Here is a 224636-nt window from a genome sequence, read left to right as displayed (position 1 = left end):
GGTGGGAGGGATCGGACCGCTCCGAGAGGACCCAGCCGCCCCAGAGCGAGCGACAGGTGTCGAGGAGGGTCCGCTTGGACCAGTGGTGCGAGGGGACGAACTCGAAGCGCACACCGTCGAGTTCGGCCGCCTCCCACCAGTCGAGCTCGGTGACGTGGCTGAACCTGCGGCGGGCGAACCAGCGCCCGAGACCGGCGGGGACGAAGACCGGGGTGTCTCTGGGCAGCCGCTTGAGGGTCGGGGCGTCGAGGTGGTCGAAGTGGTTGTGGCTGATGACGACGGCGTCCACGGGCGGCAGGTCCTCCCAGCGGACCCCGACGGGCGTGATGCGGGCGGGGGTGCCGAGGATGCGCCGGGACCAGACGGGGTCGGTGAGGACGGTGAGGCCGCCGATGCGCAGGACCCAGCTGGCGTGGCCCGCCCAGGTGACGGCGAGGGTGTCGGGCCCGGCTTCGGGGAGCGGGCCGGGGGCGAACGGCAGCAGCGGGATGTCGCGGAGTCCGTCGACACCGGGGCGCACGGCGCCCTCGCGGGCGAGCCTGGCCATGGCGCGGACGCCGGGAAGCGGGGCGGTGAGGCGGTCGACGAAGGAGCGGGGCCAGTCGGACCTGGTGCGGCCGAGCGGCTGGAGGACGGGCGACGGGGCGGGGGCGACGGGAGCCGGGGCGGGGGCGGTCCCGCTCTCGCGCACGGGCTGCGGGGCCTGCGTAGGCCGTGCCGTCTGTTCCGTCATCTGCGGGCTCCGTTTCTACGCGGTTCGTCGGGACGGTCTCGATGGCGGTGGCCGAAGCGCCCCGGCGGTCACCGGAGTTCCTCCAGCGCCGTTCCGAACTCGGTCAACGCCCGTGCCACGTGCGGCAATTCCACTGGGTTCGCGGAGGTGAGGGACTCCATGCGCTCCTCGTCGTCGGCCCCCAGGAAGGCACCGGTGTCGAACCGCACGCGCAGGGCGCCGAGTTCGTCGCCGAATCGGTGACCGCCGGGTACGGGCGTGCCGAGCCGCCGGCTGAGGTGGTTCTCCAGTTCCATGGAGTCGGTGACGCCCCGCGCGGCGAGCCCGGTCCGCAGGGGCCCGAGGTCCGCGTAGAGGTGGCGGCCCGCCTGGGGCGGCCGGGCGAGCGCGCCCGCGGCGAGGACGGCGCGGTGGACGGCGGCGGCCACGTGTCCGTGCAGGGCGGCGGCGCGGGCGGCCCGTACGGTGACGTCCTCCGGTTCGTCGAGGGCGTGCGCGGCGGTGGGGGCGACGGGCCCCGCGACGAAGGCGCCGAGCGCGGTGAGGACGTCGAGGGTGCGGGCGCGCGGGTCGGTGTAGCGGTCGGCCCGGTCCGGCGCGGCGGGCGGGAAGCGGGCCACGGCACAGGGCCAGGCGGGCGGGGCGAGGGCGCCGGCGAGGTCGTACAGCACGGTGACGTCGTCGGGGCACATCTCGGCGGGGCTCAGCAGCACGGTGTCGGCGCGCCGGTGCAGGGTGTCGCGCCAGGTCTCGTCGCTGATGATGTGCAGCCCTTCGGCGACGGCGGCCTCGCACGCCTCGCGGACGAGTTCGGGCGGGGCGACGGTGGCGGTGGGGTCGTCGGCGACGGAGAGCAGCAGCAGCCGCGGGTGACCGCCCTCGGCGCGGACCCGGCGGACGGTTTCGAGCAGGGCGTACGGGTCGGGTACGCCGCCGCATTCGGCGGGGGTGGGCACGTGGTAGGCGGGGCGGCCGAGGAGCCGGGCCTGCGGGGTCCACCAGGCGGGGCAGGGCCGGGGCATGAGGACGTCGCCGCCGTGGGCGGCGATCAGGGCGAGCATCAGGGGCCGGGCGCCCGGCGCGGCGACGACGTCCTGGGCGTGGGTGCGCAGGCCGCGTCGCCACCAGTAGCCTGCCGCGGCCTCGCGGAGCACGGGTCCGCCGCCGGGCGGTTCGACGGCGGTACGGCCCGCGGCGGCGGCCAGGATCGCGGCGAGGCCGGGCAGCACGGGAAGACCGGGCTCCGGGGCGGGTGGCCCGTAACTGACCGGTCCGCGCCCTTCCGGGGCCGTCTGCCGCATCTCCCGCACCTCCCGCACACCCGACCACAGAGCGACGCCCGCACGGCGCCCCCAGTGCCTTTATACGAAGGTTCGGAACGCTTCGCCGTCCCAGCGGCCGCCCATCCGCCGACCGAAGCCCACCACCCCACCCGCGAACCGGACGCCCGGGCCCATGCGACACCACCGACGATCGCGCCCAGCCGCGCGACGGGCGGACCGAGACCGCAACGGCACGGCCGACGAGGGCCGTACGGGTGACGGGGGGCGGGCTGGGCCAAGCCTTGCCCCTCCCCCCGGAGTACCTCGGCGGGCCCGATGGCGCCGGCGGTCCGGCCGCACGGCCCGGCCGCCGCTCTCAGCTGTACACGAGGGGGCAGCCGCGTCGGATCGCGTGCTGGGCGGCGCGCAGGAACAGTGCGACGTAGAAGGCTGCGTCCAGGTCCTTGCTCCACGGTGCCGTTCGAGTAGCGGCCAGTTCTTTCGCCCGGCCCCTGAACCACATGCTCAGGTCGAGGTTGTCACATGCCATGGGGGTCTCGCGTGGCAGGTCGACGGCTTTTGCCAGTCTCATCGCGAGGCGCAGTACCTGGGGAGCGCCGGCGACCATGGACGCGTGGTCGCCGGATTCGATGGGCAACCAGATCTCCTCGTCGAGCGAGAAGGGCACGAGTACGGTCCAGCCGCAGAGCGTCTCCAACTCCTCCCTCGTCAGGTGCGTCCGGCACAGGTCGAGGAATCCGGTCATGGGCGGGGCCAGCTTCTCCTCGAAGGCCTGCCCCGAGCCACGTACGAGGTCCGTCTCCGGGGGCACGTCCTCGTAGGGCGGCAGGCCCCGCCGCCCGAGTTCGGCGTTGAGAGCCGAGGCGACCTCACCCCATCCGCCCTCTTCCTCGCCGAACCAGTCCTCCGCGCCGACGCTCACCAGATACACACCCATGCGCGGGAAGGTACAGCCCGCGTGTGACATCGATCCGTGCGCCGACGGGGGCTCGGCTCGACCACAGCCGCGCCCTCGGCCCGGGACCGTGCCCGGGCACGCAGGTCGTACCGTCGCGCCGGGGCCGGAGTCACGCCTGTCGCGTGCGGGCCAGGAGTCCTGAGAACTGGGTGGCCAGGGCCTCCTCGAGCGTGGGGCAGAAGTCCATGCGCATCGCCGCCAGGTCGGGGTCGGACTCGTACGCGGCGAGCATGCTCGGGGCGGGCTGGGTGTGGGGCCAGAGGGCGCCGGTGAACAGGACGGTCGTGGCGCTCGCCTTCCAGGCGCCGTCGTCCCCGAGTTCGGGGAGGTGGCGGAGGATCAGCTCGGCCAGGGCCATGAGGTCGGCGTGGGCCGCGCGTTTGTGGCGCGCGGCGGCTTCAGGGGACACGTTGTGTTCCAGGACGGCGGCCTGGGCCGCGAGCAGGTCGCAGAGGACCCGGTGCCCGGAGAGGGATCGGGCGAGTGCGGCGGCGAGGTGGTCGCCGCGTGTCGTGACCGGGTCGCTCGGGTCGATGTCGGCGGGCAGGCGCGCAGCCAGTTCGGCCAGCCATTCCTTGCAGGCGTGACCGAACAGTTCGAGCAGGATCGCCTCGCGGGACTCGAAGTAGCGCAGCACGTTGGACTTGGCGAGGCCGGTCCGGCGGCTGAGTTCGTTCAGGCTGATCTCGCTGACCGGCATCGTGTCGAGCATCGCGGCCGTGGTGTCGAGGATGGCCCGACGCCGGACCTCCCGCTGCTCCTCGCTTCGCGCACGTTGGAAAGCCGTCATGACGGCATTTTACAGACCACCGGTCCATTGACAGCAGACCAGTGGTCTTTTATGGTCGAAAGCAAGAGACCGATGGTCTGTAAAAGGAGGACCTGCCATGAAGCAGACCTGGACCAGCGACGACATACCCGGGCAACGGCACCGCGTGGCCGTGGTGACCGGCGCGAACACCGGCCTCGGCTTCGAGACCGCCCGATCCCTTGCCGCACGCGGCGCGACGGTGGTCATGGCGGTACGGAACGTGGAGAAGGGCAAAGCCGCCGCCGCCCGCATCACCGACGCCGTGCCCGGCGCGGACGTCACCGTGCAGGGACTCGACCTCGCGTCCCTGGAGTCGGTCCGGGAGGCCGCCGCGGAACTGCGGGACGCCCACCCCAGGATCGACCTGCTCATCAACAACGCGGGCGTGATGTACACGCCGAAGCAGACCACGCGGGACGGGTTCGAGTCGCAGTTCGGCACGAACCACCTCGGGCACTTCGCCCTCACCGGCCTGCTCCTGGAGCGGCTGCTGCCGGTCGCGGGGTCCCGGGTGGTGACCGTCAGCAGCGTCGGGCACCGCATCCGGGCCGCGATCCACTTCGACGACCTGCAGTGGGAGCGTTCGTACAGCAGGGTCCCCGCGTACGGACAGTCCAAGCTCGCGAACCTGATGTTCACGTACGAGCTGCAGCGACGGCTCGCCGGCCGGGACACGACCGTCGCGGTCGCCGCGCACCCGGGCATGGCCGACACCGAACTCATGCGGTACGCGCCCCGACCCCTGCGCGTGGCCGTCTCGGCCGTCGGCCCGCTGGTCCTCCAGAGCACGGAGATGGGGGCGCTGCCGGTGCTGCGCGCGGCGACCGATCCCGGCGTGCGCGGCGGCCAGTACTACGGCCCGAGCGGCATCGGCGAGACGAGGGGCCATCCGAAGCTCGTCGAGTCCAGCGGACTCTCCCACGACGCGGCCGTCCAGCGCCGCCTCTGGGCGGTCTCGGAGGAACTGACGGGCGTCACCTTCCCCGTCTGAGGCCCCGCCTCCGCCTCTGTGACGTCGTCCGGCTGCCCCGTGGACCCGAGGAGGAGTGGTTCCGTACACCACCTGGGAACGTGCGGTGAGGCGTAAATCCGGTCGCTCCGGGTGTCCGTACGGTCGAGAATGCGGCGCATGTCGATCAGAGCAGCGCTACCCGAGGACGCGGCGGCGATCGCACGCGTTCATGTCCGCTCCTGGCAGGCCGCCTACCGCGGGCTGCTCCCTCAGTCGCACCTCGACGCGCTGGACGTCGGGGAGCGGGCCGCTGTGTGGGCGGAGCGGCTCGGCGGGGTGCGGGCGCCCGGTGTGTTCGTGGCCACGGACGGCGAGGGGGCGTCCGGGCGGGTGGTGGGGTTCTGCTGCTTCCGGGGCTGGCCGGGTGGCGAGCACGACGCCCTGGACCCGCTGGTCACCGGGGAGATCGCGGCGCTGTACGCCGTGCCGGAGGTGTGGGGGGCGGGAGTGGGGCGGGGGCTGCTGGCCGCGGCCGAGGAGGCGCTCGCGGCGGACGGGTTCCGGGAGGCGGCGCTGTGGGTCCTCGCGGACAACGCGCGGGGGCGCCGCTTCTACGAGGCCGCCGGCTGGCGGCCCGACGGAACCGTCGCCCAGGACACGACAGCGGGCCGGACCCTCGACGAACTCCGCTATCGGCGGCGCCTGTTCACATGACCCAGTGTCCACATCGCGAGATGGCCATCTCGCGATGTGGGTGGTGCGCGTACCGTTGGCACAGCCACCCACACAGAGGGAGTCCGGTCATGACGCATGCCTCCGAACAGTCCAGGCCGCACGAGACCGCCGTCTACACCCACGGGCACCACGAGTCGGTGCTGCGCTCGCACACCTGGCGCACCGCGGCGAACTCCGCGGCCTACCTGCTGCCCGAGCTGAAGCCCGGCCTGGACGTCCTGGACGTCGGCTGCGGCCCCGGAACGATCACCGCCGACCTGGCCGCGCTGGTCGCGCCGGGCCGGGTGACCGCGGTCGACGCCGCCGAGGACGTGCTGGACCGGGCACGGTCGGTCGCCGCCGAACGCGGCCTGGAGAACGTGGAGTTCGCGGTCGCCGATGTCCACGCCCTGGACTTCCCCGACGACTCCTTCGACGTCGTCCACGCCCACCAGGTGCTGCAGCACGTCGGCGATCCGGTCCAGGCGCTGCGCGAGATGCGACGGGTGTGCCGCCCCGGTGGACTGGTCGCCGCGCGGGACAGCGACTACGGGGCCTTCACCTGGTACCCGGCCTCCCCCGTCCTGGACCGCTGGCAGGAGCTGTACCGGCGGGTCGCGCGGGCCAACGGCGGCGAACCGGACGCGGGACGGCGGCTGTTCGCCTGGGCGCGGCAGGCGGGGTTCGTCGACATCACGACGACGGCGGGCACCTGGTGCTACGCGACGCCCGAGGAGCGCGCCTGGTGGAGCGGGCTGTGGGCCGACCGGACGACGGAGTCGGTCTACGCGCGGCTCGCGGTGGAGGGCGGCCACGCGACCCCCGACACACTGCGGGAGATCGCGGAGGCGTGGCGCGCGTGGGGCGAGCAGGAGGACGGCTGGTTCATGGTCCCCCACGGCGAGATCCTCTGCCGGGTCCCCTGATCCTCAACCAGGCTCGCCCATATGGAGATTATCGGGACCACTCTGCGTATCTGCGTCGACGATCTCGAAACCGCGGTCGAGTTCTACGAACGGCTCACCGGGGCCCCCGCCCAGCGTTTCGAGCGGGGCGGGGTGTCGGTGGCGGCCGTCGGCTGCTTCCTCCTGATGAGCGGTCCGGAGTCGGAGCTGGAGGTCCTGCGCAGAGTCTCCGCGACCATCTCCGTCCAGGACGTGGACGCGGCGTTCACCGCGCTCGCCGAGGCCGGCGCGAAGATCCTGGCGGGCCCGGTCCCCACGCCGGTGGGCCGCAATCTGATCGCGGTCCACCCGGACGGCTCGGTCTTCGAGTACGTCGACCGGCGAGCCGCCTGAGGGGCGGCCGGCCGGAGGCCCGCTCAGGCGGTGGAAGCGCCCTGCCCGAGGGCGCGTTCCACCGACTCGTAGGTGATGCCGTGGTCCGCGAGGACCTCGGCGACGACGCCCGGGCGGGCGGTCAGGGCGAGGAGCAGGTGCTCGTCGCCGATCACCTTGTCGCGGCGACCCAGGCAGATCCGCAGGGAGCGCTCCAGGACGCTCGCGGCCTCGCGACTGAAGGTGGGCCTTCCGAAGCGCCGGGAGCCCCCCTCGCGGTCGTCGGCGAGGGCGCCCGGCCCGTGGGCCTCCTCGACACGGGCGACGATCTCCGGCACGTCGATCCCGAGGCCCGCGAGCGCCTCCATGTCGGCCTTCGACAGGCCGCCCCGCCGGTGGGCGTCGGAGAGCTGCGCCTCCAGCGAGGCCCGCCGGCCGGTCGCGCCGAGGGCCCGCAGCACGAAGGACGCCTTGGTCCCCTCCGCGTCGAACATCGCGAGCAGCAGGTGCTCTTCGGTCACCATGGCCGCGCGGTCGCGCCGAGCCCGCTCCACAGCCTCGATCACCGCGGCCCGAGCCCCTGCCGAGAATCGCTCGAACATCAATGCCTCCCGTACTTCTTGTGCACGGCCTGCCTGCTCACACCCAGCTCCGCCGCGATCTCCTGCCACGACCAGCCCTGGGCGCGGGCGCTGCGCACCTGGACGGCCTCCAACTGTTCGAGGAGCCGCCGCAGGGCGGTGACGGCCCGCAGGCCGACCCGGGGATCACGGTCCCCCGCCCGTGCGGCGAGATCGGTTGCATCGGTCATGGCGTCAACTTACGTTGACACCCCCCGCCTGTCAACTGTGGTTGACAGGCGGGGGGTGTCACCCACGGAGACGCGATCCCGGACAGACCGGATCACGCGCCCGGCGGTCGGTCCGACCCGTCGGCGATCATGCCCGCGAACCCTCCGGCCTCGTACGAGCCCCCCGGGTTGCGCACGATCACGTTCATCCGCGTGGAGGCCGCGACCAGGCCGAGCCTGACCGCGGTCTCACCGGCGGCCGCGGCCTCCTTCGCGTGCAGGTCGACGCAGAAACCGCAGCCGTTTATCTGGGCGACGCGCAGGTCCACCAGCTCCCGCACGGACTTCGGGAGCGTCGACCCCTGCAGGGCCAAGGAGGTGCTGTAGAACCGCTTGACGACCTTCGCGGCGGTCGGGCTGTCGAGCAGGTTGAACCGAGGTTCCATGACGTCGTCCTCACTCGTCTCCGGTCCGTGCGGCTGCACCGGACGAACACGACGCCCAGATCCTTGTGACGGGCCGGTCGTGTGGCGTGTGTCACCCACTACGACAGCACGTGCCAGGGGGTGTCCGGACGGGCCGGCCAGGCCGGACTCGGCCTACGGCCGCATCCGGAACTCGTAGGCGTCCGGCAGGGGTTCGTCGGTCAGCGCCGACCAGAGCTCGCCGAGGGTCTCCGCTCCCTCCCGCAGGTCGGCGACCTCGAAGCCCGTGTCGAAGACCGCCCGGGCCTCGGCCTTCCGTCCCTCGGCGAGAAGGAGGCGGGCCTCCAGGAGGCGGAAGGCACCACGCCCGCGTACGTCCTCCGGCAGCCGCTCGAGGAGTGCACGCGCCCGCGGGACGCGACCGGCGGCCAGGAGCGCGGTGACGGCCTCCCGGCCGAGCGCGGCCCGCACGACGGAGTCCCCCGCGCCCAGGGCCTCGAACGCCTCGGCGAACCGTTCGGCGGACCTGACCGGGTGCCCGCCCTCCTGGTCGGCGACGGCCAGGCAGTACAGCAGCGGCCAGCGGAGGCCGCCCTCGTGCCGGAGCCCGCGCTCCCAGCTCCGTACCGCCTGTGCCAGGTCGCCCGCGGCCCACTGCGCGATCCCCAGGTGGTACTCGGTCAGCGGCCGCGGCGTCGCGGTCTCCAGCATGTCCCGCCAGTGGTCCGCCACAAGGGACGGGCCGGGCAAGGCTCCCCCGGGCCCCTCTGGCCCTTCGGGCCCCTCGGGCAGCGGGGGCAGGACACCCGTGCGGAGCAGCTCCAGCCAGGGCTTCTGCTCCTCCCCCAGGGTCGACGCGGGGAAGGGTGTCCCGGGCAGTTCGTGTCCGTGGGCCAGGACTTCGAGGGCGCCCCAGCCGGAGCCCGTCGCGAGGACGGTGACCGGTTCCGCGTCGGCGGCGGCTTCCCGCCAGCTCGCGTACGCGGCGTCGACGGCGGCGCGCGGCAGGGCCGCCTCCAGGGCGTGCTCCACGTCCGCGCGGGCCGCCGTCCAGTCCTCGCCGTGGACGGTCCCGGCCTCGGCCGCGAGCGGTCCGTACGTCTCCAGCCAGCTGAACTCCGCGCCGCCCTCCAGCTTCAGGTGCTCCAGCTGCGTACGGGCGAGGCCGGCCTGGATCTCGGCGTAGCCGGGGGCGCCGGGGGCGGTGAGCCACTCCTGCCAGCGGCGGCCGCCGCGCGCGGTGCCCCAGAGGAAGAGCTTGCGGCCGCGCAGCAGGTCCGTCGAGGTCTGCACCAGGCCCGCGCCCGTCTCGTCGAGGGCGGCGATCCAGCGCCGTGTCGTCTCCGGGACGTCGTAGAAGTAGTCGGCGGGGAGCGCGCTGCGCAGCGGGTACGTGCGGTCGTCGGAGCGGCCCGTGCCGTCCTGGGCGACGGGGACGGGTACGCGGCGCAGGCCGCGCTCATAGCCATGATGGAAGGCGGTCTCGGCCGGGGCGAGGATCCTGCGGTCCTCTGGCACGGCGGTGTTGGACCACCAGTAGACGGGGACGGTGCGTTCGTGCGGGTTGCGGATCCGGACACCGACGTGGAGGAAGTCGCTGCCCTCGGGCAGCCACAGGTCGACCTGGAAGGGCAGGTCCCTCAGCCGCTCCCACTCCCACAGCCGCAGCATCTGCCCGCCGCCGGGCGCCGGGACGATCGCGGCGTGCACCGGTGAGCAGGAGAGGGTGGTGTGGCCGGTGGCGCCGATGTTCCATTCGATGCCACCGGCGAACCAGGCGCCGTTCAGCGCGAACGCGGCCGGCTGGAACACCGGGTTGCGGTGGACGAGTTCACGGCCGCCGGCCTTGTGGTGCAGGGAGTGGACGCGCCCGCCGAGCCCGGGCAGCACGGTCGCGCGCACCCGGTCGTTCTCGATGACGATCGCGTCGAGGTCCGTGGGCACGCGCGCGCGTCCGTAGCCGTCGCGGACGGGCGCGGGCAGCACGGTGCGCAGCGGGGCGTACCCGAGCTGCCGGGCCATGTCGCGCGGCAGGTCGTCCGCGACGGCGCGCGGGTCGACCGCCGGGGTCCCGTCGAGGACCCGCAGGGCGGGCAGCGGGTTGTCCGGGCCCAACGGAGCGGCGGGCAGGGTCAGTACGGCACGTCGTACGGTCGTCATGGCGCCATCGAACACGGCGGGCGCGCGTCCGACCAGGGGGTCTGTCCGTCAGTCTTCGGCAAAGGCGGCGACGACGAGGTCCGTCAGGAGCGCTCCGGCCGTGCCGTCCGGGTCCAGATCGGGGTCGTAGATCGTGACGTTGAGCCCGACGCAGCGCTCGGAGCGGACCAAGGTCCGCAGCAGGGGCAGGAGTTCCTCGGGCAGCAGCCCGTCGGGGTCGGGGCTGTCGACGGCCGGCATCACGGAGGGGTCGAGGACGTCGGCGTCCAGGTGCACCCAGAAGCCGTCGAGCGCGGGGGTCCCGAAGGCGGTGACCGTGGCGGCGGCGAGTTCGGCCGGGCCCCAGGCCCGTAGATCGGCGACGGTGACGACGGGGACCTTCAGGGCGCGCAGCTCCACGAGTTCGGGGTCGTCGTGGTAGGTGTCGCGGATGCCGAAGAGCCGGACGTCCTCCTCGCGCAGGTAGGGGCCGCGGCCCTCCAGGTCGGTGAGGTCCCGCTGGCCGCGGCCGGTGGCGAGGGCCAGTTCCTCGCCGCCCGCGGCGCCGACCCGGTCGGAGTTGCCGGGGTGGCGGAAGTCCGGTGAGGCGTCGACGGCGGCGAGTCCGTAGCGGCCGATACGGCGCAGGGCGAGCGAGGCGCCGAGCTGGATCGAGCAGTCGCCGCCGAGGACGAGCGGGAAGTCCCCGGCCCTGACGTGGTGCTCGATCCGGTCGGCGAGCGTGCGGGTGTACGTGGCGAGGGCGGCGGCGTTGAAGACGCCGTCGCCCTCCTGCCAGTCGCCCAGGTCGTAGCGGGGCGGGACGACGACTCCGCCTTCGAGGGCGCCGAGCCGGGCCACGATCCGGTGGTCGCGCAGCGCCCCGGCGAGCTTGTGGCAGCCGGGCACGGTACCGGGGTGCGGGGGACGCAGACCGAGGTTCGAGGGGGCGTCGAGCGCGACGATATTCCGCATGCGCCTCATCCTCTCCGCCGTACTCTGCGACTTCAACGGGTTTCGGGAGTACGGAGAGAGAGATGAGCACGCAGCACACCTACCGGGTGATCGTGCGCGGCACGTTCGACGGCCTGTCGGAGGAGAGCCGGGCCCGGCTGCTCGCCGAGGTGGACGCGCACGGGATGGACGCGATGCAGTTCACCGAGGAGGGCTCGCTCAGTTACGACAGGACGCTGAAGCACTTCTCGTACCGCCTCGTGGTGGTCTCGGACGCGGCGGACGGCGAGGAGATGGCCGGCGTGCTCGCCGAGGACCGGGTCGAGACGGCGCTCGCGGAGCGGGGGTACGCGCACGGAAGGCTGAGGTCGAAGGTGACCGACATGGACACGATGAAGATCAACTACAAGCGCTGAGCGGATTCCGCGTTCTCCGGGGCGGTGATCGCCCAACGTTCGTGGTCCCGCCAGGCGCCGTCGATGTGGAGCATGGCGGGCGAGAACCCTTCGAGGCGGAAGCCGGCCCGGAGCACGAGCGCCCGGGAGGCGGCGTTGCCCGGCTGGATGTTGGCCTCAAGACGGTGCAGCCCGAGGGGGCCGAAGGCGTACGGGAGGAGCAGGCCGAGTGCCTCGCCCATCAGCCCCCGCCCCGCCGCGTGCGTGAAGGCGCCGTAGCCGAGCGCGCCGCTGAGGAACGCGCCACGGACGATGTTGTTGATGTTGAGGAACCCGGCGATCCGGCCCTGCTCCGCCCGCTCGCAGACCAGGAACCCGGCCCGCGCCGGGTCCTCGGTCAGCGCCTTGGCGTACGGCTCGTAGGTCTCGGTCCTGTCGGGCGGGAAGAGCCACGGCCGGTGGGTGGCGCGGCTCTCGCGGGCCCGCGCGGTGAACTCCTCGGCGTCGTCGAGGGAGTAGCCGCGCAGGCCGACGCGCGGACCGGCGGTGAGGTACTGACCAAGATCGTCGGACATGCCCCCAGGGTGCCAGGCCCTGTGGTGGTGCCGTCAGCGGCGGGCCGCGCGGACTCGGGGCGGGACGGTCTCGCCCCGCTTGACCACGCCGATCACGACCGTCGTCCGGCCGTCGAGGGGTGCGCCCTCGGCCGGGTACTGCGTGCACACCCACCAGTTCGGCGGCCAGAGCACCCGCCGGTCGCGGCCTCCGACGTCGTGGACGTCGAGGCGGGTGCGCGGGGCGAGGGCGGTGAAGACCCGCCAGAGGCCCTTGCCGAGGAATCCGGGCATCGGCCGGACGGGCACCGGCGCCGCGTCGTCGGCCGCGACCGCGTCCTGCGACGAGGTGACCGCCACGGCCGCCAGGGCCAGGAGGGCACCGACACCCAGGAACGCCGCCCGCCTCATGCGCGCCGCCGGGTCGCCGCGTAGTAGCCACAGGCCCCGCCGAGCAGGGTCGTGGCGAGGAGCGCCAGGTAGAGCGGCATCGTCACCTCGGGAATGATCAGCCGGACCCTGACCTGCCGGGTGTTCTCGAAGATCAGGACGAGGGTGAGGACGGCGACGACCGCCATCGCGATCCGGGCGGGCGTGAAGGGTCCGGTGGAGCGGGGCCTTCCGCCGCTCGATGTCTCCTTGGGACTCATGCCCGGACCTCTCCTCCGTCGTACGCGGCCGCCCCCGTGGGACCAGGATGGAGGGATCCGGTCCGCACGGGGGCGGTGGGAGGGGCCGTACGGGTGAGGGTGCGGCCTCGCCCGCCGTGCCCGGCAGGTGGGCCCTGTCGCCGGGCCCTGCTGTGGGCCGACCGGGTCAGTGGTGGGCGAGGACCGGTTGCGGCTCGTCGGCCGGCTCCTCCGCCGGGTCGGGGCGCTGGATGAGGAAGGCGGAGACGACGCCGAGGCCGAGCAGGGCGAGGGCCGCGTACATGGCGTGCTGGTAGCCGGCCTCGGTCGGTCCGCCCGCGTCGCTGCCCGCGGTGATCATCGCGGAGGCCAGGGCGATTCCGAGGGAGGCGCCGATCCCGAAGCAGGCGCCGTTGAGCCCGGACAGCGAGCCGGGCTTGTCCTTGGGGGCGGTGGTGACGGCGAGGCCGTTGAGGCCGGTCAGCATGAAACCGCCGTAGGTGACACCGAGCGCCGCGAGCGCGGTGACCAGGACCCATTCGTCGCGCAGGAAGAAGGTGGCCAGGAGGAAGATCGCGAAGTTGGCGACGGCGCCGGTCACGACGATCTTCCGCCAGCCGATCCGCGGGCCGAGACGGCCGGTCAGTGGGGCGGAGATCACCCCGATCAGCTGGATCGGGGTGAGGAAGAGGACGGCGGCGGTCACGGCGGAGAGGCCGAGGCCGATCCGGGCGTCCTGGGAGAAGAGCGGGATGGTCAGGGCGATGGCACCGAAGGCGCCGCCGAGGGTGCAGACCGTGGTGAGCAGCAGCGGCCAGGCGCGGCGGGAGGCCAGCACCTCGATGTCGATGACCGGGTCGGCCGCGCTCTTCTGCGAGACGACGAAGAACACCAGTGCGGCGAGGCCGCCGAGCAGGAAGCCGAGGGTGAGGACGGAGGTCCAGCCCCAGGCCGCGCCCTGGGCGAGACCGACCAGGATGCCGGTGAGGCCGAGTGCGAGGGCGGCGATGCCCCGGGAGTCGAAGCGGCCGCCGGGGGCGGTCGCCGGGACCTCGGGGACGTACTTCCGTACGCCGATCAGGCCCGCGACGGCGATCAGGGTGGAGCAGACGAAGATGCCGCGGAAGCCGATGGTGTCGGCGATCTGGCCGCCGGCGATGGCGTCCACCCCGGCGAGGCCGCCGTTGACGGCGGTGATGACGCCCGCGGCCTTGCCGAAGCCGGCCGGGGTGAGCAGCTGGTTCAGGGTGAGGAAGGCGAGCGTGAACATCGCCGCGGAGATGCCCTGGAGGATGCGGCCCGCGATGAAGATCTCGATGTTCGGCGCGAAAACGCACATCAGGTTGCCGGCGATCAGGACGAAGGCGCAGACGATCATCATCGGCTTGCGGCCGCGCCGGTCGCTGAGGCGGGCGAGGGTGACCTGGCCGATGGCCGCCATCAGGAAGAAGAGGGTCTGGGAGAGACCGGCGGCGGCCGTGGTGGTGCCGAGCCGCTCGATGACATCCGGCAGCGCGGGGCTGAGCATCGTGGCGTTGATCTGGTACCCGAGGACGGCGAGCACCATCGCCAAGAGCATGGGCCCTCGGCCCTTGAGGTCGGGGGTGGCTGACATTGAGGCCCCTTTGCCGTGGATGTCCTGATCGATGTACCGAGCTTGTCAGACAAGCAACGCCCGAACAGAGTGAGTTCTACGCGCGTCACACGTCAAGTCCCTTTGACCTGTGATTCCGCATACCGTTCACTTGCCGACAAGTCGAAGGAGGAGGGGCAGTGGCGGTCAGCGGACAGCAGCGGCGGCCGGTCGTGGTGCTCTACGAGCGCATCGCGGACGCCATCCACGACGGCACCTATCCCCCGGGCTCGACGCTGCCCTCCGAGCCGAAGCTCGCCGGCGAGCTGGGCGTCAGCCGGCCCGCCCTGCGCGAGGCCCTGCTGCTGCTCCAGGAGGACGGCCTGCTGTCCGTGCGGCGCGGGGTCGGCAGGACCGTCAACGACCACCCGCCGCGCAGGGGCTTCGAGCACATCCAGCCCCTGGAGGAGCTGATCGGCGCGGGCGCCCCGCTGCGGGTACGGGCGCTGCTGCGGGCGGTCGAGGAGCCGACCGACTTCACCACCCAGCACCTGCTGGCCCCGGCCAGGGCGGAGCTGCGGTTCTGGGAGTCGCTGCTGGCCGGGGAGGGCGCGGCGGCGGCCCTCAGCCAGGAGTGGGCGGCCGCCGACGACGTACTGGAGCGGGCGCACCCGGCCTTCGCGCAGGCGCTGCGCGCCGAGCCGGCGCCCGAGCGCACCTCGATGCTGGCGGTGCTCGCCGGGGCCTCGCGGGGCGTGCCGCTCGGCGCGCACAGCAGCGTGACGGCGACCCTGCTCGGGCAGCGCAGGGGCGAGCAGCTCGGCCGCCCGGCCGACACCCCGGCGGTCCTCGTCACCCAGGTGGTGCGGGTCGGGGAGACCCCGGTCCTCGCCGCCAAGCACATGCTGCCGACGGGCGCTCCCGCGCTGCCGGTCCTCCAGTCGAACTGAGCGGGCGACGTCCGTCACAGCACCCCGCGCCCGTGGTGGCGTACACTTCCGCGCCATGCACTTGTCTGACAACCCTGCCGCTGCGTCTGCCGCCGCCCCCGCCACCGCCGTCGCCGAGTGGATCCGCCGCGCGCCGAAGGCCGTCCTCCACGACCACCTGGACGGCGGGCTGCGTCCCGCCACGATCGTCGAACTGGCGCGGGAGTGCGGCTACACCGCGCTGCCGACCGAGGACCCGGCCGCGCTCGCGGTCTGGTTCCGGGACGCCGCCGACTCCGGGTCGCTGGAGCGGTACCTGGAGACCTTCGCCCACACCTGCGCGGTGATGCAGACCCGCGAGGCGCTGCACCGGATCGCGGCCGAGTGCGCCGAGGACCTGGCGGCCGACGGGGTCGTCTACGCCGAGATCCGCTACGCCCCCGAGCAGCACCTGGCGGCCGGGCTGACCCTGGACGAGGTCGTCGAGGCGGTGAACGAGGGCTTCCGCGAGGGCGAGCGTCGTTCGGGCGGCCGGATCACCGTCCGCACCCTCCTCACGGGCATGCGTCACACCGACCGTTCGCTGGAGATCGCCCAGCTCACGGTGGCGCACCGGGACCAGGGCGTGGCCGGCTTCGACATCGCCGGCGGCGAGATCGGCAACCCGCCGGCCCGCCACCTGCCCGCCTTCCAGCACCTGAAGCGGCACAACTGCCACTTCACGATCCACGCGGGCGAGGCCGTCGGCGCGGAGTCGATCCACGAGGCCGTGCAGGTCTGCGGCACCGAGCGGATCGGTCATGGCGTGCGGATCACGGACGACATCGCCGAGGACGGCACGCTCGGCCGTCTCGCCGCGTACGTCCGCGACAACCGGATCGCCCTGGAGGTCTGCCCGACCTCCAACCTCCAGACGGGCGCGGCCAAGGACTACGCCTCGCACCCGATCGACGAGCTGCGCCGGCTCGGCTTCCGGATCACGCTGAACACGGACAACCGGCTGGTCTCCGGCACCACCATGAGCGAGGAGTTCCAGCACATGGTCGACGCCTTCGGCTACGGCCCCGAGGTCTTCGAGGAGTTCACGGTCGCGGCCCTCGACGCCGCCTTCCTGCCGCTCCCGGAGCGTCAGCGGCTGATCGACGAGGTCGTCCGCCCGGGTTACGCGGCGCTCAAGGCGGCGTAGTCGCGGCGGCGGGCAGGGCCGGGTGGGAGACGGGGGGTCCCACCCGGCCCGTGGCGCGTCCGGCCCGTGCGCGTCTCAGCCGTCCCGGTCGGTGAGCAGCCGCCAGGTCGTGAGGGCGACGGTGGCCCGTACGAGGCCCGCGGGTTCGGTGAGTTCGACGCCGAGCGTCTTGCCGATCTGCTCCAGGCGGCGGGCGACGCTGCTGTGGTGGAGGTGGAGCAGCTGGGCGGCCCGGCGCTGGGAGCCGGTGGCGCAGTAGGCGTCCAGGGTCGCGAGGTCGCCGGGGTTGTCGGCGAGGGCGGCGACCGCCGCCACGTCCGCGTTCTCCCGTGCGGCGTCCGGGGTCAGCTGCGCGAGGAGCGCCATGGCCCCGAGCCGGGCGTGGTGGACGACCGGGTGGTGCGGGGTGGTGAAACGGAGCGCGGTGCGGGCCTCCCGCCAGGACCGTTCCGGGCTGTCGGCGGCGCCGATGCCCGCGCGGGCATCCGCCGGGAACCGGTCCTCGGCCACCCCGCTGGTCAGGAGGACGCCCACGTCGCCGACCGTGGCCGCCTTCACGGTGCGGCCCGGGCAGACGAGGGCTCCGATCCGGTGGAGCGGCAGCCGCGACCGTACGGCGACGACCTCGACCGGCGCGTCGGCGGGGAACCCCAGGAGCCGTAACGCCCGTACCGTGGCGGCCGCGTCGCCGCCGGAGCTGATGACCAGTTCGACCAGGGCGGGGTCGGCCATGGTGGTGCGGGCGGGACCGTACCGCTCGACGACCGTCGCGGCGGCGAGGGCGAGGCGCTCGAGGACCACCGTGTCGAGGAGCAGCGGCGGTCCCGGCCGCTCCAGCCACACCTCGCCGATCTCCTCCTCGTCCAGCGTGATCGGCACGGGCGCCGCCCCGGACACCGGTGAGGACGCGTTGGACGGCCGACTGCCGTCGGGTGCCACGCGCCACGCCCGTCCCGTGCCGTGGAGCCGGATCCCGGCCACGCACTCGGCGAGGCCCGCCGACGCGCGGGCGAGCGCCGGGAGGTCGACCCTGCGGCGCATGAGGGTGTCGTAGAACGCGACGACGCGGATCGCGCCTTCGGCGTACGCATCCAGTCCCGACAGCCGTACGGCGAGTGCCTCCATGGCGCAAGAGTAGAGCGCGCGAGGGGCCTCGGAGGGGGCGCCGATCGGTGCGATTTCGGGGCGGTAAGCGCGACGGGCGCCGGGGTGACCGCGCGGTCCGTGGCCGTGAGGATGAGCCGCATGGATCCCGAACTCGAACCCTTCGTCCCGCTGCTCCCCCGACAGGACCTGACCGACCCGGTGGCCGCCCGTGCGAGGGTCGCCGCGCTCGCCGCCTCGATACCGGCGCCGGACACCACCGGCCTGGACGTCCAGGACCGCACGGTGCCCGCCGATCCGGACGTGCCGGTACGGATCTACCGGCCGAAGGACGCCCGGGGCGCCGTGCTCTGGCTGAGCGGCGGCGGCTGGGTCGTGGGCGACCTGGACACCGAACGCCACTGGGGCGCCCGGCTCGCGGCCGGCTCCGGCGCGGTCGTGATCTCGGTGAACTACCGCCGGTCTCCCGAGCACCGGTTCCCCGCCGCCCTCGACGACGTGTACGCCGTACTGTCCTGGACGGCCGAGCACGCGGCCGAACTCGGCATCGACCCCGAGCGGATCGCGGTCGGCGGACACAGCGCCGGTGGCGGGCTCGCGGCGGCGGTCGCGCTGCGGGCGCGGGACGAGCAGGGTCCCGCGATCCGCTTCCAGGTGCTCAACCAGCCCGCCCTGGACGACCGGCAGGAGACCTGGTCGCAGCGGACCTTCACCGACACCCCTGCCCACGACCGCGAGACCCTCGCCGTGGCATGGCGGCACTACCTGGGCGCACAGCCCGCCACCCCGTACGCGGCGCCGGCCCGGGCCGCCGACCTGTCCGGGCTCCCGCCCGCGTACATCTCCACGGCGGAGCTCGACCCGCTGCGCGACGAGGACCTCGACTACGCGCTGCGCCTGCTCCGGGCGGGCGTGCCGGTCGAACTGCACCAGTGGCCGGGCACCTTCCACGGGTCGCTCGCGATCCTCTCCGCCGATGTCTCCCAGCGGCAGCTCGCCGAGCTCTGCGCGGCCCTGCGGCGCGCGCTGACCGCCGGCACGGACTGACCGCCGGCACGGACTGAACCACCACCCTCCCCACGACCACCGAGGAAAGGCCTCACGACATGAGCGTCACCCCGATCGACCTCTTCTCCTCGTTCCTCCGCCTCGACCACGGCGGCGAGGTGCGCGCCGTACCTCCCGTCTTCGACCCCGAGCGGGACGGCTGGCAGGTGATGACCTTCCACGTGGAGGACGACGCCGACGTCCACGCCGACCACTGGGAGATCCACACCGAGGCGGACGAGGTGGTGGCCTGCCTGACGGGCGGGATCCGGCTCTCGTTCCGCCCCGAGCGGCCGGGGGACGCCGAGGAGGAGATCGAGCTGGCGGCCGGTGCAGCGGCGGTCGTCCCGCGCGGCCGGTGGCACCGGATCACGCTGGACGGCCCCAGCGACATCATGTCCCTGACCCGGCCGCGCGGAAGCCGCCTCGAGCCGAGGGCCGGGGTCTGAGGACAGGCCGTGACCCCCGGGCTGCCACGCCCTGAGGACAGGCCGTGGCAGCCCCCGGTCCGAGCGGGGGCTGCCCGGCCGACTCCGCGCGGCGGCTACGCGGGGACGAGCGGACCGCGCGGGTCCGTGGCGGTGCCGGCGGCGGCACGGGTCATGCCCGCCGCCTGGCGGGCTTCCAGGATCCCGCGCACCATCGGCCACTCCTCGTCCAGGACCGAATAGAAGGCGGTGCTCCGTACGGCGCCGTCCAGGCCGCGCGAGTGGGCCCGGCGCACGCCCTCGCAGGTGGCGCCGAGGCGTTCGATGGCGGCCCGCGAGCGCAGGTTCCGGGCGTCGGCGCGCATCGAGACGCGTCGGACGCCCCAGGCCTCGAAGGCGTGGCGCAGCATCAGCAGCTTGGCCTCGGCGTTGATGCCGGTGCCCTGGGCTCCCGGGGAGAGCCAGGTGTTGCCGATCTCGGCCGCGTCGGGGACCGCGGTGAGCGGGTCGCCGTAGGGCACCCCGGGGACGGCCGGCCAGACCAGGGGGCCCTGCCAGTAGTCGAGCTCCAGGAAGCGGGTGGAGCCGACGACCCGCCCGTCGGCGGTACTGACGACGGCGAAGGGCAGTGCCCGGCCCGCGGCCTGATCGGCCAGGGCCCGTTCGATATAGATCTCCGCCGCGTCCAGGCTGTGGGGGACGGGCGTGAACGCGTACGTCGTACGGTCCTCGGTGCCGGCCGCGGCGATCGCGACGGCGTGCTGTGGTGCAAGGGGTTCCAGCCGTACGGTGCGGCCGGACAGCACAAGGGGAAGTGGCACGGGGCCTTCGGTCCTTCTACGAGGCGGGGAGATGCCACCCGCACCGGCGTCTCACGGTGCGTAGGCGGAGGCACAGTCTGCGGCCCGCTGCCCGCAGAGTGGGAAAAGAACAGGTAAAGAACGACCGAAGGTCGCGTGAATCCACCCTTCTGGCTGCTAACCCACCCGGCCCTTGACAAGTGGCAGCTCCAGGGTGCCGGTGTCCGCGGGCGCGGCGGTGACGATCACCGGCTTCACACCGCGGTTCCCGGCGTACGCGTCGTCGCTCGCGGCGATCACGAACTCCAGCCGGTGGCCCGCCTCGTAGCGGTGGGCGATGCCGGGCAGTTCGACCGTGAACGGCCGGGTCACGTCGGGCACGCGCACCGGCGCCACGAGCCGGTTGACCAGGGTCTTCGTCCCGTCCGGCGCGACGTCGTAGAGCTTGGCGAAGAGCACGAGCCGGTCGGCGGCGTCGCCCGAGTCCTGGACCCGCTCGGCCTTCGGGGAGACGACCCGGAGGGTGGCCTTCGGGGCGCCGACGAGGTCGACGGGGGCGGTCAGCGGGGCGCTGGTCCAGGCGAGGTGGGTGCCGGCGAGGTCGTACGGCTGCGGGTCGGGCAGGCCGATCAGACCGGCGAGCGAGGACTCGGAGTGGCTCGTGGGGACCGGCCAGTTGGTGTAGGCGCGGGAACCGCGGGCGACCTTGGCGCGGTTGTCGACGAGCTTGCCGTCGCCGGAGAGGTAGAGCTTCTGGCTGAGGGCGGGGACGCGGGCCGCGGTGCCGTAGCCGCTCTGCCAGGAGCGGTAGTAGGCGAACTCGGCGCCCGTGTCGGCGGCCGCGTCGCGCCGGAGGTGGCGGTCGAACCAGGCGAGGACGCGCTGCCCGACGTAGCTGGTCTCCAGGTTGCCCTGCCCGAGGTCGAGTTCACCGGGGGCCTGGCCTCCGCTGTGGCCCCAGGACTGCCAGATCATCTTGGTCTCGACGCCGCGCGCCTGGAGGCGCTCGTAGGTGTCCTGGGCTTCGTTGAGGGTGAAGAGGCTGTCGGCCTGGCCCTGGACGATCAGGGTCGGCGCCGTGACCCGGTCGAGGTAGGAGACCGGGGAGACGCTCCGGGCGAAGTCGAGCATCTTCCTCGTCTCCGCGGCGGGGTAGCGGCCGGAGTTGAGGAGCCGGACGGTGTCGCAGGCGTCGGTGACGAAGTGCCGACAGCGCAGGCTGTTGATCCGGGAGGGGTCGAGAGACGGGACGAGCAGCGGCTGCCCCTCCCCCATCAGGTAGAAGCCGTTGGCCCACTGCCATTTGAAGACGCCGGGGGTGGCCCGGTCCGCGGCGTTCGGGGCGAGGGAGTACGCCAGGTCGTTCCAGGTGATGAGCGGGACGAGCGCGTCGAGGCGGGGGTCGACCGAGGCGGTGGCGAGCTGGATCGCGCCGCCGTAGGAGCCGCCGACCATGCCGACGCGCGGGTCACCCGCGCCGTCCCGGACGACGAAGTCGGCGCGGATGCCGTCGTCGGCCGCGCGGGTGCCGCCGAGGAAGTCGAGGAGCCGGGCGGCGGCCTGCCCGTCGATACGGGGGTCGTCGAGGGAGATCAGGCAGCCCGACCTGCCGAAGCCGAGCCCGGAGTAGACGAGACCGACGTACCCGCGCTCGGCGAACGCCTTCCCGATGGCGTCCGTGGACCCGTCCGTCTTGCTGCCGCCGAAGCCGTTGGTGGCGAGCACGGCCGGTGCGGGGTGCGCCGCGTCCACCCCGGCCGGCCGGTACAGGTCGGCGTCGACGCCGCAGGTGCGCCCGCCCGCCTCGACGGTGAACGTCAGCGGGGTGACGGTGTACGTGCCGGGCTCGGCGCCCTGCGCGCGGCCCGCCGCGGCGAGCGGCGCCGCAAGGGCTGTGGTCGCGGCCAGGGCGAGGAGCGTGCGGGACAGCGGCAGCGCGCGGGACACGGACACGGGGGCCTCCACACTGAGGATTTCCGACTGGTATGCACCGAGCGGGCCCATGGTGTGACACGTGTCAGACCGCGTCAACGCGTCGGACAGCGGTTGTTGACGGAGATTCAGTGAAGGAGTGCGGTGGGCGCGGGCGGTCCGGACGCGCGCCTCAGACGAGCGCCGGCACGTCCAGGGTCAGGGTCGCCGACTCCGCGTCGAGGACCCCGGGAACGCCGAGCGGGACGGTGAGCGCGGTCTCGCTGTGGCCGAAGCCCAGTTCCTCCACGACCGGCACGCCGAGGCCGCCGAGCCGGTCGGCGAGGACCGCGCGGACATCCTCGTAGGGTCCGCACTCCTCCCAGGAGCCCAGGGCGACGCCCGCGACGCCGGCCGGCCATCCGGAGCGCAGGAGTTGGGTGAGGATGCGGTCGAGCCGGTACGGCTCCTCCCCCACGTCCTCCAGGAGCAGCAGGCCGCCGCGGGCCGAGGGACGGGCGTGCGGGGTGCCCAGCTCGGCGGCGAGGAGGCTCACGCAGCCGCCGAGGGTCACGCCGTGCGCCCGGCCGGGGGCCAGCGGGCGGGCGGTGGGGAGGCCGAGGGTCCGGACCGACTCGGGCTCGAACAGCGTGGCGCGCAGGGACTCCTGGGTGCGCGGGTCCTTGAGGAACGAGGCCGCCGCGACCATCGGGCCGTGCAGGGTCGCGAGACCGGCGCGGACGGCGAACGCCTCGTGCAGGGCGGTGACGTCGCTGAAGCCGACGAACACCTTGGGCCCCGCGGAGCGGATCGCCGGCCAGTCGAGCAGGTCCACCATCCGCTGGGCGCCGTAGCCGCCGCGGGCGCAGAGCACGGCGGAGACGTCCGGGTCGCACCAGGCCTCCTGGAGGTCCCGGGCCCGGTCCTGGTCGCCGCCGGCGAGGTATCCCAGCTCCCCGTGCGTGTCGAGGACATGGGGCGCGACGACCGGTTCCAGGTCCCAGCCGCGCAGGATGTCGAGGCCCGCGACGAGCCGGTCCTCCGGGATCGGCCCGCTGGAGGCGACGACGGCCACGCGGGCGCCGGGGCGGAGCCGGGCGGGCCGGGTCAGCGCGGTCACGGTCATTTCCTCAGCTCCAGCGGGGGCACGTCGGAGCGCACGACGCCGAAGGTCTGCGCGTACAGCGAGAGTTCGGCCTCCAGGGCGCGGATCATCGTCTCGGCCCGGCGGAAGCCGTGCCCCTCGCCCTCGAAGGCGAGGTACGCGTGCGGGACGCCCCGTCCCGCCATCCGGGCGAGGAAGCGCTCGGCCTGCGCGGGCGGGCAGATCACGTCGTCGAGGCCCTGGAGCAGCAGGAAGGGCGCGGAGATCCGTTCGACGTGGTCGAGCGGCGAGCGCTCCTGGTAGCGGGCGGGCACCTCGGCGAGCGGGCCGACGAGCGACTCCAGGTACCGGGACTCGAAGTCGTGGGTCTCGTCGGTGGCCCAGCCCAGGAGGTCGAGGATGGGGTAGATGATCGTGCCGCAGGCGTAGACGTCGGAGGTGACGAGGGAGGCGGCGGTGGTCCAGCCGCCCGCGCTGCCGCCCCGGACGGCGAGCCGGGCCGGGTCGGCGGTGCCCTCGGCGGCGAGGGCCTCGGCGACAGCGGCGCAGTCCTCGACGTCGACGACGCCCCACTGCTCGCGCAGCCGTTCGCGGTACGCGCGCCCGTAGCCGGTGGAGCCGCCGTAGTTGACCTCGGCGACGCCGATGCCCCGGGAGGTGAAGTAGGCGATCTCCAGGTCGAGGACGAGCGGGGCGTGCCCGGTCGGCCCGCCGTGCGCCCACACCACGTAGGGCGGCAGCTCCTGTCCCGACGGGGTCCGGTCGGGGCTGTGGGGCGGGTAGACGTGGGCGTGGATCTCGCGGTTGTCGGGCCCGGTGAAGGTGCGGATCTGGGGCTCGGGGTAGTACGACGGGTCCACCGGGTCGTCGTGGGCGGAGCCGAGGACCCGGGCGCGGCCGGTGCGGGTGTCGAGCTCCACGACCTCGTACGCGCTGCGCGGGCTGGCGGCGACGCCGACGACCCGGGTGCCGTGGACGGCCAGCGTGGCGGCCCACTCGGTCCACGGCCCGGCGGTGTCGACGAGTTCGCCGCTGTCGGGGTCGAGTATCCCGAGGGCGGTGGCGCCCTTGCCGTGGATGACGGCGACGAGCCCGTTCTCCAGCGGCTGGAACCAGGTGAGGCCGATCTTCCAGAGCGGCCCGCCGAACTCCTCGGGCCGCGGGCACAGGGCGACCGGCTCGCCGCTGCCGTCGGCGCCCGTGCTCGTGCCTGTGCCCGTGTCCGTGTCCGTGCGGTAGAGGTTCCACCAGCCGCTGCGGTCGCTGACGTGGAGGAGCTGTCCGCCGGCCGACCAGCCGACCTGCGGAACGGACTCCTCGGGGCCGCCGGCCACGGTCCGCGCCGGGCCGAAGGTGCCGTCGGGGGCGACGTCGGCGAGGAGGACCTCCGTGCCGTCCCAGGGCATGCGGGGGTGGTCCCAGCCGATCCAGGCCGCCTGCCCGCCGTCCGGGGAGAGCCGGGGTCCGGTGACGAACCGGTGGCGTCCGTCGGAGAGTTCGCGGATCGCGGCCCGGTCGTCGACGGCCGAACCGTCGAGGGGTACGGCGGCCAGGACCCGGCGCACGTCGGTGGGGGCCGGGCCGGTGAACTCCTCCAGGACGCACCAGACCTCGTCGCGCTCGGGGTGGATGAGCGGGTCGACCCAGCGCAGCCCGCCGCCGACGGCGGAGACGGGGGTGAGCGGCCGGGGCCCGGCTTCGGTGGGGGCGTCGGGCTCGTACGCGTACAGCCGCTGGTCGGCGAAGTCGACGAAGACGAGGAGCGGGCCGCCGTCCGCGCGCGCCCGTCCGGCCCAGGGCAGTCCGCCGTACTCGATGACCCGGCTGCGGACGTTCCAGGGGGCCGGGAGCACCGACTCCTCGGTGCCGTCGGCGCGCCGGCGGACGAGCGCCCGCCGGCCGCCCTCGGTGGGGCGGGGCGCGGTCCACCACACCTCGTCGCCGACGAAGCCGACGTACTCGGGCCGCCCGTCGTGGCGGGCGGCCAGCGCGGCGTCGATCGGGGAAGGCCAGGTGCCGTAGGGGCCCGTGGGTACCATCGCGACTTCCTTTACACGGACTCGGGCGGTGGAACGAGAACTCGAACCCGACGCAACCTACGCCGACTTCAGGTAGTGGTCGAGGACCCGGACGCCGAAGTGCAGGGCGTCGACGGGCACGCGCTCGTCCACTCCGTGGAAGAGCGCCGCGTAGTCGAGCTCCGGGGGCAGTCGCAGTGGGGAGAATCCGTAGCCGGTGATGCCGAGCCGGGAGAACTGCTTGGCGTCGGTGCCGCCGGACATGGCGAACGGCACGACGTGCCCGGCCGGGTCGAAGTGCTCGACGGCCGCCCGCAGTCGGGCGAAGGTCGGCGAGTCGACCGGGGCCTCCAGGGGGACCTCGCGGTGGTGGTACTCCCACGCGACGTGGTCCCCGGTGAGCAGGTCCATCGTCGCGGCGAACTCCTCCTCGCCGCCGGGCAGTGTGCGGCCGTCGATGTACGCGACGGCGCGGCCGGGAATGACGTTGACCTTGTAACCGGCTTCCAGCATGGTCGGGTTGGCGCTGTTGCGCACGGTGGGTTCGACGAGCGCGGCCGCCGGTCCGAGCTTCTCCTGGAGCGTGTCGACATCGAAGTCCCGGGCGGTCACGTCGGTCTCGATGCCGTACAGCGCGGCGAGTTCGGTGAGCGCGGCACGGACGGTCGGGGTGAGGCGGACGGGCCAGCTGTGGGCGCCGATCCGGGCGACGGCTTCGGCGAGCCGGGTGACGGCGTTGGCGGTGTTGACCTTGGAGCCGTGTCCGGCCCGGCCGTGCGCGGTGAGCTTGACCCAGGCGGTGCCGCGCTCGCCCGCCGCGATCGGGTAGAGCGTCATGCCGGGCTGCGGATGGAAGCTGAACGCGCCGGACTCGCTGATGCCTTCGGTGCAGCCCTCGAAGAGGCCGGGGTGGTGTTCGGCGAGGAAGCCCGAGCCGTCCTCGGCGCTGGCCTCCTCGTCGGCGGTGTAGGCGAGGACGATGTCCCGGCGGGGCCGGATGCCCTGGCGGGCCCAGGAGCGGACGACGGCGAGGACCATCGCGTCCATGTTCTTCATGTCGACGGCGCCGCGCCCCCAGACCACTCCGTCGCGGACCTCGCCGGAGAAGGGGTGGACGGCCCAGTCGGCGGGCTCGGCCGGGACGACGTCGAGGTGACCGTGGACCAGGAGGGCGTCGGCGGACGGGTCGGTGCCCTCGATCCGGGCGACCACGTTCGTCCGGCCCGGTGTCCGCTCCAGGAGGGCGGGCTCCAGGCCGGCGGCGGCGAGCCGCTCGGCGACGTACTCGGCGGCGGGCCGTTCGCGGCAGTCCCCGCCGCCCCGGTTGGTGGTGTCGATCCGGATCAGCTCGGAGGTGAAGGTCACCACCTCGTCGAGTGCCGCGCTGTCGAGCGCCGCACGGTCCAGGCTCGGGACGGGCTCAGCCATACTGCTCCTCCACCGCTGCGGAGACGATCGTGGTGACCGCCTTGAACGTGCGAATGCCCTCGTACATCGTCGCGCTGGTGTACGCGACGCGGCGCTCGCCGCTCCGGGCCACCCCGGGGACGACGGTCGCGGCGCCGGCCAGGTGCTCGGCGTCGAACTCCAGCTCGACGGTGAACGGCCCGGCCGCCACCGGCTCGTGTCGTACGGCGAGGGCGACGGCGTCCTTCGCGGCGGCCCGGATCTCGCTCGCCGTGCGCTTCGGGGTCCTGCAGACCGCCGCGTACCGGGAGACGTAGTCCTTGACCGCGACCTTGCGCGACTCGGGCGCGTAGCCGAGGGCGTCCTCACAGGTCAGGTCGTCCCCCGTGACGAGGACGACGGGCACGCCGTACTCCGCCACCACATGGGCGTTGAGCAGCCCCTCGCTCGCCCTGACTCCGTTCAGCCAGACGCCCGTGAGGGAGTTGGGCAGGTAGGTGTGGGCGAGGACACCCTCGGTGCCGGCGCCGGTGTGATAGCCGATGAACGCGATGCCGTCGACGTCGCCGTGCTGCACCCCCTCGACGATGGACAGGGTCTTGTGCCGCCCTGTGATCATCTCGGCCCGCTCGTCGAGCTGTTCGAGCAGCAGGTTGCGCATGGACCAGTGCGCCTCGTTGATCAGCACCTGGTCGGCGCCGCCGTCGAAGAAGCCGAGGACCGCCGCGTTCACGTCGGAGGTGAACATGGGCCGGCACCGCTCCCATTCCGGCGTCCCGGGCAGGACGTCGGCGGGCCAGGTGACGCCCGTGGCACCCTCCATGTCGGCGCTGATCAGGATCTTCACTAGCCTTGTCCCCTCACGTTCGGTGACGACGACGCTCCTGCGGCGTCACGTTACGCCGCGAGGTAGGGCCAGGCCAGGACCCCGCAAAGGTTTAATGGTCTAGACCTCTATGAGGGTGCGGTCACGGTCGGGGCGACGGGCACGCTCGGGCAGCAGGGACAGCAGACCGAGGACGGCGAGCCCCGCGCCGAGCCAGAGCGGCGCGCGCAGCCCGCGCGCCTCGACGAGGAGGCCGCCGACGGACGAGCCGATGATGACGCCGAGGGTGATGAAGGAGGAGTGGACCGTGTTCACGAGCGGCCCGGCGTTGCCGGCGCGCTGGACGCGGGTGACCATGGCCGGGTTCATGGTGACGCCCACCAGGCCGATGCCGGCCATGAGGAGCACGGCGGCCGGGCCGAGGTCGGCGAGGAGCGCGAAGCCGCCGAGGAACAGGGCGTTGAGGGCGAGCCCCACGACCTGCACGCCGATGGTGGCGCGGTCCGCGAGCCGGCCCACGACGGTGTTCCCGACGACGGTGGCGGCGCCATAGAGGACGAGCAGGAGGGGCACGGCGCCCTCGTCGAAGCCGCTGACCTCGGTGAGGATCGGGTTGAAGTAGCTGAAGGCGGAGAAGGTCGCACCGATGATGAGGGTGCTGGTGACCAGCGCCGACCAGAGCCGGGGCCTGCGGAAGACCCGGACCTCGGCGCGCAGCGAGTCGCCGCCGTTCCCCGGCAGCTCCAGGTCGGGCACCCCCACCGCGACCGCCGCGGCGGCGAGCACCGCAAGGACCGCGATCGCCCAGAAGGCCGCGCGCCAGCCCAGGTGCCCGCCGATGAACGTCGCGAGCGGGAGCCCGAGGAGGGTGCCGAGCATCAGGCCGTTCATCGCCGCACCGATGGCCCGGCCGCGGATCTCCTCCCGGGTCAGCGCGGAGCAGACGGAGAGGGCGACACCGAAGAAGGCCTGGCTGGCGACGCCCGTGACGACGCGCGCGGCGACCATCGCCCCGTACGAAGTCGCCGTCGCGGCGAGCAGGTTGCCCGCCAGGAAGACACCGAAGAGCACGAGGAGCGCGGGCTTGGGCCGCAGCCTGAGCACGGCGACGGTGAGGAAGGGTCCGCCGACGGCCATGGCGACGGCGAAGGTGGTGATGAGGTAGCCGATCTGCGGGACGGTCGCGTCGAGCCCGGCCGCCATCTGCGGCATGAGGCCCGCGACGACGAACTCGCTGGTGACCATGGCGAAGATGCCGATGGCCAGTACGTACACGGCGCGTGGCACGTGGGTTCACGTCCTTCATTGCTCGGGTCCAGTTTTGGACTGATCAGTACGAAACAGGGGTGCGGGACCGCGCGGCGGAGCCCCGGAGGCCCCGCCGGTCACGTGCGCCGGGGGGTGTCAGACGGTCAGGGCGTCCAGCGCGACGGCGGCGATGGACTCGATGACGGCGCGATCGGCGCCGTTCTGCGCGGAGACCCGCATCCCGGCCACGGCGGCGGCGAAGAACCGCGCGAACTCCTCGGGCCTGCGGGCCCGCGAGAACACGCCGTCGCTCTGTCCGGCGGCGATGGTCGCGGTGAGCGCCGCGAGCCGGCGCTCCTGGTCCCGGCCGAGGAGCGCGGCCACCTGGGCGTCCCGCCCGGAGAGCTCGACGGTGGTGTTGACGCCGAGGCAGCCGATGCCGATCCCGGCCCTGCGATGGGTCTCCTCGATCGCGACGACCGATGCCATTACACCCTGCAGCCGGTCCGCGGGCGGCAGCGACTCGTCCTCCAGGAGGGCGAGTTGCTCGCTCGTGGTCATCTCGGTGTAGCGCGTCAGCGCCCGCAGGAACAGGGCGTGCTTGCTGACGAAGGTGTTGTAGATGGAGCTGCGCCCCAGGCCGGTCGCCTCGCACAGGTCCTGGGTGGAGGTGGCTTCGTAGCCCTTCTCCCAGAACAGGTGCATCGCGGCATCCAGGGCGCGCGCCTCGTCGAACGTCTTCGGGCGTGCCATGCGAGCACCGTAGCAAGTATTGGACTGCACGGTCCAATACTCTTCCGGCCAGCATGCCCGCGTTGACCCGAAATCGGGCGATATCCCGTCAACGCGTACGTATAGGCTGGCCGCTGCAGTTTTCCGCCCGCCCCCTACGCCAGGAGACCTCTCGGTGACCACCGTGATCGCCCCCTCAGCAGCCGCCACCCCCGAGGCGACCGACTTCGTCGTCCAGGACGTGCCCGACGTGGTCGTGCGGGACGCCCGGGAGTTCGGGGTCTACGCCCGGACCGGCGGCTGGGCGTTCGCACTGAAGGTGGCACGGAGCGTGCGCCCGGGCGGGCAGGCGGCCGACGAGTCCGGGAAGGTCTCCGCGAAGGCCTTCGCCGAGCTGGCGGAGTGCTCCCCGGAGCGGGTCATGCGCTTCTACAAGGCCTGGGACATGGCCGCCGACGACGGCCTCGTCCCGCAGTTCGAGGCGCTGGCCCCGGGCGAGGCCATCGAGCTGCCCGAGGCCGACGTCTGGCTCTCGTACTACTCCTCCCGCTCCAGCGCCTCCTCCGTACGCGGGCACGCGATCACCGCCGCAGCCGAGGCGGAGGGCATCCGGCCCACCAAGGCCCTTGAGGTCGCCGAGAACCCGACCGCCCTGCGGGCCGCGATCCTCGCCGACCCCGGCACGGCGGAGGCCGCGCGCGGCGCGCTGCTCGACCGGATGAAGGACGACCCGGCCCTCCAGACCGAGATGGCCCGCGCCATCGCCAGGACCGGCGACCTGAAGAAGGCCGTCGCGAACGAGGCCAAGGCCGCCGACCGGATCGGCTACGTACGGCAGATCGTGGAGAACGGGCAGATCAGGACGCCCGCCGGGCAGACGGTCGAGGCACCCGCCGCCCTGCGGGCGGAGGCCGAGCGGCACCTCTCCCTCATCGACGAGCTCGACGACGCCGAAGAGGCGGGCGAGTGGGCCGGTGAGGCGTACGACGCGGTGAAGGTCATGGTCGCCGAGGCCGTGGAGGCGGACCCCGCGCTGCGCGTCCAGGAGCGCCGCACGAAGTTCTACAACAGCCTGCAGAAGGCGACGAAGGTCTTCGAGGAGCTGACCCTCGACGAGGTCCTGGAGGAGGACGTCATGGAGGACGACATGCTCCAGCGCCTCGAAGCCCTCCAGGCGGCGATCAGCACCTGCATCGACACCCTGCGCAAGGCGACCGCCGCCTCCTGAGGGGCGCGGAACGCTCGGGCGGACCCGAGCCGGTCAGTCCTCGTGGCCGAGCTGCAGGTCGCGTTCGGTGCGTCCGCCGCCCGCGACCTGGAGCACGGTGGCGACCGGCGGATAGCCGGCCGCGATGACCGTGTACTCGCCCGAGGACAGGTCGACGAAGCGGAAGGTGCCGTCCGGTCCGGTCGTGAGGGTGTCGACGACATTGCCGGCCGCGTCGAGGAGCGTCACCCGCGCGTCCTCGACGGGCCGGCCGCCCCCGGCCCGTACCGTCCCGCGCAGTACGGCCCCGCCCGCCAGCTCGATGTCCTGGCGGGTCTCGCGGGAGGCCTGCACGCTCACCGGCAGCGCGGCGGGCCGGAAGGCCGGGGCGCTCGCGGCGAGCGTGTACTCCCCCGCCACCAGCTCCGTGATCACATAGCCGCCCTCGCGTCCGCTGCGCGTGGAGGCGACGACCTCGCCGCGTACGTCGGTCAGGGTGACCGCCGCGTCCCGTACGGGAGTTCCGTCGGCGGTCACGACGCAGCCGGCCAGCCGTCCGGCGCCGCCGAGGACCACGTCGAGCTCCACGGGCCGTTCGCCGACGGTGACGGAGACGGCCTGCGGCTGGTGGCCGCCGGCCGCCGCGATCAGCACGTACGAGCCGGGTCCCGGCACGCTCAGCGCGTACCGCCCGTCCTCGCCGCTCCCGCCACGGCCGATCTGCCGCCCCTGGACGTCGATGAGGGTCAGCGCCGCCCGTGGGACACGGCTGCCGTCGTGGTGCTGGACCGTGCCGCAGACGGGGAGTCCCGCGGTGTACGCGGGGGCGGCGGCCGCGCGGGCGCGGGGCACGGCGGTGGGGGCCTCGGTGGTGGGGGTGTGGTGGGACACCAGCGGTTTCTCCTTGAGGAAGAAGGCGAGGACGAGGCCGAGCACGAGGACCGGCACGAGGTAGAGGAAGATGCGCGGCATCGCGTCCGCGTACGCCTGGATATAGGCGTCGCGCAGCGCGGGCGGCAGGGCGTGCACCGTCTGCGGGGTGATCGATTCGGCGGCGGGCAGCGGGGCGCCCGCCGTACGCGGCAGGGAGTCGGCGAGGGCGTCGTCGAGGCGGGCGGCGAAGAGCGTGCCGAAGACGGCGGCGCCGACGCTGCCGCCGATCTGCCGGAAGTAGTTGTGGGCGCTGGTGGCGGTGCCGAGGTCGGCGGGGCGGACGGAGTTCTGGACCGCCAGGATCAGGACGGGCATGACCAGGCCGATGCCGATGCCGAGGACGGCCTGCCAGAGGCTGTGGTGGAGACGCGGGGTGTCGGTCTCCATCCGGGAGAGCAGCCACATGCCGACGACGGAGATCGCCCCGCCGGCCACCGGGTAGATCTTGTAGTGGCCGGTGCGGGTGATGAGCTGTCCGGAGACGATCGAGGCGAGGACGATCCCGCCCATGAGGGGCAGCATGAGGAGGCCGGACTCGGTGGCGGTGGCGCCCTCGACCATCTGCAGGAAGGTCGGCAGATAGCTGGCGGCGCCGAAGAGCGCGATGCCGACGACCGCGCCGACGAGGCTGGTGACCGTGAAGACCGAGTCGCGGAACAGCCGCAGCGGGATGAGGGGTTCGGGGGCGACATGCTCGACGACGAGGAAGAGCAGGGCCGTTCCGGCCGCGCCCGCGCCGAGGCCGATGATGACCTTGGAGTCCCAGGCGTACTCCGTACCGCCCCAACTGGTCAGCAGGACCAGGCAGGTGGAGGCAGCGGCCAGCAGGACAGCGCCGAGGACGTCGAGCCTGGCCCGGCTCTGCGGCTTGGGCAGTTTGAGCACGACGGCGACGACGGCGAGGGTGACGAGCCCGAACGGCACGTTGAAGTAGAAGCACCAGCGCCAGGAGACGTGGTCGGTGAAGAAGCCGCCGAGCAGCGGGCCCGCGACGGAGGCGAGACCGAAGGCGGCGCCGATCAGACCCATGTAGCGGCCGCGTTCCCGGGCCGGGACGATGTCCGCGATGATCGCCTGGACGCCGATCATGAGCCCGCCGGCGCCGACGCCCTGGACGGCCCGGAAGGCGATGAGTTCGTCCATGGAGCGTGACCAGCCGGCCAGCGCGGAGCCGATGACGAAGACGACGATGGCGAAGAGGAAGACGCCCTTGCGGCCGAAGAGGTCGCCGAGTTTGCCGTAGATCGGCAGGCCGATGGTGGCGGTCAGCAGATAGGCGGTGATCGCCCAGGACATCCGGTCCAGGCCCTGGAGTTCGCCGACGATCTTCGGCAGCGCGGTGGCGACGATCATCTGCTCCAGGGCGGCGAGCAGCAGGGCGAGCATCAGGCCGAAGAAGACGAGCCGGACGCGGCGGGGGTCGAGGGTGCCCTCCTCGGGCGGAGGCGGTGGAGCCTGGCCGGCGGGCGGACCGTCCGCGACGCGCGGTACGTCGTCCTTCGCCAGCGTGATCGCACCCACGTGCTGCTCCCCTCGTCACGACTTCAGCGCCGCGCCATTCTTCGCATTGGGCGCGAAGCGGGAGCAAGTCGGACGGTACGGAAGATCAGCGCGGGCCAAGATCGCGAACGGGCCTGCCGCACGGCGCACTTGGGGCGCTCATCAGCGTATTTGCGGAGAGGCACGCGACCCCCGCGTGCGCGGGGCGCTCGTGCGGGGGTCGCGGGAAAACCACTCGAATCGGTGAGCGCGGGGGCGTTACTTCTCCACCTCGGCCGCGAGGTTGGCGAGGATGGCGTCGTAGATCCGGCCAAGTCCCTTGGGTGCGAAGGTCTTCTCGAAGAAGCCGCCGATGCCGCCGGCGCCGTTCCAGACGGTGGTGACGACGGCCTTGGACGTGCCCTCACCGGCGGGGGTGACCGTCCAGGTGGTGACCATGGAGGAGTTGCGGTCCTTCTCCACCAGCTGCCCGTCGGTGGGCTCGGTGACCTCAAGGAGGCAGTCGCGGATGCGCTTGCTGGTGGCCTGGAGCTTCCAGTGGACGAGGGTGCCCTCGCCGTCGCCGCCCTCGCGCACCTCGTACTCGCTGAAGTGCTCCGGGAGCAGCTTCGCGCGCTTGCCGGTGTAGTCGGCGAGGGTGTCGAACACCGTCTCCGGGTCCGCCGCGATGATCCGCTCCGTCGTGGCCTCGACCTGCGCCATGGCACTTCCTCCAGCACTTGGTTCTTCAGGGGTGTGGCGCCAAGACAACCACCTGCGCGCGGGCCCCCCAAATCCGGGTTCCCCTCCGGTTCCCGATCCGGCTTGCGGTCCGGCTTGCGATCCGGCTTGCGACGATCAAGGGAACAGGTGTTCTATTCTGGGGGACGGCTGAGGACACGGCTACCGAGGAGGCGTCCATGCGCTGGGACAATCTGGGCGACAACGGCGTCGCCGCCGAGACCGCGCTGTTCGGCGCGGACGCGGTCACCACCCGCACCTTCGACACGCCCGAGTTCCGCGGGATCACCTTCCACGAGGTGCGGGCCCGCTCGATCGTGAACCGGGTGCCGGGCGCCTCCCGCATGCCGTTCGAGTGGACGGTCAACCCGTACCGCGGCTGCACCCACGCGTGCGTGTACTGCTTCGCGCGCAAGACCCACAGCTATCTGGACCTCGACACCGGCCTCGACTTCGACTCCCAGATCGTGGTGAAGATCAACGCGCCGGAGCTGCTGCGCCGCCAGCTCTCCTCCCGGCGCTGGCAGGGCGCGCACATCGCGATGGGCACGAACGTCGACTGCTACCAGCGCGCCGAGGGCCGCTACCGGCTGATGCCGGGGATCATCGAGGCCCTGCGGGACCACGCGAACCCCTTCTCCATCCTCACCAAGGGCACTCTGATCCTGCGCGACCTCGATCTGCTCGTGCAGGCGTCCGAGGTGACCGAGGTCGGCATCTCCGTCTCCGTCGGCTTCACCGACCAGGAGCTGTGGCGGACCGTCGAGCCCGGCACGCCCTCCCCGCAGCGGCGGCTCGACGTCGTACGGACCCTCGGCGACCACGGCATCGGCTGCGGGGTGCTGATGGCCCCGGTGATCCCCTTCCTCGGCGACCGGCCCGAGCAGCTGCGGGAGACGGTGCGCGCCATCGCCGAGGCGGGCGCGACCTCCGTGACCCCGCTCGTGCTGCATCTGCGACCGGGGGCCCGCGAGTGGTTCTTCACCTGGCTGCGGCGACACCACCCGGGGCTCGTGGGACGGTACGAGCGGATGTACGCGGACGGGGCCTACGCGCCGACCTGGTACCAGCGCCGGATCACCCGTCAGGTGCACGAGCTGGCCGCCGAGTTCGGCATCGGGCCCGTCGGCCGGGGCGCGCCGCGCCGGATACCGGCACCGGAGGAGCCCACGGCCCTCGCGGGGGCGTCCGAGCAGTTGAGCCTCCTGTGAACGTCCCGGCCCCTCCCCCGCGATTCGGCCGTGTGATGAACTGACGGATCGTCTGTTCGGGTCAACTCTGGGCCGTGCGTGTCCTTTCCCCTTCCCTTCGGGGCACGGACGCCCTATGACCACACGCGCAGGAATGCTGATCGCGGCTGGGGCGCTGGTCGCCGGGACGGCCACCGTCCTGCCCGCGTCCGCGGCTCCCCGGCCCGAGCCGGCCCCCCGCCCCATCGCGCCGCTCGTCTGGAGCGGCTGTGCCACACAGGCGTATCCGAAGCTCCAGTGCGCCACGCTCAAGGTGCCGCTGAACCACGACGACCCGGCGGGCCGGAGCATCACGCTCGCGCTCACCCGGGTCCCGCACACCGCCAGGACCTTCCAGGGGCCGCTGCTCGTCAACCCGGGCGGGCCGGGCGGCAGCGGCCGCACCATGGCCGGGTTCGTGGCCGCCTCGCTGCCCGCGAAGGTGGCGGCCGAGTACGACGTCATCGGCTTCGACCCGCGCGGGGTCGGCAGGAGCGAGCCCGCGCTGGACTGCCGGCCCGGCCACTTCGACCCCGTGCGCCCCGACTCGGTGCCGGTCGGGGCGGAGGGCGAGCGGCTCGGCGTCGAGCGGGCGCAGGCCTTCGCGAAGGCCTGCGGGGAGAAGTACGCCGACGTCCTGCCGTACATCGACACCGTCAGCACCGCGCGGGACGTGGACGCGATCCGCACCGCGCTCGGCGCGTCGCAGCTGAACTATCTGGGCTACTCCTACGGCACCTACCTCGGCGCCGTGTACGCGCGGCTCTACCCGGAGCGGGTGCGCCGTATGGCGCTGGACTCGGTCGTCAATCCGCAGGGCGTCTGGTACGAGGACAACATCGCGCAGGACTACGCCTTCGACACCCGCCACAAGGACTTCATGGCCTGGGTGGCCCGCCAGGACGACAGCTACGGCCTGGGCACGGACCCGGCGGCGGTCGAAGCCGCCTGGTACGGCATGCGGGACGCGCTGCGGACCACTCCGGCGGGCGGCAAGGTCGGGCCGGGCGAGCTGGAGGACACGTTCCTGCCCGGCGGGTACTACAACGGCTACTGGCCCACGCTGGCCGAGGCCTTCTCGGCGTACGTCAACGACAAGGACGCGGTCCCGCTGACCCGGGCGTACGAGAACTACGGGGCGGCGGACCCGGCGGCCGACAACAGCTACTCGGTCTACACGAGCGTGCAGTGCAGGGACGCGAAGTGGCCGCGGGACTGGAGCACCTGGCGCGCCGACAACTGGGACGTGCACGCCAAGGCGCCGTTCTCGACCTGGAACAACGCCTGGTACAACGCTCCCTGCGCGTTCTGGCCGGTGGACTCGCTGACGCCGCCGGACGTCTCGAACGACGAGGTGCCGCCGGTCCTGATCCTCCAGGCGACGGACGACGCGGCCACTCCGTACGAGGGCGGTGTGGCGCTGCGGCGGATGGTCCAGGGCTCCAGCCTGGTCGTCGAGGAGGGCGGCGGGAACCACGGGGTGACGCTGGGCGGCAACGACTGCATGGACGAGCACCTGGCGTCCTACCTCGCCACGGGGGTCGTGCCGCGCGGCGACGGGCAGGCGGAGGCGGACGCGGTCTGCTCGGCGCTCCCGGAGCCCGAGCCGAAGCCGAAGGCGGCGAAGCCCACGGGGAAGCGCACCGCCGTCGCACCGGCCGCCACGGGCGGGGACGTCCTGCACGCGCTCCTGGGTCACGAGCGCTGAGGGACTCGCGCGGCACCTGGGACTCACGCGGCACCACCGGGCCGGGCCCCCTCGTCGGGGTCCGGCCCGGACTGTCGGTGGCGTGCGCGAGGATGTCGGTCATGAGTGCGCACCTGACCCATGTGTCCGCCCCTGACGGCATCGCCGCCAGCCCTCAGTACAGCCACGTCGTATGGGGCACCGGCCGGTTCGTCGCGATATCCGGCCAGTGCGCCTTCGACGCCTCGGGCGCGGTCGTGGGGGCGGACGACCCGGCGGCGCAGGCCCGTCAGGTCTTCGCGAACCTGCGCCGTTGCCTGGCCGCGGCCGGCGCGGGGTTCGAGGACGTGGTGAAGCTGACGTACTTCGTCACGGACGTCGCCCATCTCCCCGCCGTCCGGGCCGCCCGGGACGAGGCCTTCGGCGCGGCCCCGCTGCCGGCGAGTTCGGCGGTCCAGGTCGCCGCGCTCGTCCGCCCTGAGCTGCTCATCGAGATCGAGGCCTTCGCGCTGGTCCCGGAGGACGCGGCTCCGGACGGATCCGGAGCCGCCACGGCCCCGGTCAGGCTGGTGGCCGTGGACGGCGGGCGCTAAGGAGTCCCGGCCAGCCGGGCGAGGGCCGTTTCGGCGGCCGGGCCGAGGCGGGGGTGCGGCAGGGCGGCTTCGAGGGTCGGCCGGGCGCGGTGGTCGGCGAGCGTGCCGAGACCCTCGACACAGGCGAGGCCGACGCGCCAGTGCGGGTCGTCGCTCGCCAGGTGCCGTTCGAGGACGGCGACCAGGGCCGGCACGGACTCGGGGGCGCGCAGTTCCGTGAGCAGCCGGACCGGGAACAGGGCGTAGGCGACGCGGAGTTCGTTGGTGGCGAGGGCGGCGGCGGCCCGTGCCGTACGGGGGTCGCCGAGCCGGGCGAGGGCGTACGCGGCGGAGACACAGCGCTCCGGGTCGCGGTGGTTGAGGAGCAGGACCAGCGACTCGAAGGCGCGCGGGTCACCCGCGAGGCCGAGCCGGAAGGCGGCGAGTTCGCGGGCCCAGAGCGGTCGGCCCGGCGCGGTCAGGACGCGCGCGAACTCCTCGGGATCGTCGGTGGCGACGAGTTCTTCGAATGGTTTCCGTTCGGCTTCACCGCCGCCGTGGATCTCGTCCCGCAATCGATCGATCATCGAGCAGAATTCGGGGTCCTGGGCGATTTCCATGACCGTCAGCGTATCCGCGATCCAGATCACATTTTCTGAACTCCCCGGGACTGGCGCGCTCGTTACCCGCCGGTTAATCTCAGGTGAGCGGGTCACCCCCGCAACCCTCACCACGGCCTGGTGACGCAGCCGTCGTGAGATCGAGTGTGTCGGTTCGGCAGTTTCAGGCGTGACTCCGGGACAGAGTCCGTCGCCCCTTTTCCCGCGGGTTCTTCACGCACCCGCATCGCGACCCGTTTCGCCCCTACGAGACCCGTTTCGCCCGCACGCGATGCGTTCGCTCGTCCGCGATTCCTCCGCTCGTACGTGAACCGAGTTCCGCCCGTACGGGCCCTGTTCCGCCTTCGCGATCCGGTTTCGCCCCGCGATCCGTTTCGCCCCCGCGATTCGCTTTGCCGCTCCCGCGATCGCCGCCTTCAGTCGTCACTCTTCACCTCCTGGAGTCCCCTGATGGACACCCCTCTCTCCACCATCGCCGTCGTCGGTCTCGGCACCATGGGCAAGGGCATCGCCGATGTCCTCGCCCGGGCCGGCCGCGAGGTCATCGGTATCGACATCAGCGAAGCCGCCGCCGGCCAGGCGGTCGCCGCCCTGGAGGCGTCCACCGCCCGCGCGGTGGCCCGTGAGCGGATCACCGAGGAGGAGCGGCGGGACGTCCTCGCCCGCTTCCGTACCTACTCCGACCTGCAGGCGGCGGCCGACGCCGATCTGGTGATCGAGGTCGTTCCCGAGTCGTACGAGGCCAAGCAGGAGGTGTTCCGGGCCCTGGACGCCATCGTCCGGCCCGACGCGATCATCGCCACCGGCACCAACGCCCTCTCCGTCACCCGGCTCGCGGCCGACTCGGCGCACCCTGAGCGCGTGCTCGGGCTGCACTTCTTCACCCCCGTCCAGGCCATGAAGCTGGTCGAGGTCGTCTCTTCCGTTCTCACCGCGCCGCAGGCCGTCGAGGCCGTCACGGCCCTGGCGCACGACCTCGGCAAGGAGCCGGTCGCGGTCGGCGACCGCCCCGGCTTCGTCGCCGACGGGCTGCTCTTCGGCTACCTCAACCAGGCCGCCGCGATGTACGAGGCGAAGTACGCCTCCCGCGAGGACATCGACGCCGCCATGAAGCTCGGCTGCGGGCTGCCGATGGGGCCGCTGGAGCTGCTCGACCTGATCGGCATCGACACCGCCCGTACGGTCCTGGAGGCCATGTACAGCGAGTCGCACGACCGGCTGCACGCCCCCGCCCCGATCCTCAAGCAGCTCAGCGAGGCGGGCCTGACCGGCCGCAAGTCGGGCCGCGGCTTCTACACGTACGACGCGGCCGGCTCGGCGACCACGGTCCGCGACGCGCTGACCCCGCTGGAGAGCGCCGCCACCACGCAGGGCCGCGAGGTCCGCTCGGTCGGCGTGGCGGGCTCCGGCACGATGGCCTCCGGGATCGCCGAGGTCTTCGCCAAGGCCGGGTACGAGGTGGTGCTCGCGGCCCGCTCGCAGGAGAAGGCCGACACCGCCAAGGCCCGGATCGCGAAGTCCCTCGCCCGTTCGGTCGACAAGGGCCGGATGACCGGCGAGGCCCGCGACGAGACGCTGGCCCGGATCACCGCGGCCGGTTCCGTCGACGCCTTCGCCGAGGTCGACCTGGCGGTCGAGGCGGTCGCCGAGGACCTGGCGATCAAGCAGGAGCTCTTCGCCCGGCTCGACAAGATCTGCAAGCCCGGCGCGGTGCTCGCCACCACGACCTCGTCCCTGCCGGTCGTCGCCTGCGCCCGCGCGACCTCGCGCCCGCAGGACGTGATCGGGATGCACTTCTTCAACCCGGCGCCCGCGATGAAGCTGGTCGAGATCGTCCGCACGGTCCTGACCGGCGACGACGTGCACGCCACGGTCCGCGAGGTGACCGCGAAGATCCGCAAGCACCCGGTGGACTGCGGCGACCGGGCCGGCTTCATCGTGAACGCGCTGCTCTTCCCGTACCTGAACAACGCGATCAAGATGGTCCAGGAGCACTACGCGAGCCTGGACGACATCGACGCGGCGATGAAGCTGGGCGGCGGCTACCCGATGGGGCCGTTCGAGCTGCTCGACGTGGTCGGCCTGGACGTCTCGCTCGCGATCGAGCAGGTGCTGCACCGCGAGTTCCGCGACCCGGGCCTGGCCCCCGCGCCGCTCCTGGAGCACCTGGTGGCGGCCGGCTGCCTGGGCCGCAAGACGGGGCGCGGCTTCCGCGAATATGCCCGTCGCTGAGCCCTCCGCGGGCTGGGGAGGGCTGCTGAGCCCCGGGAGCGCCTCCGGCACCCCGGGGCCGGGCCCCGGCGACCCTCCCCCACCTGGGCACACTCCCGCACTGATGCAGTACGTTCAGGACATGTCCAAGGCCGCGAAGTCACCCCGTGCCACGTCCCTGTCCACCGCCGACACGGAGAGCGCCGCGGGTACCCGCGCGGCCGCGCAGCGGTTGAAGATGCGCCGTGAGCTGGCGGCCGCGGCCATGGAGCTGTTCGCGACCAAGGGGTACGAGGCCACCACGGTCGACGAGATCGCGGCGGCGGCCGGGGTGGCCCGCCGGACGTTCTTCCGCCACTTCCGCTCCAAGGAAGAGGCGATCTTCCCCGACCACGACGACACCCTGGTGCGGGCGGAGGCGGTGCTGAACGCCGCGCCGCCGCACGAGCACCCGCTGGACACGGTCTGCCGGGGCATCAAGGAAGTCATGAAGATGTACGCGGCGTCCCCCGCGGTCTCCGTGGAGCGGTACCGGCTCACCCGCGAGGTGCCCACCCTGCGGGAGCGCGAGATCGCCTCGGTGGCCCGCTACGAGCGGCTCTTCACCCGCTATCTGCTGGGTCACTTCGACGAGCGGGACCACCACGACGGCAACGACGACCCGCTGCTCGCCGAGGTGGCCGCCTCGGCGGTGGTCACGGCCCACAACCACGTGCTGCGCCGCTGGCTGCGGGCCGGCGGCCAGGGCGACGTGGAGACGCAGCTCGACCACGCGTTCGCGATCGTGCGGGACACGTTCGGCTCCGGCATAGGCGCCCGCCCGGCCTCGGCCGGGCAGGCCGCCCAGGCGGCGCCTCAGGCCTCCGCCCCGGCGGCGGCGACGGTGACCGGCGAGGGGGACGTGGTGATCGCCGTGGCGCGCACGGACGCGCCCCTGGACGAGGTCATGCGGACGATCCAGCAGGCCCTGAAGGGCTGAGGCACCCTCCACGCACTCCACGTACGGCGAAGGCCGCCCCCGACCACGGGGCGGCCTTCGCCGCTTTCCTGGCGATTTGCAGCCCACACGGGGACCGATTCGATCGATCATCGCTCATGTGTGACCAGCAGATTGCATATGAGTGAAATTGTTGGCACGCAGTGCCTTGTCAGGTGACACGCGGTGCCATACGTTGATGTTGTCCGGGCGGCCGGCGCGCAGAGGTCTCCTCGTGCGCCGGCTGTCCCCACAAGCGATCGTGATTGTGCGCCCGGACGCCTGCGTCACAGGCAACGTCAGCGCCCACCAGGCGCCGGCCCACCCCGCACCACCCGCCGAACCGACGGCACACCTCCACCGCTGTAACTCCCCTGACGTTCACCGCACCGCCGGAGGCACCCCGTGAAGGACATCCTGGACGCGATCCAGTCCCCGGACTCCACGTCCTCGGACTTCGCCAACATCAAGCTCCCCGAGTCGTACCGAGCCGTGACCGTCCACAAGGACGAGGTCGAGATCTTCGCCGGTCTCGAGAGCCGCGAGAAGGACCCCCGCAAGTCGCTCCACCTGGACGACGTGCCGCTCCCCGAGCTCGGCCCGGGCGAGGCCCTGGTCGCCGTCATGGCCAGCTCCGTGAACTACAACTCGGTCTGGACCTCGATCTTCGAGCCGGTGTCCACCTTCGGCTTCCTGGAGCGCTACGGCCGCCTGAGCGAGCTCAGCAAGCGCCACGACCTGCCATACCACATCATCGGCTCCGACCTCGCGGGCGTCGTGCTGCGCACCGGCCCGGGCGTGAACTCCTGGAAGCCGGGCGACGAGGTCGTCGCGCACTGCCTCTCGGTCGAGCTGGAGTCCTCGGACGGCCACAACGACACGATGCTCGACCCCGAGCAGCGCATCTGGGGCTTCGAGACCAACTTCGGCGGCCTGGCCGAGATCGCACTGGTCAAGTCCAACCAGCTGATGCCGAAGCCGGACCACCTGAGCTGGGAGGAGGCCGCCTCCCCCGGTCTGGTCAACTCCACCGCGTACCGCCAGCTGGTCTCCCGCAACGGCGCCGGCATGAAGCAGGGCGACAACGTCCTGATCTGGGGCGCGAGCGGCGGACTCGGCTCGTACGCCACCCAGTTCGCGCTGGCCGGCGGCGCCAACCCGATCTGTGTCGTCTCCTCCCCGGAGAAGGCCGCCATCTGCCGCTCCATGGGCGCGGAGGCGGTCATCGACCGCAACGCCGAGGGCTACAAGTTCTGGAAGGACGAGCAGACCCAGGACCCCAAGGAGTGGAAGCGCTTCGGCAAGCGCATCCGCGAGCTGACCGGCGGCGAGGACATCGACATCGTCTTCGAGCACCCGGGCCGCGAGACCTTCGGCGCGAGCGTGTACGTCACCCGCAAGGGCGGCACCATCACCACCTGCGCCTCGACCTCGGGCTACATGCACGAGTACGACAACCGCTACCTGTGGATGTCGCTGAAGCGCATCATCGGCTCGCACTTCGCCAACTACCGCGAGGCCTGGGAGGCCAACCGGCTGATCGCGAAGGGCAAGATCCACCCGACGCTCTCCAAGGTCTACTCCCTGGAGGAGACCGGCCAGGCCGCCTACGACGTGCACCGCAACCTGCACCAGGGCAAGGTCGGCGTCCTCGCGCTCGCCCCCGAGGAGGGCCTGGGCGTCCGGAACCCGGAGATGCGCGTGAAGCACATCGACGCCATCAACCGCTTCCGCAACATCTGAGACCGGGACACGTCCATGACAGAGCGTCAGAAGGACCGGCCGTGGCTCATGCGGACCTACGCCGGCCACTCGACCGCCGAGGCGTCCAACGAGCTGTACCGCCGCAACCTCGCCAAGGGTCAGACCGGCCTCTCGGTCGCGTTCGACCTGCCCACGCAGACCGGCTACGACCCCGACCACATCCTCGCCCGCGGCGAGGTCGGCCGGGTCGGGGTCCCGGTCTCGCACCTCGGTGACATGCGCCGGCTGTTCCAGGACATCCCCCTGGAACAGATGAACACCTCGATGACCATCAACGCCACGGCGATGTGGCTCCTGGCGCTCTACCAGGTGGTCGCCGAGGAGCAGGGCGCGGACGTCACCAAGCTCCAGGGCACCACCCAGAACGACATCGTGAAGGAGTACCTGTCGCGCGGGACGCACGTCTTCCCGCCCGGCCCCTCGCTCCGGCTCACGACGGACATGATCACCTACACGGTGAACCACATCCCGAAGTGGAACCCGATCAACATCTGCAGCTACCACCTGCAGGAGGCGGGGGCCACTCCGGTCCAGGAGATCTCGTACGCGATGTCCACCGCGATCGCGGTGCTCGACGCGGTCCGGGACTCCGGCCAGGTCCCGGCCGAACGCTTCGGCGAAGTGGTCGCCCGTATCTCGTTCTTCGTGAACGCGGGCGTCCGCTTCATCGAGGAGATGTGCAAGATGCGCGCCTTCGGCCGCATCTGGGACAAGGTCACCCGCGAGCGGTACGGCATCGAGGACGCCAAGCAGCGCCGGTTCCGCTACGGCGTCCAGGTCAACTCGCTCGGGCTGACCGAGGCGCAGCCGGAGAACAACGTCCAGCGGATCGTCCTGGAGATGCTGGCCGTCACCCTCTCCAAGGACGCCCGCGCGCGGGCCGTCCAGCTGCCCGCCTGGAACGAGGCGCTGGGCCTGCCGCGCCCCTGGGACCAGCAGTGGTCGCTCCGCATCCAGCAGGTGCTCGCCCACGAGTCCGACCTGCTGGAGTACGAGGACATCTTCGCCGGCTCGCACGTCATCGAGGCCAAGGTCGACTCGCTCGTCGAGGAGTGCCTGGCGGAGATCGACCGGATCCAGGAGATGGGCGGCGCGATGGCAGCCGTCGAGTCCGGCTACCTGAAGTCGCAGCTGGTCTCCTCGCACGCCGAGCGGCGCGCCCGGATCGAGGCGGGCGACGAGAAGATCATCGGTGTCAACATCTTCCAGTCGACCGAGGAGAACCCGCTCACCGCCGACCTCGACACGGCGATCATGTCGGTCGACCCGGCGAACGAGGCCAAGGTCGTCGCCTCCCTCGGCACCTGGCGCGACACCCGCTACCAGCCCCCGTTCAACCACCCGCGCCCCTGCAAGGCGCTGGAGCGCCTGAAGGAGGCCGCCCGGGGCAGCGCGAACCTCATGGAGGCCACCCTGGAGTGCGCCCGCGCCGGGGTCACCACGGGCGAGTGGGCCGGGGCGCTGCGCGAGGTGTTCGGCGAGTACCGCGCCCCCACGGGCGTCTCCTCCGCCCCGGTCGCGGTGACGGCCGAGGAGGGCACGCCGCTCGCCCTCGTCCGGGAGAAGGTGGCGAAGACCGCCGCGGAGCTGGGCTCCGGGCGGCTGCGGCTCCTGGTCGGCAAGCCGGGCCTGGACGGGCACTCCAACGGGGCCGAGCAGATCGCCGTCCGCGCGCGTGACGCCGGATTCGAGGTCGTCTACCAGGGGATCCGGCTGACGCCCGAGCAGATCGTCAACGCGGCCCTCGCGGAGGACGTGCACTGCGTCGGCCTGTCGATCCTCTCCGGCTCCCACTCCGAACTGGTCCCCGACGTCCTGGACCGCCTCCGGGAGGCCGGCGCCCACGACGTCCCGGTCATCGTCGGCGGGATCATCCCGAACGCCGACGCCGCCGAACTGAAGCGGGCGGGAGTGGCCGCCGTCTTCACCCCGAAGGACTTCGGCATCACCGAGATCATCGGCCGTATCGTCGACGAGATCCGGAAAGCGAACAAGCTCGACCCCCTGGAGGTCCCCGCATGACCAGCCCCGCTTCCCCCGTGAACCGGCTGCGCCCCCGCCGCTCCTGCCTGGCGGTCCCCGGCTCCAACCCGCGCTTCCTGGAGAAGGCCCAGGGGCTCGCCGCCGACCAGGTGTTCCTGGACCTGGAGGACGCCTGCGCGCCGCTCGCCAAGCCCGAGGCCCGGCACACCATCGTCAAGTTCCTCAACGAGGGCGACTGGACCGGCAAGACGCGTGTCGTGCGGGTCAACGACTGGACCACCCGCTGGACGTACCGGGACGTCGTCACCGTCGTCGAGGGCGCCGGCCAGAACCTCGACTGCATCATGCTGCCGAAGGTCCAGGACGCCCAGCAGATCGTGGCGCTCGACCTGCTGCTCACCCAGATCGAGAAGACGATGGGCTTCGAGGTCGGCAAGATCGGCATCGAGGCGCAGATCGAGAACGCGCAGGGCCTGAACAACGTCAACGCGATCGCCACGGCCTCGCAGCGCGTCGAGACCATCATCTTCGGCCCGGCCGACTTCATGGCCTCCATCAACATGAAGTCCCTGGTCGTCGGCGAGCAGCCGCCGGGCTACGACGCCGACGCGTACCACTACATCCTCATGAAGATCCTGATGGCCGCCCGCGCGAACAACCTCCAGGCGATCGACGGTCCCTACCTGCAGATCCGCAACCCCGAGGGCTACCAGGCGGTCGCCCGCCGCGCCGCCGCCCTCGGCTTCGACGGCAAGTGGGTGCTGCACCCGGACCAGGTCGCCGCCGCGAACGAGATCTTCTCGCCCTCGCAGGAGGACTACGACCACGCCGAGCTGATCCTGGACGCGTACGACTACTACACCTCCGAGGCCGGCGGGAAGAAGGGCTCGGCCATGCTCGGCGACGAGATGATCGACGAGGCCTCCCGCAAGATGGCCCTGGTCATCTCCGGCAAGGGCCGCGCCGCCGGCATGCAGCGCACCAGCAAGTTCGAGATCCCGGAGGCCTGAGTCCGATGCAGTTCGGCCGTACCTACGAAGAGTTCGAAGTCGGCGCCGTCTACAAGCACTGGCCCGGGAAGACGGTCACCGAGTACGACGACCACCTCTTCTGTCTGCTGACGATGAACCACCATCCGCTGCACATGGATGTGAACTACGCCGAGAACACGACGGACTTCGGCAAGAACGTCGTCGTCGGCAACTACATCTACTCGCTGCTGCTCGGCATGTCCGTGCCGGACGTCTCGGGCAAGGCGATCGCCAACCTGGAGATCGAGTCGCTGCGCCACGTGGCGCCGACCTTCCATGGCGACACCATCTACGGCGAGACCACGGTCCTCGACAAGACCCCGTCGAAGTCGAAGAACGACCGCGGGATCGTGTACGTGGAGACCAAGGGCTACAAGCAGGACGGCACGCTCGTGTGCGTCTTCCGCCGCAAGGTGATGGTGCCCACCGAGACGTACATCAAGGAGCGCGGCGGCGAGCAGCCCGGCCGCCCCGAGCTCATCGAGCCCGCCAAGAAGACGGAGAAGTAGCCATGGCCCGACTCGCCCAGACCGCCGGGCTCACCGACGTCCAGCAGGAGATCCTCAAGACCGTCCGGGAGTTCGTCGACAAGGAGATCATCCCGGTCGCCACCGAACTGGAGCACCGCGACGAGTACCCGCAGCAGATCGTGGACGGGCTGAAGGAGCTCGGTCTCTTCGGTCTGATGATCCCCGAGGAGTACGGGGGCCTGGGCGAGTCGCTGCTCACCTACGCGCTGTGCGTGGAGGAGATCGCCCGTGGCTGGATGTCGGTCTCCGGCATCATCAACACCCACTTCATCGTGGCGTACATGCTCAAGCAGCACGGCACCCAGGAGCAGAAGGACTACTTCCTGCCCCGGATGGCGGCCGGCGAGACGCGTGGCGCGTTCTCGATGTCGGAGCCGGGCCTCGGCTCGGATGTGTCGGCCATCACGTCCAAGGCCGTCAAGGACGGCGACGAGTACGTCCTCAACGGCCAGAAGATGTGGCTGACGAACGGCGGAACGTCAACCCTGGTCGCCGTTCTCGTCCGAAGTGACGAAGGACACCCCGAGGGGACCGCGCCCCACAAGTCGATGACGACCTTCCTCGTGGAGAAGGAGGCCGGCTTCGGAGAGGTCCGCCCCGGCCTCACGATCCCGGGGAAGATCGACAAGATGGGTTACAAGGGCGTCGACACGACCGAACTCATCATGGACGGACTGCGCATTCCGGCCAATCGGGTCCTCGGCGGGGTCACCGGCCGAGGGTTTTACCAAATGATGGACGGCGTGGAGGTCGGCCGCGTCAATGTCGCGGCCCGTGGCTGCGGTGTCGCGCAGCGTGCTTTTGAACTGGGTGTCTCGTATGCCCAGCAACGTCACACTTTCGGCAAGGCGATCGCCCAGCACCAGGCGATTCAGTTCAAGCTCGCCGAGATGGCTACCAAGGTCGAGGCCGCTCATGCGATGATGGTGAACGCAGCACGCAAGAAGGACTCCGGGGAACGAAACGACCTCGAAGCGGGGATGGCGAAGTACCTCGCCTCCGAATACTGCAAGGAAGTCGTCGAGGACGCCTTCCGTATCCACGGCGGATACGGGTTCTCGAAGGAGTACGAGATCGAGCGTCTCTACCGGGAGGCGCCGATGCTGCTCATCGGTGAAGGTACCGCCGAGATCCAGAAAATGATCATCGGTCGTCGGCTGCTCGAGGAGTACCGGTTCCAGGGTTGATTGTCGCCTTTGAGTCGGTTCGGCCGCGAAGAAGATCACACCCCGTGTCCGTCTTCCGGCCGCCGACTCGGCTGCTGGCTTACCCAGTTGCGGCCCGCAACCGATAGCATCGTTTGAAAGCCGCCGTCCCCCGTTGCCAGTGCGGCATCATCCGCTACGAAGGTCATCCATGCCCCACAGCCAAACCTCTGCACCTCGCGACAGCCTCGCCGGCGTACGCATCGCACGCGGAGCATCGCCGTGGCTTCTGCCGACCGTCGCCACCGCGGCGCTGAGCCTCGCGCGTGCGCGCAAGTCCCGGCGTGCCGCGGCCATCGCCGTGCCCACCACCGCTCTGGCGGCGGGCATGCTGTGGTTCTTCCGCGACCCCGAGCGCGAGATCGCTCAGGGCCGGGTCATCTCCCCCGCCGACGGTGTGGTGCAGAGCATCATGCCGTGGAAGGACGGACGCACCCGGGTCGCCATCTTCATGAGCCCGCTGAACGTCCACGTCAACCGCGCGCCGCTGGCCGGCACGGTGACGTCCGTGGAGCACGTCCCCGGCGGGTTCGTCCCGGCGTTCAACAAGGAGAGCGAGAACAACGAGCGCGTTGTCTGGCACTTCGACACCGAGCTCGGTGACATCGAGATGGTGCAGATCGCCGGTGCCGTCGCCCGGCGCATCGTGCCGTACATCCCCCAGGGGACGAAGGTCGAGCAGGGCGAGCGCATCGGTCTGATCCGCTTCGGGTCGCGCGTTGACATCTACCTTCCGGAAGGTGTCGACGTCGCCGTCGAGGTCGGTCAGACCACGACCGCGGGGGTGACTCGCATTGACCGTGATTGATCCCGACACCCGGGCCGCCGACTGGGCCGCCGACGCGGACGCGGAGGAGGCCGAGGAGTCGGAGGAGATGCCGCTGTCGCTGAGGCTGTCCATAGCGGACGCCCTCACGCTCGGTAACGCCACGTGTGGATTCATGGCGGTGTACTTCACCACCACCGGCATCCTCATCCCGCACCTCACGGGCAGCGCGGAGACCGGCATGGCGCGCAACAGCGCCGCCACCGCCGTGATCCTCATGCTGGCCGCGGCGATCTTCGACCTCTTCGACGGCATCGTGGCCCGCAAGCTGCGCTCGTCGCCGATGGGCGCGGAGCTCGACAACCTGTCGGACCTCATCAGCTTCGGTCTGGCCCCGGCCTACTTCGTCCTCGTGTACGGCATGGTCGCGGTCCCGGACGGCGCGCAGCAGAAGGTCTCGGCGGTGGCCGCGGTCGCGGTGCTGCTCGCGGTCGTGCTGAGGCTCGCGAGATTCTCGTGCGTGACGATGAAGGACGGCATGTTCCAGGGCATGCCGAGCCCCTTCGGCGCGCTGACGGTCGTCTCGATCGTGCTTCTGGAGCTGCCGTTCGTCCCGACGCTGCTCGCGATCATCGGTGTCGCCTGGCTGATGGTGAGCCGGGTCGAGTACCCGAAGCCGCGGGGCATCCTCGCGGTGGCGATGCTCAGCTGGATCGTGGGCGCGATGGGCATGCTGGCGGCCTGGGCGTTCGACGCCCCGGGCGGGCAGCTGCTGCTCCAGACCGGCTGCGCGCTGCAGGTGGTCCTGGGCGCCGTGATCCCCCTCTTCGCGACGGCCCGGCGAGTGAACACCTTCCGTGACAACCGCCGTGAGAGCCGCGAGGCCCGCGAGGCGGAGGCCGCGCAGGTGCGGTAGGCGGAAAGCCTCATGTGTACGAGGAAGGGCCCGGAGACATGGTCTCCGGGCCCTTCCTCGTGTCCGCTTCACGTCGTGTCCGCCTCAGGGGAGACGCTTGTAGTAGAGCGTGGTGGGGCGCAGGGTGCCTGTGGGGTCGGCGGCGAAGTCCGGGATCGTGCCGGCCGGGGTCCAGTCGGCCTTGCGGTACAGCCGCTCGGCGGGGCTGTCGGTCTGGGTGTCCAGGACCAGGAGCGTGAGGCCCTCGCCGGCCGCGTGGGCCTCCGCCGCGGCGAGCAGGGCCGCCCCCAGGCCGTGGCCGCGGGCGGCGCGGTGGACGATCAGCCGGGCGATCTCGCCGCGGTGGCGGCCGTTCGCCTTGTCGGTACGGACGAGGGTGATCACGCCGAGGACCTCGCCGTCCGGGCCGTGGGCCGCCCAGACGTCCCGTACGCCCCGCTCCGCCTCGTCGGCGACGCTCTGCCACCACCGGGCCGCCTCGGCGGGCTCCAGGGGCGCCAGGAAGCCCAGGGAGGCTCCGCCGTCGACCGCGTCGACGAGGAGGGCGGCGAGGCCGTCGGCGGCATGGGCGCGGATCCGGGCGGGGTCCAGGAGGTCGACGGTGGTCGCGGGGGCGTGTGTGTCCATGGCCCGAGCCTCACACGGTCCTGTTTCGCGGAGATGACACGCCGGAGCCCCGCCGCGCGGGGTGCGCGGCGGGGCGTGCCGTACGGGCGGGGGTCAGCCGGCCTTGGGGGTGAACTCCTTCGCGGCGTCGGAGATGAACGGCTCGCGGACCGTGCGCATGCCGCCGGGGACGGTCTTGTCGGGCTGGATGATGACCGACTCGCGGGAGGACGGGGCCTTCGGGTCGCTGAAGTCGTGCGTCATGCCGAAGCCGAGGTCGACGTCCTTCAGGGTCAGCAGCGCCTTGTCGATGCCCTCCCGGGTGAGGTCCTTGGACGCGCAGGCCTTCTTCAGTGCCTCGCCGAAGACGCTCGCGGCCGTCCAGCCGGCGACGATGCCGTTGTCGAGGCTGTCGCTCGGGTACGCGGCCTTGTAGTCGGCGACGAGCTTCTTCGCCGCCGCGGTGTCCGCGCCGATCGGCAGGCTCGGCGAGGCGAACCAGTACATCTTCTCCAGGGCGGGCCCCGCCTGGGTGCCGAGCAGCTGCGGGGCGAACGCCGAGTTGTTGCCGATGACCGGAACGGTGAGCTTCGTCGCCGCCGCCACGCCGACCAGGGAGGCGGCCTGGCGGGGGCCCGCGCTGATCACGATGCCCTTGACGCCCGCCTGCTTGAGCGCCGCGACCTGCGCCGACATGTCGTTGTCCGTCGGCTTGATCTTCTGCTCGACGACGGTGAGGCCCGCCTTCTCGGCCGCGTACTTCGAGCCCGCGAGGGCGTTCTCGCCGTAGTCGCCCTCGAAGTAGACGTGCCCGATCTTGTCGCCCGCCTTCAGGCCCTTCTCCTTCACCAGGAAGTCGACGGCGTTGATCGTCTCGATGTCGTACGTGGAGCCCAGGACGCGGATGTACGGGGAGCCGAGCAGGGAGGCCGACCAGGCCTGGGGCAGCACGAGCCCCTTGTCCTGGCCGTCCACGCGCTGCTTGACCGCCGCGACGAACGGGGAGCCGATGAACTGGGCGTAGCCGACGACCTTCGGCTCCAGCTCGGTGTACGCGGAGAGCGCCTTCTGCGGGTCGTAGCCGTGGTCGCGGACCGTCAGCTCCAGCTGCCGGCCGCAGATCCCGCCGGCCGCGTTGACCTGCTTGACGTACAGCTGCTGGGCCTGCGTGACGCTCTTGCCGAGGGTGGCGTACACCCCGGTCATGTCGGTGAGCGCGCCGAGCGTGATGGTCGTGTCGGTGACGCCCGTACCGGACTTCACCCCGCCGGCGCCGGTGCCCTTGTCCTCGCCGGTCTTGGCCTTGGAGCTGCAGCCGGCGGCGGTCAGGGCGACGAGGGTGGCGAGCGCGACGGCCAGGGTTCTGGACGTCAGGCGACGGTGGGTCATCGTTCCTCCCCAGAGGAGTGCGAGGTCGAGGGTTGGGTGGATCGCTTGCGTTTCCGGGCGGCCAGCCGGACCAGGCCTCCTGGCAGGAAGAGCACCACCGCGACGACGGCGGCGCCGTAGAGGTAGCGGGCGGCCTCCCCCGGTGCGATCCCGCCCGTCCCGGGGGCGGAGACCAGGGGAAGCGCGTCGCTGTACCGGTTGAGGAGCTGCGGCAGCAGGGAGACGAAGACGCCTCCGACGACCGCTCCGGCGACCGAGCCGAGACCGCCGATGACGATCATGGCCAGGTATTCGAGGGAGAGCAGCATGCCGAAGTACTCCGGCACGGTCCGCTGGAAGACCAGCGCGAGGAGCACGCCCGCCAGACCCGCGTACATGGACGACAGGACGAAGACGGCGGCGCGGTAGCGGGCCACGGGGATGCCCATGACGCCCGCCGCGATCCGGTGGTCCCGGATGGCGTTCATGGCGCGGCCGGGGCGGCCGCGCAGCACCCCGCGGGCGAACAGGGCGCCCGCGAGGAGGAGGACGAGCCCGAGGTACCAGAGCTTCTCGGCGGAGCCGAACGGCACCTGGGCGACGAGCAGCTCGGTGTCGTCGAAGGTGATCCCGAAGAGGCTGAGCGGGGGCACCGCGCGGCCGTTGAAGCCGCCGGTGAGGTCGTGGGCGTTGAAGAGGACGTGCTGGCCGATGAAGATCAGCGCGAGGGTGGCGATGCCGAGGTAGGCACCGCGCAGCCGGCCGGCGATGGGGCTGAACACACCGCCCGCCAGACCCGCGAGGACCACCGCGAGGACGGCGGCGAGCCAGCCCGGCAGACCGAGCCCGGTGAGCCCGTCCGCGCCGTCGCCCGCGAAGGCGCAGTAGCCGTAGGCGCCGACGGCGAGGAAGAAGGCGTGGCCCATGGAGAGCTGGCCGGTGGCGCCGGTCAGCAGGTTGATGCCGATGGCGCCGATCGCGGCGGCCATGGCGAAGAGCCCGGCCTGGAGCCAGAAGCGGTCCAGGTAGAAGGGGAAGGCGACGAGGACGAGTCCTGCGGCGGCCCATCCGTAGACGCGGGGCCGGGCGAGCGCGGCGAAGGAGCGGGGCGCGAGGGTCTCAGACACGGGCGAGCTCCTTCGTGCCGAAGAGTCCGGCCGGGCGGATCAGCAGCACCGCGACCATCACCAGGTACGGGGCGAGGTCGCCGATGCCCCGGCCGAGGAACGTCAGATCGCCCTGGTAGCCGGTGGCGAGGGACTCGGTGACGCCGACCAGGAGGCCGCCGACGAGGGCGCCGGTGGTGGAGTCGAGGCCGCCGAGGATGGCGGCGGGGAAGGCCTTCATCGCGGCGAAGGAGGTGGAGCGCTCCAGGCCGGGGGTGGGGAAGACGGTGAGGAAGAGGGCGGCGACGGCGGCGAGTCCGCCGGCCACCGCCCAGGCGCCGAGCGAGACCCGGCCGAGCCGGATGCCCATCAGGGCGGCGGTCTCCTGGTTCTCGGCGGCGGCGCGCATGGCGACGCCCCAGGAGGTGTACCGGAAGGCCAGCAGGAAGGCGGTGATGAGCAGGGCGGCGGCCAGGAAGGCCGCGATACGGGTCTGGGCGAGGGTGACCGGGCCGAAGGTGACGACGGCGTCGCCCCACGGGTCGCCGAGGGACAGGATGTCCGTACCGATGCGGCGGGTCAGCTCGGTGGCGAGCAGGATGTCGACGCCGATGGTGACGATGGCGAGGACGCTGTGGTCGGAGCCCCGGTAGCGGCGCATCACGAGGAACTCGACGGCCGCGCCGACGGCCGCCGCTCCGCCGATACCGACGGCGAGCGCGGGCCAGAAGCCGATGTCGTCGTGGAGGACGGCGGTGAAGTAGCCGCCGGCGAGGAGCAGCGAGGCGTGGGCGAAGTTGACGACCTCGGTGGCGCGGAAGATCACCACGAAGCCGAGGGCGATGAGGGCGTAGATCGAGCCCAACGAGACGCCGTTGAGCAGGAGTTCGGCGAAGGTGGTCACTCGGCGGTCTCCTCTCCGAGATAGGCGCGGACGACCGCCGGGTCGTTCTGTACGTCGCCGGGGGCGCCGTCGGCGATCCGGCGGCCGAAGTCGAGGACGGTGACGGCGTCGGCGAGCCGCATCACCACTCCCATGTCGTGCTCGACGAGGACGATGGAGATCCCGAGGCTGTCGCGGACGCCGGCGATGACGGCGGCGGTACGGCGCCGCTCGTCGGCGGTCATCCCGGCGACGGGTTCGTCGAGGAGGAGCAGCTGGGGCTCCATGCAGAGGGCGCGGGCGAGTTCGGCGAGCTTCTGCTGCCCGTACGGAAGTGAGCCCGCGGGCTGCTGGAGCTGCTTCTCCAGGCCGACGAAGGCGGCGATCTCGCGGACGCGGGCCCGGTGGCGGGCGTCCTCGCGGGCGGCGGAGGGCAGCCGGAGTCCGGCGGCGAGGAAGCCGGTCCTGGTGAGCCGGTGCCGGCCGAGCATCAGGCTGTCCTCGACGGTGGCGCGGGGCGGCAGCGCGAGGTTCTGGAAGATACGGGCGACGCCCAGCTCGGCGATCTTGTGCGGGGGCAGGTCGGTCAGCTCGTGCCCGCCGAAGCGGACGCTGCCCGAGGTCGCCTTGTAGACCCCGGAGAGCACGTTGAAGCAGGTGGACTTGCCGGCGCCGTTGGGGCCGATGACGGCGTGGACGGTGCCGGGGCGGACGGTGAAGGAGACGGCGTCGAGGGCGGTGAGCCCGGCGAACCGGACGGTGACGTCGCGGACGTCGAGTGCGGGCACGTCGGGAGCGGTCGGGCCGTCGGGGGGCGCCGGGCGCCCGGGGGCGGTCGGGGTCATCGGGCGGCCTCCCAGCGGGAGAGCACCGGGTGGACGGTGGCGGCGGTCGCCGCGTCGGCGGCGGCGTCCTCGTCCACGACGCCCAGGTAGCGGCGGCGGACCTCGTCGGACGCGGCGAGTTCGGCGGCCGGTCCCGACAGGGTGACCTCGCCGACCTCCAGCACGTACGCCCGGGTGGCGAGCCGCAGCGCGAGCGCCGCGTTCTGCTCGACGAGGAGCACGGCGGTGCCCTGGGCGTTGATCTCGCGGATGGTGTCGGCGATCCGGGCGGCCATCAGCGGGGCGAGGCCCAGCGAGGGCTCGTCCAGGAGCAGCAGCTTCGGCGAGGCCATCAGGGCCCGGGCGACGGCGAGCATCTGCTGCTCGCCGCCGGACAGGAGCCCGGCGCGCTGGTGGGCGCGTTCGGCGAGGACGGGGAAGAGCTCGTGGACCCGCTTGAGCGCGGCGGCCCTTCCCGCGCGGTCGTCGCGGGCGCCGAGCGCCCCGGCGCGCAGGTTGTCCTCGACGGTCATCCGCGCGAAGACCTGCCGCCCTTCCGGCACCTGGGAGACCCCGGCGGCGACGACCCGGTCGGGGGCGAGCCCGCCGATCGGCCGGCCGCCGAAGGTCACGGTGCCGGAGGTGACGGCTCCGCCGTGGAACGACAGTGTGCGCGAGACGGCTCGCAGCAGCGTGGACTTGCCCGCTCCGTTGCCGCCGAGGACGGTGACGACTCCGCCCTCGGGCACGGTGAGCGACACCTGCCTCAGCGCGCGAACCGGTCCGTATCCCGCCGACAGGTCCGCGACCTCGAGGGCGAGTGCGGTCCCTCCCATGGCTCCCCTTCCGTGGCCCGTTCAGTGGCGCTCACCCCAGCACCGCGGTGCCCGTCCGTCCACGTGCGGCGGCCGAAACGCTGCCGGTGACCAGCGGGCGCGGGGGTGGGTTGTGCACGCGCACAACACCGCGTGTCAGGGGCCTGTCGGGAAGGGGGCGGGGGTGGCATCCTCCGGGCATGGGACGGCGCAGACCGCGGACCGGCGACGACTGGAAGCTGCTGGCGGAGGCGTGCACGGCGCTTCTGGAGCGGCTGCCGGAGCTGGTGGACGAGCATCTGAGGGAGTTGCACGAGTACGAACCGGCGTACGGCCGGATCGTGCCGTACGACCAGCACTGGCACGAGGCCCACGAGGCCCTGCGGATCGGGATCGAGATGATCTCGGCGCCCCGGGACACGCCCCGGCGGGACCTGGCGCACGCGGACGAGCTGGGGCGGCGGCGCGCGGAGCAGGGCATGCCGCTGGAGCTGGTCGTGCACGCGTACCGGCACGCCGGGCAGCTGGTGTGGGACGCGCTGATCGAGGACGCGTCGGCGTTCCCGCCCAGGCTCGCGGCGCTGACCCAGTCGGCGACGATCATGTGGTCGGCGGTGGACGCGCAGGCGGACACGGCGTCGGAGGCGTACCGGGCGACGGAGCTGGAGCTGCGGCGCCGTACGGACGAGCAGCTCCAGGCGCTGCTCGACGCGCTGCTCCAGGGGCAGCGCTCGCCCGAGGTCACGTCACGGGCGGCGGCGGGCCTGGACCTGCCGGAGCACGGGCGGTACGCGGTGGTGGTGCTGCGGCCCGACCGCCGGGAGGTTCCGGAGCCGTTCCACCGGCGGCTTCAGGGGGCCGGGGTGCGGTTCCTGTGGCGGATGGGCGCGGACTGCGAGATCGGGGTGGTGTCGCTGGCCGAGGGCACGGGTCTGGACGCGCTGTCGGAGCTGCTGCAGGGGCGGTGTCCGGGTCCGGGCGGGATCAGCCCGGTGGTGACGGGCCTGGCCGAGCTGGGCCGGGCCCGGCGGCTCGCGGAGCTGGCGCTGCGGACGAGTCCGCCGGACTCGCGGCAGATCGTCCGCCTCGACCGCAGGATGGCGGGCGCGCTGGTGGTGGGGCAGCCGGAGCTGGCGGGTCTCCTTGTGGCGGACGTCCTGGGCGCGCTGCTCGAACTGGACCCCTCGGACCGTGCGGTCCTCCTTGAGACGCTGGACGTCTGGCTGGACTGCGAGGGCTCGGCGGGGCGGGCGGCGTCGCGTCTGTACTGCCACCGGAACACGGTCTTCAACCGCCTGCGCCGCCTGGAGCAGCTGACGTCGAGGTCCTTGTCCCGGCCACGGGACCTGACGGAGATGACCCTGGCACTCGACGCGTTCCGCCTGACGGGGGCGGGGGTGGGGTGACCGCCGGGGCGACACCCCCCACCCCGCCCCTTCCCGAGACCCTGCCGGGGGCTGGTGGGGGTGCGGAGCCGCGCCCCGCACCCGGGGCGGCGGCTTCGGGGCTTGCCCGCCACGGCCTGCCTCGTCCGGGCCGGCGCTGGCGGGCCTACGCCAGGTAGTCCGCCGCGATGGTGGCCGCGACCTCTTCCAGGAGGGGGCCCGCGTTCGGGATGGACTTGGCCGGGTCGGGCTCAAGTGCCGAGAGGGGGTAGGCGCGGCGGATGCCGGCCTCCGTCAGGGCCTCCTGGGTGAGGGCCAGGCGGCCGCAGACCGCCACGACGGGCTTGCCTGCGGCCCGGGCCGCCGCCGCCACACCCGCCGGGGCCTTGCCGTGCAGGGTCTGCTCGTCCAGCGAGCCCTCGCCGGTGATGACGAGCGTGGCCCGGTCGAGGGCCGGGGCGAAGCCGAGGACGTCCAGCATCAGCTCGATGCCGGGGCGGAAGCTCGCGTCGAGGCCGACCAGCGCCCCGTAGCCGATGCCGCCCGCGCCGCCCGCGCCCGGCGCGACCGCGCACTCGGCGGCCTTGGGGCCGATGGCCTTCTCCAGGACCGTCACGAAGTGCGCGAGCGCCGCGTCGAGCGTCTCGACGTCCTCGGGCGTCGCGCCCTTCTGCGGGCCGTACACCGCGGGCGCGCCCTTCAGGCCCGTCAGCGGGTTGTCGACGTCGCTCGCGAGGATCAGGTCCACGGCGGCGAAGCGCGGGTCGAGGCCGGACAGGTCCGCGGTCGCCAGCGCCGCAAGCGCCGCTCCGCCCGGTCCCACCCGCTCGCCCGCCGCGTCCAGGAAGACCGCGCCGAGCGCGGCCAGCATCCCGGCGCCGCCGTCCGTCGTGGCGCTGCCGCCGACGCCGAAGACGATCGTCGTGGCGCCCGCGTCCAGGGCGGCGCGCAGCAGCTCGCCGGAGCCGTACGTCGTCGACGTCAGGGGGGCGAACACACCCGCGGGCAGCAGCTGGAGGCCCGAGGCCTCCGCCATCTCCACCACGGCCGTCGTCCCGCGCAGCGCGAACGCCGCCGTGACGGGGTCGCCGACCGGCCCGGTCACCCGTACCTCACGGCGCTCGAAACCGGCCGCCACCGCGGCCGCGACCGTACCGTCGCCGCCGTCCGCAACCGGCAGGGTCTCCACTTCCAGCTCCGGGACGACCCGTCGCAGACCTGCTGTGACCCGCTCCGCGACCTGAACGGCCGTGAGCGAGCCCTTGAACTTGTCGGCCGCGACGAGTACGCGTGCGACCTCAGTTACTGCTCCGTCCGTCACCTTGCATCCCTTGCTTTCGAACGTGCAGTCGCGCCGAGGCCGACCCTATCCGCACCCCCAGACGGCGTGCCACCCCCTGATAAGGCGATATTCCGCACCATAGTGGGCGCATATGAGCACGGAATCGGATCCGATCGATCAGAAGTCCGCCGGTCCCGCCCCTGATCAGGCGGTCATCGGCATCGGCGTGGCCGCCGTCGTCGCGATGGTGGCCTGGGCCGCCCTCGGCAAGGATTCCTTCGACAGCGCCTCCACGTCCGCCCTCGGCTGGGTCCTGAACAACTTCGCCTGGCTCTTCGTGATCGCCGCCGACACCTTCCTGGTCCTGTGCGTGGTGATCGCGCTGAGCCGTTACGGACGGATCCGGCTCGGGTCGGACGACTCCGAGCCGGAGTTCACCGACCTCGCGTGGATCGCGATGATGTTCAGCGCGGGCATGGGCATCGGTCTGATGTTCTACGGGGTCGCGGAGCCGCTCCAGCACTACCTGTCCCCGCCGCCGGCGAGCGGCGCCGAGCCGGGCACCGGCACCGCCGCCCTCAACGCCATGGAGTACTCGTTCTTCCACTGGACGCTCACACCGTGGGCCATCTACGGCATCGCCGGCCTCGCGCTGGCCTACGCGGGCTTCCGCAAGGGCCGGGGCTCCCGGCTGAGCTCCGCGTTCGTCCCGCTGATCGGGGCCCGCAGGGCGGCGTCGTGGCAGGGCCGGGCGATCGACCTGCTCGCCGTCTTCGCGACGGTCTTCGGCACGGCGACCAGCCTGGGCGTGGGCGCGCTCCAGGTCTCCAAGGGCCTCAATCTGACCATGGACGTCGAGGACTCGACGGCGACGCAGCTGATCATCATCGCCTCGCTCTCCGCCGCCTTCGTCCTGTCGGCCTTCTCGGGACTGCACAAGGGTGTGAAGTGGCTGTCGACGATCAACATCGTGCTCGCCACCTGCCTGATGCTCTTCGTCTTCCTCCTCGGCCCGACGGTCTACATCCTCGATTCCATCCCCGCCTCCCTCGGCGGCTATCTGGACGAGCTGCTGCCGATGGCGACCCGTACGGGCGCCTTCACGGACCCCTCGTGGCTGGGCGCGTGGACGATCTTCTACTGGGCCTGGTGGCTGTCCTGGGCGCCGTTCGTCGGCACGTTCATCGCCCGGATCTCGCACGGCCGCACGATCCGGGAGTTCCTCATCGGGGTGCTGCTCGTGCCGAGCGGGGCGACGGTCGTCTGGTTCTGCGTGATGGGCGGGACGGCGATCCGCCTCGACTCGACCGGCGCGGCCGATCTCGCGGGCGCGGTGAAGGACGGGGCGGAGGCCTCGCTCTTCGCGATGCTGGACGCCCTGCCGATCGGCACGGTGACGTCGGTGATCGCGATGATCCTGGTCATGACGTACTTCGTCACCAGCGCGGACTCGGCGTCGCTGGTGATGGGCTCGCTGACCAGCCGCGGCTCGCTGCACCCGCCGACCTGGCTCGTGGTCACCTGGGGCATCCTCATGGCGGCGGTGGCCGCCGTGCTGCTCGTCGCGGGCGGACTGAACTCGCTGCAGACGGCGACGATCCTGGTGGCGCTGCCGTTCGTGATCGTGATGCTGGGGCTGTGCTGGGCCCTCCTGAAGGAGCTGCGCGAGGACCCGGGCGCGGGCCCGGCGCGCCACCACGCGCTGCACGGCGTACGGGACGCGGTGCGGGCGATGGTCGGCGAGGCGATGACAGAGCAGGGCGCCGGACACCACCACCGCCTGCGCCGCGCCGCGAAGTCCCGCAGCGACACGGACGAGGAACCCCGTGGGGAAGGCTGAGGCAGGTGGAGGGCCGAGGCCGGCGGTGGGCGGTGGGCGGCGTGTTCGGCGGGCGGGACCGGGCCGCGTTCGGTAGACCGGACGTATGGCGTTCAAGCAGGGCGAACTCGCCGACCGCATCCTCGGAGGCTGGACGGGCCGGATCGCCGGGAACATGCTCGGCAAACCCGTCGAGCGGGGCGATCTGTGGACGCCCGAGCTCATCGACCGGTACCTGCGCCTGACGGACGCCCTGCCACTCACCGACTATCTTCCGGCGCCGCCTCCCGACGCCCTGGCGCAGGGGTTCGAGCTGCGGCCCGAGTGGCCGCAGTGCGTCCGCGGCCGGATCAGGGGGAGCTGCCGGGACGACGACATCGACTACTCGATCCTCGGCCTGCACCTCCTGGAGACCCACGGGTTCGCCTTCACTACCGAGCAGGTGGGCGAGCACTGGCTGCTGCGGCTGCCCTACCTGCAGACGTTCACCGCCGAACGGACCGCCTACCGCAATCTCGCCAACGGTCTGAAGCCGCCGCTCACCGCCACCTACGACAACCCGCACCAGGAGTGGATCGGCGCCCTGATCCGGGCCGACGTCTACGGCTGGACCTCCCCGGGCGACCCGCGCCGCGCCGCCGCGCTCGCCCGCAGGGACGCGGTGCTGTCCCACACGGGGAACGGGGTGTACGGCGCGATGTGGGCGGCCGCGCTGGTCGCCGCCGCCTTCACCGCGCCGGACGTGCGCACGGCCCTGGAGGCGGCCCTCGACCGGATCCCGGCGAGCAGCCGGCTCGCGCGCACGGTCCGGCACGCGATCGCGCTGCACGAGTCGGGGGTGGGGTGGTCCGACGCGCTCGCCGAACTCGCGGAGCGGACGGCCGGAATGGGCTGGATCCACACCGTGCCGAACGCGGCGGTCCTCACGGCCGGACTGCTGTACGGGGGTGGGGACTTCACCGCCACCCTCGCCCTGACCGTCCGGGGCGGCCTCGACACCGACTCGAACGGGGCGACGGCCGGTTCGGTGGCCGGGGTGATGTGCGGGGCGGCGGCGATTCCTCCGCAGTGGTCGGAGCCGCTGCGGGACCAGGTGCGCAGCGCGGTGTTCGGCTTCGACCGGGTGCGGATCGGCGAACTTGCCGAGCGGACGCTGCGGCTGGCTACGCTGACGGCATGACGACGGACGACTACGCCACGTACATCGCCGGCCTGCCGCGTGTCCTCGCGGGTGCCGCCGCGCTCTTCCGGGACGGCGCGGGGCGCGTCCTGGTGGTCGAGCCGAACTACCGGGAGGGCTGGACCCTGCCGGGCGGCACGATCGAGTCGGACACGGGTGAGACGCCCCGGCAGGCGGCGCGCCGCGAGACGGCGGAGGAGATCGGCCTCGACCTGGAGCTGGGGGCGCTGCTCGCGGTCGACTGGGCGAACGGCACGGGCCGGCCGCCGATCGTGGCGTACGTGTACGACGGCGGGGTGCTGCCGGCGGAGCGGTTCGCGGAGATCCGGCTGCAGGAGGAGGAGTTGCTCTCCTGGAAGCTGATCGAGCCGGCCGAGGCGATCGCCCATCTCCCGGGCTCGCTGGGCCGGCGGGTGGTCGCGGCCCTCGACGCCCTGGCGGACGGCGGCGGCCCGGTGGAGCTGGAGAACGGCCGCCCGGTCCGCTGAACCGACCGCCCCTAGAAGCTGTCCGGCGGCACGCAGAGGACGGGGACCTGGGACAGGTGCAGCAGCTTGTGGGGCGTCGAGCCGAGAAGCGCGCCGCGCATCGGGCTCTCGCCCCAGCTGCCGACCACGATGACCCGGGCGGCGTGCCGCTGCGCGGCGTCGATCAGGGCCTCCGATGGCTTCTTGTCGATCACCTCGACGACGGTCGGTACACCCACCCGCTCGGCCTCCGTGACCGCGTGCCGCAGACCGGTGCGGCCGGCTTCCCGGACGGCCTGGACGTGGGACCGGTACTCCTCGCCCGAGGGGCCGGGAACCGCCACCCCGTAGACCAGGACGAGCGTCTCGTCGAAGGCGCTCGCCACCTCGACGGCGATCCGCAAAGCGCGGGCGGCGCCGGGGGATTCGTCGTATCCGAGCACGACCGACATCTCATGTCCCTCCGCCGGAACCGGAACCCGAACCGGAGCCGGAGCCGGAGTCGTGGCCGTGACCGTGACCGTGGACCAGGTCGGGGTCGGCGACGCCCGGGCGCTCGCTCCAGAACGCCGGTGCCCACAGCCGCCGCACGATCATGAGGATCACCCCGGTGAGGGCGATGCAGATGCCGATGACGAGCGGCGGTCCGAGGCCGAACCACGAGGTGCCGCTGTACGAGTTCTCCGGGTCGGACATGTCCGCGACCGACCTCACGAGGAGCCAGGTCAGCAGCCCCGCGCCGACCAGTGGCCCGAGGCCGATCAGCAGGAAGTTGTGGACGCTCTCGAAGAGATGGCGGCGGTAGTACACCACGCAGGCCAGGCCCGTGAGGGCGTAGTAGAAGGAGATCAGCAGCGAGAGCGCGGTCAGGGAGTCGTAGAGGGCGTTGGTGCTGATCTGGTTCACCGCGAGGTACCAGCCGATGGCGATGGCGGCGACCCACCAGGTGCTGACGTCCGGGGTGCGGAAGCGCGAACTGATGTGGGCGTAGTGCGCGGGCAGCGCCCGGCGGCGGGCCATGGACAGCGCGGTGCGCGAGGCCGGGATGATGGTGGTCTGGGTGGAGGCGATGGCCGAGGTGCACACCGCGAGCAGCAGGATCCAGTCCCAGCCGCCCAGGACGTCCCCGGCGAGCTGGGCGAAGATGAACTCCTCCTCGTCGGCGTTCTCTGCGAGGAACACCGGTCCGGCGTAGGCGACGACCGCGAAGCCGACGGACACGTAGGTGACGAGCAGGATGACGGTCGACCAGAGGCCCGCCTTGCCGGGGGCGCTCGCGGAGTCCCTGACCTCTTCGGTGAGGTTGACCGCCGACTCCCAGCCCCAGTAGATGAAGACGCCGAGCAGCAGCCCGCCGGTCAGCGCGGCGCCGCCGGCGCCGAAGGGGTTGAGCCAGCTCCAGGAGGGCTCGGCCGAGTCGTAGACGCTGGTGTCGGCGTAGACCGCGTACAGGGCCACGGCGACGAAGATCAGCAGACAGGCGACCTGCGCCAGGATGAGGACGTTCTGCACCTTGGCCGACAGCTCGGTGCCGATGACGCACACGGCCGTCATCCCCAGGATGAGGAGCACGGTGAGCAGTTGGCGTACGAAGGTGTTGTCCACCCAGCTGTCGAGCCCGACGGCGAGCAGGCCGAAGCTGACCGCCACGTCGGCGAGCGAGCCGACGACCAGGACACCCGTCATCGCGATGGCCCAGCCGCCGAGCCAGCCGGCCCACGGGCCCATGGCGCGGGTGACCCACGAGAAGGTCGTGCCGCAGTCCTGGTCGACCTTGTTGAGGTAGTAGAACGCGGAGGCGATCAGCAGCATCGGTACGAACGACGCGAACATCACGCCGGGCGCGTAGATCCCCACCAGGGCCACGACCGGGCCGATCACGGCCGCGAGGGAGTAGGCGGGGGACGTGGAGTTGAGGCCGATCACCAGGGCGTCGACGAAGCCGATGGCGTTCGCTTTCAGGCGCGCGGGGCGTTCGGCGGGCCTGGCGCCCTCGGCGGCGGCATCTTCGGTGGCCATGGTCCCTCCGCCCCGGTGGTGCCCGGACAGAACAGGGAGACTGCTGCCTTCATCGTAAGGAGGCCCGGTCCGCGGCGCATGTGCGGGAAGCGGCCGGGGCGGTCGGGCCACCGGTCACTGTTCGCGCATGCCCCAGGGCGTGCCGTACTCCGTGAGCAGGTCGAGGAAGGGGGCCGGGGGCAGCGCCTCGGGGCCGAGGACACCGCGGCCGTGCCAGACCCCGGTCGCGAGGAGTTCCAGGGCGGCCACCGGGTTGACGGCGGTCTGCCACACGACGGCCTGGGAGCCGTACTCGCGCATCGACCACTGGTTGTCGACCACGTGGTAGAGGTACACCTCCCTGGGCCTCCCGTCCTTGGTGCCCTTGACCCAGGTGCCCGCGCAGGTCTTGCCGTGCATCCGGTCGCCGAGGCCCGCGGGGTCGGGCAGACACGCGGCGACGACGTCGCGCGGGGAGACGCGGACCTCGCCTCCGTCGGCGCCGCGCACGGTGACCGGATCCGTGCGGTCGAGCCCGAGCTTGTGGAGGGTGCGCAGGACGCCGATGAACTCCTCGCCGAGGCCGTACTTGAAGGTGACGCGGCGGGTCCTGACCCAGCGGGGGACGAGGAGGACCTCCTCGTGTTCGACGTTGACGCACTCCACGGGGCCGATGCCCTCGGGGAAGTCGAAGACCTCCGGCTCGCTGAAGGGTGCGGTGGTGAACCAGCCGCGCCCCTCCTCGTAGACGACCGGGGGGTTCAGGCACTCCTCGATGGTGGTCCAGATGCTGAAGGACGGGGCGAAGTCGTAGCCGTCGACGACGAGGTTCGCGCCGTCGCGGACGCCGATCTCCTCGATCTCGTCGAAGAGCGTGTCGGCGGCGTGGCGGGCGAAGACGTCCGCGAGGCCCGGCTCGACGCCCATGCCCACCAGGGCGAGCCGGTCGGCCGCCTCCCACGCGGCGGCCCGGTCGAACTGCGCGTCACCGAGCTTGACCCCGCACTCCTCGTACGGACGCGTGGGGTGCGGCCGGGACAGCGACATCGCCATGTCGAGGTAGTGGGCGCGTTCGGCGAGGGCGGCCTCGAAGAGCGGCAGGACGAAACGGGGGTCGGTGGCGTTGAGGAGGACGTCGCAGTGGTGCTCCGCGAGGGCGGCCCGTACGGCGGCCCGGTCCGAGGCGTCGAGCCGGATCGCGGTGAACCGGCGCTCGTCCGGGCCCAGGGCGGTGACCGCCGCCTCGGCGCGCCCGGGGTCGTAGTCGGCGACGACGACCTGCTCGAAGAACGAACGGCGGGCCGCGATCCGGGTGATCGCCGTACCCACGCCTCCCGCCCCGACCATGAGGACGCGCATGACTCCGCACTCCTTGCGTCGACCGGTGCGGTGCCGCTCCCTTCGGTACGAGGAAGCCGCCCCGCCTCCCTCCCGATGATGCCGCCTCTCCCCCGGTTCAGCGCGGGGTGCCGACGGGCGTCTTGGGCTCGACGGGCCGGTCGAAGTGGGCGGTGACCGCGCAGGAGGCGAGCAGGAGGCCTGCCACGACCAGGAGGATGGCGCCGATCAGCAGGGAGCAGCCGATGGTGAGGAGCCGGCCTCGCCGGTCGGGGGCTGTGGTCATGGCCGGAACCTAGCAGTCGGTAATCCGTTCGCGTGGGGTGTTCGGACCTGCCTACGCTCGGCCCCATGACCATGGTCGCGATCCTCAGCGGAGCCGGTGTTTCCACGGACTCGGGCATCCCCGACTACCGGGGCCCCGACGGGGTGTGGACCCGCGACCCGGAGGCCGAGAAGCTCGCCACGTACGAGCACTACATGTCCGACCCCGACGTCCGCCGGCGTGCGTGGCGGACGCGGCTCGACGGCCCCGTGCTGCGCGCCGAGCCGAACGCGGCGCACCGGGCCGTCGCCGCGTTCGAGCGGACCGGGAACCCGGTGCGGGTGATCACGCAGAACGTCGACGGGCTTCACCAGATCGCCGGTCTGTCGGCGCGCAAGGTCCTCGAACTCCACGGCTCCGCGCGGTCGGTGGTGTGCACGTCCTGCCACGCCCGCTCCTCGATGGAGGAGGCGCTCGACCGGGTGCGGGCCGGTGAGGACGACCCGAAGTGCGCGCTGTGCGGCGGGATCCTGAAGTCGGCGACGGTGATGTTCGGGCAGCGGCTCGATCCGGTGGTGCTCGGCCAGGCCATGTCGATCGCCAAGGCGGCCGAGGTGTTCCTCGCGGTCGGCACGAGTCTCCAGGTGCAGCCGGCCGCCTCGCTCGCGGGGATCGCCGCCGAGCACGGGGCCCGGCTCATCATCGTGAACGCGCAGCCCACCCCGTACGACGAGATCGCCGACGAGATCGTGCGCGAGCCGATCGGCACCGCGCTCCCCGCGCTCCTGGAGCGGCTGCGCCAGGACACCCCCTAGAAGAGCGACGCCTCCGCCCCGGCGGCTCCCGACTCGAAGGCCAGCAGTCGGCGCTTGCGGTCGAGGCCGCCGCCGTAGCCGGTCAGGGAGCCGCTCGCGCCGACGACACGGTGGCACGGTACGACGATGCTGACCGGGTTCTTGCCGTTGGCGAGGCCGACGGCGCGCGAGGCCCCGGGGTTGCCGAGCTCCTCGGCCAACTCGCCGTAGCTGCGTGTCTCGCCGTACGGGATCCGGCACAGCAGCTCCCAGACCCGGAGCTGGAACGGGGTGCCGATCAGCTTCAACGGCAGCTCGAACTGGGTGAGTTCACCGGCGAAGTACGCCTCCAGCTGGCGGGTCGTCTCGCCGAAGGGGCTCGGGTCGGGTGCGCCGAAGGTCTCCTCGGCGGGGCGGTGGCGCTGGCCGGTCATGTGGATGCGGCTCAGGACACCGTCGACGGCGACCAGGGTCAGCGCGTCGTACGGGCTGTCGATGACGGTGTGCCGGACGTCGGACATGGTGGGTCGGCTTCCTTCGGGTCGGCTTCCTCGGTGCGGGGCTCAGGCGGGGAGGTGGTTGATCGGGTGGCTGTCGGTGGCCCAGAGGTACTGGACGGCGTACGCGCGCCAGGGCCGCCACCGCGCGGCGCGGGCGGTGAGCGCGGCGGGCGTGGACGGCAGCCCGAGGCCCTCGGCGGCACGGCGCACGCCCAGGTCGCCGGGGAGGAAGGCGTCGGGGTCGCCGAGCGCCCGCATGGCGATGACCTCCGTGGTCCACGGGCCGAAACCGGGCAGGGCGTGGAGCCGGGCGCGCGCCTCGTCCCAGTCGGTCCCCGGGCCGAGACTCAGGGAGCCGTCGGCGAGGGCCTCGACGAGGGTGAGCAGGGTCGTGCGGCGGCTGCGGGGCAGCGCGAGGGACTCGGGGTCGAGCCCGGCGAGCGCCTCCGGGGCCGGGAAGAGGTGCGTGAGGCCGCCCTCGGGGTCGTCGACGGGAACGCCGTGCGCGGCGACGAGCCGGGCCGCGTGGGTGCGGGCGGCGGCCGTGGAGACCTGCTGGCCGAGCACGGCCCGGACGGCGAACTCGGCCGCGTCCACGGTCCTCGGCACGCGCCGCCCGGGCGCCCGCTCGACCAGCGGGGCGAGCAGCGGGTCGTCGCGCAGCTGCTCGTCGACGGCGACCGGATCGGCGTCGAGGTCGAGCAGCCGGCGGCAGCGGCTGATGGCGAGGGTGAGGTCGCGGGGGTCGGTGAGGGAGAGCCGGCAGGCGATGTGGTCGGGCCGGGGGGCGAGGGAGACGATGCCGTGCCCGTGGGGCAGGGTCAGGGTCCGCCGGTAGGCACCGTCCCGCCACTCCTCCACGCCGGGGACGGCGGTGGCGGCGAGATGGCCGAAGAGGTTGGACGGGTTGAGCGGGGCGCGGTACGGCAGCCGGAGCGCGATCACACCCGGAGTGCTCGGTGTGTCGGCGGTGACGGGTGACCGGGTCGCGCGGGCGCGCAGCTCCCCCGGGGTCAGCGCGAAGACCTCGCGGACGGTGTCGTTGAAGGTCCGGATCGAGGCGAACCCGGCCGCGAAGGCGATCTCGGCCATCGGCATGGGTGTCGTCTCGATGAGCAGCCGCGCGGTCCTGGCGCGCTGGGCGCGGGCCAGGGCGAGCGGTCCGGCTCCGAGTTCGGCGAGGAGCTGGCGTTCGATCTGGCGGGTGGAGTAGCCGAGCCGGGCGGCGAGCCCGGGTACGCCCTCGCGGTCGACGATGCCGTCCTGGATCAGCCGCATGGCGCGGGCGACGGCGTCGGCGCGGACGTTCCATTCGGGGGAGCCGGGGCTCGTGTCCGGGCGGCAGCGCTTGCAGGCACGGAACCCGGCGCGCTGGCAGGACGCCGCGCTCGGGTGGAACACCATGTTCTCGGCCTTGGGCGGGACGACCGGGCAGCTGGGACGGCAGTAGATCCGGGTGGTCAGCACGGCGGTGAAGAACACGCCGTCGAAGCGGGCGTCCTTCGACCGGACGGCCCGCACGCAGCGCTCGGTGTCGGTGTACATGGCTCCATCGTCGGGGACCGCGGAGGCGTGCGCTGGCGAGAAAACGACATGGACCTTCCCGGAGCGGGGACGTCCCGGAGCCCCGTGGCGGCCTCCGGGACGCCCTCGGGGTCCCGCGTGCGGCCCGGTCCGTGTCGATATCCCGCCGGGAGGGGAGCAGCATGGAAGGAGTGGATCCCCGAGGCCGCCGGCGGGCCGAGGAACCGAGGAAGTGGACGGGTGACTGCAGAATCCCTGACGACAGCCGAACCAGCGAGAAGCACCCCATGAGCGGACGGCTCGGCCACCGGCCCAAGGGGTGGGGGCTGCGCAGCGTCGCAGGGCAGGTGTTCGCCCTCCAGGCGGTCATCGTCGTGGTGCTGGTCACCGTGGGCGCGCTGGCCCTGATCTTCCAGGCCCGGTACAACACGGAGACCGACGCGCGCAACCGCTCCCTCGCTGCCGCTGAGGCCTTCGCGCACGCTCCCGGCCTGCTGGACGCGCTCCGGTCCCCGGACCCGACCGCCGAGCTCCAGCTGCGGGCCGAGGCCGCCCGTACGGCCGCGGGCCTCGACTTCCTCGCCGTGATGACCCCGGACGGGATCCGCTACACCGACTCCCGGCCGGAGCTGATCGGGCAGCGGACCACCGGCGACATCGCGCGCGCCCGGGCGGGCGAGTCGTTCACGGAGATCTTCTACGGTGAGCCGTCGGACGCGGTCCGGGCCGTGGTTCCGGTGCGCACGGACGACGGCGACGTCGTGGGGCTGGTCAGCACGGGCATCGAGGTCGAGAACGTCGGCAACGTCGTCGAGGGCCAGCTGCCGCTGCTGCTCGGCACGGCCGCGGGCGCCCTGCTGCTCGCGGTGGGCGGCGCGGCGCTGGTGAGCCGGCGGCTGCGCCGGCAGACGCACGGGCTCGGGCCGGTCGAGATGACCCGGATCAACGAGCACCACGAGGCGGTCCTGCACGCGGTGCGCGAGGGGGTGCTCATCATCGACGCGGACCGGCGGCTGCTGCTGGCCAACGACGAGGCCAGACGCCTGCTCGACCTGGGGCCCGACGCCGAGCAGCGGCACGTCACCGAGCTGGGTCTCGACCCCCGTACCGCCGCGCTGCTCTCCGCCGACCGGGTGGTCAACGACGAGGTGCACCTGGCCGGGGACCGGCTGCTGGCCGTCAACGTACGGCCCACCAAGCCGTACATGGGCCGTCCCACCGGGACCGTGATGACGCTGCGGGACTCGACCGAGCTGTCCACCGTCTCCGGGCGCGCCGAGGTCGCCCGGGGGCGGCTGCAGCTGCTGTACGAGGCAGGGGTGCGGATCGGCACCACCCTGGACGTCGTGCGGACCGCCGAGGAGCTGGCGGAGGTGGCGGTGCCGCGCTTCGCCGACTTCGTCACGGTGGAGCTGCCCGAGTCGGTGCTGCGGGGCGAGGAGCCGTCGCGCGCGCTCAGCGAGATGCGGCGGACCGCGCTGCGGGGCATCCAGGAGGAGCATCCCTTCCAGCCGGTGGGCGACCGGATCCGGTGCGTGGTGCCGTCGACGCCGATGGCGCAGGCGCTCGACAGCGGTCGCGCCGTCCTGGTGGCCGAGCTGGCCGCGGCCGACGGCTGGCGGGCCCAGGACCCCGAGGGCGCCTCGGGGGCCCTGGAGTACGGTCTGCACTCGCTCGTCGCCGTGCCCGTCGTCGCCCGGGGCGTGGTCCTCGGAATGGCGAACTTCTGGCGCTCGGAGACCGAGGAGCCGTTCGGGGACGAGGACCTGAACTTCGCCGAGGAGCTGACGGCGCGGGCGGCGGTCTCCATCGACAACGCCCGCCGCTTCACCCGCGAGCACGAGATGGCGGTGACGCTGCAGCGCAGCCTGCTCCCCCGGATCCTGCCCGACCTGTCGGCGGTGGACGTGGCGTACCGCTATCTGCCGGCCAAGGCGGGCGTCGGCGGCGACTGGTTCGACGTGATCCCGCTGCCGGGGGCCCGGGTGGCGCTCGTCGTCGGCGACGTGGTCGGGCACGGGGTGCACGCGGCGGCCACCATGGGCCGGCTGCGGACGGCGGTCCTCAACTTCTCCACCCTCGACCTGCCGCCGGACGAGCTGCTCGGCCACCTCGACGAGCTGATCGACCGGATCGACCGGGGCCCGTCGGAGGGCGGCCCCGACAGCGGGACCGCGGCCGAGGGCGGTGCGGGCGACGCACATGGCGAGGGGCAGGAGCGGATCACCGGAGCCACCTGTCTGTACGTCATCTACGACCCCGCCGACGGCCGCTGCACCATGGCCAGGGCCGGGCACCCCGGGCCCGCGCTCGTCCACCAGGACGGCCGGGTCGAGTACCCGGACGTGCCCGCAGGGCTGCCGCTCGGGGTGGGCGGGATGCCGTTCGAGACCACCGAGCTGCATCTGCCGGAGGTCAGCCGTCTGGTGCTGTTCACCGACGGCCTCCTGGAGGCCCGCGACCGGGACTTCGACACCGGTCTCGGGCTGCTGGGCGAGGCGCTGGCCACCACCGGCCGCAGCCCCGACCAGGCCTGCACGGACATCCTTTCGGCGCTGCTCGTGCCGGTCCCGGACGACGACATCGCGCTGCTCGTCGCCGACACCCGGCGCCTCGAGTCCGAGCGGATCGCGGAGTGGGACGTGCCGGCCGACCCGGCGAACGTCTCCCGGGTCCGCAACGAGGGCGCCGCGCGGCTCGCCGACTGGGGTCTCGACGAGGTCGCGTTCACGGCCGAGCTGATCCTCAGCGAGCTGATCACCAACGCCATCCGGTACGGCGCCGAGCCCATCCGGGTCCGGCTGCTGCGCGACCGCCGGCTGATCTGCGAGATCTCCGACGGCAGCAGCACGGCCCCGCATCTGCGGTACGCGGCGACGACCGACGAGGGCGGGCGCGGGCTGTTCCTCGTCGCGCAGTTCGCCGAGCGGTGGGGCACCCGCTACACCGACCGGGGCAAGGTCATCTGGGCCGAACTGCCGCTGACCACGGCCGACTCGGAGCTGCCGCCGATGCCGGTGCCCGACCTGGACGCGCTGGAGGACCTCGCCTGGTGAACCCGGACGGGCGCGCCGGCCTCAGCGCGGGAAAGCCTCGGGGCGGGGAGGCCACAGCGCGGGGAGCGCTCAGCGCAGGGCTGTACGGGCCAGCAGGACCGCCACGTCGTCCCCCGGCGCGCAGGGCAGGAGCTGGTCGAGGATGGCCTCGCAGACCTGGCTGAGCGGTCGTTCGACGTCGACCAGCGCCTCGGCGAGCCGGTCCATGCCCTCGTCGAGGTCGCGGTCCCTGGCCTCGATGAGGCCGTCGGTGTAGAGCACCAGGAGGCTGCCGGGGGGCAGCAGGACCTCCTCGGTGGCGAAGGCCTGCCCACCGGTGCCGAGCGGGGTGCCCGGCGGCCCCTCCAGGAAGGTGATCGCCCCGTCGGCGGTGGCCACGGCGGGCGGCGGGTGTCCGGCGCGGGCGAGGACGACACTGCCGGTGGCCGGGTCGTGCACGGCGTAGACGCAGGTCGCCATCTCGTCCTCGCCCAGGTCGGCGACGACGGCGTCGAGGGAGTGCAGCAGCTCGGCGGGGGGCACGCCGTGCCGGGCGAGGGTCCGCACCGCCGTACGGAGCTGGCCCATCACGGCGGCGGCGTGGATGCCGTGGCCCATGACGTCGCCGATGACGAGCGCGGTCCTGCCCTCGGGCAGGACGATGACGTCGAACCAGTCGCCGCCGACGTCGTGGTCGCTCGCGGGCAGGTAGCGGCCGGTCAGCTCCAGGCCCTCGGCCTTCGGCAGGCCGCTGTTGGTGAGGCTGCGCTGGAGGGTGAGGGCGGCCTCGCGCTGGGTGGTGTACATCCGGGCGTTGTCGATGTTCAGGGCGGCGCGGGCGACGAGTTCGTCGATGAGGACGAAGTCCTGCTCGTCGAAGGGTTCGCGGTCGGAGAGCCGGGTCACGGAGACGGTGCCGAGCACCCTGCCGCGGGCGACCAGCGGGACGATCCGCGCGCAGCCGATGCTGGCCTCGAAGTAGGCGCGCAGGGGTTCGGTGCGCGGGTCGGGGAAGAGCGCGGGCAGGTCGGAGTGGTGGAGGTTCATCGGCCTGGCGTCGGTGATGACCTGCTCGTACGGGGTGCCCAGCGGGATCTGGAAGGTCTGTCCCGGGACGAGCACCGCGGTGGGGGCGGTCGGGTCGGGGAAGGTGGCGGCGAGGCGGCGCAGCAGCCCCTGGGTGGCGGCGCCGACGTCGTCGGGTTCGAGCACGGATTCGAGCAGCTGGACGTCGGCCGAGTCGGCGAGCTGCGGGACGAAGAGCTGGACGATCTCCTCGGCGGTCTGGTGCAGGTCGAGGGTGGTGCCGATGGTCTTGCCCGCCTCGGCGAGCAGGGCGAAGCGCCGGTTGGCCCGCTCGGCCTCGACGAGCGCCCGCTGGCCCTCGGTGATGTCGATGAGGGAGGCGATCAGGCCGAGCCGGCGGCCCGAGCCGTCGACGAGCGGGGCGTAGGAGCAGGACCAGGTGCGGTCGTGCTCGGGGTCGGCCGGGGTGCGGCCGGTGCGGCGTACGTCGACGACGGCCCGGCCGCTGTCCAGGACCTGCCGCATGGTGGCTTCCAGGGCGACGGCGTTGACGCCGGGCACGACCTCGGTGAGCCGTTTTCCGAGGTGCTCGGCGGGTGAGAGGCCGTTCATCCGCGCCAGCGCGTCGTTGACCCGGATGAACCGCAGGTCGTTGCCGAGGGTGGCGAGGCCGATCGGTGACTGGGTGAAGAGGCTCTGGAGCGCGGCGAGCGAGTCCCGCATGCGCAGGACCTCGGAGGTCTCGACGGCGATGAGCATGGCCCCCGGTCGCCCCTGGGGGTCGACCTCGGGGACGATCCACATCTCCATGGTCACTTCGTGACCGTCCCTGTGCCGTACGGGCAGGGTGCCGACGACGGTCTCACCGGCCTGGACGCGCAGGGTCAGCTGGTCGGCGAGCTGCTGGTTGGCCTCGGGCACCAGAATGGGCGCGGCGGGGCGGCCGATGACTTCCTCGGGGCGGTATCCGAGCAGGTCCTGGGCGGCCAGCGACCACTCGACGACGCACCCGTCCGCGTCCTCGCGCCAGAGGGCGATCGGGAGGACCTCCCGCAGGACACCGGCGTAACCGATGGCCGCCGGCGGTCGCTCCGGCGTCTGGCTCGCCGACTCAGAAGTGTCCAACGGTTCGACCTAACCCCGGGGGGTGTCTTCCTACTCGATCACCCTATCCGAGCCCTCGTCACGGAGCCTTGCGGTTCGGCTGAGGGAGTGGCCGGGACCGCCGGGGTCGCAGGGCCGAGGGAGTGGCCGGGCCGGGGTCGTACGGCTGAGGGAGTCGCCGGGCGCCGGGGGGGTTCCGCCGTAAACGACTCGCCGGTAACTTGGCGCCGCCCACTCCCCCACCGTCCTGGCAGGTACCAGATGCAGAGCTTGTTACGTGTGGTCCGAGGCGCCCTGCTCGTGGGCGCCCTGCTGGCCCCGGCCGTCGTGCCGGGCGCCGCCGCGGCGCGGTCCGGCCCGCCCTCCGAGACCCCCTCCGCGGCAGCGGCCACGGCCGCCGTCGACTGGACGCCGCCGCTGTCCACGCGCGGCCGGTACATCGTCGACGCCGACGGCGACCGCTTCCGGCTCCGCTCGGCGAACTGGGACGGCGCCCAGGGCTCGTGGAACGGCTCCGGCGACCTCGCCGACCCCGCCAACCACCACGCCGGGCAGAACGCCCACGGCATCCCGATCGGCCTGGACCGCGTCCCGCTGCCCACCCTCCTCGCCGACTTCCGCGCCCTCGGGCTCAACAGCATCCGGCTGCCGTTCTCCAACGAGATGCTGCGCGCCACCGCTCCCGTGCCGGACACGGCCGTCGCCGCCAACCCGGGGCTGCGCGGCAAGAACCCGCTCCAGGTCTTCGACGCCGTCGTCGCCGCCCTCACCGACGGCGGGTTCGCCGTCGTCCTCAACAACCACACCGTGACGACCCGCTGGTGCTGCGGCGTGGACGGCAACGAGCGCTGGAACAGCAGCGGGCAGTCCACGGCCCAGTGGGCCGACGACTGGGTCTTCATGGCGAAGCGCTACCGCGCCAACCCGCGCGTGGTCGGCGCCGACCTGTACAACGAGGTCCGGCGCGACATCTGGGACGACCCCAACTGGGGTCTCGGCGACAACCACGACTGGCACGCCGCCGCGCAGGAGGCGGGCGACCGCATCCTCGCGGAGGCCAACCCGGGCCTGCTCATCGTCATCGAGGGCATCAACTGGCAGGGCATCCCCGTGGACGGCTTCCCGCACGGCCGCCCCGCCCTCGCCCCGGTCCGTACCCTGTCGCACACCCTCGTGGTCTCCGGCAAGCTGGTCTACTCGGCCCACTTCTACGGCTACACGGGACCGAACCACAGCGGCGCCACCGGCATGGGCGAGACCACCGACCCCCGCTACCAGGACCTCACCCGCGAGCAGCTCCGCCAGGTCGTCCACGACCAGGCGCTGTACGTCTCCGCCGAGACCGGCACGCACGTCACCGCCCCGGTCTGGGTCAGCGAGTTCGGCATCGGCGCCGACGAGCGCGTCGACAGGCCGCGCGCCTGGTTCGGGAACCTGACCGAGCTGCTGCGGGACGCCGACGTGGACTACGCGTACTGGCCCCTGGTCGGCTGGCACACCAGCGGTGGCGGCGGCGACAGCTGGGCGCTGCTGCGGTACGACTCCGAGGGCCGGCGGACCGGCGTCCTGGACGCGGACGACTGGCGCGCCCCGGCCTGGACCGCCCTGACGCGGGCGCCCGGCCGCACGGGAGCGGTGCCCGTCTCCACCGCCTGGTACCAGCTGACGACCGACCACCGCGACCACAACGCCTCGCTGCGGGTGCGGGCCGCGGGCGACTGGGACAACGGCGCCCGCAAGGCCGTCTGCCCCGACGGGTCCCGGCTCGCCGGGCTCAGCCACACGGGCGGCCGTGGCCTCTGCGTGAGTTCGGGGCTGCGGGCCGGCTCGGGCGGCCACACGGTGGTCCGGGACGAGTCGTACGTCCCGGCGGGCGGGGACTGGGCCTCGGGCTACACCAAGTACCAGTGCCCGGCCGGGCAGTTCCTGATCGGCTACAGCCTCAGGGGCGCGCGGGTCTCCGCCGCCCTGTGCGCCCCGGCGGGCACGGCGCTCCCGGCGGGCGCGGGACGCACGCTGTGGTTCGACCGCGGCGACAACCGCCCGGCCGGTAACCCCGGTGGCGAGTACGCCCAGGGCCACTACAAGGGGCAGTGCGCGCCCGGCGAGTACGCGGCCGGGATCGCGTTCACCACCCGGTTCGGGGCCCGGCCGTCACCGGCCGCGCTGCTGTGCCGCCCGGCGGTGTAGCGGGCGAGTCCAGCGCGGCGGCGACGGACTGCGCCAGGAACGGGATCCGGTGCGCGCAGACCCCCGCGATGTTGATGCGGCCGGCGTCCGTCCCGTAGACGCCGGACCGCTCGCGCATCCGGCGCATCTGCTCCGGCGTCAGGGGGAGCATGGAGAACATGCCCTTCTGGCGCCGGAGGGAGGCCGCCGCGTCGGGGTGGCCGAGGGCGTCCAGGTGGGCGACGAGGTCCGCCCGGTTGGCGGCGATCCTGCCGCGCATGGCGTCGAGTTCCGACCGCCAGGTGTCCCGGAGCCCGGCGTCCTCGAGGACGGTGGCGACGACGGCGGCGCCGTGGTCGGGCGGCATCGAGTACAGCACGCGGGCGGCGTTCTGCAGGGCGGTCTCGACGTGCCGCAGGGTCTGCCGGGACGGGCCGAGGACGATGGCGCAGCCGGTGCGGTCGCTGTAGAGGCCGAAGTTCTTGGAGCAGCTGACGGCGATCAGCACCTCGGGCAGCCGGTCGGCCAGCATGCGGGTGGCCCACAGGTCGGCGTCGAGGCCGTCGCCGAGGCCGTGGTAGGCGAGGTCGACGAAGGGGACCCAGCCGTTCGCGCCGGCGAGCCCGGCGAGCGCCTCCCAGGTCTCCGCGTCGGGGTCGGTGCCCGTGGGGTTGTGGCAGCAGCCCTGGAGCAGGACCACGTCGCCCCGGCGCGCGGCGCGCAGGTCCTCCAGCAGACCGTCGCCGTACCGGTACGTGCGGACCGTGAGCCCCGCGCCTTCGAGGATCGGGCGGTGGTTGACGTACGCCGGGTCGCTGATCCACACCGTGGTGCCGGGGCGGGTCTGGCGGACGAGATCGGCGAGGAGCCGCAGGGCCCCGGTGCCGGCCACGGTCTGGACGGCCGTCGCGCGGGCGGTCCGCTCCTCGGTGCCCAGGACCATGGAGACCATGGACCGGTTGAAGGCGGTGTTGCCGGAGAGGCCCCGGTACTCCTTGGAGGCGGCCCGGTCGGCCAGGCGTATCTCGGCCTCCTTGACGGCGGCCATCACCGGGGTGACCCCGGTGTGGTCGCGGTAGACGCCGAGGACGAGGTCGAGGCGCTCGGGGCGCGGGTCGGCGGCGAACTCGGCCGACAGGTCCCACAGCGGGTCGACGGGCGGGGCGGCGAGCAGCTCAAGCATGGGCGGAGACCTTGGTTCGGGGGCGCCGGTTGGCGAGCGCGACGCCGAGGGTGATGAGGGGGACGCCGACGAGGACGGACAGCGTGGGCGACTCGTCGAGGAGCGGGACGGCGAGCAGAACGACGACGACCGGGCTGAGGCTGCCGACGACGGAGCTGCGCTCGGGGCCGAGACGGCGGATGGCGAAGGCGTACAGCAGTCCGGCGCAGAGCCCTACGCCCAGTCCCTGGACGACGAGGAAGAGCGCGATGTCACCGGCGGCGGCGTGGGCGAGTCCGGTGGGCAGCACGCCGGTCAGGGCGAGCAGGGCGACGACGGCGAAGGAGGGCAGGCAGAGCAGGCCGATGGAGCCGATCGGGTCGAGGTCGACCTCGCGCAGGCCCACGGTGTAGAGGGCCCAGAGGCCGCTGGCGAGCAGCAACGTTCCGGCACCGAGCAGGACGTCCGCGTCCAGGGCGGCGGTGTACCGCCAGACCAGGGCGCCGACCCCGGCGACGATCAGGGCGAGGCCGGCCGCCTGGGTTCCGCGCGGGGCGCTCTTCCCGCCCGCGACCATGAGCGCGGAGACGAAGAGCGGGACCATGCCGGGGACGATGGCGCCCACGAAGGCGGCCGAGGTCAGCGAGCCGCCGTACATGGCGGCGAGGAAGAAGGGGACGCCGGCACCGCAGACGATCTTGGCGGCGGTGGCCGGCCGCACCGCGAGGAGGCGCCGGCGGCGCCGCCACAGGGCGGGGGCCAGGACCACCAGCGGCACGCCGAAGCGGAGCAGGGCCGCGTCGGCGGGCAGCAGGGTGGAGGCGCCGAGGGCGCGGGCGCTGAGCGCGAAGGCCGCCCAGATGGCGACGGTGAGGAGCAGGGCGACGAGGCCCACGGCCTGCGGCGAGAGCCTGCCGCCGCCGGTCCGGGTGGAGCTGCCGGTCCGGTCTTCGCCGCCGGTCCGGTCGTCGGCGCCGGTCCGCTCGTCGGCGCCGGGCGCCTGCCGCAGCGGCGGTGCTCCCGCCGTCCGTATACCCCCCACGAGGAGCCTCCCGCTCGAATCCACTGGTTTCGAGCAACGGTAGGGCTTGTGGCGGGGCAGCCGATTGCCAGTTCTGCCCTCCAGACCTACCGTGGGGGCAGGATCTGCCAAGGATCGGTCGGTAGCAGCGAGGAGTGGGCGTGGACGCCGTGGACTTCCAGATCATCCGCGAGCTGCAGGCGGACGGCCGCCTGTCCAATCAGGACCTCGCCGACCGGATCCGGCTCTCCCCCTCCCCCTGTCTGCGCCGGGTGCGCCGGCTGGAGGAGGCGGGCCTGATCCGCGGCTACACGGCCGTCGTGGACCAGGTCGGCTTCGGGCTGCCGATCACCGTCTTCGTACGGATCCGGCTCGAACGCCACACGCGCGAGATCGTCGACGTCTTCGAGGACCACGTCGCCCGGATCGAGCACATCCAGGACTGCTATCTGATGGCGGGCAGCAGCGACTATCTGCTCAGGGTCGTGATCGAGAACCTGGAGGCGTACGAATCCCTGGTGCGGCACCGGATCCACGCGATCCCGGGCATCGCCTCGATCGAGTCCAGCTTCGCCTACGGCAGCGTGAAGCAGTCCAAGGTCTACCCGCGCCCGGCCTGAGCCGGGCGCGGGCAGGGAAGGTCCGCGGCGGGGAGGGTCAGAGGCCGAACTCCTGCGGGGAGACCCCGAGCGCCGCGCACGCCTCCCGCAGCACCTGCTCCTCGGCCGGGGCGACGTACCCGTCGGCGCCGGCGACGACGAAGCCGGTCTGCACGACCGCCTTGGCCTCCACGGGCTTCTTCGCCGCCTTGGCGATCTCCTGCAGCGCCTCCGCCTTGCCCTGCTGGAAGTTGTACGTCAACTGGTCGACGTGCTTGTTGAACCGCTCCCGCAGCTGGTCCGGCGGGAAGTTGCGCAGGACGTCGTTCTGCAGGATCAGCGACTCCACGTGCTGCCGCTCGGCCGGGTCGACGGACCCGTCGGCGGCCGCGACCAGCGCGCACATGGCCATGCTGGCGTCCCGGTACGCGCCGCTCTTGAGCTCCGTCTTCAGAGAGGCAAGCTGGGTCTTGAGCACGCCCACGAGCTGGGCCTTGGACCCCCCGCCCGCTCCCCCGCCCGGCCGGGCCGAGGTGCCGGAGCCGGCGCCGCGCGCTCCCTGCGCCTGCTGCTGCAGCCCCTTGGCCTGGTCCTTGATCCGGTCCCACATCGCCATCCGTGCCACCTCGCGTACGCGTTCGCTGCTCCGCGCGAGTACCGCGCGTCCCCCTGTGAACTCTCCCGGGCCCTCGCGAGTTCCCCGCAGGGGGCCGGGGCAGCCCTGGACGTCGCATCGCTTGTGCGTCGTACGGCCCTAGACTGGACGCATGGGAGACGGCACGACCGGCATCACGACGGGGGCCGTCGCGCGGCGCCTGGGCGTCTCCCCCACCACGCTCCGGTCCTGGGACCAGCGGTACGGCATCGGTCCGGCCGCGCGCGAGAACGGCCGGCACCGGCGCTGGACACCGGCCGACGTGGCCATGCTGGAGGCGATGTGCCGCCTCACCACGTCCGGCGTACCCCCCGCGGAGGCCGCCCGGCTGGCCCGGACGGGCACCACGACCCCGGCGGCCGAGCCCACCGCGACGACGGCGCCGCCCACCCGTGCCCCGGGGTCCGGCAACGGGCTGCCGCTCGCCGACGTGCGGCAGGAGTTCCGGGGTCTCGCCCGGGCCGCGGTGCGCCTCGACAGCCCGGCCATGGACACGCTGCTGCGCGGCCTGCTCACCACGCACGGACTCGTCACCTCCTGGGAGGAGGTCATGGGGCCCACGCTGCACGCGGTCGGCCGCAAGTGGGAGTCGTCCGGCGACCGGTACGTCGAGGTCGAGCACCTGCTGTCCTGGCACATCTCCACGGCCCTGCGCAGGACGGCGGACACCGCGCGTCCGCACCGCGCCGACGCCCCACCGGTCCTGCTGGCCTGCGTCCCCGGCGAACAACACACCCTCCCCCTGGAGGCCCTGACGGCGGGTCTGACCGAACGGGCCCTGCCCACCCGGATGTTCGGCGCCTCCGTGCCCGCCGAGGCACTCGGCTCGGCCGTCGGACGGCTCGGTCCGCTGGCCGTGGTCCTCTGGTCCCAGTCCCGTTCCACCGCCGCGCACGCCCTGGCCCAGCACGTCGCGGACACCTCGTTCGGGGTCAGAGGCGCCCGGACGCGCCCGCTGGTGCTCCTCGCCGGTCCCGGCTGGGCGGGCAGAACGCCCGCGCCGGGCATGCTCCGCCCGACCGGCCTGCGCGAGGCGCTCGACGTCCTCACCCACCGCTACACGGACCTCCCGCTCCTCCCCGACCGGCCATGACGCAGACGCGTCGTCCGTGCGTCGCTCGGGGACGCGGCGAGCGTCACCGCCGCCGTTCGACGGTCTGCCCGGCGCCTCCCGCGGCCCCTTCCACGGCGCCTTCCTCGGCCGTACGGGCGATCCTGCGGGCCATGCCGCCGAACACGACCGCGTGGAACGGGGCGACACTCCACCAGTAGAGCTGGCCGGCGAGACCCCGCGGATGGAAGAGGGCGCGCTGCCGGTACCGGGACCTGCCGTCGCCGTCCCGCTCCGCGTACATCTCCAGCCAGGCCTTGCCCGGCAGCCGCATCTCCGCCCGGAGCCTGAGCATGTTCCCCCGCTCGATCTCCTCCACGCGCCAGAAGTCCAGGGCGTCCCCGACGCGCAGGGAGGCGGCGTCACGGCGACCGCGACGCAGCCCGGCCCCGCCGACGAAGCGGTCGAGCCAGCCGCGAACGGCCCAGCCGAGCGGGAAGGAGTACCAGCCGTTCTGACCGCCGATCCCCTCGATGACCCGCCACAGCTCCTCGGGGCGGGCCTCGACCTCCCGTTCCCGTTCGTCGGTGTACAGGCTGCCGCCCGCCCAGTCGGGGTCCGTGGGCAGCGGGTCGCTGGGGGCGCCGGGCAGCGCGGCCGAGGACCAGCGGGTGACGACCTGGGCGTCGCGCACCCGCTGGAGGGCGAGGGCCAGGGCGCGGTCGAAGGGCAGGGGCGTGCCCGGCGGGTCGGGGACGTGGCGGGCGATGTCGTGCTCGGCGCACACGACCTCGTACCGGAGGGATTCGGCGAGGGGGCGGGCCAGCGCGGCGGGTACCGGGGTGACGAGACCGATCCAGTGGCTGGAGAGCCGTGGGGTCAGCATCGGCACGGGCAGGATCAGCCGGCGGGGCAGCCGGGCGACCTGGGCGTACCGCTCCATCATCTGCCGGTAGGTGAGGACGTCGGGACCGCCGATGTCGAAGGCGCGGTTGACGTCGGCCGGCATCTGGGCGCTGCCGGCGAGGTAGCGCAGGACGTCCCGGACGGCGATGGGCTGGACCCGGGTGCTGACCCAGCTCGGGGTCACCATGACGGGGAGGCGTTCGGTGAGGTAGCGGAGCATCTCGAAGGAGGCGGAGCCGGAGCCCACCACGACGGCCGCCCGCAGGACGGTCGTCGGTACCCCGGACCCGAGCAGGATCCTGCCGACCTCGGCCCGGGAGCGCAGGTGCGGGGACAGCTCGTCGACCGGGATTCCGGCGGGGGTGAGGCCCCCGAGGTACACGATCCGGCGGACCCCGGCGGCCCGGGCCTCGGTCGCGAAGGTGCGGGCGGCGAGGCGGTCCGTCTCCTCGAAGTCCCGCCCGGAGGTCATCGAGTGCACGAGGTAGTACGCGACGTCCACGTCGCGCAGCGCGGGCCGCAGGCTGTCGGCGTCCCTGACGTCGCCCCGCACCACCTCGACGCGGTCCGCCCACGGGTGGTCGCGGAGGTGGGCGGGGGTGCGGGCCAGACAGCGGACGGTGTGCCCGGCGTCGAGCAGTTCGGGCACGAGCCGGCCGCCGATGTAGCCACCCGCGCCGGTGACCAGGCACTTCATGGGCGGGCACCCCTTTCCGTCGGGTCCGGGACCGTCATGCCCCGGACGGAACGCCACACAGAGTTCGCCCTGAGCCGCCTCGCCGGATGCGCGGCCGCCGGATGCGTGCGGCGGAGCGGTCAGCGGGTCTGGATCGCGAACTCCCGATAGGCCGTCTCGTCGAAGAGGACGAACCTGACCTCCTCGACGGCGGTCCCCGCGCTCCGTACCGTCTCGACCGCGATGCGGGCGCCGTCGTCCAGCGGCCAGCCGTAGATCCCCGTCGAGATGGCCGGGAAGGCGACGGTGCGCGCGCCGAGGTCGTCCGCCACACGGAGCGACTCGCGGTAGCACGAGGCGAGCTGCTCCGAGCGGTCCTCGTCGCGGGACCAGACCGGGCCGACGGTGTGGATCACCCACCGCGCGTCGAGCCGGCCCGCCGTGGTGGCGACGGCCTTGCCCGTGCGGAGGCCCTTGCCGTAGTGGCCGGCCCGGAGGGCGCGGCACTCCGCCAGGATCTCGGGGCCACCCCTGCGGTGGATCGCGCCGTCGACGCCGCCTCCGCCGAGGAGGGAGGAGTTCGCGGCGTTGACGATGGCGTCCGCGTGCTGCTCGGTGATGTCCCCGAGAACGAGGACGATGGCCGGGTGCGTGGTCATAGGACCATCATCACCCGGCGACCCGTCATCGCCCGGCGACCGGACATCACCCGGCGACCCGTCATCACCCGGCCGTCCGTCATCGTCCCGTCGCCCGGAGCCTGCGCCAGACCGCCTTCGCCGCGTTGTGCCCGGACATGCCGTGCACGCCGGGACCGGGCGGGGTCGCCGAGGAGCAGAGGAAGACGGCCGGGTGAGGGGTCGCGTACGGGAAGAGCGACAGCTTGGGGCGCAGCAGCAGTTGGAGTCCGCGCGCAGCGCCGCAGGCGATGTCGCCGCCCACGTAGTTGGCGTTGCGGACGGCCAGTTCCGCCGGGCCCGCCGTGGCGCGGGCCAGGACGCGGTCGCGGAAGCCGGGGGCGAAGCGCTCGATCTGGCGCTCGATGGCGTCCGTGAGGTCGCCGTCCCAGCCGTTCGGCACATGGCCGTACGCCCAGAAGACGTGCTTGCCCTCGGGGGCGCGGCCGGGGTCGACGAGGCTGGGCTGGGCGGTGATGAGGAACGGCGTCCGGGGCGCCGTGCCGGAGGAGGCCTGGCGCAGCGCGGTGCCGATCTCTCCGCTGGTGGGTCCGATCTGGACGGTCCCGGCCGCACGGGCCTCCTCGGCCGTCCAGGGCACGGGGCCGTCCAGGGCGTAGTCGATCTTGAAGGCTGCGGCGCCGTACCGGTAGTGGTCGTAGTACCCGCCGAAGCCGGCGATCCGGGCGAGGGCGGTGGGCGAGGTGTCGAAGACGTACGCGCGGGCCGGCGGCAGGTCGTCCAGCCGCTTGACCTCGTAGTCGGTGTGGACCGCGCCGCCCAGGTCCTTCAGGTACGCGGCGAGGGCGTCCGAGATCGACTGGGAGCCGCCCCTGGGCAGCGGCCAGCCGTGCTCGTGCGCGGCGAGCGCGAAGACGAGCCCGACCGCCGAGGTGGCGAAGCCGTCGAGCGGGGCGATGACATGGCCGACGAGGCCGGAGAAGAGGGCGCGCGCCTTCTCGTCCTGGAAGCGGCGGGTGAGCCAGGTCGAGGGCCGCAGCCCGTCGAGCCCGAACCGGGCGAGGGTGACCGGGTCCCTGGGCAGCGCGGTGAGCGGCAGGGACATGAAGTCCCTGGTCAGGGTGGACCACTTGCCGAGGTACGGGGCGACCAGGCGGCGGTAAGTGCCGGCGTCGCGCGGCCCGAAGGAGGCGGCGGTCTCGGCGACGGAGCGGGAGAGCACGGCGGCGGTGCCGTCGTCCCACGGGTGGGCCATGGGCAGCCGCGCGTGCAGCCACTCCAGGCCGTACCGGTCGAGCGGCATGGTGTTGAAGACGGGGGAGCCGATCCCGAGCGGGTGCACGGCGGAACAGGGGTCGTGGCGGAAGCCGGGGAGGGTCAGCTCCTCCGTGCGCGCACCGCCCCCGACGGTGGACTTGGCTTCGAACACGGCGACGGAGAAGCCGCGTCGGGCGAGTTCCACCGCGGCGGTCAGTCCGTTGGGTCCCGCTCCCACGACGACGGCATCGAGCATCGACGGCACCTTGGACTCCTTCGTCAGTCAGCCGATGGCCAAGGCTCCCAGGATATTCCGGCGCGTCGGCGCGGATCACCGCCCCTGGAGCAGTGTCCGGATCCGCTCGGCGGTGGCCTGGTCGCGCGCCGCGGTGAAGGGCAGCGCGTTGCCACCGGTGATCCGGAACGGCTCGCCCGCGACGGTCGTGTCCGCGCCGCCCGCCTCGGCCACGAGGAGCAGGCCGGCGGCGTGGTCCCAGGCGTACTCCCAGGAGAAGGCGGTGGCGTCGAGGTCGCCCCGGGCCACGGCCAGGTACTCGAGTCCGGCGGAGCCGCAGGGACGCGGGTGCACGCCCTCGACGCGCAGGCCGAGCAGGGCGGCCTTCTGGTCGTCGGTGGTGTAGTCGGGGTGGGACGTGGCGACCCGCAGGGCCGCCCCGGGGGCGGGCGAACCAGCCCGTATCGGCGCGCCGTTGAGCGTGGCGCCGCGCCCGCGCACGGCGATCGCCATCTCGTCGAGCACGGGGGCGAAGGTCCAGGAGGCGAGCAGCTCGCCGCGGACCGCGAGGGCCACGAGCGTGCAGAACCCGGACTCGCCGCGCACGAACTGGCGGGTGCCGTCGACGGGGTCCACGATCCACACGGGGGCGTCGCCCCGGATGGCTTCGTACACCGTCGGGTCGGCGTGGACGGCCTCCTCGCCGACGACCACCGAGCCGGGGAGCAGAGCCGTGAGGGACGCGGTGAGGTGGGCCTCGGCGGCCCGGTCGGCGACCGTCACGAGGTCGTGCGGCCCGTTCTTCTCGTCGATCTCGTGCGCGTCCAGCTGCCGGAAGCGCGGCGTGATCTCGGCGGCGGCCGCCTTGCGGACGGCCTCCTCCACCTCGGTCGTACCACCGCCGAGGACGTGCTCGAGAAACTCTTCGGTCGTGCGTCCAGTCACTGCAGTCATGCGTCCAGCTAAGCACGGCGGTCTGACACCCGAAGCGCCGTCCTCGTAACCCTCCGTTTCCCCGCGGAGTACCTCTCGGACGGTTTCACCCCTTGGGGGCGGGCCGCGTCCGGTCCGGCGCGGGCGGGCGGTGGGCGAACCACTTCTGGTCGTCCTCCAGTTGGGCCGCGAGCGAGACGAGGAGCGGCTCACTGCCCGCGGGCCCGAGAAGCTGGGCGCCGACGGGAAGACCCTCGGGGGTGAAGCCGGCGGGTACGTTCACACCCGGCCAGCCGAGGACGTTCCAGGGCCAGGCGTACGGGCAGGCGGAGGCCATCGTCAGGTCCGTGCGCCAGGCAGGCATGGCGTCGAAGGTGCCGATACGGGGCGGGGGAACGGCCGTCGTCGGCGCGAGCAGCACGTCGTACGTGTCGAAGAGCGCGCCGATCCTGCGGTGCTGGCGGGATTCGCGGGCGCGGGCCGCGCGCAGGGGCCGCCCGGCGAGCCTGCGACCGCTGCCCGCGGCGCTGCGGGTGCGCGGATCGAGCAGCTCCGGCTGAGGGTGCCGGTCGGCGTACTCGGCGATCCCCGCGGCCGCGCGCGGCAGGAAGCTCAGCCCGATGAGCCCGTAGCGGGGGCGCGCCTCCTCGACGGTGTGACCGAGACCGCTGAGCGCGTCGGCGAGATCGGCGACGGCGCGCCGTACGGCGCGGTCGAGGGGGTTGTACGTGGCGGTGAACGGCGCCTGCCAGGCGAGCGCGATCCGCAGCCGGCCGGGCTCCCTGCGGGCCGCGGCCGAGGCGTCGACGACGGTGGGCTGGAAGCGGTCGCCGGGATGCGGCCCGGCGACCGCGTCGAGGAGCAGGGCGGCGTCGCCGACGGTCCGGGCGAGCGGGCCGTTGACGGTGAGTCCCTGGAAGCAGTCGTCGTACGGGTGGACGGAGACCCGGCCGCGCTGCGGTTTGATGCCGACGAGGTGGGTCCAGGCGGCGGGTATGCGGATGGAGCCCGCGCCGTCGGAGCCGAGCGCGGCGGGCACGATCCCGGCGGCGACGGCGGCCGCCGATCCGCCGGAGGAGCCACCGGGGGTGTGATCGGTGTTCCACGGGTTGCGGGTGGCTCCGAACGCCGGGCCCTCGGTGAACGGCCACTGGCCGAGCTCGCAGGAGTTCGTCTTGCCGACGATCACGGCCCCGGCCGCCTTGAGCCGCCGTACCGCCTCGCCGTCCTCCGTCGCGGCGGGGATGTCCCCGGCGCAGCCGAAGCGGGTGGGCAGCCCGGCGACGTCGGTGTCGTCCTTGACGGCCATCGGCACGCCGAGCAGCGGCAGCCGTTCCCCGGCGGCGAGCCTGCGGTCGGCCTCCGCGGCCTCGGCGAGGGCGGCCTCCGGGCGGATGCAGCGGAAGGCGTTCAGGGTGGGTTGGGTAGCCTCGATCCGGTCGAGGGCCGCCTGGACGAGGGCCGTCGAGGTGACCGTACCCTCGGCCAACTGCCGCGCCCGCTCGGCCAGTCCGCTGTGCTCGACCGCGCTCACGCCAGCCCCCTCGTCTCGAAGATGCCGGAACCTTACTGGAGAGTAGCCTCCTTGTCAGCAGGGTCACGTAGGCTGATCGGGCAGGTGGATCGGGAGGAGACCGAGGTGGCCGCGACAGACTCGACCGGGACGACGGTCGCCGAGGTGATGGCCGAGCTGGCCGCCCTCGAAGACCCGAAGGCGCGCGCCGTGAACGAGCGGCACGGCGACGATCACGGCGTGAACCTCGGAAAGCTGCGCGCGGTCGCGAAGCGGCTCAGGACGCAGCAGGAGCTGGCGCGCGGACTCTGGGCGACGGACGACACGGCGGCGCGCCTGCTGGCGATCCTGATCAGCCGCCCGAAGGCGTACGAACAGAACGAACTGGACCGCATGGTGCGCGAGGCGCGCGCCCCCAAGGTCCAGGACTGGCTCGTGAACTACGTGGTGAAGAAGAGCCCGCACGCCGAGGAACTGCGCCTCGCCTGGACCGCCGATCCGGACCCGGCGGTCGCGAGCGCAGGCTGGGCGCTGACCGCCGAGCGCGTGGTGAAGAAGCCCGACGGCCTGGACCTCGCGGGACTCCTCGACGTCATCGAGTCGCACATGAAGGACGCTCCGGACCGCCTGCAGTGGGCCATGAACACCTGCCTGGCCCAGATCGGCATCCAGCACCCCGCGTACCGCACCCGCGCGATCGGCATCGGCGAGAAGCTCGAGGTCCTCAAGGACTACCCGACGTCCCCCGGCTGCACCTCCCCGTTCGCGCCGATCTGGATCGACGAGATGGTCCGCAGACAGGGCTAGGGACTGACCGGCGGATCGCGGCCCCCGCGCTCAGGGGCGCAGTGCCGCCGCCGCTCTGCGCACCGTCCGGGCCTCGCCGCGGCGGCCGTGCTTCCTCAGGTACCGGGCGAGCCAGCTGAGGGACTCCGCGAGGCGCGCGACATCGCTGGTCGGGTGGTGCGGGCCCCGTGCGCCGAAGAGGAGGTCGACCGCCTCCATGGTGGGCGCGAGGACCTCGTCCTCGCGGTCCGCGCGGGCCAGCCGGAGGGCGAGGTTGGCGAGGGCGTGGATCGCCCCGTCCAGGTGCTTCTCCGGGTCGTCCACCCGCAGCCCGCGGTAGATCGCGACGACCTCCCGCGAGGAGCGCAGCGCCTCGTCATGACGGCCGGTGTCGGTGAGGCGGATGCTCAGGTTGTTCATCGCTCGGGCGAGGCTCGGCAGGTGCGTCCTGGGGTCGTCCTCGGCGAGCCGCCGGAAGAGGGCGACGGACTCCTCGGCCGCCGCGAGCGCGTCGACATGGCGGCCGAGGGCGGCGAGCCGGTTGCCGAGGCTGTCGAGGGAGTCGGCCAGAGCGGGGCGGATCCGGCGCGTATGGGCCTTCAGGTGCCGCCGGTAGAGGCCGACGGCCTCGTCGGCGGAGGCGAGGGCGTCGGCAGGCCGGCCGAGCCAGCCCTGGGTCAGCGCCTGGTTGTGCAGGGACCGGGCCAGCGCCAGGGCGACGTCGGCGCCGTCGCCGGTACGAGTGGGTGCGCCGGTGGCGGTACGGGTTCCGGCGGCGGCGGACGTACGGCACAGGGCGACGGCGTCGCGCAGGATCTCGGCGGCCAGATCGAGGTTCCCGGCCGAGACGAGCCGCAGGGCCTGGTCGTTCATGCCGTGCACGCGGTCGAGCGGGACGGAAGGGCGCGGCGGCGAGGAGGAGCCCGAGGAGCTCCTCGATCCCGAGGACTCGCGCCGGAACCGGCCGTCCGACGTCACCGTGTACCCATGGCGGCGCAACAGCGCTTCCGTCAGGGCGAGTCGACTGGGATCGCTCGTCGCGACGGACCGACGCAGGTCCACGAACTCGGCCACGTACGGGGCGGCTTCGGCCTCACGGCCGAGTTGGTGCAGTTGGTGGACGAGGGCGAGGACCGTCGCGTAGCGCTCCCCGGGATCCGCGCGGGGCGCGGCGGCGCGAAAGAGGTCGACGGCCTCGCGGAGGGTGACGACGCCCTCGTCGCCGCGCCCCATCTCGCCCAGCTTGATGCCCAGTTCGCCGAGCGCGGAGGCGAGCGCGTCCCGCTCTCCCAGCCGGCGCCGGATCGCCACGGCCTCGCGGATCACCTCCAGAGCCTCGTGATGGCGCCCCAGCTCGGCGAGCTGGTTGCCGAGGTTGGTGAGCGACCAGGCAAGGTCGGGCAGGTGGAGACCGGGGTCGCGCCGGGCGAGGTCCCGCAGCAGGCCGGTGGCCTCACGGGCCTGTTCGTACGCCTCCGCCCGCCGGCCGAGCAGGCCGAGGACGAGGGCACGGCGGCCCAGCGTGGCGGCGAGTCCGGAGGCGTGCCCTTCGGCATCGAGCGCGGCGAGCTTCCGGAAGACGTCGACGGCCTCCCCGAGCACCTCCGCCGACTCGCCGAACCGCTCGGGGTCCTCGGCCAACAGCGAGGCCAGCCCGTGCAGACACGCCCCGAGCCGCGGCAGGTACCGCCCCGGATCCTGCCGGGCGCGCTCCCGCAACTCGGCTGTCTCACATAACACTTCGCGTATCGCGCCCGCGTCCGGCATCCCCGCACCCTCCCCGTCGGCCCCGACTCCCCGCGCTCACTGTCACGCCCCGCCCCGCCCGGCGGTTCCCCGCCGCGTCCCCGCGGTCGTCCGCAGGGGCCGCTCTCGACCTAGTCATCTAAGCAACTTAGAATCTACGAAGCTTTCACCGGCCCCTGTCCGGCGGTCGCCAAGACCGTCCGCGCCCCAGGAAGAAGGAGCTCCGCAATGGCAGCCCACCGCCGCCCGCCCCAGCCCCATCCGCGCCGTACCGGTTTCGTCACCGCCACCGCCGCGGCGGCCGTGGCCCTTTCCGTCCAGCCGGCCTCCGCCGACCCCCTGCCCGACCCCAACAAGAAAGGCGTCAGGGCGCAGGTGGACCGCCTCTACGAGCAGGCGACCCAGGCGACGGAGCAGTACAACGGCGCCAAGGAGAAGGCCGACAGGCTCAGGGGGGAGACGAAGGCGCTCCAGGACGCGGTGGCCCGCCGGCAGGGCGAGGTGAACGAACTACGCGACCGGCTCGGCACGGTGGCGGCGGGCCAGTACCGCTCGGGCGGCCTCGATCCCGCGCTCCAGCTCTTCCTCTCCGAGGACCCCGACACCTACCTGGCGAAGGCGTCCGCGCTGGACCGGGCGGGCGAGCGACAGGCCGCGGTCCTCCGGCAGTTCCTCTCCCAGCAGCAGGCCCTGCGACTGCAGCGCGGGGAGGCGACGCGGAAACTGGGCGACCTCGACGCCGCGCAGAAGCAGCTGGGCGGGCGCAAGGCCGAGATCCAGGGCAAGCTGCGCGAGGCACAGCGGCTCCTCAACACGCTGTCGGCGAAGGAACGGACGCGGATCGCCCAGGAGGAGGACCGGGCCAACCGGGCGAGCGCACGGGTGAACCTCGGGAACGAGGCGAGTGCCTCCCAGCGCGCCGCCGAGGCCTTCGCCGCGGCCAGGAGCCGGGTCGGCATGCCGTACGTCTGGGGCGCGAGCGGCCCGGCGTCCTTCGACTGCTCCGGTCTGACCTCCTGGGCCTTCCGCCAGGCGGGCGTGACGGTACCCCGCACCTCCCAGGCGCAGGCGGCCGCCGGGACCCGCATCGACTCTCTCGGCGCGCTGAAGCCCGGAGACCTCGTCATCATGCGCACCGATCTCAGCCATGTCGGCTTCTACGCGGGCAACGGGCAGATCCTGCACTCGCCCAAGCCGGGTGCGCAGGTCCGGTACGAATCCATCGCCCGCAGCGGCATGCCGTTCATGTGGGGCGTACGCATCGGCTGACGCGAAAGGAAAAGCGGATCGGCCGATTGGCCGATAACTCACCCTCGAATTCACGCCGCGTTTCCCATGGAATTCAGAACCGGCCCCGAGCGATGGTTAGGATCACGGCGTGATGACAGCCCGGCCGCGTTCGCGTGCGCCGCATTCCCGCTCCTCGGCGGGGCTGCGACGTCTACTCGGTCTGGCCGCGCTGCTGTTCGGTCTCCTGGCCGGGCACGGAGCCGACGTGTACGGATCTGACGCGCACAAGACCTCGGTCGCCTCCTCCCCCGCCGCGTCCGTCCCGGCCTCCGCCGTGGTCGGCGCCCTCGTCGGCCTCGCGGGAAGCTCCGGCAAGCACGACCCGAGCCATCCCGCACACGAGTGCTCGCCGTTGACACCGACGGGAACGCCCGCACCCGGCGCACCGTGCGGCGCACGACAGACCGAGGCGGCCCACGCGGTCCAGGTCTGCTGCCGGAACGACGCCGCGATGAGCCGGGCAGCCGTGCCGTCGGCGTCAACGCCCAGAGCCTCAGCGGTCCTTCAGGTCTAGAACGCGGCCCCGGCTCCCTGCCGCGCCGGCGCGGACCAGCTCGCGCGTCGGACCCGAGACCCGCTCGCGTACCACCCCCCACACCCCCGACCGTCGCGGGGCGTCTCCCTCCTGCGCTCGCGGGACCGAGGACCGCCGCCCGGAGGACCTGCGACCCGCCCACCCCACGGCACCCCCTTGCTCGCCGCCGTCATCGGCGCCCTGCTCCTGTCGGCCGTGCTCTGCTTCGCCCCGCTCGGTGACACCGCGCACCCCTGGGCGGAGAGAAGCACGGCCACCGCGAGCACCCTCGCCGTCGACCTCCAAGTCGCCCCGCCCGACGGCGGGTTCCCTCAGCATCCGCGCCACCATCACGGCGGCGGCGGTTGCACCGCCCCCGGTCTGATGGCCGACGCCCATCTCCTGCCACGGCAGGCGCCCGACGCCGCCACTTCCGCCCCAGCCGCCACATCGGCCATGGCGATCGACGACGGACCGGCCTCGCCCGCGGAACGCGGCGAGCGCCCTCCGCACGGCCGGGCCGCCATGGCGGAACCAGGCCGTTCGACGCAGATCCGCGTCTGCCGGTGGCGCGTGTAGGCCGTTCGGCTCCCGTCCGCGCACCGCGCGGCCGCTCCCCCGAACCCACCCTGACGCGCACCATCGAATCGAGAGCGAAACCATGCACTCCTCGACCACCGACGCCACACCCCCCACCCGCTCCGCCCTGTCCGGGCTTGTGGGCAACACGCCCCTGCTGCGGATCTCCGAGCCCCTCACCCCGGCCGGCCGCGGCTTCTGGGCCAAGCTGGAGGGCTTCAACCCCGGCGGCATCAAGGACCGCCCGGGTCTCCACATGGTCGAACGGGCCCGCGCCCGGGGCGACCTGCGCCCCGGTGCCCGCATCATCGAGTCCACCAGCGGCACACTCGGCCTCGGCCTCGCGCTCGCCGGCATGGTCCACGGTCACCCCGTCACCCTGGTCACCGACCCGGGCCTGGAACTCTCCATGACCCGGCTGCTCGCCGCGTACGGCGCCCAGGTCAACGTGGTCACCGAGGCGCACCCCGTCGGCGGCTGGCAGCAGGCCCGCCGGGACCGGGTCGGCCAACTCCTCGAACAGCACCCGGGTTCCTGGTGCCCGGACCAGTACAACAACCCGGACAACACCACCGCGTACACGCCGCTGGCCCTCGAACTCGCCGCGGAGCTGGGGCACATCGACGTCCTGGTGTGCAGCGTGGGCACCGGCGGGCACTCGGCGGGCGTCTCTCGCGTCCTGCGGCAGTTGTATCCGGATCTGACCCTCGTGGGGGTCGACACCATCGGTTCGACGATCTTCGGCCAGCCGGCCCGGCCGCGGCTGATGCGCGGGCTCGGATCGAGCATCTACCCGCGCAACGTCGCGTACGAGCGGTTCGACGAGGTGCACTGGGTGGCGCCGGCCGAGGCGGTGTGGACCTGCCGCCAACTCGCCACCTCCCACTACGCGACAGGCGGTTGGAGCGTCGGCGCGGTCGCGCTCGTGGCCGGCTGGCTCGCCCGCTCGCTGCCCCAGGAGGCCAGGATCGCGGCGGTCTTCCCCGACGGACCGCAGCGCTATCTCGGCACCGTGTACGACGACGACTACTGCGCCGCGCACGGCCTTCTCGACACCCCGCCGTCGCCCGAACCGGACGTCATCGGCCGCCTCGACGAGAAGGAGGTCACCCGCTGGACCCGCTGCGCCACCGTGGTCGACCCGCTCACGCTCACCGCGGAGGACCGCGACGTCACGGCGGGCGACGACGGCACGGAGGAGCGCGCGGAGGGGCAGGCCTGATGAAGGGCACGTACTCCCAGTTCCGTTCGTACGAACGGAGCGTGCGGCTGTTGATGGTGAACCAGTTCACGATCAACCTCGGCTTCTACATGCTGATGCCGTACCTCGCCGCGCACCTGGCCGGGCCGCTCGGGCTCGCCGGCTGGCTGGTCGGGTTGATCCTCGGCGTGCGCAACTTCAGTCAGCAGGGCATGTTCCTCGTCGGGGGCACGCTCGCGGACCGGCTCGGCTACAAGCCCTTGATCATCGCCGGTCTCGTGCTGCGGACGGTGGGCTTCGCGACCCTCGGCCTGGTCGACTCCGTGCCCGCACTGATCGCCGCCTCGGCGGCCACCGGCCTGGCCGGCGCGCTGTTCAACCCGGCCACCCGCGCCTACCTCGCCGTCGACGCCGGTGAGCGGAGAGTGGAGGCGTTCGCGCTGTTCAACGTCTTCTACCAGGCGGGCATCCTGCTCGGGCCGCTGGTGGGCATGGTGCTGACCGGGGTCGACTTCCGCGTCACCTGCCTGGTCGCGGCGGGGACCTTCGCCGTGCTGAGCGTGGTGCAGATCCGTGCCCTGCCGGCCCGCCGGGGGGAGGAGCCGAAGGAGAAGGAGGGGCGGAGCGTGCTCGCCGAGTGGCGCGGCATTCTCCGCAACCGCCCGTTCGTCCTGTTCTCGGTGGCCATGATCGGCTCGTACGTCCTGTCCTTCCAGGTCTACCTCGCGCTGCCGCTGGAGGTGCGGCGGCTCGGCGGCGAGGGAACGTTCGGGACGGCGGCCGTGGCCGTGCTGTTCGCGGTGTCCGGGCTGACGACGATCCTCTTCCAGACACGGGTGACCGCCTGGTGCAAGGCGCGCATGGCACCGGGGCGCGCCCTCACCCGGGGACTGCTCGTCATGGGCGTGGCCTTCGTGCCGCTGCTCCTGGCCGCGGCGGTCCCCGTGCCGGGTGAGGGCCTCGGCCGGTGGCTGCTGGCCTCCGTACCGCCGACGCTCTGCGCGCTCCTCCTCGCGGTGGGGACGATGATCGCGTACCCCTTCGAGATGGACACCATCGTCCGGCTCTCGGGCGACCGGCTCGTGGCCACGCACTACGGCCTGTACAACACGGTCTGCGGAATCGGCATCACCCTGGGCAACCTCCTGACGGGGGCCGCGCTCGACGCGGCGCGGAGGGCCGGTCTTTCCGCGCTGCCCTGGCTCGCGCTCACCGCGCTCGGCCTCGCGTGCACCGCCGCGCTGTACGGACTGCACCGGACCGGCCGGCTCGCCGGTCCTTCGACCGAACTCCGTCCGCGCACCGTGACCGTCTGACCCGACGGGAGCGAGAGGGGGCGGGCGCTCGCGCGGCGCCCGCCCCCGCGTGCGGCACCGAGGGCGCTCACCCCGCTCGAACGCCCCTCTACTATGAATCCGAAGGTTTCGGCGGAGAGGAACGGGCCATGCGGCGGCTGGGGGAACTGGAAGCGGAGATCATGGACCGCTTCTGGCGCTGGGACCGCCCCGCCACCGTCCGTGAGGTCGTCGACGACATCAACCTCCACAGGGAGGTGGCCTACACGACCGTGACCACGGTCACCAGCATCCTCTTCCACAAGGGCCATCTGACCCGGGCCCGCGACGGCCGGATCTGGCGGTACCGGGCGGCCGCGAGCCGTGAGGCGTACTCGGCGGCGCTGATGGAGGACGGCCTGGAGGCGAGCGAGGACCGCGAGGGCGCCCTCGTCCACTTCGTCGGGAACCTCGACGCCGACGAGATCGCGGCGCTCCGCAAGGCGCTCCGGACCGTCGGGCGGCGGACGAAGCAGTGAACGCGGCCCCCGCGCTCCTGGGTTACGCGGCCCTCGTCGGCACGGCCGGCCCGTGGGTGCTGGTGCGCAGCGCGTGGCCGCACCGTGCCCCCGTGCTGGGCGCCGCGGTGTGGCTCGCGCTCCTCGTCTCCTTCACGCTCACGGCCGTGCTGGCCACGTCTCAACTGGCCGCGCCCACGGAGCATCTGCACGCCGGTCTTGTGGGACTCCTGCACGCCTGCGGCGTCGGTACGGACGGCGCTGCCGCTCCCGACCCCTCCACGGCCGGCCTGCTCGCGACGCTCCTGCCGTCGACAGTGGTGGCCACCGTCCTCGGCGCGTTCGCCTTCCACGTGCTGCGCGCGGGGGTGGCGCGGGCGCGGCACCGCGACCGGCTCGACAAGGTGGGGGTGCGCTGCGACCGGCTGCGGGCGACCGTCCTGCCGCACGGCGCGCCCACGGCGTACTGCCTGCCCGGCTTCCGCCCGCGCGTCGTCGTGAGCGAGGCGGCCGTGCGGTTGCTCACCGACGAGCAGCTCGCGGCCGTCCTGGAGCACGAGCGCGCGCACGTCGCCGGGCGGCACCATCTGCTGATCGCGGCGACCCGCGCGTTCGCCGGCGTGTTCCCGTGGGTACCGCTCGCTCGCCGCGCGCGGGAGCAGATGGCGATCCTGGTGGAGATGATCGCCGACGACCACGCGCTGCGGAGCCATCACGGCGAGGTCCTCGCGACGGCGATGTACGAGCTGGCTGCCGGTCGCACCCCGAAGGGCGCCTTCGGCGCGGGCGGCTCGACCGCGCTGCTCCGGATGCGTCGCCTCCTCGCCCCCGGCCGGGCCCCACACCCTGCGGTGCGGGGATCGGCGGCGTCGCTGGCCCTGACGGCCCCGCTGCTGCCCCTGCTCGCCGCCTGCCCGCCGGGCTTCTAGGACCCGCGCGTGCGGGTCAGGAGTTGATCGCGGGGATGATCTCGGAGCCGTAGGCGTCGATGGTGCCCTCCCGGCTGTCGTGCATGTTGTAGACGGCGAACTGGTCGACGCCGAGGGCCCGCAGCTGCCGGAGCTTGGCGATGTGGGCCTCGGCGGGGCCGAGCAGGCAGAACCGGTCGACGATCTCGTCCGGGACGAACTCGGTGTCGGGGTTTCCGGCCCGGCCGTGGTGGCTGTAGTCGTAGCCGTGGCGGTCCTTGATGTACGCGGTGAGCGCGTCCGGGACCATGCCCGAGTGCTCGCCGTACCGGGCGACGAGGTCGGCGACGTGGTTGCCGACCATCCCGCCGAACCACCGGCACTGGTCCCGGGCGTGCGCCAGGTCGTCGCCGACGTACGCGGGCGCCGCGACGCAGATGGTGAGGGCGTCGGGGTCGCGGCCGGCGTCGGCCGCGGCCTGGCGGACCGCCTTCACCATCCACTCGGTCAGGAAGGGGTCGGCGAGCTGGAGGATGAAGCCGTCGGCCTTCTGCCCGGCGAGCGCGAGGGCCTTGGGGCCGTACGCCGCCATCCAGACCGGGAGCCTGCCCTCCTTCACCCAGGGGATACGGATCGGGTTGCCGTCCACCTCGGCCTCGCGGCCCTCGGCGAGGTCGCGGATGACGTCGATGGCCTCGCCGAGCCGGGCCAGGGTGTTGGGCTTGCGGCCGGCGACCCGCATCGCGGAGTCGCCGCGGCCGATGCCGCAGACGGTCCGGTTGCCGTACATGTCGTTGAGGGTGGCGAAGGTGGAGGCGGTCACCTCCCAGGTGCGGGTGCCCGGGTTGGTGACCATGGGGCCGACGTGCATCTTCGTCGTGTGTTCGAGGATCTGGCTGTAGATGACGAACGGCTCCTGCCACAGCACGGCGGAGTCGAAGGTCCAGCCGTAGCGGAAGCCGTTGCGCTCCGCACGGCGCATCAGGCCGACCACCTCGGATGCGGGCGGGTCGGTCTGCAGGACGAGTCCGAAGTCCACGTCGTCGTTCTCCTAGTTCAGGTACTGGCAGGTGGATCGCGGGGTGAAGACGCCGTGACCGGCGCGCCCGGTGAACTTCCGCTGGTCGATGACGAGTTCGCCGCGTGACAGGACGGTCTCGACCTGGCCGGTGACGGTCTTCCCCTCGTACGCCGAGTAGTCGACGTTCATGTGGTGGGTCTCCGCCGACAACGTCTGGGTGGCGTGCGGGTCGTAGATCACGACGTCGGCGTCCGCACCCGGCGCGATCGTGCCCTTCTGGGGGTACAGGCCGAACATCCGCGCCGGGGACGCGCAGGCGATCTCGATCCAGCGGCGGCGGGAGATGTGGCCGTCGACCACGGCCTGGTGGAGCAGGTCCATGCGGTTCTCCACGCCCGGCAGGCCGTTGGGGATCTTGGAGAAGTCCCCCCGGCCCAGCTCCTTCTGGCCGACGAAGCAGAACGGGCAGTGGTCGGTGGAGACCACCTGGAGGTCGTTGGTCCGCAGGCCGCGCCAGAGGGCCGCCTGGTGCTCCTTCGGCCGGAGGGGCGTGCTGCACACGTACTTGGCGCCCTCGAAGTCCGGCTCCGCGAGGTTGTCCGTGGAGAGGAAGAGGTACTGCGGGCAGGTCTCGCCGAAGACCGGCAGGCCCTTGTCCCGTGCCGCCGCCAGCTCGGCGACGGCCTCCTCCGCCGAGACGTGGACGACGTACAGCGGAGCCCCGGCCACCCGGGCGAGCTGGATGGCGCGGTGGGTGGCCTCCGCTTCGAGGAGGGCCTTGCGGACCTCGCCGTGGTAGCGGGGATCGGTCTCCCCCCGGGCCAGGGCCTGTTCGACCAGGACGTCGATGGCGATGCCGTTCTCGGCGTGCATCATGATCAGCCCGCCGTCGTCGGCGGCCCGCTGCATCGCCCGGAGGATCTGCCCGTCGTCGGAGTAGAAGACCCCCGGGTAGGCCATGAACAGCTTGAACGAGCTGACGCCTTCCTGGACCAGATGGTCCATCTCCTTCAGCGTCGACTGGTTCACGTCCGACATGATCATGTGGAAGCCGTAGTCGATGGCGCAGTTGCCGTCGGCCTTGGCGTACCAGGTGTCGAGCCCCTCGCGCAGGGAGTGGCCGACGCTCTGGACGGCGAAGTCGACGATGGTGGTGGTGCCGCCCCAGGCGGCGGCGCGGGTGCCGGTCTCGAAGGTGTCGGAGGCGAAGGTGCCGCCGAACGGCAGCTCCATGTGGGTGTGCGCGTCGACACCGCCCGGGATGACGTAGCGGTCGGTGGCGTCGATCGTGCGGTCGGCGGTCCAGCCGGCGGCCGTGTCGGAACCGTGCGCCGCGAGGGCGGCGATCCGGCCGTCCTCGATCAGGACGTCGGCGTGGATCTCGTCGGCTGCCGTGACGACGAGGCCGCCGCGGATGAGGGTGCGGGTGCTCACGGGTGACCCCCTGGCTGAAGGCGGTGGACTACAGGGAACGCAGGGCCTGTTCGAGGATGGCGGCGCCCTCCTCGGCCTCGGCGACGGTGAGCGAGAGCGGCGGGGCGATCCGCAGGGAGCTGGTGTTGTGGCCGCCTCCCTTTCCGATGAGCAGGCCGTTCTCGCGGGCGGCCTCCAGGACGGCCGCGGCCGCCGCCGGGTCCGCCTCGTCGGTGCCGGGCCGGGTGAGTTCGATGCCGATCATCAGGCCCCGGCCGCGGACCTCCCGTACGGCGTCGATGCCCGCGCTGACGGCCCGGAGCCGCTCGATCAGCAGGCCGCCGACACGCCGCGCGTTGCCCTGGAGGTCGTGTTCGACGAGGTACGCGAGGTTGGCCAGGCCCGCGGCCATGGTGATCGGTGAACCGCCGAAGGTGGAGATGGAGTTGGCGTCGAGACAGTTCATGATCTCGGCGCGGGCGACGACTCCGCCGACCGACATGCCGTTGCCGATGCCCTTGGCGAAGGTGAGCATGTCGGGCGGGCCCGCCCGGTCGTGCGCCTGCCAGCCCCAGAAGTTGTCGCCGGTCCGGCCCCAGCCGGTCTGCACCTCGTCGGAGATCCACAGGATGCCGTGCCGGTCGAGGACGCGCCGGAAGGCGGCGTACAGCCCGTCGGGCGGCGAGGTGAAGCCGCCGACCCCCTGGACGGGTTCGGCGATCAGCGCGGCGACGTCCCGGGTGTGGCCGAGGAGGTCTTCGAGGTCGGCGACGCAGGCCTCGACGAAGCGCTCGTCGCTGTACTGGGCGTACGGGCCGCGGGTGCGGACGCCGCCGTGCACGTACAGGGTCTGGAGCGGGGAGAGGCTCGTCGGGGACCAGGCGCGGTTGCCGGTGATGCCGACGGTGGAGAAGGAGCGGCCGTGGTAGCTGTTGCGCATCGCCAGGATCTGGTTGGTGCGGCGGTACGCGGTGGCGAGCAGTAGGGCCGTGTCGTTGGCCTCGGTGCCGGAGGTCGTGAAGAAGACCCGGGCGTCGGGGATGCCGGAGAGGGTGGCGATCCTCTCGGCGAGCTCCACCATGGGGCGGTTGAGGTAGAGCGTGGAGGAGTGGATGATCCGGCCGGCCTGCTCGGCGACGGCCTTGGTGACCTCGGGCACGGCGTGGGCGGTCATGGTCGTGAGGATGCCGCCGAAGAAGTCGAGGTACTTCCGGCCGTCGGCGTCCCAGACGTGCCGGCCCTCGCCGTGGGTGATCTCGATGGGGTCCTTGTAGTAGAGGGCGACCCAGTCGGGGATCACCGCGCGGTGGCGGGCGTAGAGGTCGGTCACGGCCGCACCAGCCCGTCGTAGGCGTCGGGGCGTCGGTCGCGGTAGAAGGCCCATTGCTGCCGCACCTGCTCGATCACCCCGAAGTCCAGGTCGCGGACGAGGAGTTCCTCCTCCTTGTCGGAGGCGACGTCGCCGACGAACTGGCCGCGCGGGTCGACGAAGTAGCTCGTGCCGTAGAAGTCGTTGTCGCCGTACTCCTCGATGCCGACCCGGTTGATGGCGGCGACGAAGTACTCGTTGGCGACGGCGGCCGCGGGCTGTTCGAGCTGCCAGAGGTAGGAGGAGAGGCCGCGGTGCGTGGCCGACGGGTTGTAGACCAACTGGGCTCCGTTGAGTCCCAGTTGGCGCCACCCTTCCGGGAAGTGCCGGTCGTAGCAGATGTAGACGCCGACCTTGCCGACGGCGGTGTCGAAGACCGGCCAGCCGGCGTTCCCCGGCCGGAAGTAGTACTTCTCCCAGAAGCCCTTGACCTGGGGGATGTGGTGCTTGCGGTACTTGCCGAGGTAGGAGCCGTCCGCGTCGATGACGGCGGCGGTGTTGTAGTAGAAGCCCGCGCCCTCGACCTCGAAGACGGGGACGACGATCACCATGCCGGTCTCGCGGGCCAGCTCGCGCATCCGTGTGACGGTCGGCCCGTCCGGGACGGGTTCGGCCCAGCGGTAGTGCTCGGGCTCCTGCACCTGGCAGAAGTACGGGGCGTTGAAGACCTCCTGGAACCCGATGACCTTGGCACCCTGCCGGGCCGCCTCGCGGGCGTGCTCCTCGTGCTTGGCGATCATGGATTCGGTGTCGCCGGTCCAGGTCGCCTGGACGAGTGCGGCGCGTACGACGTCGGTCATGAGCTGCTCCTTCGGCGCGGCGTCAGAGAGCCTCTACGCCCGTAGACGCGGTGCGTAGGAGGAGAACGTAAGCCCCGTCACACCCCGGAGCAAGACCACCGCCGTGAACCGCCGGAGTCGATCATGTTTCATACCCGAGTGGTCCATGTCGGACACGCACCGACACGCAGGGGTACGCCCATGTGACACCGACGGGACCGGGACGGCGGTCCACCGGGTGACCCTGACGACCCCCGACACCCCCGGGCGCCTCACCCTCCGGCCATGCCCGCGACGCGCAGGGCGTGGACCAGGTCGCGTTCGCGGGCCGGGGAGACCGTGCGGGCGGCGGTGCGCAGCAGGGGGATCAGGGCGTGCGGGTCGGCGGCGGCGAGACGTGCGGCGTCCTCGGGGGTACGGGCCCGGACGAAGGCCGCGAGCAGGGCGTCCGCCTCCCGTTGATGCCCCTCGGCGCGCAACGCGGCACATGCGCCCGCCAGTTCGCCGACCGGCCGGGCGACGCCCTGCCGCAGCAGCTGTTCGCAGTCCTCGACCCTGCCCGCGTCGGCGAGCGCCCCTGCGACGGCGGCCAGCCGGCCGGGCGGCAGCGAGGCAGCCTCCCAGAGGAGGGTGGACCAGTCGGCGCCGAGGCCGACGCGGTGCAGCTCCGCCGCGAGGGCCGGAAGCCAGCCGGGCGGCCCGGCGACGGCCTCGCAGAGCAGGACGTGCGCCTCGCCGCTGCGGCCCTGGGCGCGCAGCCGCCGGAGGGCGTACACGGCGTTGCCCGCGGCCCGGACGGCGTCCGCCTCGGTCGCGGCCGCTTCCGTCGCGGCCTGTTCCGTGCCGGCGGTACCGGCGCGGCCGCCCCCCTGCGCCGCGTCCGCGCCGCCGAACCGGGCCCCCCGGGGCGCGCCGCCCGCCATGGGCAGCGCGACCGCCTCGGGTCGGGGCTCGGGGGCGGGGAGCTGCGCCTCCTCGACGTCGTCGAACCAGGCGTACCGGGCACCCCGCGGCTTGCGCCGGACAGCGGGCGCGGGCGCGGCCCCGGACGCCGGAGCGGGCTCGGGAGCAGGCGCCCGCCCCCCGTCGGGTCCGAGCGCCGCGCGCCGTGCCGTCAGTTCCGCCACGCGGGCCGTCGCGCGGGCGTGGTCGTCCCCGGCCCAGGCGAGGGCGTCGGCGATCCGGTCGCCGTCCGGGGCGTGCGGCGCCGCTCTCAGACGGGCGGCGAGCTCGTCGGCACGGGCCTCGGCGTACCGGCGCTCGCGTTCCATCGCCGCGAGCCGCTCCTCCAGCGCCTCCGCCCCGCCGGGCCGTCGATCGTGCGCGGCGGCCGCCGCCGCGTGCAGGGCCCTGGCCCGGGCCGCCTCGGCACCCAGCGGCGACTCGCCCAGGTCCTGGAGCAGCGATTCGACGACGTCCCAGGGCGGGATCTCCGTACCGCCGAAGCAGGCCCGCAGGCCGTCGGGGTCACGGCCGGCGAAGACGCCGTACCAGCCCTCGCCGGCGACGAGGTGCTCCGCCATGCCGCCCAGGTAGCGCGCGAACGCGCCCATTTCCGCCGGGAGTTGATACACCGTCATATCGCCCGCACCGCCCGCGCACTCGACTGGGACCTTCCGGTCCACGGGCATTCGACCGCAGTCGTGTTACGGGACGACTACAGGCTGTTTTCGCCGGGCGATCACCTCGCGGCGAACGGGTCGGAATTCAGAGGCGGACCGCGATCCCCGTGTGCGGCCGCTTGCCGAGCCGGGCGACGGTGGCGGGCCAGTCGACGAGCCAGTACTGCCAGGTGTACTTGCGCGACAGCAGCTTCCGCACCCGCCGCATCTCCTCGCCCTCCAGGAGCCGGCCGACGCCCTCGACGCGCACCGCGTCGTCGGCCACGTTCCCGCGCACGTCGCAGACGGCGACCACCGCGCGCGGGTCGTTCCGCAGCCGCTTGACCTTCCAGGCGTCGGAGCGCGAGTACGCGAACAGTTCGTCACCGTCCACGGCGTACCAGACCGGGGTGGCGACACCGGTGCCGTCGCGGCGGAACGTGGTCAGGCTGACGTAGCGGCCGCGGCGCAGCTCCTCGGGAATCATGCGGTCGAGGGTACGCGGAGGCTCCCGCCGGCCGTCAGACGGGCACCAGCGCGCACCGGACGACCAGCTCGTCCATCGACAGGCCGAGGGCGGCCGCCAGCGCGGCGACGGTGAAGAAGGCCGGGGTCGGGGCCCGTCCGGTCTCGATCTTGCGGAGGGTCTCGGCCGAGAGCCCGGCCACCGCCGCGATCTCGACCATCGAGCGGTCGCCGCGCGCCTCGCGGAGCAGACGGCCGAGCCGCTCGCCGCGCTCGCGCTCTTCGGGGGTCAGGGGTGTGCGCACCATGCCGCCATTCTAATACCGGTATAGTAATTGGCATGGTGGAGATCAAGACGGACGAGAACCTGCGCGCCATGCGCGACGCGGGACGGGTGGTCGCCGAGGCGCTGGCGGCCGTTCGGAAGAAGGCGGCGCCCGGGGTCACGGGCAGGGAGCTGGACCGGGTGGCCCGCGAGGTGCTCACGGCGGCCGGGGCCGGATCGCCGTTCCTGGGCTACCGCCCCGACTGGGCGCCGGTGCCGTTCCCGGCGGTCGTGTGCGTCTCGGTGAACGACGCGATCGTGCACGGCATCCCCGAGGACCGCCGCCTCGCCGACGGGGATCTGGTCTCCGTCGACTGCGGGGCGCTCCTGGGCGGCTGGGCCGGCGACTCGGCCGTCAGCTTCACGGTGGGCCGGGCGCGCCCGGCGGACACACGGCTGATCGACACGGCGTACGCGGCCCTGGAGGCGGGCATCGGCGCGGCCGTCGTCGGCAACCGGATCGGGGATGTCGCCCACGCGATCGGCCGGGTCTGCCGGGGCGCCGGGTACGGCATCCCGGACGGCTTCGGCGGGCACGGCATCGGGCGCGCGATGCACGAGGACCCGGGCGTCCCCAACGAGGGGCGCCCGGGCCGGGGCATGCCGCTGCGGCACGGCATGGTCCTCGCGATCGAGCCGATGGTGATCGCCGGGGGCGGGGACGACCACTACACGGCGCGGGACGGCTGGACGATGCGTACGGTCGACGGCTCGCGCGCCGCGCACGCGGAGCACACGGTGGCGATCACGGACGACGGCCCCCGGATCCTCACGGCGCTGTAGCGCCGCCGCCCCGAGGGCCCCGCCGGACCGACCGGCTCCTACCCCACCGGCCGTACGACCATCGCCGAGCCGCCTCCGCGCCGTACGGTCTCGGCGGCGGCGACCCAGCGCCCGTCCGGCAGGCGCTGGACGCCGGTCGCCGCGCCGATCTCCGGGTTCTGCCGGAAGCCGTGCCCGATCGCCTCGAGATCCGCCTTCAACGGGCTGTTCCACAGGCCCGGTTCGAGCTCCGTCGTCGTCTGGTTGCGCTGGCTCGCCCGGGGTTCGGCGATGGCGTCGACGAGCGGCAGTCCGCGGTCCAGGACACCGGTCAGCGTCTGGAGCACGGTGGTGATGATGGTCGCCCCGCCCGGTGAGCCGAGCGCGAGGACCGGGCGGTCGTGCCGGTCGAGCACGATCGTCGGGGACATCGAGGAGCGCGGCCGCTTCCCGGGTCCGGGCAGGTTCGGGTCGTGGACGGCCGGGTTCGCCGGGGCGAAGGAGAAGTCGGTGAGTTCGTTGTTGAGCAGGAAGCCACGGCCGGGGACGGTGATCCCGCTGCCGCCGGTCGACTCGATGGTGAGCGTGTACGAGACGACGTTGCCCCACCGGTCGGCGACCGTGAGGTGCGTGGTGTTCTCGCCCTCGTACGTCGTCGGCGCGGCCGTCCCTCCGCTCGCGCAGGCCGCCGGGTCGCGCGGGTCGCCCGGTGCGAGCGGGCTGGTCAGCACGGCGTCGTCGCGGATCAGGCACGCCCGGGAGTCGGCGAAGCCCTGCGAGAGCAGCTCCCGGGTGGGCACGTCCTCGAAGGCCGGGTCGCCGACCCATCGGCCCCGGTCGGCGAACGCGATCCGGCTGGCCTCGATGAACCGGTGCAGGTAGGCGGCGCGCGAGGCGGAGGAGAGGTCCGAGCGCTCCAGGATATTGAGCGCCTCGCCGACGCTCGTCCCGCCGGACGAGGACGGGGCCATGCCGTAGACGTCGAGGCCGCGGTAGGAGATCTTCGTCGGCCGGCGCCGTTCCGTCTCGTACGTGGCGAGGTCCCGCTCGGTCAGATCGCCGGCCCGGACGACACGGGTGGCCCCGGCCCGTACCGGAGGCTTGCGGACGGTGTCGACGATGTCCCGGGCGAGCGGCCCCCGGTAGAGCGCCCCGACGCCCTCCCGGCCGAGCTTGTCGTACGTACGGGCGAGGTCGGGGTTCTTGAACGTCGAGCCGACCACGGGCAGTTGGCCGCCGGGCAGGAACAGCTCCGAGGAGGCCGGGAAGTCCCGGAAGCGGGCCTCGTTGGAGGCCGTCTGGGCACGGAAGGTGGCGTCGACGGTGAAGCCGTCGCGGGCGAGGCGCTCGGCGGGTTCGAGGAGCGTGCGCAGCGGCTTGCTGCCCCAGGCGTCGAGCGCGGCCTTCCAGGTCGCCGGGGTGCCGGGGGTGCCGACGCTGCGGCCGCTGGTCATGCCCTCCTCGAACGGGATGGGCTTGCCGTTCTCCACGAAGAGGTTCGCGTCGGCGGAGGCGGGCGCGGTCTCGCGGCCGTCGATGGTCCGCACGGTGCGGGTCCTGGCGTCGTAGTGGACGAAGTAGCCGCCTCCGCCGATGCCCGCGGAGTACGGCTCGGTGACGCCGAGGGCGGCGGCCACGGCGACGGCCGCGTCGACGGCGTTGCCGCCCTTGCGGAGCACCTCGATGCCCACGGCGGAGGCGTCGGCGTCGACGCTCGCGACGGCGCCGCCGTAGCCGACGGCGACGGGTTCCTTCACGGGCGGCCGCGGGCCGGCCCCCGTCGGTGGCGCCGCCGCGCCCACCGAGAGCACCGTCACGGCGACGGCGAGCAGAGAGACCTTCCGAGCGGTGGAGCGTCGCACTTGTACCTCCAGTCAACGGCCGTCCGCGCAGCGTAACTTCCGGCCCGCCTTCCCGTCAGGACCGCCTCGAACAGCGGTACGCCGTACCGCTACCATGCGCGCCCATGAACGAAGACCTGCGCAATGTCGTGCTGGGAGTGCTGGCGACCGGGCTCAGCGCGTCGCTGGGCTGGCTGACCCGGACGTATCTGTGGCGCCGTCGACTCCGGCGCAAGCAGGCGTTCTTCGGACTGCGTGACGGTTCCGAGTGCCTGCTGGTGGTGAACCGCCAGGCGGGCAGCGAGCGGGCGGTGAACCACATCGACGTCTCCGCTCTGCTCGAACTCTCCGCCCTGATCAAGGACTGCGGGGCACGCCCGGAGATAGTCCAGCACGACGAGGCCCGGCAGGGCCTGGGCGACCGCGCGGAGTTCTGCGTCGGTGGGCCGTACTCCAACCGCCGGATGGCCGCGCACCTGTCGTCCCTGCTGCCCGGCATGACGATGAACGTGGAGTCGGAGCCGGCCGCGGACCGGGGCATGTTCACGGTCGGGGGCCAGGAGTACCGGCTGGTGAACGGGGCCACCGAGCACGTGGTCCTCGCCCGGCTCACCGGCGGCGAGGGCGGGCTGCCGGTCTTCCTGCTCTGCGGTCAGGCCGCCGTCGCCAACCGGGCCGCGAGCCGCTATCTGGCCCGGCACCACGAGAAGCTGGCCCGGAAGTACGGCTCCGGCCCCTTCGTACTCCTCCTCAGGATCGTCAACTCGGACGCGTACGGCCCCGATGTCGTGGAGCTGGTCGCCGATGTCACGACGGCGGCGCGGACCGCGCCCGTACCCGAACCGGCAGCGTCTTGAGGCCGTTGACGAAGTTGGAGACGAGCCGCCGGGGCGGGGCGGCGAGTTCGAGGTCGCCCAGGGCCTGACGGGCCTCCTCGTGCAGGACGCGGAGCTGGAGCCGGGCGAAGTGCGCGCCGAGGCAGACGTGCGGGCCCTCACCGAACGAGACGTGCGGGTTGGGGTGGCGGGCCAGGTCGAGCCGGCCGGGGTCGGCGAAGACGCGTTCGTCGTGGTTGGCGGAGGCGTGGAGGACGACCACCTTGTCCCCGGCGGCGATGCGGCGCCCGGCGAGTTCGGTGTCGCGGGTCGCGGTGCGCCGGAAAGAGAGCACGGGCGGGTGGACGCGCAGGAGTTCCTCGACGGCCCGGTCCAGGGCGACCTCTCCGCTCCACAGCCGGCGCCGCTCGTCGGGGTGGCGGGCGAGGGCGAGCAGTCCGCCGGGGGCGGCGCTGCGAACGGTGTCGTTGCCGGCGACGGTCAGCAGGAAGAAGAACATCTCGAGTTCTGCGTCGTGCAGTTCTGAGCCCGCGAGCACGGTCATGAGGTCGTCGGCGGGGTTCTTCCGCTTGTACGCGGCGAGCCCGCGGGCGTAGTCGAACATCTCGGCCAGCATCGCGGGCGAGCGGGGGTTGACGGGCCGACCCTGGTCGTCGAGGACGGGCGGCTCGTCGGGGTCCTGGTAGGCGATGACCCGCTCGGTCCACGCGAGCAGCAGGCCCCGGTCGCTCGCGGGCACGCCCAGCAGGTCGGTCAGGTTGAGCAGCGCGTAGTCGTCGGTGACGGCGCGGACGAGGTCGGTCTCGGGGCCGTCGTCGAGGGCGCCCGCGAGGAGTTCCCTGGCCCGCGCCCGCACCGTGTCCGTGAACCGCTCGATCCGCCCGGGCGTGAAGGCCCGGCTGACGAGCCGGCGCAGCCGGTTGTGGTGCGGAGGGTCCTGATTGAGCATCATCCGCCGGATGAACGGAAGGTCGGCCGGGTCGGGGTCGCGGATCTGGGTGGCGCCGAGATACGAGGAGTAGGCGGCGGGCTCCTTGAGCACCCGTACGACGTCGGCGTGCCGCGTCACCGCCCAGAAGCCGGACCCTTCGGGCCACCCGAGCACCGCCCGCTCCTCCTGCCACGCGACGGGCCACCGATCGCGCAGCACGCGGTAGGCGCCGTGCGGAACGCCGTCGGCGTAGATACTCGGGTCGAACACATCGGGAACCCCACTCTCACTCTCCACGCCCCCACCCTGGCCCGACGGCCCGGAGGTTTCCAGAGCGCCGCCCCGGTCGCACGGTGGCCGAGTATCGCCCATCTCACATCCGACATCACCGGAATTCATCGGATTGTCGCAACCTCCGGCGTCCTCCTGCCCTCTTCCCTCGGCAAGAGAGATCACTCAGGAGGTTGTCCCTGTGAACCGCACCCGCCCGCGCGCCCTGCTCACCGCCACCGGCGTGGCCCTCGCCGTCGCCGCGCTCAGCTCGTGTTCCGGGGGCGCGGTGGCCGCCGGGGGCGACGGTGGGGCGACGGGCTCGAAGGAGGTGCCGCCGATGCGGATATCCGTGAACCTCACCGGCGAGAGCGCCAAGGCCGGTGAGCCGGTCACCGTGACACTGGCCGAGGGGAAGCTGCGCGAGGTGACCGTGACCGACTCCAAGGGGGCGCGGCTCGACGGGAAGGTGGCCGCGGACGGCAGGACGTGGACGTCCGCGCGGAACGCCACGCCCGGGACCGCGTACGCCGTCGAGGCGCGGGACGCCGGTGGGGCCACCGCGAAGGCCGCCTTCACCACCGCCGCGCCCGAGAAGGTCAACAAGCTGACCCTGGCCCCGGGGAAGAACACCACCGTCGGCATCGGCCAGCCGCTGTCGATCGTCTTCGACCACCCGGTGAAGAACAAGGCGGACGTCGAGAAGCACCTCAAGGTCACCACCTCGAACAACACCGAGGGCTCCTGGGGCTGGATGCAGGACTGGTCGGGCAAGGACCGGGTCGACTGGCGGCCGAAGGAGTACTGGAAGGCCGGTACGAAGGTCACGCTCGACGCCACGCTCGGCGGGATCGACTCCGGCGCCGCCGGCGGCTGGTTCGTCCGGGACTACACCACCACCTTCTCGATCGGGAAGAACCAGCTGGTCAAGGTGGACCTCGACAACCACCGGCTGACCCTGACGCGCGACGGCGTGACCGTGAAGAGCGTGCCCATGTCGGCCGGTACGCCCGGCGGCGAGAAGGCGTCCTGGCGCGGGAAGACGGTCCTGATGTCCAAGGAGGGCACCATCAACATGCGTTCCGAGACGGTCGGCCTCGGTGACGCCTACGACAAGATGGTCGACTACTCGATGCGGCTGACCTGGTCGGGCATGTACGCGCACGCGGCGCCCTGGAACGCGGCCTACTTCGGCAACGCCAACAAGAGCTCCGGCTGCATCGGGATGAGCGACGCCGACGCGAAGAGTGTGTACGACGCGGTCCAGGTCGGCGACCCCTTCGAGGTCACGGGCTCCGACGCCAAGGGGACGCAGGCCCTGAACAACGGGTACGGCGAGTGGAACCTCTCGTGGGCCGAGTGGCAGGCGAAGAGCGCCCTGCGCTGATCACACGTTCAACAATCGTTACCCTCGCGTAACTTACCGACCGGTTACCTCGGGTAAGCCCGCCCGGTTACCGTCGGGTCACTTTGCACTGTCCCCACCAGTGGCACGAGCAAGGAGTGACCCCCCGTGCGCGCACCTCTCTCCCTCGCCGTCTCGGCCGCCCTGGTGGCCGGGACGGCCCTCGGCGTCGCCCCCGCCGCCACCGCCGCCCCGTCCGCCGCCACCGCCGCCCCCTCCGTACGCTTCGTCGACATCGCCGGCGACGGCGGCACCGTCCTCAAGGCCAACGTCGTCACCCCGGCCGGCGCCGGCGCCGCGGCCCGTTACCCCGTGATCGTGCTGCCCACCAGCTGGGCCGTGCCCCAGATCGAGTACCTCGCCCAGGCGCAGAAGCTCGCCGACTCCGGTTACGTCGTGGTGAGTTACAACTCGCGCGGCTTCTGGCAGTCCGGCGGCGAGATCGAGACCGCGGGGCCGAGGGACGTGGCCGACGCCTCCAAGGTCATCGACTGGGCGCTCGCGAACACCCCCGCCGACCCGGCCAAGGTCGGTATGGCGGGCGTGAGTTACGGCGCCGGGATCAGCCTCCTGGCCGCCGCGCACGACAAGCGGATCAAGGCGGTGGCAGCCCTCAGCGGCTGGGCGGACCTCATCGAGTCCATCTACAGCGGCCGCACCCAGCACCTGCAGGCCGCCGCGCTGCTCGGCGGCGCGGGCTTCCTCACCGGCCGCCCCGGCCCCGAACTCAAGGGCATCCTCAGCGACTTCCTCTCCTCCAACCTCGCCAAGGAGGGCGAGATGATCGCCTGGGGCGAGAAGCGGTCACCCGCCACCTACCTCGACCGGATCAACGCCAACGGCGCCGCGATCATGCTCGGCAACGCCTGGGGCGACACCATCTTCCCGCCCAACCAGTACGCCTCCTTCTACGAGAAGCTCCGCGGCCCCAAGCGCCTGGAGTTCCGCCCCGGCGACCACGCCACCGCCGAGGCGACGGGCCTGCTCGGACTGCCCAACGACACCTGGACCAGCGCCCACCGCTGGTTCGACCACCACCTCAAGGGCGTCGACAACGGCATCGACCGCGAGCAGCCCGTCCAGCTCAAGTCGAGGTCCACCGGAGGCTACGAGGGCTACCCGGACTGGAAGTCGGTCGGCGCGAACGAGCGCAAGATCTCCCTCGGCGGCTCCCAGCGGATCTGGGCGAACATCGACTCCGGCGCCAACGGCGGTGTGGTCCTGCTCTCCAACCTCCTCGACCAGCTGGTCAAGGCACCGCCGGTCGCCTCGATCCCGCTCCTCCCCCGCTCCTTCGCCGGGGTATGGCAGTCCGAGCGGTACGACGCGCCCCAGCGGGTGCGCGGTACGGCGAAGCTGCACACCACGGTCACCTCCACCAAGGAGAGCGGCACCCTCGTCGCGTACCTCTACGACGTGGGCCCGCTCGGCCTCGGCAAGCTGGTCAGCAACGCGCCGTACACCTTCCACGGCAAGACACCCGGCACTCCTTTCCCGGTCGACCTGGAGCTGTTCTCCACGGCCTACGACGTTCCCGCGGGCCACCGGCTCGCCCTGGTCGTCGACACCGTGGACCCGCTCTACATCGAGCACAACCCGACCGGCGCGCAGCTGACCTTCTCCTCCCCTGCGGCCGACCCCTCGTACCTGTCGGTCCCACTGCGAGCGGAGTGATCACCGGCTGCTGCCGGGCGGGCTTGGCTCCCCGCGAGCTACTGCGCGGCCACTACGGCCGCGTGGGGGGACCCCCACCCGGCAGCAGCGTCCCTGGTTCGGCCGGGGCGACGTCCGCGGCCTGTGTCTTGGGACTGCGCCGCTCCCTCCTGGCCACCCAGGTGGCGAACCAGGAGAGGAGCATGCACATCCCGATGTAGATGGGCGAGATGACCATGACCACGGGGATGAACGGCAGATCGTAGTCGAGGTTCGACGCGATCAGCTTCCCCGCGTGCAGGAACTCCTCGTAGGTGATGAGGAATCCGAGCGACGTGTCCTTCAGCGCCACCACCAGCTGGCTGATGATGGCCGGCAGCATCGCGCGCAGCGCCTGCGGCGCCAGGACGTACGTCATCACCTGGGACTTGCGCATACCGAGCGCGTAGGCAGCCTCCCCCTGGCCGCGACCGACCGAGTTGATACCTGTACGGAACACCTCGGCGAGCACCGAGCCGTTGTAGAGGGTGAGTCCGGCGACCAGCGCGGGCAGCGGCTGGACCTTCAGCGCCACGAAGATGAAGAAGATCATCACCAGCACGGGCATGGCACGGAAGAACTCCACCAGCAGGGTCGAGACCCAGCGGAACACCGCGCGCTCGGAGAGCCGTCCGACCGCGAGGACGGCGCCGAACGCGAGCGAGAGCACCGAGGCGTACGCGAAGGCCTTGAGGGTGTTCCCGAGACCGCGGAGCAGCAGCTCCTGGATGCCGATGTACTCGAAGGGCGACCACTTGGTGGCCGTGAACTGGGACGTGTCGAAGAGGAGTGAGAGGATCCAGCCGGCCAGCGCCAGGATCACGACGGTCGAGATGACGCCGTACAGCAGATGACGCTTGCGGGTCCGCGGTCCCGGGATGTCGTAGAGGGCGGTGGACTCGGTCATCGGGCGACTCCCCAGCGCTTCTCCAGGACGTTGAAGATCGCGCTGATGGTGAGGGTGATGATGAGGTAGCCGACGGCGATCCAGACGAAGGTCCAGACGATGTTGTAGCCGAGTTCGCTCAGCGTCTTGTAGGTGCCGAGGAGTTCGTTGACGCTGAACGCCCCGGCGATGGCGGAGTTCTTGGCGAGCGCGATCAGGGTGGAGCCGATGGGCGGGATGACGGAGCGGAACGCCTGGGGCAGTACGACCGCGTTGAGGGTCTGACCGAACGTCATGCCGAGGCTCCGGGACGCCTCGCCCTGGCCACGTGGGACGGTGTTGATGCCGGACCGCAGCACCTCGCAGATGAACGCCGAGGTGTAGCAGCCGAGGGCGAGGACGGCGAACAGCTCGAAGGGGAGCACGAGTCCGAAGCGCGGCAGGCCCAGCATCACGGCGAAGAAGAGCAGGGTGAGCGGGGTGTTGCGCAGGATCGTGACCCAGACCGTGCCGAAGACCCGGAAGGAGCCGACCGGTGCGACCCGGAAGGCGGCCATCACGAAGCCGAGGACGAGGGCCAGGGCCGAGGAGTAGACGGTGAGTTCGACGGTGCCGAGGAAGCCTTCGCCGTAGGTTTCGAAGTTGTCCGTCAGGACGTCCATGCGGGGCGCTCCTTCCTCAGCTCGCCGGGTAGCGGTCGATGGCGGGCGGCTGCGGGGCGGGCACCCCCGAGAGGCCGAGGGTCACGTCGTAGGCCTTCTTCCAGTCGCCGTTCTTCTCGTGCCCGGCGAGGGCGTCGTCGAGGGCGAAGCGCAGGGCGTTGTCGCTGCGGGGGACGCCGACGCCGTACGGCTCCTCGGAGAACGGCTTGCCGACGACCTTGAGTTCGTCGGGGACCTTCGCCGCGTAGCCCATCAGGATCGTGTCGTCGGTGGTGACGGCGTCGACCTGGTAGGTGAGCAGGTTGTCGACGCAGACGGAGTAGGTGTCGTAGGCGACCAGTTCCGCCTTCGGGTGGTCCCGTTCGATCCGCTGGTACGGGGTGGATCCGGCGGCGGAGCAGACCCGTTTGCCATCGAGGTCCTGCGGGCCGTGGATGTCGTTCTCGTCGGTGCGGACGAGCAGCGACTGGCCGGCCAGGTAGTAGGGGCCCGCGAAGCCGACGAGCTTCTTGCGGTTGTCGTTGATGGTGTAGGTGCCGACGTAGTAGTCGATCTGGCCGTTCTGCAGGGCGGTCTCGCGGTTCGCCGAGGCGATGGTCCGGAAGCTGATCGTGGCGGGGTCGAAGCCGAGGGAGGCGGAGAGCATCTTGGCGATCTCGATGTCGAAGCCGGAGTACCGCCCGGTGGCCGGGTCCTTCTCCCCCATGTAGGGCTGGTCCTCCTTGGCTCCGACGACGAGATGGCCGCGCTTCCGCGCCCGCTCCCAGGTCGGTGACTCGGGCAGCTGGAACGCCGACTGGACCTGGTAGACGGGGAGTTCGTCGGGCTGCGGACCCTTGACGGGCGGGCTGCCCTCCTTGCCGCAGGCAACCAGCGCGGTCACCGCGGCGGCGAGCAGCGTGAGGAGGGCGAGGCGACGGCGCGTACGGTGCATGTGGTGTCCACCCCCGCTCAGTGCTTGAGGATCTTGGACAGGAAGTCCTTGGCGCGTTCACTGCGCGGGCTGGTGAAGAACTCCTCGGGTGTGCGGTCCTCGACGATGCGGCCGTCGGCCATGAAGACGACCCGGTTGGCCGCGGAGCGCGCGAAGCCCATCTCGTGGGTCACCACGACCATGGTCATGCCCTCACTGGCCAGCTGCTGCATGACCTCCAGGACCTCGTTGATCATCTCGGGGTCGAGGGCGGAGGTCGGCTCGTCGAAGAGGAGCGCCTTGGGGTCCATGGCCAGGGCGCGGGCGATCGCCACCCGCTGCTGCTGGCCGCCGGAGAGCTGGGCGGGGAACTTGTCGGCGTGGGCGGCGAGACCGACCCGGTCGAGGAGTTCGCGCGAGCGCCGGTCGGCGTCCTCCTTCCTGCGCTTGCGGACCTTGATCTGTGCCAGGGAGACATTGGCGAGCACGGTCTTGTGGGCGAACAGGTTGAAGGACTGGAAGACCATCCCGACCTCGGCCCGCAGCCGGGCGAGCGCCCTGCCCTCCTCCGGGAGGGGCTGTCCGTCGATGATGATCTCGCCCGACTCGACGGCCTCCAGCCGGTTCATGGCCCGGCAGAGCGTGGACTTCCCCGAGCCCGAGGGCCCGATGACGACGACCACTTCCCCGCGCCCGACGGTGAGACTGATGCCCTGGAGGACGTGCAGCGTGCCGTAGTGCTTGTTGACGTCACGCAGCTCGATCAACGGATCGACGACCGCCATACGCTCCCCTGCCCCTTTTCAGCCGTGTCGAGGTCAGCGCAAACTATCCGGCGCAAAAAGGGACTTCATGGTCGACACGCGTAAAAACGGCATAAGCAGTATTTACTGCAGAAGGGTGTCCCGTGGGGGTGCGGACACTCAGAACTCGGCGGCCTCGCCGTACATCTGGGAGAGCTCCGGCGATCCGGTCATGGCCCAGTCGAGCCCGGCCTCGACCACATTGATCTCCCGGCCCGAGGCGAGCCGCACCACCGGCTGCCCGCCGGGCCACACCTGCCAGGCGGCACCGGGAACGTTCCGCACGATGACGGTGCCGAGATACAGACCGGCGTCGTTGCCGATCCACGGCAGCTCCTCCGGGTCGTCGCGCCAGCGCGGCGGGAGCTGGTCGAGCGCGGCGAGCGAGCGGGGACTGTCGTCCAGCGTCACCCCGCGGTCCTGGACTCTGGCACGCAGCAGCTCGCACTCGGCGAGCAGGTCACCCACCCCTTCGGGGTCGCGGTCGAAGGCCGCGGCCAAGGGGGGCTGATCGGCCTCATGCCGCTTGCGCCAGTTGTCCAGGAACGGGATGTTCATCCGAACAGCGTCGCATTTCACCCTCCCGTGGCACCACCCGGCGCGCGGAGATCATCCACGCCGGGGCGCCGGGGACGGGGATCGGAACCTAGACGTCCAGGTCGACGACGACCGGGGCGTGGTCGGAGGCGCCCTTGCCCTTGCGCTCCTCGCGGTCGACGTAGCCGTCCTTGACCGCGTCGGCGAACGGCTTGTTGCCGTACACCAGGTCGATGCGCATGCCCCGGTTCTTCGGGAAGCAGAGCTGGCGGTAGTCCCAGTACGTGAACGGGTGGTCGTACTTGAGCGGGCGCGGGACGACATCCACCAGGCCCGTCTCACGGAGCCCGGTCAGCGCGGCCCGCTCCGGCTCGGTGACGTGCGTGAGGCCCTCGAAGGCCGCCCGGTCCCACACGTCGTCGTCGGTCGGGGCGATGTTGTAGTCACCGAGGACGGCGAAGGGCCGCTCCCCCGCCGCGTCCTCGGCCACGGCCGCGCGGAGCGCCTCCAGCCAGCGGAGCTTGTACGCGTAGTGCTCGTGCGCGACCTCGCGGCCGTTCGGCACGTACACGGACCAGACCCGGACCGGTCCGCAGGTCGCGGAGACGGCCCGGGGCTCCTGCACGCCCTCGTACTCGGGACCGCCGGGCAGGCCCGTGACGACGTCGGTGAGGCCGACCTTGGAGATCAGCGCCACGCCGTTCCACCGGCCGGTGGCGTGGACCACCGATTCGTACCCCAGCTCGCGCAGCTCGTCGGTGGGGAACTGCTCGGCGGTGCACTTGGTCTCCTGGACGCACAGCACGTCCGTGCCGGTGCTCTCCAGCCATGCCAGGAGTCGGGGCAGGCGGGCAGTGATCGAATTGACGTTCCAGGTCGCGATGCGCATGAGCGCAAGCCTAACGGCGGGGTGTGACAGTCACCGTCCGCGAGCGCCGGTGGGTCACAGCCGGGTGGAGTCGCCCGGGGTGAGCCGGCCGTGGTCCGTGCCGCCGAGCGCGCCGATCTGCCGGTCGTAGATCGGCCGGGCGAGGTCGGTGAGCAGGGCGTCGTGGATGTCGATGGCGCGGCGCGGCTTGACCTCGCGGACGTACTCGATGACCTCGGAGATCTTGTTCCAGGGGGCCATCACGGGCAGCATCAGCGTGTCCACCGGCCGGTCGGGGACGGTCAGGGCGTCGCCCGGGTGGAAGACCGTGCCGTCCACCAGGAAGCCGATGTTCGTGATCCGGGGGATGTCCGGGTGGATCACCGCGTGCAGCTCGCCGTGGACCTGGACGTCGAACCCGGCTGCGGTGAAGGTGTCGCCGTGGCCGACGGTGTGGACGCGGCCGGGGAAGGCGGCCGACAGCTGGTCCGCGACGCTGCGCAGGGTCCAGATCTCGGCCGCCGGGTTGGCCTCGAGACCGGCGCGCAGCCGGTTCTCGTCGAAGTGGTCGGGGTGCTCGTGGGTGACGAGGAGGACGTCGGCGCCGAGCGCGGCGTCCTCCTCGCTGAAGCCGCCGGGGTCGATGACGAGCGTCCGCCCGTCCTTCTCCAGACGGACGCAGGCGTGCGACATCTTCGTCAGCTTCACGGCACTCCACCTCACGACGGGCGTACGGGCCCCGTCAGCCTACGCCCGGAGATGATCTAGGGAGTGTCCGGAGGCGTCGTCTCCTCCTTGATCGCCCGGCCCATCACGCGCAGGGCGCTCTCGGCGGCCGGGAGGCCGCAGTAGACGGCGGTCTGGAGCACGATCTCGCGGAGTTCGTCGGGGGTGAGCCCGTTGCGCAGGGCGGCCCGGGTGTGGTCCGCGAGGGCGTCGAGGTGGCCGCCCGCGATCAGCGCCGTCAGGGTGACGCAGCTGCGGGTGCGCCGGTCGAGGCCGTCCCGGTGCCACACCTCGCCCCAGGCGTAGCGGGTGACCAGGTCCTGGAGGTCGGCGCCGAACGCGTCGGCGCCTGCCTGCTCCACATGGGCGTCGCCGAGGATCTCCCGGCGGAGCCTGTCCCCCCGCTCGTAGGGGTCGGGGCGCGCGGTCCCGGCGGCCTCGTCGGCCGGTTCGGCGGGCGCGATCTCGGCGACGGGCACGACGGTGGCGGACACGGGCGGCATCGGCGGCGCCGGCAGCGTGCTCTGGGTGTCGTGGACGATCCCGGCGAAGTGGTCGATGAGCAGTTCGGTGACGGCGGCCGGCTGCTCGACGGGCGCGAGGTGGGAGGCGCCGGGGACGACGGCGAGCCGGGCGTCGGCGATCCCCGCGACCAGGGTGCGGGCCTCGGCGGGGCCGGTGACCTGGTCGTCGGAGCCGACGAGGACCAGGGCGGGGACTCCGATCCGGCCGAGCGCCTCCCGGACGTCGAAGAGGGCGAGCGCCTCGCAGGCTCCGATGTAGCAGCCGGGGTCGGTGGTGCGGACCATCTGGACGGCCCACTCGACGATGGCGGGCTGCGCGGCGCTGTAGGCGGGGGTGAACCACTGCTCGGGGGCGGTACGGGCCATGGGGTCGAGGCCGTTGGTCCGGACGATCACACCGCGCTGGCGGAACTCGTCGGCGCTGCCGAACCGGGGCGAGGTCGCCACCAGGGCGAGCGAGGCGACCCGGTGGGGTGCGCGCAGCGCGAGGTCGAGGCCGACGGCCCCGCCGATGGAGCAGCCCGCGTAGCCGAAGCGCTGGATGCCCAGCTCGTCGAGGGTGGCGAGCAGCCGGTCGCCGAGTTCGGCGACGGAGGTGAAGGGGTGGGCGGGCGCACCGCCGTGCCCGGGCAGGTCGAACCGGACGACACGCCACTGCCGGGTCAGCTCGGGTATCTGCCGGTCCCACATGTGCATGGTCGTGCCGAGCGAAGGGCCCAGGACCAGAACCGGGGCGTCTTCTCTCCCGTCGAGGCGGTATTGCAGGGTGTTACTCGGTGTATCACTCACCCGCAAGACCCTCTCATCTCCCCCTGCCCCGCCCTTCGCCGGGTCGCGCCCGACGCTTCGCGGCCCCGGATCTCCTCGCGGAGCCGGGGCCGTGGTGGGTCGTCGGGTCGTGGTGGGTGATGGGGTCGTGCGGTGTGGGGTCAGCCGGAGTTCCGGGCGGCGGTGCGACGGTGCTTCCCGATCAGGACGCCGGCGGCGGTGCCGCCGAGGAGCAGTGCGCCGACGGCGTACGGGCTGCCGTCGTCGTCCCCGTCCGCGGCGCCGGCGGCCCAGCCGAAGCCCGCCTCCACGGCACCGTTCGGCCGGCCCGAGATCTGGTAGGTGAGGGTCTGCTTGATGCGGGGCGGGCATTTGAGGGTCACGGTGTCCGTGCCGGAGCGGGCGTCGGCCGGAAGCGTGAACTCACCCACGAGGACGCCCTTCCGGTCGCCCGGCAGGAGGTGGAACGACCCGGCCACCTCCGACTCGCCCTTGCCGTACGTCTCCGTGCCGCAGGCGGTGGTGCTGACGGTGACGGTGCTCCCGGGGGAGGCCTTCCAGGGATTGACCCAGGCGTTGCCGGACGAGTCGGCGACGGCGGCGGGTGCGGACAGGGCGAGTGTGCTCAGGACCAGGGCGAGCTGGACACCTGTACGTGTGACACGCATGCTTCTTCTCTCCTTCGGCGGAGCTTTCCTGGCCGGCTGGTCCGCGCGGCGCCTGTGCTGTGCTCCGTGCACGAGAAGATCCCCGACCGGTGATCACCGCAACGGGAAGGTCGCGCGCGATGTCCCCCGGTCGGGGTCTTGATCGTCCTTGCCGCTGATCGTCTGTGCAGGTCACGGCGGCCCGCACGGCGCCCGCAATCGCATGGCGTCCCGCGCGCGAACGGGCTAGTTGTGTCGACGGAAGGGGTCAGACCCGGCCCAGGATCGCCATGACGGCCTGCTCCAACGCCGCTCCGGGATCCGGCGGCGCCCCCTCCGACCGCCACGCGACGAACCCGTCGGGACGGACGAGGACCGCGCCGTCCACGGTGACGCCGTGGGTCTCCTTCCAGTCGGTGTCGTCCTCGGGCGCGAGCTCCGCGTCGGGGCCGTCGCCGATCCGGTACGAGTCGAGCGGCACCGGCAGCTCCTGCCGGAGGCGGGTCGCCGCCGTGTGCCAGCCGCCGGCGCCGTCCTCGGAGCTCAGGAGCACAAGGGACCGCTCGTACAGGTCGAGGGTGGAGATCCGGGTACCGGCGCGGTTCAGCCACACGTGGGGTGCCCGGCTCCCGGGTTCGCCCGTCAGCCGCAGCCCTTCGGACACGACCGGCAGCGACCCGTCGGCGCCCAGGACGGCGCCCCGCGGATAGCGGTAGCCGAGCACCTCGTTGAGCAGACCGCCCTTCCTGCCCTTGGGGCTGTCGGATCCGGTGCCGGGGGCGTACCCGGGGTGGCTGTGCTCGACCGATCGCGACGAGGCGCGGGCGCTCGTCGCCTCCGCCACCGGCCGGCGCTCCGCGTCGTAGGAGGCGAGCAGTCCGGGGCCGGCCCAGCCGCCCAGGACGGCGGCGAGTTTCCAGGCGAGGTTGTGCGCGTCCTGGATACCGGTGTTGGAGCCGAACGCCCCGGTGGGCGGCATCTCGTGGGCGGAGTCGCCGGCGAGGAACACCCGGCCGTCCCCGTAGCGTTCGGCGACGCGTTCCGCCGCGTGCCAGGGCGCCTTGCCGGTGATCTCCACATCGAGGTCCGGCACTCCCACGGCCCGCCGGATGTGTGCGACGCACCGCTCGTCGGTGAACTCCTCCAGCGTCTCGCCGTCTTCGGGGTGCCAGGGAGCGTGGAACACCCAGCGCTCCCGGTTGTCGACCGGCAGCAGGGCCCCGTCGGCCTCCGGGTTCGTCAGGTAGCAGACGATGAAGTGCCGGTCCCCGACGACGTCCGCGAGGCCGCGCGAGACGAAGGTGACGCTCACGTTGTGGAACAGGTCGCCCCGACCGCTCTGCCCGATGCCGAGCAGCTCGCGCACCGGGCTGCGCGGGCCGTCCGCCGCGACGAGGTAGTCCGCGCGGATGGTGGTGTGCTCGCCGGTGTCGCGGCTCTTGACCTGCGCGGTCACCCCTTCGGCGTCCTGCTCGAAGGACATCAGCTCCGTCGAGAAGCGCAGGTCCCCGCCCAGCTCCCGGGCGCGTTCGAGCAGCACCGGTTCGAGGTCGTTCTGGCTGCACAGGCACCACGCGGCGGGGCTGAAGCGGGCGAGACCGCCGCCTGGGTCGATCTCCTTGAACAGCCACCCACCGGCATCACCCACCAGGCTCGGCGTCTGCAGGATGCCGCTGTTGTGGGCCAGGACGGACGCGGCCTCCTGGATGGACCGCGCGACCCCGGCGGAGCGGAACAGCTCCATCGTGCGCACGTTGTTGCCGCGGCCGCGCGGGTGGATCGAGGTGCCCGCATGGCGCTCGACCAGTGTGTGCGGAACTCCGAGGCGTCCCAGGAACAGTGAGGTGGACAGGCCCACCAGTGAGCCGCCGACGATGAGTACGGGCGTACGGTGACCTGCTGCTTCGCCGGCCACGTCGAATCGGTTCATTGTTCGTCTCCCGGCGTCCTGCGACGCGGGTCGGGGATGGGATCCAGATTCAAGCCCTTCGGGGACGGGTCCGCGTGCCGGGGGCACCCGGATGACACGCGGTTCACTCGTCCGCTCTTTCGGGCTCGCGCGCTCTCGGCGCTCCTGTCAACCATCGACACATCACGACTCCGGCGTTTCGGTCGCGCAGGTCGTTTCCCCACCCCCCACTGAGAAGAGAAGAGGTGTGCCGGATGGCCCCCTCGGGACGCATCTCGCAGTCTGCCTTCGACGGCTCCAGACTGCGGGTCATCCTCCTGCTCGACCTGTACGAAGGAGCGCAGGAGCAGTTCCTGGACGCGTACGAACTCATGCGCAAGCAGGTCGCCTCCGTTCCCGGTCACATCAGTGACCAGCTCTGCCAGTCCATCGAGAACCCGTCGCAGTGGCTCATCACCAGCGAGTGGGAGAGCGCCCCGCCGTTCCTCGCATGGGTGAACAGCGAGGAGCACGTCCAGACGGTCAAGCCGATGCACAGCTGCGTCCGGGACACCCGTTCCATGCGCTACAGCATCCTCCGGGAGACCGGTCCCGATCGGTCGGCCTCGCGGGCCGCGGCGCCGGCGGACGCGCAGGTGGCCGCCCGCGTGGGCGACGGTGTGGCACGCCACGCCCTCACCTTCACCGTCAAGCCGGGCTCCGAGTCGAAGGTGGCGGAGCTCCTGGCCGGGTACGAGTCACCCCGGGCCCAGGTCGACGAGACCACGCGGCTGCGCCGTACCTCCCTCTTCATGCACGGCAATCGCGTCGTGCGGGCCGTGGAGGTGGAGGGCGACCTCCTGGTGGCGCTCCGGCACGTCGCCCGTCAGCCCGAGGTACGGGCGGTCGAGGAGGCCATCAACCCGTACCTGGAGCAGGACCGGGACCTGACCGACCCCGAGTCGGCACGGGTGTTCTTCACCCGGGCCGCGCTCCCGGCCGTCCAGCACGTGGTGTCCAGCCGGCCGGCCCCGGCCGAGCTGCGACGGCACGCGCTGTACTACCCGGCCAAGGAAGGCCGCGGGATGGAGCTGGCCCGGCTGCTCGCCCATCAGGACCGGGCCGCTGCCGACGATCCGGACAGCCCGGTGTACGGCAGCACCGTGTTCCAGCGCGACGACATCGTGGTGCGCCTCGTCGACATCACGGGCGAACTCGACCTGGACCCCGTCGCCTCGCTCGGGCTCAAGGGCTCCGGGAAGGCCGCGGAGCTGGAACTCCTTCTCGACGGCGCCGCGATCGGCGTCGAGGGCTCCCTGAAGACGGAGCGCAACGTCAACCGGCTTCTGTCGCACGCCGACATGCTGCCCGTCACCGACCGCACGGCCGATTCCTGACAGCCGGTCGCGGCCCCGTAGCAGTCGCCCCTCAGCACGTCACTGCCACATCCGGAGGTACCCACCATGCTCAAGCAGCGCCCACGCATCGTGACCCTGGACGAGACGGAACCCAACCGCAGGCGCGGAGGTGACCTGCGGGCCATGCTCACGCCGGCCACCGTGGGGTCCACCAGCGGCTTCATGGGACTGGCCATCGTTCAACCGGGCGAGCGCATCGGCGAGCACTACCACCCGTACTCCGAGGAGTTCGTGTACGTCGTCTCGGGCGCGCTGGAAGTGGACCTGGACGGCGAGACGTACGCGCTCACGACCGATCAGGGTCTCCTGATCCCGATCGACATGCGACACCGCTTCCGCAACGTGGGCGACGTGGAGGCTCGGATGGTCTTCCACCTGGGCCCGCTCGCCCCCCGGCCGAGCCTCGGACACGTCGACACCGAGGTCACCGACGAGGCCGAGCTCGCCGCCGCGGGCCCGCACCTGACCGTGGGCGACCCGGGACAGGTGTCCGAGCGAAGCGGGGCCATCGAGTGACCCGGCGTGTGGCCGTCACCGGTATCGGTGTGGTCGCTCCGGGCGGCACCGGAGCGAAGGCGTTCTGGGACCTCCTCGCCGCCGGCCGTACCGCGACCCGTGGCATCACCCTGTTCGACCCGGTCGGGCTGCGCTCCCGGATAGCCGCCGAGTGCGACTTCGACCCGGCGGAGCACGGCCTCGACCCGGAGTTGAGCCGGCACGCCGACCGGTACATCCAGTTCGCCGTCGTCGCCGCCGGGGAAGCCGTCCGCGACTCCGGACTGGACACCGACAGCGAGGACCCCTGGCGCGTCGCCGTCTCCCTGGGCAGCGCCGTCGGCGGCACCACCCGGCTCGAACACGACTACGTCCTGGTCAGCGAGGGCGGGCAGCGGTGGGACGTGGACCACCGCGCCGCCGACCCCAAGCTGCACCTGGCGTTCTCGCCGAGCACCCTCGCCTCCGTCGTGGCCGAGCGGTTCGGCGCCCGCGGCCCGGTGCAGACCGTCTCCACCGGCTGCACCTCCGGCCTCGACGCCGTCGGCTACGCCTTCCACACCATCGAGGAGGGCCGGGCGGACGTCTGCATCGCGGGCGCGTCGGACTCCCCGATATCCCCGATCACCATGGCCTGCTTCGACGCCATCAAGGCCACGTCGCCCGACAACGACGACCCGGAGCACGCCTCCAGGCCCTTCGACAACAACCGCAACGGTTTCGTCATGGGCGAAGGCGCGGCCGTGCTCGTCCTGGAGGAGTACGAGCACGCCAGGGCTCGCGGTGCGCACATCTACTGCGAGATCGGCGGCTACGCCACCTTCGGCAACGCGTACCACATGACCGGTCTGACCGGCGAAGGGCTCGAGATGTCACGGGCGATCGACTCCACGCTCGACCAGGCCCGTCTCGACCCCACGCTGATCGACTACGTCAACGCGCACGGCTCGGGCACCCGGCAGAACGACCGGCACGAGACCGCCGCCGTGAAGCTGTCCCTGGGCGCGCACGCCTACGACACGCCCATGAGCTCCATCAAATCCATGGTGGGGCACTCGCTGGGCGCGATCGGCGCGATCGAGGTGGCCGCGTGCGTCCTCGCGCTGAAGCACCAGGTGGTACCTCCGACGGCGAACTACGAGACCCCCGACCCCGAGTGCGACCTGGACTACGTGCCGCGCACCGCCCGCCCCCGGAAGCTCAGGAACGTGCTCTCCGTGGGCAGCGGATTCGGCGGCTTCCAGTCCGCGGTCCTCCTGACGGGGCCGGGCGGGAGGACACGATGAGCACTGAGCGCCCACGGCGGGCGGTCGTCACCGGCATCGGTGTGATCGCTCCCAACGGATTGAGTGCCGACACGTACTGGAAGTCCGTCCGGGAAGGCCTCGGCGTACTGGACCGGATCACCCGCGAGGGCTGCCAGGAGCTGCCGCTCAAGGTCGCGGGCGAGGTCCGGGGCTTCGACGCCTCGGACCTGATCGAGGAGCGTTTCCTCGTCCAGACCGACCGCTTCAGCCACTACGCGATGGCCGCGGCCCAGCTCGCCCTCGACGACGCCGGCCTCGCCCTCGACGATCCGGAGGAGCCCTTCTCGATCGGCGTGGTCACCGCGGCCGGTTCCGGTGGCGGCGAGTTCGGCCAGCGAGAGCTCCAGAAGCTCTGGGGCCAGGGATCCAAGTTCGTCGGCCCGTACCAGTCCATCGCCTGGTTCTACGCCGCGAGCACCGGCCAGATCTCCATCCGGAGCGGGTTCAAGGGGCCGTGCGGCGTCGTCGCGAGCGACGAGGCGGGAGGCCTGGACGGCCTCGCCCACGCGGCCCGGGCCGTACGACGTGGGACCGGTGCGGTGATCGTCGGAGCGGCGGAGGCGCCGCTCGCCCCGTACTCGATGGTGTGCCAGCTCGGATACCCGGAGCTCAGCACCGTCGAGGACCCGGACCGCGCCTACCGGCCCTTCACCCGAGGAGCCTGCGGGTTCGTCCCGGCGGAGGGCGGCGCGATGCTCGTCGTGGAGGACGAGTCCCGCGCCCGCGACCGGGGAGCGGCCGTCCGGGCCGTCGTGGCCGGCCACGGCGCCACGTTCACCGGTGCCTCCCGGTGGGAGGAGTCCCGGGAGGGACTCGCCCGCGCCGTCCGCGTCGCCCTCGACGAGGCCGGGTGCGCCCCCGAGGAGATCGACGTCGTCTTCGCCGACGCCCTGGGCGTACCGGAGGCGGACCGTGCCGAGGCGCTGGCGATCGCCGACGCCCTCGGGGACCACGCCACCCGCGTACCCGTCACGGCGCCCAAGACGGGCATCGGCCGTGCCTACTGCGGGGCACCCGTCCTGGACACCGCCGCCGCGGTCTTCGCGATGGAGCACGGCGTCGTTCCGCCCACCCCCAACGTGTTCGACATCTGCCACGACCTCGATCTGGTGATGTCCCGCGCTCGCCCCGCCGAGCTGCGCACGGCCCTGGTCCTCAGCCGGGGACTCATGGGATCCAACGCGGCGCTGGTCCTGCGCCGCGGCGACGAATCCGCCCGGTAGGACCGGGCGGGAAGGAGAGCACAGATGATCACCACCACCCTCACCTTCGAGGAACTCGCCGCGCTGATGAAGCAGTCGGCCGGGGTCACCGTCCCCGTCCCGGAGCTGGAGAAGGCGCCGGACACGCCGTTCGCCGGTCTCGGCGTCGACTCGCTCGGCCTGCTCGGGATCGTCGGCGAGCTGGAGAACCGGTACAGCGTGTCGCTGCCCACCGACGCCGAGCGCTGCAAGACGCCGGCCGAGTTCCTCGACCTCGTCAACACCGCCCTCAAGACGGGAGTCTGACGGTGTCCGGTCACACTGACAACAGCATCACCATCGACGCCCCGCTCGATCTCGTCTGGGACATCACCAACGACATCGAGAACTGGCCCAGCCTCTTCAGTGAATACGCCTCCCTGGAGGTGCTCGACCGCGAGGGCGACTCGACCACCTTCCGCCTGACCATGCACCCGGACGAGTCCGGGAAGGTCTGGAGCTGGGTGTCGGAGCGCACCGTCGACCGCCCCGGGCGGACGGTCCGCGCCCGCCGCGTCGAGACCGGCCCGTTCGACCACATGAACATCCGGTGGGAGTACGAGGAGACGCCGGCCGGCGTGCACATGCGCTGGGTCCAGGACTTCGCGATGAAGCCCGAGGCTCCGGTCGACGACGACTGGATGACCGACAACATCAACCGCAACTCCCGTACGCAGATGGCCCTCATCCGGGACCGCATCGAGCAGGTCGCCCGCGACCGCCGGAGCGCCTCGGTCCTGCCCGGCTGACCCGCACCGGGCCGCGCACCCCCGCGGCTCTCGCGCACCCGCCCACCTGCGCACCCGCAGCGGCCGCGCTCCCCAGGAAGGACGCTCGATGCACCACGCTCTGATCGTCGCCCGCATGGTGCCGGATTCGGCACCGGCGATCGCCGACGTGTTCGCCGCCTCCGATCGCGGCGAACTCCCGCACCTCGTCGGCGTCACCCGACGTCGGCTGTTCCAGTTCGGTGATGTGTACCTGCACCTCATCGAGTCGGACCAGGACCCGGCGCCGGCCATCGCGAAGCTGGCCGGCCACCCGGAGTTCCGGGACACCAGCGAGCGCCTGTCGGCGTACGTCAGCGCGTACGACCCGCAGACGTGGCGGAGCCCCAAGGACGCCATGGCACAGTGCTTCTACCGCTGGGAACGCGACGGGGGTTCCTGACCCCCGAGGTCCGTACGCGCCCGGCAGCGAAACCCGAGGCCGCCCGCCCCGCGAACGACGCGGAGCGGGCGGCCTCGGGTTTCGGGGTGTCCTCGTTCACCGCCCTCAGGCGGGCACGGTGCACTCGAAGGCGTGGAGGTACGCGTTGACCGGGCGGATCTCGTCGATGACGAGCCCCGCGTCCGTCAGCCGGTCGACCATGCTCTGCCGGGTGTGCTTCGCGCCGCCGACGTTGAGGAGCAGCAGCAGGTCCATGGCGGTCGTGAACCGCATCGAGGGCGTGTCGTCCACGAGGTTCTCGATCACGACGACCCGTGCACCGGGGCGCGCCGCCCGGCGGACGTTGGCGAGCGCCCTGCGGGTGCTGTCGTCGTCCCACTCCAGGATGTTCTTGATGATGTACACGTCCGCCTGGACGGGGATGGCCTCACGGCAGTCGCCGGGCACGATCCGGACCCGGGAGGCCAGCGGACCGTCCGCCCGCAGGCGCGGATCGGCGTTCTCCACCACCCTCGGCAGATCGAGCAGCGTGCCGTGCAGGTCGGGGTGCTTCTCCAGCAGACTCGCCAGGACGTGCCCCTGCCCGCCGCCGATGTCGACGACCGACGACACGCCGTGCAGATCCAGCAGGTCGGCGACGTCCTGGGCCGACTGCCGGCTCGACGTCGTCATGGCCCGGTTGAACACGTACGCGGACTCGGGCGCGTCCTCGTTGAGGTACGCGAAGAACTCCCTCTCGTACACGTCCTCGAAGACGTTGCGGCCGGAGCGCACCGCCTCGTCGAGCTTCGGCCAGACGTCCCACGTCCACGGCTCGGTGCACCACAGGGCGATGTAGCGCAGGCTCTGCGGGTCGTCCTCGCGCAGCAGCCGGGACATCTCCGTGTGGACGAAGGTGCCGTCGGCCCGTTCGGCGAAGACCCCCTGGCAGGACAGGGCGCGCAGCAGTCGGCGCAGGGTCCGCGGCTGGGTCTTGACCGCCGCCGCGAGGTCCTCCACGGTCATGGGCGTGTCGCCCAGGGCGTCGGCCACGCCCAGGCGGGCGGCCGCGCGTACGGCGGCGGCGCACGCCGCCCCGAATACGAGTTCCCGCAGCCTCATGGGCGGCGGCGGAGCCGGATCAACAGTCGTCATCTGTCGCCTTGTCTGTGCAGTCGTGCCGTGGGTGAGGGAGTGGATCCGACCGTTCAGCACATGCCCGCGGGCTCGGAGACCTCGCAGGTGTTGCCGCTGAAGGTGTTGCCCTTGCCGGTGTCCCGGTTGGCCAGGTCGGCCGAACCGTTGCGCAGGACGACGTTGTCGCGGATCTCGTTGCGTTCGTTGAGGGCCCCGACGAAGCTCTTGAAGAGCACGATGCCGCCCGACAGCGGCGAGGTGCCCACGTTGTCCTCGATCCGGTTCCGCGCGACCAGCGTCTCCTCCGCGCCGGTGAGGACGATCCCCGAGCCCTGCAGGAAGGGCAGTCGGGGCGTCTTGGGGCAGTGCTTGTTGTTGGAGTGGATGTGGTTCCCGCGCAGGCTCATCGCCCCGGCGCGCGGTGTGGACTCGTCGCCCACCACGAACACGGCGGCGCAGTTCCCGGTCGCCTCGTTGCGGTCGACGGTCAGGTTGCGCAGGCGCCGCACCGTGATGCCGATCCGGTTGCCGGAGAGACGGTTGTGACTGATCCGGGTCCCCTCGGCGTCGACGGCCCCGGCCTCCGTGTCGGTGGTGTTGGACACGAAGAGGCCGGCGTCCGCGTTGTCCCGGGCGACGTTGTGGGTCAGCTCGCTGCGGACGGACCTCTCCAGGGCGATGCCCCAGTTGCCGTTCCTCTCGGCCGTCACCCGATGGACCTTCAGGCGGTCGGTCCGCGAGGCCCACAGACCGTTCTTGGCGAATCCCTGGAGCGTCAGCGAGCGCACGGTGACGCCCTTGACGGGGCTGCCGTCCTTGCCGGTCACGCAGATGCCGTGTCCGGCCTTGGCGCAGGTGTTGTCGGCGGCGGCCTTGGAGGGCGCGATGACCGTGCGGAAGACGGTCGAGCCGCGCAGGGTCACGTCCGATGTGGTGATGCGGACGCTCTCACGGTAGGTACCGGGAGACAGCACGATGGTGTCCCCCGGCTTCGCGGCGTCCACGGCCGTCTGGATGGATTCGCCGGGCTTCACCCGGTGCACCGTGCGGCTGTGGGCCGTCGGGGTGGTCGCGCCGAGCCCGGTGGCGACGAGGGCCACGGTGCAGGCCAGGAGGGAGATCTGTCGTCTGGTCATGTGACGAAGCTATGAGCGGGCGTTCCGACCTGCCACCGCTGATCGTCCAGGCGGACCTGGGCTTACCTCCCTGCGGTCCACGCGCCGGGCGTGGCGCGCGGGTCCTGGGGGGAATCACCGCTCCGCCGTGAATCATGGTCCCGCCGGGAGCGCCTCTTCCGTGCGGGCGGGCAGGAAAGGGGTTCGGATGCGCAAGTGGTGGCCCTTGACGGCGATCTGTCTGGGCACCTTCATGCTGCTCCTCGACGTCACGATCGTGGTCGTGGCGCTGCCCGCCATGGCGGCGGACCTCGGCACCACGCTCTCCGACCTGCAGTGGGTGGTCGACGTCTACGCGCTGGCCCTGGCGTCGCTGCTGCTCGGCGTCGGATCCCGCGCCGACCGGATCGGCCGCAGGAAGGTGTACCTCGTCGGGCTGCTCGTCTTCACCGCGGCGTCGGTGATGTGCGCGGTCGCCCCGAACGCGGGGGTGCTGATCGGCGCCAGGGCGGTACAGGGCCTGGGCGCCGCCGGGATGTTCGGTACGACGATCGCGCTGCTCGGCATGCACTACAGCGGCCGGGAGCGGGGCGTCGCCTTCGCCGTGTGGGGCGCCACCAACTCGGTCGCCGCGGCGGCCGGGCCGATGGTCGGCGGACTTCTCACCCAGTACCTGGACTGGCGATGGATCTTCTTCGTCAACGTGCCGGTCTGCCTGGCCGCCGTCGTGATGACGCTGCGCTCGGTGCGCGAGGCGAGGGGCGAGGGCCGGCAGCCGGCGGACGTCCTCGGCGTGGTCACGTTCACGGTGGCGAGCGGGGCCCTCACGTTCGGGCTGATCCGAGCCCACACCGACGGCTGGACGGCACCCTTCACCCTCGGCCTGTTCGCGGCGGCGGCCGCCGCCCTCACCCTCTTCGTCGTGGTCGAGACGAGGCACGAGCACCCCGTCCTCGACCTGTCGCTGTTCCGCCGGCCCTCGTTCACCGGCATCATGATCGGCGCCCTGTGCCTGCAGGGCGCCGCGTTCGCCTCTCTGTTGTACGCGTCGCTGTGGATGCAGTCCGTCCTGGGGTACGGGCCCGTCCGGGCAGGTCTGTACATCCTGCCCATGTGCGCCTCCGCGTTCGTCGCCTCGGCCCTCGCGGGCCGCTTCGGCCCCTGGCCGCCCCGGGCGGCCATCGCGGGAGGCCTCGCGCTCGTCGCCCTGGGCTCCGGCATGCAGGCCACCCTCGACGCGGGCTCTTCGGGCACCAGCCTGGTGGCGGGGCTCCTCGTCGCCGGGCTGGGGGTCGGCCTCGTGACACCGAGCCTGGCGGCGGCGGCCCTGGCCACGGTCCCGCCCGAGCGCGCGGGCATGGTGGGCGGCGCGGTCAACACCGTCCGCCAGCTGGGCTTCGCCCTGGGGATCGCCGTGTTCGGCGTGATCTTCCAGTCGCGGATCGAGGGGGTGCTGAAGGCCGACGGCGGTGTCCCCGACCCGCACGGCACGGCCGCCGCGCTCAGTGGCGGACAGGCCCGGTCGGTCATCGCCGGATGGCCGGAAGGCGAGCGCGCCGAGATGGCGCGCCTGGTGCGTGAGGCGTTCACGTCCGGCCTGAACGCGGTCCTTGTCGTGGCGGCGGCGCTGGGGGCGGTCGCCGCACTGCTCGTGGTGGCGACGGTGCGCGTCCCGGCGGGCGGCGCCGAGCAGCGGAAGCGGGACGCGAGCCCGCACGGACGGGAGGCGCGGGCGGACGCCGCCCGGTAGCGGCGGCGGCCACGTGGGGCGGTGTGCGGGACCCGTCAGGGGGTCGTGGTGGACACCACGAACACGGTGGGGGACGCGGGGTCCGTGAGGTCGACGGTGATGTCCTGGCTGGGCCTGGGCTTGTCGCGGGTGACCGTGGTGGAGGACCAGACGCGGTCGGCGGGGAAGGTCCAGCCGACGATGTCCGCGTCGCGCGGGCTCACGGTGACCGTGCCGGAGGTCAGCGCCGAGCGGCTGGAGCCGACCCCGTTCAGGAAGGCGTCGAGACGGCCCGCGGTCGTCGTGAACTGGACGTACAGCCGGCTGGTCTTCCAGTTGCTGGTCTCGAAGTAGGCGACGTTCTTGCTGCCCGCCGGGATCGGCACCTCGAAGACGCGGCGCTTCATCAGCGAGGGCCAGTTGTCGCTCAGACCGGTCGCCGAGGACTCGCGCTCCTTGTCGCGGCCGCTGTCGCGGCTCTGCCCCGCGGAGATCATGAGGTACCCGGCGGGGATGCCGACGAGCAGCACGATGATGATCGCCGTCAGCCAGCGACGGCGGATCATGTGCCGCCGGTCCTCCGGCATCTTCGGGGCCTGTTCGGGAGAGGTGGTCGGGGAGGGGACGGTCATGAAGGCGGGTCCTGGGTGGTGCGGTCCTGGGCGGAGCGGGAGGAGGTGCGCGGATCGGTGGCGGCCCGGAGGACCTGGGCGTACCGCTCGTAGCGTTCGTAGCGCTCGACGCGGCGGCGGTTGGCGCGGCGGAAGCGGCGGGCGACGAGCCGGGCGAGGTCGGCGGCGCCGACCATGCCGGCCTCGGGGCCGAGCTGGGCCTTGGTGATCCGGGCCTCGGGGCGGTATCCGCGGCCGGTGAGGTGGCGCCGGAAGGCGTCCCTGGCCGGGCCGATCAGCAGGTCGTCGGCGGCGCTGACGCCGCCGCCGATGACGAAGCAGGAGGGGTCGAGGGCGGCGGCCAGGTTGGCGATGCCGACGCCCAGCCACTGGCCGATGTCCTGGAGGAGCTCGACGCACATCGCGTCGCCCTCGCGCGCCAGCTCGGTGATCAGCGGTCCGGTGATGTCGGGGACGTTGCCCTTGACCCGTTCGATGATGTTGTACGCGACCGGGGAGTCGGCGGCCGCCAGCTCCTTGGCCTCGCGGACCAGGGCGTTGCCGGAGCTGTACTGCTCCCAGCAGCCGCGGTTGCCGCAGGGGCAGCGGTGGCCGCCGGGGACGACCTGCATGTGGCCGAACTCGCCGGCCACCCCGTACTTGCCGCGCTTGACCCGGCCGTCCTCCAGGATCGCGCCGCCGATGCCGGTGCCGAGTGTGATCATGACCAGGTGGTCCTCGCCGCGCCCGGCGCCGAAGCGCCACTCGGCCCAGGCGGCCGTGTTGGCGTCGTTGTCGACCATGACGGGCACGGCGAGCCGGGACTGGAGCGAGTCGCGCAGCGGCTCGTTGCGCCAGGCGAGGTGCGGGGCGAACAGGACGGTGGCCCGGTCGGCGTCGACCCAGCCGGCCGCGCCGATGCCGACGGCGTGCACGTCGTGCCGGTCGGAGAGGTCCAGGACCAGCTCGACGATGGTGTCCTCGACGACCTTGGGGCTCTTGGACTTGTCCGGCGTCTCGGTGCGGACCTTCTCCAGGATCGTGCCGTCCGCGTCGACGACCCCGGCCATGACCTTCGTACCGCCGATGTCGATGCCGACGGTGGGCACCCGGGGCGCGGTCAGGTGCGAGCGCCGTTCCCGGGTGCCGACGGTCCGCAGCACCGTCGCCCGGGCGGCGCCGCGGTGGGAGAGGTCGCGGTAGGTACTCATCGGCTCGATTCTGCCAGGTGCGGTGTCGGAGGGCCGTTACGAGGACGTGGGGCGTTCCAGCTCGTGCCGCAGGTCGTCCAGCTCGCTGCCGCCCGCCATCTGCCGGGTCAACTCGTCCAGGGTGACGGAGCTCTTGGTGTGGCTGCCCGCCATGGCGCCCCGCTTGAGCAGGACGGAACGGTCGCCGACGAGGTAGGCGTGGTGCGGGTTGTGGGTGATGAGGACCACGCCGAGGCCCTGGTCACGTGCGGCGGCCACGTATTTGAGGACCACGCCGGACTGCTTGACGCCGAGGGCCGCCGTCGGCTCGTCCAGGACCAGGACCTTCGCGCCGAAGTGGACCGCCCGGGCGATGGCCACGCACTGGCGCTCGCCACCGGAGAGGGTGCCGATGGGCTGGTCGACGTCGCGCAGGTCGATGCCCATCCGGAGCAGCTCGGTCCGGGTCGTCTCGCGCATCAGCTCGACGTCGAGTCTCTTGAAGGGCCCCTTGCCCTTCGTGGGCTCGGAGCCGAGGAAGAAGTTCCGCCAGACCGGCATGAGCGGGACGACGGCCAGGTCCTGGTAGACGGTGGCGATGCCGCGGTCCAGGGCCTCGCGCGGGTTGGCCAGGGAGACCTCCTCGCCCTCGATGCGGAAGGTGCCGGCGTCGTGCCGGTGCAGACCGGCGACGATCTTGATGAGGGTGGACTTGCCGGCGCCGTTGTCGCCGAGGACGCAGGTGATCTCGCCGGCGTGGACCTCCAGGGAGACCCCTTCGAGGGCGCGGATGTTGCCGTAGAACTTGCTGACGTCGTCGAGTTCGACGAGAGCAGTGGCCTCCGTGGTCATTTGGTTGCCTCCACGCGCCTGCGGATCCAGGCGTTCAGCAGCGTCGCCAGCAGGAGCATGGCGCCCAGGAAGAACTTGAACCAGTCCGGGTTCCACTCGGCGTACACGATGCCCTTGCTGGTCATGCCGAAGATGAACGCGCCGACCGCGGAGCCGATCGCGGAGCCGTAGCCGCCGGTGATCAGGCAGCCGCCGATGACGGCCGCGATGATGAAGATCAGCTCGTTGCCGACGCCCTCGCCCGACTGGACGACGTCGAAGGAGAAAAGCAGGTGCTGGCCGGAGATCCAGGCGCAGAAGGCCACGCCCATGTAGAGGCCGATCTTGGTGCGGCTGACCGGGACGCCGACCGCGCGGGCCGCGTCGGCGCCGCCGCCGACGGCGAAGATCCAGTTGCCGAAGCGGGTGCGCAGCAGGATCCAGGTGGCGACCGCGACCAGGCCGATCCACCACAGGATGGTGACCTTGAGCTCGACGTCGCCGATGGTCAGCTGGGAGGCGAAGAGCTTCTTCGCCGAGGGGAAGCCCTCCATGTCGGCGATCGACTTCGTGGAGACCGTGCCGCTGATGAGCTTGGTGAAGCCGAGGTTCAGACCGGTCAGCATCAGGAAGGTGCCGAGGGTGATGATGAAGCTCGGGAGCTTGGTGCGGGTCAGCATCACGCCGTTGAAGACGCCGATGGCGAGGGTGACGAGCAGCGAGACTCCGACGCCGACCCAGACGTTGGCGGTCATCTGGTAGCTGACCATCGAGGAGATCAGCGCCGAGCTGGTGACCAGGACGCCCGCCGAGAGGTCGAACTCGCCGCCGATCATCAGCAGCGCGACGGGCACCGCCATGATGCCGAGGGTGGAGGCCGCGTAGAGGACCGTGCCCAGGCTGGAGGGGGTCAGGAAGCTGTCGGCGACGAGCGAGAAGAAGACGAAGAGGGCGATCGCGCCGACGATCGAGCCGAGTTCGGGCCGGGCCAGCAGCTTCTTCAGCGGGGAGGTGCGCAGCAGCCGCTCGTCGACATGGTCGATGCCGTCGCCCGTCGGGGCGAGACCGCTCATCGGGTGCCCCGCTCCGTGTAGCCCTTGAGCGCGGCGGCGTCTTCCTTGGTGATGATCTGGGGTCCGGTGAGGACGGGCTTGCCACCGCCGAGGACGTCGGCGTTGTACTTGTACAGCCAGAGCAGGTCGACGGCCTCGTAGCCCTGGAGGTAGGGCTGCTGGTCCACGGCGAAGCCGAGGGCGCCGGAGGAGAGCCCGGTGGCGACCTTGGCGTTGAGGTCGAAGGTGTCGATCTCGGCGCCGGAGCCCGCGGTCTTCTTCGCCTGGACGGCGGCGTCCGCGAAGGGCGCGCCGAGGGTGACGACGGCGTCGATGGCCGGGTCCGCCTGGAGCTTGGCCTCGATGGAGGCCTGGACGTCGGGCATGTTGGTGCCGTCGACGTACAGGTTCGTCATCTCTCCGTCGAAGGTCTTCTTCGCTCCGGCGCAGCGCTGCTCGTGGCCGACGTTGCCCTGCTCGTGCAGGACGCACAGGGCCTTCTTCTTCCCTCGGTCGTCCAGCTCGTCGCCGACGGCCTCGCCCGCGACGGTCTCGTCCTGGCCGATGTGGGTGAGCGCGCCGTAGGCCTGGGACTGCTCGGAGCCGGAGTTGACGGTGATCACCGGGATGCCGGCCTTGACCGCCTTCTCGACGGCCGTCTTCATCGCGTCGGGCTTGGCCAGCGTGACGATGAGGCCGTCGACGCCCTTCGCGACGTACGAGTCGATGAGCTGGGCCTGCTGCTGCGCCTCGTCACTGTGGGCGTAGAGGAAGTTGATGTTGTCCTTGACGGCGGCCTGCTCGGCGCCGTTCTGGACGATGTCCCAGAAGGTGTCGCCGTCGCCGGAGTGGGTCACCATGGCGAAGGTCCACCGGGGGGTGTTCACGGCCGCCTTCCCCTGGGCCGCGGCCGCCTTGCGGGCGTCCTCCGCGCGCTTCCCGCCGGTGCTGCTGCACCCCGCGAGTGCGGCGGTGAGCGCCACCGCGAGCACGGCGCCGACTGCGGCGCGTACCCCTCCTGTCCGAAGCCTGGTCACGAGGCCGTGCCCTCCTTTGTGTCCTTCTGCGTGCATTGCAGTATCGGTCATGGGGGTCGCGCGGACTTCAGTGGGTCATGAGTGGGTCATGTGCGGGTCGTGCGAGGGGCGGGTCAGGGGCGGACCAGGAGCTGGAAGTCGAAGGCGTACCGCGACGCCCGGTAGAGGTGGGAGCCGAACTCGACGGCGCGCCCCGTGTCGTCGAACGTGGTGCGTTCCATGGTGAGCAGCGGGGCTCCCTCCTCCTCGGCGAGCAGTGCGGCCTCGGCGGCCGTGGCGGCGCGGGCGCCGACGGTCTGACGGGCGCTGTGCAGGGTGATACCGACGCCGCGCATCAGCCGGTAGAGACCGGTCGCCTCCAGGCGTCCCGCGTCCAGGTCGAGCAGCCCGGCCGGAAGGTGGTTGCGCAGGTACGCCATGGGCTCGTCGTGCGCCGTACGCAGCCGCTCCACGTACCGGACGTCGCTGCCCTCCGGTACGCCGAGGGCCGCCGCGACCCGGGCGGCGGCGGGTTCGACGCGGTCGACGAGGACCCGGGTGGCGGGGCGCTGCCCGGCCGCCTCCAGATCGTCGTAGAGGCTGCTGAGCTCCAGCGGACGCCGGACCTGACTGTGCACGACCTGGGTGCCGACGCCGCGCCGGCGGACCAGGAGCCCCTTGTCGACCAGGGACTGGATGGCCTGCCGCACGGTGGGCCGCGAGAGGCCGAGCCGGTTGGCGAGGTCGATCTCGTTGCCGAGCAGGCTCCCGGGGGCAAGGGCCCCGTTCTCGATGGCCGCCTCCAGCTGCCGGGCGAGCTGGTAGTAGAGCGGGACCGGGCTGGTGCGGTCCACGGCGAGGTGGGGCGGCTCGGCGGGCGGGGGCTGCTTGGACACGGACGGGAGCGTAGCCCGAGGAGATGATGACAGGAAGTGGTGAAGTCCGATTGTCCTGACAAATCCTTGACAGGGCCCTGGTCCGGGACCACCTTGGGGGCCATGCGTATCGGACTGATCGGAACGGGTCGTATCGGGGCCTTCCACGCGGGCGTGCTCGCCCGGCACCCGGAGGTCGAGTCGCTGGTGGTGGCCGACGCGGACGCCGAGCGGGCGGCGCGGGTCGGCGGGGCGGTCGGGGCGGAGCCGGCGCCGGGCGTGGACGCGCTCCTGGAGCACCACGCGCTCGACGCCGTGGTCATCGCCTCCGCCACGGCGGCCCACGCCGAGCTGATCGGCCGCGCGGCGGGCGCGGGGCTGCCGGCCTTCTGCGAGAAGCCGATCGCCCTGGACGTGCCGGGCACGCTGGGCGCGCTGCGGGCGGTCGAGGCGGCGGGGACGGAGCTCCAGCTCGGGTTCATGCGCCGCTTCGACGCCGGGTACGCGGCCGCGCGGGAGGCGGTGCGGTCCGGGCGGCTCGGCCGGCTGCACACCGTACGGGCGGCCACCTCCGACCCGGCCCCGCCGCCCGCCGCGTACCTGCCGCTCTCCGGCGGGCTCTTCCGGGACTGTCTGGTGCACGACTTCGACATACTGCGCTGGGTGACCGGGCGGGAGGTCGTCCAGGTGTACGCGACCGGCTCGGACGCGGGACCGGCGATGTTCCGCGAGGCCGGTGACGTGGACACCGCGGCGGCGGTGCTCACCCTGGACGACGGCACGCTGGCGACCGCGACGGCGACCCGGTGCAACGGGGCCGGGTACGACGTCCGGATGGAGCTGGCGGGCGAGCGGGACCAGATCGCGGTCGGCCTGGACGACCGGACGCCGCTCACCTCGGTGGAGCCGGCCGGCCCGGCGGCCCCGGTCAAGCCGTGGACGGGGTTCCTGGAGCGGTTCGCCCCCGCGTACGAGGCCGAACTGGACGCGTTCGTCCGGCTGGTACGGGGCGAGGCGCCGAACCCCTGCGACGGGCGGGAGGCTCTGGAGGCGCTCCGGATCGCCGAGGCGTGCGAGCGCTCCCGGCGCGAGGGCCGCCCGGTCCGCCTGGACGAGATCCCGTCGTAGGCGGACCGGACCTAAGGAAGACCGGACCTAAGGCGGACCGGGCGGGTGGCGGACCGGACGTCAAGCCGACCGGGCGGGCCGGTCCGCTCAGCCCGTCGCCGCGAGGACCGTTCCCTGGGCGACCGCGCACAGGGTCTCGGTGCCCTCGCCGTCCACGGCCAGCAGGTCGCACCGGACGACCGCCTGGCGGCGGCCCGCGTGGACGACCGAGGCGCGGGCGCGCAGGGTCGCGCCGACGGCCGGGCGGACGTACTGGATGGAGAACCCGGCCGTGAGGACCGCCGGGCCGAGGGCCGCGCCGGCCGCGAAGGTCAGCGCGTTGTCGGCGGCGTAGGACAGCACCCCGCCGTGGACGAAGCCGTTCTGCTGCTGGAGCTCCTCGCGGAGGTCCACCTCCAGGGTCGCCCCGGCGTCGCCGAAGGCGGTGAGCCGGGCGCCGACGAGCCGGCTGAACGGCTGGGCGTCGAGGACCTTGCGCGCGAGGTCGAGGCCGAAGTCCTGGGCGGGTGCGGTGTCGGTCATCGGGTCACCACCGGACGGGGAGGCGGCGCACGCCGCGGATGAGCAGGCCGGGCATCCACTCCCAGGGAGCGGCTTCGGGGTCGAGTTCCAGCCGGGGGAACCGCTCCAGGAGTGTCCGGATCGCGACGGCGCCCTCCAGCCGGGCGAGCGGCGCGCCGAGACAGTAGTGCAGGCCGTGCCCGAAGGCGAGGTGCCCGCGCGGTTCGCGGCGGATGTCGAAGCGGTCCGGTGCGGGGAAGCGCGCCGGGTCCCGGTCGGCGCCCGCGAGGGAGACGAAGACCGGCGCGTGGGCCGGGATGTCCGTACCGCCGACGCTGGTCGCCTCCTTGGCGATCCGGAAGGTGCTGGTCTCCACCGGGCCGTCGTAGCGCATCCCTTCCTCGACGGCCCCGTCGATGAGCCCGAAGTCAGCGCGCAGGGCGGCGAGTTGGTCCGGGTGGGCGAAGAGGGCGCGCAGGGTGCTGGAGATCAGGTTGACGGTCGTCTCGTGCCCGGCGATGAGCAACAGGTAGGCCATCCCGCGCAGTTCGGGCAGGGAGAGCCGGTCGCCGTCCTCGGCGCGGGTGGCGATGAGCGCGGACAGCAGGTCGTCCGCGGGCCCGGCCGCCCGCTTGTCCTCGATCAGTTCGTCGAGGTAGGCGCCGAAGCCCTCGACGATCTCCCGTTCGGGCGTGCCTCCGGTCGGCGCGACCAGCTCGTTCGACCAGCGGCGGAAGGACTCGCGGTCGGCGGTCGGGACGCCGAGGAGCTCGCAGATGACGGTGATGGGCAGCGGGAAGGCGAAGGCGTCCACGAGGTCGGCCCGGCCGGCCGGTTCGGCGGCCATCGCCTCGACGAGCTCGTCGGCGATTTCCTGCACGCGCGGGCGCAGGGCCTCCACGCGCCGGGCGGTGAACTCCCGCGCGACGAGCTTGCGCAGCCGGGTGTGGTCCGGCGGGTCGACGGCGAGCAGGTTCGGGCCGATGACCTCCTCGTCGACCGGGACGAAGCCGATGACGGACGGCGACTTCACCAGCCGGGGGTCGGTGAGCGCGGCCCGGCCCTCCTCGTGACCGACGACGAGATAGAACTCCCAGCCGTCGGGCATGCGGACGTGGTGGACGGGACCGCTCTCGCGGAGCTTGGCGTAGTAGGGATACGGGTTCGCGGTGAAGTCCGCGCCGTACTCCCCCAGATCGATGACGGACATCTCCCCACCCTAGGGCCTCTCGTTTGGATCACGCCGGGCTCGCGGGCCCTGGCACCGCTCCCCCAAGCTCTTCGAGCAGGGGGTACCCCCAGCCGCGTTGTCGTCGGTCCCCAACGCTCCGCGTTGACTCCCTCCTCCGCCTTGCGATCCGTCCCCTAGGCCCAGAGGGCCTGGGGAGACCCCATGCACCAGACCCCGCTCCCTGATCCGGCCTGATCCAAACGAAAGACCCTAGGTCGCGGGTGTCAGCCGTCCTCGTCCAGGAGGCCCGCGTCGTGGACCAGGAGGGCGATCTGGACACGGTTGTTGAGGTCGAGTTTGGCCAGAATCCGTGAGACGTGGGTCTTGACGGTCGGCACGCTCAGATACAGGGCGGCGGCGATCTCGGCGTTGGACTGCCCTCGGCCGATGGCGATGGCCACCTCGCGTTCCCGTTCGGCGAGTTCGGCGAGACGGCCGGTGGCGGTGGTGCGCCGGGGCGGCTCCTGGTGGCCGACGACATGCGTCATCAGCTGGCGGGTGACGGTCGGGGAGAGCACGGGCTCGCCGGAGGCGACCCGGCGCACGGCGGCGACGATCTCGGCCGGCGGGGTGTCCTTGAGGACGAACCCGGCGGCCCCGGCCCGCAGGGCGCGCAGGACGTGTTCGTCGGCGTGGAAGGTGGTGAGGACGAGGACCTGGGGGGCGTCCGGGCGGGCGCGCAGCCGTTCGGTGGCGGTGAGACCGTCGACGTACGGCATCCGGATGTCCATGAGGACGACGTCGGGGGCGAGCCGGGCGACGAGGTCGGGGACGTCCCGGCCGTCGGTGCCCTCCCCCACGATCTCGATGTCGTCGGCGCCGCCGAGCATCAGGGTGAGTCCCGCGCGGACCAGGGGGTCGTCGTCGACGATGAGCAGCCGGATGGTCATGGGGGCCACGGTAGCCAGGCGTGGAGGGTGAAGCCGCCGTCGGGGGCCGGGCCGTGGTCGAGGCGCCCGCCGGCGAGGGTCGCGCGCTCGGTGAGTCCGATGAGGCCCTGGCCCGAACCGGGGACGTGCGGGACGGGACCGGTGGGGGCGGGGTTGCGCACGTCGACGGTCAGGCCCTCGCCGGGGCGGCCGCGCACGGTGACGGTGACGTCGGTGCCGGGGGCGTGCTTGCGGGCGTTGGTGAGGCCCTCCTGCGCGATCCGGTAGACGGTGCGGCCGGTGGCCGCGGGGACGGCGGCCGGGTCGTCGACGGTGGTGTCCAGGACGACCTTCGCCCCGGCCGCGCGGGATTCGGCGACGAGCTCGTCGAGGGTGGCCAGGGTGGGCTGGGGGCGGTCGCCCTCGCCGCCCTCGCCGGGCGCGCGCAGCACCCCGATGATCTCGCGGAGGTCCTGGAGCGCTTCGTGGGCGCTGTCGCGGATGACGCCGGCGGCCCGGGCGACCTGCTCGGGCGGGGCGTCCGGGCGGAACTCCAGGGCTCCCGCGTGGACGCTGAGCAGGGTGAGGCGGTGGGCGAGCACGTCGTGCATCTCGCGGGCGATGGCCTCCCGGGCGAGCCGCTGGGCCTGCTCGGCGCGCAGCTCGGCCTCGGCCTCGGCGCGCCTGGCCCGTTCCCTCAGCGCCTCGACGAGCTGGCGCCGGGAGCGTACGAGCATGCCCCAGGCGGTCATGAGCAGGATCAGGATCAGTCCGATGGCGATCCCGAGCGGTGCTCCGGTGGAGGGGTCGGGCCGTACGAAGACCGAGGCGACCGAGGAGAGGGCGGCGAGCACGCCGATCCAGGCGATCTCGCGGAAGGGCCGCCGGACGGCGACGCTGAACAGGCTCACCAGGAAGGCGCCCCCGGCGACGGGCGCGACGACGCTGACAAGGGTGAGCACGACGGCGAGGCCGACGGGCCAACGGCGGCGGAGCCAGAGGGCGCAGCAGGCGGCGGCGCCGACGATCTGGTCCGCGAAGGCCACGGCCTCGCTGTTGTACTGGTCGCTCGTCTCGGCGGCGAGGAGGCCGACGAAGACGGCGCACAGGAAGAGGGCGGTGTCGACGACCCAGTCCCGTACGGTCCGCCGCGGCCTGCGGCCGGGCGCACCGGCGGCCGCGGGGTCGGCCATGGCCGAGGGCAGCAGCCAGGCGTAGGGGTCCGTACGTGTCATACCCCCCAACGTACGCACGTCAGGGGCGTACGGCCGGGTGCGGAGGGCCGGACGCGACCAAAGTCGCGGAGCACGAGACTTCGGTAGCACCGGCTCTGTCCTCCGGACGGACGCGGGCCGCACGGGCGGGGAACCATGATCGCCCCATGAAGAAGATTCTCGAGTTCGTGGGTGGCGTGATCCTCGTCGGAGGCATCGCGGGGGTGCTGCGCGAGCTGACCGGCTGGTTCCCCTTCATGGGCTTCACCCGGTTCCTGACGGAGAACGTCTGGTTCCTCGAGGACCGCGAGATCCTCGCCAACATCGCCATCGCGGTCGTCGGCTTCGCGATCGTCATGATCGCCGACACCAGGCGCCGGACGTGAGGCGGAGCCGCGGCGGACCGGTTGCCCCGGACGGGTCCCGGGCGGTGCGCGCCTGACCCAGGTGTAGTGGAGTGGGGTGGATCGGGGCGGCAGGGGCACGTCGCACCGGGCCGCGACACCGACAGGGGGCGACCGACGTGAGCGGAGAGCACGCCCCGGGGGCTGCCGGGCCGCCGGCCCAGCAGCGGGACCGGGTCGTCGGCGAGTCCCGCTGGCCGATGGCCACCGCCGTCGTCCTCGCCATGGTGCTGACCCTGCTGCTCCCCGACGACCTGCGGCTGGCGCCCAAGTGGGTGCTCCCCAGCGTCGAGGGCCTGCTCCTGCTGACGCTGATCGCGGGCGACCCCGGCCGGATCGACCGCCGCTCCACCGCCCTGCGCGGCGTGGCGATCGCCCTGGTCGGCGCGCTGGCGCTCGGCGCCGTCTGGTCGACCGTCCAGCTGGTCGACGACATCGTCAGCGGCGGGAAGGAGACCGCCTCCGCCGCGGGTCTGCTGCAGACCGGCGGCACCGTCTGGGCCGGGACCGTCCTCGCCTTCTCCCTGCTGTACTTCGAACTCGACGGCGGTGGCGCGGCGGCCCGCGCCCATCGGATGCCCGCCACGCCCGCGCTCGCCTTCCCCCAGCAGCTCAGCCCCGAGCTCAGCACCCCCGACTGGCGCCCGCGGTACGTCGACTACCTGTACCTGGGACTCACCAACGCCACGGCGTTCAGCCCGACGGACGTCATGCCGCTGGCGCACTGGGCCAAGATCGCGATGGCGATCCAGTCGCTCGTCTCCCTGCTGATCCTCGGTCTCGTGATCGCCCGCGCCGTCAACGTGCTCGCCTAGGGACTGCCCCCCGCCTGCCCGAAAGGCGCGGTTCATCCCCCCGGGGATAGAGTCGGCGGGTGACCAGTGGCACCGAGCACGCCGAGGGAGCGGGACCGTTCACGACCCGGCTCACCTGGCGGCTCGTCGACGGGGGCACCGCGGTCTGGGAGTCGCGCCAGGCGCGCAAGCGGGCGCGGCTGACCGTACACGCCGCCGGGGAGCCGGAGCCCCGCTCGCGGACGGCGGACAGCGTGGCGGTCGGCCGGGCGCGCCGGCTCAACGCCGTGGCCGCGGGAGCGTTCACGGTCGGTGGGGCGCTCTTCGCCCTCGGCGCCGGCCTGGCCCAGTTCGGTGCGGTGACGGGGGCCTGGATCTACTTCGCCGGCGGCCTGTTCTTCAACACCGGCGGGTACGCCTCACTCCTCCAGGCCGTCAACACCCCCGAGCGGGAGGGTGCCGCCGGGGGACTCACCACCCGGCCCTGGTCGTGGTGGCGCTACGAGCCCGCGCGGATCGACTGGCTCAGCGCGTTCCTGTTGTTCGCCGGCACGATCGTCTTCGGCATCAACCTGGTGGGCTCCCTGCTGCACGGGCTCTCGGTGCAGCAGGAGAACCGGCTGGTGTGGACCCCCGACATGATCGGCTGCATCCTCTTCCTCGTCTCCGGGCACCTCGCCCTGGTCGAGGTCTGCCACGGCCGGCCCCGCGTGCGCGCGCACGAACTCGCCTGGTGGATCGTCGCGGTCAACCAGCTCGGCTCGGTCCTCTTCATGGTGTCGGCCCTTGCCGCCTTCACCCGGCCCGCGACCGGCGGCCTGGTGAACGTCGACATCGCCAACTGGGGCACCCTGGCCGGCGCGGTGTGCTTCTCCGTCGGCGGGGTGCTCCAGTTCTGGGAACGCCCCTGAGGCCTGAAGCACCCGTGCGCCCAGGTGCTACGAGGAGCGCCGCTCCCGCGCGTCGCTCGCCTCGTTGAGGCGGGTGACCTCGGCGAGGTGCTCGGCCATCCGGTGGGAGACGGAGCCGCTGGTGTAGAGGACCCCGCCGATGACGGCGAAGGGGATCGAGCCGGCGAGGACGGCGGTCATCTCCGGCCAGTCGCGTTCGGCGACGCACGAGCTGCGCTGACTGTGCAGGTACTCGGAGCTCCAGCGGGACTCGCACTCGTCCTCGTCGCGGCCGTCGGCGGTGGTGTACGGGAAGAAGATCCCGGCCGCGAAGCAGATCCACAGCAGTCCGGCGACGGCGAGCAGCCCGAGCCCCCAGCCCTGGGTCCGTCGGGCGCGGGCACGGAAGTCTATGTCGTACGGCAGTGAACGCATGGGGCAAGAACCTACCGGGCGCTCTCGTCGGTGGCGCGGCGCCCCCAACTCGTGCCCGCGAGCACGAGGATGGCGCCCACGGCCCCGAGGGCGCCGGGTCGGTCGCCGGCGATCGCGATGCCGGCGGCGGCGGCCCAGAGCGGTTCGGTGCCGAGCAGCAGGCTGACCCGGGAGGGCGAGGTGCGGCGGACGGCCCACATCTGCACGAAGAAGGCGAAGAGCGTGCAGAAGACGGAGAGGAAGAGCAGTCCGGCCCATTCGCGCGGCCCGAAGTCGAGCGCCACCGACCAGGGCGAGGCGCCGGTGCCGGGGAGGGCGGCGAGCAGCGCGAAGACGGCGACGGCCGAACCGAGCTGGACGGTGGTGAGGGAGAGCGAGTCGGCGTCCTGGACGGCCTTGAGCCGGGCCATGGCCATGACGTGCACGGTACGGGCGAGGGCGGCGAGCAGCATCAGGAGGTCGCCGGGCGACGGGGTGGTGAAGCCGGCGCCCTGGGTCAGCAGCAGCACGCCGGCCACCGAGAGACCGGCGGCGCCGAGGAAGGCGCGGGAGGGCCTGGTCCGGGTGACGGCGGCCTCGGCGAGCGGGGTGAGGATCATGGTGAGGCTGATGATCAGGCCCGCGTTGGTGGCGGAGGTGTGGACGACGCCGTAGGTCTCCAGGAGGAAGATCCCGCTGAGGATCAGCCCGAGGAGGCCCGCTCCGCGCCACTGGGCGGCGCGCAGCGCCCGCAGCCCGCGCCATCCGGCGACGGCGAGCGCGGGCAGGACGACGGCGAAGCGCAGCACGAGGACGGCGACGACGGTGTGCGTGGTGGTGATGCCCTTGGCGGCGAGGTAGCTGGCGCCCCAGACGACGGCGACGAGGAGCACCGGAAGGTCGGTGAGCCAGGCGCGGCGCGGGGCGCGGTACGGCAGGGATGCGGCGATCGTGGACATCGGGGCGGCCTGCTCCAACACGTCGGACGGGGTGGAGACTTCAGCGGCTCGCACACGGGACGATCACCGTACCGGGAGAGTCCGGTGGTGGCTACACCTTTCTGCTGCGCTCGGCTACTCGAAGGTTCCGTACTCGGGTCGGCCGGCCAGCTCGTACGTGTTGATGGAGATGCCCGTGCTCGTGGCCCTGGAGGCGACGTTGCGGAAGGCCGTGGGCTTGGCGCCCTCGGCGAAGAGCCGGAAGCCCGTACCGAGCACGACGGGGAAGACCAGCAGGTGGAGCGTGTCGATGAGGTCGGCGGCCAGCAGGGTCCGCGCGAGCCCGCCACTGCCGTGCATCTGGATCTCGCCGTCGACGCGGTCCTTGAGGGCCGCGACCTCCTGGACGGCGTCGCCGGAGAGGATCGTCGTCGGGTCCCACTCCGCCGACTGGAGCGTGCGGGAGACGACGTACTTGGGGAGGGCGTTGAGCTGGGAGGCGATGGGGTTGGCGGGGTCGGTCTGCTTGGGCCAGTACGAGGCGAAGATCTCGTAGGTGTGGCGGCCGAGCAGGAAGGCGGCGGGGCGCCCGAAGACCTCGTCGACGAAGGCGCCGAAGTCGTCGTCGTCGAACGGGAAGGCCCAGCCGCCGTGCTCGAAGCCGCCCCTGCGGTCCTCGTCGGGGCCGCCGGGCGCCTGGTAGACGCCGTCGAGCGTCACGAACTGGGTGAGGGAGAGCTTGCCCATGGTGGTGCCCCTTCGCTGTGGGTGCCGCTGTGCGTACCGGGTGCGGTGCCCCCGGTCCATCGTGTCTCACAAGCTCTGACCGCACCGCCCGGCGAAAGTCATCGGTGCGCGGGACGCCTGATCGTCGACGTCCGATTGCCGCCAGCACCCTCCTGCGGCGCAGCCTTTGATTGAACCCGCAACGAATGACGCGTACGTCTGACGGAGGTTCAGCGATGTCCACGAAGAACGGGCTCGAAGGCAGGGCGGTCCTGGTGACGGGCGGCAGCCGGGGGATCGGCGCGGCCACGGCGCTGCGGCTCGCCCGGGAGGGCGCGGACGTGGCGTTCACCTACGTCACGGGCGAGGAGCGGGCGAAGGAGGTGGCCGCGGCCATCGAGGCGGCGGGGCGCACGGCGCTCCCCCTGCGGGCCGACGCGGCGGACCCGGGCGACGCGGCGGGCGCGGTGGAGTGGGCGGCGGACGCGTTCGGCCGGCTCGACGTGCTGGTCAACAACGCCGGGGTCGGGGTGATCGCCCCGCTGGACACGCTGGCCCTCGCGGACGTGGACCGGGTCCTCGCGGTGAACGTGCGGGCGGCGTTCCTGGCCGCCCAGGCGGCGGCCGGGCGGATGGCACGGGGCGGCCGGATCGTCACCGTCGGCTCGTGCATGACGGCGCGCGTCCCCGGCCCCGGAGGGACGCTCTACGCGATGAGCAAGTCGGCCCTCATCGGCCTGAACAGGGCGCTCGCCCGGGAGCTCGGCGGTCGCGGCATCACCGCGAACATCGTCCACCCCGGCCCGATCGACACCGACATGAACCCGGTGGACGGCCCGTACGCGGCGGACCAGGCGGCCCTGACGGCACTGGGTCGCTTCGGCACTGCGGAGGAGGTCGCGGCGACGGTGGCCTTCCTCGCGGGCCCGGCCGCGGCGTATGTGACGGGCGCGGAGTTCGCGGTGGACGGCGGACACGCGGCGTAGGGGGGCCGCGCGGTGGAGCCCTGAGAAAGGGGGATTTCGCGAGGGCGCGCCGGTGCTGTCGGGTCGGCGCGCCCTCGCGGGCCGGGCGGGGTGTCGTTACCCGCCCAGTTCCTGGTGGCGGGCCGTCAGGCGCGCCGCGCCCTCCTCGGTGAGCGAACCGAAGAGGCGGAGGCGGGAGATGCCGCCGTCGGGGTAGATGTCGATCCGGACGCGGGAGCCGACCGCCGGGGTGTCGAGCACGAAGCGGTGGTTGGTGTCGGGCTGGAGGCGGGTCCTGGGCAGGATCTCCGTCCAGTCCTCGGAGCCCTCGGCGGCGACGGAGAGCGCCGCCCAGCCCGCGCTGTTGCCCTTGAGGTACGCGGTGTCGATCTCGACGGCGCGGATCTCCGACTCGGCGGCCAGGCTGTAGCGGATCCAGTCGTTGCCCTTGTCGCGGCGGCGCCGCGTCTCCCAGCCGTCGTCCATCTTGCGGGAGCGGCCCGGCTGGATGGTGTTGGTGGCCGGGGAGTAGAAGCGGTCGGAGGCGTCCTCGACCTGGCCGCCGTTCTCCAGGGCCGCGAGGTCGAAGGTGCCGAGGACGGCCAGCCAGCGCGGGTCGGGGGCGACCTCGCCGTGGACCCGCAGTCGGGCGATGCCGCCGTCGGGGTGCTGGTTGACGCGCAGGTGGGTGAAGCGCTGCTCGACGTCGACGGCGAAGCCGTTGGCTGCGTGGCCGCCGATGGCGGTGCGCGGGACGAGCGTCGTCCACTTCACGTCGTCCGCGAGCAGCTCCTCCGGCGACGGGGAGCCGGCGACCGACGCGGCCTCCACGGAGACGGCCTGCGGGTAGTTGCCGCGGAAGTGCGCGGTGTCGACGACGATGCCGCGTACGACGCCGGGGGCGCCGAGGCGTACGAGGGCCCAGTCGTGGTCGTCCTCGGTCGGGTGGGGCTGCTGGGCCGAGACACCGCGACGGCGGCGGGTCTCCCAGCCGTCCATGATCTTGCCCTTGTGACCGAAGTGCTCGGGGTCGAACTCGGCGGCCTCGGGCTTCAGCATGTTCTCGCGCTCGGCGAAGAACTCGTCGTTGGCGGCGATCACGCCCGCGCCGAGGCGCCGGTCGGCCAGGTCCGCGTACTGCGTGAAGGGGAAGTCCGCGGTGCGGTAGTCGGCGTACGGGTCACCGCCGCCGTAGGGGCTGGCGTCGCCGGTGAAGGAGGGTATGCCGGTCACGGGTCAGTGGGTCCTTTCGAGGAGGCGGCCGGTGGGCTCGGCGAGGGTGCCGCGGTCGGCGATGCGCTCACCGCGCAGCCAGGTGGAGGTCACGACGCCGTGCAGGGTCTTGCCGGCGTAGGCGGTGACGCGGTTGCGGTGCTCGAGGTCGGCCGGGTCGACGGTGAAGGTCGCCTCGGGGTCGAGCACGGCGAAGTCGGCGTCGCGGCCCACCTCGATCGCGCCCTTGCGGTCCAGGCCCGCGAGGGCGGCGGGGGCGGCAGACATCCAGCGGACGACGTCGGCCAGGTCGTGGCCGCGGCGCCGGGCCTCGGTCCAGATGGCCGGCAGACCGAGCTGGAGGGAGGAGATGCCGCCCCAGGCGGAGGCGAAGTCGGGGGTCTTGAGGTCGGCGGTGGAGGGCGAGTGGTCGGAGACGATGCAGTCGATCGTGCCGTCGGCCAGGCCCTCCCAGAGCGCGTCCTGGTTCGAGGCCTCGCGGATCGGCGGGCAGCACTTGAACTCGGTGGCGCCGTCCGGGATCTCCTCGGCCGTGAGGGTGAGGAAGTGCGGGCAGGACTCGACCGTGATCTTGACGCCCTCGTCCTTCGCGGCCCGGATCAGCGGCAGCGCGTCGGAGGAGGAGAGGTGCAGCACGTGGACGCGGGCGTTGAGCCGGCGGGCCTGGTTGATCAGGTTCTCGATGGCCGTGTTCTCGGCGTCGCGCGGCCGGGAGGCGAGGAAGTCGGCGTACTTCTCGCCGGCCTTCTGCGGGGCGGCCTCCAGGTGGTGCGGGTCCTCGGCGTGCACGATCATCAGGCCGTCGAAGCCCGCGATCTCGGCCAGCGAGTTCGCCAGCTGCTCCTGGTCCAGCTGCGGGAACTCGTCGACGCCGGACGGGGACAGGAAGCACTTGAAGCCGAAGACACCGGCGTCGAAGAGCGGGCGCAGGTCCTTGACGTTGTCCGGCAGCGCGCCGCCCCAGAAGCCGACGTCGATGTGGGCCTTGGCACGGGCGACGTCCTGCTTGATCCGCAGGTGCTCGACCGTGGTGGTGGGCGGGAGCGAGTTCAACGGCATGTCGAGCAGCGTGGTGATGCCACCGGCGGCGGCGGCGCGGGTGGCGGTCCAGAAGCCCTCCCACTCCGTGCGGCCGGGGTCGTTCACGTGCACGTGGGTGTCGACGAGCCCGGGGAGCACGACGTCGTCGCCGACGTCCTCAAGCCGGGCGCCGGCCGGGACCTCGGCGTCGTACGGCAGCACACCGGCGATCGTTCCGCCGGAGACGGCGATCGACGCGGCCCGCGTCCCCTCCGGGGTGATGACGCGAGTCGAGCGCAGTACCAGGTTGACGTCCACCCGTACCCCTTCCAGCAAGAATTTCAACGAACTGTTGAAGGAGTCTTCACTCAGGACGACATGTCGTCAAGGGCACACTTCCAGCATGAGGCCGTCGCGCGGCGATGCCCGTCGACGATCGACCGCCACTTGGATGTTTCCATGAAGTGGAATAGAAATTTCGTACAGTAGAACGTAGCTCCGTACATGCGGGGTGGAGACGGACGCCCCCGGGCGCCCGCCGACACCGGACAAACACCCCTTGACCGGCCTTTACGCCGGGACCGGGACCGTGTGTCCGACCCGACGGCCCGGTAGGCTGCTGCCTTGCCCGCCTGCCCCGAAAGGACCTTGACGTGCCGACGTCCAGCGCCAGCACCTCCGACGCCGCCAAGCCCGCCGCCGCGAGCGGTGGCGTCCAGTCCCTCGAGCGTGCCTTCGACCTTCTGGAGCGGATGGCGGACGCCGGGGGCGAGGTCGGGCTGAGCGAGCTCTCCGCCAGCAGCGGACTGCCGCTGCCCACCATCCACCGCCTGATGCGCACCCTGGTGGCCTGCGGCTACGTACGCCAGCAGCCCAACCGCCGGTACGCGCTCGGCCCCCGCCTGATCCGCCTGGGCGAGTCCGCCTCGCGACTCCTCGGCACCTGGGCCCGCCCGTACCTCGCGCGACTCGTCGAGGAGACCGGCGAGACCGCGAACATGGCGCTGCTCGACGGCGACGAGATCGTGTACGTCGCCCAGGTGCCCTCCAAGCACTCGATGCGCATGTTCACCGAGGTCGGCCGCCGGGTGCTGCCGCACTCCACCGGTGTGGGCAAGGCGCTGCTCGCCTACACCCCGGCGGACGAGGTGCGCGCGCTGCTCGCCCGTACGGGCATGCCGGCGGCGACGGAGAAGACCATCACCACGCCGGAGGGCTTCCTGGACGCGCTGGCCGCCGTGCGGGACACGGGGTACGCGGTCGACGACAACGAGCAGGAGATAGGAGTCCGGTGCCTCGCGGTGTCGGTCCCGAACTCCCCCACGGCGGCGGCGATCTCCATCTCGGGCCCGGCGGGCCGGGTGACGGAGTCGGCGACGGAGAAGATCGTCCCGATCCTCCAGGAAGTGGCCCAGGAGCTCTCCACGGCCCTCGCGAACACGGCGGCCAACGGCCAGGCGTGACGCTGACGCCGTACGCGCACGCGCACGCGTCGAAGAGGCCCTCTCCCCCGGTGGGGAGAGGGCCTCTTTCCGTGCACCCTTCGGTCAGGCGGCGGGCGTCCGCGCCCCCGTGAGCCGGCCGTCCTCCACCAGGACCACCGTGTCAGCGCGGGCCGCGTGCGTGCGGTCGTGCGTGACCAGGACCGTCGCCGTGGACCGCTCCCGGGTCAGGTCCGCCAGGAGGTCCATGACCGCCGCGCCGCGCTCGTGGTCGAGCGCGCTGGTGGGCTCGTCGACGAGCAGCACGGACGGCTCGTTCATCAGGGCCCGCGCGATGTTGACCCGCTGGCGCTGACCGCCGGACAGCTGGTGGGGCCGCCGCGCCGCCTGGTCGGCGAGGCCGACCGCGTCGAGCAGGGCCAGGGCCCTGGCCCGTACCGCCTTCGGCTTCGCCCCGGACAGATGCGCCATCACCTGCACCTGCTCCACCGCCGTCAGCGAGGGCAGCAGGTTCGGCTGCTGGAAGACGATCCCGATCCGCTCGCGCCGCAGCGCCGCCCGAGCCGCCGGATCGAGCGGCCCCGTGTCCGTACCGGCCACGACCACCCGCCCCCGGTCCGGTGTCACGAGCGTCGCCGCCACCGCGAGCAGACTGGACTTGCCCGAGCCCGAGGGCCCCACGACCGCCGTCAGGCGACCGGCCGGGACCTCCAGACAGACCGCGTCCAGGGCGGTCAGCCGCCCCTCGCCGTCCGGGTACGTCAGGGTCACGTCGTCGAGGAGGAGAGTCATCGGGCGCTCCCGAGCGCGGTCAGCGGGTCGACGGCGGTGATCCGCCGGATGGACAGGGCGGCGCCGAGGACACCGAGGACGATCATCACGGCGGCCGGGCCGAGCACGGTCAGCGGCTCCAGGACGAACGGCACGTTCCCGCCGCTGATCAGCACGCCCGCGCCGACCGCGAGGGCGGTGCCGGACAGCGTCCCGGCGCCGAGCATCAGGACCGCCTGGCCGAGCGCGTCCTTGAGCAGGTACGGGGTCGAGGCGCCGAGCGCCTTGAGGACGGCCACGTCGCCGCTCCGCTGGATCGTCCAGACGGTGAAGAAGGCCCCTATGACCAGCGCGGAGATGGCGAAGAGGAAACCGCGCATCAGCTGCAGCGAGCCGTTCTCCGCCTGGTAGGACCCTATGGCGGTGAGCGCCCCGTCGATGGTGCGCGACTCCGTGCCGATCGCCTCGTCCCCGGCCGCCGGGTCCGCGTCGCCCGTCAGGTCGAGGGCGACGACCGTGGCCTGTTCCTCGGGGCCGGTGCCGTTGTGCCCGAGCTTCTGCCAGTCGTCGAGCGAGGTCCAGACGACGGGCGTGTGGCTGTACGAGGCGTCGCCCGCGACCGCCGCGACCCGCGCCTCCAACGGGCCGAGCCGGACGGACCCGCCCACGCCGACACCCAGCTCCTCGGCGGCGGACTCGGAGAGGACGACCCGCCCGGGCCCCAGCTTCCCGCTCTCCGGCGCGAGGGCCGCCGACGGCTCCGTACCGAAGGCGGAGACGGCGGCGGTCCGGTCTCCCGCCGCGCCGTTGAGCGTGCGGATGGCGAGCGGTTCCGCGCTCGTCACGCCGGGTCGCTCGGCCCACTGCCGCCACTGCCCCTCCGTCACCGTCGAGTTGGTGAAGGAGACCGACTGGCCGGACGGCGGGGCGGCGAAGGCCAGCCGGTCCGCCGGAAGACCGGTGATCGCCGAGATGTTCTCCCGGGCGAGTCCGGCGGTCAGCCCGGACAGCAGGCCGACGAGCAGGGTGATCAACACGATCACGGCCCCCATCAGCGTGAATCGCCCCTTGGCGAATCTCAGGTCTCTCCATGCCACGAACATGCGGCCCAGCTTTCCCGGCACCGACGGCCCCCGGCATCGCGCCACGGATGGCTCCACAATCAAACTTTCGGTTGAGTCCGGATTGTCCGGCCCGGCCTACGCTGGACGGACCATGGATCCGCGTTCCCTCACCCCCGCCCTGCGCGCGCTGCGCGTCTGTCTGCACCTGCTGATGGCGGGACTGCTGGCCCTCGCGGCGCTGAAGGCGGACTCCGCGGCCGGGGTCGCGCTCGCGGCGGTGACCGGCGGGGTGTACGCGGCCGGTTCGGCGCTGCCCGCCGTACGGGACTCGCAGCGGGCCGCCGCGCTCTGGCTGGCCGTGCTGTGGGCGTCCTGGCTGGCGCTGCTCTGGGCCACGCCCGACGGGCTGTGGGTGGCCTTCCCGCTGTACTTCCTCCAGCTGCATCTGCTGCCGGTCCGCTGGGCGCTGCCCGCGGTGACCCTGACGGCGGCCGCGGCGATCCTGTCGTACGTGCGCCATGGCGCGGCGGTCAACCCGGGGGTCTTCATCGGGCCGCTGCTCGGCGCCGCGGTGGCCGTGGCGACGGTCCTCGGCTACCAGGCGCTGTACCGGGAGAGCGAGCGGCGCCGGCGGATGGTGGAGGAGCTGATCGAGACCCGGGCGGAGCTGGCGGCGGCCGAGCGGCACGCGGGCACCCTCGCGGAGCGCGAGCGGCTCGCCCGCGAGATCCACGACACGCTCGCCCAGGGGCTGTCGTCGATCCAGCTGCTGCTGCGGGCCGCCGAGCGCGCGCTGCCGGCGGGCTCGCCGGCCGCCGGGCACATCGAGGCGGCGCGCCGGGCGGCGCAGGAAAATCTGGCGGAGGCCCGGCGGTTCGTCCGGGCGCTCTCACCGCCGGACCTGGAGCACGGTTCGCTGGCGGCGGCCCTGGAGCGGCTGTGCGAGCCGGGCCCCGAGCCGTCACCGCGCGCCCGCCTCACGGTGAGCGGGACGCCGGTGGAGCTGCCGACGCCGTACGAGGTGGCGCTGCTGCGGATCGCCCAGTCGGCGCTCGCGAACACGGTGCGGCACGCCTCGGCCGGCCGCGCTGAGCTCACCCTGTCGTACATGGCCGGCTCGGTGACGCTGGACGTGGTCGACGACGGCAAGGGCTTCGACCCGGCGCTGCCGTCGCCCGCGTCCGGGGACGGCGGCTTCGGTCTTCCGGCGATGCGCGCGCGGGCGGAGTCGCTGGGCGGCACGTTCACGGTGGAGTCCGCCCCCGGCCAGGGCACGGCGGTCGCCGTGTCCCTCCCCCTTCCCGCTGGAGAGCCGACATGACGATCCGTCTTCTGCTGGCCGACGACCACCCGGTGGTACGGGCCGGTCTTCGCGCGGTCCTGGACACCGAACCGGACTTCGCGGTGGTCGGCGAGGCGGCCACGGCCGAGCGGGCCGTGGAGCTCGCGGTGGAGCTTTCCGGGGCGGGCGGGGTGGACGTGGTCCTGATGGACCTGCAGTTCGGCCCGGGGATGCACGGCTCGGAGGCGACGGCGGCGATCACGGCGCGTCCCGGCGGGCCCCGTGTCCTGGTCCTGACCACGTACGACACGGACGCGGACATCCTGGCGGCGGTCGAGGCGGGCGCCTCGGGCTATCTCCTGAAGGACGCCCCGCCGGAGGAGCTGGCGGCCGCCGTCCGCACCGCGGCGGCGGGCCAGTCCGCGCTGGCCCCCGCGGTGGCGCACCGCCTGATGGACCGGATGCGGACCCCGGCGGAGGCGCTGACGAAGCGGGAGCTGGAGGTGCTCCAGCTGGTGGGCGAGGGGCTGTCGAACCAGCAGATCAGCAAGGCGCTGTTCCTGAGCCAGGCGACGGTCAAGTCCCACCTGGTGCACATCTTCGCCAAGCTGGGCGTGGACTCCCGTACGGCGGCGGTGGCGACGGCGACCACACGGCGGCTGATCCGGCACCCGTCCTGAGCGAGCGAGGCGGCTGCCCCGAGCGGATCAGACCTCGCGGGGCGGTTCGCCGAAGAGTTCGACCGCCTGGCGGACGTTCGCGAGCCCGCCCGCGAGGGCGCTGACGGAGCCGATCGAGCCGGCGATCAGGAGCAGGGAGCGGCGCAGCCGGCGGACCTCGGGGATACCGCTGACGGCCATCGCGTCCAGTGCGGCGAGTTCGTCCTCGGCGATCCCACGGTCGGTGAACTCGGCCCGGTGGCCCGCGAGTTCACGGCGGAGCCGGGAGACGGCGGCACGCAGCTCCGCCACCCTCGGGTCCTCGTCGCCGCCGGTTGTCACACGCCTCTGCCCAACGCTTCGCAACAACAGTTCTCCCCCTCGCACGACACTGTGCGCCGAACTTCCCCCACTCCGAGCCGACCGACGAACGGTGGTCGGGCGCCCGGAGTCGCGAGCAAGTTAACGCCATTCCGCGCCCGGCGCGCCACACCGTGGACACAATTCAGGCGTCCGTGTCATGCGGTATGCAGTCAGCATGACGAACACACGGCATTCCACTCCTCTGGTGGCCGGTCTGCTCCTCGCCGCGGGCGGCGGGCGGCGCCTCGGCGGCCGCCCCAAGGCCCTCCTCACCCACCGCGGCCGCCCGCTGGTCGAGCACGCGGTGCGCGTGCTGCGCGAGGGCGGCTGCGAGGTGATCCACATCGTGCTGGGGGCCTCGGCCGAGCTCGTACGGGAGCGGGCGCACCTTCCGGGCTGCGTCCTGGTCGACAACCCGGAGTGGGCCGAGGGCATGGGGTCCTCACTGCGCGCCGGGCTCGCCTCGCTGGCGGCCGAGGCGCTGCCGGTGGACGCCGCGCTCGTCTCCCTGGTGGACCAACCGGGGATCGGCGCGGAGGCGGTGGACCGGGTCAGGTCGGCGTACCGCACCCGGGACGTGCTCGCGGCGGCCTCGTACGACGGGAAGCGCGGCCACCCGGTGCTGTTCGGGGCGGACCGCTGGGCCGGGATCGCGGCGGGGGCGGTCGGCGACCAGGGCGCGCGGGACTACCTGAAGACGCACCGGGATGCGATCACCCTGGTGGACTGTTCGGATGTGGCCGAGCCCTACGACATCGACACGGAGGCGGATCTGGCGCACCTTGAGTGAAGGACGTGGCACTCAGCGCCATGTTCTGTCGATCCAGAGAATCTCGACATCAACAAACGATTGAACTTCCACCATGAGGAAACTAGTATCCACTGTTCAGAAGCGCCTGATCCTTTGACGGCGCTCCGCGGCCGTATCTCGGCGCCTGCGGCACTCCGTGCCGATCCGTGACGCCCGGCGACCGCAAGGCACCGCCCAGCACCGCCCGCGTAGTCCGCTGAAGGAAGTGACCGTTCATGTCCGCACCAGCGCCGTCCCCCCTGGCGATCGTCGAAGCCGCGCCCCTGCCGAGGCAGGAGGAGGTGCTGACCGACGCGGCCCTCGCCTTCGTGGCGGAGCTGCACCGGCGGTTCACCCCGCGCCGGGACGAGCTCCTCGCCCGCCGGGCGGAGCGCCGCGCCGAGATCGCCCGCACCTCGACCCTCGACTTCCTGCCGGAGACCGCCGCGATCCGCGCGGACGACTCCTGGCGGGTCGCGCCGGCCCCGGCGGCCCTGAACGACCGCCGCGTCGAGATCACCGGCCCGACCGACCGGAAGATGACGATCAACGCGCTGAACTCGGGCGCGAAGGTCTGGCTCGCGGACTTCGAGGACGCCTCGGCCCCGACCTGGGAGAACGTCGTCCTCGGCCAGGTCAACCTGATCGACGCGTACACCCGGCAGATCGACTTCACGGACCCGAGGTCGGGCAAGCCCTACGCGCTGAAGCAGGCCGACGAGCTGGCCACGGTCGTCATGCGGCCGCGCGGCTGGCACCTGGAGGAGCGCCACCTGACGTTCGAGGGTCGCCCGGTCCCCGGCGCGCTCGTCGACTTCGGCCTGTACTTCTTCCACAACGCCAAGCGCCTGATCGAGCTCGGCAAGGGCCCCTACTTCTATCTCCCGAAGACGGAGTCGCACCTGGAGGCCCGCCTCTGGAACGACATCTTCGTCTTCGCTCAGGACTACGTCGGCATCCCGCAGGGCACCGTCCGCGCCACCGTCCTCATCGAGACGATCACGGCCGCGTACGAGATGGAGGAGATCCTCTACGAGCTCCGCGACCACGCGGCGGGCCTCAACGCGGGCCGCTGGGACTACCTGTTCTCCATCGTCAAGAACTTCCGTGACGGCGGGCAGAAGTTCGTCCTGCCGGACCGCAACGCGGTCACGATGACGGCCCCGTTCATGCGGGCGTACACCGAACTCCTCGTCCGCACCTGCCACAAGCGCGGCGCGCACGCGATCGGCGGCATGGCGGCCTTCATCCCGTCCCGCAAGGACGCCGAGGTCAACAAGGTCGCCTTCGAGAAGGTCAAGGCGGACAAGGACCGCGAGGCCGGCGACGGCTTCGACGGCTCCTGGGTCGCCCACCCTGACCTGGTGCCGATCGCGATGGCCTCCTTCGACGCGGTCCTCGGCGCGAAGCCGAACCAGAAGGACCGGCTGCGCGAGGACGTGTCGGTGGCGCCCGGTGACCTGATCGCCATCGACTCGCTCGACGCCAAGCCGACGTACGACGGCCTGCGCAACGCGGTCCAGGTCGGCATCCGCTACATCGAGGCCTGGCTCCGCGGCCTCGGCGCGGTCGCCATCTTCAACCTGATGGAGGACGCGGCCACCGCCGAGATCTCGCGCTCGCAGATCTGGCAGTGGATCAACGCGGGTGTCGTGTTCGAGAACGGCGAGACGGCCACACCCGAGCTGGCCCGCAAGGTAGCGGCCGAGGAACTGGCCGCGATCCGCGAGGAGATCGGCGAGGAGGCCTTCGCGGCCGGCCGGTGGCAGCAGGCGCACGACCTGCTGCTGCACGTCTCGCTCGACGCCGACTACGCGGACTTCCTGACCCTCCCCGCGTACGACCAGCTCATCGGCTGAGTCCCCCTGACTTCGGCCGACCCGCACAGCGGCCGAACAGCACGCGGCGTCCCCGCACGATCCCGGTGACCCGCGAAAGAACGGCTCCGCCCCCGGTGAACGCACAGCACCGGGGGCGGGGCCGTTTCCCGTGTGCCGGCTCCCCCGGACTTTCGCTCCAGTGTGTTTCACAGGGCACGTGACGCAACCGAAACCAGACGCTACCTAGCGGTAACAAGCCATGGCGTGCCAGATTCCGCATGCCACCGGCCGGCGGCTGTCCCCCACTCCTCTGCACCGACGCAGGAGAACACAGCCATGCCCAGAACCCCCCACCGCACGGTCCGAAGACTCGCCACCCTCGCCACCGTCGCCCTCGCCACGGGCACCCTGCTGGCCACCGGGGCGGCCCCGACGGTCGCCGCGAACGGCTCGGGCCCCACCGCCGTCGTGTCGATGGGCGACAGCTACATCTCCGGCGAGGCGGGCCGCTGGCAGGGCAACAGCCTGACCACGAGCGGCAACCGGAACGGCACCGACCGGGCATGGACGGGCAGCGCGTACGACCCCTCGCGGGTGTACGGGACGACCGCGGCCAACGGCTGTCACCGCTCCGACTCGGCCGAGGTGAAGAGCGCGGGGCCGATCGCCTCCGCGCTGATCAACCTGGCCTGCTCGGGGGCGACGACCCGGAACGTCTTCCGCGCCTCGAACGGCGGCGTGGCGTACAAGGGCGAGGCGCCGCAGGCCGACCAGCTCGCGGCCGTCGCCGCCTCCCACGACGTCGGCACGATCGTGCTGTCGATCGGCGGCAACGACCTGGGCTTCGCCGACATCATCCGGTCCTGCGCGACCGACTACATCGTCTGGTACTCGTACTGCCACGACGACCAGCAGGCCGCGGTCGACGCGAAGATCGACACCGCGATGGCGAACGTCGGCAAGTCCGTCGACGAGATCCGCGCGGTGATGTCGGCAGCCGGATACGCCGCCTCGGACTACCGGATCGTGCTCCAGTCGTACCCCTCGCCCATCCCGCGCGCATCGGAGAACCGCTACGCGGAGAGCGGCTGGAGCCGCACCAGCACGGGCGGCTGCCCCTTCTGGAACCTTGACTCCGACTGGGCCCGGGACTCGCTGGTCCCCCAGGTCTCGAACCGGCTCAAGGGGGTCGCGGCGAGCAAGGGGGTGCAGTTCATGGACCTGCGCGACATGCTCCAGGGCCGTGAGGTGTGCGCCAAGGCCAGCAAGCTGGTCAGCTCCACGGTGCCCGCCTCGGCCACGACGAGCGAGTGGGCCCGCTGGATCGACCCGAACGAGACGCAGGGGCCGATCCAGGAGAACGTCCACCCCAACCACTACGGGCAGTTGGCCCTCGGACGCTGCCTCGCGCTGATCCAGGACCGGCCGAGTGGGAACTTCTCCTGCCGCAACACGGCGGGGGCCGGGGCCTCCGGCATGTATCTGTCGGCCGTCTCCTGACGGTCGCACCGACCCCCCACGGGGATCAGCGGGTGCGGCGTCCGCCCCGGCCGCTCCGGGCACGGCGCCGCGCCCGCTCGTTCGTCCGCTTCGTGTCCGGCATCGGGACACGGAGCGGTCCGAGGGTCCGCTCGGCGAGGTACGCGTCGACGGCCGCCATCTCCGCGACGAGCGCGTCGAGGCCGCCGGGCCAGCCCTCGGCGGCCGTGTCGAGGACCGCCCGGCCGTCCTCCCCGTGCCGGAAGAGCCGGTCCAGGATCAGAACGGCACGCGCGGACCGCGGGACCCGGGTCTCGTCCGCCGCCTCGCCCCGGGCGCGCAGCACCCCGTACGCGTACGCGCCCATCACCGGGTCGCCCAGGGCGGCCCGGAGCGCCTCGACGGGGACGGCCTCGGGGTCGAGGAAGCCGAAGAGCGCGCGCGTCCCGGCGGCCTCGAAGGTCCCGGCGTGGACCGTTCCGAGCGCCCCGAGCAGCGCGGACCAGGCGTCCACGGTGTTGTCGCGGGCGTGCAGCCACTCGGCGAGGACGCGGGTCGCGGCGGAGGCGGACCAGCCCTCCGCGGCGGCGATCACGGTACGGGCGTCCCAGGCGGCGGCCTCCTTGCCGTCGGGTGCCGCGACCCAGCGGACCCGCAGCAGGTAGTGGAGGACCTCGACGCCCCAGGGCGTGAGCCCGAAGGCGTCGCCGGTACGGAAGACCATGCCGGTACCCGCGAGCCGGTCGACGGCGCCGGCCATGGCGCGGGCGCCCGGTTCGAGCACGGCCCGCTGCTCCTCGGTGGCCTCGGTCCCGGTGAGCCGGGACAGCTCGTCGAGGGGCGGGAGCGCGTACTCCGCGGGGGCGTTCGCCGGTACGAGAACGGGGGCGTCCTCCATGCGGGGGTCGACCGGCCAGTCCTCGAACTCGGCGGCCCTGCGGGCGACCGACTCGGCGCAGGCGCCGCGCTGGTAGAGCGCGTAGAGCAGGTGGGCGGCCTCGCCGTCGTACAGACCGCCGTCCTCGCCCTTCATCTCCTCGACGGCGGCGGCGAGCAGGTCCGCCCCGGCCTCGACGGAGCGCTGGGGCTCATGGGCCTCGACGGGCGGGGGCGGCAGCGGGATCGAGGAGTCCCCGTAGTAGTTGAGGTGCTCGTCGAGCAGCGTGTCGGCGAGGACGAGGTGCGGGAAGGCCTCGGGTCCCGGGGCCAGATGGGCGTACGGCCCGGTGAGCGCCTCGGAGAGCCCTTCGGCGGTCCACCGGTCGACGAGGAGCCCGCCCAGCCTGCCGAGACCGTGCGCGACGTCCGCGTCGGTGAGCAGCGGCCCGGCGGGTGAGGGCCGCTCCGCCTCGCGCACGTAGGCGCCGCTGAGCGCGTCGGCGAGGAGGGTGTCGGCGACGTCGCTGCGGTTCATCAGGTCCGCGCGGTGGAGCCCGTCCGGCGGCCGCATCCCGTCGTGCCCTGCGAGCCAGGCCCGTACGGCGCCGGGGTCGGCGGGGTCGGTCCCGTCGGCGCGCAGCAGGGAGGCGTACCAGCGCTGCCAGGTGTAGTTGGCGGGGTCCTTCATGGCCCGTTCGAAGTCGGGCACGATGTCCTCGACCGCGGCCACGATCCGCGCCTGCCGCTTCGCGTTCAGCCTCCCGGCCTCCCGCACGCGCGCGGTGAGCGCCACGAGCACGGCCGGGTAGGCCGGCAGCTCCTCGGGGGTGGCGTAGACGAAGGCCGGCGCGTCCTCGACGAGAAGCCGCCGCACCAGCTCCACGCTCGGCTCGGGCAGCCCGCTCCTGCGGTCGGCCCCGCGCAGGGCCAGCAACGCCAGTACCGCGTCGGCGGCACGTACGGACGAAGGGTCACGGAGCTCCGGGGTTCCGTCGAGGAACACGTCGAGCCCGGTGTTGGTGAGCACGGTCCCTGCCACCTTTCCCAGGGTAGTTCCGGCACGGGCCGGACGGCGCCCCAGGCGGCGCCGTCATGGGACGACAACGGTGCGCTGGGCCGAGAAGTCACCCCAGGTGCCGTCGGGGAGGCGGGCGCGGAGCTTGACGCTGTGGCGGGCGGGCTTCGTGGTGGGGACCGTGAAGGTGTAGGTGGCGCGGCCGGGTGGGGGCTCCGCACCCCAGATGACGGTGGTGGCGAAGGCGCCGTCGAGGAAGAGCTGGTGTTCCGTGACGGGCGCGCCGGTGCGGGGCGGGGTCCAGGTGAGGGTGACCTCGCCCTTCGCCACCGTGGCCGTCAGGTCCGTGGGGGCGGTGTTGGGGGGAGCGCCGGGGGCCGGGGTGGTGGTGAGGTCGGCGGTGGCGCTGTCCGGGGAGGAGTTCTCGGCGGCGTCGCGGGCGCGGACCGTGAAGGAGTAGACCGTGCCGGCGCGCAGGCCGGTGAGGCGGGCGGTGGTGGCGGTGCCGGGGACGGTGTGGATCCGGGCGTCGGCCTGGTAGATGTCGTACGCGGTGACCTTGGTGTCGTCCCGGGCCGCCTGCCAGGTGAGGGTGGCCTCGTGGCTGCCGTCGGCGGTGGCGTGGAGGGCGCGCGGGGCGGTCGGGGGCGTGCGGTCCTGGGCGCTCGCGGCGAGCGTGGTGGCGGGGACGGTCGCGCTGTGCGGGGAGCGGTTGCCGGCGGCGTCGCGGGCGCGGACGGTGAAGGCGTACGGGGTCGCGGGCGTGAGGTTCACGATGTCGACCATGAGGGTGGTGGCGGGCAGGTCCTTGACCTTGCGGCCCTGCTGGTAGACCTCGTAGCCGGTGACCGCGCGGTCGTCGGTGGCCGCGTTCCACATCACGTGGACGGTCTGGGCGCTGCCGGAGGCGGCGGTGACACCCGTGGGGGCGGTGGGGCCCATGGTGTCCTTCGCGGGCGCGGGCGAGCAGGCCGCCGTCAGGGAGAGGGTGAGCACGACGGCCATCAACATGCTTGCGGCGAGCGGGCGTTGCACAGGAATGCCTCCGTCCGTCGACTTGGTCCAGACCTGTATGGCACGCCGCCGTCCGAGTCGGCAAGAGGGCGGTTGTCAGTGGGGTGCGCTTCACTGGATTCGTCACGCTGAGTAATTATCGCGAGGGGGAATCGTGACGGACCGTGCGACCTTTGTGACGCTCACCGGGCTGCGTGAGCGCGGCTGGACCGACCCGATGGTGCGCGACCTGCTGGGCGAGCCCGACATCCAGGGACGGGACCCCCGGCGATGGTCGCTCGCGCCCGTGCGGCTGTACCGGCTGGCGCGGGTGGAGGCGGTGGAGCGGACACCGGAGTTCGCCCGGTCCGCCGCCGCCCCCGGAAGCCGCTCCGCGGCGGCCGAGGCGGGGGCCGAGCGGCGACGGAGGGCGGTGCTCGCGGCGATCCGGGCGGAGCCGATCGAGGTGCCCAGACTCCCGGCGGCCGAGCTGGAGCGGCGCGCGGTCCGGCACCGGCAACTGCTCGGGGCGCGCGGGCCGGGCGGGGGGTCGGGTGGGCCGGGCGCGCCGGGTGGGCCGGGGCGGCCGGGTGCGCCGGGGCAGCCGGGCGCGGTGCCCGCCGGGGCGCTGGTGCGGTGGCAGGTGACCTATCTGCGGCACGCTCTGGCGCGGTACGAGACCCTGCTCGACGGGCTGTTCGGGTCGACGGGACGGGCGGAGGCCGAACGACTCCTACGCGCGCGGCTGTACGAGGCGATCGGCGCCGCCTACCCCCATCTGGCCCGGGAGTGCCGACGGCGCGGCGAGGCCGAGAGGTGAGGGCGGCCACTCAACTCCCTTGCGCGCCAGGGGTGTACGGACACGCGGGCTACTGGTAGGAAAGCTTCCTAACAAACCAACCCTCGCTTCTCCTCGGGAGGCTCCGGTGCCCCACCCCCATCAGCGCACCGCGATCCGTGTCGCTCTCGGACTCGCCCTGCTCGCCGTTCCGGCGACCGCCATCGCCGCCCCCTCGGACGGCGCCGCCCCGGTCCGCGCCGAGTCGAGCGCGGCCGCGCCCTTCGCCGCCACGGCCGTCGGTCTCGACGACCCGGCGAAGAAGGAGATCGCCATGAAGCTCGTCTCCAGCGCGGAGAACTCCTCGCTGGACTGGAAGGCGCAGTACAAGTACATCGAGGACATCGGCGACGGCCGGGGCTACACCGCCGGCATCATCGGCTTCTGCTCCGGCACGGGCGACATGCTCGACCTCGTCGAGCTCTACACGGCGCGCAAGCCCGGAAACGTCCTCGCGAAGTACCTGCCCGCGCTCCGCAAGGTCGACGGCACGGACTCGCACGCGGGCCTCGGCTCGGCCTTCGAGCGGGACTGGGCCAAGGCCGCCTCGGACTCCGCCTTCAAGAAGGCCCAGGACGACGAGCGCGACCGGGTGTACTTCAACCCGGCCGTCAAGCAGGCCAAGAGCGACGGCGTGGGCGTGCTCGGCCAGTTCGTCTACTACGACGCCATCGTCATGCACGGCGACGGCACCGACTCGGCCAGTTTCCGCAACATCCGCAAGAAGGCCCTCGCGAAGGCGAAGCCGCCGGCCCAGGGCGGCAACGAGATCACCTACCTCAACGCCTTCCTCGACGCCCGCGTCTGGGCGATGAAGCAGGAGGAGGCGCACAGCGACACCAGCCGGGTCGACACGGCCCAGCGGGTGTTCGTCCGCAACAGGAACCTCAACCTCGACACCCCGCTGGACTGGAAGGTCTACGGAGACAGCTTCCACATCGGCTGACCCGGCCCGTCCCCCTCCGGCACCGCCGGATCGCGCCGCGCCAGTTCGCGGGCGATCCGGCGGCAGGCCGCCGGGACGGGGGCGATCACCGGGACGTCGAAGCGCTCCCGGAGCGCGTCCGCCGCTTCGGCGAGCGGGCCGCCGCCGATCACGACGGCCCGCGCCCCGTCCCGTACGACACACGCGCGCACCGCCTCGGCCAACTCCTCCCGCAGCGCCTCCGGTTCTGCGGACAACCGGTGGGCCCCACCCCGGGTCAGCCGGATCCCGGTATAGCGGTCCGCGAGCCCGAGGTCCGCGATCCGGCGCCCGATCGCGTCCGCCAGGTCCGGGGTCGTCGTCGCCACCCCGAACCGCGCTCCCCCGGCCGCCGCCTCCGCGCAGGCCGCCTCCGCGAGGCCCACGACCGGGACGCCCGCGAAGGCCCGCAGCTCGGCCACGCCCGGATCGCCGAAGGCCCCCACCACAAGACCCGCGCAGTCCCCGGCCGCCAGTGCCCGGCGGGCCGCCGCGACCACCTCGGGCACCGAGGCCCTCAGCGCCGACGGGTCGGTCAGCATCCGGGGACCGCGCGCCACCGTCACCCCGCGGACGGAGGGACCCAGGGTCCGCCGGGCGATCGCCGTCATCATCGCCGTCGTGTCGGCGGAGGTGTTCGGGTTGATCAGCACCACCGAACGCCCGCGGCCGGCCCCCGCGTCGTACGCGGGGACCGGCTCGACGGACGGCGGGTGAGCGTTCAGTGGATGTGCGCCGCCTTGGCACCACGGGTCTCGGAGATCTCCTCGCCCGGTTCCATGGGCGCTGTGACCGTGTCCTCGTCGGCGCGCTTGCCCAGGTGGTTGAAGACCAGGTTCAGCAGGACGGCCGCGACACAGCCGGTGGAGATGCCCGAGTCCAGAATGATCTTCGCGGTCTCCGGGAAGGCGTGGTAGAACTCCGGCGCCGTGATCGGGATGATGCCGACGGCCAGCGAGACCGCCACGATCAGGACGTTGTTGTCCTTCTCCAGACCGGCCTTGACCAGGGTCTGGATGCCACTCGCCGCGACGGAGCCGAAGAGCACCACACCCGCGCCGCCGAGCACCGGTCGCGGCACGACCGAGATCAGCGAGGCGGCCACCGGCGAGAGGCCCATCAGGACCAGGAAGCCGCCGCCGCAGGCGACCACGAACCGGCTGCGGATCTTCGTCATCGCGACCAGACCGATGTTCTGGGCGAAGGCGCTGCACATGAAGCCGTTGAAGAAGGGGCTGATCGCGGAGCCGAGGGTGTCGGCGCGCAGACCCGCGGCGATGGTCTTCTCGTCGGCGGGCCGCTCGACGATCTCGCCGAGCGCCAGCATGTCGGCGGTCGACTCGGTCATCGAGACGAGCATGACCACGCACATCGAGATGATCGCGGCGAGCGCGAACTGCGGGGCTCCGAAGTGGAACGGCGTCGGGAAGCCGACGATGTCCGCCTCCGTCACCGGGCTGAAGTCCGTGACCCCGAACGGGATCGCGATCAGCGTGCCGATGACAAGACCGACCAGGACCGCGACCTGCTTCAGGAATCCGCGGGTGAAGCGGCGCAGCACCAGCACCACGACCAGCGTGATCGCGGCGAGGGTGAGGTAGGTGGTCGAACCGTAGTCGTCGGCCGCCGGATTGGGCCCCTGGGCCCAGCCGAAGGCGACCGGCAGCAGGGAGACACCGATGAGGGTGATCACGGTGCCGGTGACGACCGGCGGGAAGAAGCGGACGAGCTTGGAGAAGTACGGGGCGGCTATGAAGCCGAGCAGTCCGGCGACGATGATCGCGCCGAAGATGATCGGCAGCGCGTCGGACTTGTCGTCCGTGGTGTCGACGATCGCGAGCATCGGCGCGACGCCGGCGAAGGTGACGCCGTTGACGAACGGCAGTCGGGCGCCGATCTTCCAGACGCCGAGCGTCTGCAGGAAGGTGGCGAGTCCGGCGGTGAAGAGGCTGGCTCCGGTGAGGAAGGTCAGCTCGGTGCCGGAGAGACCGACGGCCGCGCCGACGATCAGGGGCGGGGCCACTACTCCCGCGTACATGGCGGCCACGTGTTGCAGGCCGCTGGTGAACATTCTCAGGGGCGGCAGCGTCTCGTCGACCGGATGCTTCTGGTCTTCGATGTCGGCGCTTGCGTCGGATCCATCATTGCGAAACCTGGGCTTGGCGGCCACGGCGGTTCCTCCGGTCGGTTACACGTCGGCGGTGACGCGGATGTCAGGGAGGTGGTGCAAAGTGGTGCGGTCGTGCGCCTCACGGTGTGCGGCTCATGAGGAGTGGGGGGTACTTCGAGCACTTCGGGTACTTCGAGCACTTCGGGAAAGCTGTCGTGTGCCCGGGGAGGCGTGGAAGGCTGCACACGTCGACCGTCCGGGGGGTGCCGTACCTCTTGTCGTACGGGCACCCCCCGTCCGGCCGTCCGCGGACCCCGCTCGGGTCCGCGATGACCGACCGAGGGCCGTCCCCCTCGGTCGGACTCCTTGGGGAGGTCGGTCAGCCCTGGGCCGTGATCCGGGCCAGGCGCTGGGCCTCCGCGCGCGCGTCGCGGGCGATCGCCTCTTCGTCCGCGAACAGCAGGCGGTTGTTCTCCACGATCTGCTTGCCGTTGACGAACGAGGCCGTCACCGGGGCGGCGGCACCGAACACGATCGCGGTGACCGGGTCGGCGATCGAGGAGTGGCCGAGGCCGTCGATCTTCCACAGGACGAAGTCGGCGAGCTTGCCGGCCTCCAGGGAACCGATCGAGTCGGCACGGCCGAGGACCTGGGCGCCGCCGAACGTGCCGAGGCGCAGGGCCTGGCGGGCGTTGAGGGCGGCCTCGCGGTGGGCGCCGAGGCGGTTGATGAGGAGCGCGTTGCGCAGCTCGGTGTGGAGCTCGCCCGACTCGTTGGAGGCGGTGCCGTCGACGCCGAGACCGACCGGTACGCCGGCGCGCAGCATGTCCGGGACGCGGGCGATGCCGGCGGCGAGCCGCGCGTTGGAGGACGGGCAGTGGGCCACACCGGTCTTCGTACGGGCGAAGGCCTCGATGTCGGAGTCGTTCATGTGGACGCAGTGCGCCATCCACACGTCCTCGCCGAGGAAGCCGGTGGACTCGAAGTAGTCCGTCGGGCCCATGCCGAAGAGCTCGTGGCAGAACTTCTCCTCCTCCACGGTCTCCGAGCCGTGGGTGTGCATGCGCACGCCGAGCCGGCGGCCGAGCGCGGCGCCCTCGCGCAGCAGATCGGTGGAGATGGAGAACGGGGAGCAGGGGGCGACGGCGACCTGGGTCATCGCGTCGAAGGAGGCGTCGTGGTGCTTCTTGACGGTCTCCTCGGTGGCGATGAGCGCACCCTCGGTCGTCTCGACGGCGAAGTCCGGCGGCAGGCCGCCGTCCTTCTCGCTGCGGTCCATGGAGCCACGGGCGAGGGTGAAGCGGACGCCCATGTCGCGGGCGGCGCCGATGATGGCGCCGGACAGGTCGCCGGAGCCCTGCGGGTAGACGTAGTGGTGGTCCATCGCGGTGGTCACACCACCGCGGGCCATCATCGCGAGCGAGCCCTGGGCGGCGACGCGGACCATCGACTCGTCGATGCGGGACCAGGTCGGGTAGAGCGCGACCAGCCAGTTGAAGAGGTTGTGGTCGGTGGCGAGACCCCGGGTGATCCACTGGTAGAAGTGGTGGTGGGTGTTGATCAGACCGGGCGTCACCAGATGACCGGTGGCGTCGATCCGGCGGACCACGTTCTCCAGGCCCTCGGGCGCCTTGCCGGCGCCGAGGGACTCGATCCTGTTGCCGGCGACGACGAGGTGGCCGGTGGCGTACTCGGTGTCGTTCGCGTCCACGGTCGCGATCGCACAGTTCTCGATGACGATGCGCTCGACCGCTGCCGAAGGTGCTGCCATGGCGGTGCTTCCTTCATTCCTCGGGGGGTGGGGGTCCCCCCACGACAGAGTCGTAGGGGGAGGGCACGGCAGGACCCTAGGAGGATTTGAGTGCCGGGGCCGCGTGACGGCTCCGGGTGCCGAGATGGTGGAAGAACAGGTTGAGCGTGACCGCGACGAGCGCGCCCGCGCTGATGCCGGAGCCGAGCACGGTCTGCGCCCAGGCCGGGAAGCCGGCGTAGAAGGTGGGAGCGGCGAGCGGGATGATGCCCGCTCCGAGCGCGACAGCCACCAGGATGATGTTGGAGCTGTCGTCGAGTCCGGCTTCCGAGAGGGTGCGGATGCCGCTGACCGCGATCGAACCGAAGAGGACGATACCGGCACCCCCGAGGACCGGCATCGGGACCATGGACACGACCGCTCCGAGGACCGGGAACGCGCCGAGGACCAGCAGGGCGCCACCGGCGACGGCGACGACATAGCGGGAGCGGACCCGGGTCAGGGAGACCACTCCGACGTTCTGGGCGAAGGCTGAGGTGGGGAACCCGCCGAAGACGGGCCCGATCAGCGTGGCGATGCCGTCGGTGCGCAGGCCGCGGGTGATCGTACGGCCGTCGCTGCGGCGCTCGCAGATCTCGCCGAGGGCCAGCATGCCGGCGCTCGACTCGGTCATGAGGACCAGCATCACGATGCACAGGGAGAGGATCGCGGCGGGCTGGAACTCGGGCGCCCCGAAGGCGAAGGGGCCGGGCAGCGCGGCGACGGGCGCCTCGCGCAGGGCGGTGAAGTCGGCCATCCCGAAGGGGATCGCGGCGAGGGTGCCGATGAACAGGCCGAGGAGCAGCGCGATCTGCTTGACGAAGCCCTTGCCGAAGCGCTGGAAGAGCAGGATGACGACCAGGGTGAAGCCGGCGAGCGCGAGGTACTTCATCGCACCGAAGTCGGCGGCTTCCTCGTTTCCGCCCTGGGCCCAGCTGACCGGCACCGGCATCAGGGTGACACCGATCAGGGTGATCACGACGCCGGTGACGAGCGGCGGGAAGAAGCGGAGCAGTCGGCCGAAGAAGGGTCCCACGGCGAGGCAGAAGACTCCGGCGACCATCACCGCGCCGTAGATGGCGGGGAGTTGGTGGCCGGGGGCGCTGGTCTCGGCGATCGCGAGCATCGGGGCGATGCCGGCGGACGAGGCCGCGTTGACGAACGGGAGCCGGTTTCCGGCGAAGCGGCCGGCGCCGATCGTCTGGAGGATGGTGGCGCAGCCGGCGATGAGCAGGCTGGCGGCGATGAGCCGGGTCATTCCGGCGGCGTCCAGGCCGACCGCCTGGCCGATGATCAGCGGAGGGGTGACCACGCCCGCGTACATCGCGGCGATGTGCTGGAGCGCGGCGGGGATCAGCCGCGAGGCGGGGAGCTTCTCGTCCACCGGGTGGACCTCGGACACGGTGTGCTCGTGCGAGGCGGCCGGCGGGTTGGAACACGGGCCTTCGGCGGATGCCGGCCCCTGTGCGGGCTGTGCCATGGGTACGTCCCTCCGGGTGTGGCGGCCCCCGCCCGGTGTCGGGCGGGCGGGGGCGGCCACGAGGTGCCGCTTAGAGGTTGGTCATGTCGACCGGGATCTGCGCCGTGGCTCCGTCGCGCAGCACGGTCGCCTCGATGAGGCCGTACGGGCGGTCGGCGGCGTAGTAGACCTCGTTGTCGTTCTTGAGCCCGAAGGGCTCCAGGTCCACCAGGAAGTGGTGCTTGTTCGGGAGCGAGAAGCGGACCTCGTCGATCTCCGAGCGGTGGTTGATGATGCGCGTGGCCATCTGGTACAGCGTCTGCTGCAGCGAGTACGAGTACGTCTCCGAGAAGGCCTCGAGCATGTGGCGCCTGGTCTGCGCGTAGGACTTCTCCCAGTTGGGCATCCGCTGGTCGTCGTCGGTCCAGTTGAACCGCCAGCGACCGGACACCTGCGTGGCCAGGATGCGGTCGTACGCCTCCTGGAGCGTCGTGTACTTGTCCTTGATGTAGCCCCAGAACTCCGAGTTGGTGGAGTTCATGACGACGAGGTCCTTGAGGCCGGAGATGACCTCCCACTTCTCACCGTCGTACGTGATCTGCGAGACGCGGGTCTCCTGGCCCTTGCGGGCGAAGGAGTGGTTCACCTCGTCGGACCCGATGAACTTGGAGTTGGCGTCGGAGCTGGCGATCCGCTCCCACGAGTACTCCTCGATCCGGATGCGCGCCCGCTTGATCGGCTCCTGGCTGGTCACGAAGTGACGCGCGAGGTGGATGCCGAACTGCTCGGCCGACTCGATCCCGTACTCCTTGGCGAAGGCGTACACGGTGTTCTTGGTCGTGTCGGTGGGCAGGCAGTGGGCGTTGGAGCCCGTGAGGTGGACGTCGTCGAGGTCGCCGGAGAGGGCGACGGAGACGTTCAGGTCCTTGATGTGGTGGGTGGCGCCGTCCCGCGTGATCTTGACGACGCGGTTCTCTGCTTTGCCGTACTGGTTCTGGCCGAGAATCGTGGGCATGTCTGCTAGCTCCCTCGGTAAACGGAGTAGCCGAACGGGTTGAGCAGCAGCGGTACGTGGTAGTGCTCGCCCGGCTTGACGGCGAACGTGATCGCCACCTCCGGGAAGAACGCACCGCTGTCCCTTACGCGGGGGGCGTCCTGCTGCGCCTCGGCTTGCTTCTTGGAGAAGTACGCCTCGGTCTCGAAGTCGAGACGTACGTGGGTGGTGCCCTCCGGCAGGGCCGGCAGGTCCTTGCAGCGCCCGTCCGCGTCGGTGGCGGAGCCACCGAGCGTGACCCACTGCGCGTCGAAGCCGCTGCGGGCCGCGAGCCTGATGGCCACGCCCTCGGCGGGGCGGCCGATGCTGGTGTCCAGGATGTGGGTGGACACCGAAGCGGTGGTGTCGGTGCTCATGCGCTCTCTTCCTCAGTGCTCTCTACGAGACGGGTCAGGCGGATGCGGTTGATCTTGCCCAGTTCGGTGCGGACGATCTCCCGCTCCGCCTCGGGCGAGTTCTCGATCCGCTCGCGGACCGCGTCGCGCATCTGCTCGCCGGTCTTGCCGGTGGCGCAGATCAGGAAGACATGGCCGAACTTGTCCTGGTAGGCCAGGTTCAGTTCGAGCATCTCGGCCTTGAGCTCCTCGGAGGCGCCGGCCATCCCGCTCTGCTCACGGGAGGAGGTCGGGTCCCCGGCCTTCGGACGACCGATCGGCGGGTGGCCCGCCATCGCCTCGGCCAGGTCCTCCGCGGTCAGCTCGGCCATGGCGGCGTCGCTGGCGAGGAAGAGGGCGTCGGCGGTGGTGTACGGGCGCTGGGCGAGGATCTTGCTCCCCCACGCCGAGCTGGAGCACACCTCGTGCAGGGCGGCGACGGCGTCGCTGTCCGCGGAGGTGTTGAACCGGGTGAGGCCCGGTGTCGTACCTGAAGTCACGGGAAGCCTCCGTGGCTGTTTTTCGCTGTGCGTCTGACGGGCTGCGGATAGCTAACGCCCTTTGCCGACACCACGTCAACACTTTGTTGAAAACTCGGTGACACAAAAGCCGTCGTCCCGACATGCGGACGACGGCTCCTGGCCAGACATGATCAACTAGCCGTTCTCGGCGGCCTTTTCCCTGCTCAGGGCGGTCTCCCGGTTCAGGTAGTTGTACACGGTGAACCGACTGACACCCAGTGCCCCGGCCACCGTCTCCACTCCGTGGCGCACCGAGAAGGCCCCGCGCGCCTCCAGCATCCGGACCGCTTCCTGCTTGGCCTTGCGGTCGAGCTCGGCGAGCGGCATCCCGTGCCGTCGTTCCATCGCGGCGAGGATGTGGTCCAGGGAGTCCGAGAGCTGCGGCAGCCGTACGGCGAGCACGTCCTCACCCTCCCAGGCGAGCACCACGTCGTCGGTCTGAGCCTGGTCGGGCCCGAGTATCTCGGCCCCCATGGCGTCGACCAGCGGCTTCACGGCGGTGATCAGCGGGTGCTCGGTCACGACTCCTCCCCGATCACGTTGACCTGGAGGGAGACACGGGTCGCGCCGGCCGCCAGGGACTTGCGCAGCAGCGCGTCGACGGCCGTGAGGACCTCGTCGGCGCCGCCTTCCGCCGTATTGCCGAAGGGGCCGACGTCCACCGCGTCCAGTTCGGCCGACTGGATGACCTCACGGGCCACGACCGCGTGTTCCGGCGCCTCGTCCAGGTCGAACGGCTCGGTCGTGAACTCCACTCTCAAACGCACCATGGCCCCACGCTACTGGCCGGAAGTCCACCGACGGCAGCCCTGAGCTGCCGGAGCCCCTTGACAAGTGCGCAGCCTGCCTTGCAACATTCCGTCAGACAGAAAGTTACTTCCGCAATACGGAAGGAGCGCCGCCCCTCATGGGATACACGGACCAGCGCTTCGATGTGAACCTGTCGATCCTCTTCACGGAACTCCCGCTCCTGGAGCGCCCCGCGGCCGCCGCCGCGGCGGGCTTCACCGCGGTCGAGCTGTGGTGGCCCTGGATCGACACCGCCACCCCCGCCCAGAGTGAGCTCGACGCCCTCAAGAAGGCTCTGGACGACGCCGGCACTCAGCTGGTGGGCCTGAACTTCTACGCCGGCCGGCTGCCGGGCCCCGACCGCGGCGCGCTCTCCGTGCCCGGCGAGGAGTCCGACCGCTTCCGCGCCAACATCGAGGTGGCGGCGGACTTCGCCGCCTCGGTCGGCTGCAAGGCGCTCAACGCGCTCTACGGCAACCGCGTGGAGGGCGTCGACCCGCAGATCCAGGACACCCTCGCCCTGGAGAACCTGGTCCTGGCGGCCCGCGCGGCCGACCGGATCGGCGCGATCCTGCTGATCGAGACCCTGAACAAGCCGGAGTCGCCGCTCTACCCGCTGGTGAGCGCCCCCGCCGCGATCGAGGTCGTCGACAAGGTCAACGCGGCCACCGGGCTCGGCAACGCCAAGTTCCTCCTCGACATCTACCACCTGTCGATGAACGGCGAGAACGTCAGCCAGGTCATCGCGGAGTACGCGGACAAGACCGGCCACGTCCAGATCGCCGACAACCCGGGCCGTGGCGCGCCGGGCACCGGCGAGCTCCCCCTGGAGCAGCTGCTCGACGAGCTCAAGAAGGCCGGTTACGACGGCTGGGTCGGCCTGGAGTACAAGGCCGCCGACGCCGCCGCGTCCTTCGAGTGGCTCCCGGCCGAGGCCCGCGCGGCCCGCTGAGCCGCCGGTCCGCAGGCCCCCTCCCCGTACCACCAGTTTTTCGAGAGGCACCCTCACCATGAGCAACCTTGCTGACTCCTCCCAGCCCACCCGCCCGGCGATTGCGTGGATCGGTCTCGGCATCATGGGCTCCCCCATGTCCGAGAACCTGATCAAGGCCGGCTACTCCGTCACCGGCTTCACCCTGGAGCAGGACAAGCTGGACCGCCTCGCCGCGGCCGGCGGTACCGCGGCCGGCTCGATCGCCGACGCGGTCAAGGACGCCGACGTGATCATCACGATGGTGCCCGCCTCCCCGCACGTCGAGGCCATCTCCTACGGCCCCGAGGGCATCCTGGAGAACGCCAAGTCGGGCGCGCTGATCGTCGACATGTCCTCGATCACCCCGCAGACCTCCGTGGACCTGGCGAAGAACGCCAAGGAGAAGGGCATCCGCGTCATCGACGCGCCCGTCTCCGGCGGCGAGGCCGGCGCCATCGAGGCCGTCCTGTCGATCATGGTGGGTGGCGAGCAGGCCGACTTCGACGAGGCCCTGCCCATCCTGGAGGCCCTCGGCAAGGTCATCGTGCTCTGCGGTCCGCACGGCTCCGGCCAGACCGTGAAGGCGGCCAACCAGCTCATCGTCGCCGTCAACATCCAGGCGTGCGCCGAGGCCGTGGTCTTCCTGGAGAAGTCCGGCGTGAACCTCCAGGCCGCCCTGGACGTCCTCAACGGCGGTCTGGCCGGCTCCACGGTCCTGACCCGCAAGAAGGACAACTTCCTGAACCGGGACTTCAAGCCCGGCTTCCGGATCGACCTGCACCACAAGGACATGGGCATCGTCACCGACGCCGCCCGCAACGTCGGCGCGGCCCTCCCGGTCGGTGCCGTCGTCGCCCAGCTGGTCGCCTCCCTGCGTGCGCAGGGCGACGGCGGCCTGGACCACTCGGCCCTGCTGCGCGCCGTCGAGCGCCTCTCCGGCCAGCAGGTCTGACGCAGGCCCCCCTGACTTCCGGTCGGCGGCGGCGCTGACAACCTGTCCTGTCGCGCCCAGGCGCCGCCGCCGCCCGGAACACCCCACTTCATTTTCAACAAACTGTTGACGCTGGGTTCGGCGCGAATTTACGCTCCTGAACACCCGCACAGTCAGCGGTGCAGCTCCCGTACGGAAGGTCACCATGTCGAAGCGCGTGCTTACGACCGAGTCCGGCGCCCCCGTCGCCGACAACCAGAACTCCGCCACCGCCGGCGTCGGTGGCCCCATCCTGCTGCAGGACCAGCACCTGCTGGAGAAGCTCGCGCGCTTCAACCGTGAGCGGATCCCGGAGCGCGTGGTGCACGCCCGCGGCTCCGGCGCGTACGGCTACTTCGAGGTGACCGACGACGTCACCGGCTTCACCAAGGCGGACTTCCTCTCCGAGGTCGGCAAGAAGACCGAGACGTTCCTCCGCTTCTCCACCGTGGCCGACTCGCTCGGTGGCGCGGACGCCGTCCGTGACCCGCGCGGCTTCGCCCTGAAGTTCTACACCGAAGAGGGCAACTACGACCTCGTCGGCAACAACACCCCGGTGTTCTTCATCAAGGACCCGATCAAGTTCCCCGACTTCATCCACTCCCAGAAGCGCGACCCCTTCACGGGCAAGCAGGAGCCGGACAACGTCTGGGACTTCTGGGCGCACGCCCCCGAGGCGACGCACCAGATCACCTGGCTCATGGGCGACCGCGGCATCCCGGCCTCGTACCGCCACATGAACGGCTACGGCTCCCACACGTACCAGTGGACCAACGCCAAGGGCGAGGCCTTCTTCGTCAAGTACCACTTCAAGACGAACCAGGGCATCCGCTCCCTCTCCGCCGAGCAGGCCGCCGAGCTCGTCGGCAAGGACGCCAACTCGCACCAGACCGACCTGCTCCAGGCCATCGAGCGCGGCGTCGCCCCCTCGTGGACCCTGTACGTCCAGGTCATGCCGGCCGCCGAGGCCGCCGACTACCGCTTCAACCCGTTCGACCTCACCAAGGTGTGGCCGCACAGCGACTACCCGCTGCAGCGCGTCGGCCGGCTGGTCCTCGACCGCAACCCGGACAACGTCTTCGCCGAGGTCGAGCAGTCCGCCTTCTCCCCGAACAACTTCGTCCCTGGCATCGGCCCCTCGCCGGACAAGATGCTCCAGGGCCGGCTCTTCGCCTACGCGGACGCCCACCGCTACCGCCTCGGTGTGAACCACACCCAGCTGCCGGTGAACGCCCCCAAGGCTGTTTCCGGGGGGTCTGCCGACAACTACGGCCGCGACGGCTTCATGGCGACCCGCAACGGCCGCCGCACGGACAAGAACTACGAGCCCAACTCGTACTCCGGTCCCTCGCAGACCGACGAGGCGCTCTCCGCCCCGCTGGCGATCCACGGCTGGACCGGCACCCACGCGGCGCCCGAGCACGCCAAGGACGACCACTTCTTCCAGGCCGGTGAGCTCTACCGCCTGATGTCCGAGGACGAGAAGAAGCGCCTGGTCGCCAACATCGCCGGTGGCCTGTCCCAGGTGTCCCGCGAGGACATCATCGAGAAGAACCTCGCGCACTTCGCCGCCGCCGACGCGGACTACGGCAAGCGCGTGGCCGAGGCGGTCCGCGACCTGCGCGAGGACTGATCCACGGCGGTATCCAGACCGCGTACGACATATGACGGGAGGTCAGATGTCGTACGCCGTCCGGACCGACGGCCCGGATGAGGGGTGGCCGGCGGAACGGACAGCGTGAGGACCGCGGCGGCGACGAGCCAGTGCGGTGGTAAGGGCGGACCAGGCCCCTTCTTGACCTGAAGGAAGGGATCCCGGGCCGGCCCGTCGTCACCGCCGCGGTCCCAACGCCCCACCTCCCCCCAAGACTCCGCCCGGCGGCGCGAACGTCCTGTCGCGCCAGCCTCGCACCGTCGGGCGGGCACAACGAGAGCGCGGAACCAGGTTTACGGTCCCTGGTTCCGCGCTCTTTCGCGTTCCCGCACAGCGGTCGGCGTCAGCGCATCGTTTCTGCGGTGAAGATCCACACCCGCACGGGCGAGCGCACCGCGATTCACCGGGTGTGCGCCCCTCACCCGCCGCTATCCACTCGTACATGATCAAGAACCTGGTGCGGGGCCTCGCCCCGCTCGCCCTCATCCTGTCCCCGCTCGCCCTGCCCTCCCCCGCCATGTCGGCCAACGTCGTCCTCTTCCCGGACGCCCTCGCCGACCTCACCGAGGCCTCCGAGGACCCGGCCGGCTACAAGGAGTCGGCCTTCCGGCACTGGAACGCGGGGCTGGACGCCAAGGACGGCTGCGACACCCGCTCCGAGGTCCTCCTGGAGGAGGCCGTCGAGGCCCCGAAGACCGGCGCCGGCTGCGCTCTGACCGGCGGGAAGTGGACCTCGTACTACGACGGCCAGACCGTCACCGACCCCGCCGCGCTCCGCGTCGACCACGTCGTCTCCCTGAACGAGGCCTGGGAGTCCGGCGCCGCCGGCTGGACGGCGGCCCGGCGCGAGAAGTACGCCAACGACCAGGGCGTACCCGGCACGCTGGTCGCCGTCACCGCCCGCAGCCAGAAGGACAAGGCAGGCCGCGACCCCGCCGACTGGGTGCCGTCGGACTCCGCCCGGTACTGCCGCTACGCCGCCGAGTGGGTGGGCACCAAGCTGCGCTGGGGTCTGAGCGCCGACAAGGACGAGGTGGAGGCGCTCAAGCTGTTCGCCGACGGTCCGTGCGAGGAGACGGTCGTGGTCCGCTCGAAGGCGCCTCGGTGAGGACGAGCGACACGGTGACGGCGAGCGAGGCGAGCGCGAGCACCACCATCGCCGTGCGCGGTGAGGTGGCCTCGGCGACGGCGCCCGCGAGCGCCGCGCTCAGCCCCTGGAGGGCGAGCATGCCCGAGGTGTGCAGCCCGAGGGCGTGACCGCTCAGCTCCTCCGGTACGAGGTCGAGCAGCCGCTCCTGGTACAGCAGGCTCGCTCCGTAGCCGACCGCAGAGACGGTCACGGCGACGAGGGCGAGCGGCAGCCCCGGGTCCAGCGCGAAGAGCAGGAACGGGGCGGCCAGGAGCGCCTGCAGCGGGGCGGCGAGCCGGCCACGGAGTCCGCTCGGGACGAACCGGCCCAGGACCGTGTCCCCCGCCAGCATCCCGAGCGCGCCGCAGGCGAAGAGCAGCCCGGCGCGCTCGGGGTCGTACGGCACGAAGAGCGACTCGCAGCCCACGATCAGCCCGTTCGGCACCCAGAGCGCGATGTACACGCGACGGCGGGCCCGGGAGGACCAGAGCTTGCGGTTCGTACCCCAGGTCACGGCCGCAGAGGCCCGGCCGGTGGCGCGCGGGGCGCGTCGGGTGAGGCCGAGGCGGGCCACGAGGGCCGCGACGAGGTAGAGGGCGGCGCCGGTGAGCAGGGTGCCGCGCGGGGAGAGCAGGGCGACGAGCATGCCGCCGGTCGCGAACCCGGCGATCTGGCAGCCGCCGACCGCCATGTTCAGTACCGAGCGGCCCAGCAGATACCCCTCGCGGGGCAGGACCTCGCCGAGCAGCCCGTAGCGCACCCCGCCGCCGACGGATCCGACGAGCCCCTGGGCGAGCAGGATCGCGAAGACCGCCCCGATCGGCAGCCCGGGCACGGCCGTCGCGGCGGAGCCCACCGCGAAGAACAGCGCCATGCCGGCGAGCGCGGCGCGCGGCGGGAGCCGGTCGGCGGCCGAGAGGAGCGTGGCGGCGCCGAGGAGCTGGGCGAGCGAGGGCCCGAAGAGCGCGAGGGAGGCGAGCAGCGGGGACCCGGTCTGCCGGAAGACGAGCGTGGCAAGGCCGAGCCCCGCCACGGTCTGGGCGGCGACCTGCACGGAGCAGGTGAGGAAGAGGGGCGTGAACTCGGGCGTACGGAAGAGGCCGCGGTAGCTGCGCATGCGGCGGAGTCTGCGGGGGCGCGTGGGGCGGCCGGTAGTGTTTCGCGCACCGGCGAAAACGACGGGCACGCGGGCACCAGGGCGCGTGCCCGAGGGGGCCGGCGCGCGGGCCCGGGCGGACTACGGAGGGGCCGGAGCTCATGGGCTGGTGGAAGGTCGACGCGGACGCGCTCGCGGGCAGTCGGTTCCTGATCTCGCCGCTGGCCGAGGTCACGGCCGCGCTCCAGGTCCTGGACCTGCGGGACACCGCGCACCCGGGCGAGCGAGCCTGGCTGGAGACCCATCTCCCCGCCTACCGGGCCCGGTTGGCGTCGGATCCGGTCGACGCCCTGCTCGTCCGGGCGGCGCTCGGCACCTCCTGGAACGCCGACTTCGTGACGCCCACGCCACGGGGCGACCACCAGCCGGGCTTCGAGGAGGAGGTGAGCCGGGTGCGCGCGACAGCGCCCTCGGCGGCCGTGGCCGACCTGGCGGTGTCCCTGGGCGGCGGTCCGGTGCCCGAGCCACTGGCCTCGGCACCCGATCTGCCGCACAGGATGGCCGAGTTGCTCACCTGGGTCTGGCGCGAGACGGTCCTGCCGACCTGGCCGAAGCGTCGCAGGATCCTGGAGGCGGACGTCCTGGCGCGCACGGCGAGGCTGACCCGGGAGGGGTGGGCGGCGGCCCTGGACGAGCTCAGCCCGGGGCGCACCCGCTGGCTCGGCGAGGGCCGGCTCCAGGTCAACACCCGTGACTACCCGCCGCGTTCGGCAACCGGTGCGCGGCTGTTCTTCGTGCCCGTGACCCCGAGCCGGGGCTGGGTGTCGTGGGAGGGCGCGGAGCGTTTCGCGATCGTCTACCCGTGCGCGGGCGCCCTGGCCGACGCGGCCGGCCCGGCCGTTCCCGAGGCGCTCGCCGCGCTGCTCGGGAGCGCCCGGGCCGGGGTGCTCGTACGGCTCGGATCACCGCTGTCCACGAGCCAGTTGGTGGCGCTGACCGGGCAGGGCCTGGGGTCCGTGGGCCGCCATCTGAAGGTGCTCCTCGACGCCCGTCTCGTACGGCGCCGCAGGGCGGGCCGGTCCGTCCTCTACGACTGGACGGAAGCGGGCGCGGCGCTCGTACGGGCCCAGGACGGAGGCTGAACGCGGAGCGGCCCCCGCTCCGGTGCTCTCGGAGCGGGGGCCGTTCGGCGCGGGCCGGGATCAGACCTTGAGGGCCTTGATCGCGGTCGGCGCGTGGCCGGGCTCGGTCGCGAGCTCCTCGAACTCGGTGACGTCGCTCATGTCGACCGTCTTGCTCATCGCGATGTTGGTGATCCGCTCCAGGATCGCCTCGACGACGACCGGGACCTGGAACTCGACGGCCATCTTCTTGGCCTGCTCCAGGGCCTCGCCGAGCTTGCTCGGGTCCTCGACGCGGATGGCCTTGACGCCCAGGCCCTCGGCGACCTTGACGTGGTCGACGCCGTAGACGCCGATCTCCGGGGTGTTGATGTTCTCGAACTCGAGGTTGACCTCGAAGTTGATGCCCAGGTTGCCCTGCGCCTGCCGGATCAGACCCAGGTAGGCGTTGTTCACGAGGACGTGGACGTAGGGGACCTTGTGCTGGGCGGCGACCGCCAGCTCCTCGATCATGAACTGGAAGTCGTAGTCGCCGGAGAGGGCGACGACCGGGGTCTCCGGGTCCGCGGTGGCGGCACCGATGGCGGCCGGGATGGTCCAGCCGAGCGGGCCGGCCTGGCCGCAGTTGATCCAGTGGCGCGGCTTGTAGACGTGCAGGAACTGCGCGGCCGCGATCTGGGAGAGACCGATGGTGGTGACGTAGCGGGTCTCCGGGCCGAAGGCCTTGTTCATCTCCTCGTAGACGCGCTGCGGCTTGATCGGGACGTTGTCGAAGTGCGTCCGGCGCTGGAGGGTGGCCTTGCGCTCCTGCGCGGAGGCGGCCCAGGCGGAGAAGTCCGGCAGCTTGCCGGCGGCCTTCCACTCCTTGGCGATCTCGACGAAGAGCTCCAGGGCGACCTTGGCGTCGGAGGCGATGCCGTAGTCCGGGGCGAAGATCTTGCCGATCTGGGTCGGCTCGATGTCGACGTGGACGAACTTCCGGCCCTTGGTGTAGGCGTCCATGTTGTAGCCGGTGTGGCGGTTGGCCCAGCGGTTGCCGATACCGATGACCGTGTCGGACTCCAGGAAGGTCGCGTTGCCGTAGCGGTGCGCGGTCTGGACACCGACCATGCCGGCGGACAGCTCGTGGTCGTCCGGGATGGTGCCCCAGCCCATGAGCGTGGAGATGACCGGGATGTTCGTCAGCTCGGCGAACTCGACCAGCAGGTCGGAGGCGTCGGCGTTGATGATGCCGCCACCGGCGACGATCAGCGGACGCTCGGCCTCCAGGAGGAAGCCCAGCGCCTTCTCGGCCTGCGCGCGGGTCGCGGACGGCTTGTAGACCGGCAGCGGCTCGTAGGTCTCCGGGTCGAACTCGATCTCGGTCAGCTGGACGTCGATCGGCAGGTCGATGAGGACCGGGCCTGGACGGCCGGAGCGCATCAGGTGGAAGGCCTGCTGGAAGACGCCGGGGACCTGCGCGGCCTCCAGGACCGTGGTGGCGGCCTTGGTGACGGGCTTGGCGATCGAGGCGATGTCGACGGCCTGGAAGTCCTCCTTGTGGAGCTTCGAGACCGGGGCCTGGCCGGTGATGCACAGGATCGGGATCGAGTCCGCGATCGCCGAGTACAGGCCGGTGATCATGTCGGTGCCGGCGGGGCCGGAGGTGCCGATGCAGACACCGATGTTGCCGGCCTTGGCGCGGGTGTAGCCCTCGGCCATGTGGGACGCGCCCTCGACGTGGCGAGCCAGGGTGTGGGCGATGCCGCCCACGTTCTTGAGCTCCCGGTAGAAGGGGTTGATCGCCGCGCCGGGCACGCCGAACGCGTTGGTGACGCCTTCGCGCTTGAGGATCTCAACGGCCGCTGCGGCGGCGGTCATACGGGGCATGGGAGGGCTCCTGCTTCGGCCAGGCGGAAGCGGGTCGTCACCGTCTCGGCGACCCGTTTCCGTATTGCGGAAGTATTGTTCTGCTATACGGAAGCAATGTAGGTCGGGGTGGTGAGAGCCGTCAAGGGAGGGCGCTCGGCCGTTGGCCGAACTCCCTCCCCTCAAGTGGCGGATTGGTGGACGATGGGACCCGGAAGACAGGGGGTTCGGCGTGGGGTTCGGTGTGGGTGACTCGGTTCCGGTGCGCTGCCCGGAATGCCTCCGTACGCAGCCGTACGCCGCGCCGGTGTTCCCGTGCGCGTGCGGCACCCCGGTGGTGCCCCCGGTGATCCCCGGGGCCACGGGCGAGCCGGTCACGCACCGGAACTGGACCGACGAGTGGGTCACGGTCCGCTGCGTCGCCTGCGGCCGCGCGGACGAGTGGCCCCACCCGGAGCTCGGCTGCGCCTGCGGCACGGTCCTGCGCGTCCCCGTCCGGCCCGTGACCGGAGGCCCGGGACCGGCGAGGGGCACGGGACCGGGCGCGGGAACGGGGGACGGTACGGGACGGGGCACGGGCTCCGGTACGGGTGCCGATTCGGACACCGGACCCTGGCGCGTCGTGGACCCGCGCACCGCGGCCGACCCGCGCCCGGGCACCGGCGAGTGGTGCGGCCCCGGGGACGGCGGAGACGGCGGCCCACGAGGCGAGCGGGCCGGCGGCGGGCGGCGCCACACGGAGCCCGACCCGGCCCCGGACCCGACCGAGAACCGCGCCCACGCCGCCCCGCAGAGCGGCGGCCACCGCGCGTTCGCGGACCGCTACCCCGCGCACATACCGCTGCCTCCCACGGCGCCGCACCCCGCGCCGCCCAGGCCCTCCTTCCGGCCCGTGACCATCCGCACCGCCCGGGACGCGGTCGTCGCGTCCGCCGGCTATCTGCGCTGGCTCGGCTTCCGTGACGTCGTCCAGCCCGAGGAGCGGTCCACCTCCGAGGTCGACCTGCGGGCGCCCGGACTCGTCGCCCAGGTCGACCCGAGCACCCGCCCGGCCGGCCTGCGAGCCGTTGAGTGCCTCTGGCTCAACGGCCTCAGCAGCACGGCCGTGAGCGTCTTCTTCTCCCTCGCCGGCTACACCCCGGAGGCCAGGTCCCGCGCGGACGAACTCGGCATACCGCTCTTCGTCCTCGACCTGACGGGCACCCCCCAGCCGGTCAACACCCCGGCCGACGAACTGGTCACCACAGGCGCGTAGCCCGGCCGCCGGTGAGGACGCCCCGCGGGCACGAACCCCCACCCGGCTCAAATTAACCTCAGAATTCGGCCATTCCACGCGTGACGATCACGCTCCCCCGGGCACAACATCCTTGGGGGTGGGACGTCATGGGGGCGGACACGTGGTGGTTCATCGGTGCGTCGTGCGGACAACTGCTGCTCGCACTCGGTCTGTTGCGAACGCGCAGCCCGCAGCGGGCAGAACTGCCGCCGCAGGCACTGGCGTTGCTCAGGGGAGGGCCGCGGGCCGTCGTCGTGGTGGCGCTCGTCGCGCTGCACCAGCGCGGCGCCGTCGCGGCCGGCCGGAAGGGCACGATTCGGGCCAACGGCGGGCCCGGCCGGACACGTGACCCGGTTCAACTCGGCGTGCACAGTTCGCTGCGGCGCGCACTCGGTCTCCGGGTCCTCGCCACCCAGCCCCGGGCGCGCCGCGCGGTCGACGCTCTGCGGGCCGAACTGGGCAGGGCGGGGCTGCTCCGCCCGCACGGCCGGCTGCGGGCCGCGCGCGTGCTGCTCGTGGGCGCGGTGGCGACCGTCCTCGCGGGCCTGCTGATCACCCGGCCCTCCGGGACGGAGCTCGCGCTCGCGCTCGCCCTCGGGGCCGTGCCGGCCGGTGCCGCGCTCGCCCTGCTGTTCCTGCCGCCGACCACCCGGGCCGCCCGCCGGCTGCTCGCCGGGCTCCGGGAGCGGCACCCGCTGCCCGCGCACCGGCGCGAGGTGACGGACGGCGATCGGGTGCTGCTGTACGTGGCCCTCTACGGCGACCCCGCGCTCGCGCTGTTCCTCCCCCGCTTCTCCCGCGACGGCGGGCTTCTGGGCCGGGGCGGCGGGGCGGACGGGTACGCGACCGGCCGAGGCTGGTTCGGCGGCCAGGACGTGACCGGAGGCAGCTCGGGCGCCGCCGGAGACGGGGGCGGCGGCGGGGGCTCGGGCTGAGGCGGCCGGGGCTCGGGCTGAGGGAGGGTCCGCGCCATACTCGTCGTATGCACATCCGAGCGGCCGCACCGGCCGAACTCCCGCTGCTCCAGGACATCGAGCGGGCCGCGGGCGAGCCCTTCCGCTCCGTCGGCATGGCGTTCATCGCCGACGACGAACCCCTGCCGCTGGACGTCCTGGACGCCTACCGGCGCGCCGGGCGCGCCTGGGTGGCCGCCGACGAGACCGACCGCCCGGTCGCGTACCTGCTGGCGGACACCGTCGACGGGGCCGCCCACATCGAGCAGGTCTCCGTGCACCCGGACGCCGCCCGCCGGGGCATCGGGCGCGCCCTGATCGAGCACCTCGCGGCCGAGGCGGCCGAGCGCGGGCTCGCGGCGCTGACCCTGACGACCTTCACCGAGGTCCCCTGGAACGCCCCGTACTACGCCCGCCTCGGCTTCCGCCCGCTCGCCGAGTCCGATCCGGAGCTCACCGTCGGCCTGCGCGAGATCCAGCGGGCCGAGGCCGCCCACGGCCTGGCGACCTGGCCCCGGGTCTGCATGCGCCGCGAACTGGCGGGGGCCGCGGCGGTCCGGCAGGCCCCCGCCTCGCCGTAGCCCCTGCGCCTGGCGTTCGGCTACTCCCCGTAGCGCTGCCGCAGCTCCACCTTCCGCACCTTTCCGCTCACGGTCATCGGGAACTCGGCGAGGATCTCCACCCGGCGCGGGACCTTGTAGTGCGCGAGGCGGTCGCGGCAGTACGCGGTGATGTCGTCCAGGCTCGGCGGGTCGGCGGGGTCGCGGGGGATCACGCAGGCCAGGATCTCCTCACCGTACCGGGCATCGGGCACGCCCACGACCTGGACGTCCGCGATCTTCTCGTACCCGTGGAGGAACTCCTCGATCTCGCGCGGGTACACGTTCTCGCCGCCCCGGATGATCATGTCCTTGATCCGGCCGACGATCTGGACGTACCCGTCCTCGCGCATCACCGCGAGGTCACCGGTGTGCATCCAGCGGCCCGCGTCCACGACCTCGGCGGTCTTCTCCGGCTCGTCCCAATAGCCGAGCATCACGCTGTAGCCGCGGGTGCGCAGCTCGCCGGGGACGCCGCGCTCGACGGTGAGACCGGTGACCGGGTCGACCACCTTCACCTCGACGTGCGGCATGACCCGGCCCACCGTGCCCGTGCGGCGCTCCAGGTCGTCGTCGCGCCGGGTCTGGGTGGAGACCGGCGAGGTCTCCGTCATGCCGTAGCAGATCGACACCTCGGCCATGTTCATCTCGGCGACCACCCGCTTCATCACCTCCACCGGGCAGGGCGAGCCCGCCATGATGCCGGTGCGGAGGGAGGAGAGGTCGTACGAGGCGAAGTCGGGGAGGTTCAGCTCGGCGATGAACATCGTCGGCACGCCGTACAGGGACGTGCAGCGCTCCTCCTGGACCGCGCGGAGGGTGGCGGCCGGATCGAAGGACGGCGCGGGGATGACCATGCAGGCGCCGTGCGAGGTGGCCGCGAGGTTCCCCATCACCATGCCGAAGCAGTGGTAGAAGGGGACGGGGATGCAGATCCGGTCCTGCTCGGTGTAGGCGATCATCTCCCCGACGAAGTAACCGTTGTTGAGGATGTTGTGGTGGGAGAGGGTCGCCCCCTTGGGGAAGCCTGTGGTGCCCGAGGTGTACTGGATGTTGACCGGCTCGTCGCAGGCGAGCGGGGCGGGGCGCAGCTCTCCGGGCGTACGGGAGAGCAGCTCGTCCCAGGTGGGGTCGCCGAAGTAGATCGCTTCCCTCAACTCGGGGCACTTGGAGGCCACTTCCTCGACCATCGCCCGGTAGTCGCTCGTCTTGTGCGTGCGGGAGGCGAAGAGCAGGGAGATCCCGGCCTGCCGGAGCACGTACTCCAACTCGTGGGCGCGGTAAGCGGGGTTGACGGTCACCATCACGGCGCCGATGCGGGCGGTGGCGTACTGGACGAGCACCCACTCGGCGCAGTTGACCGCCCAGATGCCGACCCGGTCCCCCTTGGCGACCCCGCTGCCGAGCAGGGCACCGGCCAACCTGTCGACGTCGGCGCCGAATTGGGCGTACGTCCAGCGGCGCCCGGACGGCAGGTCGACGAGCGCCTCGCGGTCCGGCCAGGCGGCGACGGTCCGTTCGAGGTTGGCGCCGATCGTGTCGCCGAGGAGTTCGGTGGTGCTCGCGCCGTGCGCGTACGAGAGGCTCACGCCAGGTCCCCTTCCGTGTACTCCGTGCCCTCGCCGCGCGCCGTGCGCTCGCGCAGTTCGATGCGGCGGATCTTCCCCGAGACGGTCTTGGGCAGGTCGGCGAACTCGATGCGGCGCAGCCGCTTGTACGGCGCCAGGACGGCGCGCAAGTGGGCGAAGAGCGCCCGTGCCGTCTCGGCGCTCGGCTCCCAGCCGTCCGCGAGGACGACGTACGCCTTCGGGACGGCGAGCCGCAGCGGGTCGGGGGCCGGCACGACGGCCGCCTCGGCCACCGCCTCGTGCTCCAGGAGCGCGCTCTCCAGCTCGAACGGCGAGATCTTGTAGTCGGAGGCCTTGAAGACGTCGTCGGCGCGCCCGATGTAGGTGATGTAGCCGTCGGCGTCACGGGAGCCGATGTCTCCGGTGCGGTAGTAGCCGCCCGCCATGGCCTCGGCCGTGCGCTCCGGGTCGCCGTGGTAGCCGGTCATGAGGCCCACGGGGTCGGCGGAGAGGTCGAGACTGATCTCCCCCTCGTCCACGTCCGCCTTCCCGCTCACCGGGTCGACCAGGGTGACCCGGAATCCGGGGCTCGGCCGGCCCATGGAGCCCTCCTTGAGCCGCTGGCCGGGGCTGTTGGAGACCTGGACGGCCGTCTCGGTCTGCCCGAACCCGTCGCGGATCGTGACGCCCCAGGCCCGCCGCACGGACTCGATGACCTCGGGGTTGAGCGGCTCCCCGGCCGCCACGACCTCGCGCGGCGGGTGCTTCAGCTGCGTGAGGTCGGCCTGGATCAGCATGCGCCAGACGGTCGGCGGCGCGCAGAAGCTGGTGACCCCGTTCCGCTCCATCTCGGCCATCAGGCGGGCCGGATCGAAGCGCGTGTAGTTGTGGATGAAGACCGTCGCCTCCGCGTTCCAGGGGGCGAAGAGGTTGGACCAGGCGTGCTTGGCCCAGCCGGGCGAGGAGATGTTGAGGTGCACGTCGCCGGGCTTGAGCCCGATCCAGTACATGGTGGCGAGGTGGCCGATGGGATACGAGGTGTGGGTGTGCTCGACGAGCTTGGGGCGGGCGGTGGTGCCGGAGGTGAAGTACAGCATCAGCGGGTCGTCGGCGCGGGTGACGCCGTCGGGCTCGAAGACACGGGAGGCGTCGGCGGCGTCACCGTAGGAGATCCACCGACCGCCCTCCTGCCCCGCCGGCGCTCCGACGACGATCCGGGTGTACTCCCCCGGTACGTCGTCGAACTTGGCGGTGTCCTCGGCGCGCGCGATGACGTGTCGGGCCCGGCCGCGCTCGACCCGGTCCCGCAGGTCGGCCGGGCCGAGGAGCGGGGTGGCGGGGATGACGACGGCGCGCAGCTTCATGGCGGCGAGCGCGGTCTCCCACAGCTCGGTCTGGTTGCCGAGCATGACGATGATCCGGTCACCGGCCTGTACGCCCCACGTGCGCAGCCAGTTGGCGACCCGGTCGGAGCGTTCACTCATCTCGGCGAAGCTGACGCGCGTCTCGCCGCCGTCCTCCTCGACGATGTGCAGCGCGGTCCTGTCGTTGCCGGCCGCGATGACGTCGAACCACTCCAGGGCCCAGTTGAACCGGTCGGGGCGGGGCCAGGCGAAGCCTTCGTAGGCGGCCTCGTACTCCTCGCGGTGCTGGAGCAGGAAGTCGCGGGCGGCTCGGAACCTCTCCGTCGCCGTGGTGGCCGTCATGTGTCCTCCTCGTTGCGGGACCGGTCACGGACATCGTGTAATCAGTGACCCAGGTCTCACTACCCCCGTTCGGGGGTGAAGGAGTGGTCGCGTGCCCGAGCTGACGGAATCGGTGGAGATGCGGGCGGCGCTGCTGCGGCTGCGCCGGTCCACGGGCCTGGACGTGGTCTTCGGCGGCCTGCTGCGCGACGGACGGGCCGGCGGGGGCGGCCGGTCGGGCCGCCCGGCCCGGCTGCGGATCGCGGAGCTGAGCGGCGCCGTGACCCCCGCCCTGCGGGGCCTCACGATCGCGGCGGGCAGCGGCCTGGGCGGGAAGTGCCTGGCGCTGTCGCGGCCCTGCGCGGTCGTGGACTATCCGTCGGCACGGCACATCACCCACGAGTACGACGGCCCGGTGTCGGCGGAGGGCCTGCGGTCGGTGATCGCGGTGCCGGTCGTCGTACGGCGCCAGGTGCGCGGCGTGCTGTACGGGGCGCTCCGCGACGCGCTGCCCCTCGGCGACCGGGTCTTCGACGCGGCGGTGGCGGCGGCCAGGGACGTGGAACAGGCCCTGGCGGTACGGGAGGAGGGGCGGGGGCTGCCGGTTTCGGGGGCGGGGAGCGGGCTGGGCGGAGGGCCGGGCGTCGGAACGGGCGGAGGGCCGGGCGGAGGGCCGGGCGTCGGACCGGGCGTTGGGTCGAACGGCGTGCCGGGCGGAGGGCCGGGCGGCGGGTCCGGGGCGTGGTCGTGTTCGTGGGAGGAGATCCGGCAGGCGCACGCGGAGCTGCGCGGTCTCCTGCCCCAGGTGACGGATCCGCGGCTGCGAGCCCGGCTGTCGGAGGTGTGCGGGCGCTTGGAGACGGCCTCGACGGCCCCCGCGGGCCCGACGCCCCCATCACCGGGCGCGCGCCTGACGCCGCGCGAGCTGGACGTACTGGCGGCGGTGGCGTCGGGGGCGACGAACGCGACGGCGGCGGAACGGCTGGGGCTTCGCCCCGAGACGGTGAAGGGCTATCTCCGCTCGACGATGCGGAAGCTGGGGGCGCACACGCGCGGGGAGGCGGTGGTGGCGGGAAGGAGGGCGGGGGTACTGCCGTAACGGACGGAAGGCTGCGCACCGCCGATGGCGGCCCTGCCTCATCGACTCCTCACCGCCGCTCGCCGCCGCTCACCGCCCCGACTCATCGACTCCTCGCCGACACCTCACCGGCACGCCACCGGCACCTCACGGACGACTCATCGGCCGACCTTTCGTCACCGGCACCTCACCGACCACTCGTCGACCGACCTTTCGTCACCGGCTACGCATCGACGACCCCGAACCCGACCTCGAAGGGAACACCCTCCTCCCCCGTCGCCCGGAGCAGGCGCTCGGCTTCCTCGGCGAGCGCGGCGCGCTGCGACGTGGACGGACGGCCGAACGGCTGGATGGTCATGGTCGTCCGCTCCTTGGTCTCCTCCAGGCGCCAGAGCCCGGCGAGGAGGCCGTCGAGGAGGAAGACGGAGAAGGCCTGGTTCCCCTTCCAGGTGCGGTTCTTCGCCTCGACGGAGACGAAGCGGCGGCGGTCGGCGTGGGAGAGGAGGAGGTTGTCGTACTCGGGGAGGAAGCGCGGCGGGGCCGGGGTGTCGGGGTCGGGGCGGGGAGCCTCGGGGAGGTCGAAGAGTTCGACGCCGTTGTCGTCCTGGAAGGCGAGCAGCCGGGGCCGGAGGCGCTCGAAGGCGTCACGGAGGCGGGTGAGGCCGCACCAGGTCTGCATGTCCTTGACGGAGGCGGGCCCGAAGGCGGCGAGATAGCGGAGGACGACGGAGTCGAGGTCGGTCTTCTCGGCGTCGCCGGGGGTGTGGAACCAGGCGCGGGCGGTGGTGAGGCGGACCTGTCCGCTGCGGCGCCAGAGGCCGCGCGGGGTGACCTGGACGAGGGGAAGCAGGCAGCGGGCGGCCACGGAGAGGGACTGCGGGTCCGCGTCGGGCCAGTGGACGAGGAGTGCCTCGCGGATCTCCTTGGGGGTGCGGGGCTCCTCCTCGACGAGCGCGCGGGAGAGGTCGGCGAGCCGGTCGAGGTCGACGCCGTCGAGACCGGCGCGGAAGATCTTGACCTCGCGGTCGCGGGCGGGCTGGACGAGCGGCCGGAGGGTGAGGACGTCCTCGGCCGTGTGCGTGTGGATGGTGGAGCGGAGCGTGACGATCCGGGCGACCTCGCGGGACTCCATGAGGGCGGAGAGGTGCTCGGGGCGGAAGCCGGCGAGCCGGGCGGCGAGGGCGTAGTACGGCGGCTTGGTGTTCTGCGCCTGGAGCCCGAGGAGGTGGGTGACGGCGTCCTTGGCGGACATCGCGGCGGGCTCCAGGAGGAGCTGGCGGGCCAGCGTGGCGCGGCCCAGGGCGCGGGTGGAGAGGACCGGGTTCGTCGAGGTGGAGGCCATGGCGGCACGCTACTCGGAGTTGCGGACAGATACTGTCCGCAAGTCGCCCGCAAGCCATCCACGGAAGACACCGTGCACCGCTAGCCCGGCCGGGACAAGGGTCGCGGACAGGGACAGGAGTGTGTCCGCAAATGGCCTCCGCACCGGCCGCCGCGCTGCGGCAATTCACCCCGTATATCCTTCCCGGGAGACCTGGCCACGACCACGCAGACGGAGATGGACCCCACGATGTCGGAGCGTCGCCCCCGCGCAGCCTGGCGCCGCCAGCCCGAACCGCCGGCCGGGCCGCCTCGGCCGAAGGCTCAGCAGCCACCGTCCGAGGCGGAGGACGCCGCTGCGGACCGGCCGAGCGTGGTGCAGGCGACGCTGTACCGCGACGGCCGCAAGGTGGCGTCCCCCGACACCCTGGCCGAGACCTTCCGCCAGCTGCGCGAGCACCCGGACGGCATGGCGTGGATCGGCCTGCACCGCCCGACGGAGTCCGAACTGCTGTCCCTGGCGGGCGAGTTCGATCTGCACGAGCTGGCGGTGGAGGACGCGCTCGAGGCGCACCAGCGCCCGAAGCTGGAGCGGTACGGGGACACGCTCTTCGTCGTCCTGCGGGCGGCCCGCTACCTGGACGCACAGGAGGAGGTGGACTTCGGCGAGCTGCACATCTTCGTGGGCCAGGACTTCGTGATCACGGTCCGGCACGGCGCGGCCCCCGACCTGTCGGCGGTCCGCCACCGCATGGAGGAGGACCCGGACCTGCTGGCCCTGGGCCCGGAGGCGGTCCTGTACGCGATCCTGGACGCGGTGGTCGACGGCTACGCCCCGGTGGTGGCGGGCGTCCAGAACGACATCGACGAGATCGAGACCGAGGTCTTCAGCGGCGACCCGGCGGTCTCGCGCCGCATCTACGAACTCTCCCGCGAGATGGTCGAGTTCCAGCGCGCGACCCGCCCCCTGGTGGGCATGCTGCACGGCCTGATGGCGGGCTTCGCGAAGTACGGCACGGACGAGGAACTCCAGCGCTACCTCCGCGACGTGGCCGACCACGTCACCCACACCAGCGAACGCGTCGACGGCTTCCGCCAGGCCCTGACGGAGATCCTGACGGTCAACGCGACCCTGGTCACCCAGCAACAGAACGCGGAGATGCGCGCGTTGGCGGAGGCGGGCTTCGAGCAGAACGAGGAGATCAAGAAGATCTCCTCCTGGGCGGCCATCCTGTTCGCCCCCACGCTCGTGGGAACGATCTACGGCATGAACTTCGACACCATGCCTGAGCTGAGCTGGAGCTTCGGATACCCCTTCGCGATCGGCTTGATGGGTGTGGTTTGCGTCAGTTTGTACGTGATTTTCAAGCGGCGGGACTGGCTGTAGGAGGCGTTTGACCTCACGCACGCAGCGCACACGATTTGCTCCTGCACCCATCGCACGAAACGGCCATATGGGGCACTGGGGAGTCCCTGGGGAGAAGTGATGCGGGTGATCTCCTCACCCTCCCTCCAAAGAACCTCTGACCTGGCCTTTTAGGCATCCACGAACGCTGGGAAGAATCTGGGGAGAACCCGGGAGGGCGGCTGCACCTCACGCCCCTTCGCCGGCCCGCCCGCACACGGTCCAGTTGGCAGCTCTCTGTGCGGCGCACCGATGCCGCGCCTATCACAGTGAGTGACGCGGGCTGCGCCTCTAGGCCGACGGGCCGACAACGCTCCAGCCCTTGGCTGACTCTGCAGGGCAGCAGCACTTCACGACTGCCGCGTGGAACGCAAACCGCTTCATGTGATGCGTCATCACACCGGAGCGCTCTTCGCCATGCCGACCTCCGACGTCGGCCTCTGGGCGACAGCGTCGGCGTCGCCTCGCCATCGATCGCAGACGGCCCGGGAGGAATATCGCTGGCGATGGCAGCCTGACTAGGCACTGTCCGGGCGCGGTTCTGCCCTTTCCCAGGGCAAGGAAGCTCGAGCGCCGTAGCTGCGTGGTATGAGCTCAGCTCGGGGCGATCGTCACGATGTCAGGTGCGATGTCCAGCACCAGGAGCGCCGCCGCCACATGGGTCGGGTTGGCCTCCACCTTGACGGCCGAGAGCTCGTTGGCGCGTGAGACGCGCCGTTCGACGGTGTTGCGGTGCGCGTAGAGGTTGGCGGCCGCCCGGGTGGTACTGAAGCCGCACTGCACGTAGGTGAGCAGGGCTTGCCGCAGGGCTGTGTCGGCTTCGGCCAACGGCCCGAGGGTGTTGATGACGAACCGACGTGCACCGGGCCGGTCCTTCGTGAGCGCGTCGATCAGCTCGACGTCGGCGTAGGCGGTGAATCGCCGGTCGGACCCCAGCCGGCTCACCAGCGCCTGGGCCGCGAGGGCGTCCTGGTGGCTGGAGCGGAATCCTTCGAGGCCGCGTCCCGGCCTTCCCACCGCCGCGCGGACCTCGTCGGCCGCCGCGAGGTCCTTCTCCACGTGGTGAAGGTCCGGGACGGCTTCCCCCGAGAGCCAGATCCACCGCGACGTGGCGCTGGCACGCGCCACCAGGGCGCTCCGGCCTGCGGCGGAGGAGCGCACGGCGGCGATCGCCTCGTCCAAGGCGTCGGCCTCCTGGGGATCATCGACCCAGAGGACGAGACCCATGTGCCACCGCGCCATCCGGTAGCGCAGGCGCCCTTCGGCGAGGTCCTCCGCCATCGGTGCCCCACCGGCGATCAGCTGGATCAGTGCGATCCCCTCGGCATCCGTGTTCCCCATCGCCGCGGCGAGGCCGGCTTGCCGCAGGGCCGCGACGGAATCGAGGGCGTACTGCACCAGCGACTGCGCCGTCACGTCCAGGATCCCCACGAGAAGATCGGGGTCCGCGCAGTCCGCCACGCATTCCTCCAGCCATCGCCGCCAGCCGATCCCCAGGGCCACACGCCAGGCAACGGCGAAGTCGGGTGCGATGCCCCGAGAGACGAGATCGTTGATGTACTCCGTGGTCCTCGGACTGACGTAGGGCTCTACCCTCCGCCCCGGTTGCTGAACGTTTGCGGTCAACCATTGGACCAGCTCAGAGCGGTTGAGCGCGCGATCCTCCTCGACCAGCGATGCGTCCGCGAGGAGAGCGGGATCGTTCTGGGCGACGAGAGAGGGCCTTGCGAAGGCGTCGACCAGGGCGTCCGTTTCCGTCAGCAGGCGCTGACACAGTGACCTGATCGCATCGGCGACCTCGCGGGAGGGCGGGGGCCACAGCTCTTCCATGCTCTCAGTCTCCCTCTGCTCTCGGGGAGCCAAGGCTCCCGACATGCCGTGTCATAGCCAGATGAAGGGCTCGTCGGCGACCTCGCCGACGGCGAAGGCGCCGGCCATCGGCCGCTGTTTACTACCACTAAACGGCGGCAGATTTACACGCTCTCGTCGGCACCACAAGGGGTTCGACGCCGTCGCCCCCTCCCTCCTCCGCAGGGGCGCACCGACCGCCCCTGGCGCGCATGCCCTAGCCTCGTGCCACGGAGAGGACTCGTCCGGGTCGGCCCGTCACCTGACAGGCACACGACCTCGGCCTCGGGACGGGCGGTGAGCACACCATGTCCATCGGTGACGGCGGGACAGCAGATGGAGCGGAAAGGGGCGCCGCCGCCCTCGAAGCGTCCACAGGCGCGCAGCTGCGGAAGATCAGGATCGACCGCGGGTTGTCGTTGACGGAGGTCGCGCGCAGGGCGGAGGTCACCAAGGGCTTTCTGAGCCAGTTGGAGCGTGGGCTCACCAGCGTGTCCGTCCCGACGTTGCTGCGCGTCTGCGAGGTGCTGCGGATCGGGGTCGGGGAGCTGTTCGCGTACCCCGACGAGCAGGTCGTGGACGGCGGAAGCCGGATCGGCATGGGCGGTGAGGGCGTGGCCGAGTACCTGCTCACGCCCGCCGGCACCACGGCGTTTCAGGTCTTCCGTTCCGTGATCGAGCCAGGCGGGGGCACCGGGGGCCCTTATCGGCTCGACACCACCACGATCTTCGCGATGGGGCTGAGCGGCTCGACCCGTCTGATCGTCGGGGGCGAGACCCGGATGCTGTCGGCAGGGGTGTCCACCTCGTTCTCCGGCCAGACGCTTCACCAGTTCGACAATCCGGGTACGACGGTGAGCGAGGTCCTCTGGGTCCTGTCGCCTCCCCTGCTGCGCGCCGCGCGAGGGCCCGCCTAGATCCTGGCGTCGAATGCCGGGCCCGCATCAGGAGTGATGCGAGGGCGACGGCTGTTTCGCAGGACCCGGCCGTCTTGTCGTAGCGGGTGGCAATCTCACACCGCGCCGTCACGGAGCAGGCGTCGCCCGAACCCTCAGGAACCCCCGCGCCTGGCACGACGGAGCGCCCGCCGGGCCCGCGTCCTGCTGCCGTTGAAGAAGTCGTTGAACCGGTCCAGCCCCCAGATGGCTCGGAGGACGAACGGCTGCATCAGCAGCGACATCGACGGCGAGTACTTCGAAGCGTCCGACCAGATGCCGGCGAGGTCCTCCGACATCTCACCGTCGACGATGTAGTCGGCGAGCTGATGGGTCACGTACGGCACCTGGCAGAGGCCGTGGCCGTTGCAGGCCATCGCGTAGAAGACGTTGTCACCCACCTGCCCGGCGACCGACAGCCAGTCCGGGCTGATGCCGATCCAACCGCCCCAGGCCCGCTCGATGGCCACGTCGGACAGCGACGGGAACCGGTTGGCCAGATCCTTCCCCATGTCCCGCACGACACTGGGGTCCGGGACCCGGTCCGGGAGCGGGTAGGTCTGGCCTCGCTGCGCTTTGCGGACCCCGCAGACGATGGTGTTGCGCTCGGTGAGCCGGTAGTGGGTCATCAACTGGTGCTGGGTGATGATGCCGGACCGACTGGTCCAGTCCAGCGCTGCGAGCCGCTCCGGTGCGATGGGTTCCGACTCGATCTCGATGACGTACAGCGGCGTCGCGAGGTTCTTGGGCGTGATGTCCCACTCGCCGCCGTAGACGCTGGTCGCGAGCAGCACCTTGCCGGCCCGCACGGTGCCGTGCGGTGTCGTGATCTCGACGATGCCGCCTGTGCGCCGGACATCGCTCACCCGCGTCCGCTCGAAGACCTTGGCCGAGGAGGCGAGCAGCGCGCGACGCACACCACGAGCGAGCTTGCCCGGGTTCAGCATCCCCCCGATGGATTCCCGCATCCCGCCCACGAAGCCGGCGGGGAGGCCGAGCTCCTCCCTGCTGCCGACGGTCCCGCCCCCACCGAAGGCGCGCAGGATCGCCGCCTGGGTACGCACCCTGAGCATCATGAGGGGTGAGACCGCACCCCAAACCAGGCCGTTCGCCACGTAGTCGCAGTCGATGTCGTGCCTCTTGATGAGGTCTTCCACATAGCGGCCCGCGTGCTCCGCCAGTTTGGCCATGACCGGCATCTTCTTCGGGGACTGGAGGCTGAGCATCCGCAGGTCGCCACCCGGCGCCCCGGCGATCTGACCGCCGTTGCGCGAGGCCGAGCCGTAGCCGCAGAACTCGGCCTCCAACAGGACGACCTCCTGGTCGCGCTCCGCGAGGCGCAGCGCAGCCGCCATGCCACCCATGCCGCCGCCGATGACGGCGATGTCGCAGGTGAGGTCGCCGTCCAGCGCGGGCCGCACGTCGTCCGGCGGGTCGATCCAGCCGGTGAAGCTGGTGTACTTCGTGCCGTCGGTCCTCATGCTGTCCCGATCTCCTTCCAGGTGAGGCGTCCGCCCCACTTCGTACTCCGCGTCGAGGCGTGCTCGGCAGCGCGCCCGAGCCCCCGTCCCCGTCCGGCGGATCAACCGTGACGGGCGACTCTTCGGCGAGACGCGTGAAGACGGCGAACAGGAGGTTCTCCGTCTTCTGCGTCTCCGTCTCAGTCCTGAGAAGTCGTGGCCCCGAGCGAGGCCCGGCCCGCTCGCCGCTCTCCCTTGGCCGCGACCGAACGGGCAGGCAGGTCCCCCATCGACGGGAGACCGGGACGCGCCTCGACGACCGCGGTGGAGGCGTTGACCGCCGCCGCGACGGTGCTGAGGAAGGAATCGAAGCCCACGGAGGAACGGAGGTCGACGACCTGCTCCTCTCCGACGATCCGGTAGTCGTCGCCCGCGGCCACCTCATCGGCCGGCTCGAAGAACCCGAACGTGATCTCCAGATCGATCACCACTTCGCCCTTGAGCACGCCCCGGGCGGCATGAGTGACAGCCGCGACCTGCCCCGGTTCGATACGCATGTGGTCCCCGACGCGCGGCGAAGTCGTCACGACAGCGGGTTCGACCTCTCCCACGTCCACCGAGTCGAGATCCCATCCGAGCCCTGCCGCGAGCGCCCCGATGGCCTGCTCGAAGCCGTAGTGTCCGACGACCTCGCCCCGGCTGCGAGCCGTCGCGAACTCGCGCATGGTCAGACCGAGGCCGAACTTCGACAGGATCGCGCCGTAGCGTGACATGTTCGTCCGTCGGTGGATCCGCACGCTCTCCACACGCTTAGTCAGTGCCGTCAGGAGGAGAGGAAGGGTGTCCATCAGGACGCCCGGGTTCGCCCCGGTGCCCAGGACGGTCACGCCATGCGACTTCGCCGTGTCGTCGAGCCGTCGGGCCAGATCGGGGTGGCTCCGCCATGGATAGGCCAGCTCTTCGCAAATGCTCAGGACGTTGTACGAACGCTCCAGCAGCGGCAGCAGGACGTCGGCCGCCCTGTGCAGATCCGAGACGGTCGCCACGATCGCGAGGTCGGCGGCGGGCAGCTCGGCCGGGTCGCTCACGACGACGACACCGTTCGCGACGCCACCGAGTAGCACTCCGAGGTCTTGACCAACCACGCGGGGGTCCCGGTCCGCCGCTCCCACGATCTCCACGTCCGCGCGTTGCAGCAAGGAAGAAGCGATGGCCCGGCCAGTGGCGCCGAGCCCCACCACGACCGTCGGATTCTTCAACGTCACTCCCCTGGGCGCCCCGGTCGGCCCGCCCACGACACGGTGCTCGGCGAAACCGAACTTCGCCGGTGGCGGTTGCCTCGTACCCCACTGTCACAGGCCACGGTCGCGGTGAGAACGACACCGGGCACCGGCTTCCCCCGGGGACGGTGCACGCTGCACAGGCCGGTCGCGCCCCTGCGCTCATGAGCTGACCAGCAAGTCGCTCAGAGTCGCTCGTAGACAGCCGGTCGGCGCGCTCGCAGGACAAGGGCCTGCACCGCGCCGGCCACGGCCGAGAGGGCGACGAGCCCGCCGATCACCCAGGCACCCGTGGTGGTGCCGACGAGGAGCGGGAAGTTGGCGACCATCATGCAGACCACGCAGGCCAGGCCGAGGAAGGCGACGCCCGGGGCCACGACCGTCCGCCACACCGACTGCCGCCCGTCGGCGCGCCGGAAGAAGCCGATGACCGCGAGGCTGGTGGCCGCCATCAGCAGGACGATGCCGAGGGTGGCGGCACCGGAGAACCACGCGTAGAGGTCCCCGATCGGGTCGAGGTCGAGCACGGCGACGACGACCGTGGTGACGAACGCGACCGCCGAGGCGACGGCCGAGGACGCTGACGGCGCGCGGTGCCGGGAGTGAACGACACCCAGCGACGCCGGAAGCGCGCCGGCCCGGGACAGCGCGAACTGGTAGCGCGTCACGACGTTGTGGAAGGCCAGTACGCAAGCGAACTGGCTCGTGATCAGTAGTAGTTGCATGGTGTCGGCCCAGACGGACCCGACGTAGCTACGCGTCAGCGTGAGGACCAGGCCCTCGGGGTCGGCCTGCGCGGCTCCGACCACCGAGTCGACGCCGGCCCCCACCACGATCGCCCACACGGTGAACGAGTAGAAGACCCCGATCACCAGGATCGCGACGTACGTCGCCCGCGGGACCGTGGCGTCAGGGTCCTTCGCCTCGCTGCGGAACACGGCCGTCGCCTCGAAGCCGATGAACCCGAAGATGGCGAACATGACGCCGAGTCCCAGGGAGCCGGTTCCCACGATCGACGGCGACAACGGCTCGGCCGTCAGGCCATGGGCGCCGCCGTGACCCACGATGCCGAGGTCCAGGACCAGGAGCAGCAGGGATTCCAGCACCAGCACGGCACCGAGCACCTTGGCGCTCAGCTCGATGTCGCGATAGCCGAGGAAGGCGATGACGCCCAGCGAGACGAGTGCCCACGACCACCACGGGAAGCCGACGTCGGCGTACCGCTCGATGACGTTGCTCGTCGCGACGCCGACGTAGGCGTTCACCCCGACGAGAAGCAGCGTGTAGGAGAAGAGCGCGAGGGTCGCGGCCGAGAGACCGGGGATCCGGCCCAGCCCCGCCTGGACGTAGGCGTAGAAGGCGCCCGCGTTGCGTACCCGTCCGGCCATCAGCGTGAAGCCGACCGCGAAGACCAGCAGCAGCACGGTGGACAGCGCGAAGTACAGCGGCATCCCCGGGCTGCCGCTCACGGCGAAGGCGAGCGGCACCCCGCCGGCCACCAGCCCGAGCGGCGCCGCCGCGGCGACGACCATGAACACGATCTGCGAGACGCCGAGCCCGCGGTGGAGCGGGTTTCCCGAACCCGCTCCACCGTCGGCTGCTTCGACGTGCCCTGTCTTGGAGAGGTCGGTCATCGCGACCACCTTTCGGCTCACGGGCCGGTACCGGCTCGTCATGGGTGTGTGAAGGGGTGCGTGATGCGGTACGCCCACGCGCAGCGAACCGGAGCGGCTTTCGCGCAGCGGGGCGAGGAGATCCGGCTTCTGCCTCTCCGGCTCGGTCCTGGAAGAAGGTGGCTCCGAGCGAGACGGTGAGGACAGCGGGTTCGTCCTCTGCGCACGACCACAGCCACGCGTTTAGTGCTACTAAACACGTGGGGGGCAAACGTCTATCACGCCGTCCTCGCCCCCGCAATGGCTTCCGAAAGGCCGGCCGCCACGCCGAAGCCGCCCGTCGCCCTGCTCCGCGAAAGGCCGAGTCTCGGCCTCGGCCGAGGTCGCGGCTCGGACGCCGACCGCCGTACGAGCTCAGCGGGGCGACCCGCCTGTGCACTGTGCACCAAGCCCGGGCGAAGGAGGTGCCCGCTGTCGTTCTCGCAGGCGGTCGCGGCTCGCGACAGTGAGGTAACCGCCACAGGAACAGCGAGGAAACGCCATGACAGCTGAGGTGTTGGACGCCGTCGAGGAATTCGACGTGGTGATCATCGGAGCCGGGATCTCCGGGATCGGCGCGGCCACCTATTTCAGCCGGGAACTGCCCGACAAGTCGCTCGCCGTACTGGAAGCGCGCGACGACATCGGAGGCACGTGGGACCTGTTCCGCTATCCCGGCATCCGTTCGGACTCCGACCTCCACACGTTCGGATACGCGTTCAAGCCCTGGCGCCACGAAGCCGCGATCGCCGACGCTCCCCTCATCAAGGAGTACCTCCACGAGACCGTCGAGGAGAACGGCCTGGAGCGCGTCCTCAGGCTCGGCCACCGGGTCGTCCGCGCGGAGTGGTCCACGGCGGACTCACGGTGGACCCTCACCGTCCAGACGTCGGACCCCGCCACGGGAGCGACCCGGACCAGGACGATCCACGCGGAATGGGTCTTCGCCGCCACCGGCTACTACCGGTACGACGAGGGGTTCTCCCCGGAGTTCCAGGGACGGGAGGACTTCGAGGGCCAGATCGTCCATCCGCAGCACTGGCCCGAGGGACTCGACTACAGCGACAAGAAGGTCGTCGTCATCGGCAGCGGCGCGACCGCGATCACGCTGGTGCCGGCCATGACCACCGGGGCAGGCGCCGCCCGGCACGTGACGATGCTGCAGCGCACCCCCACCTACGTCATGGCGCTCCCCCGCGTCGACAAGGTCGCCCTGGCGCTCACGAAGCTGCTCGGGGAAGAACGCGGGTACGCCGTGACGCGGTTCAAGAACATCTGGACCGAGCACGCCGTCGTGAAGGGCCTGCGGACCTTCCCCAAGGCAGGACGGGCCTTCATCCGGCGCGAGAACGTCAAGCGCCTTCCCAGGGGATTCGACGTCGACAAGCACTTCAACCCGCCGTACGACCCGTGGGACCAGCGGGTGTGCGTGGCACCGAACGGCGACTTCTTCGACGCGATCAAGGAAGGAAGGGCCTCCGTCGTCACCGACGCCGTGGCGAGGTTCAGCAAGCGCGGCATCGTCCTGGCGTCGGGTGAGGAGCTGGAAGCCGACATCATCGTCACCGCGACGGGGCTGAACCTGCGGCTCTTCGACGGCATGCCCCTCGTGGTCGACGGGCACCAGATCGACATCGCGGACGCGCTCTGTTACCGCGGCATGCTGCTGAGCGGGATGCCGAACTGGGCGATGGCGATCGGCTACACCACCTCGTCCTGGACGCTCAAGGTGAGCCTGATGTGCCGTTACTTCATCGACCTGGTCAGGCACATGGACGCCCGCGGATACGACACGGTGGTTCCGGTCGCACCGCCGGGAACGAACCGCAGGCCCGTCATGGACCTCAAGGCGGGGTACGCCAAGCGCGGCGAGAAGCTCCTGCCCAAGCAGGGCCCCGAGAAGCCCTGGCGGATGGCGATGTCCTACCCCGAGGACGCCAGGGCGCTGCGCGGCCCCGTGGCCGACGAGAACCTCCGGTTCGGCGCCCGCCGGGCGGCCGCGCCGGCACCCGGCGGGAGGCGAGCCACCCGTGCCTGAGACGAGCGCCGTCGAGAGCGCCGACCAGTACGCGACCCTGCCGTCCGGGATGACGATCTGCTTCCGGGACCACGGCGACAAGGACGACCCCGCGATGCTGCTCATCGCGGGACTGGGCGAAGACCTCACCTTCTGGACCGACTCGTTCGTCGGCTCCCTCGTCGCCCGCGGTTTCCGGGTCGTCGCGATCGACAACCGCGACGCCGGCCAGTCGACGTTCGTCGCCTCGCCCCCTCCCGGGCTCTGGCGTCAGATCGCCTCGCGTCCGCGCGGCGACGCGTACACGCTGGCCGACATGGCCCAGGACGCCGTCGGCGTACTCGACCATCTCGGGATCGCGCGGGTGCACCTGGTCGGGCGGTCGATGGGCGGGATGATCGCGCAGACGATCGCGGCCACGGCGCCCGAGCGGGTCCTGTCGCTGGCCTCCCTCTACTCCACCACCGGGGCGCGCAAGGTCGGTCAGCCGGCCCTGTCGACGATCCGGCTCCTCGCCGCCCCGCCGGCGAGGAACAGAACCGCGGCGGTCCGTGCCCACCTGAGGCTCACCCGTCACATCGCGGGAACGGGGCACCCCATCGACGACGCGGCCGAGGCGGCCATCGCGGCGCGCGGCTGGGACCGCAGCGGCGGCGACCCGGCGGCCGGCACGGCGCGCCAGATCCAGGCCATCCAGCGCTCCGGGGACCGGACGGCCCAGCTGAGCCGGATCACCGCCCCGACGCTGGTCATCCACGGCGACCGAGACCCACTGGTGAGCCCGAGCGGCGGCGCCGCGACAGTCAAGGCGATCCGCTCGGCACAGCACGTGGTCATTCCCGGCATGGGCCATCACCTCCCCGAGTCCCTCGTCGGCCCCATCACGACCTACATCGCGCAGCACGCGAACCGCGTGGGTGAAGGAGGCAGCCATGTCCGGATCTCGTGAGCCCCGCTCCGGGAGCACCACGGTCGACGTCGTGGTCGTCGGTGCCGGTTTCGCCGGTCTGAGCGCGGCGGAGCGACTGGTGAGCACGGGGCGATCCGTCCTGGTCGTGGAAGGCCGCGACCGGGTCGGAGGCCGTTCGCTCTCCGGCGAGGTGGCCGGCGTGCAGGTCGACCTCGGAGCGACGTGGGTGGCCCGGCGCCACACCGCCGTCCGGGACCTCGCGAGCCGGGTCGGGTGCACCACCACCGACCAGTTCGCCCAGGGCCGCAACGTGCTGTGGATGGCGGGCCGGCGCCGCACCTACAGCGGCACCATTCCCAAGGTCTCCCCCGCGGCTCTGGTGGACATGGCCCGCATGCAGGCGGCGGTGAAGAAGCTGGTCGCGACCGTCGACGTGGACGCGGCGTGGGAGACGCCGGGGGCCGGCCGGCTCGACGCCGTCTCGTTCGGCGAGTGGCTCGACCGGAAGAACGCGCTGCCCAGCACCCGTGCGCTGATGACCGTCATCAGCAAGGTGCAGTGGGGCTGCACCCCGGGAGACGTCTCCCTGCTGCACGCACTGCGCTACATCCGTTCGGCGGGCGGGCTCGACCACATGCTGGACGTCGACGGCGGTCAACAGCAGGACCGGCTCGTCGAGACCACGCAGGAGATCGCCAAACGGGTGGCGGAGAAGCTCGGTGACCGCGTGCGCCTGGAGACACCGGTGCGCCGCATCACGCAGGACGACGACGGCGTGACCGTCCACACCGACACCGGGAAGATCCATGCCGGGTACGCGATCGTCACGGCCGCGCCCGCGCACCGCGCCGCCATCGCGTTCGATCCCGCTCTGCCCGAGCAGGCCGAAGGGCTCGCGCGCACCTGGCGCATGGGCGTGCTGAGCAAGGCCTTCGTGGCCTACGAGAGGCCGTTCTGGCGGGCCGACGGCTGTTCCGGCGAGGCGGTGACCGACACCGGAACCGTGTTCATCACCTTCGACGTGTCCCCCGCCCCCGGCGGACCGGGCGTCCTGATGGCCTTCTGCGATCCGCGCGTCTTCGACGGCTTCAGCCCCGAGACCCGACGCGACCGGGTGGTCCGGCAGCTCGCCGACCTCTACGGTCCGCAGGCGCTCACCCCGATCGACTACGTGGACCACTGCTGGGGAGCGGAGCCCTTCGCCCCGGGCGGCCCCAACCCCGCCGTCGCCCCCTACGCGACCACGAGCTTCGGCAAGGCGCTGAGCGAGCCCCACGGGCGCGTCCACTGGGCGGGCTCCGAAACCGCCGGCGAATGGGCCGGAACCATGAACGGCGCGGTTCTGACGGGCCAGCGCACCGCCGAGAACGTCGTCGCCCTCCTGGCCCGCGGCGTCCGCGAGGGGGCGGCGCGATGAGAGAGACGCTGTTCCTGCTGGCCGACCTGTGGATGATCTTCGCCGGCTACTTCTACGGCTGGAGGTTCATCCGCCGGTACGGCAACTACCTCCTCGGTCTGGAGTGGATGGTCGTCGCGACGTCGGGCAGCAACTTCCTGCTCTGGTCGCTGCTCGGAGCCAAGAGCGACAGCGTCCTGTACGACCTGGCGTACTTCTTCGACGCATTCTCCAGGTCGGTCGGCATCACGCTCATCCTGGTCCTGGGCCTGATGAAGGTCACCCATCGCTACAAGCCGAGCCGCCGCGTCGACGTCGCCGTGTTCGGGGTAGCGATCGTGGCCGCCCTGTTCCTCCGGCCCTTCCACGACGCGAATCTCCACACCGACCGTGACGCGTTCTGGGTCGCCGTGTTCTACGTCGTCGTCAACCTCTCCACGGCCGTGTTCCTCTGCTACTTCGTCAAGCGGCTCTGGGACGCGGGCGCGAGGTGGCCGGCGATCTGGACCGGACTGGTCACGGCCGCCGGGACCACCATCGCGATCACGTACGACTTCTTCCCCCTGCCGTTCGACGACGCGAACCGCACGATCTTCTACACCGCCGCGCTGGCGACCTGGGGCACCCAGGGATTCGTCTACTTCCGCGCCTACCGCGCGCTGCACGACCACAACGCGGCCTTGGACGCGAACCCGGCCCGCGCGACCGGGGCCCCCGCATGAACCCGAATCACGAAGAAGGAGTCAGCATGGCGAAGAGGCACGTGTACGCGGTGGTGGACCCCGCCAGCGGCAAGCTGGTCAAGGAGTACCCCACCGCGACGGACGAGACCGTCGCCGCGGCGCTCGACGGGGCGGCGAACGCCTACGCGCGCTGGTCGAGGCAGACCTCCGTGGAACAGCGCGCCCAGCTGTTGCACGCCGTCGCCACCCTGCACAGCGAGCGCAGCCAGCAGCTCGCCGAGATCATCCACCGGGAGATGGGCAAGCCGGTGGAAGAGGCCGTCGGGGAGGTCGAGTTCAGCGCCTCCATCTACCGGTACTACGCCGAAAACGCGGAGAAGTTCCTCACCGACGAGCCGATCGAGCTTCTGGAGGGAGAGGGCACCGCTTTCGTCCGTCGCCAGCCGGTCGGCGTGCTGCTGGGGATCATGCCCTGGAACTACCCGTACTACCAGGTGGCCCGGTTCGCCGCACCCAACCTCGCGCTGGGCAACACCATCGTGCTCAAGCACGCGTCGCAGTGTCCGGAGTCGTCCGAGGCACTCCAGCAGCTGTTCACGGACGCGGGCTTCCCCCAGGGCTGCTACGTCAACGTCCACGCCACCGGCGAGCAGATCGCTCGCGCCATCGCGGACCCCAGGGTGCAGGGCGTCTCCTTCACCGGTTCGGAGCGGGCCGGCGCGGAGGTCGCCGAGAAGGCCGGGCGCAACCTCAAGAAGGTGGTGCTCGAACTGGGCGGCTCCGACCCCTTCATCGTGCTGTCGACCCACGACCTCGACGCCACGGTCCAGGCGGCGGTCGAGGCTCGGTTCGAGAACGCCGGGCAGGCGTGCAACGCCGGGAAGCGCTTCATCGTCGCCGAGGACCTCTACGACGCCTTCCTCGACAAGTTCACCGAGAAGGTGCTCGCCCTGACCGACGGGCTGGCGCCGCTCTCCTCGGTCGCCGCCGCCGAGTACGTCGAGGCCCAGGTCGAGCGAGCCGTCGCTGACGGGGCGACCTTCGTCTCCGCTCGACAGCGCGAAGGGGCGTACTTCCCGCCCGGCGTTCTGACGGGCGTCTCGCCGACCTCGCCGTCGGCCGCCGAGGAGCTCTTCGGTCCCGTCGCGACCGTCTACCGCGTCGGATCCGAGGACGAGGCCGTCGAGCTGGCGAACGAGACCCCGTACGGGCTGGGCTCCTACGTGTTCACGACGGACGCCGAGCAGGCGCTGCGCGTCGCCGACAGGATCGACGCCGGCATGGTCTTCGTCAACGGCGTCGGCCTCGAAGGCGCGGAACTGCCCTTCGGCGGGGTCAAGCGGTCCGGTTTCGGCCGCGAACTGGGCCGGGGCGGGATCGACGAGTTCGCCAACAAGAAGCTCATCCGCACCGCTCGGACCTGATCGCCACAGCGCACGGAAGGGAATGTGTCATGACCATTGAATTCGACGCCGCCGTCTTCAGAGCACCGAACGAACCGCTGACCATCGAGAAGGTGACGCTCCCCTCGACGCCTCCGCCCGGCGAGGTGCTGGTGCGGCTCAAGGCGAGCGGGGTGTGCCACAGCGACCTTCACGTGCTCGCGGGCGAATGGGAGGTTCCTGCGCCGATGATCCTCGGCCATGAAGGGTCCGGGATCGTCGAGAGCGTCGGTGAGGGTGTCACGACGCTGAAGAAGGGCGATCACGTCGTGCTGTCCTGGACGCCCTCATGTCGCCGCTGCCAGTACTGCATCAGTGGCCGGCCGGTCCTGTGTGACATGGTCAGCCGGCACTCGGCGAACCACCTGTCGTTCGACGGCCGGACCCGGGTCACGTCCGCGGAGCAGGGCGACGTCTACAGCTTCGCGGGCCTCGGAACGTTCGGCCAGTACACCCTCGTGCCCGAATCAGCCGCGATCGCCATCCGGGACGACGCCCCGTTCCCGCAGTCGGCCCTGGTCGGATGCGCCGTCACGACCGGCGTCGGTGCGGCCGTCAACACCGCAGGCGTGCGGCCGAGCGATACCGTGCTGGTTCTCGGCTGCGGAGGCGTCGGGCTGAACGCGATCCAGGGGGCCCGGCTCGCCGGCGCGCGGAAGATCATCGCCGCGGACATCTCCGACGAGAAGCTCGAGCAGGCACGCGTCTTCGGTGCGACCGACCTGATCAACAGCTCCCGCGAGAACCTCGCCGACCGGGTGGGCCGGCTCACCGACGGACGCGGTGTGGAGATCGCCATCGAGGCCATCGGGCTGCCCCGCACCATCGAGTCGGCCTACGAGGTCCTGGCCCGGGGCGGCACGGCGGTGGTCGCCGGGCAGGTGGCGGACGGCATGAGGATCTCCATCGACCCCTTCGTCATGTCCGATCAGGAACTGTCGCTCATCGGCTCCAACTACGGCTCCAGCAAGCCGGATTCCGACTTCCCGCTGCTGATCGACCACTACATGAACCACCGCATCGATCTGGACTCGCTCGTGACGAGCGTGATCGACCTGAAGGCCGTCAACGAGGCGTTCGACCAGATGAAGCGCGGCATCGGCATCCGCTCGGTGATCACGTACTGAAAGGCAGGGGCGATCTCATGGCCCTGGAATCATCACGCTCGGCCTTCGAGCGAGCCCGCCGCAGCATCGGCGGAGGTGTGGGGTCGGGCCTGCGCGCCGCGATGCCTCCCCATCCGCTCTTCGTGCGCGAGGCGCGAGGCGCACACGTCTGGGACCTGGACGGCGACCGGTACATCGACTACGTGATGGCCTGGGGGCCGCTCGTCCTCGGTCACGGTGACCCGCGCGTGCTGTCCGCGGTGTCCGAGGTCGCGACGAAGATGCAGGTCGTCGGCACCGGCCACCCACTGGAGTACCTCGCGGCGGAAGCGGTCCTCGAAGCGGTGCCGCACGGCGAGCGACTGCTGTGGAGCAACACGGGGACCGAAGCGGTGCAGGTGGCGCTGCGCCTCGCGCGCGCCGCCACCGGCCGGCGCCGCGTCCTGAAGTTCGCCAAGAGCTACCACGGTTGGCACGACACCGTGTACGCCGGAATGTCCGAGGACGACTGCGATCGCCCCGCCACCCCCGGCGGGCCGGGGCAGTCGGCCAGCGTGCTTGACGACCTGGTCGTGGCGCGCTTCAACGACGTACAGCTGGCCGAGCGTTTGCTGAGCGAGTCCGTCGAGCGCGACATCGCGGCCGTGCTCGTCGACCCGGTGATGAGCAACGCCGGCGTCGAAGCACCCTCGCCGCGGTTCCTGTCGACGCTGCGGACCCTCTGCGACCGGCACGGCGTCGTCCTCGTCTTCGACGAGGTGATCGCCGGGTTCCGCATCGCACGCGGCGGGGCGGCCGAGAAGTACGGCGTCCTTCCCGACCTGTCCGTCTTCGGAAAGGCGATGGCCGGCGGCTTCACCCAGAGCGCCGTCGTCGGCCGGGCGGATCTGGTCGACCAGGTGACTTCCGGCGTCGTCCACGCCGGAACCTTCAACGCCAACCCGATCGCACTGGCGGCCGTCGCGGCGACGATGCGCGTCCTGGCCGACCCCGCGGTCTACGAGCAACTCGAACGGAGCTCGTCCGAGTTCGAAGCCCTCGTCGGCGCCGTTCTCGGCTCATCGCCCGACTTCGGCAGCTTCAACCGGGTCGGCTCGCTCCTCCAGTACGTCCCCGCCGGTGGCGCCACAGGGCTCCACGGAACCAGCGGGCTCTGGACCCTGATCCTCGACGGGATGCTGCGTCAGGGCTTCCTGTTCATGCCGTCCGGCAAGGTCTTCCTCAGCACGGCACACACCACCGCCGACATCGAGGCGACGGCCGAGGCCCTCGACCGGCTCCTGCGGCAGCTCTGACGTCCGCGTCAAGCCGCGTGTAACCCCACCCGCCCCGAGCCAGGCCGCGTGTTCCGATCCCCCGCGGCCTGGCCCGGTCCACCTTTCCGGAAGACACCATGCTGAACCTCTCGGTCCTGCTCGAGGACTCCGCCCGCACACACCCGGACCGGGACGCCGTCGTCCTCGGCACGACGCGTCTCACCTACGCCCAGATCGACGCCGCCGCCAATCAGGTCGCCAACCTCCTGGTGGACCGCGGCATCTGGCCCGGCGACAAGGTCGCGCTCAGCTGCCCGAATGTGCCCTGGTTCCCGATCGTCTACTACGGGATCCTCAAGGCCGGCGCCGTCGTCGTACCGCTCAACGTCCTGCTCAAGGGCCGGGAGGTCGCCTACCACCTCGCCGACTCGGAGGCGAAGGCGTACTTCTGCTTCGAGGGCGGCGAGGGCCTGCCGATGGGGGCGGAGGGGCACGCCGGGTTCAGCGAGACCCCTGCCTGCGAGCACTTCTTCCTCATCACCGCCGATCCCGCGGCGGAGAGCCCGATCGAGGGCGTCGAGACCATGGGCGCCGCGCTGCGGGGCACCGCGGCGACGTTCGACAGCATCGGGACGTCGGGGGACGATCCGGCCGTGCTGCTCTACACGAGCGGTACGACGGGGCAGGCGAAGGGCGCCGAACTCAGCCACGCCAACCTGGTGCTCAACGCCCTGGCGGTCAACCAGCTGTTGGAGAACCGGTCGGCGCTGGACACCCATCTGGTCGTGCTGCCGCTGTTCCACTCCTTCGGCGCGACCGTGCAGATGAACGCCGGCTTCTCGACGGCGAGCACACTGGTGCTGCTGCCACGGTTCGACGCCCGGCAGACGGTGTCCCTGATGCAGCAGGAGGACATCACCTTCTTCGCGGGCGTCCCCACCATGTGGTGGGGCCTGCTGCAGGCGCTCACCGAGGACGTCGACGTCGAGAGGATCGCGAGGAACCTGCGCATCGGTGTCGCCGGTGGTGCCTCGCTTCCCGCCGAGCTCATCAAGCAGGTCAGGGAGCGACTGGGCGTCCAGGTCCTGGAGGGCTACGGCCTCTCCGAGACGTCGCCGGTGGTGACCTTCAGCGATCCGGCGCGAGAGCCCCGGCCCGGCTCCATCGGCGTGCCGATCTGGGGCGTGGAGGTCAAGCTCGTCAAGCCGGACTGGTCCGAGGTCGAGGACGACGGCACGGGCAGCGCCGTCGGGGAGATCGCGGTCAAGGGCCACAACGTCATGAAGGGCTACCACGGCCGCCCCGAGGCCACCGCCGAAGCCGTCAGGGACGGCTGGTTCCGCACCGGCGACCTGGCCCGTAGGGACAAGGACGGCTTCTACTACATCGTCGACCGGGCGAAGGACCTGATCATCCGCGGGGGCTTCAACGTCTACCCGCGCGAGATCGAGGAGGTCCTGATGACGCACCCGGCGGTCAGCCTGGCCGCGGTCGTCGGCGTGCCGCACGAAAGCCACGGCGAGGAGATCAAGGCGTTCGTCATCCTCGAGCGTGGCGCCGAGGTTCGTCCCGACGAGCTGATCGCCTGGGGCAAGGAGCAGATGGCCGGCTACAAGTACCCGCGCATCGTGGAGATCGTGCGGACCCTGCCGATGACGTCCACCGGAAAGATCCTCAAGCGCGAACTCACGTGACCGGCACGACAAGCGCATGGACATGGGTGGGAAGGACGGCAGGATGACACTGGATGAAGGCCGGCGGCGGGACACGTTCCCCGACGGGTTCGGTACGGGGACGGACGCGACCCCCGGCTCGCTCGTGGCCGCCTGGAAGGCACGCGTGGCGAAGAACCCGGAGGGCATCGCGCTCCGCTTCTTCGACGGTGCTCTGTCCGTGCGGGAGGTGGACGCGGCGTCGGACGCCCTGGCCGCCGCGTTCGAGGCCCGCGGAACCGGCCGGGGTGATCGCGTCGGGGTGTACCTGCAGAACGTTCCGCAGTACGCGCTGGTGATGCTGGCCCTGTGGAAGCTGGGGGCCACGGCCCTGGGGCTCAATCCGATGTACCGGCGCCAGGAGCTGCGCCGGATCATCGACGACTCCGGGGCGGTCGGGGTCGTCTGCGCGGACGTGGACGTCCACGAGACGCTCGGCACGCTGGCGGGAAGCCCGGTGCGCTGGCTGGTCAGCACGTCGGCCCTGGACTACCAGTCCCGCAACGATCCGCGGGTCTTCGCGACGACGGAGCGCCACGCCCCCGCGCCGGACGGCGACCTGGTGGCGCTGATCGGCGAGTTCGAGGGCCGCAGCCCCTCGCCCGTGGAGCCCGCCCGCGACGACGTCGCGTTCCTGACGTACACCTCAGGAACGACGGGGCCGCCGAAGGGCGCCATGAACACCCACGGCAACGTCCTCAGCGTGGTGGCGACCTGCGCGTCGTGGATGGGTGTGGGCGACGGGGACGTCGTGTTCGCCATGGCCCCGCTGTTCCACATCACCGGGGCGGTGGTCAACGCGACGATATCCCTGCTCACCGACACCACGCTGGTCCTGGCGGGCCGGTTCCACCCCGAGGTCGCCCTGGAGACCTTCGCCGAGCACGGGGTGACCTACACGATCGGCTCCATCACCGCGTACAACGCGATCTACGAGCTGCCGCAGGCCGGACCGGAGCACTTCGCGTCGGCGAAGGCCCTGTACTCGGGCGGCGCGCCGATCCCGCCGGCGACCGTCGAGCGGTTCAGTGAACGGTTCGGCGTCTACCTCCACAACGGCTACGGGATGACCGAGACGACGTCCGCCGTCATCGCCGTGCCGCCGGGCGAGCGGGCGCCGGTGCACCTGCCGAGCGGGACGCTGTCCATCGGCAAACCCCTGCCGCACCTCACCACGCGCGTCGTCGACCCGCACGGTGAGCCGGTGCCCAGAGGCGAGCAGGGTGAGCTGGAGCTGAGCGGGCCGCAGGTCGTGCCCGGTTACTGGGACAAGCCCGAGGCCACCCGCCGGACCATGCCGGAGGGCCGGCTCCGCACCGGCGACGTCGCCGTCATCGACGAGGAGGGCTGGGTCTACCTGGTGGACCGGCTCAAGGACCAGATCAACGTGTCCGGGTACAAGGTCTGGCCGCGCGAGGTCGAGGACGCCCTGTACGAGCACCCCTCGGTCCTCGAGGCCGCGGTCGTCGGACAGCCGGACGCCTACCGCGGCGAGACCGTCGTCGCCTACGTCTCGCTCAAGGCGGGTCTGAACGCCACGGCGGAAGAACTGATCGCCTTCTCCCGCGACCGGCTGGCCGCCTACAAGTGCCCGCGCACGATCCATTTCCTCGCCGACCTGCCCAAGACCCAGAGCGGCAAGATCCGTCGCGCCGAGCTCCGCGGCCTTGACGGCACCGAGCCGGATTCCCCCTCGAAGGACTGATTCATGAGCGAGAACCACACCGGCCAGGGCCGTTTCTCGGGCTGCACCGCCATCGTGACCGGGGCGAGCCAGGGCATCGGTCTCGCCGTCGCGGAACGGCTCGTCGCGGAGGGGGCGCGCGTATGCCTCACGGCCCGCAAGGCCGGACCGCTCGAAGAGGCCGCCGCCACGTTTCCCCCGGGCAGCGTCATCACCGTCGCCGGCAAGGCGGACGACCCCGACCACCGCCGCGAGGTCTTCGACACCGTCGCGCGCGAGTTCGGCGGACTCGACGTCCTGGTGAACAACGCGGGCATCAACCCGGCGTACGGCCCCGTCGTCGGCCTGGACCTCGACGTCGCCCGCAAGGTGCTTGAGGTCAACGTCCTCGCCACCCTCGCCTGGGTGCAGGACGCGGTGGCCCACCAGGGCCTGCGTTTCACCGAGCGCCACGGCACCGTCGTGAACCTGTCCTCGGTGACCGGTGACACCCCCGCACCCGGCATCGGTCTCTACGGCGTGAGCAAGGCGGCGGTGTCCCACCTGACCAGGACCCTGGCCGTCGAGCTCGGCCCGGAGATCCGCGTCAACGCCGTGGCGCCGGCCGTGGTGAAGACGCGGTTCGCCGAGGCCCTGTACGAGGGCAAGGAGGCCGAGGTCGCCGAGGGCTATCCGCTGCGGCGTCTGGGCGTGCCGTCGGACATCGCCTCCGCCGTGGCGTACCTGGCCTCGGAGGACTCCTCCTGGGTCACCGGCCACGTCCTCACCGTCGACGGCGGCCTCACGGTCGCCGGCGGCACCGCGTAACGACCCCGCCAACCCCCGAAAGGACTGCCATGACCTTCACCCACCTTCCCCCGGAAGTGGCGGAGCTGCGTGAGCGCACCCGCCGGTTCGTCCGTGAGGTCGTCGTCGACGCCGAGCCCGTACCCGGCGGACGTCTCGACCAGGCCACGCGCGACCGGCTGCAGACCGCGGCGAAGGACGCCGGCGTCTTCGCGCCGCTCGTGCCGACGGAGTACGGCGGGCAAGGGGTGCCCATCGAGCACTGGTCGCCGATCCTGCAGGAGGCCGGGTACTCGCCGATCGGCCCCAGCGCGCTCAACTGCATGGCCCCCGACGAGGGGAACATGCACATGCTCAACCTGATCGCCACCGAAGAGCAGAAGAAGCGCTATCTCGCGCCTCTGGCCGCCGGGGACATCCGGTCCTGCTTCGGCATGACCGAGCCCCACCCGGGGGCCGGATCCGACCCGGCGGCGCTGCGGACCCGGGCCGTGCGCACCACGGACGGCTGGATCATCGACGGTCACAAGCGGTTCACCAGCGGCGCCGTCGGTGCCGGGTTCTGCATCGTGATGGCACGGACCCCGGCCCTGGACGGTTCCCCCGAGGGGGCCACCATGTTCCTGGTCGACCTGACCAACCCCGGGATCCGGGTCGGCGAGGCGATCCACACCGTCGACCGCGCCATCGACGGCGGCCACCCGCACCTGTACCTGGAGAACTGCTTCGTCCCCGACGACGCGGTCCTCGGCGAGGTCGGACTCGGCTTCCGGTACGCCCAGGTACGGCTCGGCCCCGCGCGGCTCACGCACTGCATGCGATGGCTGGGACTGGCACGCCGGGCGCACGACATCGCGCTGGACCGGGCCGGGAAGCGGGAGCTGTTCGGCGGTCCGATCGACTCCCTCGGCCTGGCCCAGCACCTGATCGCCGAGTCCGTCATCGACATCGAGACCTCCGACGCGATCATCACCAAGACGGCGGCGCTGCTGCACAGCGACCCGAAGGCGGGCTCGGCGATGTCCTCGGTCGCGAAGGTCCACTGCTCGGAGGCGATCTACCGGGTGATCGACCGTGCCGTCCAGATCTGCGGCGGGGACGGGGTCTCCGACGGGCTGCCGCTGGCGCAGTACCTGAACGAGGTCCGCCCGTTCCGCATCTACGACGGCTCCAACGAGACCCACCGGTGGGCCATCGCCCGCCGGGCCTCGGCCGGCCGGCGCGCCGCCGTCCAGGCCGGTGAGCGTCACCTGGGCGACGCCGTCGTCGGCCGGGACGGGGGCGCGTGATGCACACCGTCCCCGACGGCGTGGAGGTCGTCGCGAGCCGGGAGAAGGCCCGCCGCCTCGACAGCCCTCCGCTCCTGGTCCTCGACGCGGTCACCGGCTTCCTCGACACACACGGCATCGGCAGCGGACCGATCGCGTGGCAACGCATCGGCGACGGCCACTCCAACGTCACCTACCTGATCGAACGCGGCAGCGAGTCCGTCGTCCTGCGCCGCGGACCGCGCCCGCCGCTGCCGAAGTCGACGCACGACATGGTGCGCGAGGCACGCATCCAGAAGATCCTCCACGGGCACGGGGTGCCGGTGCCGGAGATCGTCGCCGTCTGCGAGGACGAGGACGTCCTGGGCGTGCCGTTCTACCTCATGTCCCGGCTCGACGGCACGGTCGTCACCGACACGATCCCGCCCCACCTCTCCCCCGCCGAACAACGCCGGCTGACCAGCGAGGCGGTCGTCGACACCCTCGTCGCTCTGCACGGCATCGACGTGACCCGGGGGGAACTCGCCTCCCTGGGCCGACCCGAGGGGTATCTGCGGCGCCAGGTCGAGCGGTTCCGCGGCCTCTGGGAGGTCAACACCACCCGCAGCCTGCCCTCAGTGGAGCACATCGCGGACTGGCTCGCCCGCAACCTGCCGACGAGTCAGGCCGCCTCAGTGGTGCACGGCGACTACCGCATGGGCAACCTCATGTTCGCCCCGCAGGCGCCCGCCAGGGTCCTCGCCATCCTGGACTGGGAAATGGCCACACTCGGCGACCCGCTCGCGGACCTGGGGTACCTCACCGCCACCTGGTCCGAGGCCGGCAGCCCTGCCACCCCGCTCGAACTCACCAAGGTGACCCGTTCACCCGGCTACCTCACCCAGCGCCAGCTGGCAGAGCGCTACCAGGCCCGCACGGGCCTCGATCTCACCCCACTTCCCTGGTACCAGACCCTCGCCCTGTGGAAGGCGGCGATCTTCTGCGAGGCCATCTACACCCGCTGGCAGCGTGGTGAGCGCCCGAACGACACGGTCTTCGGACCGTCGCTCGAGACGGGGGTCCCCCGACTCCTGGAGCGGGCCGGGCGATACGCCGACCTGACGGCGACCACTCGCCGCTGACACCCAACGCGTCCCGGTACCAGGCTCTTCATCAACCTCACCGCGGCCAGGTCGTCTTGCTCTGACGTCACGCCGAGGCCGCCGTTCGTCGACGAGAGACGACGCGAGCTCCACTGCAGAGGCTGCGGCACCGTCGAGCCCCCCGCGGTCGCAGGCATGGAGTCCCGACCAGTACGGAGCACGGCTGCCCGACTCCATCGCCAGTCCTCAACGGCTGCGACCGTCCCCGCGCCCCTCGAGCCGAGTCCGTCTTCCTTGTTCTTCCAGAGAGAGGTCCCGTGCCCTCCGCTTCCTCCCAGCGTTCTCCCCGTGACACACGGGTGCTGGTCACTGTCAACGCGCTGCCGCTCGCCGTCGGTGTGCTGCTCTCCTGCTCCACGCCCCTCGGAGAGATCTCCGTGTACGGACGTGTCACCCTCGCCATGGGATGGGCGCTCACGCAGCTCGTCGTCCTCGTCGGCGGGACCTGGTGGTACGAGAACCGGGCCGCGTCCTCCTTCGAACCGGCCTCGGCGACGACTGCCGCCTCCCGTTCGGCCGGGGGCGCGTGGTGACGACGCACCTCCTGAGCGTCGGCTCGCCCGATCTCATCGGCACCGCCGCGCGGGGCGCGGTCATCAGCGCCTTTCTCGTCTTCATCGGCCTCTGCCTGCTGTGGGTCTTCACGCTCGCCACGCAGGACGACGACCCGGAACGCCTCTACGTCGCCGGCCGGTCCCTCCCGCCCGTCTTCAACGGCGTCGCGATGGCGGGAGAACAGATCACGGTCATCATCCTGGTCTCGCTGCCGGGAGCGATCGCCCTCTTCGGCTACGACGGAGTCTCGACCGCCGTCGACAGCGCCCTCGCACTCGGCGTCTTCCTGCTCCTCGCCTCCAGGATTCGCGCGACCCGCCGCTACACCCTGGGCGAGCTGTTCTCCCTGCGCGCCGAGGGGCCGGGAGTACGGATCGCCGGCGCCGTGGTGACACTGTGCATCGCCGTGCCTCTGCTCATGGTGCAACTGCGGGCCGGCGGCATCACCACCGCCCTTCTGATCGGCATGCCGAGCGAGCGGGCCCAGGTGGTGTGCACGGTGCTGATGGGGTTCCTGGTCACGTGTTTCGCAGGGGTGGCCGATCTGCGCGGTACCAGTTTCGTGCAGGTCGCCAAAGTGCCCGTGGCCCTGGCGATGCTCGCCGCGGTGACCCTGCTGGCGCTCCGCTCCTTCGACTGGAGTCCCGGCTCCCTGCTGTCTGCCGCCATGGACAAGAGCGTGTCACCGGGCGAGTACCTCAGCCCCGGACTGTGGGAGAACTCCGCCGGAGGCGGACCGCTCGGCACGCTCAGTGACCACATCGTCGTCATCCTCGGAACCGCGATGATGCCCCACCTGCTCCTGCGCGTCAGCGCCAGCCGGGACGTGCCCGCCGCCCGGCGCTCACTGAGCGTCGCCGTCGGGCTGACCGGCCTCTTCTACCTGCTGCTGATCACGACCGGCTTCGCCGCGGCCGCGGTGGTGGGCAGCGGACGGATCGGAGCGGTCGACGTGAAGGGGCAGGGAGCCCCGATCCTCCTGGCGTCGGAGGTCCTCCCCCATCACTCCACCGGCCGGGTCGTGCTCATCACCCTCGTGGCCTGTGTCGCCTTCCTCGCCGTCCTCACAGCCGTGGCAAGCGTGACCTTTGCCGCCGCCGTCTCCGTGACCCGCGACCTGATCGGGCGGAAGGGCCGTACCCGGATCGGGATCGGAGAGCCGGCAGTCCTGCGGCTGTCCGTTGTCGGTCTCTGCGCCGTGAGTCTTCTCCTCACCACCGCCGTACACCGCTATCCCATCGAGTTCCTCCTCGCCTTCTCGCTGAGCCTCGCGGCCACATGCGTGTTTCCCGCGGTCGTCTACTCCTTCCTCTGGACCGGCTTCAACCGCCGCGGGCTGCTGTGGCTCGTCTACGGAGGGCTGTCCCTGTGCACCCTTCTGACCCTCGCCTCCCCCGCTGTGTCCGGGACGAAATACGCGCTGCTGCCGGAGCAGGACTTCAACCTGTTCCCGCTCCACACCCCCGGGCTGGTCTCCGTACCGGCGGCCTTTCTCCTCGGATGGCTCGGTAGCGCGCGTCCCTGGGAGCGGGCCACACACCCCCGGCACACGGCGCCGGAACCCGCTTCTGCCCGTAGCGCCCCCGGAGCTCGCATCGACTCCGGCAAGGACGCCGTGAGCGGATAGCTCCGCCGTGCCCGCGACCGGACTGTGCATCGTGCACCGGGCCCGGGCGAAGCAGGTGCCCGCTGTCGTTCTCGCCTGCGGTACTGGCTGGCGACAGTGAGACGACCACCACAGGAACAACGCGGAAACGCCATGACCACCGAACCCACCTGACCGTCGCGAGGACGCCGCGCGGGAGTCCCCGGAAGACGGAACGCCCGCAGCTGATCGAGCGGTCGATCAACCGCGATTCAGATCGAGGAAGAGGACGCACATGACGACACAGAAGAAGGCCCAGGCGCTGACGTCGGTGGCGAACGACACGCCGGCGGAGGAGATCCTCAAGATCGTGACCCGTGACGGCGGCGTCATCATCCAGGGCTTCCTGACGCAGGAGCAGATCGCCCGCTTCAACGCCGAGATCGAGCAGCCGCTGCGGGCACTCGCCCCGGGGTCCACCCACGAGGACGAAATCGTGGCCGCGTTCCACGGCAGCAACACCAAGCGCCTCACGAACCTGGTGACGCACAGCGCCACGTTCCGCAGCGAGGTCATCGACCACCCCCTGGTCCACGAGATCAGCGACCTGGTCTTCCTCCAGGAGTCGGGCACGTACTGGATGACCACCGCCCAGGTGATCGAGATCGGCCCCGGCAACAAGGCGCAGATGCTCCACCGTGACCTGGAGAACTGGTTCCCGTTCATCGGCATGGGGCCCGGCGGCCCGGAAGTCACCATCAACTTCCTGGTCGCCCTGACCGACTTCACGGAGGAGAACGGCGCCACCCGCGTCATCCCCGGAAGCAACCACTGGAGCGACTTCGAGGACCGCGGGACCCCCGAGCAGACGATCCCCGCCGTCATGAACGCCGGAGACGTCCTTCTCATCAGCGGCAAGACCGCGCACGGCGGCGGGGCGAACCGGACCGGCGACGAGTACCGGCGGGGCCTCGCCTTCACGTTCAATGCGGGCTTCCTCACCGGCGAGGAGGCGTACCCCTTCCTGGTCGACAGGGAGCTCGCCAAGACGCTCTCGCCGCGTGTCCAGCGCATGCTCGGCTTCCGCTCCCAGTACCCCACGGGCTCTCCCGGCCTGTGGCAGGTCGACTACGCCGACCTGGGCGACCACCTCGGCCTCTGAGAACCGAGCCGACCAGAGGCTGCCGCAACTGTCCGAGGAGCGCACACCATGGCTTTCCCGTACATTCGCACTATGGGAACCGAGGTCGATGCGTTCCTTGGTCAGCTGGCCCGCCACCTCAGACCCGAGGTGAAGAAGCTGGCCGCCCTGCTGCTCCAGCGCCTGAACGGCGAGTTCCCCGAGCTGTGGGAGAACGCGGACATCGAGGCCCTGACCCTGGAGGAGACGGCCCAGCACGTCACCGCCCTTCTGGATCTTCTGGAGGCCCGCCCCGGTGCGAGCGCGCCGGAAGCTCCTCCGGCCGCCTTGGACATCGCCCGCCTCTACGCCCGGCGGGGGATCCCGGTGAGCCGGCTCCTCCGTGCCTACCGGCTCGGCCATCTCAGCCTGCTCGAACAGCTCCAGGCCGAAGCTCCCCGCCTCACCGACGACTGGCACATGATCAACCTGGCCACGGTGAGGCTGGTCGGGATCGGTTTCGACTATGTGGACCGTTCCTCGGAAGAGGTCGTCACCGCCTATCAGGAGGAACGCGACCATCTGCTGCAGCGTCGGCTCGCCCTCACCGACAGGGCGAGCAAGCTGATCGGGACCACGCTCGACATCACCCGCACCGCAGAGGAGTTGACAGAGGTCTGCACCGAGGACTTCGCCGACCTCGTCACCGTCGACCTCTTCGACTCCGCACTCGACGAAACGGGCACCGGTTCGCCGGATGCTCTGACTCAGCGCCGCGTCGCCCAGCGCTCCGTCCTCGACGGCTGTCCGGAGTCCCAGCTCCGCGTCGGTGAGACCCACGCCTACCCCGACGACTCGGAACCGGTTCGCGCCCTGACCACCGGACGATCCGTCCTGAACCACATCGCGGGGACCGAGATGCCCACGTGGGTGGCGCCGTCGGTGTCCCACGGCCGGGTTCTGCGCGACCTCGGCCTCCACTCCGTTCTCCTCGTGCCCTTGCACGCCCGCGGGGACACCCTTGGCCTGGTGCAGTTCGTACGCCATCGCACCTCGGCCCCCTTCGACGACGACGATCTCCTGCTGGCGCAGGAGATCGTCTCCAGGGCGGCGGTGTCCATCGACAACGCCCGCCGGTACACCCATGAGCGTTCCACCGCGCTCGCCCTCCAACAGACCCTGCTGCCGCGGAACACGGTGCAACACTCGGCCGTCGAAACGGCCGCGCGTTACCTGCCCGCCGGGTCCCGAGCCGGTGTGGGCGGCGACTGGTACGACGTCATTCCCCTGTCCGGGGCCCGCGTCGCGCTGGTCGTCGGCGACGTGGTCGGTCACGGCCTGCACGCCGCCGCCACCATGGGCCGGCTCCGCACAGCCGTCCGCGCATTCGCCGACATCGACCTCATGCCCGACGAACTCCTCACTCATCTGGACGACGTGGTCATCCGCATGCAGCGCGAGGAGTCGCTGAACGCGGGCGAGACCAGTGCCACCTGCCTGTACGCGATCTACGACCCCGTCTCGCGCAGGTGCTCGCTGGCCAGTGCCGGGCATGTCCCGCCGACCGTCGTAACCCCCTCGAAGATCAGCGAGGCCTTGCCGGAGGTACCGATCGGACCGCCCCTCGGCCTGGGCGGGCTCCCCTTCGAGACGACCGAGTTCGAACTGCGGGAGGGCAGCCTGCTGGTCTTGCACACCGATGGGCTGATCGCCGGCCGCACGCGTGACATCGACCTCGGACTCGCCACGCTGCACGACGTCCTCACCTCGGCGCCGGACTCGCTGGAGGAGACCTGCGACCGACTGCTGGCCGCATTGTTGCCCAGCCGCCCCGCCGATGACGTCGCTCTGCTCGTCGCCCGGACCCGTGCCCTCGACCCGAACCACGTCGCCACGATGGACCTTCCGTCCGATCCGGCAGCCGTGTCCGGGGCCCGCCGCTTCGCCTCCGACGTCCTGGCGGCCTGGGAGCTGGAAGATCTTTCCTTCACCACGGAGCTGGTCGTCAGCGAACTGGTCACGAACGCGATCCGCTACGGCAAGAGCCCCATCCAGCTGCGACTGATCCTCCAGTCGACGCTCACCTGCGAGGTCTCCGACGCCAGCAGCACCGCGCCGCATCTGCGCCGCGCCCGCATCTTCGACGAAGGCGGCCGCGGCCTGCTCCTCGTGGCCCAGTGCGCGGAGCGCTGGGGGACGCGGCACGGTCGCGAGGGAAAGGTCATCTGGGCCGAGCAGGCCCTTCCCGCGGACAGCGCGTCGACTGCCGAGGTGACGTAACGCCTGATCCGGGCCGACTTGATCGATCGACTAAGTCGATATAGTGGACGTATGGCTCATGTTTCCGCGGCGGAGCGCCGCCCTCAGTTGATCAAGGCGGCCATCGACCTCATGACCCGGGAGGGCGTCGCCGCGGGGAGTACCCGCGCCATCGCCGCGGAGCTCGGTGTCGCGCAGGCCACCGTCCACTACACCTTCGGTACGAAGGAGGACCTGTACCGAGCCGTCATGGACCAGATCACCGACGAGCTGGTGACGCAGGTGCGGCGGGCGGCGCCGGAGGACGCGGGCTTCGAGGAGACCTTCAGCGCCCTGGCGGGCGCCCTGTGGGGCACCGTGCGCGAGCCGACGTCGCACCACCAGCTGCTCAGCGAGCTGACCCTGTTCGCCCTGCGCGTGCCCGGTCTCGACGAGGCACGGCAGAGCCACTACCGGCGGGTCATAGAGGTGACCGCACAGGTCATCACGGAGACGGCCGAGAGGACGGGGCAGGAACTGGCCGAGTCCCCCGCGACGGTGGCCCGGTTCTTCCTCTCCGGCTTCGACGGACTCACCATGCAGATCCTCCAGACCCTGCCGGACGAGGCCACCGAGCGGACGGGGCTCAGGGCGCTCGTGGGCGCGACCGTGGCGCTGGCCAAGGGGGACCTCGACCTGCCTGACGTACCGATGGCCCCGGACGTACCGATGGCCTGACAAGACGCGAAAACGGTGGTGGGGGGGCCCCGCCGGGGGGGCCCCCCCCGCGTGTGGGTGGGGGGGGGGGGGCGCCCCGCCCCGCCTCGCCGCGGGCGGCGGCCCCGCCCGGGGGGCGGCCGCCCCCCCGCCCCGCCCGGGGCCCCCGGCCCGCCCCGGGCCCCCCCCCCCCCCCTCGGGGGGGGGGCCCCCCCCGGCCGCCCCCCCCACCACCGTTTCTGCGTGAGGGTCAGCCGGCCCAGACGTCCTCGACGTAGCGTCCGGACCCGACGAGCGAGGCGAGCCAGGCCACGGCCCGCTCGTCACTCTCACCGGTCCGCTCGCGGTAGATCGCCATGAACGCCTCCCGTACGGCGGGTGCCATGCGACGTCCGTCACCGCAGATGTAGACGCGCCCACCGGCTTCCAGGACCGACCACACCTCCTCGCTCTCGCGGGCGATGCGCTCCTGGACGAAGCGGGCGCCGTTCTCGGGCGCGTGCATGAAGGTGGGGCGCATGCTGACGGCGCCCGCCGCCTCGGCCGCCTCGAACTCCTCCCGGTGCAGGAAGTCCACGTCGGGGTGGTCGCAGCCGAAGTAGCAGAGCAGGGTGCCGGTCGAGCCGGCGTGGTGGCGATCGAGGACCGCGCCGCGGAAGGGCGCGAGGCCGGTGCCCGCGCTGACCAGGATCACCGGCACGGAGGTGTCCTCGGGGAGGCGGAAGGACTCGCTGCACGGCAGGACCCGGGCCTGGATCACGTCGCCCGCGTCCACGGTCTGCAGGAAGTGCGAGGCGATACCCCGGAAGGTGCCCTCGCCCGACCGGTGGGGCGCTGCGAGCAGCGACACCATCAGGTCGGCCTCGCCGGGCCGGGCCGCGGCGGACGACGAGATCGAGTAGTGCCGGGGACGCAGTACCGGCAGCAGCTCCAGAAATCGCTCGAAGGGCAGCTCGCACGCGCGGTAGCGCTCCAGGAGGTCCAGGACACTGAGCCCCGCGACGGTCGCCTGCTCCCGGAAGGTCTCGGGATCGGCGGTGGCGAGCGCGGTGAGCGGCTGCTTCTCGGGCGGGCATTCGGTGTGCTCGGCGAGCACGGCGACCTGCTCCCGGGTGGCCGCGTCCTGGAGCTCGACGAAGTCGGTGAGCAGGCGGCGAAGGGTCAGCGGCCGGTCCACGGGCAGGGCACCCCGGCTCCGGCGGCGGGCGCGCAGCCGGACGGTGCGGTCCAGGTCGAGGCCGAAGCGGTCGGCGACGCGCTGGACGAGGGCCTCGGGGTTGCTGGGCAGGACGGCCAGGTGGTCAGCGGTCCGATAGGTGACGTCCTCGGGCAGCCGGAGCCGCAGGAACCGCTTGGAGCGGCCCAGTTCGTGGTCGGTGTCGACGAGTTCGTACGCTTCGAGGACCTCCATCGGCTGGACGCCGTGGCGCTCGGCGAGACCGCCGAGGACCGACTCCGAGGTGTCCTCCAGCTCGTACAGTCCTTCCCCCTCCACCTCAAGTGCAGGGGCGGCCGCTTCACCGGCGACCGCCTCGCCGTACTCGTCCAGGAGCGCCTTCCGCAGGTCTTCCGTCCACTGGTCGACCACTCCGCCGAAGTCGCCGGAGGCGTCGGCGCTGCCGCGCTCCAGGAGCGGGACGGCGCCGGCGGCGGTCAGACGCTCGTCGATCAGGGTGGGGATCCGCTGGTAGGTGGCCGCCCAGTTGCGGTCGCCGACACCGAGGACGGCGTACCGCAGCCCGGTGAGCGAGCCGGGGGCGAGGTTCTCCAGCGAGGCGACGAACTCGGCGGCGTCGTCGGTGGGGCGGCCGTTGTAGGAAGCGGCGACGATGACGACGGGCCCCTTGGAGCCGGCCAGCCTCTCCGTGTACTGGTTGAGGGAGGCAACGGTCGGGGCGAAGCCGTGCTCCTCGCCGTCCGTGCCGAGGTCGCGGGCGATCCCGGCGCAGGTGCCGAGGTTGGAGCCGTGGAGCAGCGTCAGCGCGGTCCCGCTCGCCCGGCGCGTCACGGCTGCGGCCCGGCCCGCGGCGGGGTCCACCGCCGCAGCGGCGGGCAGGCGCCGTTCGTCACTGGTGCGGCGGGCGAGCCTCAGGCTGAACCCGTCGGGCTTGATGGTCAGCGTCGACTTGATCTTCATCTGGTAGTCGGTGTGGTCGATCAGGCGGTAGCGGTGCACCAGCAGGCCAAGCAGCAGGGTGGCCTCGTGCAGCGCGAACTGGCGTCCGATGCAGGCCCGTTCGCCGTTGCCGAACGGCTTGAAGGCGTGGACCGAGCGGGCCGCCTCCCGCTCGGGAGTGAAGCGCTCGGGGTCGAACAGCTCGACGTTCTCCCCCCAGGCCGCGTCGCGGTGCAGGGCCGAGGCGATCACCATCAGCGACTCGCCCTTGCGTACGGGGTACTTGCCGCCGATGACGGTGTCCTCGATCGGCTCGACGGCGTACGCGGGCGCCGTCGGCCACAGCCGCAGGCTCTCGTTGAGCACCTGGCGGATGTAAGTGAGCTTGCCGATGTCGCCGTACCGGGGGTCCGGGGATTCGGTGTCGCCCCACAGGGCGTCCACCTCGGCCTGGGCCCGGGCGAGCACCTCCGGATGCTTGGTCAGGTAGTACAGGGCGAAGGAGAGCGCACTGCTCGTGGTCTCGTGGCCGGCGATCAGGAAGGTGATCACCTGGTGCCGGATGTTGACGTCGTCCAGCGGCTCGCCGGTGACGGGGTCCTTCGTGTGCAGCATCAGCCCCATCAGATCGTCCGTGCTGGTGTCGCCGGAGGCACGGCGCTCCCTGATCACGTCGTCGACGAGCTCCGTCATCAGATCGATGTCCGCGCGGAACTGCTCGACCTTCTTCCTCTTGAACAGTTCGGAGCCCGGGATGGACTCGCCCTTCTCCTGGGCGAAGACGAGAGCCCGGGACATCGCCTCGACGAACGGGTGCAGGTCGTCGCGGCGGAAGGACTCGAAGTCGTAGCCGAAGCCGCACAGGCCGATCGTGTCGAAGGTCAGCCGCGTCATCTCGTCGGGCACGTCCACCGACTGCACCCCGGCCAGCCGGTCCCACTTGCCGATCAGCGACCGGGCGACCTGAAGCATGGGGGCGTGGTAGCTGCGCATCGAGCCGAGTGAGAACGCGGGCATCAGGATGTCGTGGGCCTTGCGCCAGTTCGGCTCGTGGTTGTAGGCGGTGAACAGACCGTCGCCGGCCAGAGCCCGGACCTCGACCAGGTCGGCGTGCACGTGCTTGCGGAAGCGGGTCTCGTCCGACAGCTCGGTCACGAGGTCCAGACCGCCGACCATGACGGTGTCCCTCCCGAAGAGCCGCAGCCGGTACACGGGCCCGAATTCCCTGAACTCCTTCAGCAGGTAGGCCAGGAAGTCCGCGCCCGCCGGAACGTTGAACGCGTGGCCTACGAGGGGCAGCGGGGGGCGCTCGGGGATCGCCCGCGCCGCGCCTACGGACACCTGAGTCATGAGCGTGCCTTTCGTTGCACTCCAGCAGTCACCAGCCAACATACACGCGACTTTGTCGAGTGAACGTGTCGAGTGACTGTATTGAAGGACACAGTCACTCGACGGAACTTGACTCTCCTCCCGAACGTCCGGCGGAAGCGGCTTGACAGGCGACCTCGTCACTAGACACGGTTGAGCGACATGGTCAATCGACCATGTCGAGCGCATGAGCTGCGTGCGCGCTTCTCACCGAGCACATCGAGGTTTCCGCATGAACACCATGCTGGCCGGACGGCTGCGCCTGGACACCCGTACCTTCGCCGTCGAAGAGGTCCCGATCCCGGTTCCCGGCCCGGGCGAGGTCCTCGTGGAGGTGCGGGCGGCCGGCGTCTGCCTGTCCGACATCCATCTGATCGACGGCAGTCTGAGCCCCTTCTACCCGGTCGACGCTGTCAAGGACTCCGGCGCCATCACCCCCGGCCACGAGGTGGCCGGCGTCGTCCACACCGTCGGCCCCGACGTGAAGGGCGACTGGACCCCCGGTCGGCGGGTCGTACTCCAGGCCGGGCAGGCGTGCGGCGACTGCGGCGACTGCCTGCGCCACATGCTCTGCCGACAGCCCCTGACCCGAGGAGTGGACTACGACGGGGGCTGGGCGCAGTACGCCCTCGCCCGGGAGGACACCCTGCTCCCCATCCCGGACCACCTTCCGTTCGACCAGGCCGCGATCATCCCCGACGCCGTCTCCACCCCGTACGCCGCGATCGTGGACACCGGCGCGGTCCGCCCCGCGCAGGCCGTTGGCATCTGGGGAGCCGGGGGCCTCGGCGCCCACGGCATCCGGCTCGCCCGCCTGGTCGGCGCCGCCCCCGTCATCGCCGTCGACCCGCTGCCCTCGGCCCGCGAGCGCGCCCTGCTGTTCGGTGCCGACCACGCGCTGGACCCCGCGGCCAACGACTTCCCCGAAGCGGTGCGCGAGGCCACGGCGGGCAGGGGCATCGACGTCGCCTTCGACTTCGCCGGCGTCGGAGCGGCCCGCGCCCAGGCCGCCACCGTCCTCGGCCCGAACGGTGTCCTGGTGCTCGCCGGCCTCACCCCGGAGCCGGTCGCCGTCGCTGACAGCATCGACTTCTGCTTCAACGTCCGGCAGATCCGCGGACACTATGGCTCCGAGCCGGAGCACGTGGAACAGCTCGTCGGCCTGGCGGCTGCCGGACGGATCGACCTCGGCCCCTCCGTCAGCGCCCACGTCCCGCTGGCGGAAGCCGCGGACGCCGTCGCCCGGCTGGAGAAGAAGATCGGGGACCCGATCCGTCTCGTGCTCACCCCCTGAGCACGAGGGGCGGTGGCCGGCTCACTCCGCACGGCGCGGACGAACCGGCTACCGCCCCCACACCGTCGAGGTCGAGAGCGTCCGGTCAGGCTCCCTGCCCGCCGTCCAGTGCCGCGACCATGCCGCCCACGATCACCGTGTTGCAGACGAACGCGATGGTCGCGTTGGCCGCTACCGTCCGGCGCATCTCCCGCGACATCACCGTGACGTCCGTCGTACCGAACGTCGTCATGACCGACAGGGCGAACTACACGTAGTCGGCCCAGGCCGCCGCCTCACCATCCGGTGCTGGACCAGGCAACGGCCTTCGGCTGCCAACCCGCGAGACTACGGTGCGCGACGGGAGCAGCACGCGAAACCCGCCCTCTGACCAGCCACGATCCACCCCCACCACCACCTGCCGCTGGGGAGAATCTGGGGAGAATGAAGGCCCCTTGGGGAGCGGCTGGGGGGAATCGACCGCGTAAAGCAGCGTCACTGTGAAAGCTCCAGAGAGGAGCAAAGCTGCAGGTCAGGCCAGCCAACGGAGTCATCCGCGCAGGTCAGCGCACCGAGGACGACATCTTCAAGAAGATCTCGTCGTGGGCGGCAATTCTCTTTGCACCAACACTCGTCGGAACCATCTACGGCATGAACTTCGCCACCATGCCTGAGTTGACTTGGAGCTTCGGATACCCCTTCGCGATCGGCTTGATGGGTGTGGTTTGCGTCAGTTTGTACGTGATTTTCAAGCGGCGGGACTGGCTGTAGGAGGCGTTGGACCTCACGCGCGCAGCGCACACGGTTTGCTCCTACACCCCTGGCGCGAAACGGTCATTTGGGGCGCTGGGGAGTCCCTGGGGAGAAGCGATGCAAGTGATCTCGTCTACCTGCATCCAGCAAGCCTCTGACCAGGATTTTTACCCTCCTGCAGCCGCTGGGGAGAACCCGGGGAGAATGGGCTGACGATCGAGGCCCTGCGTCTGCGGCCTCGGGTCAATCGCGCTTCCCGCTCAGCATCACGCCGGTCACCCTTGCTGACCCGAAATGGATCACAGACAGTGACATTGACTCCAGAGCGGAGCCGCAAGTCCGCCCGCTCTGTGCGGCCTCCCGATACCGCCGCTAAGCCGCCCCGCCACCCACCAGCCCGCCGAAGGCGGCCGACGTCGACATGTGCAGCAACGGCCCCCGCCGCTTCTGCGGCCGCCATAATGGAGGCATGTCCTCCAGCCCGCAGCACCCCGCACCCGCGCCGAGGGAACTCTCGGGCGCGGATGCCGAGAACCTCGCGCTGTACCGGGAGAAGTTCCAGCGCCGCCTGCCGGAGTCGCTGGACGAGCTGCATGGGCCGACGCAAGGTGTCGTAGAGCTGCCGCTGCACCTGGCCTGGTCCGGGATGACCTCGTACGACCTGAGTAAACCTCGCCAGCGCATGGGCCTGTACCGCACCGTCCTGCACGAGGGCCTGCACGACGACCTGCCCCGCTACCTCAATCAGGATCTGCTCCTCCAGCAGTGGCCCGTGCTGCGTACCCTCGTCGGTCGCACGGTGCGCACCGTGTGGGAGGACGCCTTCCCCCAGCTCGCCTCCTGCGCCCGGGCAGCCGCGTGACGGACATGCCGGAGCTGCACACCCGGCTACTGGCGGATGTGATTGCCCTCGGCTCTCCGTACCCCTTGGTCCTCACCGGCGGGTATGCCGTGAGGGCGCACCGCCTCGTGAACCGTCCCAGCCAGGACCTCGATGTCGCCACCGAGAACCCGGCGCCGATGGCCGACATCGCGGCCGCGCTCTGTAGTGGCCTCAAGGCCAGGGGCTGGAAAGTTCAGGCGCTGGAGACTGCCCCTCTGTCCGCTCGCTTCACTGTGACCGACCCAGTCACCGGGCAGGACTGTGAAGTCGACATCCTCAAGGAAATCTTCTGGCGGCCCGTCGCTCAGAGCCCTTACGGGCCTGTCCTCGCGGAGGAGGACGTGATCGGGACCAAGGTCCGAGCCCTTGCCGACCGAGGAGCGCCCCGCGACCTGATCGACGTGTTCGCTGCCTCCCACCGCTGGACGAACTCCGAGCTCGAGGAGTTCGGCCGTCGCCACGCCCGCGGCCGCTTCGAGCGCGAGGACCTCCAGGCGAACCTCACCGGCGCCGAGTGGACCGATGACGAAGCCTTCGCCGCCTACGGCCTCGACGATGCCACCATCACCGCTCTTCGCACCTGGGCCGTGGAGTGGGCCGACGACCTCGCGAGCCGCCTCCTCGAAGAGTCCGAGTCCGATTGCCCGGACATCGACTGATCGCACGGCATCGTGATCACGGTACCGACCGTTTCGCGGTGAGGACTGCGGCGGTGACCTTAGGGCATGAACAGGCTCAGAAGGCGTGTTCGCAGTTCGAATCCTGCCTGGGGCACTTCCGGAGTGAGGCCCTGACCAGCGACAACACCGGTCAGGGCCTTTCTCGTACATACCAAATCGTCAGCGGTCTTTCGACCGTTGCTCTTTTCAGGGCTCGCAGCGCCGCAGGCGCCGGATCTCACCCCTCGATTGGCCCTGAGCCAAATCCCACGCGAAGGAGCCCGAGCGCTCCGGGAGGTGGTGCGCGATCGTCCCCTCACGGCAGTACCCGCAGAATTGCCCGCCCCCACCATGTTCAGGCCAAGATGTCCGCCGGGCGTTTTCGGGCGGTCATCCCGGCGCAGCCTTCAGCGCAGCACCAGTGCACGCTCGCTGTACCTAGGGGGATGTCACCGTGCCGGCTGAGCCGACCGAAACAGCATGGAAGATCCAGTCAGCCGTCGCGGATGCGACGGCCAAGGCGGACTCGAAAGCCGCACTCGCCTTGACCTTGCAGTCCACCACGCTGGCCGTACTGAGCCTGTTGGCAAGTTCCCGGCGAGCGGCGGGCGGTTTCGATTCTGTCGCGGCTCAGACGCTGTTGTGGCTCGGTGTCGTGCTCATCATGGCGGGTGCCTGTTGTGCCGCATGGGCGGTTTCCCCCCGGCTCGGCAAAGAGCGGCGAGGGCCGGAACGTGATGGCGACTTCCTGTACTTCGGGCACCTGCGGCTCATGGAACCGGATGCGCTGGAGAGGGCGCTGCGGAACACGGACCCGCTACCTCCGCTCACCCGGCAAGTGGTGGTGATGAGCGAGATCGCCTGGGCAAAACACCGCCGGGTGCAGTGCTCTCTCGTCCTGGCAGTCGCGGGCTGCGGCTTCTTCGCCGTTGCTACCGCCTTCGCGTGACGCGCCAGGAGGTGTCACCGTGAACTTCCTTTCTCTCGTCGCTCCTGATGTTTGGCGCGACTTGATCGAACGCGGGCGTCGCCGCACCTACCGGAGCCAGGCGGTGCTGCTGGCCCAGGGCGAATCGCCCGACGGTGTGATCGCACTGGTCGATGGTCTCGTCAAGGTGGTGCAGGGCAATGAGGCCGGGGACTGTCTGACATTGATGCTCCGCGGCCCCGGCGAGGTCCTCGGCGAGATGGGCGTGCTGCTCGACCGGCCGCGTTCGGCAACTGTGACTGCGGTACGCCCCTGCACTGGTGTCTTCATGGCCGCGCATGCCTTCCGTGGATACGTGGCCCGGCATCGCTTGGAGTCGATCGTCTACCGGTTGAGCGTGGACCGGCTGAACAGTCAAGAGCGTCTGCGCGCCGACCTTGCTCATCTCCCACCGCCGGCGCGTCTGGCACGGGTGATCATCCATCTCGCGGACGAGGTGGGTCACCGTGACGGGGGCAATGGCGTCGTCGTCGAACTCGGCATACCCAGGGAGGACTTGGCCACGATGGCGGGCATGAGCCGGTCGTCCGCGCTCGCTGCCCTCGCGCGTCTGCAGTCCACCGGCATCGTGACACTCGGCCGCCAACGGCTCGTTGTCAGGGATCCTGCCCTGCTGAGGGCCGCAGCCCAAGGCGACGGGGCGGGTGACAGCGACCGGCCACCACACGGAGCTCCCGTGATGTGACCCGCCACACACCCGTACCGTCCAATGCTGGACGGTCGGCTCCTAGCTCCTCGAACAGGGTGGTGCTCTCCCCGCCACGTCGGCGGGGAGAGCGACGCGAGGAGCAACGCATGCTGCCGTCTTGGGAGCCCTTGTGGCCCTACCACGCCGTCCTGGCCGTGGACGCCAGGAACTTCGGTGCACTCGACAGCAAGGAGATGCAGCGGGTCAACGCGGACATCCCGCCGCTGCTGGCCCAGGCGCTGAGCGCCAGCAACGTCAGCGCGCACTGGAAGCGGCGCGTATTCGGCCAGCACACCGGGGACGGTTACGTCGCCGGCATGGACCCCGAGGTCCTGCCCGCGCTGGTGGGGCACTTCCCCGACGCGCTTCGCCAGGCGCTCGGCCGTCGGCGGGCCGAGAACCCGCACCTCAACCCACTGCAGCTGCGGGTCAGTATCCACGTCGGGCCGTTGCCGCACAGCGGTCTGGGCGTGCCCATGGTCCACACCCACCGGCTCCTGGACGACAAGGCGCTTCGGACGGTACTCGAGCGTGGCAACCCCGAGATCACCAACACCGCGGTGATCATCTCCCAGCGGGTGTACGAGGACGTCTTCGAGAGCGGCTGCGTCAACGGTGCCGTGCTGCCGGCGCACTTCCACCGGCACCTGGTCAGGGTGAAGAAGTTCGAGCAACCGGCCTATCTGCACCTTCCCGGCTTCGACTGGGGCCTCGCGGATCCGGACATCTTCGAGCCGTCCGCCGGGGACGAGGGGGAGCCGGGGGCCGGAGCGCACGTGACGCCTGCACCCACGGATCCGGCGGGTCCCGGCGCGGTGAACTTCAACCAGTCC

206 protein-coding genes and 2 pseudogenes (2 of these 208 only partly in view) are annotated in these 224636 nt (G+C 71.9%); 99 read left to right on the top strand and 109 right to left on the bottom strand.

What is annotated here, in order from left to right:
• The 4 genes from ACF09C_RS06410 to ACF09C_RS06395 form a co-directional block, all read right to left on the bottom strand.
• Positions 1-733, bottom strand: the 5' portion of a protein-coding gene (locus ACF09C_RS06410) for an MBL fold metallo-hydrolase (protein WP_392089367.1). 365 nt of this gene lie to the left of the window's left edge; only the first 733 of its 1098 coding nucleotides appear in the window; its start codon is at positions 731-733; the stop codon falls past the left edge of the window.
• Positions 734-801: 68 nt separating this feature from the next.
• Positions 802-2034: an aminotransferase class I/II-fold pyridoxal phosphate-dependent enzyme gene (locus ACF09C_RS06405; RefSeq protein ID WP_392089365.1), complete on the bottom strand. Its 1233-nt coding sequence runs from the start codon at positions 2032-2034 to the stop codon at positions 802-804.
• Between the two features lie 337 nt (positions 2035-2371).
• On the bottom strand, positions 2372-2953 hold the full coding sequence (locus ACF09C_RS06400) for a hypothetical protein (RefSeq protein WP_392089362.1): 582 nt from the start codon (positions 2951-2953) through the stop codon (positions 2372-2374).
• 130 nt (positions 2954-3083) lie between these two features.
• Positions 3084-3764, bottom strand: coding sequence for a TetR/AcrR family transcriptional regulator (locus ACF09C_RS06395; protein WP_392089360.1), 681 nt, complete (start codon positions 3762-3764; stop codon positions 3084-3086).
• A gap of 97 nt (positions 3765-3861) precedes the next feature.
• On the opposite strand from ACF09C_RS06395, the gene ACF09C_RS06390 reads away from it, so the two are divergent.
• From ACF09C_RS06390 to ACF09C_RS06375, 4 genes are all read left to right on the top strand, one after another.
• Positions 3862-4776: an SDR family NAD(P)-dependent oxidoreductase gene (locus ACF09C_RS06390; protein ID WP_392089357.1), complete on the top strand. Its 915-nt coding sequence runs from the start codon at positions 3862-3864 to the stop codon at positions 4774-4776.
• A gap of 138 nt (positions 4777-4914) precedes the next feature.
• The gene (locus tag ACF09C_RS06385; RefSeq protein WP_392089355.1) at positions 4915-5451 is read left to right on the top strand and encodes a GNAT family N-acetyltransferase; all 537 of its coding nucleotides are present in this window, start codon (positions 4915-4917) and stop codon (positions 5449-5451) included.
• A gap of 89 nt (positions 5452-5540) precedes the next feature.
• Entirely contained in the window at positions 5541-6377 is an 837-nt protein-coding gene (locus ACF09C_RS06380) for a methyltransferase domain-containing protein (RefSeq protein ID WP_392089353.1), read from the top strand.
• A gap of 21 nt (positions 6378-6398) precedes the next feature.
• Positions 6399-6749, top strand: a complete 351-nt coding sequence (locus ACF09C_RS06375; protein ID WP_392089350.1) for a VOC family protein — start codon at positions 6399-6401, stop codon at positions 6747-6749.
• A 23-nt stretch (positions 6750-6772) separates the two neighbouring features.
• On the opposite strand, the gene ACF09C_RS06370 is transcribed toward ACF09C_RS06375, so the two are convergent.
• The 5 genes from ACF09C_RS06370 to ACF09C_RS06350 all read right to left on the bottom strand — a co-directional run bounded on the left by ACF09C_RS06370 (position 6773) and on the right by ACF09C_RS06350 (position 11057).
• Positions 6773-7330, bottom strand: coding sequence for a Clp protease N-terminal domain-containing protein (locus ACF09C_RS06370; protein ID WP_392089348.1), 558 nt, complete (start codon positions 7328-7330; stop codon positions 6773-6775).
• On the bottom strand, positions 7330-7539 hold the full coding sequence (locus tag ACF09C_RS06365; RefSeq protein WP_361962939.1) for a helix-turn-helix domain-containing protein: 210 nt from the start codon (positions 7537-7539) through the stop codon (positions 7330-7332). The genes ACF09C_RS06370 and ACF09C_RS06365 overlap by 1 nt, the downstream gene beginning before the upstream one ends.
• A gap of 92 nt (positions 7540-7631) precedes the next feature.
• A complete protein-coding gene (locus ACF09C_RS06360) occupies positions 7632-7964 on the bottom strand; it encodes a carboxymuconolactone decarboxylase family protein (protein ID WP_392089345.1) in 333 nt (110 codons plus the stop codon).
• Between the two features lie 153 nt (positions 7965-8117).
• Positions 8118-10103: a DUF5107 domain-containing protein gene (locus ACF09C_RS06355; protein WP_392089343.1), complete on the bottom strand. Its 1986-nt coding sequence runs from the start codon at positions 10101-10103 to the stop codon at positions 8118-8120.
• A gap of 48 nt (positions 10104-10151) precedes the next feature.
• The gene (locus ACF09C_RS06350; RefSeq protein WP_392089341.1) at positions 10152-11057 is read right to left on the bottom strand and encodes an arginase family protein; all 906 of its coding nucleotides are present in this window, start codon (positions 11055-11057) and stop codon (positions 10152-10154) included.
• Positions 11058-11119: 62 nt separating this feature from the next.
• On the opposite strand from ACF09C_RS06350, the gene ACF09C_RS06345 reads away from it, so the two are divergent.
• Complete coding sequence (locus tag ACF09C_RS06345) at positions 11120-11452, top strand: DUF6204 family protein (RefSeq protein WP_392089339.1); 333 nt, start codon at positions 11120-11122, stop codon at positions 11450-11452.
• On the opposite strand, the gene ACF09C_RS06340 is transcribed toward ACF09C_RS06345, so the two are convergent.
• From ACF09C_RS06340 to ACF09C_RS06325, 4 genes are all read right to left on the bottom strand, one after another.
• Positions 11440-12006, bottom strand: coding sequence for a GNAT family N-acetyltransferase (locus ACF09C_RS06340; RefSeq protein ID WP_392089336.1), 567 nt, complete (start codon positions 12004-12006; stop codon positions 11440-11442). The genes ACF09C_RS06345 and ACF09C_RS06340 overlap by 13 nt on opposite strands.
• Before the next feature lie 33 nt (positions 12007-12039).
• A complete protein-coding gene (locus tag ACF09C_RS06335) occupies positions 12040-12396 on the bottom strand; it encodes a hypothetical protein (RefSeq protein ID WP_392089333.1) in 357 nt (118 codons plus the stop codon).
• Entirely contained in the window at positions 12393-12635 is a 243-nt protein-coding gene (locus ACF09C_RS06330; RefSeq protein WP_392089332.1) for a DUF1049 domain-containing protein, read from the bottom strand. Before ACF09C_RS06330 ends, ACF09C_RS06335 begins: the two co-directional genes overlap by 4 nt.
• A gap of 166 nt (positions 12636-12801) precedes the next feature.
• Positions 12802-14229 (bottom strand): MFS transporter, encoded by a 1428-nt coding sequence (locus ACF09C_RS06325; RefSeq protein ID WP_392089329.1) that lies wholly within the window; start codon positions 14227-14229, stop codon positions 12802-12804.
• Between the two features lie 158 nt (positions 14230-14387).
• Between ACF09C_RS06325 and ACF09C_RS06320 the strand changes: the two genes are divergently transcribed.
• Together ACF09C_RS06320 and ACF09C_RS06315 are read left to right on the top strand one after the other, a co-directional pair.
• Positions 14388-15137 carry a GntR family transcriptional regulator gene (locus ACF09C_RS06320; protein ID WP_392089326.1) on the top strand — a complete coding sequence of 250 codons (750 nt, stop codon included), beginning with the start codon at positions 14388-14390 and terminating at the stop codon, positions 15135-15137.
• A gap of 55 nt (positions 15138-15192) precedes the next feature.
• Complete coding sequence (locus ACF09C_RS06315) at positions 15193-16302, top strand: adenosine deaminase (RefSeq protein WP_392089324.1); 1110 nt, start codon at positions 15193-15195, stop codon at positions 16300-16302.
• A gap of 75 nt (positions 16303-16377) precedes the next feature.
• Here ACF09C_RS06315 and ACF09C_RS06310 read toward each other — a convergent pair whose 3' ends face one another.
• Positions 16378-17427, bottom strand: a complete 1050-nt coding sequence (locus ACF09C_RS06310; RefSeq protein WP_392089322.1) for a helix-turn-helix domain-containing protein — start codon at positions 17425-17427, stop codon at positions 16378-16380.
• Positions 17428-17547: 120 nt separating this feature from the next.
• Here ACF09C_RS06310 and ACF09C_RS06305 point away from each other — a divergent pair, with 120 nt between their 5' ends.
• Together ACF09C_RS06305 and ACF09C_RS06300 are read left to right on the top strand one after the other, a co-directional pair.
• Positions 17548-18453, top strand: a complete 906-nt coding sequence (locus ACF09C_RS06305) for an alpha/beta hydrolase (protein ID WP_392089320.1) — start codon at positions 17548-17550, stop codon at positions 18451-18453.
• Positions 18454-18512: 59 nt separating this feature from the next.
• Positions 18513-18902, top strand: coding sequence for a cupin (locus tag ACF09C_RS06300; RefSeq protein ID WP_392089318.1), 390 nt, complete (start codon positions 18513-18515; stop codon positions 18900-18902).
• A gap of 95 nt (positions 18903-18997) precedes the next feature.
• Here the strand turns inward: ACF09C_RS06300 and ACF09C_RS06295 are convergent, their stop codons facing one another.
• The 8 genes from ACF09C_RS06295 to ACF09C_RS06260 all read right to left on the bottom strand — a co-directional run bounded on the left by ACF09C_RS06295 (position 18998) and on the right by ACF09C_RS06260 (position 28949).
• Positions 18998-19702 carry a GNAT family N-acetyltransferase gene (locus tag ACF09C_RS06295; RefSeq protein WP_392089316.1) on the bottom strand — a complete coding sequence of 235 codons (705 nt, stop codon included), beginning with the start codon at positions 19700-19702 and terminating at the stop codon, positions 18998-19000.
• A gap of 156 nt (positions 19703-19858) precedes the next feature.
• The gene (locus tag ACF09C_RS06290) at positions 19859-21685 is read right to left on the bottom strand and encodes a CocE/NonD family hydrolase (RefSeq protein ID WP_392089313.1); all 1827 of its coding nucleotides are present in this window, start codon (positions 21683-21685) and stop codon (positions 19859-19861) included.
• A 100-nt stretch (positions 21686-21785) separates the two neighbouring features.
• Positions 21786-22718: an LD-carboxypeptidase gene (locus tag ACF09C_RS06285; RefSeq protein WP_392089311.1), complete on the bottom strand. Its 933-nt coding sequence runs from the start codon at positions 22716-22718 to the stop codon at positions 21786-21788.
• Positions 22715-24736, bottom strand: a complete 2022-nt coding sequence (locus ACF09C_RS06280) for a S9 family peptidase (RefSeq protein WP_392089309.1) — start codon at positions 24734-24736, stop codon at positions 22715-22717. Before ACF09C_RS06280 ends, ACF09C_RS06285 begins: the two co-directional genes overlap by 4 nt.
• 57 nt (positions 24737-24793) lie before the next feature.
• Positions 24794-26143, bottom strand: coding sequence for a M20/M25/M40 family metallo-hydrolase (locus tag ACF09C_RS06275; RefSeq protein WP_392089306.1), 1350 nt, complete (start codon positions 26141-26143; stop codon positions 24794-24796).
• A complete protein-coding gene (locus ACF09C_RS06270; protein WP_362409954.1) occupies positions 26136-26969 on the bottom strand; it encodes a M55 family metallopeptidase in 834 nt (277 codons plus the stop codon). The genes ACF09C_RS06275 and ACF09C_RS06270 overlap by 8 nt, the downstream gene beginning before the upstream one ends.
• Positions 26970-27068: 99 nt before the next feature.
• A complete protein-coding gene (locus tag ACF09C_RS06265; RefSeq protein ID WP_392089304.1) occupies positions 27069-28235 on the bottom strand; it encodes an MFS transporter in 1167 nt (388 codons plus the stop codon).
• Between the two features lie 117 nt (positions 28236-28352).
• Positions 28353-28949, bottom strand: a complete 597-nt coding sequence (locus ACF09C_RS06260) for a TetR/AcrR family transcriptional regulator (protein WP_392089301.1) — start codon at positions 28947-28949, stop codon at positions 28353-28355.
• A 154-nt stretch (positions 28950-29103) separates the two neighbouring features.
• Here ACF09C_RS06260 and ACF09C_RS06255 point away from each other — a divergent pair, with 154 nt between their 5' ends.
• The gene (locus ACF09C_RS06255) at positions 29104-30156 is read left to right on the top strand and encodes a hypothetical protein (RefSeq protein ID WP_392089300.1); all 1053 of its coding nucleotides are present in this window, start codon (positions 29104-29106) and stop codon (positions 30154-30156) included.
• Between the two features lie 33 nt (positions 30157-30189).
• On the opposite strand, the gene ACF09C_RS06250 is transcribed toward ACF09C_RS06255, so the two are convergent.
• Complete coding sequence (locus tag ACF09C_RS06250; RefSeq protein ID WP_392089298.1) at positions 30190-32589, bottom strand: MFS transporter; 2400 nt, start codon at positions 32587-32589, stop codon at positions 30190-30192.
• Between the two features lie 237 nt (positions 32590-32826).
• The gene (locus ACF09C_RS06245) at positions 32827-33270 is read right to left on the bottom strand and encodes an SRPBCC family protein (RefSeq protein WP_392089296.1); all 444 of its coding nucleotides are present in this window, start codon (positions 33268-33270) and stop codon (positions 32827-32829) included.
• 197 nt (positions 33271-33467) lie between these two features.
• On the opposite strand from ACF09C_RS06245, the gene ACF09C_RS06240 reads away from it, so the two are divergent.
• From ACF09C_RS06240 to ACF09C_RS06230, 3 genes are all read left to right on the top strand, one after another.
• Positions 33468-34499, top strand: a complete 1032-nt coding sequence (locus tag ACF09C_RS06240) for an Rv2578c family radical SAM protein (protein WP_392089294.1) — start codon at positions 33468-33470, stop codon at positions 34497-34499.
• Positions 34500-34614: 115 nt separating this feature from the next.
• The gene (locus ACF09C_RS06235) at positions 34615-36225 is read left to right on the top strand and encodes an alpha/beta hydrolase (RefSeq protein WP_392089291.1); all 1611 of its coding nucleotides are present in this window, start codon (positions 34615-34617) and stop codon (positions 36223-36225) included.
• Positions 36226-36326: 101 nt separating this feature from the next.
• Positions 36327-36797: a RidA family protein gene (locus ACF09C_RS06230; RefSeq protein ID WP_392089289.1), complete on the top strand. Its 471-nt coding sequence runs from the start codon at positions 36327-36329 to the stop codon at positions 36795-36797.
• Here ACF09C_RS06230 and ACF09C_RS06225 read toward each other — a convergent pair.
• A complete protein-coding gene (locus ACF09C_RS06225) occupies positions 36794-37396 on the bottom strand; it encodes a HEAT repeat domain-containing protein (RefSeq protein ID WP_392089287.1) in 603 nt (200 codons plus the stop codon). The genes ACF09C_RS06230 and ACF09C_RS06225 overlap by 4 nt on opposite strands.
• A gap of 450 nt (positions 37397-37846) precedes the next feature.
• Between ACF09C_RS06225 and ACF09C_RS06220 the strand changes: the two genes are divergently transcribed.
• The 9 genes from ACF09C_RS06220 to pssA all read left to right on the top strand — a co-directional run bounded on the left by ACF09C_RS06220 (position 37847) and on the right by pssA (position 48778).
• Positions 37847-39628 (top strand): 3-hydroxyacyl-CoA dehydrogenase family protein, encoded by a 1782-nt coding sequence (locus ACF09C_RS06220; protein ID WP_392089285.1) that lies wholly within the window; start codon positions 37847-37849, stop codon positions 39626-39628.
• A 121-nt stretch (positions 39629-39749) separates the two neighbouring features.
• Positions 39750-40586 (top strand): TetR family transcriptional regulator, encoded by an 837-nt coding sequence (locus tag ACF09C_RS06215; RefSeq protein WP_392090240.1) that lies wholly within the window; start codon positions 39750-39752, stop codon positions 40584-40586.
• A gap of 402 nt (positions 40587-40988) precedes the next feature.
• Positions 40989-42326: a crotonyl-CoA carboxylase/reductase gene (ccrA, locus tag ACF09C_RS06210; RefSeq protein ID WP_392089283.1), complete on the top strand. Its 1338-nt coding sequence runs from the start codon at positions 40989-40991 to the stop codon at positions 42324-42326.
• Positions 42327-42341: 15 nt separating this feature from the next.
• Positions 42342-44369 (top strand): protein meaA, encoded by a 2028-nt coding sequence (locus ACF09C_RS06205; RefSeq protein WP_392089281.1) that lies wholly within the window; start codon positions 42342-42344, stop codon positions 44367-44369.
• Positions 44366-45340, top strand: a complete 975-nt coding sequence (locus ACF09C_RS06200) for an HpcH/HpaI aldolase/citrate lyase family protein (RefSeq protein WP_392089278.1) — start codon at positions 44366-44368, stop codon at positions 45338-45340. The genes ACF09C_RS06205 and ACF09C_RS06200 overlap by 4 nt, the downstream gene beginning before the upstream one ends.
• Before the next feature lie 5 nt (positions 45341-45345).
• Positions 45346-45870, top strand: coding sequence for a MaoC family dehydratase (locus ACF09C_RS06195; protein ID WP_030320137.1), 525 nt, complete (start codon positions 45346-45348; stop codon positions 45868-45870).
• Between the two features lie 2 nt (positions 45871-45872).
• Positions 45873-47078 (top strand): acyl-CoA dehydrogenase family protein, encoded by a 1206-nt coding sequence (locus ACF09C_RS06190; RefSeq protein WP_362410200.1) that lies wholly within the window; start codon positions 45873-45875, stop codon positions 47076-47078.
• A 169-nt stretch (positions 47079-47247) separates the two neighbouring features.
• Entirely contained in the window at positions 47248-47904 is a 657-nt protein-coding gene (locus ACF09C_RS06185) for a phosphatidylserine decarboxylase (protein WP_362410203.1), read from the top strand.
• Positions 47897-48778: a CDP-diacylglycerol--serine O-phosphatidyltransferase gene (pssA, locus tag ACF09C_RS06180; protein WP_392090238.1), complete on the top strand. Its 882-nt coding sequence runs from the start codon at positions 47897-47899 to the stop codon at positions 48776-48778. Before ACF09C_RS06185 ends, pssA begins: the two co-directional genes overlap by 8 nt.
• Positions 48779-48862: 84 nt before the next feature.
• On the opposite strand, the gene ACF09C_RS06175 is transcribed toward pssA, so the two are convergent.
• The 6 genes from ACF09C_RS06175 to ACF09C_RS06150 all read right to left on the bottom strand — a co-directional run bounded on the left by ACF09C_RS06175 (position 48863) and on the right by ACF09C_RS06150 (position 54401).
• Positions 48863-49405, bottom strand: a complete 543-nt coding sequence (locus ACF09C_RS06175; protein WP_392089275.1) for a GNAT family N-acetyltransferase — start codon at positions 49403-49405, stop codon at positions 48863-48865.
• A gap of 93 nt (positions 49406-49498) precedes the next feature.
• A complete protein-coding gene (locus ACF09C_RS06170) occupies positions 49499-50773 on the bottom strand; it encodes an ABC transporter substrate-binding protein (RefSeq protein ID WP_392089272.1) in 1275 nt (424 codons plus the stop codon).
• Positions 50770-51879, bottom strand: a complete 1110-nt coding sequence (locus ACF09C_RS06165) for a branched-chain amino acid ABC transporter permease (RefSeq protein ID WP_392089270.1) — start codon at positions 51877-51879, stop codon at positions 50770-50772. Before ACF09C_RS06165 ends, ACF09C_RS06170 begins: the two co-directional genes overlap by 4 nt.
• A complete protein-coding gene (locus ACF09C_RS06160; RefSeq protein ID WP_392089267.1) occupies positions 51872-52762 on the bottom strand; it encodes a branched-chain amino acid ABC transporter permease in 891 nt (296 codons plus the stop codon). The genes ACF09C_RS06165 and ACF09C_RS06160 overlap by 8 nt, the downstream gene beginning before the upstream one ends.
• Positions 52759-53586 (bottom strand): ABC transporter ATP-binding protein, encoded by an 828-nt coding sequence (locus ACF09C_RS06155; protein ID WP_392089264.1) that lies wholly within the window; start codon positions 53584-53586, stop codon positions 52759-52761. The genes ACF09C_RS06160 and ACF09C_RS06155 overlap by 4 nt, the downstream gene beginning before the upstream one ends.
• Positions 53583-54401, bottom strand: a complete 819-nt coding sequence (locus ACF09C_RS06150; RefSeq protein WP_392089261.1) for an ABC transporter ATP-binding protein — start codon at positions 54399-54401, stop codon at positions 53583-53585. Before ACF09C_RS06150 ends, ACF09C_RS06155 begins: the two co-directional genes overlap by 4 nt.
• A 179-nt stretch (positions 54402-54580) precedes the next feature.
• Here ACF09C_RS06150 and ACF09C_RS06145 point away from each other — a divergent pair, with 179 nt between their 5' ends.
• Positions 54581-55786, top strand: a complete 1206-nt coding sequence (locus tag ACF09C_RS06145; RefSeq protein WP_392089259.1) for a PucR family transcriptional regulator — start codon at positions 54581-54583, stop codon at positions 55784-55786.
• A gap of 145 nt (positions 55787-55931) precedes the next feature.
• Here ACF09C_RS06145 and ACF09C_RS06140 read toward each other — a convergent pair whose 3' ends face one another.
• Positions 55932-57086, bottom strand: a complete 1155-nt coding sequence (locus ACF09C_RS06140) for a glycerate kinase (protein WP_392089256.1) — start codon at positions 57084-57086, stop codon at positions 55932-55934.
• A gap of 112 nt (positions 57087-57198) precedes the next feature.
• Here ACF09C_RS06140 and ACF09C_RS06135 point away from each other — a divergent pair, with 112 nt between their 5' ends.
• The 3 genes from ACF09C_RS06135 to ACF09C_RS06125 all read left to right on the top strand — a co-directional run bounded on the left by ACF09C_RS06135 (position 57199) and on the right by ACF09C_RS06125 (position 60534).
• Positions 57199-58887, top strand: coding sequence for a BCCT family transporter (locus ACF09C_RS06135; RefSeq protein ID WP_392089253.1), 1689 nt, complete (start codon positions 57199-57201; stop codon positions 58885-58887).
• Positions 58888-58972: 85 nt separating this feature from the next.
• Positions 58973-60046 carry an ADP-ribosylglycohydrolase family protein gene (locus ACF09C_RS06130; protein ID WP_392089251.1) on the top strand — a complete coding sequence of 358 codons (1074 nt, stop codon included), beginning with the start codon at positions 58973-58975 and terminating at the stop codon, positions 60044-60046.
• On the top strand, positions 60043-60534 hold the full coding sequence (locus ACF09C_RS06125) for an NUDIX domain-containing protein (protein WP_392089249.1): 492 nt from the start codon (positions 60043-60045) through the stop codon (positions 60532-60534). The genes ACF09C_RS06130 and ACF09C_RS06125 overlap by 4 nt, the downstream gene beginning before the upstream one ends.
• Before the next feature lie 11 nt (positions 60535-60545).
• Here the strand turns inward: ACF09C_RS06125 and ACF09C_RS06120 are convergent, their stop codons facing one another.
• From ACF09C_RS06120 to ACF09C_RS06105, 4 genes are all read right to left on the bottom strand, one after another.
• The gene (locus tag ACF09C_RS06120) at positions 60546-60965 is read right to left on the bottom strand and encodes a universal stress protein (protein ID WP_392089248.1); all 420 of its coding nucleotides are present in this window, start codon (positions 60963-60965) and stop codon (positions 60546-60548) included.
• 1 nt (position 60966) lies between these two features.
• A complete protein-coding gene (locus ACF09C_RS06115; RefSeq protein WP_392089245.1) occupies positions 60967-62532 on the bottom strand; it encodes an APC family permease in 1566 nt (521 codons plus the stop codon).
• 114 nt (positions 62533-62646) lie between these two features.
• Positions 62647-63870, bottom strand: coding sequence for a saccharopine dehydrogenase family protein (locus tag ACF09C_RS06110; RefSeq protein WP_392089243.1), 1224 nt, complete (start codon positions 63868-63870; stop codon positions 62647-62649).
• A 97-nt stretch (positions 63871-63967) separates the two neighbouring features.
• Positions 63968-64135 (bottom strand): hypothetical protein, encoded by a 168-nt coding sequence (locus tag ACF09C_RS06105; RefSeq protein WP_392089241.1) that lies wholly within the window; start codon positions 64133-64135, stop codon positions 63968-63970.
• 65 nt (positions 64136-64200) lie between these two features.
• Here ACF09C_RS06105 and ACF09C_RS06100 point away from each other — a divergent pair, with 65 nt between their 5' ends.
• The gene (locus ACF09C_RS06100; protein ID WP_392089239.1) at positions 64201-64929 is read left to right on the top strand and encodes an NAD-dependent deacetylase; all 729 of its coding nucleotides are present in this window, start codon (positions 64201-64203) and stop codon (positions 64927-64929) included.
• On the opposite strand, the gene ACF09C_RS06095 is transcribed toward ACF09C_RS06100, so the two are convergent.
• Both ACF09C_RS06095 and ACF09C_RS06090 read right to left on the bottom strand, forming a co-directional pair.
• Complete coding sequence (locus tag ACF09C_RS06095; protein WP_392089237.1) at positions 64926-65429, bottom strand: methylated-DNA--[protein]-cysteine S-methyltransferase; 504 nt, start codon at positions 65427-65429, stop codon at positions 64926-64928. The genes ACF09C_RS06100 and ACF09C_RS06095 overlap by 4 nt on opposite strands.
• Positions 65430-65471: 42 nt before the next feature.
• Entirely contained in the window at positions 65472-66953 is a 1482-nt protein-coding gene (locus ACF09C_RS06090; protein ID WP_392089235.1) for an AlkA N-terminal domain-containing protein, read from the bottom strand.
• 266 nt (positions 66954-67219) lie between these two features.
• Here ACF09C_RS06090 and ACF09C_RS06085 point away from each other — a divergent pair, with 266 nt between their 5' ends.
• On the top strand, positions 67220-69988 hold the full coding sequence (locus ACF09C_RS06085) for a SpoIIE family protein phosphatase (protein ID WP_392089233.1): 2769 nt from the start codon (positions 67220-67222) through the stop codon (positions 69986-69988).
• 69 nt (positions 69989-70057) lie between these two features.
• Here ACF09C_RS06085 and ACF09C_RS06080 read toward each other — a convergent pair whose 3' ends face one another.
• Entirely contained in the window at positions 70058-72118 is a 2061-nt protein-coding gene (locus ACF09C_RS06080) for a SpoIIE family protein phosphatase (protein ID WP_392089231.1), read from the bottom strand.
• A gap of 240 nt (positions 72119-72358) precedes the next feature.
• Here ACF09C_RS06080 and ACF09C_RS06075 point away from each other — a divergent pair, with 240 nt between their 5' ends.
• On the top strand, positions 72359-74287 hold the full coding sequence (locus ACF09C_RS06075; protein WP_392089229.1) for a glycoside hydrolase family 5 protein: 1929 nt from the start codon (positions 72359-72361) through the stop codon (positions 74285-74287).
• Here the strand turns inward: ACF09C_RS06075 and ACF09C_RS06070 are convergent.
• Positions 74226-75449: an aromatic amino acid transaminase gene (locus ACF09C_RS06070; RefSeq protein ID WP_392089227.1), complete on the bottom strand. Its 1224-nt coding sequence runs from the start codon at positions 75447-75449 to the stop codon at positions 74226-74228. The two genes, ACF09C_RS06075 and ACF09C_RS06070, sit on opposite strands and share 62 nt — an antisense overlap.
• The gene (locus ACF09C_RS06065) at positions 75442-76470 is read right to left on the bottom strand and encodes an EamA family transporter (protein WP_392089225.1); all 1029 of its coding nucleotides are present in this window, start codon (positions 76468-76470) and stop codon (positions 75442-75444) included. The genes ACF09C_RS06070 and ACF09C_RS06065 overlap by 8 nt, the downstream gene beginning before the upstream one ends.
• Before the next feature lie 140 nt (positions 76471-76610).
• Here ACF09C_RS06065 and ACF09C_RS06060 point away from each other — a divergent pair, with 140 nt between their 5' ends.
• Positions 76611-77069, top strand: coding sequence for an Lrp/AsnC family transcriptional regulator (locus tag ACF09C_RS06060; RefSeq protein WP_392089223.1), 459 nt, complete (start codon positions 76611-76613; stop codon positions 77067-77069).
• 37 nt (positions 77070-77106) lie between these two features.
• Here the strand turns inward: ACF09C_RS06060 and ACF09C_RS06055 are convergent, their stop codons facing one another.
• On the bottom strand, positions 77107-77664 hold the full coding sequence (locus ACF09C_RS06055; RefSeq protein WP_392089221.1) for a tellurite resistance TerB family protein: 558 nt from the start codon (positions 77662-77664) through the stop codon (positions 77107-77109).
• 151 nt (positions 77665-77815) lie between these two features.
• Between ACF09C_RS06055 and ACF09C_RS06050 the strand changes: the two genes are divergently transcribed.
• Entirely contained in the window at positions 77816-78796 is a 981-nt protein-coding gene (locus tag ACF09C_RS06050; RefSeq protein WP_392089219.1) for a MerR family transcriptional regulator, read from the top strand.
• Between the two features lie 43 nt (positions 78797-78839).
• Here the strand turns inward: ACF09C_RS06050 and ACF09C_RS06045 are convergent, their stop codons facing one another.
• The 5 genes from ACF09C_RS06045 to ACF09C_RS06025 all read right to left on the bottom strand — a co-directional run bounded on the left by ACF09C_RS06045 (position 78840) and on the right by ACF09C_RS06025 (position 84933).
• Positions 78840-80357, bottom strand: coding sequence for an SDR family oxidoreductase (locus ACF09C_RS06045; RefSeq protein ID WP_392089217.1), 1518 nt, complete (start codon positions 80355-80357; stop codon positions 78840-78842).
• Positions 80358-80476: 119 nt separating this feature from the next.
• Complete coding sequence (locus tag ACF09C_RS06040; RefSeq protein ID WP_392089215.1) at positions 80477-80995, bottom strand: O-acetyl-ADP-ribose deacetylase; 519 nt, start codon at positions 80993-80995, stop codon at positions 80477-80479.
• 79 nt (positions 80996-81074) lie between these two features.
• Complete coding sequence (locus ACF09C_RS06035; protein ID WP_392090235.1) at positions 81075-82487, bottom strand: phytoene desaturase family protein; 1413 nt, start codon at positions 82485-82487, stop codon at positions 81075-81077.
• Positions 82488-82562: 75 nt separating this feature from the next.
• Positions 82563-83420 (bottom strand): inositol monophosphatase family protein, encoded by an 858-nt coding sequence (locus tag ACF09C_RS06030; RefSeq protein WP_392089213.1) that lies wholly within the window; start codon positions 83418-83420, stop codon positions 82563-82565.
• An 85-nt stretch (positions 83421-83505) separates the two neighbouring features.
• Entirely contained in the window at positions 83506-84933 is a 1428-nt protein-coding gene (locus tag ACF09C_RS06025) for an amidase (RefSeq protein ID WP_392089211.1), read from the bottom strand.
• Between the two features lie 147 nt (positions 84934-85080).
• On the opposite strand from ACF09C_RS06025, the gene ACF09C_RS06020 reads away from it, so the two are divergent.
• Positions 85081-85719, top strand: coding sequence for a DNA alkylation repair protein (locus tag ACF09C_RS06020; RefSeq protein ID WP_392090233.1), 639 nt, complete (start codon positions 85081-85083; stop codon positions 85717-85719).
• A gap of 30 nt (positions 85720-85749) precedes the next feature.
• On the opposite strand, the gene ACF09C_RS06015 is transcribed toward ACF09C_RS06020, so the two are convergent.
• Positions 85750-87438: a tetratricopeptide repeat protein gene (locus ACF09C_RS06015; protein ID WP_392089210.1), complete on the bottom strand. Its 1689-nt coding sequence runs from the start codon at positions 87436-87438 to the stop codon at positions 85750-85752.
• Between the two features lie 234 nt (positions 87439-87672).
• On the opposite strand from ACF09C_RS06015, the gene ACF09C_RS06010 reads away from it, so the two are divergent.
• The 7 genes from ACF09C_RS06010 to ACF09C_RS05980 all read left to right on the top strand — a co-directional run bounded on the left by ACF09C_RS06010 (position 87673) and on the right by ACF09C_RS05980 (position 93749).
• Complete coding sequence (locus ACF09C_RS06010) at positions 87673-88713, top strand: C40 family peptidase (RefSeq protein WP_392089208.1); 1041 nt, start codon at positions 87673-87675, stop codon at positions 88711-88713.
• Between the two features lie 226 nt (positions 88714-88939).
• Positions 88940-89248, top strand: a complete 309-nt coding sequence (locus ACF09C_RS06005; protein ID WP_392089206.1) for a hypothetical protein — start codon at positions 88940-88942, stop codon at positions 89246-89248.
• A gap of 177 nt (positions 89249-89425) precedes the next feature.
• Complete coding sequence (locus tag ACF09C_RS06000) at positions 89426-89827, top strand: hypothetical protein (protein WP_392089204.1); 402 nt, start codon at positions 89426-89428, stop codon at positions 89825-89827.
• A gap of 82 nt (positions 89828-89909) precedes the next feature.
• Positions 89910-91049: a PLP-dependent cysteine synthase family protein gene (locus ACF09C_RS05995; protein ID WP_392089202.1), complete on the top strand. Its 1140-nt coding sequence runs from the start codon at positions 89910-89912 to the stop codon at positions 91047-91049.
• On the top strand, positions 91049-92344 hold the full coding sequence (locus tag ACF09C_RS05990) for an MDR family MFS transporter (protein WP_392089200.1): 1296 nt from the start codon (positions 91049-91051) through the stop codon (positions 92342-92344). The genes ACF09C_RS05995 and ACF09C_RS05990 overlap by 1 nt, the downstream gene beginning before the upstream one ends.
• Positions 92345-92472: 128 nt before the next feature.
• Positions 92473-92841, top strand: a complete 369-nt coding sequence (locus tag ACF09C_RS05985) for a BlaI/MecI/CopY family transcriptional regulator (RefSeq protein WP_392089198.1) — start codon at positions 92473-92475, stop codon at positions 92839-92841.
• A complete protein-coding gene (locus ACF09C_RS05980; RefSeq protein ID WP_392089197.1) occupies positions 92838-93749 on the top strand; it encodes a M56 family metallopeptidase in 912 nt (303 codons plus the stop codon). The genes ACF09C_RS05985 and ACF09C_RS05980 overlap by 4 nt, the downstream gene beginning before the upstream one ends.
• Positions 93750-93765: 16 nt before the next feature.
• Here the strand turns inward: ACF09C_RS05980 and ACF09C_RS05975 are convergent, their stop codons facing one another.
• From ACF09C_RS05975 to ACF09C_RS05945, 7 genes are all read right to left on the bottom strand, one after another.
• Complete coding sequence (locus tag ACF09C_RS05975) at positions 93766-94767, bottom strand: TIGR03842 family LLM class F420-dependent oxidoreductase (protein ID WP_392089195.1); 1002 nt, start codon at positions 94765-94767, stop codon at positions 93766-93768.
• 12 nt (positions 94768-94779) lie between these two features.
• Positions 94780-96183: a dihydropyrimidinase gene (hydA, locus tag ACF09C_RS05970; protein WP_392089193.1), complete on the bottom strand. Its 1404-nt coding sequence runs from the start codon at positions 96181-96183 to the stop codon at positions 94780-94782.
• Between the two features lie 28 nt (positions 96184-96211).
• Positions 96212-97492, bottom strand: a complete 1281-nt coding sequence (locus ACF09C_RS05965) for an aspartate aminotransferase family protein (RefSeq protein WP_392089191.1) — start codon at positions 97490-97492, stop codon at positions 96212-96214.
• Entirely contained in the window at positions 97489-98331 is an 843-nt protein-coding gene (locus tag ACF09C_RS05960) for a nitrilase-related carbon-nitrogen hydrolase (protein ID WP_392089189.1), read from the bottom strand. Before ACF09C_RS05960 ends, ACF09C_RS05965 begins: the two co-directional genes overlap by 4 nt.
• 251 nt (positions 98332-98582) lie before the next feature.
• A complete protein-coding gene (locus tag ACF09C_RS05955; RefSeq protein WP_392089187.1) occupies positions 98583-99890 on the bottom strand; it encodes a UL36 very large tegument protein in 1308 nt (435 codons plus the stop codon).
• 127 nt (positions 99891-100017) lie between these two features.
• Positions 100018-100398 (bottom strand): PPOX class F420-dependent oxidoreductase, encoded by a 381-nt coding sequence (locus ACF09C_RS05950; RefSeq protein ID WP_362412417.1) that lies wholly within the window; start codon positions 100396-100398, stop codon positions 100018-100020.
• 34 nt (positions 100399-100432) lie between these two features.
• Positions 100433-100684, bottom strand: a complete 252-nt coding sequence (locus ACF09C_RS05945) for a helix-turn-helix transcriptional regulator (RefSeq protein WP_362412420.1) — start codon at positions 100682-100684, stop codon at positions 100433-100435.
• A gap of 32 nt (positions 100685-100716) precedes the next feature.
• Between ACF09C_RS05945 and map the strand changes: the two genes are divergently transcribed.
• Entirely contained in the window at positions 100717-101484 is a 768-nt protein-coding gene (map, locus tag ACF09C_RS05940) for a type I methionyl aminopeptidase (RefSeq protein ID WP_392089184.1), read from the top strand.
• Between the two features lie 38 nt (positions 101485-101522).
• Here map and ggt read toward each other — a convergent pair whose 3' ends face one another.
• Entirely contained in the window at positions 101523-103325 is a 1803-nt protein-coding gene (ggt, locus tag ACF09C_RS05935; protein WP_392089182.1) for a gamma-glutamyltransferase, read from the bottom strand.
• 104 nt (positions 103326-103429) lie between these two features.
• Here ggt and ACF09C_RS05930 point away from each other — a divergent pair, with 104 nt between their 5' ends.
• On the top strand, positions 103430-104161 hold the full coding sequence (locus tag ACF09C_RS05930; protein ID WP_392089180.1) for a hypothetical protein: 732 nt from the start codon (positions 103430-103432) through the stop codon (positions 104159-104161).
• Here ACF09C_RS05930 and ACF09C_RS05925 read toward each other — a convergent pair.
• Positions 104112-105341, bottom strand: a complete 1230-nt coding sequence (locus ACF09C_RS05925) for a cytochrome P450 (RefSeq protein ID WP_392090230.1) — start codon at positions 105339-105341, stop codon at positions 104112-104114. The two genes, ACF09C_RS05930 and ACF09C_RS05925, sit on opposite strands and share 50 nt — an antisense overlap.
• A gap of 202 nt (positions 105342-105543) precedes the next feature.
• Here ACF09C_RS05925 and ACF09C_RS05920 point away from each other — a divergent pair, with 202 nt between their 5' ends.
• Together ACF09C_RS05920 and ACF09C_RS05915 are read left to right on the top strand one after the other, a co-directional pair.
• Positions 105544-106728 carry an Ig-like domain-containing protein gene (locus ACF09C_RS05920; RefSeq protein WP_392089178.1) on the top strand — a complete coding sequence of 395 codons (1185 nt, stop codon included), beginning with the start codon at positions 105544-105546 and terminating at the stop codon, positions 106726-106728.
• A gap of 126 nt (positions 106729-106854) precedes the next feature.
• Positions 106855-108420: an alpha/beta fold hydrolase gene (locus ACF09C_RS05915; RefSeq protein ID WP_392089176.1), complete on the top strand. Its 1566-nt coding sequence runs from the start codon at positions 106855-106857 to the stop codon at positions 108418-108420.
• A 52-nt stretch (positions 108421-108472) separates the two neighbouring features.
• On the opposite strand, the gene ACF09C_RS05910 is transcribed toward ACF09C_RS05915, so the two are convergent.
• The 10 genes from ACF09C_RS05910 to ACF09C_RS05865 all read right to left on the bottom strand — a co-directional run bounded on the left by ACF09C_RS05910 (position 108473) and on the right by ACF09C_RS05865 (position 117702).
• Positions 108473-109345, bottom strand: coding sequence for an amino acid ABC transporter permease (locus tag ACF09C_RS05910; protein WP_392089174.1), 873 nt, complete (start codon positions 109343-109345; stop codon positions 108473-108475).
• Positions 109342-109986, bottom strand: a complete 645-nt coding sequence (locus ACF09C_RS05905) for an amino acid ABC transporter permease (RefSeq protein ID WP_392089172.1) — start codon at positions 109984-109986, stop codon at positions 109342-109344. Before ACF09C_RS05905 ends, ACF09C_RS05910 begins: the two co-directional genes overlap by 4 nt.
• A gap of 16 nt (positions 109987-110002) precedes the next feature.
• Positions 110003-110920: a glutamate ABC transporter substrate-binding protein gene (locus ACF09C_RS05900; RefSeq protein WP_392089171.1), complete on the bottom strand. Its 918-nt coding sequence runs from the start codon at positions 110918-110920 to the stop codon at positions 110003-110005.
• Between the two features lie 17 nt (positions 110921-110937).
• Complete coding sequence (locus ACF09C_RS05895; protein WP_392089169.1) at positions 110938-111684, bottom strand: amino acid ABC transporter ATP-binding protein; 747 nt, start codon at positions 111682-111684, stop codon at positions 110938-110940.
• 138 nt (positions 111685-111822) lie between these two features.
• Positions 111823-112260, bottom strand: a complete 438-nt coding sequence (locus tag ACF09C_RS05890; protein ID WP_362412455.1) for a DUF6278 family protein — start codon at positions 112258-112260, stop codon at positions 111823-111825.
• An 88-nt stretch (positions 112261-112348) separates the two neighbouring features.
• Positions 112349-113128, bottom strand: a complete 780-nt coding sequence (locus ACF09C_RS05885; protein WP_392089167.1) for an exodeoxyribonuclease III — start codon at positions 113126-113128, stop codon at positions 112349-112351.
• A 54-nt stretch (positions 113129-113182) separates the two neighbouring features.
• Entirely contained in the window at positions 113183-113800 is a 618-nt protein-coding gene (locus ACF09C_RS05880) for an MBL fold metallo-hydrolase (protein WP_362412880.1), read from the bottom strand.
• Between the two features lie 71 nt (positions 113801-113871).
• The gene (locus tag ACF09C_RS05875; RefSeq protein ID WP_392089165.1) at positions 113872-115146 is read right to left on the bottom strand and encodes an alpha/beta fold hydrolase; all 1275 of its coding nucleotides are present in this window, start codon (positions 115144-115146) and stop codon (positions 113872-113874) included.
• A gap of 140 nt (positions 115147-115286) precedes the next feature.
• Positions 115287-115793: a sortase gene (locus tag ACF09C_RS05870; protein ID WP_392089163.1), complete on the bottom strand. Its 507-nt coding sequence runs from the start codon at positions 115791-115793 to the stop codon at positions 115287-115289.
• Positions 115794-116040: 247 nt separating this feature from the next.
• On the bottom strand, positions 116041-117702 hold the full coding sequence (locus tag ACF09C_RS05865; protein WP_392089161.1) for an FAD-dependent oxidoreductase: 1662 nt from the start codon (positions 117700-117702) through the stop codon (positions 116041-116043).
• A 233-nt stretch (positions 117703-117935) separates the two neighbouring features.
• Between ACF09C_RS05865 and ACF09C_RS05860 the strand changes: the two genes are divergently transcribed.
• The 7 genes from ACF09C_RS05860 (at position 117936) to ACF09C_RS05830 (ending at position 123291) form a co-directional block, all read left to right on the top strand.
• Entirely contained in the window at positions 117936-119057 is a 1122-nt protein-coding gene (locus ACF09C_RS05860; RefSeq protein ID WP_392089159.1) for a SchA/CurD-like domain-containing protein, read from the top strand.
• A gap of 66 nt (positions 119058-119123) precedes the next feature.
• The gene (locus ACF09C_RS05855) at positions 119124-119594 is read left to right on the top strand and encodes a cupin domain-containing protein (RefSeq protein WP_392089157.1); all 471 of its coding nucleotides are present in this window, start codon (positions 119124-119126) and stop codon (positions 119592-119594) included.
• Entirely contained in the window at positions 119591-120859 is a 1269-nt protein-coding gene (locus ACF09C_RS05850; protein WP_392089155.1) for a beta-ketoacyl-[acyl-carrier-protein] synthase family protein, read from the top strand. Before ACF09C_RS05855 ends, ACF09C_RS05850 begins: the two co-directional genes overlap by 4 nt.
• Positions 120856-122103, top strand: coding sequence for a ketosynthase chain-length factor (locus tag ACF09C_RS05845; RefSeq protein WP_392089154.1), 1248 nt, complete (start codon positions 120856-120858; stop codon positions 122101-122103). The genes ACF09C_RS05850 and ACF09C_RS05845 overlap by 4 nt, the downstream gene beginning before the upstream one ends.
• Before the next feature lie 24 nt (positions 122104-122127).
• Positions 122128-122388, top strand: coding sequence for an acyl carrier protein (locus tag ACF09C_RS05840; protein WP_362412481.1), 261 nt, complete (start codon positions 122128-122130; stop codon positions 122386-122388).
• Positions 122389-122390: 2 nt separating this feature from the next.
• The gene (locus tag ACF09C_RS05835; RefSeq protein ID WP_392089152.1) at positions 122391-122870 is read left to right on the top strand and encodes an SRPBCC family protein; all 480 of its coding nucleotides are present in this window, start codon (positions 122391-122393) and stop codon (positions 122868-122870) included.
• Positions 122871-122958: 88 nt separating this feature from the next.
• Complete coding sequence (locus ACF09C_RS05830; protein WP_362412487.1) at positions 122959-123291, top strand: TcmI family type II polyketide cyclase; 333 nt, start codon at positions 122959-122961, stop codon at positions 123289-123291.
• A 105-nt stretch (positions 123292-123396) separates the two neighbouring features.
• On the opposite strand, the gene ACF09C_RS05825 is transcribed toward ACF09C_RS05830, so the two are convergent.
• Positions 123397-124425 carry a methyltransferase gene (locus ACF09C_RS05825; protein ID WP_392089150.1) on the bottom strand — a complete coding sequence of 343 codons (1029 nt, stop codon included), beginning with the start codon at positions 124423-124425 and terminating at the stop codon, positions 123397-123399.
• A gap of 53 nt (positions 124426-124478) precedes the next feature.
• The gene (locus ACF09C_RS05820; RefSeq protein ID WP_362412493.1) at positions 124479-125543 is read right to left on the bottom strand and encodes a right-handed parallel beta-helix repeat-containing protein; all 1065 of its coding nucleotides are present in this window, start codon (positions 125541-125543) and stop codon (positions 124479-124481) included.
• Positions 125544-125730: 187 nt separating this feature from the next.
• Between ACF09C_RS05820 and ACF09C_RS05815 the strand changes: the two genes are divergently transcribed.
• On the top strand, positions 125731-127272 hold the full coding sequence (locus ACF09C_RS05815; RefSeq protein ID WP_392089148.1) for an MFS transporter: 1542 nt from the start codon (positions 125731-125733) through the stop codon (positions 127270-127272).
• 35 nt (positions 127273-127307) lie between these two features.
• On the opposite strand, the gene ACF09C_RS05810 is transcribed toward ACF09C_RS05815, so the two are convergent.
• From ACF09C_RS05810 to ACF09C_RS05785, 6 genes are all read right to left on the bottom strand, one after another.
• Positions 127308-127883 carry a hypothetical protein gene (locus ACF09C_RS05810; RefSeq protein ID WP_392089146.1) on the bottom strand — a complete coding sequence of 192 codons (576 nt, stop codon included), beginning with the start codon at positions 127881-127883 and terminating at the stop codon, positions 127308-127310.
• Entirely contained in the window at positions 127880-129073 is a 1194-nt protein-coding gene (locus tag ACF09C_RS05805) for an ROK family glucokinase (protein WP_392089144.1), read from the bottom strand. Before ACF09C_RS05805 ends, ACF09C_RS05810 begins: the two co-directional genes overlap by 4 nt.
• Before the next feature lie 36 nt (positions 129074-129109).
• Positions 129110-129904 carry an ATP-binding cassette domain-containing protein gene (locus ACF09C_RS05800; protein WP_392089142.1) on the bottom strand — a complete coding sequence of 265 codons (795 nt, stop codon included), beginning with the start codon at positions 129902-129904 and terminating at the stop codon, positions 129110-129112.
• Positions 129901-130956, bottom strand: a complete 1056-nt coding sequence (locus tag ACF09C_RS05795; RefSeq protein WP_392089140.1) for an ABC transporter permease — start codon at positions 130954-130956, stop codon at positions 129901-129903. Before ACF09C_RS05795 ends, ACF09C_RS05800 begins: the two co-directional genes overlap by 4 nt.
• Complete coding sequence (locus ACF09C_RS05790; protein ID WP_362412512.1) at positions 130953-131972, bottom strand: sugar ABC transporter substrate-binding protein; 1020 nt, start codon at positions 131970-131972, stop codon at positions 130953-130955. The genes ACF09C_RS05795 and ACF09C_RS05790 overlap by 4 nt, the downstream gene beginning before the upstream one ends.
• Positions 131973-132085: 113 nt before the next feature.
• Positions 132086-132805 (bottom strand): GntR family transcriptional regulator, encoded by a 720-nt coding sequence (locus tag ACF09C_RS05785; protein ID WP_392090227.1) that lies wholly within the window; start codon positions 132803-132805, stop codon positions 132086-132088.
• Between the two features lie 144 nt (positions 132806-132949).
• Between ACF09C_RS05785 and ACF09C_RS05780 the strand changes: the two genes are divergently transcribed.
• Positions 132950-133954, top strand: a complete 1005-nt coding sequence (locus tag ACF09C_RS05780) for a Gfo/Idh/MocA family oxidoreductase (RefSeq protein ID WP_392089138.1) — start codon at positions 132950-132952, stop codon at positions 133952-133954.
• Between the two features lie 87 nt (positions 133955-134041).
• On the opposite strand, the gene ACF09C_RS05775 is transcribed toward ACF09C_RS05780, so the two are convergent.
• The 4 genes from ACF09C_RS05775 to ACF09C_RS05760 form a co-directional block, all read right to left on the bottom strand.
• Positions 134042-134476, bottom strand: coding sequence for a PaaI family thioesterase (locus ACF09C_RS05775; RefSeq protein WP_392089136.1), 435 nt, complete (start codon positions 134474-134476; stop codon positions 134042-134044).
• A 4-nt stretch (positions 134477-134480) separates the two neighbouring features.
• Positions 134481-135665, bottom strand: a complete 1185-nt coding sequence (locus ACF09C_RS05770) for a cytochrome P450 (RefSeq protein ID WP_392089133.1) — start codon at positions 135663-135665, stop codon at positions 134481-134483.
• A 245-nt stretch (positions 135666-135910) separates the two neighbouring features.
• Positions 135911-136576, bottom strand: a complete 666-nt coding sequence (locus ACF09C_RS05765) for a response regulator (protein ID WP_392089131.1) — start codon at positions 136574-136576, stop codon at positions 135911-135913.
• Positions 136573-137790: a sensor histidine kinase gene (locus ACF09C_RS05760; RefSeq protein WP_392089129.1), complete on the bottom strand. Its 1218-nt coding sequence runs from the start codon at positions 137788-137790 to the stop codon at positions 136573-136575. Before ACF09C_RS05760 ends, ACF09C_RS05765 begins: the two co-directional genes overlap by 4 nt.
• Before the next feature lie 146 nt (positions 137791-137936).
• Here ACF09C_RS05760 and ACF09C_RS05755 point away from each other — a divergent pair, with 146 nt between their 5' ends.
• The 3 genes from ACF09C_RS05755 to ACF09C_RS05745 all read left to right on the top strand — a co-directional run bounded on the left by ACF09C_RS05755 (position 137937) and on the right by ACF09C_RS05745 (position 139878).
• Positions 137937-138155 (top strand): hypothetical protein, encoded by a 219-nt coding sequence (locus ACF09C_RS05755; RefSeq protein WP_392089127.1) that lies wholly within the window; start codon positions 137937-137939, stop codon positions 138153-138155.
• A 137-nt stretch (positions 138156-138292) separates the two neighbouring features.
• Positions 138293-138988 carry a hypothetical protein gene (locus tag ACF09C_RS05750; RefSeq protein WP_392089125.1) on the top strand — a complete coding sequence of 232 codons (696 nt, stop codon included), beginning with the start codon at positions 138293-138295 and terminating at the stop codon, positions 138986-138988.
• 59 nt (positions 138989-139047) lie between these two features.
• The gene (locus tag ACF09C_RS05745) at positions 139048-139878 is read left to right on the top strand and encodes a hypothetical protein (RefSeq protein WP_392089123.1); all 831 of its coding nucleotides are present in this window, start codon (positions 139048-139050) and stop codon (positions 139876-139878) included.
• A gap of 27 nt (positions 139879-139905) precedes the next feature.
• Here ACF09C_RS05745 and ACF09C_RS05740 read toward each other — a convergent pair whose 3' ends face one another.
• The 3 genes from ACF09C_RS05740 to ACF09C_RS05730 form a co-directional block, all read right to left on the bottom strand.
• On the bottom strand, positions 139906-140292 hold the full coding sequence (locus ACF09C_RS05740) for a hypothetical protein (RefSeq protein WP_392089121.1): 387 nt from the start codon (positions 140290-140292) through the stop codon (positions 139906-139908).
• Between the two features lie 11 nt (positions 140293-140303).
• Positions 140304-141230: a DMT family transporter gene (locus ACF09C_RS05735; RefSeq protein WP_392090225.1), complete on the bottom strand. Its 927-nt coding sequence runs from the start codon at positions 141228-141230 to the stop codon at positions 140304-140306.
• 114 nt (positions 141231-141344) lie between these two features.
• Complete coding sequence (locus ACF09C_RS05730) at positions 141345-141956, bottom strand: dihydrofolate reductase family protein (protein ID WP_392089118.1); 612 nt, start codon at positions 141954-141956, stop codon at positions 141345-141347.
• 215 nt (positions 141957-142171) lie between these two features.
• Here ACF09C_RS05730 and ACF09C_RS05725 point away from each other — a divergent pair, with 215 nt between their 5' ends.
• Positions 142172-142921 (top strand): SDR family oxidoreductase, encoded by a 750-nt coding sequence (locus ACF09C_RS05725; protein WP_392089116.1) that lies wholly within the window; start codon positions 142172-142174, stop codon positions 142919-142921.
• Between the two features lie 96 nt (positions 142922-143017).
• Here ACF09C_RS05725 and alc read toward each other — a convergent pair whose 3' ends face one another.
• Together alc and allB are read right to left on the bottom strand one after the other, a co-directional pair.
• A complete protein-coding gene (gene alc, locus ACF09C_RS05720) occupies positions 143018-144133 on the bottom strand; it encodes an allantoicase (protein ID WP_362412548.1) in 1116 nt (371 codons plus the stop codon).
• Positions 144134-144136: 3 nt separating this feature from the next.
• Positions 144137-145471, bottom strand: a complete 1335-nt coding sequence (gene allB, locus ACF09C_RS05715) for an allantoinase AllB (protein WP_392089114.1) — start codon at positions 145469-145471, stop codon at positions 144137-144139.
• 335 nt (positions 145472-145806) lie between these two features.
• Between allB and ACF09C_RS05710 the strand changes: the two genes are divergently transcribed.
• Positions 145807-146616 (top strand): IclR family transcriptional regulator, encoded by an 810-nt coding sequence (locus ACF09C_RS05710; protein ID WP_392089112.1) that lies wholly within the window; start codon positions 145807-145809, stop codon positions 146614-146616.
• A gap of 84 nt (positions 146617-146700) precedes the next feature.
• Here ACF09C_RS05710 and ACF09C_RS05705 read toward each other — a convergent pair whose 3' ends face one another.
• Both ACF09C_RS05705 and ACF09C_RS05700 read right to left on the bottom strand, forming a co-directional pair.
• Positions 146701-147387: an ABC transporter ATP-binding protein gene (locus tag ACF09C_RS05705; protein ID WP_392089110.1), complete on the bottom strand. Its 687-nt coding sequence runs from the start codon at positions 147385-147387 to the stop codon at positions 146701-146703.
• A complete protein-coding gene (locus tag ACF09C_RS05700) occupies positions 147384-148469 on the bottom strand; it encodes an ABC transporter permease (protein WP_392089108.1) in 1086 nt (361 codons plus the stop codon). The genes ACF09C_RS05705 and ACF09C_RS05700 overlap by 4 nt, the downstream gene beginning before the upstream one ends.
• Positions 148470-148581: 112 nt before the next feature.
• On the opposite strand from ACF09C_RS05700, the gene ACF09C_RS05695 reads away from it, so the two are divergent.
• Positions 148582-149751, top strand: a complete 1170-nt coding sequence (locus ACF09C_RS05695; protein WP_392089106.1) for a sensor histidine kinase — start codon at positions 148582-148584, stop codon at positions 149749-149751.
• Positions 149748-150392: a response regulator gene (locus ACF09C_RS05690; RefSeq protein WP_392089103.1), complete on the top strand. Its 645-nt coding sequence runs from the start codon at positions 149748-149750 to the stop codon at positions 150390-150392. The genes ACF09C_RS05695 and ACF09C_RS05690 overlap by 4 nt, the downstream gene beginning before the upstream one ends.
• Before the next feature lie 27 nt (positions 150393-150419).
• Here ACF09C_RS05690 and ACF09C_RS05685 read toward each other — a convergent pair whose 3' ends face one another.
• Positions 150420-150740, bottom strand: a complete 321-nt coding sequence (locus ACF09C_RS05685) for a DUF5955 family protein (RefSeq protein ID WP_362412570.1) — start codon at positions 150738-150740, stop codon at positions 150420-150422.
• 169 nt (positions 150741-150909) lie between these two features.
• Here ACF09C_RS05685 and ACF09C_RS05680 point away from each other — a divergent pair, with 169 nt between their 5' ends.
• The 3 genes from ACF09C_RS05680 to ACF09C_RS05670 all read left to right on the top strand — a co-directional run bounded on the left by ACF09C_RS05680 (position 150910) and on the right by ACF09C_RS05670 (position 154844).
• Positions 150910-151524 (top strand): NTP transferase domain-containing protein, encoded by a 615-nt coding sequence (locus tag ACF09C_RS05680; RefSeq protein WP_392089101.1) that lies wholly within the window; start codon positions 150910-150912, stop codon positions 151522-151524.
• Positions 151525-151760: 236 nt separating this feature from the next.
• Entirely contained in the window at positions 151761-153383 is a 1623-nt protein-coding gene (gene aceB / locus ACF09C_RS05675) for a malate synthase A (protein WP_392089098.1), read from the top strand.
• Between the two features lie 297 nt (positions 153384-153680).
• Positions 153681-154844 (top strand): GDSL-type esterase/lipase family protein, encoded by a 1164-nt coding sequence (locus ACF09C_RS05670; RefSeq protein WP_392089095.1) that lies wholly within the window; start codon positions 153681-153683, stop codon positions 154842-154844.
• 25 nt (positions 154845-154869) lie between these two features.
• Here ACF09C_RS05670 and ACF09C_RS05665 read toward each other — a convergent pair whose 3' ends face one another.
• Together ACF09C_RS05665 and ACF09C_RS05660 are read right to left on the bottom strand one after the other, a co-directional pair.
• On the bottom strand, positions 154870-156741 hold the full coding sequence (locus ACF09C_RS05665) for a hypothetical protein (protein WP_392089093.1): 1872 nt from the start codon (positions 156739-156741) through the stop codon (positions 154870-154872).
• A 51-nt stretch (positions 156742-156792) separates the two neighbouring features.
• Entirely contained in the window at positions 156793-157722 is a 930-nt protein-coding gene (locus ACF09C_RS05660) for a fibronectin type III domain-containing protein (RefSeq protein WP_392089091.1), read from the bottom strand.
• Between the two features lie 163 nt (positions 157723-157885).
• Here ACF09C_RS05660 and ACF09C_RS05655 point away from each other — a divergent pair, with 163 nt between their 5' ends.
• Together ACF09C_RS05655 and ACF09C_RS05650 are read left to right on the top strand one after the other, a co-directional pair.
• Positions 157886-158530 (top strand): hypothetical protein, encoded by a 645-nt coding sequence (locus ACF09C_RS05655; protein ID WP_392089088.1) that lies wholly within the window; start codon positions 157886-157888, stop codon positions 158528-158530.
• 106 nt (positions 158531-158636) lie between these two features.
• Complete coding sequence (locus ACF09C_RS05650; protein ID WP_392089087.1) at positions 158637-159494, top strand: chitosanase; 858 nt, start codon at positions 158637-158639, stop codon at positions 159492-159494.
• On the opposite strand, the gene ACF09C_RS05645 is transcribed toward ACF09C_RS05650, so the two are convergent.
• From ACF09C_RS05645 to ACF09C_RS05605, 9 genes are all read right to left on the bottom strand, one after another.
• Positions 159467-160165, bottom strand: coding sequence for an aspartate/glutamate racemase family protein (locus ACF09C_RS05645; RefSeq protein WP_392089085.1), 699 nt, complete (start codon positions 160163-160165; stop codon positions 159467-159469). The genes ACF09C_RS05650 and ACF09C_RS05645 overlap by 28 nt on opposite strands.
• Positions 160166-160233: 68 nt before the next feature.
• Positions 160234-161682, bottom strand: coding sequence for a nucleobase:cation symporter-2 family protein (locus ACF09C_RS05640; RefSeq protein WP_392089082.1), 1449 nt, complete (start codon positions 161680-161682; stop codon positions 160234-160236).
• 319 nt (positions 161683-162001) lie between these two features.
• On the bottom strand, positions 162002-163393 hold the full coding sequence (locus ACF09C_RS05635) for an 8-oxoguanine deaminase (RefSeq protein WP_392089080.1): 1392 nt from the start codon (positions 163391-163393) through the stop codon (positions 162002-162004).
• 76 nt (positions 163394-163469) lie between these two features.
• Positions 163470-164891, bottom strand: coding sequence for a nucleobase:cation symporter-2 family protein (locus tag ACF09C_RS05630; RefSeq protein ID WP_392089078.1), 1422 nt, complete (start codon positions 164889-164891; stop codon positions 163470-163472).
• 70 nt (positions 164892-164961) lie between these two features.
• Positions 164962-165885, bottom strand: a complete 924-nt coding sequence (pucL, locus tag ACF09C_RS05625) for a factor-independent urate hydroxylase (protein WP_362412606.1) — start codon at positions 165883-165885, stop codon at positions 164962-164964.
• A gap of 5 nt (positions 165886-165890) precedes the next feature.
• The gene (gene uraH, locus ACF09C_RS05620) at positions 165891-166280 is read right to left on the bottom strand and encodes a hydroxyisourate hydrolase (RefSeq protein WP_392089076.1); all 390 of its coding nucleotides are present in this window, start codon (positions 166278-166280) and stop codon (positions 165891-165893) included.
• Complete coding sequence (uraD, locus tag ACF09C_RS05615) at positions 166277-166798, bottom strand: 2-oxo-4-hydroxy-4-carboxy-5-ureidoimidazoline decarboxylase (protein WP_362412610.1); 522 nt, start codon at positions 166796-166798, stop codon at positions 166277-166279. Before uraD ends, uraH begins: the two co-directional genes overlap by 4 nt.
• Positions 166799-166954: 156 nt before the next feature.
• On the bottom strand, positions 166955-167293 hold the full coding sequence (locus ACF09C_RS05610) for a helix-turn-helix domain-containing protein (protein ID WP_362412893.1): 339 nt from the start codon (positions 167291-167293) through the stop codon (positions 166955-166957).
• Between the two features lie 44 nt (positions 167294-167337).
• A complete protein-coding gene (locus ACF09C_RS05605; protein ID WP_362412896.1) occupies positions 167338-167586 on the bottom strand; it encodes a hypothetical protein in 249 nt (82 codons plus the stop codon).
• 140 nt (positions 167587-167726) lie between these two features.
• Between ACF09C_RS05605 and ACF09C_RS05600 the strand changes: the two genes are divergently transcribed.
• From ACF09C_RS05600 to ACF09C_RS05585, 4 genes are all read left to right on the top strand, one after another.
• The gene (locus ACF09C_RS05600; RefSeq protein WP_392089074.1) at positions 167727-168560 is read left to right on the top strand and encodes a TIM barrel protein; all 834 of its coding nucleotides are present in this window, start codon (positions 167727-167729) and stop codon (positions 168558-168560) included.
• A gap of 58 nt (positions 168561-168618) precedes the next feature.
• Positions 168619-169533 (top strand): 2-hydroxy-3-oxopropionate reductase, encoded by a 915-nt coding sequence (locus ACF09C_RS05595; protein ID WP_392089073.1) that lies wholly within the window; start codon positions 168619-168621, stop codon positions 169531-169533.
• Positions 169534-169717: 184 nt separating this feature from the next.
• Positions 169718-171184 carry a catalase gene (locus tag ACF09C_RS05590; RefSeq protein ID WP_392089072.1) on the top strand — a complete coding sequence of 489 codons (1467 nt, stop codon included), beginning with the start codon at positions 169718-169720 and terminating at the stop codon, positions 171182-171184.
• Positions 171185-171647: 463 nt separating this feature from the next.
• On the top strand, positions 171648-172313 hold the full coding sequence (locus tag ACF09C_RS05585; protein WP_392089070.1) for a DUF1524 domain-containing protein: 666 nt from the start codon (positions 171648-171650) through the stop codon (positions 172311-172313).
• On the opposite strand, the gene ACF09C_RS05580 is transcribed toward ACF09C_RS05585, so the two are convergent.
• On the bottom strand, positions 172249-173451 hold the full coding sequence (locus ACF09C_RS05580; protein WP_392089068.1) for an MFS transporter: 1203 nt from the start codon (positions 173449-173451) through the stop codon (positions 172249-172251). The two genes, ACF09C_RS05585 and ACF09C_RS05580, sit on opposite strands and share 65 nt — an antisense overlap.
• 140 nt (positions 173452-173591) lie before the next feature.
• On the opposite strand from ACF09C_RS05580, the gene ACF09C_RS05575 reads away from it, so the two are divergent.
• Entirely contained in the window at positions 173592-174572 is a 981-nt protein-coding gene (locus ACF09C_RS05575; RefSeq protein ID WP_392089066.1) for a transcriptional regulator, read from the top strand.
• A 60-nt stretch (positions 174573-174632) separates the two neighbouring features.
• On the opposite strand, the gene gcl is transcribed toward ACF09C_RS05575, so the two are convergent.
• Complete coding sequence (gene gcl / locus ACF09C_RS05570) at positions 174633-176420, bottom strand: glyoxylate carboligase (RefSeq protein ID WP_392089065.1); 1788 nt, start codon at positions 176418-176420, stop codon at positions 174633-174635.
• 328 nt (positions 176421-176748) lie between these two features.
• Between gcl and ACF09C_RS05565 the strand changes: the two genes are divergently transcribed.
• The 3 genes from ACF09C_RS05565 (at position 176749) to ACF09C_RS05555 (ending at position 179209) form a co-directional block, all read left to right on the top strand.
• Positions 176749-177654, top strand: a complete 906-nt coding sequence (locus ACF09C_RS05565; protein WP_392090222.1) for a hypothetical protein — start codon at positions 176749-176751, stop codon at positions 177652-177654.
• A gap of 128 nt (positions 177655-177782) precedes the next feature.
• On the top strand, positions 177783-178610 hold the full coding sequence (locus tag ACF09C_RS05560) for a TIGR04222 domain-containing membrane protein (RefSeq protein WP_392089063.1): 828 nt from the start codon (positions 177783-177785) through the stop codon (positions 178608-178610).
• A 47-nt stretch (positions 178611-178657) separates the two neighbouring features.
• The gene (locus ACF09C_RS05555) at positions 178658-179209 is read left to right on the top strand and encodes a GNAT family N-acetyltransferase (RefSeq protein WP_392089061.1); all 552 of its coding nucleotides are present in this window, start codon (positions 178658-178660) and stop codon (positions 179207-179209) included.
• Between the two features lie 20 nt (positions 179210-179229).
• Here ACF09C_RS05555 and ACF09C_RS05550 read toward each other — a convergent pair whose 3' ends face one another.
• The gene (locus ACF09C_RS05550; protein WP_392089059.1) at positions 179230-180816 is read right to left on the bottom strand and encodes an AMP-binding protein; all 1587 of its coding nucleotides are present in this window, start codon (positions 180814-180816) and stop codon (positions 179230-179232) included.
• On the bottom strand, positions 180813-182501 hold the full coding sequence (locus ACF09C_RS05545) for an AMP-binding protein (RefSeq protein WP_392089057.1): 1689 nt from the start codon (positions 182499-182501) through the stop codon (positions 180813-180815). The genes ACF09C_RS05550 and ACF09C_RS05545 overlap by 4 nt, the downstream gene beginning before the upstream one ends.
• 118 nt (positions 182502-182619) lie before the next feature.
• Here ACF09C_RS05545 and ACF09C_RS05540 point away from each other — a divergent pair, with 118 nt between their 5' ends.
• Positions 182620-183579 carry a response regulator transcription factor gene (locus tag ACF09C_RS05540; protein WP_392090219.1) on the top strand — a complete coding sequence of 320 codons (960 nt, stop codon included), beginning with the start codon at positions 182620-182622 and terminating at the stop codon, positions 183577-183579.
• A gap of 202 nt (positions 183580-183781) precedes the next feature.
• Here ACF09C_RS05540 and ACF09C_RS05535 read toward each other — a convergent pair whose 3' ends face one another.
• Positions 183782-184900, bottom strand: a complete 1119-nt coding sequence (locus ACF09C_RS05535; protein ID WP_392089055.1) for a winged helix DNA-binding domain-containing protein — start codon at positions 184898-184900, stop codon at positions 183782-183784.
• A 228-nt stretch (positions 184901-185128) separates the two neighbouring features.
• Here ACF09C_RS05535 and ACF09C_RS05530 point away from each other — a divergent pair, with 228 nt between their 5' ends.
• Entirely contained in the window at positions 185129-186265 is a 1137-nt protein-coding gene (locus ACF09C_RS05530; protein ID WP_392090217.1) for a magnesium and cobalt transport protein CorA, read from the top strand.
• A 612-nt stretch (positions 186266-186877) separates the two neighbouring features.
• Here the strand turns inward: ACF09C_RS05530 and ACF09C_RS05525 are convergent.
• Positions 186878-188113 (bottom strand): PucR family transcriptional regulator, encoded by a 1236-nt coding sequence (locus ACF09C_RS05525; RefSeq protein ID WP_392089052.1) that lies wholly within the window; start codon positions 188111-188113, stop codon positions 186878-186880.
• A 326-nt stretch (positions 188114-188439) separates the two neighbouring features.
• Between ACF09C_RS05525 and ACF09C_RS05520 the strand changes: the two genes are divergently transcribed.
• Positions 188440-189048, top strand: a complete 609-nt coding sequence (locus tag ACF09C_RS05520; protein ID WP_392089050.1) for a helix-turn-helix domain-containing protein — start codon at positions 188440-188442, stop codon at positions 189046-189048.
• Positions 189049-189182: 134 nt separating this feature from the next.
• Here the strand turns inward: ACF09C_RS05520 and ACF09C_RS05515 are convergent, their stop codons facing one another.
• From ACF09C_RS05515 to ACF09C_RS05505, 3 genes are all read right to left on the bottom strand, one after another.
• Positions 189183-190547, bottom strand: coding sequence for an NAD(P)/FAD-dependent oxidoreductase (locus ACF09C_RS05515; protein WP_392089048.1), 1365 nt, complete (start codon positions 190545-190547; stop codon positions 189183-189185).
• Positions 190548-190726: 179 nt separating this feature from the next.
• Positions 190727-191767 carry a dihydrodipicolinate reductase gene (locus tag ACF09C_RS05510; RefSeq protein ID WP_392089046.1) on the bottom strand — a complete coding sequence of 347 codons (1041 nt, stop codon included), beginning with the start codon at positions 191765-191767 and terminating at the stop codon, positions 190727-190729.
• Positions 191768-191991: 224 nt separating this feature from the next.
• Complete coding sequence (locus tag ACF09C_RS05505) at positions 191992-193440, bottom strand: APC family permease (RefSeq protein ID WP_392089044.1); 1449 nt, start codon at positions 193438-193440, stop codon at positions 191992-191994.
• A gap of 520 nt (positions 193441-193960) precedes the next feature.
• Here ACF09C_RS05505 and ACF09C_RS05500 point away from each other — a divergent pair.
• The 17 genes from ACF09C_RS05500 (at position 193961) to ACF09C_RS05420 (ending at position 215096) form a co-directional block, all read left to right on the top strand.
• Positions 193961-195496 carry a flavin-containing monooxygenase gene (locus ACF09C_RS05500; protein WP_392089042.1) on the top strand — a complete coding sequence of 512 codons (1536 nt, stop codon included), beginning with the start codon at positions 193961-193963 and terminating at the stop codon, positions 195494-195496.
• Entirely contained in the window at positions 195489-196424 is a 936-nt protein-coding gene (locus tag ACF09C_RS05495) for an alpha/beta fold hydrolase (protein ID WP_392089039.1), read from the top strand. Before ACF09C_RS05500 ends, ACF09C_RS05495 begins: the two co-directional genes overlap by 8 nt.
• Positions 196408-197802, top strand: coding sequence for a flavin monoamine oxidase family protein (locus ACF09C_RS05490; protein WP_392089037.1), 1395 nt, complete (start codon positions 196408-196410; stop codon positions 197800-197802). The genes ACF09C_RS05495 and ACF09C_RS05490 overlap by 17 nt, the downstream gene beginning before the upstream one ends.
• The gene (locus ACF09C_RS05485; protein ID WP_392089035.1) at positions 197799-198503 is read left to right on the top strand and encodes a transporter; all 705 of its coding nucleotides are present in this window, start codon (positions 197799-197801) and stop codon (positions 198501-198503) included. The genes ACF09C_RS05490 and ACF09C_RS05485 overlap by 4 nt, the downstream gene beginning before the upstream one ends.
• 26 nt (positions 198504-198529) lie before the next feature.
• Entirely contained in the window at positions 198530-199888 is a 1359-nt protein-coding gene (locus ACF09C_RS05480; RefSeq protein WP_392089033.1) for an NAD-dependent succinate-semialdehyde dehydrogenase, read from the top strand.
• Positions 199889-199917: 29 nt separating this feature from the next.
• A complete protein-coding gene (locus ACF09C_RS05475; protein WP_392089031.1) occupies positions 199918-201033 on the top strand; it encodes a Zn-dependent alcohol dehydrogenase in 1116 nt (371 codons plus the stop codon).
• Positions 201034-201050: 17 nt separating this feature from the next.
• Positions 201051-202307: an aspartate aminotransferase family protein gene (locus tag ACF09C_RS05470; RefSeq protein ID WP_392089030.1), complete on the top strand. Its 1257-nt coding sequence runs from the start codon at positions 201051-201053 to the stop codon at positions 202305-202307.
• Positions 202308-202405: 98 nt separating this feature from the next.
• Positions 202406-203962: a long-chain fatty acid--CoA ligase gene (locus tag ACF09C_RS05465; RefSeq protein WP_392089028.1), complete on the top strand. Its 1557-nt coding sequence runs from the start codon at positions 202406-202408 to the stop codon at positions 203960-203962.
• A 43-nt stretch (positions 203963-204005) separates the two neighbouring features.
• Positions 204006-205685, top strand: coding sequence for a class I adenylate-forming enzyme family protein (locus ACF09C_RS05460; RefSeq protein ID WP_392089026.1), 1680 nt, complete (start codon positions 204006-204008; stop codon positions 205683-205685).
• 3 nt (positions 205686-205688) lie between these two features.
• Entirely contained in the window at positions 205689-206471 is a 783-nt protein-coding gene (locus ACF09C_RS05455) for an SDR family oxidoreductase (RefSeq protein ID WP_392089025.1), read from the top strand.
• Between the two features lie 29 nt (positions 206472-206500).
• Positions 206501-207739, top strand: coding sequence for an acyl-CoA dehydrogenase family protein (locus ACF09C_RS05450; RefSeq protein ID WP_392089023.1), 1239 nt, complete (start codon positions 206501-206503; stop codon positions 207737-207739).
• Complete coding sequence (locus ACF09C_RS05445; protein ID WP_392089021.1) at positions 207739-208839, top strand: phosphotransferase family protein; 1101 nt, start codon at positions 207739-207741, stop codon at positions 208837-208839. Before ACF09C_RS05450 ends, ACF09C_RS05445 begins: the two co-directional genes overlap by 1 nt.
• Positions 208840-209159: 320 nt before the next feature.
• Complete coding sequence (locus tag ACF09C_RS05440; protein ID WP_392089018.1) at positions 209160-209393, top strand: hypothetical protein; 234 nt, start codon at positions 209160-209162, stop codon at positions 209391-209393.
• Positions 209390-211042: a transporter gene (locus ACF09C_RS05435; protein ID WP_392089016.1), complete on the top strand. Its 1653-nt coding sequence runs from the start codon at positions 209390-209392 to the stop codon at positions 211040-211042. The genes ACF09C_RS05440 and ACF09C_RS05435 overlap by 4 nt, the downstream gene beginning before the upstream one ends.
• Before the next feature lie 253 nt (positions 211043-211295).
• Positions 211296-212162, top strand: a complete 867-nt coding sequence (locus ACF09C_RS05430; protein WP_392089014.1) for a phytanoyl-CoA dioxygenase family protein — start codon at positions 211296-211298, stop codon at positions 212160-212162.
• Between the two features lie 48 nt (positions 212163-212210).
• Positions 212211-214400, top strand: a complete 2190-nt coding sequence (locus ACF09C_RS05425; protein ID WP_392089011.1) for a SpoIIE family protein phosphatase — start codon at positions 212211-212213, stop codon at positions 214398-214400.
• A 51-nt stretch (positions 214401-214451) separates the two neighbouring features.
• On the top strand, positions 214452-215096 hold the full coding sequence (locus tag ACF09C_RS05420; protein WP_392089008.1) for a TetR/AcrR family transcriptional regulator: 645 nt from the start codon (positions 214452-214454) through the stop codon (positions 215094-215096).
• A gap of 229 nt (positions 215097-215325) precedes the next feature.
• Here the strand turns inward: ACF09C_RS05420 and ACF09C_RS05415 are convergent, their stop codons facing one another.
• Positions 215326-218541: a bifunctional cytochrome P450/NADPH--P450 reductase gene (locus tag ACF09C_RS05415; protein ID WP_392089006.1), complete on the bottom strand. Its 3216-nt coding sequence runs from the start codon at positions 218539-218541 to the stop codon at positions 215326-215328.
• Positions 218542-218791: 250 nt separating this feature from the next.
• Here ACF09C_RS05415 and ACF09C_RS05410 point away from each other — a divergent pair, with 250 nt between their 5' ends.
• Complete coding sequence (locus ACF09C_RS05410; protein WP_392089004.1) at positions 218792-219853, top strand: zinc-binding dehydrogenase; 1062 nt, start codon at positions 218792-218794, stop codon at positions 219851-219853.
• Between the two features lie 85 nt (positions 219854-219938).
• Here the strand turns inward: ACF09C_RS05410 and ACF09C_RS05405 are convergent.
• A pseudogene (locus ACF09C_RS05405) lies at positions 219939-220139 on the bottom strand (DUF1345 domain-containing protein); the annotation flags it as partial.
• A gap of 278 nt (positions 220140-220417) precedes the next feature.
• Between ACF09C_RS05405 and ACF09C_RS05400 the strand changes: the two are divergent.
• The 6 genes and pseudogenes from ACF09C_RS05400 to ACF09C_RS05375 all read left to right on the top strand — a co-directional run.
• Positions 220418-220603: pseudogene (locus tag ACF09C_RS05400) on the top strand (CorA family divalent cation transporter); the annotation flags it as partial.
• A 451-nt stretch (positions 220604-221054) separates the two neighbouring features.
• Entirely contained in the window at positions 221055-221447 is a 393-nt protein-coding gene (locus tag ACF09C_RS05395; protein ID WP_392089002.1) for a hypothetical protein, read from the top strand.
• A 5-nt stretch (positions 221448-221452) separates the two neighbouring features.
• Positions 221453-222127 (top strand): nucleotidyl transferase AbiEii/AbiGii toxin family protein, encoded by a 675-nt coding sequence (locus ACF09C_RS05390; protein ID WP_392089000.1) that lies wholly within the window; start codon positions 221453-221455, stop codon positions 222125-222127.
• A gap of 454 nt (positions 222128-222581) precedes the next feature.
• Positions 222582-223076 carry a Pycsar system effector family protein gene (locus ACF09C_RS05385; RefSeq protein ID WP_392088998.1) on the top strand — a complete coding sequence of 165 codons (495 nt, stop codon included), beginning with the start codon at positions 222582-222584 and terminating at the stop codon, positions 223074-223076.
• 19 nt (positions 223077-223095) lie between these two features.
• Positions 223096-223800 carry a Crp/Fnr family transcriptional regulator gene (locus tag ACF09C_RS05380; protein WP_392088995.1) on the top strand — a complete coding sequence of 235 codons (705 nt, stop codon included), beginning with the start codon at positions 223096-223098 and terminating at the stop codon, positions 223798-223800.
• A 110-nt stretch (positions 223801-223910) separates the two neighbouring features.
• Positions 223911-224636 carry the 5' portion of a hypothetical protein gene (locus tag ACF09C_RS05375; RefSeq protein WP_392088992.1) on the top strand. It continues 51 nt past the right edge of the window, so the window shows 726 of its 777 coding nt (coding positions 1-726); it begins with the start codon at positions 223911-223913; its stop codon lies beyond the right edge, outside the window.

Origin of the sequence: Streptomyces sp. NPDC014870 (assembly GCF_043081505.1) — a bacterium.
Classification (GTDB): domain Bacteria; phylum Actinomycetota; class Actinomycetes; order Streptomycetales; family Streptomycetaceae; genus Streptomyces.
Note: the sequence above shows the minus strand (reverse complement) of the source record. Positions and strands in the feature narration are given on the sequence as shown.

Excerpts from the sequence above, each read along its gene's own strand:
- ACF09C_RS06405 (WP_392089365.1), bottom strand. The coding sequence starts at position 2,034 with ATGCGGCAGACGGCCCCGGAAGGGCGCGGACCGGTCAGTTACGGGCCA.
- ACF09C_RS06400 (WP_392089362.1), bottom strand. The coding sequence starts at position 2,953 with ATGGGTGTGTATCTGGTGAGCGTCGGCGCGGAGGACTGGTTCGGCGAG.
- ACF09C_RS06395 (WP_392089360.1), bottom strand. The coding sequence starts at position 3,764 with ATGACGGCTTTCCAACGTGCGCGAAGCGAGGAGCAGCGGGAGGTCCGG.
- ACF09C_RS06390 (WP_392089357.1), top strand. The coding sequence starts at position 3,862 with ATGAAGCAGACCTGGACCAGCGACGACATACCCGGGCAACGGCACCGC.
- ACF09C_RS06385 (WP_392089355.1), top strand. The coding sequence starts at position 4,915 with ATGTCGATCAGAGCAGCGCTACCCGAGGACGCGGCGGCGATCGCACGC.
- ACF09C_RS06380 (WP_392089353.1), top strand. The coding sequence starts at position 5,541 with ATGACGCATGCCTCCGAACAGTCCAGGCCGCACGAGACCGCCGTCTAC.
- ACF09C_RS06375 (WP_392089350.1), top strand. The coding sequence starts at position 6,399 with ATGGAGATTATCGGGACCACTCTGCGTATCTGCGTCGACGATCTCGAA.
- ACF09C_RS06370 (WP_392089348.1), bottom strand. The coding sequence starts at position 7,330 with ATGTTCGAGCGATTCTCGGCAGGGGCTCGGGCCGCGGTGATCGAGGCT.
- ACF09C_RS06365 (WP_361962939.1), bottom strand. The coding sequence starts at position 7,539 with ATGACCGATGCAACCGATCTCGCCGCACGGGCGGGGGACCGTGATCCC.
- ACF09C_RS06360 (WP_392089345.1), bottom strand. The coding sequence starts at position 7,964 with ATGGAACCTCGGTTCAACCTGCTCGACAGCCCGACCGCCGCGAAGGTC.
- ACF09C_RS06355 (WP_392089343.1), bottom strand. The coding sequence starts at position 10,103 with ATGACGACCGTACGACGTGCCGTACTGACCCTGCCCGCCGCTCCGTTG.
- ACF09C_RS06350 (WP_392089341.1), bottom strand. The coding sequence starts at position 11,057 with ATGCGGAATATCGTCGCGCTCGACGCCCCCTCGAACCTCGGTCTGCGT.
- ACF09C_RS06345 (WP_392089339.1), top strand. The coding sequence starts at position 11,120 with ATGAGCACGCAGCACACCTACCGGGTGATCGTGCGCGGCACGTTCGAC.
- ACF09C_RS06340 (WP_392089336.1), bottom strand. The coding sequence starts at position 12,006 with ATGTCCGACGATCTTGGTCAGTACCTCACCGCCGGTCCGCGCGTCGGC.
- ACF09C_RS06335 (WP_392089333.1), bottom strand. The coding sequence starts at position 12,396 with ATGAGGCGGGCGGCGTTCCTGGGTGTCGGTGCCCTCCTGGCCCTGGCG.
- ACF09C_RS06330 (WP_392089332.1), bottom strand. The coding sequence starts at position 12,635 with ATGAGTCCCAAGGAGACATCGAGCGGCGGAAGGCCCCGCTCCACCGGA.
- ACF09C_RS06325 (WP_392089329.1), bottom strand. The coding sequence starts at position 14,229 with ATGTCAGCCACCCCCGACCTCAAGGGCCGAGGGCCCATGCTCTTGGCG.
- ACF09C_RS06315 (WP_392089324.1), top strand. The coding sequence starts at position 15,193 with ATGCACTTGTCTGACAACCCTGCCGCTGCGTCTGCCGCCGCCCCCGCC.
- ACF09C_RS06310 (WP_392089322.1), bottom strand. The coding sequence starts at position 17,427 with ATGGAGGCACTCGCCGTACGGCTGTCGGGACTGGATGCGTACGCCGAA.
- ACF09C_RS06305 (WP_392089320.1), top strand. The coding sequence starts at position 17,548 with ATGGATCCCGAACTCGAACCCTTCGTCCCGCTGCTCCCCCGACAGGAC.
- ACF09C_RS06300 (WP_392089318.1), top strand. The coding sequence starts at position 18,513 with ATGAGCGTCACCCCGATCGACCTCTTCTCCTCGTTCCTCCGCCTCGAC.
- ACF09C_RS06290 (WP_392089313.1), bottom strand. The coding sequence starts at position 21,685 with ATGGGCCCGCTCGGTGCATACCAGTCGGAAATCCTCAGTGTGGAGGCC.
- ACF09C_RS06285 (WP_392089311.1), bottom strand. The coding sequence starts at position 22,718 with ATGACCGTGACCGCGCTGACCCGGCCCGCCCGGCTCCGCCCCGGCGCC.
- ACF09C_RS06280 (WP_392089309.1), bottom strand. The coding sequence starts at position 24,736 with ATGGTACCCACGGGCCCCTACGGCACCTGGCCTTCCCCGATCGACGCC.
- ACF09C_RS06275 (WP_392089306.1), bottom strand. The coding sequence starts at position 26,143 with ATGGCTGAGCCCGTCCCGAGCCTGGACCGTGCGGCGCTCGACAGCGCG.
- ACF09C_RS06260 (WP_392089301.1), bottom strand. The coding sequence starts at position 28,949 with ATGGCACGCCCGAAGACGTTCGACGAGGCGCGCGCCCTGGATGCCGCG.
- ACF09C_RS06245 (WP_392089296.1), bottom strand. The coding sequence starts at position 33,270 with ATGGCGCAGGTCGAGGCCACGACGGAGCGGATCATCGCGGCGGACCCG.
- ACF09C_RS06240 (WP_392089294.1), top strand. The coding sequence starts at position 33,468 with ATGCGCTGGGACAATCTGGGCGACAACGGCGTCGCCGCCGAGACCGCG.
- ACF09C_RS06235 (WP_392089291.1), top strand. The coding sequence starts at position 34,615 with ATGACCACACGCGCAGGAATGCTGATCGCGGCTGGGGCGCTGGTCGCC.
- ACF09C_RS06230 (WP_392089289.1), top strand. The coding sequence starts at position 36,327 with ATGAGTGCGCACCTGACCCATGTGTCCGCCCCTGACGGCATCGCCGCC.
- ACF09C_RS06225 (WP_392089287.1), bottom strand. The coding sequence starts at position 37,396 with ATGGAAATCGCCCAGGACCCCGAATTCTGCTCGATGATCGATCGATTG.
- ACF09C_RS06220 (WP_392089285.1), top strand. The coding sequence starts at position 37,847 with ATGGACACCCCTCTCTCCACCATCGCCGTCGTCGGTCTCGGCACCATG.
- ACF09C_RS06215 (WP_392090240.1), top strand. The coding sequence starts at position 39,750 with ATGTCCAAGGCCGCGAAGTCACCCCGTGCCACGTCCCTGTCCACCGCC.
- ACF09C_RS06205 (WP_392089281.1), top strand. The coding sequence starts at position 42,342 with ATGACAGAGCGTCAGAAGGACCGGCCGTGGCTCATGCGGACCTACGCC.
- ACF09C_RS06200 (WP_392089278.1), top strand. The coding sequence starts at position 44,366 with ATGACCAGCCCCGCTTCCCCCGTGAACCGGCTGCGCCCCCGCCGCTCC.
- ACF09C_RS06195 (WP_030320137.1), top strand. The coding sequence starts at position 45,346 with ATGCAGTTCGGCCGTACCTACGAAGAGTTCGAAGTCGGCGCCGTCTAC.
- ACF09C_RS06190 (WP_362410200.1), top strand. The coding sequence starts at position 45,873 with ATGGCCCGACTCGCCCAGACCGCCGGGCTCACCGACGTCCAGCAGGAG.
- ACF09C_RS06185 (WP_362410203.1), top strand. The coding sequence starts at position 47,248 with ATGCCCCACAGCCAAACCTCTGCACCTCGCGACAGCCTCGCCGGCGTA.
- ACF09C_RS06175 (WP_392089275.1), bottom strand. The coding sequence starts at position 49,405 with ATGGACACACACGCCCCCGCGACCACCGTCGACCTCCTGGACCCCGCC.
- ACF09C_RS06170 (WP_392089272.1), bottom strand. The coding sequence starts at position 50,773 with ATGACCCACCGTCGCCTGACGTCCAGAACCCTGGCCGTCGCGCTCGCC.
- ACF09C_RS06155 (WP_392089264.1), bottom strand. The coding sequence starts at position 53,586 with ATGACCCCGACCGCCCCCGGGCGCCCGGCGCCCCCCGACGGCCCGACC.
- ACF09C_RS06150 (WP_392089261.1), bottom strand. The coding sequence starts at position 54,401 with ATGGGAGGGACCGCACTCGCCCTCGAGGTCGCGGACCTGTCGGCGGGA.
- ACF09C_RS06145 (WP_392089259.1), top strand. The coding sequence starts at position 54,581 with ATGGGACGGCGCAGACCGCGGACCGGCGACGACTGGAAGCTGCTGGCG.
- ACF09C_RS06135 (WP_392089253.1), top strand. The coding sequence starts at position 57,199 with ATGAGCACGGAATCGGATCCGATCGATCAGAAGTCCGCCGGTCCCGCC.
- ACF09C_RS06130 (WP_392089251.1), top strand. The coding sequence starts at position 58,973 with ATGGCGTTCAAGCAGGGCGAACTCGCCGACCGCATCCTCGGAGGCTGG.
- ACF09C_RS06125 (WP_392089249.1), top strand. The coding sequence starts at position 60,043 with ATGACGACGGACGACTACGCCACGTACATCGCCGGCCTGCCGCGTGTC.
- ACF09C_RS06120 (WP_392089248.1), bottom strand. The coding sequence starts at position 60,965 with ATGTCGGTCGTGCTCGGATACGACGAATCCCCCGGCGCCGCCCGCGCT.
- ACF09C_RS06115 (WP_392089245.1), bottom strand. The coding sequence starts at position 62,532 with ATGGCCACCGAAGATGCCGCCGCCGAGGGCGCCAGGCCCGCCGAACGC.
- ACF09C_RS06110 (WP_392089243.1), bottom strand. The coding sequence starts at position 63,870 with ATGCGCGTCCTCATGGTCGGGGCGGGAGGCGTGGGTACGGCGATCACC.
- ACF09C_RS06105 (WP_392089241.1), bottom strand. The coding sequence starts at position 64,135 with ATGACCACAGCCCCCGACCGGCGAGGCCGGCTCCTCACCATCGGCTGC.
- ACF09C_RS06100 (WP_392089239.1), top strand. The coding sequence starts at position 64,201 with ATGACCATGGTCGCGATCCTCAGCGGAGCCGGTGTTTCCACGGACTCG.
- ACF09C_RS06095 (WP_392089237.1), bottom strand. The coding sequence starts at position 65,429 with ATGTCCGACGTCCGGCACACCGTCATCGACAGCCCGTACGACGCGCTG.
- ACF09C_RS06090 (WP_392089235.1), bottom strand. The coding sequence starts at position 66,953 with ATGTACACCGACACCGAGCGCTGCGTGCGGGCCGTCCGGTCGAAGGAC.
- ACF09C_RS06085 (WP_392089233.1), top strand. The coding sequence starts at position 67,220 with ATGAGCGGACGGCTCGGCCACCGGCCCAAGGGGTGGGGGCTGCGCAGC.
- ACF09C_RS06075 (WP_392089229.1), top strand. The coding sequence starts at position 72,359 with ATGCAGAGCTTGTTACGTGTGGTCCGAGGCGCCCTGCTCGTGGGCGCC.
- ACF09C_RS06070 (WP_392089227.1), bottom strand. The coding sequence starts at position 75,449 with ATGCTTGAGCTGCTCGCCGCCCCGCCCGTCGACCCGCTGTGGGACCTG.
- ACF09C_RS06055 (WP_392089221.1), bottom strand. The coding sequence starts at position 77,664 with ATGGCGATGTGGGACCGGATCAAGGACCAGGCCAAGGGGCTGCAGCAG.
- ACF09C_RS06050 (WP_392089219.1), top strand. The coding sequence starts at position 77,816 with ATGGGAGACGGCACGACCGGCATCACGACGGGGGCCGTCGCGCGGCGC.
- ACF09C_RS06045 (WP_392089217.1), bottom strand. The coding sequence starts at position 80,357 with ATGAAGTGCCTGGTCACCGGCGCGGGTGGCTACATCGGCGGCCGGCTC.
- ACF09C_RS06040 (WP_392089215.1), bottom strand. The coding sequence starts at position 80,995 with ATGACCACGCACCCGGCCATCGTCCTCGTTCTCGGGGACATCACCGAG.
- ACF09C_RS06035 (WP_392090235.1), bottom strand. The coding sequence starts at position 82,487 with ATGCTCGATGCCGTCGTCGTGGGAGCGGGACCCAACGGACTGACCGCC.
- ACF09C_RS06030 (WP_392089213.1), bottom strand. The coding sequence starts at position 83,420 with ATGACTGCAGTGACTGGACGCACGACCGAAGAGTTTCTCGAGCACGTC.
- ACF09C_RS06020 (WP_392090233.1), top strand. The coding sequence starts at position 85,081 with ATGGCCGAGCTGGCCGCCCTCGAAGACCCGAAGGCGCGCGCCGTGAAC.
- ACF09C_RS06010 (WP_392089208.1), top strand. The coding sequence starts at position 87,673 with ATGGCAGCCCACCGCCGCCCGCCCCAGCCCCATCCGCGCCGTACCGGT.
- ACF09C_RS05995 (WP_392089202.1), top strand. The coding sequence starts at position 89,910 with ATGCACTCCTCGACCACCGACGCCACACCCCCCACCCGCTCCGCCCTG.
- ACF09C_RS05990 (WP_392089200.1), top strand. The coding sequence starts at position 91,049 with ATGAAGGGCACGTACTCCCAGTTCCGTTCGTACGAACGGAGCGTGCGG.
- ACF09C_RS05985 (WP_392089198.1), top strand. The coding sequence starts at position 92,473 with ATGCGGCGGCTGGGGGAACTGGAAGCGGAGATCATGGACCGCTTCTGG.
- ACF09C_RS05960 (WP_392089189.1), bottom strand. The coding sequence starts at position 98,331 with ATGACCGACGTCGTACGCGCCGCACTCGTCCAGGCGACCTGGACCGGC.
- ACF09C_RS05955 (WP_392089187.1), bottom strand. The coding sequence starts at position 99,890 with ATGACGGTGTATCAACTCCCGGCGGAAATGGGCGCGTTCGCGCGCTAC.
- ACF09C_RS05950 (WP_362412417.1), bottom strand. The coding sequence starts at position 100,398 with ATGATTCCCGAGGAGCTGCGCCGCGGCCGCTACGTCAGCCTGACCACG.
- ACF09C_RS05945 (WP_362412420.1), bottom strand. The coding sequence starts at position 100,684 with ATGGTGCGCACACCCCTGACCCCCGAAGAGCGCGAGCGCGGCGAGCGG.
- map (WP_392089184.1), top strand. The coding sequence starts at position 100,717 with ATGGTGGAGATCAAGACGGACGAGAACCTGCGCGCCATGCGCGACGCG.
- ACF09C_RS05930 (WP_392089180.1), top strand. The coding sequence starts at position 103,430 with ATGAACGAAGACCTGCGCAATGTCGTGCTGGGAGTGCTGGCGACCGGG.
- ACF09C_RS05910 (WP_392089174.1), bottom strand. The coding sequence starts at position 109,345 with ATGACCGAGTCCACCGCCCTCTACGACATCCCGGGACCGCGGACCCGC.
- ACF09C_RS05905 (WP_392089172.1), bottom strand. The coding sequence starts at position 109,986 with ATGGACGTCCTGACGGACAACTTCGAAACCTACGGCGAAGGCTTCCTC.
- ACF09C_RS05900 (WP_392089171.1), bottom strand. The coding sequence starts at position 110,920 with ATGCACCGTACGCGCCGTCGCCTCGCCCTCCTCACGCTGCTCGCCGCC.
- ACF09C_RS05895 (WP_392089169.1), bottom strand. The coding sequence starts at position 111,684 with ATGGCGGTCGTCGATCCGTTGATCGAGCTGCGTGACGTCAACAAGCAC.
- ACF09C_RS05890 (WP_362412455.1), bottom strand. The coding sequence starts at position 112,260 with ATGAACATCCCGTTCCTGGACAACTGGCGCAAGCGGCATGAGGCCGAT.
- ACF09C_RS05885 (WP_392089167.1), bottom strand. The coding sequence starts at position 113,128 with ATGCGCATCGCGACCTGGAACGTCAATTCGATCACTGCCCGCCTGCCC.
- ACF09C_RS05880 (WP_362412880.1), bottom strand. The coding sequence starts at position 113,800 with ATGTCGCACGCCTGCGTCCGTCTGGAGAAGGACGGGCGGACGCTCGTC.
- ACF09C_RS05870 (WP_392089163.1), bottom strand. The coding sequence starts at position 115,793 with ATGCGTGTCACACGTACAGGTGTCCAGCTCGCCCTGGTCCTGAGCACA.
- ACF09C_RS05865 (WP_392089161.1), bottom strand. The coding sequence starts at position 117,702 with ATGAACCGATTCGACGTGGCCGGCGAAGCAGCAGGTCACCGTACGCCC.
- ACF09C_RS05860 (WP_392089159.1), top strand. The coding sequence starts at position 117,936 with ATGGCCCCCTCGGGACGCATCTCGCAGTCTGCCTTCGACGGCTCCAGA.
- ACF09C_RS05855 (WP_392089157.1), top strand. The coding sequence starts at position 119,124 with ATGCTCAAGCAGCGCCCACGCATCGTGACCCTGGACGAGACGGAACCC.
- ACF09C_RS05845 (WP_392089154.1), top strand. The coding sequence starts at position 120,856 with ATGAGCACTGAGCGCCCACGGCGGGCGGTCGTCACCGGCATCGGTGTG.
- ACF09C_RS05840 (WP_362412481.1), top strand. The coding sequence starts at position 122,128 with ATGATCACCACCACCCTCACCTTCGAGGAACTCGCCGCGCTGATGAAG.
- ACF09C_RS05830 (WP_362412487.1), top strand. The coding sequence starts at position 122,959 with ATGCACCACGCTCTGATCGTCGCCCGCATGGTGCCGGATTCGGCACCG.
- ACF09C_RS05825 (WP_392089150.1), bottom strand. The coding sequence starts at position 124,425 with ATGACGACTGTTGATCCGGCTCCGCCGCCGCCCATGAGGCTGCGGGAA.
- ACF09C_RS05820 (WP_362412493.1), bottom strand. The coding sequence starts at position 125,543 with ATGACCAGACGACAGATCTCCCTCCTGGCCTGCACCGTGGCCCTCGTC.
- ACF09C_RS05815 (WP_392089148.1), top strand. The coding sequence starts at position 125,731 with ATGCGCAAGTGGTGGCCCTTGACGGCGATCTGTCTGGGCACCTTCATG.
- ACF09C_RS05810 (WP_392089146.1), bottom strand. The coding sequence starts at position 127,883 with ATGACCGTCCCCTCCCCGACCACCTCTCCCGAACAGGCCCCGAAGATG.
- ACF09C_RS05805 (WP_392089144.1), bottom strand. The coding sequence starts at position 129,073 with ATGAGTACCTACCGCGACCTCTCCCACCGCGGCGCCGCCCGGGCGACG.
- ACF09C_RS05800 (WP_392089142.1), bottom strand. The coding sequence starts at position 129,904 with ATGACCACGGAGGCCACTGCTCTCGTCGAACTCGACGACGTCAGCAAG.
- ACF09C_RS05795 (WP_392089140.1), bottom strand. The coding sequence starts at position 130,956 with ATGAGCGGTCTCGCCCCGACGGGCGACGGCATCGACCATGTCGACGAG.
- ACF09C_RS05780 (WP_392089138.1), top strand. The coding sequence starts at position 132,950 with ATGCGTATCGGACTGATCGGAACGGGTCGTATCGGGGCCTTCCACGCG.
- ACF09C_RS05775 (WP_392089136.1), bottom strand. The coding sequence starts at position 134,476 with ATGACCGACACCGCACCCGCCCAGGACTTCGGCCTCGACCTCGCGCGC.
- ACF09C_RS05770 (WP_392089133.1), bottom strand. The coding sequence starts at position 135,665 with ATGTCCGTCATCGATCTGGGGGAGTACGGCGCGGACTTCACCGCGAAC.
- ACF09C_RS05765 (WP_392089131.1), bottom strand. The coding sequence starts at position 136,576 with ATGACCATCCGGCTGCTCATCGTCGACGACGACCCCCTGGTCCGCGCG.
- ACF09C_RS05760 (WP_392089129.1), bottom strand. The coding sequence starts at position 137,790 with ATGACACGTACGGACCCCTACGCCTGGCTGCTGCCCTCGGCCATGGCC.
- ACF09C_RS05755 (WP_392089127.1), top strand. The coding sequence starts at position 137,937 with ATGAAGAAGATTCTCGAGTTCGTGGGTGGCGTGATCCTCGTCGGAGGC.
- ACF09C_RS05740 (WP_392089121.1), bottom strand. The coding sequence starts at position 140,292 with ATGCGTTCACTGCCGTACGACATAGACTTCCGTGCCCGCGCCCGACGG.
- ACF09C_RS05735 (WP_392090225.1), bottom strand. The coding sequence starts at position 141,230 with ATGTCCACGATCGCCGCATCCCTGCCGTACCGCGCCCCGCGCCGCGCC.
- ACF09C_RS05730 (WP_392089118.1), bottom strand. The coding sequence starts at position 141,956 with ATGGGCAAGCTCTCCCTCACCCAGTTCGTGACGCTCGACGGCGTCTAC.
- ACF09C_RS05725 (WP_392089116.1), top strand. The coding sequence starts at position 142,172 with ATGTCCACGAAGAACGGGCTCGAAGGCAGGGCGGTCCTGGTGACGGGC.
- ACF09C_RS05705 (WP_392089110.1), bottom strand. The coding sequence starts at position 147,387 with ATGACTCTCCTCCTCGACGACGTGACCCTGACGTACCCGGACGGCGAG.
- ACF09C_RS05700 (WP_392089108.1), bottom strand. The coding sequence starts at position 148,469 with ATGTTCGTGGCATGGAGAGACCTGAGATTCGCCAAGGGGCGATTCACG.
- ACF09C_RS05695 (WP_392089106.1), top strand. The coding sequence starts at position 148,582 with ATGGATCCGCGTTCCCTCACCCCCGCCCTGCGCGCGCTGCGCGTCTGT.
- ACF09C_RS05690 (WP_392089103.1), top strand. The coding sequence starts at position 149,748 with ATGACGATCCGTCTTCTGCTGGCCGACGACCACCCGGTGGTACGGGCC.
- ACF09C_RS05680 (WP_392089101.1), top strand. The coding sequence starts at position 150,910 with ATGACGAACACACGGCATTCCACTCCTCTGGTGGCCGGTCTGCTCCTC.
- aceB (WP_392089098.1), top strand. The coding sequence starts at position 151,761 with ATGTCCGCACCAGCGCCGTCCCCCCTGGCGATCGTCGAAGCCGCGCCC.
- ACF09C_RS05670 (WP_392089095.1), top strand. The coding sequence starts at position 153,681 with ATGCCCAGAACCCCCCACCGCACGGTCCGAAGACTCGCCACCCTCGCC.
- ACF09C_RS05660 (WP_392089091.1), bottom strand. The coding sequence starts at position 157,722 with ATGGCCGTCGTGCTCACCCTCTCCCTGACGGCGGCCTGCTCGCCCGCG.
- ACF09C_RS05635 (WP_392089080.1), bottom strand. The coding sequence starts at position 163,393 with ATGGCAGCACCTTCGGCAGCGGTCGAGCGCATCGTCATCGAGAACTGT.
- ACF09C_RS05630 (WP_392089078.1), bottom strand. The coding sequence starts at position 164,891 with ATGGCACAGCCCGCACAGGGGCCGGCATCCGCCGAAGGCCCGTGTTCC.
- pucL (WP_362412606.1), bottom strand. The coding sequence starts at position 165,885 with ATGCCCACGATTCTCGGCCAGAACCAGTACGGCAAAGCAGAGAACCGC.
- uraH (WP_392089076.1), bottom strand. The coding sequence starts at position 166,280 with ATGAGCACCGACACCACCGCTTCGGTGTCCACCCACATCCTGGACACC.
- ACF09C_RS05610 (WP_362412893.1), bottom strand. The coding sequence starts at position 167,293 with ATGGGGGCCGAGATACTCGGGCCCGACCAGGCTCAGACCGACGACGTG.
- ACF09C_RS05600 (WP_392089074.1), top strand. The coding sequence starts at position 167,727 with ATGGGATACACGGACCAGCGCTTCGATGTGAACCTGTCGATCCTCTTC.
- ACF09C_RS05595 (WP_392089073.1), top strand. The coding sequence starts at position 168,619 with ATGAGCAACCTTGCTGACTCCTCCCAGCCCACCCGCCCGGCGATTGCG.
- ACF09C_RS05590 (WP_392089072.1), top strand. The coding sequence starts at position 169,718 with ATGTCGAAGCGCGTGCTTACGACCGAGTCCGGCGCCCCCGTCGCCGAC.
- ACF09C_RS05585 (WP_392089070.1), top strand. The coding sequence starts at position 171,648 with ATGATCAAGAACCTGGTGCGGGGCCTCGCCCCGCTCGCCCTCATCCTG.
- ACF09C_RS05580 (WP_392089068.1), bottom strand. The coding sequence starts at position 173,451 with ATGCGCAGCTACCGCGGCCTCTTCCGTACGCCCGAGTTCACGCCCCTC.
- ACF09C_RS05575 (WP_392089066.1), top strand. The coding sequence starts at position 173,592 with ATGGGCTGGTGGAAGGTCGACGCGGACGCGCTCGCGGGCAGTCGGTTC.
- gcl (WP_392089065.1), bottom strand. The coding sequence starts at position 176,420 with ATGCCCCGTATGACCGCCGCCGCAGCGGCCGTTGAGATCCTCAAGCGC.
- ACF09C_RS05560 (WP_392089063.1), top strand. The coding sequence starts at position 177,783 with ATGGGGGCGGACACGTGGTGGTTCATCGGTGCGTCGTGCGGACAACTG.
- ACF09C_RS05555 (WP_392089061.1), top strand. The coding sequence starts at position 178,658 with ATGCACATCCGAGCGGCCGCACCGGCCGAACTCCCGCTGCTCCAGGAC.
- ACF09C_RS05545 (WP_392089057.1), bottom strand. The coding sequence starts at position 182,501 with ATGACGGCCACCACGGCGACGGAGAGGTTCCGAGCCGCCCGCGACTTC.
- ACF09C_RS05540 (WP_392090219.1), top strand. The coding sequence starts at position 182,620 with ATGCGGGCGGCGCTGCTGCGGCTGCGCCGGTCCACGGGCCTGGACGTG.
- ACF09C_RS05535 (WP_392089055.1), bottom strand. The coding sequence starts at position 184,900 with ATGGCCTCCACCTCGACGAACCCGGTCCTCTCCACCCGCGCCCTGGGC.
- ACF09C_RS05530 (WP_392090217.1), top strand. The coding sequence starts at position 185,129 with ATGTCGGAGCGTCGCCCCCGCGCAGCCTGGCGCCGCCAGCCCGAACCG.
- ACF09C_RS05525 (WP_392089052.1), bottom strand. The coding sequence starts at position 188,113 with ATGGAAGAGCTGTGGCCCCCGCCCTCCCGCGAGGTCGCCGATGCGATC.
- ACF09C_RS05520 (WP_392089050.1), top strand. The coding sequence starts at position 188,440 with ATGTCCATCGGTGACGGCGGGACAGCAGATGGAGCGGAAAGGGGCGCC.
- ACF09C_RS05515 (WP_392089048.1), bottom strand. The coding sequence starts at position 190,547 with ATGAGGACCGACGGCACGAAGTACACCAGCTTCACCGGCTGGATCGAC.
- ACF09C_RS05505 (WP_392089044.1), bottom strand. The coding sequence starts at position 193,440 with ATGACCGACCTCTCCAAGACAGGGCACGTCGAAGCAGCCGACGGTGGA.
- ACF09C_RS05500 (WP_392089042.1), top strand. The coding sequence starts at position 193,961 with ATGACAGCTGAGGTGTTGGACGCCGTCGAGGAATTCGACGTGGTGATC.
- ACF09C_RS05490 (WP_392089037.1), top strand. The coding sequence starts at position 196,408 with ATGTCCGGATCTCGTGAGCCCCGCTCCGGGAGCACCACGGTCGACGTC.
- ACF09C_RS05485 (WP_392089035.1), top strand. The coding sequence starts at position 197,799 with ATGAGAGAGACGCTGTTCCTGCTGGCCGACCTGTGGATGATCTTCGCC.
- ACF09C_RS05480 (WP_392089033.1), top strand. The coding sequence starts at position 198,530 with ATGGCGAAGAGGCACGTGTACGCGGTGGTGGACCCCGCCAGCGGCAAG.
- ACF09C_RS05475 (WP_392089031.1), top strand. The coding sequence starts at position 199,918 with ATGACCATTGAATTCGACGCCGCCGTCTTCAGAGCACCGAACGAACCG.
- ACF09C_RS05470 (WP_392089030.1), top strand. The coding sequence starts at position 201,051 with ATGGCCCTGGAATCATCACGCTCGGCCTTCGAGCGAGCCCGCCGCAGC.
- ACF09C_RS05465 (WP_392089028.1), top strand. The coding sequence starts at position 202,406 with ATGCTGAACCTCTCGGTCCTGCTCGAGGACTCCGCCCGCACACACCCG.
- ACF09C_RS05460 (WP_392089026.1), top strand. The coding sequence starts at position 204,006 with ATGACACTGGATGAAGGCCGGCGGCGGGACACGTTCCCCGACGGGTTC.
- ACF09C_RS05455 (WP_392089025.1), top strand. The coding sequence starts at position 205,689 with ATGAGCGAGAACCACACCGGCCAGGGCCGTTTCTCGGGCTGCACCGCC.
- ACF09C_RS05450 (WP_392089023.1), top strand. The coding sequence starts at position 206,501 with ATGACCTTCACCCACCTTCCCCCGGAAGTGGCGGAGCTGCGTGAGCGC.
- ACF09C_RS05445 (WP_392089021.1), top strand. The coding sequence starts at position 207,739 with ATGCACACCGTCCCCGACGGCGTGGAGGTCGTCGCGAGCCGGGAGAAG.
- ACF09C_RS05430 (WP_392089014.1), top strand. The coding sequence starts at position 211,296 with ATGACGACACAGAAGAAGGCCCAGGCGCTGACGTCGGTGGCGAACGAC.
- ACF09C_RS05425 (WP_392089011.1), top strand. The coding sequence starts at position 212,211 with ATGGCTTTCCCGTACATTCGCACTATGGGAACCGAGGTCGATGCGTTC.
- ACF09C_RS05420 (WP_392089008.1), top strand. The coding sequence starts at position 214,452 with ATGGCTCATGTTTCCGCGGCGGAGCGCCGCCCTCAGTTGATCAAGGCG.
- ACF09C_RS05415 (WP_392089006.1), bottom strand. The coding sequence starts at position 218,541 with ATGACTCAGGTGTCCGTAGGCGCGGCGCGGGCGATCCCCGAGCGCCCC.
- ACF09C_RS05410 (WP_392089004.1), top strand. The coding sequence starts at position 218,792 with ATGAACACCATGCTGGCCGGACGGCTGCGCCTGGACACCCGTACCTTC.
- ACF09C_RS05395 (WP_392089002.1), top strand. The coding sequence starts at position 221,055 with ATGTCCTCCAGCCCGCAGCACCCCGCACCCGCGCCGAGGGAACTCTCG.
- ACF09C_RS05390 (WP_392089000.1), top strand. The coding sequence starts at position 221,453 with ATGCCGGAGCTGCACACCCGGCTACTGGCGGATGTGATTGCCCTCGGC.